At 37.4% G+C, this 230686-nt stretch carries 213 protein-coding genes, 2 tRNA genes, 1 other RNA gene and 2 pseudogenes (2 of these 218 cut by a window edge); 111 read left to right on the forward strand and 107 right to left on the reverse strand.

Annotated elements, in window-relative coordinates; translation table 11 throughout:
* On the forward strand, nt 1-637 hold the 3' end of the coding sequence (locus HU137_RS02750; RefSeq protein WP_182042275.1) for a VPS10 domain-containing protein. It extends 1886 nt beyond the left edge of the window; only the last 637 of its 2523 coding nucleotides appear in the window; its start codon lies off the left edge, out of view; it ends in the stop codon at nt 635-637.
* Nucleotides 638-750: 113 nt separating this feature from the next.
* On the opposite strand, the gene HU137_RS02755 is transcribed toward HU137_RS02750, so the two are convergent.
* Nucleotides 751-1254 carry a DUF6438 domain-containing protein gene (locus HU137_RS02755; RefSeq protein ID WP_182042276.1) on the reverse strand — a complete coding sequence of 168 codons (504 nt, stop codon included), beginning with the start codon at nt 1252-1254 and terminating at the stop codon, nt 751-753.
* A gap of 186 nt (nt 1255-1440) precedes the next feature.
* Here HU137_RS02755 and HU137_RS02760 point away from each other — a divergent pair, with 186 nt between their 5' ends.
* Nucleotides 1441-3825, forward strand: coding sequence for a TonB-dependent receptor (locus HU137_RS02760; RefSeq protein ID WP_317169886.1), 2385 nt, complete (start codon nt 1441-1443; stop codon nt 3823-3825).
* Nucleotides 3826-3913: 88 nt separating this feature from the next.
* On the opposite strand, the gene HU137_RS02765 is transcribed toward HU137_RS02760, so the two are convergent.
* The gene (locus tag HU137_RS02765; protein ID WP_182042277.1) at nt 3914-5326 is read right to left on the reverse strand and encodes a bifunctional metallophosphatase/5'-nucleotidase; all 1413 of its coding nucleotides are present in this window, start codon (nt 5324-5326) and stop codon (nt 3914-3916) included.
* Nucleotides 5327-5441: 115 nt separating this feature from the next.
* Nucleotides 5442-7184, reverse strand: coding sequence for a T9SS type A sorting domain-containing protein (locus HU137_RS02770; RefSeq protein WP_182042278.1), 1743 nt, complete (start codon nt 7182-7184; stop codon nt 5442-5444).
* 179 nt (nt 7185-7363) lie between these two features.
* Here HU137_RS02770 and HU137_RS02775 point away from each other — a divergent pair, with 179 nt between their 5' ends.
* Nucleotides 7364-7927 carry a 30S ribosomal protein S16 gene (locus HU137_RS02775; protein ID WP_182042279.1) on the forward strand — a complete coding sequence of 188 codons (564 nt, stop codon included), beginning with the start codon at nt 7364-7366 and terminating at the stop codon, nt 7925-7927.
* Between the two features lie 15 nt (nt 7928-7942).
* Nucleotides 7943-8461: a ribosome maturation factor RimM gene (gene rimM, locus HU137_RS02780; protein WP_182042280.1), complete on the forward strand. Its 519-nt coding sequence runs from the start codon at nt 7943-7945 to the stop codon at nt 8459-8461.
* Here rimM and HU137_RS02785 read toward each other — a convergent pair.
* Nucleotides 8458-9189, reverse strand: a complete 732-nt coding sequence (locus HU137_RS02785; RefSeq protein ID WP_182042281.1) for a GLPGLI family protein — start codon at nt 9187-9189, stop codon at nt 8458-8460. The genes rimM and HU137_RS02785 overlap by 4 nt on opposite strands.
* A gap of 139 nt (nt 9190-9328) precedes the next feature.
* Here HU137_RS02785 and HU137_RS02790 point away from each other — a divergent pair, with 139 nt between their 5' ends.
* Nucleotides 9329-11014 (forward strand): glutamine--tRNA ligase/YqeY domain fusion protein, encoded by a 1686-nt coding sequence (locus tag HU137_RS02790; protein WP_182042282.1) that lies wholly within the window; start codon nt 9329-9331, stop codon nt 11012-11014.
* A gap of 172 nt (nt 11015-11186) precedes the next feature.
* On the opposite strand, the gene HU137_RS02795 is transcribed toward HU137_RS02790, so the two are convergent.
* The 9 genes from HU137_RS02795 to HU137_RS02835 form a co-directional block, all read right to left on the reverse strand.
* Complete coding sequence (locus tag HU137_RS02795; RefSeq protein WP_182042283.1) at nt 11187-12149, reverse strand: hypothetical protein; 963 nt, start codon at nt 12147-12149, stop codon at nt 11187-11189.
* A gap of 42 nt (nt 12150-12191) precedes the next feature.
* Nucleotides 12192-12773, reverse strand: coding sequence for a DNA-3-methyladenine glycosylase I (locus HU137_RS02800; RefSeq protein WP_182042284.1), 582 nt, complete (start codon nt 12771-12773; stop codon nt 12192-12194).
* A 137-nt stretch (nt 12774-12910) separates the two neighbouring features.
* A complete protein-coding gene (locus HU137_RS02805; protein WP_182042285.1) occupies nt 12911-13336 on the reverse strand; it encodes a nucleoside-diphosphate kinase in 426 nt (141 codons plus the stop codon).
* Between the two features lie 169 nt (nt 13337-13505).
* A complete protein-coding gene (locus tag HU137_RS02810) occupies nt 13506-14390 on the reverse strand; it encodes a hypothetical protein (RefSeq protein ID WP_182042286.1) in 885 nt (294 codons plus the stop codon).
* A gap of 24 nt (nt 14391-14414) precedes the next feature.
* Nucleotides 14415-15293 carry an energy transducer TonB gene (locus tag HU137_RS02815; RefSeq protein ID WP_182042287.1) on the reverse strand — a complete coding sequence of 293 codons (879 nt, stop codon included), beginning with the start codon at nt 15291-15293 and terminating at the stop codon, nt 14415-14417.
* Between the two features lie 6 nt (nt 15294-15299).
* Nucleotides 15300-15809 (reverse strand): hypothetical protein, encoded by a 510-nt coding sequence (locus HU137_RS02820; RefSeq protein WP_182042288.1) that lies wholly within the window; start codon nt 15807-15809, stop codon nt 15300-15302.
* A gap of 32 nt (nt 15810-15841) precedes the next feature.
* Nucleotides 15842-17416 carry an L-aspartate oxidase gene (gene nadB / locus HU137_RS02825; protein WP_182042289.1) on the reverse strand — a complete coding sequence of 525 codons (1575 nt, stop codon included), beginning with the start codon at nt 17414-17416 and terminating at the stop codon, nt 15842-15844.
* Nucleotides 17417-17604: 188 nt separating this feature from the next.
* On the reverse strand, nt 17605-18603 hold the full coding sequence (gene recA, locus HU137_RS02830; RefSeq protein ID WP_182042290.1) for a recombinase RecA: 999 nt from the start codon (nt 18601-18603) through the stop codon (nt 17605-17607).
* Nucleotides 18604-18814: 211 nt separating this feature from the next.
* On the reverse strand, nt 18815-19027 hold the full coding sequence (locus HU137_RS02835) for a hypothetical protein (RefSeq protein ID WP_182042291.1): 213 nt from the start codon (nt 19025-19027) through the stop codon (nt 18815-18817).
* Between the two features lie 260 nt (nt 19028-19287).
* Between HU137_RS02835 and HU137_RS02840 the strand changes: the two genes are divergently transcribed.
* The 7 genes from HU137_RS02840 (at nt 19288) to HU137_RS02870 (ending at nt 24712) form a co-directional block, all read left to right on the forward strand.
* Nucleotides 19288-20034, forward strand: a complete 747-nt coding sequence (locus HU137_RS02840; RefSeq protein ID WP_182042292.1) for a hypothetical protein — start codon at nt 19288-19290, stop codon at nt 20032-20034.
* Nucleotides 20035-20040: 6 nt separating this feature from the next.
* On the forward strand, nt 20041-21021 hold the full coding sequence (locus tag HU137_RS02845; protein ID WP_182042293.1) for a helix-turn-helix transcriptional regulator: 981 nt from the start codon (nt 20041-20043) through the stop codon (nt 21019-21021).
* A 53-nt stretch (nt 21022-21074) separates the two neighbouring features.
* On the forward strand, nt 21075-21857 hold the full coding sequence (locus tag HU137_RS02850) for a hypothetical protein (protein WP_182042294.1): 783 nt from the start codon (nt 21075-21077) through the stop codon (nt 21855-21857).
* Nucleotides 21858-21964: 107 nt separating this feature from the next.
* Entirely contained in the window at nt 21965-23623 is a 1659-nt protein-coding gene (locus HU137_RS02855; RefSeq protein ID WP_182042295.1) for an ATP-binding protein, read from the forward strand.
* A gap of 11 nt (nt 23624-23634) precedes the next feature.
* Nucleotides 23635-24033 carry a hypothetical protein gene (locus tag HU137_RS02860; RefSeq protein ID WP_182042296.1) on the forward strand — a complete coding sequence of 133 codons (399 nt, stop codon included), beginning with the start codon at nt 23635-23637 and terminating at the stop codon, nt 24031-24033.
* Nucleotides 24034-24078: 45 nt separating this feature from the next.
* Nucleotides 24079-24366, forward strand: a complete 288-nt coding sequence (locus HU137_RS02865) for a nucleotidyltransferase family protein (protein WP_182042297.1) — start codon at nt 24079-24081, stop codon at nt 24364-24366.
* Nucleotides 24356-24712 (forward strand): HepT-like ribonuclease domain-containing protein, encoded by a 357-nt coding sequence (locus HU137_RS02870; RefSeq protein ID WP_182042298.1) that lies wholly within the window; start codon nt 24356-24358, stop codon nt 24710-24712. The genes HU137_RS02865 and HU137_RS02870 overlap by 11 nt, the downstream gene beginning before the upstream one ends.
* Nucleotides 24713-24738: 26 nt before the next feature.
* Here HU137_RS02870 and bcp read toward each other — a convergent pair whose 3' ends face one another.
* Nucleotides 24739-25191 (reverse strand): thioredoxin-dependent thiol peroxidase, encoded by a 453-nt coding sequence (gene bcp, locus HU137_RS02875; protein ID WP_182042299.1) that lies wholly within the window; start codon nt 25189-25191, stop codon nt 24739-24741.
* 100 nt (nt 25192-25291) lie between these two features.
* On the opposite strand from bcp, the gene HU137_RS02880 reads away from it, so the two are divergent.
* From HU137_RS02880 to HU137_RS02890, 3 genes are all read left to right on the forward strand, one after another.
* A complete protein-coding gene (locus HU137_RS02880) occupies nt 25292-25813 on the forward strand; it encodes an NUDIX hydrolase (RefSeq protein WP_182042300.1) in 522 nt (173 codons plus the stop codon).
* A gap of 149 nt (nt 25814-25962) precedes the next feature.
* Nucleotides 25963-26484, forward strand: coding sequence for a DUF4136 domain-containing protein (locus HU137_RS02885; RefSeq protein ID WP_182042301.1), 522 nt, complete (start codon nt 25963-25965; stop codon nt 26482-26484).
* Between the two features lie 419 nt (nt 26485-26903).
* On the forward strand, nt 26904-27281 hold the full coding sequence (locus HU137_RS02890) for a TonB family protein (RefSeq protein WP_182042302.1): 378 nt from the start codon (nt 26904-26906) through the stop codon (nt 27279-27281).
* Nucleotides 27282-27341: 60 nt separating this feature from the next.
* Here the strand turns inward: HU137_RS02890 and mfd are convergent, their stop codons facing one another.
* The 5 genes from mfd to ssrA all read right to left on the reverse strand — a co-directional run bounded on the left by mfd (nt 27342) and on the right by ssrA (nt 33177).
* Nucleotides 27342-30728, reverse strand: coding sequence for a transcription-repair coupling factor (mfd, locus tag HU137_RS02895; RefSeq protein ID WP_182042303.1), 3387 nt, complete (start codon nt 30726-30728; stop codon nt 27342-27344).
* 65 nt (nt 30729-30793) lie between these two features.
* Entirely contained in the window at nt 30794-31210 is a 417-nt protein-coding gene (locus HU137_RS02900; protein ID WP_182042304.1) for a hypothetical protein, read from the reverse strand.
* A 33-nt stretch (nt 31211-31243) separates the two neighbouring features.
* Nucleotides 31244-31660, reverse strand: a complete 417-nt coding sequence (locus tag HU137_RS02905; RefSeq protein WP_182042305.1) for a hypothetical protein — start codon at nt 31658-31660, stop codon at nt 31244-31246.
* A 116-nt stretch (nt 31661-31776) separates the two neighbouring features.
* A complete protein-coding gene (gene ygiD, locus HU137_RS02910) occupies nt 31777-32601 on the reverse strand; it encodes a 4,5-DOPA-extradiol-dioxygenase (protein ID WP_182042306.1) in 825 nt (274 codons plus the stop codon).
* A gap of 176 nt (nt 32602-32777) precedes the next feature.
* Nucleotides 32778-33177: a transfer-messenger RNA gene (gene ssrA, locus HU137_RS02915) on the reverse strand.
* 136 nt (nt 33178-33313) lie between these two features.
* Between ssrA and HU137_RS02920 the strand changes: the two genes are divergently transcribed.
* From HU137_RS02920 to HU137_RS02930, 3 genes are all read left to right on the forward strand, one after another.
* Complete coding sequence (locus HU137_RS02920) at nt 33314-34954, forward strand: AMP-binding protein (protein WP_182042307.1); 1641 nt, start codon at nt 33314-33316, stop codon at nt 34952-34954.
* A 94-nt stretch (nt 34955-35048) separates the two neighbouring features.
* Nucleotides 35049-35744, forward strand: coding sequence for an ATP-binding cassette domain-containing protein (locus HU137_RS02925; RefSeq protein ID WP_182042308.1), 696 nt, complete (start codon nt 35049-35051; stop codon nt 35742-35744).
* Between the two features lie 12 nt (nt 35745-35756).
* Nucleotides 35757-36320, forward strand: a complete 564-nt coding sequence (locus HU137_RS02930; protein ID WP_182042309.1) for a GNAT family N-acetyltransferase — start codon at nt 35757-35759, stop codon at nt 36318-36320.
* 13 nt (nt 36321-36333) lie between these two features.
* Here the strand turns inward: HU137_RS02930 and HU137_RS02935 are convergent, their stop codons facing one another.
* Nucleotides 36334-37902, reverse strand: a complete 1569-nt coding sequence (locus HU137_RS02935; protein ID WP_182042310.1) for an NAD(P)/FAD-dependent oxidoreductase — start codon at nt 37900-37902, stop codon at nt 36334-36336.
* Between the two features lie 276 nt (nt 37903-38178).
* Between HU137_RS02935 and ychF the strand changes: the two genes are divergently transcribed.
* A complete protein-coding gene (ychF, locus tag HU137_RS02940; protein WP_182042311.1) occupies nt 38179-39270 on the forward strand; it encodes a redox-regulated ATPase YchF in 1092 nt (363 codons plus the stop codon).
* 97 nt (nt 39271-39367) lie between these two features.
* Here ychF and HU137_RS02945 read toward each other — a convergent pair whose 3' ends face one another.
* Nucleotides 39368-40510, reverse strand: a complete 1143-nt coding sequence (locus HU137_RS02945; protein WP_182042312.1) for a methionine aminotransferase — start codon at nt 40508-40510, stop codon at nt 39368-39370.
* A gap of 85 nt (nt 40511-40595) precedes the next feature.
* On the opposite strand from HU137_RS02945, the gene HU137_RS02950 reads away from it, so the two are divergent.
* The 4 genes from HU137_RS02950 (at nt 40596) to HU137_RS02965 (ending at nt 46323) form a co-directional block, all read left to right on the forward strand.
* Nucleotides 40596-42461, forward strand: coding sequence for a DNA topoisomerase IV subunit B (locus HU137_RS02950; protein ID WP_182042313.1), 1866 nt, complete (start codon nt 40596-40598; stop codon nt 42459-42461).
* Between the two features lie 72 nt (nt 42462-42533).
* Nucleotides 42534-43013 (forward strand): hypothetical protein, encoded by a 480-nt coding sequence (locus HU137_RS02955; RefSeq protein ID WP_182042314.1) that lies wholly within the window; start codon nt 42534-42536, stop codon nt 43011-43013.
* A gap of 1 nt (nt 43014) precedes the next feature.
* Nucleotides 43015-45618: a DNA gyrase/topoisomerase IV subunit A gene (locus tag HU137_RS02960; RefSeq protein ID WP_182042315.1), complete on the forward strand. Its 2604-nt coding sequence runs from the start codon at nt 43015-43017 to the stop codon at nt 45616-45618.
* A 42-nt stretch (nt 45619-45660) separates the two neighbouring features.
* Nucleotides 45661-46323 carry a rhomboid family intramembrane serine protease gene (locus HU137_RS02965; protein WP_182042316.1) on the forward strand — a complete coding sequence of 221 codons (663 nt, stop codon included), beginning with the start codon at nt 45661-45663 and terminating at the stop codon, nt 46321-46323.
* A 210-nt stretch (nt 46324-46533) separates the two neighbouring features.
* Here HU137_RS02965 and HU137_RS02970 read toward each other — a convergent pair whose 3' ends face one another.
* Nucleotides 46534-47232 carry a YjjG family noncanonical pyrimidine nucleotidase gene (locus HU137_RS02970; RefSeq protein WP_182042317.1) on the reverse strand — a complete coding sequence of 233 codons (699 nt, stop codon included), beginning with the start codon at nt 47230-47232 and terminating at the stop codon, nt 46534-46536.
* A gap of 96 nt (nt 47233-47328) precedes the next feature.
* On the opposite strand from HU137_RS02970, the gene HU137_RS02975 reads away from it, so the two are divergent.
* Entirely contained in the window at nt 47329-48618 is a 1290-nt protein-coding gene (locus tag HU137_RS02975) for an oligosaccharide flippase family protein (protein ID WP_182042318.1), read from the forward strand.
* On the forward strand, nt 48596-49228 hold the full coding sequence (locus tag HU137_RS13075) for an acyltransferase (protein WP_182042319.1): 633 nt from the start codon (nt 48596-48598) through the stop codon (nt 49226-49228). The genes HU137_RS02975 and HU137_RS13075 overlap by 23 nt, the downstream gene beginning before the upstream one ends.
* On the opposite strand, the gene HU137_RS02985 is transcribed toward HU137_RS13075, so the two are convergent.
* From HU137_RS02985 to radC, 4 genes are all read right to left on the reverse strand, one after another.
* Nucleotides 49222-50385, reverse strand: coding sequence for a hypothetical protein (locus HU137_RS02985; protein WP_182042320.1), 1164 nt, complete (start codon nt 50383-50385; stop codon nt 49222-49224). The two genes, HU137_RS13075 and HU137_RS02985, sit on opposite strands and share 7 nt — an antisense overlap.
* A gap of 48 nt (nt 50386-50433) precedes the next feature.
* Nucleotides 50434-51330 carry a peptidoglycan bridge formation glycyltransferase FemA/FemB family protein gene (locus HU137_RS02990; RefSeq protein ID WP_182042321.1) on the reverse strand — a complete coding sequence of 299 codons (897 nt, stop codon included), beginning with the start codon at nt 51328-51330 and terminating at the stop codon, nt 50434-50436.
* Between the two features lie 144 nt (nt 51331-51474).
* A complete protein-coding gene (locus tag HU137_RS02995; RefSeq protein ID WP_182042322.1) occupies nt 51475-52716 on the reverse strand; it encodes a polysaccharide deacetylase family protein in 1242 nt (413 codons plus the stop codon).
* Between the two features lie 122 nt (nt 52717-52838).
* The gene (gene radC, locus HU137_RS03000; RefSeq protein WP_182042323.1) at nt 52839-53531 is read right to left on the reverse strand and encodes a RadC family protein; all 693 of its coding nucleotides are present in this window, start codon (nt 53529-53531) and stop codon (nt 52839-52841) included.
* Nucleotides 53532-53607: 76 nt separating this feature from the next.
* Between radC and HU137_RS03005 the strand changes: the two genes are divergently transcribed.
* The gene (locus HU137_RS03005) at nt 53608-53868 is read left to right on the forward strand and encodes a hypothetical protein (protein WP_182042324.1); all 261 of its coding nucleotides are present in this window, start codon (nt 53608-53610) and stop codon (nt 53866-53868) included.
* Complete coding sequence (locus HU137_RS03010; protein WP_182042325.1) at nt 53846-54139, forward strand: type II toxin-antitoxin system RelE/ParE family toxin; 294 nt, start codon at nt 53846-53848, stop codon at nt 54137-54139. The genes HU137_RS03005 and HU137_RS03010 overlap by 23 nt, the downstream gene beginning before the upstream one ends.
* Here HU137_RS03010 and pnuC read toward each other — a convergent pair.
* Nucleotides 54136-54831 carry a nicotinamide riboside transporter PnuC gene (gene pnuC / locus HU137_RS03015; protein WP_182042326.1) on the reverse strand — a complete coding sequence of 232 codons (696 nt, stop codon included), beginning with the start codon at nt 54829-54831 and terminating at the stop codon, nt 54136-54138. The two genes, HU137_RS03010 and pnuC, sit on opposite strands and share 4 nt — an antisense overlap.
* A 9-nt stretch (nt 54832-54840) precedes the next feature.
* Complete coding sequence (locus tag HU137_RS03020) at nt 54841-55470, reverse strand: 4'-phosphopantetheinyl transferase family protein (RefSeq protein ID WP_182042327.1); 630 nt, start codon at nt 55468-55470, stop codon at nt 54841-54843.
* A gap of 79 nt (nt 55471-55549) precedes the next feature.
* Here HU137_RS03020 and ahcY point away from each other — a divergent pair, with 79 nt between their 5' ends.
* On the forward strand, nt 55550-56863 hold the full coding sequence (gene ahcY / locus HU137_RS03025; protein WP_182042328.1) for an adenosylhomocysteinase: 1314 nt from the start codon (nt 55550-55552) through the stop codon (nt 56861-56863).
* Between the two features lie 171 nt (nt 56864-57034).
* On the opposite strand, the gene HU137_RS03030 is transcribed toward ahcY, so the two are convergent.
* Both HU137_RS03030 and atpD read right to left on the reverse strand, forming a co-directional pair.
* Nucleotides 57035-57328, reverse strand: coding sequence for a F0F1 ATP synthase subunit epsilon (locus HU137_RS03030; RefSeq protein ID WP_182042329.1), 294 nt, complete (start codon nt 57326-57328; stop codon nt 57035-57037).
* Between the two features lie 125 nt (nt 57329-57453).
* Nucleotides 57454-58962 (reverse strand): F0F1 ATP synthase subunit beta, encoded by a 1509-nt coding sequence (gene atpD, locus HU137_RS03035; RefSeq protein ID WP_182042330.1) that lies wholly within the window; start codon nt 58960-58962, stop codon nt 57454-57456.
* 214 nt (nt 58963-59176) lie between these two features.
* Between atpD and HU137_RS03040 the strand changes: the two genes are divergently transcribed.
* The 3 genes from HU137_RS03040 to HU137_RS03050 all read left to right on the forward strand — a co-directional run bounded on the left by HU137_RS03040 (nt 59177) and on the right by HU137_RS03050 (nt 61390).
* Complete coding sequence (locus HU137_RS03040; protein ID WP_182042331.1) at nt 59177-60103, forward strand: bifunctional riboflavin kinase/FAD synthetase; 927 nt, start codon at nt 59177-59179, stop codon at nt 60101-60103.
* Between the two features lie 50 nt (nt 60104-60153).
* A complete protein-coding gene (locus tag HU137_RS03045) occupies nt 60154-60585 on the forward strand; it encodes a DUF805 domain-containing protein (protein WP_317169887.1) in 432 nt (143 codons plus the stop codon).
* Between the two features lie 115 nt (nt 60586-60700).
* Nucleotides 60701-61390, forward strand: a complete 690-nt coding sequence (locus HU137_RS03050; protein WP_182042332.1) for a hypothetical protein — start codon at nt 60701-60703, stop codon at nt 61388-61390.
* 126 nt (nt 61391-61516) lie between these two features.
* Here the strand turns inward: HU137_RS03050 and HU137_RS03055 are convergent, their stop codons facing one another.
* From HU137_RS03055 to dprA, 4 genes are all read right to left on the reverse strand, one after another.
* Nucleotides 61517-62641, reverse strand: coding sequence for a TlpA disulfide reductase family protein (locus HU137_RS03055; RefSeq protein WP_182042333.1), 1125 nt, complete (start codon nt 62639-62641; stop codon nt 61517-61519).
* Nucleotides 62642-62684: 43 nt separating this feature from the next.
* Nucleotides 62685-64295: a S8 family serine peptidase gene (locus HU137_RS03060; protein WP_182042334.1), complete on the reverse strand. Its 1611-nt coding sequence runs from the start codon at nt 64293-64295 to the stop codon at nt 62685-62687.
* A 112-nt stretch (nt 64296-64407) separates the two neighbouring features.
* Nucleotides 64408-65748: an NADP-specific glutamate dehydrogenase gene (gene gdhA, locus HU137_RS03065; RefSeq protein ID WP_182042335.1), complete on the reverse strand. Its 1341-nt coding sequence runs from the start codon at nt 65746-65748 to the stop codon at nt 64408-64410.
* Nucleotides 65749-65817: 69 nt separating this feature from the next.
* Nucleotides 65818-66906 carry a DNA-processing protein DprA gene (dprA, locus tag HU137_RS03070; RefSeq protein WP_182042336.1) on the reverse strand — a complete coding sequence of 363 codons (1089 nt, stop codon included), beginning with the start codon at nt 66904-66906 and terminating at the stop codon, nt 65818-65820.
* Nucleotides 66907-66985: 79 nt separating this feature from the next.
* Here dprA and HU137_RS03075 point away from each other — a divergent pair, with 79 nt between their 5' ends.
* Nucleotides 66986-67873, forward strand: a complete 888-nt coding sequence (locus HU137_RS03075) for an HU domain-containing protein (RefSeq protein WP_182042337.1) — start codon at nt 66986-66988, stop codon at nt 67871-67873.
* Between the two features lie 59 nt (nt 67874-67932).
* Complete coding sequence (locus tag HU137_RS03080) at nt 67933-68454, forward strand: acyl-CoA thioesterase (protein ID WP_182042338.1); 522 nt, start codon at nt 67933-67935, stop codon at nt 68452-68454.
* On the opposite strand, the gene HU137_RS03085 is transcribed toward HU137_RS03080, so the two are convergent.
* The 8 genes from HU137_RS03085 to HU137_RS03120 all read right to left on the reverse strand — a co-directional run bounded on the left by HU137_RS03085 (nt 68451) and on the right by HU137_RS03120 (nt 76209).
* Nucleotides 68451-69020: a TlpA family protein disulfide reductase gene (locus tag HU137_RS03085; protein WP_182042339.1), complete on the reverse strand. Its 570-nt coding sequence runs from the start codon at nt 69018-69020 to the stop codon at nt 68451-68453. The two genes, HU137_RS03080 and HU137_RS03085, sit on opposite strands and share 4 nt — an antisense overlap.
* Entirely contained in the window at nt 69007-69648 is a 642-nt protein-coding gene (locus HU137_RS03090; RefSeq protein ID WP_182042340.1) for a hypothetical protein, read from the reverse strand. The genes HU137_RS03085 and HU137_RS03090 overlap by 14 nt, the downstream gene beginning before the upstream one ends.
* 98 nt (nt 69649-69746) lie before the next feature.
* A complete protein-coding gene (locus HU137_RS03095) occupies nt 69747-70187 on the reverse strand; it encodes a nucleoside deaminase (protein WP_182042341.1) in 441 nt (146 codons plus the stop codon).
* A 73-nt stretch (nt 70188-70260) separates the two neighbouring features.
* The gene (locus tag HU137_RS03100) at nt 70261-70899 is read right to left on the reverse strand and encodes a 50S ribosomal protein L25/general stress protein Ctc (RefSeq protein ID WP_182042342.1); all 639 of its coding nucleotides are present in this window, start codon (nt 70897-70899) and stop codon (nt 70261-70263) included.
* 10 nt (nt 70900-70909) lie between these two features.
* On the reverse strand, nt 70910-71845 hold the full coding sequence (locus HU137_RS03105) for a ribose-phosphate pyrophosphokinase (protein ID WP_182042343.1): 936 nt from the start codon (nt 71843-71845) through the stop codon (nt 70910-70912).
* 137 nt (nt 71846-71982) lie between these two features.
* Nucleotides 71983-73278, reverse strand: coding sequence for a phenylacetate--CoA ligase family protein (locus tag HU137_RS03110; protein WP_182042344.1), 1296 nt, complete (start codon nt 73276-73278; stop codon nt 71983-71985).
* A gap of 49 nt (nt 73279-73327) precedes the next feature.
* Complete coding sequence (locus HU137_RS03115) at nt 73328-74989, reverse strand: C45 family peptidase (protein ID WP_182042345.1); 1662 nt, start codon at nt 74987-74989, stop codon at nt 73328-73330.
* Nucleotides 74989-76209 carry an NAD(P)/FAD-dependent oxidoreductase gene (locus HU137_RS03120; protein ID WP_182042346.1) on the reverse strand — a complete coding sequence of 407 codons (1221 nt, stop codon included), beginning with the start codon at nt 76207-76209 and terminating at the stop codon, nt 74989-74991. Before HU137_RS03120 ends, HU137_RS03115 begins: the two co-directional genes overlap by 1 nt.
* Before the next feature lie 84 nt (nt 76210-76293).
* Here HU137_RS03120 and HU137_RS03125 point away from each other — a divergent pair, with 84 nt between their 5' ends.
* The 13 genes from HU137_RS03125 to HU137_RS03185 all read left to right on the forward strand — a co-directional run bounded on the left by HU137_RS03125 (nt 76294) and on the right by HU137_RS03185 (nt 87957).
* Nucleotides 76294-77811: an HAL/PAL/TAL family ammonia-lyase gene (locus HU137_RS03125; protein ID WP_182042347.1), complete on the forward strand. Its 1518-nt coding sequence runs from the start codon at nt 76294-76296 to the stop codon at nt 77809-77811.
* Nucleotides 77812-77838: 27 nt separating this feature from the next.
* Complete coding sequence (locus HU137_RS03130) at nt 77839-78966, forward strand: WG repeat-containing protein (RefSeq protein ID WP_182042348.1); 1128 nt, start codon at nt 77839-77841, stop codon at nt 78964-78966.
* Nucleotides 78967-78969: 3 nt separating this feature from the next.
* Nucleotides 78970-79710 carry a 3-oxoacyl-ACP reductase FabG gene (gene fabG / locus HU137_RS03135; RefSeq protein WP_182042349.1) on the forward strand — a complete coding sequence of 247 codons (741 nt, stop codon included), beginning with the start codon at nt 78970-78972 and terminating at the stop codon, nt 79708-79710.
* Nucleotides 79711-79724: 14 nt separating this feature from the next.
* Nucleotides 79725-80945 carry a beta-ketoacyl-[acyl-carrier-protein] synthase family protein gene (locus HU137_RS03140; RefSeq protein WP_182042350.1) on the forward strand — a complete coding sequence of 407 codons (1221 nt, stop codon included), beginning with the start codon at nt 79725-79727 and terminating at the stop codon, nt 80943-80945.
* 14 nt (nt 80946-80959) lie between these two features.
* On the forward strand, nt 80960-81211 hold the full coding sequence (locus HU137_RS03145) for an acyl carrier protein (RefSeq protein WP_182042351.1): 252 nt from the start codon (nt 80960-80962) through the stop codon (nt 81209-81211).
* A gap of 15 nt (nt 81212-81226) precedes the next feature.
* Nucleotides 81227-82099 carry an LpxL/LpxP family acyltransferase gene (locus HU137_RS03150; protein ID WP_182042352.1) on the forward strand — a complete coding sequence of 291 codons (873 nt, stop codon included), beginning with the start codon at nt 81227-81229 and terminating at the stop codon, nt 82097-82099.
* A gap of 218 nt (nt 82100-82317) precedes the next feature.
* Entirely contained in the window at nt 82318-83457 is a 1140-nt protein-coding gene (locus tag HU137_RS03155) for a beta-ketoacyl-ACP synthase III (RefSeq protein ID WP_182042353.1), read from the forward strand.
* A complete protein-coding gene (locus HU137_RS03160; protein WP_182042354.1) occupies nt 83454-83894 on the forward strand; it encodes a hypothetical protein in 441 nt (146 codons plus the stop codon). Before HU137_RS03155 ends, HU137_RS03160 begins: the two co-directional genes overlap by 4 nt.
* Nucleotides 83895-84025: 131 nt before the next feature.
* A complete protein-coding gene (locus HU137_RS03165; protein ID WP_182042355.1) occupies nt 84026-84931 on the forward strand; it encodes a dialkylrecorsinol condensing enzyme DarA in 906 nt (301 codons plus the stop codon).
* 20 nt (nt 84932-84951) lie between these two features.
* Nucleotides 84952-86091 carry a beta-ketoacyl-ACP synthase III gene (locus HU137_RS03170; RefSeq protein ID WP_182043300.1) on the forward strand — a complete coding sequence of 380 codons (1140 nt, stop codon included), beginning with the start codon at nt 84952-84954 and terminating at the stop codon, nt 86089-86091.
* 12 nt (nt 86092-86103) lie between these two features.
* Complete coding sequence (locus HU137_RS03175; protein ID WP_182042356.1) at nt 86104-86553, forward strand: hypothetical protein; 450 nt, start codon at nt 86104-86106, stop codon at nt 86551-86553.
* A 4-nt stretch (nt 86554-86557) separates the two neighbouring features.
* Entirely contained in the window at nt 86558-86962 is a 405-nt protein-coding gene (locus HU137_RS03180; protein WP_182042357.1) for a helix-turn-helix domain-containing protein, read from the forward strand.
* Nucleotides 86962-87957: a BtrH N-terminal domain-containing protein gene (locus tag HU137_RS03185; RefSeq protein ID WP_182042358.1), complete on the forward strand. Its 996-nt coding sequence runs from the start codon at nt 86962-86964 to the stop codon at nt 87955-87957. Before HU137_RS03180 ends, HU137_RS03185 begins: the two co-directional genes overlap by 1 nt.
* Before the next feature lie 11 nt (nt 87958-87968).
* Here HU137_RS03185 and HU137_RS03190 read toward each other — a convergent pair whose 3' ends face one another.
* Nucleotides 87969-89315 (reverse strand): serine hydrolase domain-containing protein, encoded by a 1347-nt coding sequence (locus tag HU137_RS03190; RefSeq protein ID WP_182042359.1) that lies wholly within the window; start codon nt 89313-89315, stop codon nt 87969-87971.
* A 135-nt stretch (nt 89316-89450) separates the two neighbouring features.
* Here HU137_RS03190 and HU137_RS03195 point away from each other — a divergent pair, with 135 nt between their 5' ends.
* From HU137_RS03195 to HU137_RS03210, 4 genes are all read left to right on the forward strand, one after another.
* Nucleotides 89451-90200, forward strand: a complete 750-nt coding sequence (locus HU137_RS03195) for an ABC transporter ATP-binding protein (RefSeq protein ID WP_182042360.1) — start codon at nt 89451-89453, stop codon at nt 90198-90200.
* Complete coding sequence (locus HU137_RS03200; protein WP_182042361.1) at nt 90193-91488, forward strand: ABC transporter permease; 1296 nt, start codon at nt 90193-90195, stop codon at nt 91486-91488. Before HU137_RS03195 ends, HU137_RS03200 begins: the two co-directional genes overlap by 8 nt.
* Nucleotides 91489-91563: 75 nt before the next feature.
* Nucleotides 91564-91977, forward strand: coding sequence for an acyl-CoA thioesterase (locus HU137_RS03205; RefSeq protein WP_182042362.1), 414 nt, complete (start codon nt 91564-91566; stop codon nt 91975-91977).
* An 86-nt stretch (nt 91978-92063) separates the two neighbouring features.
* Nucleotides 92064-93185, forward strand: coding sequence for a beta-ketoacyl synthase N-terminal-like domain-containing protein (locus HU137_RS03210; protein ID WP_182042363.1), 1122 nt, complete (start codon nt 92064-92066; stop codon nt 93183-93185).
* Here the strand turns inward: HU137_RS03210 and HU137_RS03215 are convergent, their stop codons facing one another.
* Together HU137_RS03215 and HU137_RS03220 are read right to left on the reverse strand one after the other, a co-directional pair.
* On the reverse strand, nt 93186-93500 hold the full coding sequence (locus tag HU137_RS03215) for a hypothetical protein (RefSeq protein ID WP_182042364.1): 315 nt from the start codon (nt 93498-93500) through the stop codon (nt 93186-93188).
* 2 nt (nt 93501-93502) lie between these two features.
* On the reverse strand, nt 93503-94003 hold the full coding sequence (locus HU137_RS03220) for a hypothetical protein (protein ID WP_182042365.1): 501 nt from the start codon (nt 94001-94003) through the stop codon (nt 93503-93505).
* Between the two features lie 115 nt (nt 94004-94118).
* On the opposite strand from HU137_RS03220, the gene HU137_RS03225 reads away from it, so the two are divergent.
* The 11 genes from HU137_RS03225 to HU137_RS03275 are packed head-to-tail and all read left to right on the forward strand — an operon-like array spanning nt 94119 to nt 101902.
* The gene (locus HU137_RS03225) at nt 94119-94721 is read left to right on the forward strand and encodes a 3-oxoacyl-ACP synthase (protein WP_182042366.1); all 603 of its coding nucleotides are present in this window, start codon (nt 94119-94121) and stop codon (nt 94719-94721) included.
* Entirely contained in the window at nt 94718-94975 is a 258-nt protein-coding gene (locus HU137_RS03230) for a phosphopantetheine-binding protein (protein WP_182042367.1), read from the forward strand. The genes HU137_RS03225 and HU137_RS03230 overlap by 4 nt, the downstream gene beginning before the upstream one ends.
* On the forward strand, nt 94975-96165 hold the full coding sequence (locus tag HU137_RS03235; RefSeq protein WP_182042368.1) for a beta-ketoacyl-[acyl-carrier-protein] synthase family protein: 1191 nt from the start codon (nt 94975-94977) through the stop codon (nt 96163-96165). The genes HU137_RS03230 and HU137_RS03235 overlap by 1 nt, the downstream gene beginning before the upstream one ends.
* Before the next feature lies 1 nt (nt 96166).
* Nucleotides 96167-97222, forward strand: a complete 1056-nt coding sequence (locus HU137_RS03240; RefSeq protein WP_182042369.1) for a beta-ketoacyl synthase N-terminal-like domain-containing protein — start codon at nt 96167-96169, stop codon at nt 97220-97222.
* A gap of 39 nt (nt 97223-97261) precedes the next feature.
* Nucleotides 97262-98038: a polysaccharide deacetylase family protein gene (locus HU137_RS03245; protein WP_182042370.1), complete on the forward strand. Its 777-nt coding sequence runs from the start codon at nt 97262-97264 to the stop codon at nt 98036-98038.
* The gene (locus tag HU137_RS03250) at nt 98031-98651 is read left to right on the forward strand and encodes a LolA family protein (protein WP_182042371.1); all 621 of its coding nucleotides are present in this window, start codon (nt 98031-98033) and stop codon (nt 98649-98651) included. The genes HU137_RS03245 and HU137_RS03250 overlap by 8 nt, the downstream gene beginning before the upstream one ends.
* On the forward strand, nt 98614-99237 hold the full coding sequence (locus HU137_RS03255) for a hypothetical protein (protein WP_182042372.1): 624 nt from the start codon (nt 98614-98616) through the stop codon (nt 99235-99237). Before HU137_RS03250 ends, HU137_RS03255 begins: the two co-directional genes overlap by 38 nt.
* A gap of 9 nt (nt 99238-99246) precedes the next feature.
* The gene (locus tag HU137_RS03260; RefSeq protein ID WP_182042373.1) at nt 99247-99858 is read left to right on the forward strand and encodes a porin family protein; all 612 of its coding nucleotides are present in this window, start codon (nt 99247-99249) and stop codon (nt 99856-99858) included.
* A 4-nt stretch (nt 99859-99862) separates the two neighbouring features.
* Nucleotides 99863-100234, forward strand: coding sequence for a hotdog family protein (locus tag HU137_RS03265; RefSeq protein ID WP_246361469.1), 372 nt, complete (start codon nt 99863-99865; stop codon nt 100232-100234).
* Nucleotide 100235: 1 nt separating this feature from the next.
* Nucleotides 100236-100700: a hypothetical protein gene (locus tag HU137_RS03270; protein ID WP_182042374.1), complete on the forward strand. Its 465-nt coding sequence runs from the start codon at nt 100236-100238 to the stop codon at nt 100698-100700.
* An 11-nt stretch (nt 100701-100711) separates the two neighbouring features.
* On the forward strand, nt 100712-101902 hold the full coding sequence (locus tag HU137_RS03275; protein ID WP_182042375.1) for a DUF2062 domain-containing protein: 1191 nt from the start codon (nt 100712-100714) through the stop codon (nt 101900-101902).
* Between the two features lie 48 nt (nt 101903-101950).
* Here the strand turns inward: HU137_RS03275 and HU137_RS03280 are convergent, their stop codons facing one another.
* From HU137_RS03280 to HU137_RS03290, 3 genes are all read right to left on the reverse strand, one after another.
* The gene (locus HU137_RS03280) at nt 101951-102811 is read right to left on the reverse strand and encodes a DUF6515 family protein (protein ID WP_182042376.1); all 861 of its coding nucleotides are present in this window, start codon (nt 102809-102811) and stop codon (nt 101951-101953) included.
* A 172-nt stretch (nt 102812-102983) separates the two neighbouring features.
* Nucleotides 102984-105248 (reverse strand): aconitate hydratase, encoded by a 2265-nt coding sequence (locus HU137_RS03285; RefSeq protein WP_182042377.1) that lies wholly within the window; start codon nt 105246-105248, stop codon nt 102984-102986.
* Between the two features lie 212 nt (nt 105249-105460).
* Nucleotides 105461-108223, reverse strand: coding sequence for a bifunctional aconitate hydratase 2/2-methylisocitrate dehydratase (locus HU137_RS03290; RefSeq protein WP_182042378.1), 2763 nt, complete (start codon nt 108221-108223; stop codon nt 105461-105463).
* Nucleotides 108224-108472: 249 nt separating this feature from the next.
* Between HU137_RS03290 and HU137_RS03295 the strand changes: the two genes are divergently transcribed.
* Nucleotides 108473-109045, forward strand: a complete 573-nt coding sequence (locus tag HU137_RS03295; RefSeq protein WP_220457172.1) for an RNA polymerase sigma factor — start codon at nt 108473-108475, stop codon at nt 109043-109045.
* The gene (locus tag HU137_RS03300) at nt 109042-109968 is read left to right on the forward strand and encodes a hypothetical protein (protein WP_182042379.1); all 927 of its coding nucleotides are present in this window, start codon (nt 109042-109044) and stop codon (nt 109966-109968) included. The genes HU137_RS03295 and HU137_RS03300 overlap by 4 nt, the downstream gene beginning before the upstream one ends.
* Before the next feature lie 71 nt (nt 109969-110039).
* Here the strand turns inward: HU137_RS03300 and argH are convergent, their stop codons facing one another.
* The 13 genes and pseudogenes from argH to HU137_RS03360 all read right to left on the reverse strand — a co-directional run bounded on the left by argH (nt 110040) and on the right by HU137_RS03360 (nt 127148).
* Nucleotides 110040-111323: an argininosuccinate lyase gene (gene argH, locus HU137_RS03305; RefSeq protein WP_182042380.1), complete on the reverse strand. Its 1284-nt coding sequence runs from the start codon at nt 111321-111323 to the stop codon at nt 110040-110042.
* 60 nt (nt 111324-111383) lie between these two features.
* Complete coding sequence (locus tag HU137_RS03310; RefSeq protein ID WP_182042381.1) at nt 111384-111977, reverse strand: hypothetical protein; 594 nt, start codon at nt 111975-111977, stop codon at nt 111384-111386.
* A 70-nt stretch (nt 111978-112047) separates the two neighbouring features.
* Entirely contained in the window at nt 112048-113991 is a 1944-nt protein-coding gene (locus HU137_RS03315) for a heavy metal translocating P-type ATPase (protein ID WP_182042382.1), read from the reverse strand.
* Between the two features lie 94 nt (nt 113992-114085).
* The gene (locus HU137_RS03320; RefSeq protein WP_182042383.1) at nt 114086-114496 is read right to left on the reverse strand and encodes a Fur family transcriptional regulator; all 411 of its coding nucleotides are present in this window, start codon (nt 114494-114496) and stop codon (nt 114086-114088) included.
* Between the two features lie 47 nt (nt 114497-114543).
* Complete coding sequence (locus HU137_RS03325; RefSeq protein ID WP_182042384.1) at nt 114544-115791, reverse strand: efflux RND transporter periplasmic adaptor subunit; 1248 nt, start codon at nt 115789-115791, stop codon at nt 114544-114546.
* Nucleotides 115792-115796: 5 nt separating this feature from the next.
* Nucleotides 115797-120108, reverse strand: a pseudogene (locus HU137_RS03330) (CusA/CzcA family heavy metal efflux RND transporter).
* A gap of 118 nt (nt 120109-120226) precedes the next feature.
* Nucleotides 120227-120544 carry a DUF6660 family protein gene (locus HU137_RS13110; RefSeq protein WP_394367598.1) on the reverse strand — a complete coding sequence of 106 codons (318 nt, stop codon included), beginning with the start codon at nt 120542-120544 and terminating at the stop codon, nt 120227-120229.
* A gap of 46 nt (nt 120545-120590) precedes the next feature.
* Nucleotides 120591-121544 carry an SPFH domain-containing protein gene (locus tag HU137_RS03335; RefSeq protein ID WP_182042385.1) on the reverse strand — a complete coding sequence of 318 codons (954 nt, stop codon included), beginning with the start codon at nt 121542-121544 and terminating at the stop codon, nt 120591-120593.
* Nucleotides 121545-121575: 31 nt separating this feature from the next.
* Nucleotides 121576-121902 carry a DUF59 domain-containing protein gene (locus tag HU137_RS03340; protein WP_182042386.1) on the reverse strand — a complete coding sequence of 109 codons (327 nt, stop codon included), beginning with the start codon at nt 121900-121902 and terminating at the stop codon, nt 121576-121578.
* A 61-nt stretch (nt 121903-121963) separates the two neighbouring features.
* Nucleotides 121964-122959, reverse strand: a complete 996-nt coding sequence (locus tag HU137_RS03345; RefSeq protein WP_246361472.1) for an FAD:protein FMN transferase — start codon at nt 122957-122959, stop codon at nt 121964-121966.
* Between the two features lie 2 nt (nt 122960-122961).
* Entirely contained in the window at nt 122962-125157 is a 2196-nt protein-coding gene (locus tag HU137_RS03350) for a PepSY domain-containing protein (RefSeq protein ID WP_182042387.1), read from the reverse strand.
* Between the two features lie 16 nt (nt 125158-125173).
* Nucleotides 125174-125656: a DUF2271 domain-containing protein gene (locus tag HU137_RS03355; RefSeq protein WP_182042388.1), complete on the reverse strand. Its 483-nt coding sequence runs from the start codon at nt 125654-125656 to the stop codon at nt 125174-125176.
* Nucleotides 125657-125672: 16 nt separating this feature from the next.
* Nucleotides 125673-127148: an ankyrin repeat domain-containing protein gene (locus HU137_RS03360; RefSeq protein ID WP_182042389.1), complete on the reverse strand. Its 1476-nt coding sequence runs from the start codon at nt 127146-127148 to the stop codon at nt 125673-125675.
* Nucleotides 127149-127296: 148 nt separating this feature from the next.
* Between HU137_RS03360 and HU137_RS03365 the strand changes: the two genes are divergently transcribed.
* Together HU137_RS03365 and HU137_RS03370 are read left to right on the forward strand one after the other, a co-directional pair.
* Nucleotides 127297-129702: a TonB-dependent receptor gene (locus HU137_RS03365; protein WP_182042390.1), complete on the forward strand. Its 2406-nt coding sequence runs from the start codon at nt 127297-127299 to the stop codon at nt 129700-129702.
* Between the two features lie 16 nt (nt 129703-129718).
* On the forward strand, nt 129719-131071 hold the full coding sequence (locus HU137_RS03370) for a hypothetical protein (RefSeq protein WP_182042391.1): 1353 nt from the start codon (nt 129719-129721) through the stop codon (nt 131069-131071).
* Nucleotides 131072-131155: 84 nt separating this feature from the next.
* Here the strand turns inward: HU137_RS03370 and HU137_RS03375 are convergent, their stop codons facing one another.
* Complete coding sequence (locus HU137_RS03375; protein ID WP_182042392.1) at nt 131156-132919, reverse strand: 1-deoxy-D-xylulose-5-phosphate synthase; 1764 nt, start codon at nt 132917-132919, stop codon at nt 131156-131158.
* Between the two features lie 70 nt (nt 132920-132989).
* Here HU137_RS03375 and HU137_RS03380 point away from each other — a divergent pair, with 70 nt between their 5' ends.
* Both HU137_RS03380 and HU137_RS03385 read left to right on the forward strand, forming a co-directional pair.
* On the forward strand, nt 132990-133583 hold the full coding sequence (locus HU137_RS03380) for a DUF3109 family protein (protein WP_182042393.1): 594 nt from the start codon (nt 132990-132992) through the stop codon (nt 133581-133583).
* 23 nt (nt 133584-133606) lie between these two features.
* On the forward strand, nt 133607-135280 hold the full coding sequence (locus tag HU137_RS03385) for a DUF6909 family protein (RefSeq protein WP_182042394.1): 1674 nt from the start codon (nt 133607-133609) through the stop codon (nt 135278-135280).
* Here HU137_RS03385 and HU137_RS03390 read toward each other — a convergent pair.
* Nucleotides 135277-135531, reverse strand: coding sequence for a hypothetical protein (locus HU137_RS03390; RefSeq protein ID WP_182042395.1), 255 nt, complete (start codon nt 135529-135531; stop codon nt 135277-135279). The two genes, HU137_RS03385 and HU137_RS03390, sit on opposite strands and share 4 nt — an antisense overlap.
* Nucleotides 135532-135614: 83 nt before the next feature.
* Here HU137_RS03390 and HU137_RS03395 point away from each other — a divergent pair, with 83 nt between their 5' ends.
* The 8 genes from HU137_RS03395 to thiL all read left to right on the forward strand — a co-directional run bounded on the left by HU137_RS03395 (nt 135615) and on the right by thiL (nt 142927).
* Nucleotides 135615-136403, forward strand: coding sequence for a S1/P1 nuclease (locus HU137_RS03395; protein ID WP_182042396.1), 789 nt, complete (start codon nt 135615-135617; stop codon nt 136401-136403).
* Nucleotides 136404-136459: 56 nt separating this feature from the next.
* Entirely contained in the window at nt 136460-137041 is a 582-nt protein-coding gene (locus tag HU137_RS03400) for a thymidine kinase (protein WP_182042397.1), read from the forward strand.
* Nucleotides 137042-137145: 104 nt separating this feature from the next.
* Complete coding sequence (locus tag HU137_RS03405; protein ID WP_182042398.1) at nt 137146-137553, forward strand: GxxExxY protein; 408 nt, start codon at nt 137146-137148, stop codon at nt 137551-137553.
* A 221-nt stretch (nt 137554-137774) separates the two neighbouring features.
* Nucleotides 137775-140237 carry a bifunctional UDP-N-acetylmuramoyl-tripeptide:D-alanyl-D-alanine ligase/alanine racemase gene (locus HU137_RS03410; protein ID WP_182042399.1) on the forward strand — a complete coding sequence of 821 codons (2463 nt, stop codon included), beginning with the start codon at nt 137775-137777 and terminating at the stop codon, nt 140235-140237.
* Nucleotides 140227-140694 (forward strand): regulatory protein RecX, encoded by a 468-nt coding sequence (locus HU137_RS03415; protein WP_182043304.1) that lies wholly within the window; start codon nt 140227-140229, stop codon nt 140692-140694. Before HU137_RS03410 ends, HU137_RS03415 begins: the two co-directional genes overlap by 11 nt.
* 73 nt (nt 140695-140767) lie before the next feature.
* Nucleotides 140768-141295, forward strand: coding sequence for a hypothetical protein (locus HU137_RS03420; protein WP_182042400.1), 528 nt, complete (start codon nt 140768-140770; stop codon nt 141293-141295).
* Nucleotides 141296-141380: 85 nt separating this feature from the next.
* Nucleotides 141381-141881: an acyl-CoA thioesterase gene (locus HU137_RS03425; RefSeq protein WP_182042401.1), complete on the forward strand. Its 501-nt coding sequence runs from the start codon at nt 141381-141383 to the stop codon at nt 141879-141881.
* Nucleotides 141875-142927 carry a thiamine-phosphate kinase gene (thiL, locus tag HU137_RS03430; RefSeq protein WP_182042402.1) on the forward strand — a complete coding sequence of 351 codons (1053 nt, stop codon included), beginning with the start codon at nt 141875-141877 and terminating at the stop codon, nt 142925-142927. Before HU137_RS03425 ends, thiL begins: the two co-directional genes overlap by 7 nt.
* A 31-nt stretch (nt 142928-142958) precedes the next feature.
* Here thiL and lepA read toward each other — a convergent pair whose 3' ends face one another.
* From lepA to HU137_RS03455, 5 genes are all read right to left on the reverse strand, one after another.
* Nucleotides 142959-144755 (reverse strand): translation elongation factor 4, encoded by a 1797-nt coding sequence (lepA, locus tag HU137_RS03435; protein ID WP_182042403.1) that lies wholly within the window; start codon nt 144753-144755, stop codon nt 142959-142961.
* Nucleotides 144756-144828: 73 nt separating this feature from the next.
* Nucleotides 144829-145599 carry a nitrilase-related carbon-nitrogen hydrolase gene (locus tag HU137_RS03440; protein ID WP_182042404.1) on the reverse strand — a complete coding sequence of 257 codons (771 nt, stop codon included), beginning with the start codon at nt 145597-145599 and terminating at the stop codon, nt 144829-144831.
* 49 nt (nt 145600-145648) lie between these two features.
* A complete protein-coding gene (locus HU137_RS03445) occupies nt 145649-146308 on the reverse strand; it encodes a phosphatase PAP2 family protein (protein ID WP_182042405.1) in 660 nt (219 codons plus the stop codon).
* A gap of 74 nt (nt 146309-146382) precedes the next feature.
* Nucleotides 146383-147951, reverse strand: a complete 1569-nt coding sequence (locus HU137_RS03450) for an Rne/Rng family ribonuclease (protein WP_182042406.1) — start codon at nt 147949-147951, stop codon at nt 146383-146385.
* Between the two features lie 195 nt (nt 147952-148146).
* Nucleotides 148147-148437, reverse strand: coding sequence for an HU family DNA-binding protein (locus HU137_RS03455; RefSeq protein ID WP_182042407.1), 291 nt, complete (start codon nt 148435-148437; stop codon nt 148147-148149).
* A gap of 149 nt (nt 148438-148586) precedes the next feature.
* Between HU137_RS03455 and mutY the strand changes: the two genes are divergently transcribed.
* The 8 genes from mutY (at nt 148587) to HU137_RS03495 (ending at nt 159172) form a co-directional block, all read left to right on the forward strand.
* Nucleotides 148587-149648: an A/G-specific adenine glycosylase gene (gene mutY / locus HU137_RS03460; protein WP_317169889.1), complete on the forward strand. Its 1062-nt coding sequence runs from the start codon at nt 148587-148589 to the stop codon at nt 149646-149648.
* Nucleotides 149649-149699: 51 nt separating this feature from the next.
* Nucleotides 149700-150143, forward strand: coding sequence for a single-stranded DNA-binding protein (locus tag HU137_RS03465; RefSeq protein WP_182042408.1), 444 nt, complete (start codon nt 149700-149702; stop codon nt 150141-150143).
* A gap of 18 nt (nt 150144-150161) precedes the next feature.
* A complete protein-coding gene (gene gldD, locus HU137_RS03470) occupies nt 150162-150719 on the forward strand; it encodes a gliding motility lipoprotein GldD (RefSeq protein ID WP_182042409.1) in 558 nt (185 codons plus the stop codon).
* 54 nt (nt 150720-150773) lie between these two features.
* Nucleotides 150774-152114, forward strand: a complete 1341-nt coding sequence (gene rseP / locus HU137_RS03475; protein ID WP_182042410.1) for an RIP metalloprotease RseP — start codon at nt 150774-150776, stop codon at nt 152112-152114.
* Nucleotides 152115-152168: 54 nt separating this feature from the next.
* Nucleotides 152169-152242, forward strand: a tRNA-Asn gene (locus HU137_RS03480).
* A gap of 83 nt (nt 152243-152325) precedes the next feature.
* Nucleotides 152326-153519 (forward strand): phage tail sheath family protein, encoded by a 1194-nt coding sequence (locus HU137_RS03485; RefSeq protein WP_182042411.1) that lies wholly within the window; start codon nt 152326-152328, stop codon nt 153517-153519.
* A 129-nt stretch (nt 153520-153648) separates the two neighbouring features.
* Nucleotides 153649-157095, forward strand: coding sequence for a M36 family metallopeptidase (locus HU137_RS03490; protein ID WP_182042412.1), 3447 nt, complete (start codon nt 153649-153651; stop codon nt 157093-157095).
* A gap of 367 nt (nt 157096-157462) precedes the next feature.
* A complete protein-coding gene (locus HU137_RS03495; RefSeq protein WP_182042413.1) occupies nt 157463-159172 on the forward strand; it encodes an Ig-like domain-containing protein in 1710 nt (569 codons plus the stop codon).
* Between the two features lie 16 nt (nt 159173-159188).
* On the opposite strand, the gene glmS is transcribed toward HU137_RS03495, so the two are convergent.
* Genes glmS through HU137_RS03510 form a run of 3 tightly spaced genes read right to left on the reverse strand, consistent with a single transcriptional unit; the run spans nt 159189 to nt 163517 of the window.
* Complete coding sequence (gene glmS / locus HU137_RS03500; RefSeq protein WP_182042414.1) at nt 159189-161036, reverse strand: glutamine--fructose-6-phosphate transaminase (isomerizing); 1848 nt, start codon at nt 161034-161036, stop codon at nt 159189-159191.
* A gap of 9 nt (nt 161037-161045) precedes the next feature.
* Complete coding sequence (locus tag HU137_RS03505; protein WP_182042415.1) at nt 161046-162692, reverse strand: DUF4270 domain-containing protein; 1647 nt, start codon at nt 162690-162692, stop codon at nt 161046-161048.
* Between the two features lie 9 nt (nt 162693-162701).
* Complete coding sequence (locus tag HU137_RS03510; RefSeq protein WP_182042416.1) at nt 162702-163517, reverse strand: glycogen/starch synthase; 816 nt, start codon at nt 163515-163517, stop codon at nt 162702-162704.
* Between the two features lie 110 nt (nt 163518-163627).
* Between HU137_RS03510 and panC the strand changes: the two genes are divergently transcribed.
* From panC to HU137_RS03535, 5 genes are read left to right on the forward strand one after another with little or no spacing between them, the layout of a single operon-like run.
* Nucleotides 163628-164470: a pantoate--beta-alanine ligase gene (gene panC, locus HU137_RS03515; protein ID WP_182042417.1), complete on the forward strand. Its 843-nt coding sequence runs from the start codon at nt 163628-163630 to the stop codon at nt 164468-164470.
* A gap of 39 nt (nt 164471-164509) precedes the next feature.
* Nucleotides 164510-164860 carry an aspartate 1-decarboxylase gene (gene panD / locus HU137_RS03520; protein ID WP_182042418.1) on the forward strand — a complete coding sequence of 117 codons (351 nt, stop codon included), beginning with the start codon at nt 164510-164512 and terminating at the stop codon, nt 164858-164860.
* Nucleotides 164860-165849, forward strand: coding sequence for a lysylphosphatidylglycerol synthase transmembrane domain-containing protein (locus HU137_RS03525; RefSeq protein WP_182042419.1), 990 nt, complete (start codon nt 164860-164862; stop codon nt 165847-165849). The genes panD and HU137_RS03525 overlap by 1 nt, the downstream gene beginning before the upstream one ends.
* A gap of 20 nt (nt 165850-165869) precedes the next feature.
* Entirely contained in the window at nt 165870-167225 is a 1356-nt protein-coding gene (gene radA, locus HU137_RS03530) for a DNA repair protein RadA (protein WP_182042420.1), read from the forward strand.
* A 45-nt stretch (nt 167226-167270) separates the two neighbouring features.
* Nucleotides 167271-167663 carry an acyl-CoA thioesterase gene (locus HU137_RS03535; protein ID WP_182042421.1) on the forward strand — a complete coding sequence of 131 codons (393 nt, stop codon included), beginning with the start codon at nt 167271-167273 and terminating at the stop codon, nt 167661-167663.
* A 244-nt stretch (nt 167664-167907) separates the two neighbouring features.
* Here HU137_RS03535 and HU137_RS03540 read toward each other — a convergent pair whose 3' ends face one another.
* Nucleotides 167908-168507, reverse strand: coding sequence for a response regulator transcription factor (locus HU137_RS03540; RefSeq protein ID WP_182042422.1), 600 nt, complete (start codon nt 168505-168507; stop codon nt 167908-167910).
* Nucleotides 168488-170347 (reverse strand): tetratricopeptide repeat-containing sensor histidine kinase, encoded by a 1860-nt coding sequence (locus tag HU137_RS03545; RefSeq protein ID WP_182042423.1) that lies wholly within the window; start codon nt 170345-170347, stop codon nt 168488-168490. Before HU137_RS03545 ends, HU137_RS03540 begins: the two co-directional genes overlap by 20 nt.
* 116 nt (nt 170348-170463) lie before the next feature.
* Here HU137_RS03545 and HU137_RS03550 point away from each other — a divergent pair, with 116 nt between their 5' ends.
* A complete protein-coding gene (locus HU137_RS03550) occupies nt 170464-170802 on the forward strand; it encodes a T9SS type A sorting domain-containing protein (RefSeq protein ID WP_182042424.1) in 339 nt (112 codons plus the stop codon).
* 195 nt (nt 170803-170997) lie between these two features.
* Here the strand turns inward: HU137_RS03550 and HU137_RS03555 are convergent, their stop codons facing one another.
* From HU137_RS03555 to HU137_RS03580, 6 genes are all read right to left on the reverse strand, one after another.
* Nucleotides 170998-171606: a DUF4254 domain-containing protein gene (locus HU137_RS03555; RefSeq protein ID WP_182042425.1), complete on the reverse strand. Its 609-nt coding sequence runs from the start codon at nt 171604-171606 to the stop codon at nt 170998-171000.
* Between the two features lie 62 nt (nt 171607-171668).
* Nucleotides 171669-171848, reverse strand: a complete 180-nt coding sequence (tatA, locus tag HU137_RS03560; protein ID WP_182042426.1) for a twin-arginine translocase TatA/TatE family subunit — start codon at nt 171846-171848, stop codon at nt 171669-171671.
* A 34-nt stretch (nt 171849-171882) separates the two neighbouring features.
* Complete coding sequence (locus tag HU137_RS03565) at nt 171883-173490, reverse strand: murein hydrolase activator EnvC family protein (RefSeq protein ID WP_182042427.1); 1608 nt, start codon at nt 173488-173490, stop codon at nt 171883-171885.
* On the reverse strand, nt 173487-174257 hold the full coding sequence (locus tag HU137_RS03570; protein ID WP_182042428.1) for a DUF4292 domain-containing protein: 771 nt from the start codon (nt 174255-174257) through the stop codon (nt 173487-173489). The genes HU137_RS03565 and HU137_RS03570 overlap by 4 nt, the downstream gene beginning before the upstream one ends.
* 32 nt (nt 174258-174289) lie before the next feature.
* Nucleotides 174290-175312: a sugar phosphate nucleotidyltransferase gene (locus tag HU137_RS03575; protein WP_182042429.1), complete on the reverse strand. Its 1023-nt coding sequence runs from the start codon at nt 175310-175312 to the stop codon at nt 174290-174292.
* Nucleotides 175313-175341: 29 nt separating this feature from the next.
* A complete protein-coding gene (locus HU137_RS03580) occupies nt 175342-176760 on the reverse strand; it encodes a lipopolysaccharide biosynthesis protein (protein WP_182042430.1) in 1419 nt (472 codons plus the stop codon).
* A gap of 325 nt (nt 176761-177085) precedes the next feature.
* Between HU137_RS03580 and HU137_RS03585 the strand changes: the two genes are divergently transcribed.
* The 4 genes from HU137_RS03585 to HU137_RS03600 are packed head-to-tail and all read left to right on the forward strand — an operon-like array spanning nt 177086 to nt 179679.
* On the forward strand, nt 177086-178078 hold the full coding sequence (locus HU137_RS03585; protein WP_182042431.1) for an NAD(P)H-dependent glycerol-3-phosphate dehydrogenase: 993 nt from the start codon (nt 177086-177088) through the stop codon (nt 178076-178078).
* A 1-nt stretch (nt 178079) separates the two neighbouring features.
* Entirely contained in the window at nt 178080-178283 is a 204-nt protein-coding gene (locus HU137_RS03590; protein ID WP_182042432.1) for a hypothetical protein, read from the forward strand.
* Complete coding sequence (locus HU137_RS03595) at nt 178284-178691, forward strand: hypothetical protein (RefSeq protein ID WP_182042433.1); 408 nt, start codon at nt 178284-178286, stop codon at nt 178689-178691. It abuts the gene before it with no gap.
* A gap of 4 nt (nt 178692-178695) precedes the next feature.
* Nucleotides 178696-179679 carry a hypothetical protein gene (locus HU137_RS03600; protein WP_182042434.1) on the forward strand — a complete coding sequence of 328 codons (984 nt, stop codon included), beginning with the start codon at nt 178696-178698 and terminating at the stop codon, nt 179677-179679.
* Here the strand turns inward: HU137_RS03600 and HU137_RS03605 are convergent.
* From HU137_RS03605 to HU137_RS03620, 4 genes are read right to left on the reverse strand one after another with little or no spacing between them, the layout of a single operon-like run.
* Entirely contained in the window at nt 179676-180212 is a 537-nt protein-coding gene (locus HU137_RS03605) for an acyl-CoA thioesterase (protein ID WP_246361473.1), read from the reverse strand. The two genes, HU137_RS03600 and HU137_RS03605, sit on opposite strands and share 4 nt — an antisense overlap.
* A 10-nt stretch (nt 180213-180222) precedes the next feature.
* Nucleotides 180223-180816: an aminotransferase class IV gene (locus tag HU137_RS03610; protein ID WP_182042436.1), complete on the reverse strand. Its 594-nt coding sequence runs from the start codon at nt 180814-180816 to the stop codon at nt 180223-180225.
* On the reverse strand, nt 180800-181756 hold the full coding sequence (locus HU137_RS03615; protein ID WP_182042437.1) for an aminodeoxychorismate synthase component I: 957 nt from the start codon (nt 181754-181756) through the stop codon (nt 180800-180802). Before HU137_RS03615 ends, HU137_RS03610 begins: the two co-directional genes overlap by 17 nt.
* Before the next feature lie 4 nt (nt 181757-181760).
* Complete coding sequence (locus tag HU137_RS03620) at nt 181761-182516, reverse strand: hypothetical protein (RefSeq protein WP_182042438.1); 756 nt, start codon at nt 182514-182516, stop codon at nt 181761-181763.
* 50 nt (nt 182517-182566) lie between these two features.
* Here HU137_RS03620 and HU137_RS03625 point away from each other — a divergent pair, with 50 nt between their 5' ends.
* The gene (locus HU137_RS03625) at nt 182567-183136 is read left to right on the forward strand and encodes a nitroreductase family protein (RefSeq protein WP_182042439.1); all 570 of its coding nucleotides are present in this window, start codon (nt 182567-182569) and stop codon (nt 183134-183136) included.
* A 68-nt stretch (nt 183137-183204) separates the two neighbouring features.
* Complete coding sequence (locus HU137_RS03630; RefSeq protein WP_182042440.1) at nt 183205-184383, forward strand: DUF3078 domain-containing protein; 1179 nt, start codon at nt 183205-183207, stop codon at nt 184381-184383.
* A 321-nt stretch (nt 184384-184704) separates the two neighbouring features.
* On the opposite strand, the gene atpG is transcribed toward HU137_RS03630, so the two are convergent.
* From atpG to HU137_RS03665, 7 genes are all read right to left on the reverse strand, one after another.
* Entirely contained in the window at nt 184705-185577 is an 873-nt protein-coding gene (gene atpG, locus HU137_RS03635) for an ATP synthase F1 subunit gamma (protein WP_182042441.1), read from the reverse strand.
* Between the two features lie 72 nt (nt 185578-185649).
* Entirely contained in the window at nt 185650-187227 is a 1578-nt protein-coding gene (gene atpA, locus HU137_RS03640; RefSeq protein ID WP_182042442.1) for a F0F1 ATP synthase subunit alpha, read from the reverse strand.
* 70 nt (nt 187228-187297) lie between these two features.
* The gene (gene atpH, locus HU137_RS03645) at nt 187298-187858 is read right to left on the reverse strand and encodes an ATP synthase F1 subunit delta (RefSeq protein ID WP_182042443.1); all 561 of its coding nucleotides are present in this window, start codon (nt 187856-187858) and stop codon (nt 187298-187300) included.
* A gap of 1 nt (nt 187859) precedes the next feature.
* Nucleotides 187860-188360 (reverse strand): F0F1 ATP synthase subunit B, encoded by a 501-nt coding sequence (locus HU137_RS03650; RefSeq protein WP_182042444.1) that lies wholly within the window; start codon nt 188358-188360, stop codon nt 187860-187862.
* An 89-nt stretch (nt 188361-188449) separates the two neighbouring features.
* Nucleotides 188450-188641, reverse strand: coding sequence for an ATP synthase F0 subunit C (gene atpE / locus HU137_RS03655; protein WP_182042445.1), 192 nt, complete (start codon nt 188639-188641; stop codon nt 188450-188452).
* A gap of 47 nt (nt 188642-188688) precedes the next feature.
* On the reverse strand, nt 188689-189894 hold the full coding sequence (atpB, locus tag HU137_RS03660; RefSeq protein WP_182042446.1) for a F0F1 ATP synthase subunit A: 1206 nt from the start codon (nt 189892-189894) through the stop codon (nt 188689-188691).
* Nucleotides 189895-190343: 449 nt separating this feature from the next.
* On the reverse strand, nt 190344-190562 hold the full coding sequence (locus tag HU137_RS03665; protein WP_182042447.1) for an AtpZ/AtpI family protein: 219 nt from the start codon (nt 190560-190562) through the stop codon (nt 190344-190346).
* Between the two features lie 29 nt (nt 190563-190591).
* Between HU137_RS03665 and dusB the strand changes: the two genes are divergently transcribed.
* From dusB to HU137_RS03680, 3 genes are read left to right on the forward strand one after another with little or no spacing between them, the layout of a single operon-like run.
* Nucleotides 190592-191581, forward strand: a complete 990-nt coding sequence (gene dusB / locus HU137_RS03670; protein WP_182042448.1) for a tRNA dihydrouridine synthase DusB — start codon at nt 190592-190594, stop codon at nt 191579-191581.
* A gap of 21 nt (nt 191582-191602) precedes the next feature.
* On the forward strand, nt 191603-191986 hold the full coding sequence (locus tag HU137_RS03675; protein ID WP_182042449.1) for an acyl-CoA thioesterase: 384 nt from the start codon (nt 191603-191605) through the stop codon (nt 191984-191986).
* A 48-nt stretch (nt 191987-192034) separates the two neighbouring features.
* Nucleotides 192035-192676 (forward strand): DUF1287 domain-containing protein, encoded by a 642-nt coding sequence (locus tag HU137_RS03680; RefSeq protein ID WP_182042450.1) that lies wholly within the window; start codon nt 192035-192037, stop codon nt 192674-192676.
* Here HU137_RS03680 and HU137_RS03685 read toward each other — a convergent pair.
* The 6 genes from HU137_RS03685 to rimP form a co-directional block, all read right to left on the reverse strand.
* The gene (locus HU137_RS03685) at nt 192669-194642 is read right to left on the reverse strand and encodes a putative porin (RefSeq protein ID WP_182042451.1); all 1974 of its coding nucleotides are present in this window, start codon (nt 194640-194642) and stop codon (nt 192669-192671) included. The genes HU137_RS03680 and HU137_RS03685 overlap by 8 nt on opposite strands.
* A gap of 234 nt (nt 194643-194876) precedes the next feature.
* On the reverse strand, nt 194877-196361 hold the full coding sequence (locus HU137_RS03690; RefSeq protein WP_182042452.1) for a RagB/SusD family nutrient uptake outer membrane protein: 1485 nt from the start codon (nt 196359-196361) through the stop codon (nt 194877-194879).
* Nucleotides 196362-196371: 10 nt separating this feature from the next.
* Nucleotides 196372-199425, reverse strand: coding sequence for a SusC/RagA family TonB-linked outer membrane protein (locus HU137_RS03695; RefSeq protein WP_182042453.1), 3054 nt, complete (start codon nt 199423-199425; stop codon nt 196372-196374).
* Nucleotides 199426-199601: 176 nt separating this feature from the next.
* Entirely contained in the window at nt 199602-202397 is a 2796-nt protein-coding gene (infB, locus tag HU137_RS03700) for a translation initiation factor IF-2 (protein ID WP_182042454.1), read from the reverse strand.
* Nucleotides 202398-202469: 72 nt separating this feature from the next.
* A complete protein-coding gene (gene nusA / locus HU137_RS03705) occupies nt 202470-203705 on the reverse strand; it encodes a transcription termination factor NusA (protein WP_182042455.1) in 1236 nt (411 codons plus the stop codon).
* Between the two features lie 11 nt (nt 203706-203716).
* Nucleotides 203717-204184 (reverse strand): ribosome assembly cofactor RimP, encoded by a 468-nt coding sequence (gene rimP / locus HU137_RS03710; protein ID WP_182042456.1) that lies wholly within the window; start codon nt 204182-204184, stop codon nt 203717-203719.
* 86 nt (nt 204185-204270) lie between these two features.
* On the opposite strand from rimP, the gene HU137_RS13080 reads away from it, so the two are divergent.
* On the forward strand, nt 204271-204747 hold the full coding sequence (locus tag HU137_RS13080) for a methylated-DNA--[protein]-cysteine S-methyltransferase (RefSeq protein WP_317169891.1): 477 nt from the start codon (nt 204271-204273) through the stop codon (nt 204745-204747).
* On the opposite strand, the gene HU137_RS03720 is transcribed toward HU137_RS13080, so the two are convergent.
* Both HU137_RS03720 and HU137_RS03725 read right to left on the reverse strand, forming a co-directional pair.
* Nucleotides 204734-205354 carry a 2OG-Fe(II) oxygenase gene (locus tag HU137_RS03720; RefSeq protein WP_182042457.1) on the reverse strand — a complete coding sequence of 207 codons (621 nt, stop codon included), beginning with the start codon at nt 205352-205354 and terminating at the stop codon, nt 204734-204736. The genes HU137_RS13080 and HU137_RS03720 overlap by 14 nt on opposite strands.
* Before the next feature lie 74 nt (nt 205355-205428).
* Entirely contained in the window at nt 205429-205920 is a 492-nt protein-coding gene (locus tag HU137_RS03725) for a DUF456 domain-containing protein (protein ID WP_182042458.1), read from the reverse strand.
* 82 nt (nt 205921-206002) lie between these two features.
* Between HU137_RS03725 and HU137_RS03730 the strand changes: the two genes are divergently transcribed.
* The 4 genes from HU137_RS03730 to HU137_RS03745 all read left to right on the forward strand — a co-directional run bounded on the left by HU137_RS03730 (nt 206003) and on the right by HU137_RS03745 (nt 209291).
* The gene (locus HU137_RS03730; protein ID WP_182042459.1) at nt 206003-207277 is read left to right on the forward strand and encodes a mechanosensitive ion channel family protein; all 1275 of its coding nucleotides are present in this window, start codon (nt 206003-206005) and stop codon (nt 207275-207277) included.
* A complete protein-coding gene (locus tag HU137_RS03735) occupies nt 207270-208007 on the forward strand; it encodes a pyridoxine 5'-phosphate synthase (RefSeq protein WP_182042460.1) in 738 nt (245 codons plus the stop codon). The genes HU137_RS03730 and HU137_RS03735 overlap by 8 nt, the downstream gene beginning before the upstream one ends.
* Nucleotides 208004-208783, forward strand: coding sequence for an alpha/beta fold hydrolase (locus HU137_RS03740; protein ID WP_182042461.1), 780 nt, complete (start codon nt 208004-208006; stop codon nt 208781-208783). Before HU137_RS03735 ends, HU137_RS03740 begins: the two co-directional genes overlap by 4 nt.
* A gap of 73 nt (nt 208784-208856) precedes the next feature.
* The gene (locus HU137_RS03745) at nt 208857-209291 is read left to right on the forward strand and encodes a DoxX family protein (protein ID WP_182042462.1); all 435 of its coding nucleotides are present in this window, start codon (nt 208857-208859) and stop codon (nt 209289-209291) included.
* Nucleotides 209292-209557: 266 nt separating this feature from the next.
* Here HU137_RS03745 and HU137_RS03750 read toward each other — a convergent pair whose 3' ends face one another.
* From HU137_RS03750 to HU137_RS03760, 3 genes are all read right to left on the reverse strand, one after another.
* Nucleotides 209558-210334, reverse strand: a complete 777-nt coding sequence (locus tag HU137_RS03750) for a T9SS type A sorting domain-containing protein (RefSeq protein WP_182042463.1) — start codon at nt 210332-210334, stop codon at nt 209558-209560.
* A 146-nt stretch (nt 210335-210480) separates the two neighbouring features.
* Nucleotides 210481-213354 carry a TonB-dependent receptor domain-containing protein gene (locus HU137_RS03755; RefSeq protein ID WP_182042464.1) on the reverse strand — a complete coding sequence of 958 codons (2874 nt, stop codon included), beginning with the start codon at nt 213352-213354 and terminating at the stop codon, nt 210481-210483.
* Nucleotides 213355-213435: 81 nt separating this feature from the next.
* Complete coding sequence (locus HU137_RS03760; RefSeq protein WP_182042465.1) at nt 213436-214632, reverse strand: hypothetical protein; 1197 nt, start codon at nt 214630-214632, stop codon at nt 213436-213438.
* A gap of 282 nt (nt 214633-214914) precedes the next feature.
* Between HU137_RS03760 and HU137_RS03765 the strand changes: the two genes are divergently transcribed.
* Nucleotides 214915-215595 carry a response regulator transcription factor gene (locus HU137_RS03765; protein WP_182043307.1) on the forward strand — a complete coding sequence of 227 codons (681 nt, stop codon included), beginning with the start codon at nt 214915-214917 and terminating at the stop codon, nt 215593-215595.
* A gap of 1 nt (nt 215596) precedes the next feature.
* Nucleotides 215597-216646, forward strand: coding sequence for a sensor histidine kinase (locus HU137_RS03770; protein ID WP_182042466.1), 1050 nt, complete (start codon nt 215597-215599; stop codon nt 216644-216646).
* Between the two features lie 309 nt (nt 216647-216955).
* On the opposite strand, the gene HU137_RS03775 is transcribed toward HU137_RS03770, so the two are convergent.
* Nucleotides 216956-217031, reverse strand: a tRNA-Gly gene (locus tag HU137_RS03775).
* A 239-nt stretch (nt 217032-217270) separates the two neighbouring features.
* On the opposite strand from HU137_RS03775, the pseudogene HU137_RS12970 reads away from it, so the two are divergent.
* The 4 genes and pseudogenes from HU137_RS12970 to HU137_RS03800 all read left to right on the forward strand — a co-directional run bounded on the left by HU137_RS12970 (nt 217271) and on the right by HU137_RS03800 (nt 220235).
* A pseudogene (locus HU137_RS12970) lies at nt 217271-217735 on the forward strand (DUF1579 domain-containing protein).
* A gap of 131 nt (nt 217736-217866) precedes the next feature.
* On the forward strand, nt 217867-219219 hold the full coding sequence (locus tag HU137_RS03790; RefSeq protein WP_182042469.1) for a hydroxymethylglutaryl-CoA reductase: 1353 nt from the start codon (nt 217867-217869) through the stop codon (nt 219217-219219).
* A gap of 108 nt (nt 219220-219327) precedes the next feature.
* Complete coding sequence (locus HU137_RS03795; RefSeq protein WP_182042470.1) at nt 219328-219759, forward strand: pyrimidine dimer DNA glycosylase/endonuclease V; 432 nt, start codon at nt 219328-219330, stop codon at nt 219757-219759.
* Nucleotides 219741-220235 carry a YkgJ family cysteine cluster protein gene (locus HU137_RS03800; protein WP_182042471.1) on the forward strand — a complete coding sequence of 165 codons (495 nt, stop codon included), beginning with the start codon at nt 219741-219743 and terminating at the stop codon, nt 220233-220235. The genes HU137_RS03795 and HU137_RS03800 overlap by 19 nt, the downstream gene beginning before the upstream one ends.
* 85 nt (nt 220236-220320) lie before the next feature.
* On the opposite strand, the gene HU137_RS03805 is transcribed toward HU137_RS03800, so the two are convergent.
* The 4 genes from HU137_RS03805 to HU137_RS03820 form a co-directional block, all read right to left on the reverse strand.
* Nucleotides 220321-221373 carry a PorT family protein gene (locus tag HU137_RS03805; protein ID WP_182042472.1) on the reverse strand — a complete coding sequence of 351 codons (1053 nt, stop codon included), beginning with the start codon at nt 221371-221373 and terminating at the stop codon, nt 220321-220323.
* A gap of 30 nt (nt 221374-221403) precedes the next feature.
* Entirely contained in the window at nt 221404-222075 is a 672-nt protein-coding gene (locus tag HU137_RS03810) for a hypothetical protein (protein WP_182042473.1), read from the reverse strand.
* Entirely contained in the window at nt 222065-222625 is a 561-nt protein-coding gene (locus tag HU137_RS03815) for an RNA polymerase sigma factor (protein WP_182042474.1), read from the reverse strand. The genes HU137_RS03810 and HU137_RS03815 overlap by 11 nt, the downstream gene beginning before the upstream one ends.
* 202 nt (nt 222626-222827) lie before the next feature.
* Nucleotides 222828-223358, reverse strand: coding sequence for a hypothetical protein (locus HU137_RS03820; RefSeq protein ID WP_182042475.1), 531 nt, complete (start codon nt 223356-223358; stop codon nt 222828-222830).
* A gap of 127 nt (nt 223359-223485) precedes the next feature.
* Between HU137_RS03820 and bshC the strand changes: the two genes are divergently transcribed.
* Nucleotides 223486-225090, forward strand: a complete 1605-nt coding sequence (gene bshC / locus HU137_RS03825; RefSeq protein WP_182042476.1) for a bacillithiol biosynthesis cysteine-adding enzyme BshC — start codon at nt 223486-223488, stop codon at nt 225088-225090.
* 38 nt (nt 225091-225128) lie between these two features.
* Nucleotides 225129-227084, forward strand: a complete 1956-nt coding sequence (locus HU137_RS03830) for a LysM peptidoglycan-binding domain-containing protein (protein WP_182042477.1) — start codon at nt 225129-225131, stop codon at nt 227082-227084.
* A 446-nt stretch (nt 227085-227530) separates the two neighbouring features.
* On the opposite strand, the gene HU137_RS03835 is transcribed toward HU137_RS03830, so the two are convergent.
* Nucleotides 227531-230686: the 3' portion of a hypothetical protein gene (locus HU137_RS03835; RefSeq protein ID WP_182042478.1), read on the reverse strand. The gene runs 294 nt beyond the window's last position; the window shows 3156 of its 3450 coding nt (coding positions 295-3450); the start codon falls outside the window, past its right edge — the gene reads right to left on this strand; the stop codon is at nt 227531-227533.

The raw sequence follows: 230686 nt of genomic DNA on the forward strand, positions 1-230686 counted from the left end.
GGGCGGATTTATAACAAGCATAGAATTCAATCAAAACAATCCAAACATTTTGTATGCATCCTCTAATAATCGGGTTTTCAAATCTATGGACAGTGGCGAAACCTGGGAAAATATTACCTATAATTTACCAGTTGACCAATCTAAATATATCGTTGCTCATCAAAAAAATTCGTTAAACAATACAATTTATATAGCGACACGAAATGCCGTTTGGTACACAGATGACACATTGGAAGAATGGGTTTTATACAACACCAATTTGCCACACTCAAGAATTACAGATCTAGAAATCAACACGGTAGAAGGTCATTTAGTGATTTCAACTTATGGAAGAGGGGTTTGGAGATCTCCTGTTACCGAAACCAGTTTATCTGTAGAAGAAGTTTACGGCAATGACAATAGCGCACTGATTTATCCCAATCCGGTGTCAAACGGAAAAGCTAAATTAAGTATGCTGATTGAAGAGCCTGCTGATGTGACTATCCATTCAATTGATGGGAAATTAGTTAAAAAACGAACTTATCCTAAAATTGACAACCAAACAGATTTGGATTTCTCCGGTTTGTCAAAAGGAACCTATGTGGTTACGATCAAATCAGAAAAACATTTGATCCGTAAAAAAGTATTGATTAAGTAAGAATTATATTCAATATGATAAGAAAGGCTGTTTCAGTAATTTAGAAACAGCCTTTTATTTTATCAACTATCGGTCAAATTATCCTTTTTAAATCGAAATCATCTTCCAAGTCATTATTTAACTTTCTCCCAATTCTGGTTCTCTCTCAACGCCAAAAACAATTGGTACAATTCTTCCAATTCAGGCGTACCCATCATTCCATAGTCCGTGATTGTCTTTTCCTTTCCACCATCATAAATGATTTTTAAATTGGCCGTCTGAACATCAGTATACTTTACCCGATAATTATCTTGAAGCGCAGGAAAATCCATTTCGTTTAACTTTTTTAAAATGAGGTCAAAATCATTTTCATTGATTTTACCAGTAAAAGTTCCTTCCGGGCTTGGAGAACCAAATTCTTTGCTGAAGTTAAACCGGATGGCTTCATAAACCGCCGATCGGTTTTTGTCCATCTCGATTTTAAATTGCGGACAAGTTCCGAAACAAACAGAAGTGAAATACTCTATTCGCTCGATATCGTATTTCATGTTTGAGCTTGATGCGGTTTTTTTTGTGGATTCACACGAAAATAAAAAACCCAAAATCAGCATTCCCAGAAAAAAATATTTTTTTTTCATTTCCTTAAATTTTACACAAATTAATTCCATTTTATTTCGGTCAAGATACTTCATTTTCATAAATCTAACGAAATTCCCTACCATCATCCTAAAATTGACGTTTCCTTATATTTCTTCTTCATTCAATTTGGTTCAAAAGTTCAATTCTACTAAAAAAGAAATAAGTTTGTGAACTAAATAAAAAACGTGAAAACTTTACTGGCATTAATTTGTTTGATAATCGGAATTATTTCATCCGCCCAAACCATCCTTGACAAAGAATCAAAACAACCTATTCCCGACGCGGAAGTAACAGTCGGAAATGCTTCTGCCATCACAGATGAAAACGGAAATTTTTCGTTGGACATAAAAGAAGAAGATGAAATTATCATATCCGCCGAAAACTATCCGGTAGTCAAAACATCCTTAAAAAAATTTGAAAATGGGATCTATTATTTAAGTGCTCATTTTGTAGAATTGGAAAATATAGTCATTACGCCCAATCGTTGGGCAAACCAACTATCCGATTCACCCAATAAAGTAATCTCCATTTCGACTCAGGAAATTGAACTACCAAATCCACAAACCGTGGCTGATTTATTGAATGAAAAAACGGAGGTTTTTGTTCAAAAAAGCCAATTGGGAGGAGGAAGCCCTATGATTCGCGGATTCTCAACCAATCGGGTTTTGATTTCAGTGGACGGAGTGCGCATGAACAATGCGATTTTTAGAAGTGGAAACCTGCAAAATGTAATCGCACTGGATGCAAATGCCCTTCAATCGGTGGAAGTGATGTTGGGACCCGGTTCTCTCCTATACGGAAGTGATGCAATCGGTGGCGTAATGGGCTTTTATACCTTGACGCCTCAATTTTCCACTCAAGATAAATTTATGGCCAATGGTTCTTTGATGACGCGTTATTCTACTGCGAACAATGAAAAAACTGCGCATGCTCATTTTAACCTAGCGGGAAGAAAATTTTCCTCTCTTACTAGTTTTAGTTTTTCCGATTTTGACGATCTTAAAATGGGAACACACGGTCCGGAAGAATATTTGAGAAATCATTATGTAATTCGTGAAAATGGAGAGGACATTCAAGTCGACAACGAAGATCCGAGAAAACAGGTCGGAAGCGGATATGAACAATATAACGTTATGCAAAAATTTCGGTATAAGCCCAATTCTTCTTGGGATTTGAATTATGGATTCCATTATTCCACTACTTCAGACGTTCCGCGATATGACCGTTTGATCCGTTACCGAAATGAAAATTTGCGTTCTGCCGAATGGTATTATGGTCCTCAAACATGGATGATGAACCATTTTTCAGTCGAACACAAAGCCGAAAAAGGATTTTATAATGATGTAAAACTCAATCTGGCGCATCAGTTTTTTGAAGAAAGCCGCCATGACCGGAATTTCGGGAATGAGGAAAGAACCGATCAGACTGAAAAAGTCAATGTTTATTCGGCTAATTTGGATTTCTTAAAATTCATCAATTCAAAAAATACTTTGTATTATGGAATCGAAACCTTATTCAACAAAGTAAATTCAACCGGGAAAATCACGGATATTGTTGACGGAAATCAAGAAGAATTTTCTTCCCGTTATCCGGACGGAGCGACCTGGAATTCGTATGCGGCTTATATTTCTTACGAATTCAAACCCATAGAAAAAATCACCATTCAAGGAGGATTACGGTACAATTATGTTTCTTCATTGTCTAAATTTAATTCGCAGTTTTATGACTTTCCGTTTACCGAAGCCAAAATAGAAACCGGCGCTTTGACGGGAAACATCGGACTGAATTACCATCCTACCAAAAAAACGGAACTTCGCGCAGTATTTTCAACCGGCTTCCGTGCTCCTAACATAGACGACATCGGAAAAATATTTGATTCTGAGCCCGGAGCAGTCGTCATTCCCAATCCGGATTTGGAGCATGAATATGTTTATAACGGTGAGATCGGAATGAGTCAAAAATTGGGGAATTTTGCAAAACTGGATGTTTCTGTTTTTTATACGGATTTAAAAAATGCATTGGTCAGAAGAGATTTTACTTTAAATGGGCAGGATTCCATCGTTTATGCTGGCGAAATGAGCCGTGTCCAAGCGATTCAAAATGCGGCCAAAGCTTATGCTTATGGAGTGGAAGTCAGTTTGGAATTCTATTTCACCCAAAAATTGATGATGAAAAATTCGGTCAACTATCAGAAAGGAAAAGAAGAATTGGACAACGGAGATGAAGCTCCGCTACGCCATATTGCTCCTTTGTTGGTCAAAAGCGGAATCACCTACCAAACCAAAAAGTTCAGAACGGAATTGTACATGATGTACAACGGAGAAATTTCCAATGCGGATTTGGCGCCATCCGAGCAAGAAAAGGACTATATGTATGCGATAGATGAGAATGGAAATCCTTATTCACCTTCTTGGTACACCTTAAATCTCAAAGGAATTTATGATGTCAATTCTTCATTGAGCATATCAGCAGGTTGGGAAAACATGACGAATGAGCGATACAGACCTTATTCGTCCGGAATAGTTGCGGCAGGAAGCAATTTAATTTTGGCGGTGAGGTTTGATTTTTAAGAAGATTTGTTGAGAATGAACTTAGAAGAAGCGCAGTACAGCATCCTGAGCTATAAAACTGAATAATTTAGAATTAAATCAAGCTTCCTTATTCATGCTCTATGATTTGAATTCTAAATGATTTTTCCGGTAAAATGATGGAGTGTTTTTTAACATAAATTTTCAATACTTCATAATCTGGCAATGATTTTTGATGTTGCGCAGGAATTAAAACCGATTCAAATTGCTTTAATTTTTGGAAATTGTATTCATTCAAAGCCAATGTATAAATTTCATTCTCGTCAATGTTTTGAAACACAAGTTTCCTATTCATTTTATCCCAAGTATAAGCAAAACCGGAAACTTGAATCAGTTTTGGTTTTTCTAAAAATATTTGACTTTCTATGAATTGGATCAAATCTCTTCCTTTTATACGCACAACCACTATTTTATTCCCAAAAGGTAGAAGTGTTCTGATTTTACCCAATGTAAATTCTCCTTTTTCTACACTTTTTCTGATTCCGCTCCCATCGATTATGGCAAAATCGGATTGGTAAAATTCCCTCATGGCATCCGTTACCAAATTCCCAGCGAGTGATTCAGATTTTAAACTTTCAAATGCATCTAAATCCACTTCAAGTATCCCGATTTTATCATTCATCAATTCATCTATTTTTAACTTTTCCCTTGCCTCCCATTCCTCAAATATTTCATTTTTAGGATGTTTCTGATCCAGTGAAATGATTTCAATCTTAGGATTTTCATTTTTCGACAATTGAATTTTTGCGGCAGTGCTCATATTTCCTGCGGTCGCAACAATCGGCGTGTTGTTTATATAATTGATCTGCGAATGGTATTCGTCAACTTCTTCTGTCAATATAATGTTGATTTCCGGAAATTTTTGAATGAGTTTTTTGTTCTTTTCCAAATCTATTTGTGATAAGACGATGATTTGATCATATTCATTTTTTGAAACGGAATTTAGAATTTCTCCCACCGCAAGATCGATATTTTGTTGGATCAAACGCAAGTCTTTTTGTGTAGTTGAGATTTGGTCTGTAAGCGCTATCCATAGGAGTTTCAGCCCAGCTTTTTGGGTCAACAAATATTTCGGAAGATGAAGAATTGTGTTTTGATTTTGATCGATTAAATTGGAAGAGAAAAATTTCCCATTTGATCTTCCTACCAATTGACTTAAATGGTCATATCCATAATCAAATTCATGTTGTCCGAAATTGAAAATATCTACAGGAATTTGATTAAAGGCATCCACCATCGTTTCCCCTTTGAAAATTCCGCCATATAAAACACCACCTACAAAATCACCTCCATGGATGGTGTAAGTTTCAGGTTCATCGACTTTAGATTCATCTACCAAATACTTCAATCTGGCAATTCCACCACGACCTCCTTCTACATCATTTAGTTCATACAATTGATGCGCATCTGTAAAATAAATCAATTGAATTTGAGCAGTTGTAATAGCACTCAAAAACAAAAAAAACAAACTTAAAATTTTCATTGCACCAAAGGTAAGCAAGCCGAATTATCAGTTTGCCATTTTTTTGAAGTTAAATCTTTCTTTTTTTTAAAAGAAAAATTCCCTCAAGATTTCGAGGGAATTTCGAATTGATCGTTTATTTTTTTATCCATTTTTGCGACCGGAGATTTCCATCTGCATTTAAATAGAGGATATAAGTTCCGGGCGGTAAATGAATGAGATTTAGATTTTGGATTTTGGACGAATGGGAAAATTCGTTTTGAAATACCGTTTTACCGGAAAGATTAAAGATTTTGAGTTCCAATTTTTTCACTGATTTCTGAAATTCAATATTTAGATTTCCGTTAGAAGGATTGGGATAAACTGCAAAAGAATTGGCGTCAAAATCAATAGTTCCCATGGTTTCTTCATGCAATAATCCATCGCGGGTATTGCTTCCTTTGTATCCGTTTCGGAGAATTTTTGATTCGTCAAATGGCACATTTAAATTATAGGAATTCACATACATAGAATCCACTTCAGCTCCAAAATTCAAGGTATAAGAATTGGCCGTCAGGTCCATCAAACCATCATCATCCACATCACCCAGTACGGCTCCGTTTAGAAACGTAAAACCCTTTGGTCGTAAAGGAAAACCGTCAATTTCACCTGAACCATCAACCGAAAAAGCATGAATATATCCGTTTCCTTCAGCATCGGTAATGTTACTTCCAAATATCAGTTCATAAACACCGTCATCGTTGACATCGGCAATGTTGATCATCCCTTCATTTCCACCAATTTTCTCTATTGGGAAATTCTCCAAATCTGATCCTTCAGGTGAAATTCCATAAATCGTAGGCAAAGGCGTTCCTTCAGAAAAATTAGGATTTCCTCCATAGACTTCGTAAACATCATCATTATCGATATCGGCAACTGTAACCGGAGCATAAGTCCAACCTGAAAGCGAATAAGGCCATCCTGTCAAATAACTTCCATCTGATTTCATCGCATAAAAAGCTGCGGAATCACCATGGTTGGCACCGACAATTTCCAAATTTTCATCTCCATCCAAATCGACCAAAATTGGGGATTGATACGAATAACTTACCGTAGGACTATGAACAGGAAATCCTGAAAAAACAGAACCATCTTGCTTAAAAACAAACATTCCAGTTGAAGAACCTGCAATGACGATGTCTTTCATACCATCATTGTCAACATCGCCAATTGAAGGTGTGAAAGCTGGTGTAGCACCAAGGTCAACCGGCCAATTATCATTAAACGAAGTTCCATCCAATTTTAAAACATGGACAAAACCAACCGAGCCACTCACCCTTTCTCCTGTCACTATTTCCATGATTTCATCTCCATCCAAATCTGCAACTGCAGGCGCATTGATCATCCAATGTCCGTCAAAACTAAGCGGCCAACCCGGTAAATCTTCACCTGTATGATCCAAAACATAAATCCCTCCGACAGTCGTTGGATATCCGCAATTGATCACAACCTCCAAATCTCCATCCGAATCTAAATCCGCCACAGTAGGAGGAAGTAAAATGGCGCCCGACAATTCTTTTTCAAATAAAATCGTCCCATCTCCTTTTAAAGCATAAAAAGTTTGGTTGATGCCGATCAGAATTTCATCTACTCCATCCATATCCAAATCTGCCAATGCAACACCTCGGGTGTTTTTAGTAATAGGAAATGCAGGCATTCCAAAATTCATAAATGGCTCAGGATCTACTTCAGAAGGCGAAATTTGGTAATGAGAATCTACATAAAATTCCTGAACGCTTAGCGTTCCATCTTCATGGAGACTGGCCTGTTTCAATAGATTTTGGGAAAAAACCATACTTGAAACCAAAAAGCCAAATCCGATAAAATAAATTTTCTTCATGTGTAATAATTTAATTTCCTTAAAGTTAGGTTTTTATTTTTTTATGGAATTTTTAGTGAAAAATTTTAGGGAATTCATGACAAATCTGATTGAATCTGAGGATTGTATCAAAAATAAACTTACATTTGCACCCTCAAAATGGATTTAACCGGGACAGAGTTCCCAAAATACATATCAAAATGGCAACAAAAATTAGATTGCAAAGACACGGAAGAAAAGGAAAAGCATTCTTCCACATCGTTATCGCCGATTCAAGATCACCACGTGATGGTCGATTCATCGAGAAAATCGGAACGTACAATCCAGTTACCAATCCTGCAACGATCGATTTAGATTTGGATCGCGCTGTACATTGGTTACAAGTAGGTGCTGAACCTACCAACACTGCAAAAAACATCCTTTCTTACAAAGGTGCTTTGATGAAAAAACACTTACTAGGTGGAGTAGCAAAAGGTGCTTTTAATGAAGAAGAAGCTGAAAAAAGATTTGAAGCTTGGTTGGAAGAAAGAGCAAATGCAGTTCAAGCCAAAAAAGACGGTTTAGCAAAAGCAAAAGAAGATGCAAAAGCGGCTGCTCTTGAAGCGGAAAAGAAAAAATCTGATGCAAGAATCGCAGTGGAAGAAGAAGCGCCAGCTGAAGAAGTTGAAGCAACTGAAGAAACTGCTGAAGTTGTAGCAGAAGAAACATCTGAAGAAGCTCCTGCAACTGAGGAAGCTGCTGAAGAACCAAAAACAGAAGAATAATTCTTTCGCTTTCAGATGCAAAAAGAAGATTGTTATTACCTCGGTAAAATCACAAAACTTCATGGATTCAAAGGAAATCTGATTTTGCATTTGGATACAGATGAACCGGAATTATATGAAAATATGGAATCAGTATTCGTTGAAACAAACGGAATGCTGGTTCCATTCTTTTTTGAATTCATCCAACCGCATTCTCGCGGAAAAATGTTGGTGAAATTTGAAGATGTTTCACCCGAAGAAGCGGAAAAACTCATCAACAAAGAACTTTATTTACCGCTTGAAACCCTTCCTGAATTGGATGGAAATGATTTTTATTACCACGAAATCATCGGATTCACACTTTATGACCAGTCCAATACGGAAATTGGTCTGATCAAAAATGTAAACGACAATTCTGCTCAGGCTTTATTTGAAATCGATCTCAACGGAAAAGAAATCCTGATTCCCATCGTAGAAGATTGGATTTTGGAAGTAGATCGCGAAAACAAAGCTATTCTGGTAGAAATTCCGGAAGGTTTGATCGATTTGAATTAGTCTTTATCCACGCCTTCGCTGTACATTTCCATCATTTTTTCATTTTGTTTGTTGATGATTTCTTCTAATTCCTCTGAAGTAACTTTTTTTCCTTTTGTAGGCTTTTGAATAACAGTAAAATTATTCAAAACCTCAACTTTCGAAGCTTTATAAGTAAATCCTTCACTTCCGCCATCTTCATATTTAAATCCTGATTCCAATTCCAAAATGATTCCCGGAAGTCCCCAATATTTATCGGGTCCGGTTTTTACATTCAACTTCGGCGCGTACCAAGCGGTGATTTGGGTTTTATGTTTGTCATCAAGTACGGCAGTAGCCTTTCTCACTTCAAAACCGAGGATATTTTTGGACGCTTTGCTTATGTTCCATTTAAAATCTTTCAATTGATCTTCAATCAAATAGTCTTTTCCATAAATCGAAGTTTCTTCTAACACTAAATTTTCAGCCGTATTTTTATAAATTTTCCCTCTGCTGCCCATCTGAATAGTCGCACCAAAACCTTCTTTTGGCTGGTCATTTCTGATTTTATCCAAATATTGATAAGAAGATTCACTTCCGTTGATAAATAATTCATAATAGGCATTCAACATCGTGATCGGCATGGTTTCCTTTTTATTTTGAGCAGGGTTATAATAAGGAATCATTTCATATTCCACTTTCAATTGTTCCTGCGCAAAAATTTGAGTTCCCATAAAAATAATCCAAAGAAAAAGTGAAAGTCGTTTCATAAAATTGTTTTTTGTTAAATCTGAATTGGATTGAATTATTGTTAAACCTTGCGTTTATTCAAAGATAAAAGAATAAAGGAATTTTCCTTTGTAGGTTTGTCTCGAAATGAATTAAATTTGCATCTTATTTCAAATTCAGATGGAAGAAGAAAAAAAATCACTCAATTTTTTAGAGCAAATTATAGAAGAGGATTTGGCCAACGGCTATACAAAAGAAAATTTACGTTTTCGTTTTCCGCCAGAACCAAACGGTTATCTGCACATCGGTCATGCCAAAGCGATTTGTATCAACTTTGGTTTGGGTGAAAAATATAATTCGCCTGTCAACTTGCGCTTTGACGATACCAATCCTGCCAAAGAAGAACAGGAGTTTGTGGATTCCATTCGAGAAGATGTAAAATGGTTGGGATTCAATTGGGCGGAAGAGCGATTTGCTTCTGATTATTTTCAACAATTGTATGATTGGGCGGTTCAAATGATCAAGGACGGAAAAGCTTATGTGGAAGACCAAACTTCCGAACAAATCAATGAACAACGAAAAACGCCATTTGAACCTGGAATTGAAAGCCCAAACCGTAATCGTCCAGTTGAAGAGAGTTTGGCGCTTTTTGAAAAAATGAAAAACGGCGAATTTCCGGAAGGAAGTCATGTGCTTCGTGCAATTGGCGACATGAACTCGCCCAATATGAATATGCGCGATCCTGTGATGTACCGAGTTTTACACAAAGAACACCATAGAACGGGTGACAAATGGAAAATCTATCCGATGTACGATTGGGCGCATGGCGAATCGGATTATATCGAAGGAATTTCACATTCGCTTTGTTCATTGGAATTTGAAAACCATCGTCCACTTTACGAATGGTATTTGAACCAAGTCGAAATACCTGAACATCCGTTAAAACCGAAACAAAGAGAATTTGCACGTGGAAATGTGAGTTATATGATTACTTCCAAACGGAAATTGAAATTATTGGTTGATGAAAACATTGTGACCGGCTGGGACGATCCGCGAATGCCGACGATTTCCGGACACAGAAGACGCGGTTATACACCAGAATCCATTCGTGTATTTTGGGACAAAGCCGGCGTAGCGAAACGGGATAATTTGATTGATATATCCTTGTTGGAATTTGCAATTCGTGACCATTTGAATAAAATCGCACCGCGGGTAATGGCGGTTATCGATCCGGTAAAATTGGTGATTGAGAATTTTCCGGAAGGAAAAACAGAAATGCTTCCCATCGAAAACAATCCGGAGGATGAAAATGCGGGTGAAAGAGAAATTCCATTTACCAGAGAATTGTACATCGAACGGGATGATTTTATGGAAGAGGCACCGAAAAAATTCTTCCGACTTTCCATCGGCAATGAAGTTCGGCTGAAAGGAGCTTATATCATCAAAGCGACCCGCGTAGAAAAAGATGCGGAAGGAAATATCACGACGATTTTTGCTGAATATGATCCAGACACCAAATCAGGTTCGGACTCAGAAGCTGCTAAAAGAAAAGTAAAAGGAACACTTCACTGGGTTTCGGCGACGGAAAATCTACCGATTGAAGTTCGTTTGTACGACCGATTATTTACGGTTGAATCTCCGGATGAAGCGGGTGATGGTGATTTCTTACAATTTGTAAATTCCGATTCGATGAAAATCGTACATGGTTTTGCGGAACCTTCCTTAAAAAATGCGAAAGTAGAAGATAAATTCCAGTTTCAGCGCATCGGCTATTTTACGTTGGATAAGGATTCGACGGCGGATAATTATGTTTTCAATCGAACGGTTGGCTTGAGAGATACTTGGGCGAAGGAACAGAAGAAATAGTTTTACCCGCGCCCGGGATATGGAGTGGCAGCGAGGAACGAGCTGGTCCGCCGCGGCGGACCGAAGCAAAGCGGAGCCCGGAGAAGCCCGAAAAGGCGCCCAAAAAAAATAATCAATCATAAAAAAATCCCGAATTCTTACGAGTTCGGGATTTGTATTTTAAGAATTCAATTTAATTCAAACCAGCCAAAAGTGTTTGCAAATCTTGAATGGTCGCCGGTGCCACCACCAAATCAAATGAATCGTCTCCGGCGATGGTCACATCTTGTGAACCGATTTGTAAAGATCCTTCAACCAATGAAATCGCAATGATTTTACCCTGAGCACCTGTCGGAATGCTTCCGGTATACGTGGTCAAAGCATCGCCCATCACTGTGGTCAAAGCGGCAACCGTAGAGAAATCGTTTAACGCAAAGAAAACTTGGGTATTGGCAAAATCGGGTGCATTTGGAACGCGTACTGAAAACTGGGTCACATCGCCGCTCAAAAGGTCATAAAACGCATCACAATTGCTCCATCCGCCCACTATATTCCAAATCGTAAATTCGCCATTGGTTCCAGCCGTTTCATCCCAACTCAAATCTGAATTCCCGGTTCCCCATGAAATTACAGGACCTGAAGGTGCATTTACCGTTGTTCCTGTGAAATATTGCATCGAATTTTCATATCCTGTCGCATCGGTTTGATATGGTAAAATCGCTTGAACGCCGTTCATGGTCAATTCTGCTCCGGTTGCATCTGTCACTTCTAACCAAAACATACCGCCGGAAACGAGTGGATCTTCACCTGCAAACGTATGGATGTTGTGTTTGATCATATCGCCTCTAGTAAAGATTTCAATCAGTTTGATGGTAAAAGGTGCAGTTGGCGCTCCTCCTCCATTTAATGTACAAGAATTGGCAGGAAAAACCAATCGGATGTCTTGTCCTTCAAGGATATTTTCAATCGTTGGGTCTGTAAGCGTTAAGACAATAGTGTCAGCAAGCGTCATCGTATCATGTACTTCCTGGAGATTTGTAAAATCACTTTCCGTAGGGAAACCTTGAAAAATTTCTTCATCATTTGTACACTGATAAAAACTAACCACTGAGAGTATCGTAACTATCATCAGGGTTATCGGGTTCAATTTTTTCATTTATCTAATTTTTATTCTTACTTAATTATGACGAAAATTCACTCAAAAGGTTGCGTCTTCCTTTACTTCAATGTGCCTGAAACAGTCAGTGGTATGGTCATTTATCAAACCTGTTGCTTGAAGATGTGCATAAACCACCGTACTTCCCACAAATTTAAATCCTCTTTTTTTCAAATCTTTGCTCAATCGGTCAGAAATCTCGTTGGTTGCCGGAACTTCTTTTATCGACTTTCTTTTTTCGTTGACCGATTTTCCGTTTACAAATCCCCAAATATAATCCGTAAAACTCCCAAATTCTTTCTGAATTTCCATAAAAGCTTGTGCATTTGTTACAGTTGCACGGACTTTCAATTGATTTCGGATGATGCCTTCGTTTTCTAATAACGATTGAATCTTCTCTTCATTGTATAGCGCGATTTTTTTATAGTCGAAATTGTCAAATGCTTTTCTGAAATTTTCTCTTTTTCTAAGAACCGTAATCCAACTCAATCCGGCTTGAAAGGTTTCTAAAATCAAGAATTCAAATTGTCGCGCATCATCTCTGACAGGCACGCCCCATTCTTCGTCATGGTATTTGACATAGATATCTTCTTTTCCTACCCAAGCGCATCTTGTTTTTTCCATTTTAATAGTTGAATGTTGAAAGGTAAGTTTTTTCCATAAAAAACCGCATTGGAAAAATGCGGTTATAAAAGATTTTATTTCATAGCAATCAATTCACGCTAGGAAACGCTAATATCGTTTCGCTTGAATTCACTGAATTAATAATTGTACAATTCTCTTCTTGAAAAATGGAAATCGCTCTCGATGATTGCGTTTTCATCACTATCAGAACCATGGATAGCGTTTGCAGCAATGGATTCAGCGTATTTCTGACGAATGGTTCCTTCTGCAGCTTCTTGTGGATTGGTCGCACCGATTAGGTTTCTGAATTCCTCGATGGCATTGTCTTTTTCCAAAACCGCAGCCACGATCGGACCTGAAATCATAAAGTCTACCAATTCACCAAAAAACGGACGCTCTTTGTGTACTTCATAAAACAATTCTGCATCACGGCGTGAAAGTTGGGTCAATTTCAAAGCTTTGATTTTGAAACCGGCGTTGGTGATATCCGCCAAAATATTTCCGATGTGCCCGTTTTTCACGGCATCGGGTTTAATCATTGTAAGTGTAATCTTTCCAGACATTTTGTTTATTTTTTTGAGCGGCAAAAATAATGCGTTTCGCAGAAATTAAAAAGTATAATGCTAAAACTATAACGTAAAGTGCTGAAAAATTAACACTTAACTTGATTGATAAATCGAATTTTTGATATGTAATTCAAATGAAAGCCCTCCTTTGTAGAGCTGGGAGTCATCATTCTCTATATATCAATGGAGCAAATTTGGATTGGTTAAACTCCGCTTCTTTTTCAAATTTGGTGATGGAATGTATTTTCTTTTCGTCTACTTTTACCACTTCTACAAAAACCGGTTCTTTCTCGGAATTGGCAAAAAGATTGTAAATGTAGATTTCAAAAAATTCCTTCTCCAAAAATCCATCGGTCACCAAAATTTTATCGGAAGCTTTGCATTTTTCAATTAAAGATTTATAAGGCTCAGAGCTCTCCAATTCATTCAATGTCAAAAATTTACCTAAAAAACTGAATTGATCATCTTTGATTTCATATACTTTGATGTCCTTTCCTTTATAAAGTCGGATTTCATACCTCAACTCAGCTTCATCTAACAAAGTAAACAAAACGATTTCATCTACAGGATAAATAAAATCAGCCAATTTTTCTTCTTTTTTCTCCAATTGGTAATGGATAGGAATTTGAAATACCAAATTTACAACTGTTCCATCCTTCAATTTTGCAGGTCTTATCGGTGGCAATTCCATTGCGATTTTTTCCATGGCCATAACGGCAGCCTCTCCCAAAATCGGATCACTACCTTCCATTTCCTTCATTCCAAATAAAATTCCTTCTTTTGAAATGATGAATTGAACATCGGCTCTCGCATCATAAATTCCACTATGGATTAAAAATTCATCCACACCTTTCATGTTTTGAAGTAATCGATCCGAAAGGTTCGCTGCGATACATTTGGTCATATCCTTTTTGTCCTGTGGATCTACCGTTTCACAACCGGGAAACACTGGCATTTCTTTGACTTTATTTTCCGTGTACAATTGATGCGATTGACTGAAAATGAAGTTTCCAAAGAATAAAATCGACAAGAAAGAAATTAATGGCTTCATACTGAATTATTTACAAAAGTAAACTTAATTTCGCAAAACGACAGCAAGATAATTGCGATATCCCTCGATTTCGGATTGGAGAATGGATTCAATCCATACTTCTTCACCATCCACTACTTTAAAAATATCAATGGAGTTGGGTTTTTCAGTGGAATAATACAATCGGTACAATATCTTTTTTACCGTTTTTTCTGCCAATAAAATATGTTGATTATCCCTTATCAAAATGGATTTATAGGGCTCGGAATTAAAAATTTCTTGTGTAGAAAGAAATTTACCTAGAAAAGTCTCTTTTCCATTTAGAATTTCATAAACTTTTATATTTTTTGACTTGTCTTGTCGAATTTCATAAATTTTATTTTCTTCTTTTAAAGTCGCTATTGTCATTTCTTTCCATTGAAATTCATGCAAAAAAGAAACCTCAAGCTGCAAACGTATAGGAAGCTGAAAAACCAAATTCACCGGAGTTCCATCTTTCAAAGCCGCCGGTTTTATTTTTTTTAATTTTGAAGAAATGCGCTCAAAAGCCATTTCAGAAGCAATCCCCAAATCCTCATTTGCCCCCTTTAATGCTTCAATTTGAACGATTTTCCCATTTTTATCTATGACGAATTGAACTTTTGCAACCGCTCGGCTGTAACCGTCCTTTTCCATTTGACCATAAAAAGGCTTTAACTCTTTGGTCAACAAAGCCGATAATTCTTTTGAAACACATTTCTGCAGATTGATTTTGTCATTTTCATCGATGCTTTCACAGCCCGGAAAAATCGCCATATACCCAACTTGCCGAACCGTAAAACCCTCTTCTGAATTTACATCGACCGGAAGTTTATCGAGACTTTCTTGGGCAATTAAAAAGCTGATTTGAAATAAAGTTAAGGCAAAAAGTAATTGTTTTTTCATTTTTATCTAATTCAAGTTTTTGATAAATTCTTCATACTTGGTTGCTGTCAAATCAAAAGAAATAGGCAGTTTGTACAGAAATCTGGAACAAGTCCCATTTTCATATTTGGCGGGAACAATTCCAGTTGTTTCCGTTGAAATTTCATTTAAAACCAATTCCAATTCATCTTCAAAAGCATTTTCCCTTCTGTTTTCGATGCTCAATGCCAATTTTCCTTGAAAACTAATGTTCATCAAAACCGCAACTTTATAATATTGCCTCGAATCATCATGTTTCGCATCTGGAGAGAATTCACTGTCCATTTTTTCTGCAATTTTACTTGCGATGAAATTTCGATTACAAATATTGAGCGAATCATTTTTTTCTTTAAATGATTCACATCCAAGGAAAATAGGAAGCGTTTTCGGCGTATAGGTTGTAAAACCAACTTGTTTGTATTCCTCACAAAGTTTTTCTTGTTGCGCTGATAAAATACAAAAAGGAAAAATCAATAAAACCAATAAAACGTCTTTCATTTAAAATTCGCAATTTTTAATTCAAAATATATTTACTTCAAATCCTTATTAAAAAAAGCGCCGCGGTTTTCTTTTCGTTCCTGACTTTGAATAATAATCAACCAAGCCACGGAAACCAGATTCCTTAGTTCGGATAATTGGGGCGACAATAAATTCATTTTGTAAATTTCCTTTACCGAACGATAAATTTCTTCTTCACGGACTTTTGCCAATTCCAATCGTTCATTTGACCGAACAATCGAAACCAAATCACTCATCATGATTTGCAATTGTTTTTTCAAATAATTCAACAAAACCATTTCTTTGGTTACGCTCAATCCTTCATCTTTCCATTCGGGGACCAAATCGATCAAATCAAAACGGAAAATATTTTCTTTCAGTAATTCCACGGTTTTGATCGCCGCACGATGCCCGAAAACCATCGCTTCCAACAGTGAATTCGATGCCAAACGGTTTGCGCCGTGAAGACCGGTGTTGGTACATTCGCCAACGGCAAACATATTCTGGATCGTCGATTGCCCATCCAAATCGACCTCAATTCCGCCGCACAAATAATGCGAAGCCGGAACCACCGGAATCAAATCTTTGAACATATCGAGGCCCTCTTCTTTGCATTTTTCATAAATATTGGGAAAATGCTCGAGAAATTTCTCCTGATCCAAATTCCGACAATCCAAACACACATAATCATCGCCTCGCAATTTCATTTCGTTATCGATCGCACGTGCCACTATATCTCTTGAAGCTAATTCTTCGCGTTCATCATATTTGTGCATAAACGGTTTTCCGTCGCGTGTCAACAATTTTGCTCCAAATCCGCGAACTGCTTCCGAAATCAAAAACAATTGACCGGAAATATGACTGTACAAAGCCGTCGGATGAAATTGAATGAATTCCATATTGGAAATTTTGGCTTTCGCTCTGTGCGCCAAACCGATTCCGTCGCCGGTTGCTATTTCAGGATTGGTCGTATTTTTATAGACGTGTCCACAACCGCCTGTTGCCATCAAAGTGATTTTGGACGTAATTCTTTTGATTTCTTCCGATTTTACATCCAAGACATACGCACCAAAACAATTCAATTTATCTCGGTCAAATTCTTCCCCATCGATATGATGTTCTGTAATCAAATCAATCACATAATGATGCGTTAATAATTCGATATTGGGTGTTTTTTCGACAACAGCCAGAAGCGCGCGTTCTATTTCATATCCGGTGATGTCTTTATGATGCACTACCCGATTTTCCGTATGACCGCCTTCACGCCCCAAATCATATGTTCCGACATCACTTTTGTCAAATTGAGCGCCCCATTCCACGATTTCTCGGAAGCGAATTGGTCCTTCTTTTACGACGATTTCTACCGCTTCCCGATTGCAAAGTCCATCTCCGGCTCGCAAAGTATCTTCAATGTGCTTCTGGAAACTATCGTTCTCAAAATCGGTTACGACAGCGACGCCGCCTTGCGCATATTTGGTGTTGGATTCTTCATCGTCTGCTTTTGTGACGATGGTGATTTGGGTTTCGGGTAATTTTTGGGCAACTTTTATCGCATAGGAAAGTCCGGAAATGCCGGAACCGATGACCAAAACGTCTGTAACTAACATGAATTCAAATTATGTTGCAATATAGTCTAATTTGATTTTCGAAAAGCTCAGGATGACAAAAATGTAATAATTAGAAGATTTGAAAATTAACTAAAAACGCCAACAAAATGAATTGTTAGCGTTTAATTTTTAAAAAGGAATAAATTTCAAATTAACTCATTTTCATCCATCGCGGCGGACAAATTAATTTAGCCTTCCTTGATTGCTTCTTTGATTTTTTCTTCCAATTCTTCTGCCAATTCTGGATTGTCTTTCAACAATTCTTTTACAGCATCACGTCCTTGACCCAATTTGCTTTCATCATAACTGTACCAAGAACCGCTTTTTTGAACAATTCCTTTTTCAACTCCGACATCGAGAATTTCACCTACTTTGGAAATTCCTTCGCCGAACATAATATCGAATTCCGCCTGACGAAAAGGTGGCGCCACTTTGTTTTTCACGACTTTCACCCGAACATGGTTTCCGGTCGCTTCGTCGCCGGTTTTGATTTGCGAAGCACGGCGGATGTCCAAACGAACCGAAGCATAAAATTTCAATGCGTTTCCTCCGGTTGTCGTTTCAGGATTTCCAAACATCACTCCGATTTTTTCACGCAATTGGTTGATGAAAATACATGTACATTTTGTTTTAGAAATCGTTGCAGTCAATTTTCGTAAGGCTTGCGACATCAATCGAGCTTGCAATCCCATTTTGCTATCACCCATTTCACCTTCGATTTCGGCCTTTGGTGTCAACGCCGCAACGGAGTCGATCACGATGATGTCAATCGCTCCGGAACGAATCAAATTATCCGCAATTTCTAGTGCTTGTTCGCCATTGTCCGGTTGAGAAATAATTAGATTTTCTACATCCACGCCCAATTTTTGCGCATAATAGCGATCAAATGCATGCTCAGCATCCACAAAAGCTGCAATTCCTCCGGCTTTTTGTGCTTCGGCAATCGCATGCAACGTCAATGTCGTTTTACCGGAAGATTCCGGCCCGTAAATTTCGATGACACGTCCACGCGGATATCCGCCGATTCCCAACGCAATGTCCAGTCCCAATGATCCGGTGGGAATCACACCAATTCCTTCATCCACTGCGCTGTCGCCCATCCGCATTACCGTTCCTTTTCCGTAGGTTTTGTCCATTTTGTCCAAAACCAATTGGAGTGCTTTCTTTTTATTATCTAAATCGCTCATTTTTAATTTGTTTAAAGTTTAATGTTCAATCCGCCACGGCGGACAAGAGTTTCAAGTTGTTTGTCAAAATTAAAGGTTAAAAATGACAAAATATGTCGTTGGGGATATTTTTATTCACAAAATCATTTAATGCAGAATCGTACAAATTACACTTTCAATGATTTGACTAAAAATAAGCGATTTGATAGTTTGGGAAAATATATGGGCTTAATTAATAAATTGTTTCATAATTACTCCAGTCGGTGTATCTTCTTGTGGTACCGTCCTGAAGATAAACAACCAAGGAATTCCCCATCCAAACGGCTCTTTCCACCGGTCTTCCTACGTAGAGATTTTCATACGTATAAGTTGCTCTGTAAAGTTTAACGGTTGAATTATCGATTTTTAAAACACCGTAATTAGCTGATTCATTCCAAATGTCCATCTTTTCTAAGTTTTTCACAAAGTTGAGATGTGCTATTATATTCTATTTACAATGAGGGATTTTTTCTCATTGTAAATAGATTACAACGACATAATTTAATTTCGCAACCCTTCAAGATTCGCTCATTGAAATAATTGAAACGACCAAATCCTACGCAAAATAAACTGTTGAGAAACAAATAAAGGTGGTAGGGAAGGAATTTTCAATGTATCTAAATTTTTAATCTAACTAAATTTATAAATTAATCAAAAAATAACTTTATGAGTAAAATAGATTTTTCAAAATACTTAAAAAGCACTGACGAATATTCGCAAATTAAATTAACTGAATTTGTAACAAATTTAAACGAACAACCTTATTTTTATAATTCCGTAATCGAACATAAAACATTGATTGAAAATTTAATCGATGATTCTGAAGTAGATTTTTGTCTTTTGGAATTTCAGTCGCATTTTGACATTGTCGCTTCTGACTTATTTCAAATCGACTTGAACGAGGTTAAAAATGAATTAAGAAGAAACAATAAAACCGCAAATGCTATTTTGACTGCCTTTGAAATTACTCCGAGATTAGCCGAAAAAGCAACCCGAACACTTGTTTGGTACAAAATGTATTTTAAAGCGATCCTGCAAAAGATTCTTGATGTAGACGTTTTACATCACGATTTTATATTTGGTTGTGATATACACGATGATGATGACGTTTTGGAAAATGGAAAATTCGCTGATATATTCATTCACAAACCTGCTCTTTTACAAATTACTTCCGTAGATTTTATTGATTCTTATGAATCCATTCTATTGGAAGAATTGGGAATAACTCCGGAAGAATACAAACAAATATTTGAATTTCCCTTTGCTTTACTTTTTGATGTGGGAATTAAGATTGAAGGACAAAAAAACCTAATCAGGAAACCTTTTCTGATGAGCATGGGGCGAGATCTGTTTTTTATGTTTGATTCTGTCACAAAACATCGTTTCACTAATGAATTCAGTAGAAAATCCTAATTAATTATGGCAGGAAAAAACGCTTATTTACGCTATCGAATCATTGACGAATGTCTGAACAGCAACAAAAACTATGATGCTAATTCATTATTGGAACGAATTTCAGAACGTCTTGATTTAAAGGTTTCCAAAAGCACTTTAGACAAAGATATCCGGGCGATGAAAGAGGAACTGTCCGCCCCAATAAATTGGAACAAAGACGGATTCTATCAGTACGAATACGAGTTTTCGCTTACCGGAATTACTCTTGCCGATGAAGAAGAAGATGCTCTTAAAACAAGTCTTGCCATTTTGGATATTCTGAAAGAAACAAAATTCCTGAAATCTTATCAATCACTTTTTGAACGACTTTTGGTTCGTTCTCAAAACCAACCCGACGAAAACCATTTTATAGAATGGGAAAAACCGGCGGAGTTTCTCGGAAAAGAATGGTTTGATTTGATTCTTAAAGCCATTCGGGAACGGCAAACATTGCAGATTACACACAAAGTTTATGACAAAGAACCTAAACAACATACTGTTTCACCTTTTATGATAAAAGAACACCGAAACCGTTTTTATTTAATTGCGCTGAAACACAAAAAAGGAAAAGAAAATGCCATTTACAGTTTTGGATTTGACCGAATTTTGGATGTGAAAACATCAAAGGAAAAATTCAAATCAACTCCCGGATTTAATTCAAAAGAATTCTTCAAATACAGTATGGGAATTACCCGAAAACTAAATGAAGAACCTCTGAAAATGAAACTCAAAGTAAATGCTTTTGATGCAAATTACGTTTTGTCAGACCCTTGGCATTCCTCCCAAAAAGTCGTGGAACAAACCGATGAACATTTAATTTTCACGATTGAAGTTTACGACTCAAACGAATTGGATTTAAAAATCAGAAGTTATGGAGCCGAAATCGAAGTACTGGAACCGGAAAGCTATCGCCGAAAAATAAAAGAAACCGCCGAAAAGATGCTGCGCATTTACGGAAAACCGTAAAATTTCTCTGAAAATTTAGTATATTATTGTAAAAACTTTTAAAATTTAAAACTATGAATGAAATTAACCCAGAATGGATCCAAAATCGAATTGAAAACTTTTTTGGATATGGAAATTTAAATTCCCCGATTTGGTTTATTGGTATTGAAGAAGGTTTTAGAGTACGAGATAGATACCAAAACGGAATTGATTTGTTAAAATTAAGATTTGAAAGAACCTATAATCAAAACTCAATTGATGTCGTTGGTGGTATGGAAGGCGTTTCAGACCATCTAAAATGGTATCAAAATGCAACAGAGATTCAAGATACTTATAAACGGCTAATACAGATTCTACTTCAATGGAGAGGACAACCTATTGATGATTCGTCCGTTTTAGGTGTTTTTAATGATAATGTCAATGGGTTGGGAAGAATTAATAGCGATAACGCTATATTAGAGTTGTTACCACTTCCAAATCCTGATTTGGGACAATGGATATATGAAGAATACGCAGAAGGTGACTTAGACTTTTTGAGGGATAGAAAAACTTATCAAAAATCCGTAAGAAAAGAACGGGTTGAAGGATTAAAAAGATTGGTTCAAGAATATGAACCAGAAGTTATTGTTTTTTACTCCCGAAGCTATGTGAATGAAGCAAAAAAATTAATTGAGAACCCTGTATTACATAACGAAGAAGACACAGAATTATACTATCATTTTTCAAGTGGAAAAACCCATTTATTTGTTACGCCTCACCCAACTCATAGATACAAACTAAAAACTGGCAGAGTACCAGATGACAATGATTGGACAACAATCAGAAATGCAATTGTAGATGTTTTAAACAACAACTAAATTACATCCTCATTGTAAATCCTTTACAATCCCGCAACATAATTTTACAGCCCTGATTCGGAAAAACGAATCAGGGTTTTTCTTTCACTAAAAAACAAATCCATTTTATGACAAAAAACCGGACAGGACTTCTGAATTTAGCAGAAATGCTTCATTCGCTGAACCATCAAAACAGATTAAGCGAAGAAATCTACCAACAAAATTTCCAGGAAACAGAAGAATTTGCAGAATATTGCGAACTGAGTGAAACACAGGCGCTTATTTTCGCAAGCTGTCTGATTTTGGGGTATTCAGGCTCTTCGATAGCAGCGGTTTTCCGACATTTCGGGTTGGAGGAACACGAGCTTCTCCACTACAGGAAAGATATAGAAGTTTTATTCAAAAGAAAACTTCTGGAAAAAGTCCGGAACAAAGACAAGAGAAGGTTTCATTTTTCTATCCCTGATGAGGTTTACAGTGCTGTTTGTATAGGCAGCCCACTTCCCGATCATCAGAAAATTGAACAAAAAAACTTAGTGGATTTGCTTCAAATATTTAATGAACTAAGTGATGAATTTGATAATCATTTATTATCAGAATTTGAATTTAAAAATCATCTCGAAACATTTATAGACGAAAACGCAGAACGCCCGGTATTCAATGAGATGAAACTGAAGAATCTGAATTTATTTGAAATATTCTTCTTTTTAGACACAATTTGGGATGCCATAGAATCCGGAAACAATCGTTTCAATACTAATGTGGAATCAACCATCAATGATTTCTTTATATCCAAATCAAAAGCATTTGCTGCTTTAACAAATATCACAGATGGATTTTCTATTTTGACCAAATCCGATTTTATTGAACTCTCCAGCTCCGAGTTCAGAAACCGCTGCCGGGCAAAAATATCCAAACGGATGATTCAGTTTTTGAAGAATGAAGAAAAATTGGAAATAAACGATAACTCCGTCCGAGATTCAAAATTAATTTCGCATCGTTCCATAGCTGAAAAGAAATTATTTTATAATGAACGAACCGCCGAAAATCTTATCCTGTTAGATTCTCTTTTAGCTGAAAAATCATTTTCAGTCATCCAGAAAAGATTAAAAAACAAGTCAATGCCCATAGGCGTTGCTGTTCTTCTATATGGAGAACCCGGTGTCGGAAAAACAGAATCAGTTTATCAATTGGCAAAATCGACCCAAAGAAACATATTTCACGTGGACATTTCTGACACCCGTTCTATGTGGTTTGGAGAAAGCCAGAAATTGGTCAAAAAAATATTTTCGGATTACTACGAAATCCGGAAAAAGGAAAAAAATTGTCCCATTTTATTATTCAATGAAGCTGATGCCGTTATTGGAAAAAGAAAGCCGTCTGGAAACAGCGGTGTTTCGGATACCGAAAATGCGATTCAAAACATTCTGCTTGAAGAAATGGAAAAATTTAACGGGATACTCTTTGCGACTACCAATTTGCAGGAAAATATAGATAATGCTTTTGAACGAAGATTCCTTTTTAAAGTAAAGTTTGAAAAGCCAACCACTGAAAATGCCTTCAAAATCTGGAAAGAAAAACTGCCTTACCTCAACGACAACCAGGCAAAAATTCTTAGTCAGGATTTTCCGTTTTCAGGAGGCGAAATAGAAAATATTTCTCGTAAATGCCTAATGAACGAAATTATTTATGGGAAACCATTTTCTTTTGAAGAAATTCAAATAATTTGTTCCGAAGAAAAATGGGGAAAACATTCTCAGGTGAAAATCGGGTTTCAAAAAGTCTAAATCTTTATTCTATGAAAAAATATCTTTATATTTTCATACTTGTCTTGAGCATAAATCTCTTCTCTCAAACCGCAGACAAAAACATCCTAAAAACCATCATCATCACCGAACTCAACAACCATCAAAAATTTGGCAACAAAATTCATTTACTGAATGAATTTGATGAAAATTATACGCATTTAATTACATTGGATGACATTATGATTAGTTTCAGCAAAGAATTACATTCAGACGGAAAGGAGATTTATTCCGACACCAAATACGATTATGATAAATTCAGAAAAGATTTTGTTGAGAAGATGCAAGACGTCTGTTTCAGGCATCTATTGAATGAGAAAAACATTGCTCAGTTATACATTCAAATTTCCACTAAAGTTGATTTGTTTTACGATATAAAATTGTATTATTAAAACATCATAGTCAGCATTTTGAGTAAAAACACTTAACTTTGTTTTATGTTGTCAGAAAATCAAATTAATATCATCATAGATACCTTGAAACCATATAATCCCACAAAAATCGGGATTTTTGGTTCATTTGCCCGTGGAGAAAATTCGCCTGACAGCGATATTGATATTTTGTATTCATTTAAAAACACAATTAGTTTATTCAAACTCGTTGGCATTCAGCTGAATTTAGAAAGCCAATTGAATAAAAAAGTGGATCTGGTTTCGGAAGAATACATTCATCCCAAGTTGAAGCCCTATATACTAAATGACCTGAAAATCATCTATGGAAATTGATAAGAATTTGTTCCGGCTTGAACACATTGCGGAAAATATTGAAAGAATTGAAAATCTCATTAAAATCTTACATTCTTTTGATAATTTTGAGAGGAAATGGATTGAGAGTGAAGCTATGATCCAGTGTTTTGAAATCATCGGAGAAGCGGCTAACCATATTTCCGAAGACCTGAAAGGTAAATATCCGGAAGTTGCGTGGAATGAAATACGCGGAATGAGAAACTATATCAGCCACGAATATTTCGGGCTTCAACTGGACTCGCTTTGGGATGCAGCAATAAACGATATTCCCATTCTGAAAAAGCAAATCCTGAAAATTAAATCAGATTTAACAACAAAATCCTAACTAGGTTTGAAACCCCGCTAAGGTTGTTAATTCAACTCCAAAATCTGTTTTGCGTGTTCTTTGGTTTTCACTTTGTTTATTACCTCTTCGATGATTCCGTTTTCATCGACGAGAAATGTCGTTCTGAGAATTCCGTCAAACTCTCTTCCCATAAATTTCTTTCTTCCCCAAACACCGAATGCTTCAATAATTTTTTTGTCCTCATCGGCAATTAACGGATAATTCAAATCATATTTTGTCGCGAAATTTTTCTGTCGTTTTACCGAATCGGCACTCACACCAATTATTTTATAGCCTTTGGCTTTCAACGCTTCTTCATTATCCCGCAAATCACAGGCTTCAGCCGTACAGCCCGGCGTACTGGCTTTCGGATAAAAAAACAGAACATATTTTTTTCCTTTGTATTCTTCTGATTTTATAACTTTTCCGTTCTGGTCGATTCCTTCAAATTCGGGGGCTTTGTCTCCTTTTTCTAACATTTATTCATTTTATTGATTCAAAAGCTAAAGTTAGCCTAAATTTGTAAAAAGCAAAGTCAAGCTTAGGCTATTAATTGCGAAAAGCTTTAAAATACACGCTATGAGTTACTTTAAATTTTGTCCAAATTGTGCTTCCCAAAACATAGAATTTGAAAACCATCGAAGATTTGAATGTTTTGATTGCGGAATGGTTTATTATCAAAATGTTGCCGCTGCGGTTGCCGTGATTATGGAAAGAAACGACGAAATTTTATTTACCGTCCGAAACCGAGAACCGAAATTGGGCATGTTGGATTTACCCGGTGGATTTACCGATTCCGACGAAACTTCGGAAGAAACTTGCCAACGTGAATTAATGGAAGAACTCGATCTGGAAATTCCGTTGGAGAATTTTAATTATTTCAAATCCCAACCGAACAATTATTTGTACAAAGGCATTCCTTACAAAACGGAAGATTTGGTTTTCATTGCTCAATTTCCTGAAAATGCTGAATTGAAATTGGAAGAAAGTGAAATCCGGGAAATAAAATGGATCAAAAAGTCCGAAATCAGATTGGAAGAAATTGGATTTGATTCTTTGAGAAAAGCAGTCGAAGAATATATTGAGATGGAAGTTGGATGATGGAAGTTGGATGATTAATTAAAATCAACCAAATCAAAATCGGTTATTATTTATTTGTTTTGAATTTAATAGCTATTCTTTATTTTTCTAAGAAACTTCAAAATGAAAATGAATTACTAAAGGAATAATTTTTGTTAACTCAACTCATTATGAAAAATCTAATTTTATTTTTTAGTTCCATTTTTCTTATTTCCTGCAGTACCCAAACCGTTTCCGTAGATTACGACCGGAATCAGGACTTTTCGAAAATCCAAGATTATCATTTTGAATTTATGGAAAATACGATGAGCGAATTGGACATTCAAAGAATTCAATCTGCTATTCAACAAGAATTGCATTTAAAAGGAATGAATTATGATGAAAATTCTACTGTGAAAATCAAAATCGTACAGGAAGAATATATTTCGGAAAAACAGGATTCGCAGGTTGGAATCGGCGTGGGCGGAGGAAATTATGGATTTGGGACTTCGGTCGGAATGAGCATTCCGATCAATTCGGAGAAATTGAACCAACACTATTTGGTTTCGATTTTTAATGCGGAAAACCAATTGGTTTGGGACGGAAGACTCGACATCCAAATGCCTGCCAATGCCAATCCGGAAACCATCGACGCCAATGTTAAAAAAGGCGTCCGGAAATTATTTAAGAAATATCCACCGGCGAAAAAGTGATGGAGTGGATGAGTGGTTGAATGTAGAAAAATAAAAACGCCGCAAGACATTGCAGCTTTACAAATGATGGATATTTTAATAAAATTATAGACTATTTTTGGAAGCTTTTTCAGCTTCTTGCGCTGCCTTCTCAGCTTCAATTTCTGCTTTTTCAGCGGCTCTCACAGAGTCAGGGGCCGATTTTTCGATTACGATTATTTTCTTTTTAAATTCAGGAGAATTATATTGCTTTTCTAATTCTTCTGCCTTTCTTTCGATTTCTTTAATCTTATTCTTAAATTCTTGAAGCCTCTATTCCCAATGTTAAGAATTGCATTTCCAATGTTAAGTTTTCAATTTAGCCTTGTTTCAATGTAAATTTAATGTTAATTTTACATTAATTAAATGTAACATAATCATTAACTTAAAAACATAACGACATGAAATATAGTATTTTAACAATAGCAGCGGTTTTGATTTCAGGATTTAGTTTTGCACAAAACAAAATGGAAAAGTGTAACAAATTGGTGCAAGAAGAGCAAAAAGTTTGCAAAGACAACGTGATTACTTCTATCGTTTCCGATTATGTGGAATATCCGGAAAATGCGTTGTTCAATGAAAATGAAGGGACGGTGTATGTTCGGTTTGCGACAGATGAAAATCAAAATTTGAAATCTGTAAGGGTATTGGGAGAATCTGATAAAGAATTGGCTGAAGCAGCTCAGAAAGCCATCGAAAGATTTGCATATGCAGAAGGAAAAATGATGTTGGCACAAAGTGAAGTTTACCGAATTCCGGTAAAATTTGAGTTAGAATAAAAATTCAATTTTTATAATTACGAGAAGCCTCAAGAAAAATTTCTTGGGGTTTTTTATTGATCAATTCTCTACTCCAGTCAAGATTTCAGGTTTCAAAACACTCAATTTCTCCAATGCTTTTTGAACCGATTTCACTTCTTCAAATCGCAACATTAAGGAATTCTCATCTTCTTTGTTCTTTGCTGCTTTTTCTTTAAAAGTAGCCAATCTTGGATTTTGATGTAATGTAGAAATGATATTTTGAAACTTGGAAGTTTGGAAATAATCAGACTGAGGTTTGCTAATGAAATAAGCGAGCATCACGCTCTTTTTCAACACAATTCGCTCAAAACCTAAATCTTTGGCCAACCATTTCAATTGCATACTTTCCAGTAAATTGGAAACTTCCTTTGGATATTCCCCAAATCGGTCAACTAAATTCGATTCAAATTCAGCCAATTTTTCTTTGGATTCAATTCCGGCCAACTCGTTGTAAAGCGCCAAACGTTCTTCCACATTGTTCACATAATCATCGGGAATTAAAATCTGCAAATCTGTATCGATCTGAACTTCAGAAACATAATTTTTCTCTTCGATATTTTTTTCTTCAAACAAATCTTTGAAATCGGTTTCTTTTAATTCTTCGATGGCTTCGTTTAAAATTTTCTGATACGTATCAAATCCGATGTCCGAAATAAATCCGGACTGTTCTGCTCCCAATAAATTTCCCGCACCACGGATTTCCAAATCTTTCATGGAAATATTGAATCCCGAACCTAAATCTGAAAATTGCTCGATGGCTTGAAGCCGTTTTCTTGCTTCATTGGTCAAAGTTGAAACCGGCGGCGAAATCAAATAACAAAATGCTTTCCGGTTGCTACGCCCCACTCTTCCCCGCATTTGGTGCAAATCAGCCAATCCAAAATTCTGTGCATCACCGATCAAAATCGTATTGGCATTCGGAACATCCAAACCACTTTCCACAATAGTTGTCGAAACCAAAACATCATATCGACCGTCCATAAAATCAAGCATCACTTTTTCCAATTCATCACCTTTCATCTGACCGTGTCCCGTAACGATTTTTGCATCTGGAACGAGTCTTTGAAGCATCCCGGCGATTTCTTTCAGGGAATCAATTCGGTTGTGGATGAAAAAAACCTGACCTCCACGTTGTAATTCATAAAAAACCGCATCTCGAATTTGTTCTTCGTTAAATCCGATCAATTGGGTTTGAATCGGCTGACGGTTTGGTGGTGGAGTTTTGATAATGGACAAATCGCGAGCCGCCATAAGTGAAAACTGCAATGTCCGCGGAATTGGCGTAGCTGTCAATGTCAAAGTATCGATATTAGCGCGCAGCGTTTTCAATTTATCTTTTACGCCCACCCCAAATTTATGTTCTTCATCGACAATCAACAATCCCAAATCTTTGTATTTCACGTCTTTATTAACCAATTGATGCGTACCGATGATGATATCAATTTTGCCTTCGGCTAATTTTTCGAGGATTTCTTTTTTCTGTTTTGCCGATTTGAATCGGTTCAAATAAGCCACTGTAACCGGCATATCGCCCAAACGTTCCGTAAAGGTTTTAAAATGTTGGAACGCCAAAATAGTCGTCGGAACTAAAACGGCCACTTGTTTTCCGTCGGTTGCAGCCTTAAACGCCGCCCGAATCGCCACTTCGGTTTTACCAAATCCGACATCGCCACACACTAATCGGTCCATGGAACGTTCACTTTCCATGTCCGCTTTCACGTCGTTGGTCGCTTTTAATTGGTCGGGCGTGTCTTCATAAATAAAGGAAGCTTCCAATTCGTTTTGCAAATAACTATCAGGAGTGAATTGAAAACCTTTTTGAGTTCGCCGTTTGGCGTATAATTTAATCAAATCAAAGGCAATTTCTTTGACTTTGGTTTTGGTTTTGTTTTTTAAATTTTTCCAAGCCGGTGAACCCAATTTGTTGATTTTCGGTTCTACTCCGTCTTTTCCGGTAAATTTGGCGATTTTATGTAAGGAATGAATCCTGACGTATAAGATATCGTTGTCCCGATAAAAAAGCTTGATTGCTTCCTGTTTGCTTCCTTGCACATCGATTTTGACCAAACCTGCAAATTTCCCTACGCCATGATCGATATGTGTTACATAATCGCCGATTTGTAAGGAAGTCAATTCTTTTAAGGTAATCGCTTCCTTTTTGGCGAATGAATTTCTTAAGTTGAATTTATGGTAACGTTCAAAAATCTGATGATCTGTAAAACAGGTGATTTTCAAATCTTCGTCTACAAATCCTTGATGAATAGAGCCGATTACCGGTTCAAATTTTACCTCTTTGGCGATGTCTTCAAAAATATCGTGAAAACGTTGCACTTGTTTTTCACCTGAACAAAACAGATAATTGGTAAAACCTTCTTTTGTTTTTTGGTTCAATTCTTCAGCCAACAAATCAAATTGTTTGTTGAAAGAAGGTTGCGGTTTCTGCTGAAGCGAAATTTCTAAAGAATGATCAAAATAAGGTGTCAAGGAAAATTCGACAACCGGAAATTTTTGAAGTCCTGATTTGAATTCAACTTCATCCAAAAACAATTCCTTTGGAGATGCATGTTTGATGTCTTTTGACAATCGCTCAAATGATTCGCCTGCCAATGTGAAATTCCGGTGAATGGTAGACTGAATGACATTTAAATTTTTTGCTAAAATGATGGATTTGTCCGCTATATAATCCAAAAAACTTTCGCGTGAATCAGAAGTAAATTTGTTTTCCAAATTGGGAACGATGGTAAATTCTTTTACTTTTTCGACTGACAATTGGGTTTCGATATCAAAAACGCGGATGGTTTCGATTTCGTCACCAAACAATGAAATCCGGTAAGGTTTTTCTTCTGAAAAAGAAAAAACATCGACGATTCCGCCACGGATGGAAAATTCGCCCGGTTCTGAAACAAAATCAACCCGGTGAAATTCGTAAGAAAATAAAACTTCATTAAGAAAATCGATATCCAAAGAATTCCCGACAGAAACTTTCAAAGTATTTTTGCTCAAAACCTTACGGGTAACCACTTTTTCAAAAAGTCCTTCTGCATAGGTGACGACGATTCTCGGTTTCTTTGCTCCGTTTAGAGAATTCAAAACTTCCGTTCGAAGAACCACATTTGCATTGTTTGTTTCTTCTATTTCATATGGACGCCGATAGGAATCGGGCAGAAATAAAACTTCGTCTTTTGAAAAAAGGCTTTCCAATTCATTCAACACATAAGCCGCTTCTTCTTTGTCATCCAGGATCAATAATACTGGATTTCCTGAGGCTTGCATGATTTGTGCAGCGAGAAAAGAGATCGATGAACCGACTTGACCGGTAACATGGATTTTTGAAGTGGTGTTTTTTTGAAATTGAGCAATTGTATTCTGTACAAAATCGGAAGACTCGTATTTTTTCAGAACATCATGAAGGGTTTTTGTTTCCAAAACTTTTGCAAAGGTAGGGTTTTAATTTGGAGATTTGAAAATGTGGAAATTAGTAGAAATATAAATTAGTCCAAAAGAAAATTACCATATCCACCAATTCTTGTTGCAAATCGCATTTTTCCTTTTTCATCCTTTGATCCGAAATTCCTTAAATTGGAACGATGAAGGGTATCGAATTTTTCACCAATTTGTTTGATTACAAATACTTCCAACTTTGATTTCTCTGTCAATTCCATCATCGTATGACGAGGATACATAAAATATTCAATCCTCTGAGAATCATTCTTTTCCAAATATTTTTCAATGGGAATGGATCGTGTGACTTTGTATTGGCTTTCGTTTTTATAAATTTCTTTGTTGTTCACCAAAATGAAGAAATAACAATCTGTACTGGAGTAACTTACGGTATAAATCGGCTGGACTGGATTTTGCATAAAAGACGTACTAAAAAAGACACAACCCAGAAAGATAAAAAGTTTCATTATTCCCAAACGGAAATATGACCCAATTCGTATTTATTCTTTTTGAAATTCAATTGATCCGCCGATAGAATGCGGTTGTACTTCGTCATCGTCATAAGGAAAAGTCGGCAATTTCACTTCTTTAATTAGTTCAGTAGAATCACCTGAAATTTTTTCCAATTTCAAATTGACATAGGCTTGAGTCGATTTTAAGGGCATTTCACGGGAAATCCGGATCATTTTCACATCAATTTTCTGATCACCACTATCGATCAATTCTTTGTTGATGTTCAAATTTCTGGTCACCATTTGATAAGATTTTCCATCCATCACCATTTTCTCGTTGACCATCACTTGGAAATGACAACCTTTTGCGACCAATGAAAGTTCATATTTCACTTCCAACTCAGGGTTTTTCACAAATGAGACCATGAAAAAACTAAAAATCATCAAAACAACTACCCTATGCATTTTCAATTTTCTAACGATTAATTATTCGATTCTTAAGCAATCTGGCGAAAATAAAAAATTGTTTCTGAAAATTCTTTTTAAGAACTCTAAAAGGTTTGTTAAAACAAAAAGATATTTTATCCGATTTTCACCGAAGTCATGGAAAGCGATCCCGCAACACAATGATTATTAAACACTTCGATTTGGTCATTAAAATCTTGTAATCCCAAACTATACATTAGTGGAAAATAATGGTCGGGAGTCGGTACCGCCAATTTTCCAGCTTCGCCCAAATCGGACAAATCAAAGAGTTTTCTGTGTTCTTTTTTCTCAATTATTTCGACGAATTTCGCATTCATTTCTTCCGCCCAATCAAAACCAAAATTAGCGTCGATGTGCTTCCAATCTACCATTCGCAGATTATGCACCATATTCCCACTCCCTATGATGAGCACTCCTTTTTTACGTAAGTTGGCCAATTGTTGGGCTAAATTATAATGGTATTGCGCCGGTTTATGATAATCGATACTCAATTGTAAAACGGGAACATCGGCTTCCGGAAACATATGCCGGACGACCGTCCAGGCGCCGTGATCCAATCCCCATTCGTGATCCAATCCTACTTCAGCTGTTCGGATTTCGTTTTGAATTTGTTTCGCCAATTCGGGATTTCCCGGCGCCGGATACTCAACCTCAAATAATTCCTGTGGAAATCCCCCAAAATCGTGAATGGTTTTTGGGAAATCCATTGCCGTGACATGCGAACCATGGGTCAACCAATGTGCCGAAACCACCAAAACCGCACTGGGCACATCCATCGTTTTTACGACATCAGCCCAAGCTTTTGAAAATTCGTTTTCACGAATTCCGTTCATAGGCGAACCGTGCCCGATGAAAAGCGCGGGCATCTTCTCATCGCGTTCCTTAAAATCGTTTAGGTAATTTTTATAAGCCAAATCCATAATACAAAGTTCCGGACTAAACCGGGTTTTTTCATTGACATAAGATAGGAATTTGGCATTTGCTTTATTTTTATCTTAAATAAGTTGGCAACTTAAAAAAATGAATAGACAAACGAAAGTTCCATATAAAGTCAAGCGGATTTTTAAGATCGTTATTTAACAGGAAAATACAAAAATAGTGGAGCTGGCGGGATTCGAACCCGCGTCCAAACAAGCAACCTATGCGCTTTCTACATGTTTATTTTGTCATTGTTTTTCGACTGCAGAACGGGGACAAACACCCAAACTACAGCTTAGTTCCTTAAATTTCGGCAAAACTCCGGAACACCGTCCTACCTATCCTCACATTCCTGTGCCTCTGGATCAAGCGCCGTAAGGAAAGGCCCTTGAGAGACATTTAGCTTCCGTACCTTGTACAGATGCGCCAAGATCTACTATGATTCGATCAATTAGGCAGCTAAAGCGTAATTGTTGTTGCCAGTTAAAAAGTTGAAGTGCCTGATTTACGTGGGTTCACAACCTGCCACGACATGCTTACATCATCCATTGACCTTGCTGTCAAAACCAGTCAGCCCCATATTTCAATTAACGTATCGATAAAAATCGGACTGCAAAATTACAAAATAAATACCAAATCTTCATTTCTGACAATTTTTCATCTTTTCTCCCCTATTTTCTTATAATTTTATCTTTCAATTTGAATCATAAAAAAATGACAGTCGGAAAATCATATGCAAGCGGCACCTCCAACCACCCTTTATTGGGCGAAACAATTGGTCAAAATCTTCTCAAAACCGTATCCAAATTCCCCAATCATGACGCCCTCATTTCAGTCCACCAAAACTATAAAGCCAGTTATTCTGAATTCTATACCCAAACCGAAAAAATTGCAAAAGCGCTATTAGCAGTTGGCCTTGAAAAAGGTGACCGAGTTGGCATTTGGTCACCCAACCGATATGAATGGGTCTTACTTCAATATGCAACTGCTCGAATTGGCATCATACTCGTCAACATCAATCCGGCTTATAGGGTCCACGAATTGGAATATGCATTGAATCAATCCGGAATTCGCGTTTTATTTTCCACCAAAACATTCAAAACCAGCAATTATGTCAAGATGATTCAAGAAATCCGACCAAAAGTTCCTTCTTTACGTCTTTCCATCTTTTTTGAACAAGATTGGGATCAATTTTTAGAATTGGCCACAAACATCAGCCAACAACAATTGAACGCAATAGAAGAATCTGTCCAATTTGACGAACCGATCAATATCCAATACACTTCCGGCACTACAGGTTTCCCAAAAGGTGTCACCCTGACGCACCATAACATTTTGAACAATGGCTATTTCATCGGGCTAAGATTAAATTATTCTCACATCGATCGCGTTTGTATCCCTGTACCATTTTACCATTGTTTCGGGATGGTGATTGGCAATTTGGCTTGCACTTCTCACGGTGCAACCATGGTGATTCCAAACGATAGTTTTGATCCAGAACTGACACTAAAAGCGGTAGAATCGGAACAATGCACTTCACTTTACGGTGTTCCAACTATGTTTATAGCAGAACTCAATTTATCCAATTTTGAGAAATTCAATTTAAGTTCACTAAGAACAGGCGTGATGGCAGGTTCTCCATGTCCTGTAGAAATCATGAAACAAGTTCAATCTAGAATGAACATGAAAGACGTAAGCATTTGTTATGGTATGACTGAAACTTCTCCCGTTTCAACCCAAACCATCATCGGAACACCATTTGAGAAACAAATCAGCACCGTTGGAACCGTAATGGATCATCTTGAAATCAAAATTGTAAATCCGGAAACCGACCAAATTGTTCCAAATGGTGTTTCGGGAGAACTTTGTACAAGAGGCTATTCTGTTATGTTGAAATATTGGGAAACCCCAGAGGCCACAAAAAACGTATTAGACGCTGCAGGATGGATGCATACTGGAGATTTAGCGACCATGGACACAGAAGGATATATCAACATTACCGGAAGAATCAAAGACCTCATCATCCGTGGAGGTGAAAACATTTCACCAAAAGAAATTGAAGACTTTCTCTATTCCCACCAATCCATTGCTGATGCTCAAATCATCGGTATTCCCGATGAAAAATTTGGAGAAGAAGTCATGGCTTGGGTGAAATTAAAAGAGGGACATACGCCAAATGTTGAAGAATTGAACCAATTTTGTACGGCCATCGCACATTTCAAACGCCCAAAACATTGGAAATTCGTATCTGAATTCCCCATGACCATTTCTGGAAAAGTCCGCAAAATCGACATGAGGGAAACTTCTATCAAAGAATTGGGTTTGGAACATTTGAAAAACATCAAACATACTTAGCCACTATTTAAATTTTGACAAAAATCATTTCGAATAGAATTCTATTTTATCCTAAAATCAATTTTCCTTTCTATTTTTACCAAAAAGATCGAAAATGGGAATTATCATTGACAAATTGTCAAAAAATTATGGAAATCAAAAAGCACTGGATGCCGTCTCCTTTTCAATCAAAAATGGTGAAGTCGTGGGGCTTCTCGGACCAAATGGCGCCGGAAAATCTACGCTGATGAAAAGCATTACAGGAGCCATTCTGCCTGATTCAGGGGAAATAAAAATCGATGAATTTTCTGTTCTCAACCAACCCATCGAAACCAAAAAACGAATCGGATTTTTACCCGAAAACAATCCACTTTATTTCGAAATGTATGTCCGCGAATATTTAAAATTTGTTGCGGACATTCGAAACGAAAAGAAAGAACGCATCGAAGAAGTCATCCAAAAAGTAGGACTCACTCCGGAAAGTCATAAAAAAATCGGACAACTTTCAAAAGGGTACAAACAACGTGTCGGACTCGCTCAAGCGATTTTATCGAATCCCGAAATTCTGATTCTCGATGAACCGACAAACGGACTCGACCCCAACCAAATTCTCGAAATCCGGGAAGTCATCCGCGAAATCGGGAAAAGCAAAACCGTGATTTTGTCCACACATATTATGCAAGAAGTCGAAGCTTTGTGTTCAAGAGTGATTTTGTTAAACAAAGGAAAAATTGTTTCAGACTCACCGATTGAAGAATTCAAAGGCCAATATAAATCGTTGGAAGATGCATTTCGACAATTGACGAATTAAATTTGAATTTAAATGTCCATTCGTTCCGCTAAAAAATCAGATTTCAAACAAGTTTCCCCATTGATTATACAAGCAATGGAAGATCTGGCGATGAAATTTACCCAAAGTTCAACTATAGAAAAAGCCATTTCACTATTTGAACATTTTTTCCAATTGGAAAATAACCAATACAGTTATGAAAACACCCTGGTTTATGAAGAAAATAACGAAATTATGGGCTCAATTACGGCTTATGATGGAAGTAAATTAAATGAATTGCGAAAGCCTTTTTTGGATTATTTATTGGAGAATTATGGATTTGAACAAATTCCTGAAAATGAAACAGGAAAAGGAGAATTCTACTTCGACACCATCAGCGTTTCACCACAACATCAAGGAAAAGGAATTGGAAAAAAATTAATCCTGGCCATGCTCAATTTGGCTAAAGAAAAAGGATTTGAAAAAGCAGGTTTATTGGTCGATGTAGAAAATCCTTCTGCCAAAAAACTATACAAACGAATTGGTTTTCAGATTGTTGGAAATAAAGATTTAATGGGCGGAAAATATGAGCATTTGGTTTATGAAATTTCAAATTAATTCAACTTCTCGACTACGCTCGAATTGACAAAACCACCGCTTCCGCCACTCTTTCTCCATCCATCGCCGCTGAAATAATTCCGCCTGCATAGCCTGCGCCTTCGCCACAAGGAAACAGACCTTTGATTTCCGTGTGTTGTAAATCATCCAAATTTCTCGGAATTTTTACCGGAGAAGAAGTCCGGCTTTCGGTCGCCAAAACGATAGCTTCTTCCGTATAATATCCTTTCATTTTTTTTCCAAACGACTCAAAACCACGACGCATAGAAGCATAAATTTCAATCGGTAAAACAGAATTCAACTGCGCAGAATTTGTGCCCGGCAGATAAGAACAATCGGGCAAAGTCTCTGAAACTACACCTTTCACAAAATCGGTCATCCGTTGCGCCGGCGCCACCAGTTTTCCACCTCCCGCATTCCAGGCATTTTTTTCCACCATCTGCTGAAATTCCATTCCCGCCAGCGGTCCCGTAAATCCATAACTCGCAAAATCCTTTTCATCTACCGTTACCACCATTCCGGAATTGGCAAAAATCCCATCGCGTTTGGAAGGCGACCAGCCATTTACAACCAATTCTCCTTCCTCCGTACTCGCCGGCGCAATGATGCCGCCCGGACACATACAAAAAGAAAAAACACCTCTTCCCGCTTCCTGACTTACAACCGAATAAGCCGCTGCCGGAAGGAATTCGTTTCGGGAATCATTTGGTGAACAATGGTATTGAATGCTGTCGATCAATTGCTGCGGATGCTCAATCCGAACGCCTAAAGCAAAAGGTTTGGCTTCAATTAAAATCTTTTTGTTGTACAACAAATGAAAAATATCCCGCGCCGAATGTCCGGTTGCGAGAATCAAAGCATCAGCTTTTAGATCGTATTCATCGTTAATTCTTATGCCAACCAATTGATTTCCTTCGATTAAAACATCGGTCATTTTGGAATTGAAAAGCACTTCACCACCACATTCCACGATGGTTTCCTGCATTTTGGAAATGATGCCGGGCAATTTATTCGTCCCGATATGTGGATGCGCTTCTTGCAAAATTTTTTCTGTCGCTCCGAAATGATGGAACCACTGCAAACTTTTCAGCACATTTCCTCGTTTAGTGGATCGTGTGTATAATTTTCCATCCGAATAAGTTCCGGCGCCACCTTCCCCAAAACAATAATTGGATTCAGGATTGACAATTCCTTCTTTGTTCATCGCTGCCAAATCCCGTCTTCGTTCCCGCACATCTTTTCCGCGCTCGATGATGATCGGTTTTAGCCCCAATTCGATCAAACGCAAGGCCGCAAACAATCCCGCCGGACCGGCTCCCGCGATCAATACCGGTTTGGCATTTTCCACATTTTTCAGTTCGGGTTCAAACGCAAATGCATCTTCAAAGGGTTCGTTGACAAAAACATTGACTTGCAATTGATAGAGAATGTTTCGGTTGCGGGCATCCAAAGATTGTCGCAAAATCTGATAGGCATTGATTTGATCGGGTTTTACGCCAACGACTTGCCCCAATTGTTTTTTCAAAGTTTTTTCATTTGAGACATCTTGTGGCGAAATACGGATGGAAATTTGTTTGGGCATAGTTTGAAATCTTTGCAAAAATAAAAATTTCATTTCAGGTTTCAGGTTTAAAGTTCCAAGTTGTATTTTCTTTCATCCATTTTCAAATTACCTAATTTCCAAATCTTCAAATTTCCAATTCAAACAATTAGAATTATCTTTGCACGAAATTTTTAAGATTCAACCAAATGAAACGAATGGAATGAGTTCCATTTGTCCTTTGAAAAACAATAAATATACATCAAATGAAACGGACACGTTCCATTTGACATTTAAAAAACAATAAATTTACATCAAATGAAATGTGGAATTGTCGGCTTACCGAACGTAGGAAAATCAACGCTTTTTAACTGTTTGTCAAACGCCAAAGCGCAGTCGGCAAACTATCCTTTCTGTACCATAGAACCTAACGTAGGAACGGTTTCCGTGCCGGATCCAAGGTTGTACAAATTGGAGGAATTGGTCAATCCAGAGCGTGTAATTCCTGCTGTCGTAGAAATCGTGGACATCGCCGGTTTGGTGAAAGGAGCGAGTAAAGGCGAAGGTTTGGGAAATCAGTTTTTGGCCAACATCCGCGAGTGTAACGCCATCATCCACGTTTTACGTTGTTTTGAAAATGACAATATCACCCACGTTGACGGTTCGATCAATCCCGTTCGGGACAAAGAAACCATCGACATCGAATTGCAATTGAAAGATTTGGAGACGGTGGAAAAACGCATTGAAAAATCCAAAAAAGCAGCAAGAGTCGGCGACAAAAAAGAAATCGAAATATTGGAGGTTTTGACCAAAGCCAAAGCGCACTTGGAACAAGGAAAAAATGTTCGTGAAATGGATTTGGATGAAAATGAGACCGAAATCATGGAAGACCTTCATTTGATTACTTTCAAACCGGTTTTGTATTTATGTAATGTGGACGAATCGGCCGTGAAAAACGGAAATCCACTCGTGGATGCAGTAAAGGAAACCGTGAAAAATGAAAAAGCAGAAGTTTTGGTTTTGGCTGCCCAAATCGAATCCGACATCATGGAACTGGAAACCTATGAAGAGCGACAAATCTTTTTAGAAGAATTAGGATTGGAAGAACCGGGTGTAAATCGCTTAATTCGTGCGGCTTATGATTTATTGGAATTGCAAACTTATTTTACGGCAGGTGTGAAAGAAGTCCGCGCTTGGACGATCCACAAAGGTTCGACTGCACCACAAGCTGCGGGTGTGATCCATACCGATTTTGAAAAAGGATTTATCCGAGCGGAAGTAATTTCCTATGATAATTTTGTGCAATTCGGATCGGAATCCAAAGCAAGAGAAGCAGGTAAATTAGGCGTGGAAGGAAAAAATTACATCGTAAAAGACGGCGATGTGATGCATTTCTTATTTAATGTTTAATAAAACATTAGTTGTGGACTTTGAGTAACCTTAGTGCCCTTTATGGTTTAATGTTATCACTAAGTTCACAACGAATGGCACAAAGAACAAAATTTATCTAAATTTTATTCAAAAGTTCAATCGCCTTTTCCAGTGTTTCCTCCTTTTTGGCAAAACAAATTCTAAGTAATTTTTGTTGAGGCGGAATTTCATAAAAAGCTGACAAAGGAATGGTTGCCACTTTATATTTTTCGGTTAAATATTTGGAAAATTCCAAATCATTCAAATCCGAAATTTGAGAATAATCCGCCAACAAATAATAAGTTCCTTTGGGTGGAATGATTTCAAAAGGAGTTGACTTCAGTCCTTCAATTAAAAAATCCCGTTTTTGCTGAAAGAATTCAGGAAGATGTAAATATTCCGATTTGTTTTTCAAGAATTCCGCAATCGCAAATTGGAAAGGTGTACTGACGGAAAAAGTATTGTATTGGTGCACCTTTCTGACTTCTCGGGTCAATTCTTCCGGCGCCAAAAAATATCCGACTTTCCATCCCGTGATATGAAATAATTTTCCAAATGAAGCCACTACAAAACTCCGGTTTTTCAATTCCGGAAATTGGCTTACGCTGATGAATTTCTCCTCGTCAAAAACCATATGTTCATAAACTTCATCACTTAAAACTAGAATTTCCGTGTCTTGAACAATTTTGATTAAACTCTGAAAGTCAGATGGTTTCAAAAGATAGGTTGCCGGATTATTGGGATTGTTCAACAAAATCATTTTGGTTTTGGGCGAAATCAAATTTTTTACTTCATTCCAATCAATCGTAAATTCAGGTGCTTTTAGTTGAACCGCTTTTACTTTTCCACCAAATAATTCAATCACCGGCCGATACAAATCAAATGCCGGTTCAAATAGGATAACTTCGTCTCCGGAATGAATAAAAGCCGAAATAATCGAAAAAATCGCTTCCGAACCGCCGGTGGTTACGGTAACTTCGGATTCAGGATGATAAATAGAGCCATAGATTTCTTCAGATTTTTTGGCAATTTCCTCCCGCAATTCTTTTACGCCACTCATAGTTGCATATTGATTATGTCCCGATTTCATGGCAATTGTAACCAAATCCATCAATTTCGGAGAAGGATCAAAATCAGGAAAACCTTGAGAAAGATTAACCGCATGATTTTCTTGTGCCAATTTGGACATTATGGTAAAAATCGTAGTGCCGACATTTGGGAGTTTAGAAAGGAAATTCATGAAATAAAGTTGTTGTTCAAAACTATCAATTTTTTAAACAATTCACACTTAAGAAAAAAGCCTAAATTTTCCTATTTTTGTAGCTATGGCAGAAAATTTATTGGGAACATCCACTTCAAAACCCAACTCCAATTATACGGAAGACAATATTAAAACCCTAGATTGGCGTGAACATATCCGCATGCGTCCGGGAATGTATATCGGGAAACTCGGTGATGGTTCTTCGCAAGACGATGGGATTTATATTTTGTTGAAAGAAATCATCGATAATTCGATTGATGAATATGTCATGGGAGCAGGAAAAACCATCGAAATTTCCGTTTCAGAAAGTGAAGTAACTGTTCGGGATTATGGTCGTGGGATTCCGCTTGGAAAAATGGTCGATGTGGTCTCCAAAATGAATACCGGTGGAAAATACGATTCTCGTGCCTTTAAAAAATCAGTCGGTTTAAATGGTGTCGGAACCAAAGCAGTCAATGCGCTTTCGTCCTATTTCCGTGTTCAATCTGTCCGTGACAATAAAACCAGAATTGCCGAATTTGAATATGGGAATTTAATTCAGGAAGAACCTGAAAAAGACAGTTCGCTGCGCAAGGGAACCAAAATGACGTTTATTCCCGATGCTGAAATTTTCAAGAATTACAAATTCAGAAAAGAATATGTCGAGCGAATGCTCAAAAATTATGTCTACCTAAATCCGGGATTGAGAATTCTTTTTAATGGAGAAGAATATTATTCGGAAAATGGATTAAAGGACTTGTTGAACGACAACATCGATGAAGAAATTGTTTATGACATCATCCATTTAAAAGGAGAAGACATCGAAATCGCCTTAACGCATAGCGGAAAATCTTATTCAGAAACTTACCATTCCTTTGTCAACGGCCAAAACACTACACAAGGAGGAACGCATTTAACGGCTTTTAAAGAAGCAATTGTGAAAACCGTTCGGGAATTTTACAATAAAAATTACGATCCGAGTGACATCAGAAAGTCCATCATCGCGGCAATTGCTGTAAAAGTGGAAGAACCGGTTTTTGAATCCCAAACCAAAACCAAATTGGGCTCAACGGATATGGGGCCTAATTTACCGACAGTTCGATCCTTTGTAAATGATTTTGTGAAAACCCAATTGGACAATTATTTACATAAAAATCCCGATGCGGCACAAAATCTGGAACGAAAAATCAAACAAGCGGAACTCGAACGAAAAGAGCTTTCCGGCATACAGAAATTGGCGCGTGAACGTGCGAAAAAAGTAAGTTTGCACAATAAAAAACTGCGGGATTGTCGCCAACATTATAACGACCAAAAGTCTGAATTAAAGCTAGATACGACGATTTTCATCACGGAAGGAGATTCGGCGAGTGGTTCGATTACCAAAAGCCGAAGTGTGGAAACCCAAGCCGTTTTTAGTTTGCGTGGTAAACCTTTGAATTCCTATGGTTTGACCAAAAAAATCGTCTATGAAAATGAAGAATTCAATTTACTTCAAGCTGCGCTGAACATCGAGGACGGATTAGAAGAATTGCGTTACAACAATGTGGTCATCGCAACCGATGCCGATGTGGACGGAATGCACATCAGACTGCTGATCATTACTTTCTTTTTACAATTTTTCCCTGATTTGATCAAAGAAGGACATTTGTACATTTTACAAACGCCATTGTTTAGGGTTCGGAATAAAAAGGAAACGAGATATTGTTATACGGAAGAAGAAAGGGTGAATGCAATCAACGAATTGGGAAAAAACCCGGAAATCACGCGATTCAAGGGTTTGGGAGAAATTTCGCCTGACGAATTCAAGAATTTCATCGGGAAAGACATGCGACTAGAACCGGTAATGATCGGAAAAGACACGACGATCGAAAAATTATTGGAATTTTATATGGGAAAAAACACGCCCGACAGACAAGAATTCATCGTAAAAAACCTAAAAACAGATGTTTAACCTCAGCTTGTACTCAAACTAAAATTTATTAGAAAATCACAAATGCGCATCAACAACAAAAGAATAAATTTTTTGATAGAAATATTTTACACGCTTCTTTTTATAGGGTTGATATTCAGCGTTTTATTGGTATTCGTGCCAATACCTACGATTACGCGTTGGGTCAATCCTTATACCCTAATCGCTATCTTCATTAGCTCCATCTATTTGTTTTATAAATTTGGACATCAACATGTAGAATACAGTAGCGATGGTGAGGTTTTGAACATCAAGACACAAGATGCATTTTGGGTGAAATATTTCCCACAAACCAGAAGAATAGTGGATTTCCCAAAGAGTAAATTGATTTCATATAAAGTAAAAAATAGTTTACTCAATAAAAAACTGGAACTTTATGTAACGAGCAGACGTACGCAATCGGGTTTTAAGAAACTAAGTTTTAACATCACTTATTTAAACAAAAGTGAAATTTCCGATTTGAAACGATCCTTAAATAAAATTGTGAAACGGAACGCTGATATCAAGACGTCCCAATTAGAAGAAGTGAATTAAAATGAGCGAACAGCAGCACGAAGAATCAATAAAAAAAATATCGGGAATGTATGAGGATTGGTTCCTCGATTATGCTTCCTATGTCATACTGGAAAGAGCCATTCCTTCTATTTTTGACGGATTGAAACCCGTTCAACGCCGCATCATGCACTCCATGCGAGAACTGGAAGATGGCCGATACAACAAAGTCGCAAACATCGTCGGGAATACCATGAAATACCATCCGCATGGCGATATGGCGATCACAGACGCCATGGTTCAAATCGGTCAAAAAGAACTGCTCATCGATACCCAAGGAAACTGGGGGAATATTTTAACAGGTGATGGTGCCGCTGCAGCCCGATACATCGAAGCAAGACTAACTCCTTTTGCGCTTGAAGTCGTTTTTAATCCCAAAACAACCGAATGGCTTCCCTCCTATGACGGCCGAAACAAAGAACCGGACAACCTTCCCGTGAAATTCCCTTTGCTTTTGACCCAAGGCGTTGAAGGAATTGCCGTAGGACTTTCCACCAAAATTTTGCCGCATAATTTTAACGAAGTGATCGATGCTTCCATCAATTATTTACGTGGAAAGAAATTTGTGTTATATCCCGATTTTTTGACCGGTGGCTACATCGATGTCAGTGATTACAACGATGGTCAACGCGGCGGAAAAGTCAGAGTCAGAGCCAAAATCCAACAAGAAGACAAACTCACACTTAAAATTACCGAAATTCCCTTTGGGACGACGACCGGAAGTTTGATTGATTCGATTTTGAAAGCCAATGACAAAGGAAAAATCAAAATCAAAAAAATTGAGGACAATACTTCTGAGTTCGTAGAAATATTGGTTCATTTATCACCGGGCATTTCGCCCGACAAAATGATCGATGCACTCTATGCTTTTACTGACTGCGAAATTTCCATTTCGCCCAATGCTTGTGTGATCAATGTGAATCGACCTGAGTTTTTAAATGTTTCTGAAATTTTACGGAGAAATACGGAGAATACGGTCGAATTGCTGAAACGTGAATTGGAAATCGAACTCAACGAATTGCAAGAACAATGGCATTTTTCTTCCTTGGAACGCATTTTCATCGAAAACCGAATTTACCACGACATCGAAGAAGAAGAAACTTGGGAAGGTGTAATCCAAGCCATTGATAAAGGTTTGAAACCTTTTACCGGACATTTGCTTCGCGAAGTAACGGAAGAAGACATCGTCAGACTGACCGAAATCCGCATCAAACGCATCTCCAAATTCGATTTAGATAAAGCGCAACAATTCCTCGAATCCCTCGAAGAAAAAATTGAAAAAGTCAAATTCCATTTGGCCAATTTGATCGATTATGCGGTGGATTATTTTAAAAATCTAAAAACCAAATACGGAAAAGGCCGCGAACGTAAAACTGAAATCCGTGTTTTTGACAACATCGATGCGACCAAAGTTGCCGTTGCCAATGTCCGATTCTATGTAGACAAGTCGGAAGGTTTCATCGGAACTTCTTTGCGTAAAGACGAATTTTTATTTGAATGTTCGGACATCGACGACATCATCGTTTTCCGAAATGATGGCGTAATGATGGTTTCGAAAGTCGATGCCAAAACCTTTGTTGGAAAAGGGATCATCCACATTGCGGTTTGGCAGAAAAACGACAAACGCACCATTTACAATCTGATTTATCGGGATGGGAAAAACGGTCCATCTTACATGAAAAGATTTGCGGTAACTGGCATTACCCGTGACAAAGAATATGATTTGACCAATGGAACCAAAGGTTCTGAATTGCTTTATTTTTCCGCCAATCCAAACGGTGAAGCCGAAGTCGTTCAAATCCTTTTGAAACCCAATCAACGTTTGAAAAAACTGAAATTGGACATCAACTTTTCAGAATTGGCCGTAAAAGGAAGGGCTTCAAAAGGAAATTTGGTGACGAAATATCCGGTGAAAAAAGTGGAACTAAAAGAAGAAGGCGTTTCAACTTTGGCGCCGCGGAAAATTTGGTTTGACGATACGGTAAAACGTTTGAATGCCGATGGACGCGGCGAACTGCTCGGCGCTTTTAAAGGAACGGATAAGATATTGACCATCAACGACAAAGGTGATGCGAAGTTGACCAGTTTTGATTTAAGCAATCGTTATGATGATGAGTTGTTGACCATCGAAAAATGGAGACCTGAGAAGCCGATTTCTTGTATTTATTATGATGCGGAAAAAGAGCGTTATTTCGTGAAAAGATTTTTATTGGAAGATACTTTGAATCCTCAAACCTTTTATTTTTCAGAACATCCCAATTCTTTTGTAGAAATGGTAACGACGCAGAAAATTCCGGTAGTCGATTTGATTTTTTCAAAAGTAAAAGGTGTAGAAAGAGAAATGGAAACGGTGAATTTGGAAGAATTCATTACGGTAAAAGGCATCAAAGCACAAGGCAATCAATTGACGACTTATAAAATCAAACAAATCAATCTGCATCCGGCACCGGAAGAACCGGAAGAAGAAGAATTGCCAAAAATAGAACCAGACGAACTGGACGGTGCAACGGGTGAACAAGCTTCGCTTTTTGATTTCCCAAGAAAACAAGCTGAAAACGGCGAAGAAAACCAAGAAGAAAAAGAATAGAAAAACCTATTTTTCAAAAACAAAACAAACAAAAAACTTTAAATGGCATTAATTACCATCATCATAATCGTAGTCACAGGGCTTTTCAGTTATCGCGCCTTTAGCGATTATAATTTATTTGAACGATTTAAATTTCAACCACAAGCGATTACTGAAGGAAAACAATACGATCGTCTTTTGATGTCCGGATTCCTCCACGTCGATATGGGACACCTGATTTTCAACATGTTGACGCTTTATTTCTTTGCAACGCCGGTTATTCAGTTTTTTGCCATGCAATTTGGTGGAAGCATCGCAACGGGGTCGGTTGTTTTTGCGGTGATTTATTTATTGTCAATTGTAGGCGGAAATCTGTTGGCACTTTTTTTCCAAAAAAATAATCCGAGATATTCGGCGGTTGGTGCTTCGGGAGGCGTGATGGGCATCGTAATGGCAGCAATCGCTATTTTCCCAAATGAATTGCAGATTTACGGATTCATTCCGGGATGGCTTTTTGCGATTTTGTATTTGGGTTATACAGTTTATGGCGTTCAGAAACAATTGGGGAACATCGGTCATGAAGCGCATATGGGCGGCGCGATCGTCGGTTTGGTTGCGCCAATTGTTATATATCCGCCGTTGTTTGAGCTGAATATGGTTTATATTTTGGGCATGTTGGTGCCGATTGCTGCTTTGTTCGTGTTGGCGATGAAATCGAGGAAATAAATACGAAGTTCGAAGTTTGAGTTTTGAAGTTCGCATTTACAGCTATTTCTTTTCGAATCAAGTTTCAATTTTGATTTCGATTCCGGACTTGTGTAAGGGATAGAGGCATTTGTTTGAGCTCTTTTTGTTGTCTGAGGTTCTCGAAGACAACAAAAAAGCGAGTGCCGAGAGCCCGACCCGCAGCTTTTGCGGAGGGTTACACCCAAAGATTTACAAATAATTTTTCAATTCAATCAATTGATCGATCACCGGAATTTCTTCTACCCAAAGATGGTTTTCGTTGAGCGGATTAAAGAAAATTGCTCGCATCCCAAATCTTGTGGCGCCCATCATGTCGGCAATCCAGTCATCGCCGATGTAAATCGATTCTTCTTTTTGTGCATTGGCTTTGTCCAAAGCGGTTTGAAATGCTTTAGCGTCTGGTTTTGGGGCGCCTGCTCCTTCAGCAGTTGTGATGGTTTGGATGAAATCTTTGATCAAACTTCCATTGATTTTTTGATGCGTAACCTCCTCAAAACCATTGGATAAAATATGTAATTCATATTTGTCTTTTAGATAATTCAGGATTTCTTCTGTTCCTTCAACCGTAAAATTGGAAGTCGTGACTTCTTCCACAAATCGTTTTTCATATTCGAGTGCAAAATCGGCATCGGGAATGCCTAAATTTTCAAAAGCTTCGGGAAATCGTCTAGCGCGTAATTCTTCTTTGGTTACTTTTCCATCGCGATAATCCGCCCAAAGCTGTTCGTTGGATTCGTAATAAAAAGGATAAAATTCGTCAAAAGAATAACCGTATTTTTCTTGAATTTGAAATGCTTCAAAGAGTTTGACCAGCGTGATTCTCGCATTTCTGCGGTAATCCCAAAGGGTATTGTCCAAATCAAAAAAGATGTGCTTGATGTTTTCCATAAGCAGGCAAATGTATAAAGTTTCAATGGAATTCTTTGGGTAGAAGTTTAAAGTTTAAGGTTTAAAGTTCAAGGTTCAACGTTAATGTGTAGTTTTGTGGTAAAATTCGAGGCGATTTTGAAAATCAACCGCAAACAATTTCAAACCAAAAATTTCAAAGGCGTACTTTCGTTGCTTGCCGGCAATACGATTTCAAAAATGATCGTAACGATCGGCGGTTTGGTGTTGGCCAATTTTTATGGACCTGACAGTTATGGGATTTACAATGTGTTCATCAGTTACATCATGATTTTACCGGTGCTATCCGGATTTCGGTTGGACAACATCATGATTTTACAAAAAGGAAGCAAGGAAATCCGAAATTTATTCAGTGGAATCGTGAGCATCACGTTGATCATGACGATTTTGATGATTTCGGTGATGGGCGTTTTGAAATTATTGGACGTTGCTTCATTTCAAATTTCCTTTTTTGTTTTATTTCTGACGGGAATCGGTGCGGTTTTAACTGGATGGAACATTTCGCAAAATAATTTGTTCACCAAATTCAAATTGTTCAAACAAATTTCCACGGCATTTGTGCTTTCTTCACTGGTTTCGGTGATTTTCCAAGCGATTTTTTATTTTTTGGGATGGACAGAAAATGGATTGATTTATGGTTGGATCGTCGGTTTGATTGCTTCTTTCACGTACAATGCGCGCGTAGCGAAAGGTCAATTGATCAAAGTGAACATTCCGCTTTTTAAAGAAAGCGTGAAGGAACACATCAACATCGTAAAATTTACGTATCCGTCTGATGCGCTCAACGCGATTGCCAACAACATCATGCCGATTTTGATCCTATTTTATTTCACAAAAGCGGAAGTTGGGATTTATGGAATGGCTTTCAAAATCTTGTCTGTTCCTTTGGTTTTATTGTCCGGCTCTGTTTCCAGAGTGTATTTCCAAAAGGCGGTTTCGCTGAGTCAATCTGATAAAAAATCTTTAGAAAAATTGACCTATAAAGTGATTTTCACCAATGTTGCGCTCATCGCTGGATTTGTTTTGGTGATGAATACGCTTGGGATTTATTTGTTGGATTGGTTTTTAACGGAGAGTTGGGATGGGCTGGGGAGTTATGTTTTGGCGTTGTCGTTCTGGATTTTGGCACGAAGTGCGATGAATCCGATTGCTTCGATAGTGATGGTGATCAATAAAAATCATTATTCGCTGATTTTCAATATTTATTTATTGTTGGTCAATTTCATCGGGATTTATGTAGGTGTACAGCAAAATGATTTTCTATATTGCGTTTGGATTTTCTCGATTTTGTCGGGGATTGGATATTTGGTTTTATTGGCTGCGGTTTTATACAATTTAAAGAAAAATGTCAAAGTATCAAAAGGTTAATTGGAAGAAGAAATTGGACTTTCTATTATTTGGATGGTTGGTGAATTGGGCTTATCCTGAATATTACAGACCTAAATATGGTTACAAATCTTACCGAAAAATTATTTTATATAATTTCATTTCTCAGAAAATTTTAGGTATCAATCGAAAAACGCCGTGGCCGGTTCATTTCACTTCAATTGTGAGAAGTCCGGAAAAAATTCAAAAAGGAATATTATGTGACCCGGGTGATAATATAGGTGTATATATACAAGCAGTAAATGGGATTATTTTGGGAAATAATGTTGGGATAAGTCCGGGATGTAAAATCATTTCTGCTAACCATAACGTTTGCCAACATTCAAAACATGATACTTCTCCTCCTATCATTATAGGAAATAATGTTTTTATTTTTGCTAATTCTGTTGTTTTGCCCGGTGTGAAAATTGGAGACAATGTAACCATAGGTGCTGGATCCGTCGTGGTCAAAGACATTCCTTCAAATTCCATAGCTGTTGGAAATCCATGTCGGGTGATCAAAGCTAAAGAACCTTATGCTGAGCGGTTTGAAGCGATCGAATTTAACCGAAAGATTCCGGAAAATTTAAGAAAGTATTTTAGTTCCTATTGATAGATTATTTGGGCAGTTCTATGTTTTTCAAAATTCTTGAATTCTTTTCCATTAGCATCGACTATTTTTCCTTTTCCAGAAAAAATGATTTTGGCATTTTTATTTAGTTTCACATAACCTTGTGGGGGTAAAATAATGGAATCGGATATGTTCAATGTATGATTTTGTGCCAGCTCGAAATTATGATAAAAACGTCTAGGTTTATCCCAATTCGTATTTTCATTCAACACCCAAACCGCTCCATAAGCAGATTCCGGTGTGACGAATTGCATCAAATTTGTCCGTGTCAGATTCCAGTGGATTTTTTTTATTTCGGTTGGTTGTAACCAATTTCTTTTGTGTTCATTTTTTTGGGACATTATGGTATAGATACATTTGTTTGAACTATGGTATTCATTGGAGTGACCCAGCCCGAAATCATGTCCTAACTCATGCGCTAAGGCATAGCCCAACCACCATTGTTTTACTTCTGACCAAGGTTTGTTGTATTCCTTGGTTGCGTGGTAGCGCATGTATTTGGATTTCATGTACTGATTTGCCATGTGCAGTTGAGAGCTTCTTTTTAGATTGGATGTTGAGGGCAATTGCCCTGCATTATTTCCACTCAAATCATAACCTTCTCCATTTTTTGCAAACAAATCATCGAAGCGTTTTCCATTTTGGGTAAAATATGCGTTGATGCCTTTGGGCGTGTTTTTTAGTGAGGAAATGGAATCGTCCAAAGGTTTTATGTACCAATTTTCGGTTGGAGAAAATCCACCATATTTTCGCTCTTCAGGTATGGCCCCGCTGTTCAAATAATTCCAATAGTAAGTGTTTTTCACTTTCAACACATTAAAATCTATACGAATTCTTGCATCCTTTATAAAATCTGTTCCGGTATAACACCCCGTCAAATCGGGTGGTTCCTGAAAATTAGCATAAACTTCATTGGTGCGTTCCAGATACTCCATAAACAAAGCTTTGTCTTCGGAATTATTCATGTCGAAATTACCCGTTCCATCGTTTCGGTAAAGCAGTATTGCGTTTATTCTTAAAGTCAGTGGTTCGTAAGACTCTTCAAACGGATAGCTGTAATGTTCGGGATCTTTTTTTTCTTGAGCGTTTAATGCTGTGAGGATAAAACTAAAAAATAGGATTTGGCAAATGGGTTTCATCTGTTCATTTTTGTAAAAATACAAAAGAGATTTTAAATTTCTTTGTGATCATCGCCGAGAAAATTTGACGCTAAAGTTGGTGTAGCTTGTATAATGCCTTTTTTCCGGTGAAAAACCTTCCATAAAATGAGCTACTTCTAGAATCATAGATCCTTCAAAATCTAAAAAGAATTCTTGGCCGGAAAGCTCTTCAATCAAATGATTTTTCACAAATGCCGAGGCATTATGATTTTCTGTTTCTTTGTTGCGAGCAAAACCTATACAAATTCTCCTATTGCCCGAATCCAAAAAAAATTGTGAGGCAATCAATTCTCTTTCCTGATTCAAAACATCATAATGAACCAATTTATTTTTGTTCATAAGAACTTCTGTATATTTTATAAGAAAAGATTCCGAAACTTGTCTTTTTATATGAGAATAATATTGTTTAAAAAGTTCGATAAACGAATTTTTATTTTTTGCCAATTCAATTATAACTCCGAGACGTTCCGACTTCCGAATGTCTTTTCTCCTATGTTTGGAGTAATTCTGAAAAGTTTCGTCATATGGCCGGTTTAAATCCAACACATAATTTACCCTTTTTTCCCCTTCCGGCTGATACCTTTCCGTATTTTCCTCGTTAAAATGATAAGCGCGAACACGGTATTTATGCAGTTTGTTCTCAAATTCACGGAACAATTCATCGGAAATTTCTTCTCGATAAAAAACACCCAATTGCTGACAATAAATCGGCTGCAACACGAATTTAATCCCAAATTTAAATTGTAATGGAACCGGCATGATCACTTCATAATCTCCATAGATCCAACATTCCCATTGCTCATCAGTCAACAAATCCAAATACCAATGCTCGGCATAAATCCGGTAATTGATGGAGTAGTTCAATGCTCGGGAATACTTTTCCAGATCAAGGTTTTTGCGTTTTATTTTTTGGAGTTGGGACATCTCGGCAAATATATAAAATCCCACTTTAAAGATTGAAAAATCAGATTTTGTGTTCCTTGTGCCTTCTTAGTGAACTTAGTGGTTCAATTTTACCACAAAGAACACATCCGCCGCGACGGACGCATTGGACACGGTTTTCTCATTTTATTCAAACAAACTTTCTATCACTTTCTCCCAACCTTCCCAATCTTCTTTAAGATTCGAATTATGAAAAAGCACACAGAAATTTCCATTTACTTTTTGGATTTCCGATTTCAGTCGCTGGATTTCTTGAATCGCTTCATCAATGGACAATTTCATATAATTCCGCATCGTGACATCCATCGCGCAAAAAGGAAAAATCTTCAAATCGGTCTTTTCTTCTTTTGATACATCATACCAGTAAAACGGGGTACAAGTTCCCGCTCTAAATCCGGTTTCATCTGCATAACCCATCGAATAATCCTCTTGAATTCCTTTTTGAATCAAGTTTTGATAGGTTTCAGGGAAACTCAATTTGATGTAATGTTGGCGGGATTTTCTGATTTTTTTACCTAGAATTTTTTCTAAACGTTTGATTTCGACTTCCAATTTTTCAGGATTTGAATTCGAAGCATAAGACGGATGAACTCCAGACTCTGACCAAGCAGCAATTTCTTTGATTTTTTCTTGAAAAGCCAAATTTGAGACCGGATTATTTTTATCAAATGCACCATAATCTGCCATCAACCAAAAGAAAATCATTTTCACATTTTTGTCATTCCGAAGAATGAAGGAATCCATCCATTTTTTAATCACCTCAAACGTATCAAAAGGATCTTTTTCTTTTCCCGAAATAATTTTTTTTCGCTTCGCGAATTCTTTGAAATTCAATTTCACAAAATCCCTCAAAAATGCGCCATACGTTCGTTTAAAACCTTTGTGTTTGTATTGCCAAACTTGGTCCACATCACAAGTCATCGTGATGCCAAATTCCCGATTTTTGAATTCAAGTTGCGGATATTTAGATTTCAATTTTTCTTGAAAACCCAAAATCCAGCTGTCCACAAAAGGCGTTTTATACACTTTCCCTTTTCCTGAAATTCGGCCATGTTGGTCTTTTTCCTGTGGCCAATATTCTTCATATCGGCTGAGTGCAAAAAAAATCTTCCCAATTTCGTTTAGTTCTTCAAATTTGATGGTTTCGGAAATCGTGTTTTCAAATAAAAATTTGTCCGGAATCAATTGAATTACATCTAAAATTAAATTCCTTGAAAAATTAATTTTAGGTCGATTTGAATTTTTAAATTCTTCCAAATCAATTGTCAATTCAAATTCCAATCCTGAAAATTCGCTAAAAATGAAATCAAATACATATTCGATTCGTGGTGATAATTGTTCAGTATAAATCAGGATTATATTTTTCATCGGATTTAAATTCGTAGTGCACGTTGTGCATTTTTTGGAGAACTTAGTGGTTAAAAAATTCCATTTTATTCATTAACCACAATGTACACAATGATAGCACAAAGGAACACAAAGGTAAAAAGTTAAAGAATTCCTTCATCGGCAAAGCTAAAATAGGCTTTTTGGGTGACAATGAGGTGGTCGAGCACCGCAATGTCCATGGTTTGTCCGGAGGCTTTTATTTTTTGGGTGATTTGTCGGTCAGACTCGCTGGGTTTCAGGTTTCCGGACGGATGATTATGCGCCAAAATGATGCCGGTCGCCATTTCTTCCAAAGCGGTTTTCAAAATCACTCGAACATCGACAGAAGTCTGGCTGATTCCACCTTTGCTGATTTGTTCTTTTCTGATAACAAAATTCGCTTGGTTCAGAAACAAAACCCAAAATTCTTCGATTTGTGTGTCGCCGATTAAACTTTGGAAAATCACAAAAGCATCCTGACTGCAAGTAATTTTCGGTTTTTCAATCAATCCTTGCGCTGCTCTCCTTCTTCCGATTTCCAATGCCGTGATGATGCTGATGGCTTTTGCTTCGCCAACTCCTTTGAATTTGCATAAATCTTTGACCGAAAGCGTCGATAAATTGTTCCAATTGTTTTCCACCGAATTCAAAATTCGCTTTGCTAATTCCACCGCCGATTCGTCCCGTGAGCCGCTTCCCATGATGATGGCTAGCAGTTCGGAATCGGAAAGCGAATTCCGTCCTTTTAGCAATAATTTCTCTCGCGGTCGGTCGTCTTCCGCCCAGTTTTTGATGGATTTTTGTTGGTAGGACATTCGGGATTCAGGTTTGACGTTTCAGGTTTAAAGTTAATCATTCCGAATTGAATGCAAAAATCCATACCTTTACATTATGAGTACTGACGAATTAAAAATTAACATTGCCCAAAGAATTTTCAATATTTCTGACGAGAAAATTTTGAGCAAAATCAATGATTTACTTCAATCTGAAAACATCATTGGATACCGAACGGATAATTCTCCCATTTTTGAACGTCAATATTTACTAGAAATGGAGTCGCAACAAGAAAGCATCAAAAAGGGTGAAGCTGTTTTTTTTACATCTGATGAAATCCGAAAAAAAATCATGAATGAAAATCATTTGGGAAAATGAAGCTTATTTGGATCTAAATGAGGCAATTGCGTTTATTTCGGCCAAAAGTCCACAAAATGCGATCATGGTTTTAGATGGATTAATTGAATTGGCTGAATCATTAACTATATTCCCCGACAAATATCCCGTCGAACCAATTTTCAATCAACCCAACATTCGGTTTGTAACAAAATTCAATCATAAATTGATTTATCAAGTGGAAAAGGATTCCATCATCATCCTTAGAATTTTTCCAGGCAAAATGAATCCTGATAACCTTATAAATCATTAGCCATTTAATCCGATTTCATTTATTTCATCTTGTTTCTTCGAATTCTTCATCCATAAATAAAATCCGATGGAAGCCAAAATCGTAAACACCAAATATTGGATCGAAGTAATTCCTAAACCTTTGTACAAAAACATCGGGATACAAATCAAATCCCCGATGATCCAGAAAATCCAGTTTTCGATGCGTTGTTTGGCCATGAACCACATCCCGACCAGAAAAATCGAAGTTGTGAAAACATCCAACCAGTTCGCCCAATCCAAATGATACAAGCCCAAATCCACGCCCGACATTGAAAATTGATTGTCAATCCAAGGTTTGAAATAATAAACCAGCGTGACTAAGGAAACACTTAAAATGAACAGTAAAATCCCCCATTTCCATTCTTTTCGGGTTGCCCAAGAAACTTCTACATGAACTTGATCTTCTGAACTTTTGGACCATAAAATCCAGCCATAAACGCTCATGGCGGTATAATACACATTGATCAACATATCGCCCAAAAGCCCAAATACAAACAAAATATAAACATAAATCACCGTGGAAATGATGCCAGTCGGAAACACCCAAATGTTGCGCAACATGGAAAAAACAACGCTGGAAATTCCTAAAATCGTGGCGGAAAGTTCCAACCAGATTTGCCAAGTTTCATAGGTTTTATAGGGTTCAACTAAATAGTTGATCAATTCATTCATCTTTTATATTTATTCAAAATCCAACGTCCAAACCAAATAATAATCTTCCATCAGCGTATATTTGGCTTCATAATTCCGGCTTTTGGTTTCATCTGAAATCCAACAAGAAATCGGCTCATTTTCTTTTAATTCAAAAGGATCTACCCGATAATGATGCAAAAAATTCCAAAGATTTCCACCATCCAATTTGTACAAACCTTCTTTGATTCCCCAAATCACATGAAAATATTCTTCTTCTCTTTCCTTTGGAATCCAGTCTGCTTCATCTTTTCTGATGAATTTCTCTTTGATATTCAAAATTTTATGCGGACGATTTTTCTCGATGTCAATGCCGATTTTGAATTTGCTCAAACCGATGCATACCATATCAAAGGAATGCGTGATGGACAATTGTTTGTTGGAAGGCAAATAAGGTTTCCCTTTTTTATTATAATACACATCAAAATCCAAATTCAATTCCTTTAAACAACAACGAAGCCCCAAATATTCTTTGGCTTGTTTCGGTCCCAATGTCAAGTATTTCATGATCCGATAAGGACTTAAATCCAAGTATGCCAAGAGTTCTTCGTCCGATTCCTGCGTCTTCCAACCCACAATTCGGGTAAATTCATCCTGATGTAAAGAATTGATAAGCGGCATTTTAAATTGGTAAATTAGTTTGTAACTTTGCAGTCCAAAAACTTAAACGAATTCAAAATTAGATAAATATTTTATAAATATGAGTACACAAGTCGAATACATTCCTTACAAAGTGAAAGATATTGCTCTAGCGGACTGGGGAAGAAAAGAAATCAAATTGGCAGAAGCTGAAATGCCGGGATTGATGGCAATCCGTGAAGAATACGGCCCATCACAACCTTTAAAAGGTGCTCGAATCGCCGGATGTTTGCATATGACGATCCAAACTGCGGTTTTGATCGAAACTTTAGTTGCACTGGGTGCGGAAGTAACTTGGTCTTCTTGTAATATTTTTTCAACTCAGGACCACGCTGCGGCTGCAATCGCTGCTGCCGGAATTCCGGTTTATGCTTGGAAAGGATTAAACGAAGAAGAATTTGATTGGTGTATCGAACAAACTTTATTTTTCGGAGAAGATAGAAAACCATTGAACATGATTTTGGATGATGGTGGAGATTTGACCAATATGGTTTTTGATAAATATCCTGAATTAACCGCCGAAATCAAAGGTCTTTCTGAAGAAACAACTACCGGAGTTCACCGATTGTATGAACGTATGCAAAATGGAACTTTGGTGATGCCGGCAATTAATGTAAATGATTCGGTTACCAAATCAAAATTTGACAACAAATACGGATGTCGTGAGTCTGCTGTGGATGCGGTAAAACGTGCTACAGATGTGATGATTGCCGGAAAACGTGTTGTAGTTTGTGGATATGGTGATGTAGGAAAAGGAACGGCGGCTTCTTTTAAAGGTGCTGGTGCGATCGTTACGGTTACGGAAATTGATCCGATTTGTGCTTTGCAAGCGGCAATGGAAGGTTATGAAGTGAAAAAGTTGGATTCTGTTGTTGACAATGCAGACATCATCATCACGACGACCGGAAATTTCAACATCGTTCAAGGAAAGCATTTCGAGAAAATGAAAGACAAAACCATCGTTTGTAACATCGGGCATTTCGACAACGAAATCGACATGGCTTGGTTGAACAATAAATTTGGTGCAACGAAATACGAAGTGAAACCACAAGTAGATGTTTATAACGTAAACGGAAACGAAATCATCATTCTGGCAGAAGGTCGTTTGGTGAATTTAGGTTGTGCAACTGGACATCCATCTTTTGTGATGTCGAATTCATTCTCCAACCAAACTTTGGCACAAATCGAGTTGTGGAACCATTCCGATAAATACGAAAACAAAGTTTATACTTTGCCGAAACATTTAGATGAAAAGGTTGCTGCTTTGCATTTGGCTAAACTGGGTGTGGAATTGGAAACATTGACGCCGGAACAAGCGAAATACATCGGTGTAGAAGTGGAAGGGCCATACAAACCGGAATATTACAGATATTAATTCGAAGTTCGATATACGATTTACGAAGTTAGAATTAAGAAATACAACCTCCAAGAATTAAAAACTTGGAGGTTTTTTTATGACCTAAATATTTCGCGCAAAAAAAATCCCGAAAGTTGCCTTTCGGGATTTTGCTATTTACTTGTTACTTTTTACTAATTTCTCTAAAGATCAATTCGCCAAAATCGTAACTATGTTGTTGCTCATTTCGACTACACCACCGCTTACGTCAAACAAATAAACCAATTCATTTCCGGGTGCTTTTTCCAATTTTCCTGAAAGGTTATCAAAATCGGCTACCGTTTTTGAATGCAATTTGATTTTGATGGTTCCTTTGTCCAATGAAGAAACGATCGCAGCATGATTATCCAACATCTGGAATTCACCGTCCTTACCAGGAACTGATACTGAATCCACTTCTCCTTCAAAAATGACGTGCTGTGGTGTTATGATATGTAATTTCATTTTAAAATTTGTTTAATCCGCCACGTCGGACGGAGGGTTAGGTTCAAAGTTTAAGGTTTTCACCTTTATGAAAATTGTAAAACAATTCTCCAACTTGAAACTTTAAACGTGGAACGTTAAACTTTTTACGCATTAACTTCTGCCAACATTTTCTCTCCGGCTTCGATTACATCTTCAATCGTACCTTTCAAGTTAAATGCTGCTTCCGGATATTGATCCACTTCACCATCCATGATCATGTTAAATCCCTTGATGGTATCTTTGATATCAACCAAAACTCCAGGGTTTCCTGTAAATTGCTCGGCTACGTGGAATGGCTGAGACAAGAAACGCTGAACACGTCTTGCACGGTGTACCACTTGTTTGTCCTCTTCAGAAAGTTCTTCCATACCTAAGATCGCAATGATATCTTGCAGCGCTTTGTAGCGTTGTAAAATTTCTTTTACTCTTTGTGCACAATCGTAATGCTCGTCACCCAAAATTTGTGGAGTCAAGATTCTAGAAGTAGAATCCAGTGGATCTACCGCCGGATAAATACCTAAAGAAGCAATTTTACGAGACAATACCGTCGTTGCATCCAAGTGTGCAAACGTCGTTGCCGGTGCCGGGTCAGTCAAGTCATCCGCAGGAACGTAAACCGCTTGTACGGAAGTAATGGAACCTCTTTTTGTCGAAGTAATTCTTTCCTGCATCGCACCCATCTCTGTTGCCAAAGTCGGCTGATAACCTACTGCAGATGGCATACGACCCAAAAGTGCTGATACCTCAGAACCTGCTTGTGTAAATCGGAAGATGTTGTCGATAAAGAAAAGTACGTCACGTCCCTGACCTGAACCATCACCATCACGGTAATATTCTGCCAATGTCAATCCGGACAAAGCCACACGTGCACGTGCTCCCGGAGGTTCATTCATCTGACCAAATACGAATGCCGCTTTTGATTCTTTCATCAATTCTTTGTCAACTTTTGACAAATCCCATCCGCCTTCTTCCATAGAGTGCATGAATTCATCACCATATTTAATGATACCTGCTTCTAACATCTCACGTAATAAGTCATTTCCTTCACGGGTTCTTTCACCCACTCCGGCAAATACAGACAAACCACCGTGTCCTTTAGCAATATTGTTGATCAACTCCTGGATCAATACGGTTTTACCTACACCCGCACCACCAAATAATCCGATCTTTCCTCCTTTTGCATAAGGCTCGATCAAATCGATTACTTTGATACCCGTAAATAAAACTTCTGATGAAGTCGATAAATCTTCAAACTTCGGTGCCGGACGGTGAATCGGAAGACCATTTGATTTGTCCAAATTCCCCAATCCGTCGATGGCATCCCCTACCACATTAAACGTACGACCGTTTACAGCTTCTCCAATCGGCATCGTGATAGGACCTCCTAAATCACGTACTTCTTGACCTCTCTGTAAACCATCTGTTGAATCCATCGCGATACAACGAACGGTATCCTCTCCGATGTGTTGTTCAACTTCAAGCATCAAAGACTCTTTACCAGCTCTTGGGATCTCCAATGCATCGTAAATTTGTGGAAGACTTTCAGCGTTTTCAAAAACAACGTCAATTACCGGCCCGATAATCTGTGCGATTTTTCCTGTATGGTTTGCCATCTTATAAAGATTAAATGTTTTTTAAAATTTTGTGCAAATATAAGCCAATCAACTGATTCTTAACCTACGAATAATAAGATTTTTATCATTCTTTTAAACTTTATCAATTTCTTACAAATGGTTCAGTATTTCAACTGCTTACAAAGTAAAATTTAAGAATTTTATTCCAAATTTCTTTTACTAAATTCAATTCGAACCAATACATTTGCCGTCGATGAAGATTTTTCACCATATCGACGAATGTAAATACCTAAAAAATCCGGTGCTGACGCTTGGGATGTTTGACGGCATCCACATCGGCCATCAAGCCATCATCTCTCAACTCAACGAAATTGCAGAAAGAATAAATGGCGAAAGTGTCTTGTTAACATTTGAACCGCATCCCAGAGTGGTTTTGGGGAAAGGAGCTGATGATTTGATGCTGTTGACGACCTTAGATGAAAAAATCGAATTGCTCGAAAAATCAGGATTGAAAAATCTGATTTTTCATCCGTTTACACAGGAATTTGCAGATTTGAGTTCAGAGGAGTTTGTCAAAGAATTATTGGTGAACCAAATTGGCATCCACACCATTGTGATCGGTTACGATCATCATTTCGGAAAAAATCGTCAAGGAAACTTTGAACAACTCAACGAACTTTCCAAAAAACACGGATTTCAAGTTGTAAAAATCTCAGAAGTAAAATCGGCCGAAAACCACATCAGTTCGACCCAAATCCGAAATGCTTTGCTGGAAGGAAATATAGAATTTGCAAATTCCGGTTTGAAACGAAATTATTCGTTCAGCGGAAAAGTGATTCATGGCGATAAAATAGGACGAACACTTGGTTTTCCTACGGCCAATTTGGAAATTGAACCCTACAAATTGATTCCCGGAAACGGCGTTTATGTCGTAAAAGTTATAATTAAAGACGAAATTTTCAAAGGACTTCTAAACATCGGAACACGACCAACCGTTACGAATTCCAATGAAAAACGAGTGGAGGTCTATATTTTGGAATTTGATCAAAATATTTATGACGAAATGATTACGGTGGAATTGCTTCATAAAATCAGGGACGATCAAAAATTTGATTCCATGGAAGAATTGGTCGATCAAATGAATGAGGATAAGAAATTCGCTGAAAATTTTATGGTTTAAACCCATTATATATATTTTTCTTTTATAAATAATTTAAACTCTTTACAAACATGAACATGATAGATTGGTACAAAAAAGTTTTATTTGAAAATTATGCAAACTTCAGTGGTAGAGCGAGGCGAAGTGAATATTGGTATTTTACTTTAACCAATTTCATCATAACCCTAGTTCTTTATATCCCGATGGTTGCATCAATTGGATTATCTCAAAATCAAGAGCCGGGCGCCATGTTTTGGCTTTTATATGGAATATTAATGATTTATGGTTTGGCTACGTTCATACCATCTTTGGCTGTGGCAGTTCGCCGACTTCACGACATAGGAAAAAGTGGCTGGTATTTACTTTTTTACTTAATCCCACTTGTGGGTCCAATTCTTTTATTGGTTTGGTTTTTCACTGAAGGAGAAGGCAATACCAATCAATGGGGACCAGATCCAAAAGATATTTTTGGAAATATCCATGAAATTGGAAAGCCAAATTGATAAGCAACTTAAATATTACTAAAACCTTTATTGTAGAAAAATGATAAAGGTTTTTTTATATAATTTTTTGGTTCAAGATTTGCAGCAATGCGTTTGAATTTCAATTGTTTGAACTATGAAAAGCAAATCCATCATTCTTTCTCTTTTATTTTCTGCTGTACTATTTTCCTGTTCCGATAAAAAAGATGAATCCGTTTCCGAGGAAATTCTTACGGAGACCGATTCCCTCGATTATGCAGAAGAACCGGAAACGGAAAATTCGGCGCTTGCCGATTTACAATCCAACGCTACTTTTAAAAATTGGCGCAAACATTATCAATCCACTGATCCATCTTTCTCCATGAACAATTTCAATTTGGAACAAACGCAAAAATTGGAAATGCAACCCGGAAGTGTAAAAGGAAATTTTGAAGCGGAATTTGACAAAACCTATGAACCTTTTCTAATCTACAATCCGTCTCGAACTTTTTATCTCGACATCGACAGTTACAATTGGTCAAAGGATGAAGAGGGCAATGCTCTATTTGAGGCAGATCAAGCGGTGAATATGGTAGATGTGAAAAAGAAAACAGTTCAACAAGTTGCCTTTTTCGGACCATCTTATTGGGTGGAAGATGCTTTTTGGGTAAGTGATTCCATCTTTATTTTGTTGCAAAACAATGATGAAAATGTACCGGAAATTTCAACCTATAATTTAAAGGACAATTCGGTTTTCTTATTTCAAAATGATGCGCCGATTCAAAAGTCGGATAGTTCGTATACAAAAATGCGATTGGCGAAAAAAGGCGTGAAAATGATGCCTTAGGATTATTGAATTAGAATTTTGTCATGATTTTTGATTGTTTCACATCAAAAATACACGCAAAAATAATCTTGAGCTCCAACCAAGGCTACCAACATATAACTCCTCCGGAGTATGTTTTTGATGAAATTATTTAAATAATTCTCGTAATACTTGTTCTAATTTCAATTGATTGGGTTCTCCTCCACCACGCCATCTTTGGATAATTTTTCCATTTGGATCAATCAATATTTTTATCGGAATAACATTTACAAAATAATCCGATTTTACCGAACTTTGATTTTGCTCAATGGAAAATTGTCTCCAAGCCGAAAGTTCAAATTTTTCGATGGCATCTTTCCATTTCTGAACATTTTTATCTTCAGAAATTCCAATTATTTCTAATCCTTCTGATTTGTATTTTTGATTCAATTCTTTGATATGGGGCATATCTTCCAAACAAGGTTTGCACCAGCTCGCCCAAAAATCCAATAACACATATTTCCCTCTGAAATCTTCCAATTTCACTATTTCTTCATTTAAATCTTTCATTTCAAATTCGGGTGCCGGAACACCAACTTGACTTTTAGTGAAATTTTCTATTCCCAATTTTAATTCTTCCGATTTAGGAGAATTTTTGATTTCATCGTCCAAATTTTCAAAGGCCGATTTAATATCGTCGAAATAAATAGAACTTCCATTTCGAGTTAACGCATAATAAAGTTGTTCGGGCGCTAAATAGGATTTGGGATGAGATTTTGCAAACGCCAAACTTAATTTTCCCAATTCGAGCTTCAAGGAATCTGAAATCCTTTCATATTGATTGATTTCAGTTTGGAGAGTCTTTTTCTGTTCTGCCTCTTTTTCTGTTTCCTTGTTTTTGTAAAGTTCGCTGAGAATAGTATTGTTTTCAACAATAAGATTTGATAACGGTATTTTTGATGCTCGTAATGATTGTCTCTCAGTTTCAGTTTTCACACCTTGAATTTTGACTGTACTTAAATCATCAAAGTCAAAATCAAACTCAATTTTCCCCGGCTCTATATAAAATGTGACAATATCTTTTTCAGAGTAGTAGAAATTACTATCCTTACTCAGATAAAAATTTATAGGTTCTTTAATTGAAATTGAATATTCAAATTTATTGTCTTGAATTTGAACCGAATCTTTTAATCCCGGGCCATCATAACCAACATATATATACTTACCATTAGCATCAGCAGAAGTATTTCCAATTATTGTTGATGCTTGTTGAGCCACTAAAAAATAACTCAAAAGCAAATTAATAAAAAGAAATAAAAACCTCAATTCAATAATATTATTTCTTCACCAATTTCTGAACTTCCATTTTTCCATTCTCCAATTGGATTTTCAAGACATAAACGCCTTTTGGTAATTCTTGGATATTGATTTGGGAAGCGGAAGGATATTTTCGTACAATTTTCCCTTCCATGGAAATCAATTGAACTTGTTGAATCGCTCTGTCAGAATCAATATTTACGATTCCCGAAGTTGGATTCGGATAAATTACAACCGTTGCTTCAGCAACATCTGTTACGGACATCATACTTTCATAAGCTTCTCCGAAATCCGGGATTCCATATCCGAGTTGATCAGTTGGATTTTCAAACAAATGTCCGGATTCTCTCACCTTTTGACGCATTTCAGTAGTAATGGTTTCCGGAAATGCTTGAATAAAACATGCCATGGCACCCGCCATTATCGGCGATGAAAATGAAGTTCCACTAGCATCTTCAACCTCGCCATCGGGACGAATCACAGCTGCTCCCGAACCCAAAGCATCTACGTCGGGTTTGATACGTCCGTCATAGGTAGGTCCAAAAGATGAAAAACTGGCAGCTTGACCATTTTCACGAACCGCACCGATGGTAAACACATCCACACCATCTGCCGGAGCCGTAATATAATGCCAAGAATCATTTCCTGAATTTCCTGCTGAATTCACCACCATGATTCCTTTTTCGGCTGCAATTTGTGCTCCTCGGGTGATAAAGGTCGTTTGACCATCCATATCTTCATAGGTATAATCATAGCGTGGATCATCAAATTGACTATACCCCAATGAAGTATTGATTACATCTACGCCTATGCTATCCGCTCTTTCTGCTGCTTCTATCCAATTGACTTCTTCGTCCGGCAATTCATGCGTATTGTTTTCTGTGATGAACAAATAAAAATCGGCATCGATGGCAGTTCCTACAAATTCGTTTTCCAAATAACCTCCGATTGTAGACAAAACAACCGTTCCATGCGTTCCTCGTCCATAAACTTGTTCGTTATCATCGATAAAATTATAAACACCTTTAATCTGTCCATTGTCTCGGATATAAGCAAATCCTGATCTGGACTCCACACCCGGAAAACCGTTATCCATCACAGCGATGGTAATTCCATCACCTGTAAATCCGAGGTTATGCAAGTATTCCAAATTCAATTGGGTTACTTGTGTTTCAGTTGCTCCATACACAAAATCCAAAATCCCGTTAGATTCTTGAGGAATTTCAGTCGGAAGATTGAATTTATCGGCAAGCGGAATCCCATCGGACATTTTAGAATCATCTTGAACAAAGGTTTCTACTTCCGAAACAAAAGACAATCCTTCTGCTTGTGAAATTTGATTGGCGGTACACCAAGCAAAAACGCCATTGAACCATTTGGAAACGGCAATCGGATCGATCCCTAAAGCTTCCACTTGCGTGACATAAGAAGCCTCTACCGGTACATCTTGTAAATTAAGGTCGATGTTATATTTATCTCTTCTATCGAGCGCTTTTTGGGAAAGCATCAAAAGAGGGTTGTCAAAATAGGTTTGGGAAGATGGTTTGTCGGAAAATTTAATCAGAACCAAATCTTGGGAAAAACTTAGACCGGCCAAAATTAAAAAGAATAAAGTAATAAATGATTTCATGTGTTAATGATTTGAAGACTGCAATTTAGGTAATTTTTAAAAGATTGACCTATAAAAAAAACACTTCAAATTCTATTCATCTGAAGTGTTTTTCATATAATCTAATTTATATTCAAACCACGCCTTGCGCCAGCATGGCATCCGCCACTTTTACAAATCCGGCGATATTAGCTCCTTTGACATAATCGATGTAACCGTCTTCTTGTTTACCATATTTGGCACATTGTTCATGGATGTCGCCCATGATTTTGGTAAGTATTCTATCCACTTCATCTGCAGACCATTCGATGCGCAAAGAGTTCTGCGACATCTCCAAGCCTGAAGTAGCAACTCCACCGGCGTTGGAAGCTTTTCCAGGAGAGAAAAGGACTTTATTTTGCTGAAACCATTCCATTGCATCTGGAGTCGTTGGCATATTGGCTCCTTCTACTACACATTGTACACCATTTTCCACCAACATTTTTGCATCTTCTAGACGCAATTCGTTTTGAGTGGCACAAGGCATGGCGATATCCACTTTTTGCATCCATGGACTTTTTCCTTCAAAATAAGGAACACCATATTTTTCTGCATAAGGCTTTACCACATCATTGTTGGTAGCACGCAATTCCAACATATACTCGATTTTCTCACCTGAAATACCGTCTTCGTCATAAATATGTCCATCAGGCCCTGAAAGTGTTACAACCTTAGCGCCCAATTCCGCAGCTTTTGTCACAGCTCCCCAAGCTACATTCCCAAATCCGGAAACCGCAATTCTTTTCCCTTTTATTTCCTGACCTTGAGTAGCAAGCATAGCTTTTAAAAAGTAGACTGCTCCAAATCCGGTTGCTTGCGGGCGCAATAAAGATCCGCCCCATGACATTCCTTTTCCGGTAATCACACCGGTAAATTCATTTTTCAATTTCTTGTACATCCCAAACATGTATCCGATCTCACGAGCTCCAACTCCTATATCACCTGCCGGCACGTCAGTATTGGGCCCGACGTGTCTGTATAATTCTTGCATAAAAGCATGACAAAAACGCATGATTTCGCCTTCAGATTTACCTCTTGGATCAAAATCTGAACCTCCTTTTGCACCACCCATCGGAAGAGTAGTCAATGCATTTTTGAAAGTTTGTTCAAAAGCCAAAAATTTTAAGATGCTTAAATTTACGCTGGGATGGAATCGCAAACCTCCTTTATAGGGACCGATTGCTGAATTCATCTGGATTCTATATCCTCGGTTGACCTGAATCTGTCCTTTATCATCAACCCATGGCACACGAAAGGTTATCGTTCTTTCCGGCTCGGTCATGCGCAACAATAAATTTTGACCAAAATAAATATCTTTATCTACGATATACGGCAAAATCGTTTCTGCTACTTCTTTTACCGCTTGTAAAAATTCAGGCTCGTGCGGATTCCTCTTTTCCACATCTGCTATAAAATCATGAATGATTTGCTCCATATTGACTCTTGTTTGTTTTCAACAAATTTATATTTTTCTGAATTTTTACAAATGAATTTTTATTTTTTTTTAATTTAAACCATAAATTTTTCCTGAAAAAGCTTGAACCACGCCTTTTAATTCTAAATTCAACAAAGTAGAATTGAGCTTAAAAACCGGGATTTGAAGGTAATTCGCCATGAAATCGATCTGTTGATTTCCATTGGCTTTTAGGAATTCATAAATCAATTTTTCTTCGGGTTCCAATTCGACAAACAACTGAGTTTGAATCGGTTTGGGTTTCGCTTTCACATTAAAATACCGCAAAACATCTTCAGCTCCTCTGACCATCACAGCTTGATTGCTCTGAATCAACTCATTACAACCCAAACTGAATTTATCCTGCACCCTTCCCGGAACAGCAAAAACTTCACGGTTATAGGAATTAGCAAATTGCGCAGTCGCCAAAGCACCGCCTCTTACATCTGATTCTACAACGATTACAGCATCACATAGACCGGCGATGATCCGGTTTCTCAAAATAAAATTAATGGGTTCGGCATTGTGAAATGAAGAATATTCAGAAAGCAAAGCGCCGTTTTTAACGATTTCTTTTGCTTCTTTTTTATGCGCCGATGGCGAAATCCGATTTAAACCATGTGCCAATACCCCTAAATTGGGGATTTGATGTTTGATACAATTCCGATGTGCTTCTATGTCGCAACCAAATGCCAAACCGCTGACAATTGCGATGTTTTGACCTGCTATATTTTCAATGAATTCTTCGATGAATTTTTTACCATAAACCGTCATTTTACGCGTTCCAACAATACCGATCATCAATTTTTCTTTCCAACCATAATTTCCTTTTTTAAATAAAATCAAAGGCGATTCTGTGCAGTTTTTTAATTTTTCGGGATAATTTTCAGTATCAAAACCCAATATTTCGATTTCATGTTTGGAACAAAAATCCATTTCTTTCTGTACCAAATCCAATAATTCTTGAGATTGGAAATAAGAGATGAACTCTTTACGTCCTCTGAAAATTTCTTTTAATTCTTTTTCAGAAAGATCCCACAGCGTTTTTGGATCAATCGTCTTCATGATTTTACGCTGATTGACAGGGCCTAAACCAGGAATATAAGTCAAGGCCATTTGGTATAGTAGGTCAGAGTTCATGACTTAAATGTAGGGAAAGTTTATTAACAATTTATTTACCACAGGTGATTTTCTATATTTGTTTTTGTAATTTTGGATTATGAATTTGGAAAAACACATCTCATTTTTATTGTACCGCCATGATTGTGTGGTCGTTCCGGAATTTGGGGCATTTATCACCCAAAAATCCAATTCGGCATATACACCGGAAACCGCTGTTTTCTCGCCTCCCTCTAAAAAAATCGCTTTCAATCCATCTTTGATTTTAAATGATGGGTTATTGGTTCAAGAATTGGCGCAATCTACAGGAATTTCTTTTGAAAAAGCAAAAGAAGAAATCGAAACAACGGTTCGGTTTTGGAAGAATCATTTGAACACCAATTCCAGCTTGGTTTTGGCTGAATTGGGAAATTTCACAAAAGATGAGACCGGACGATTAGAATTCGAGCCCAATGCTGAAAATTATCTATTGGAAGCATTTGGACTAGAAAGTATCAGAGCCAAATACATATTACCGACAGAAAACAATCAAAGTTCATCGACCATTTGGTGGAAAGCCGCAGCTATGGTTCCTATTTTAATCGGTGGATTCCTTTATTTCGGGAAACCTCAGCCTGTCACTGATTACGTCAACCAACAATGGAGCGGTTTTGTTTCTCCTGTTTTCAACCCAAATACTGAAGCTGCAAAAGCCGTTGCTTCACCTATCAAAATAGTTGAATCGGAAGCGACAACTTATAAAGAAGAAGTTTTGACCGTTTACGATCACCAAGTCATTTCGGGTTCATTCCGAAAACTTGAAGAAGCAAATGCTCAAGTAGAAAAATTGCATGAACAGGGATTTACAGCCGCAAAAATGACACAGAAAAAAGGAAGTTATTATTATGTGGCTTTTAAAACATTTCCAACCAAAGATGAAGCGCAACAATACCGAAGAGAAATTGGGGAAGAATTCCCTGAAACTTGGGTTTTATCTCTGAAAGATTAAGAAAGAATTTGAAAATCTATAATTATTAAAGACCTTTGCACCGCAATAGGTCTTTTTTTATGAACACAAAAATCAAAACTCCAGCTGATTCTGCTGCCGTACTAACCAATCTGGTACTTCCGGGTGAAACCAATATGTTGAACAACTTATTTGGTGGAGAACTGTTGGCAAGGATGGACAGGATTTCCTCTATCGCGGCTCGCCGTCATGCTGAAAGCTTTCAAGTTGTAACAGCAAGTGTGAACCACGTATCGTTTAACACGCCGATTCCGCTGGGAAGCATCGTGAAACTTGAAGCCAAAGTAACGCGTGCTTTCTCAAGTTCTATGGAAATTTATGTGGACGTTTGGATCGATGATCCCATGACCCAAGAATTGATCAAGACCAATAATGGAATTTATACGTTTGTAGCGGTAGATGAAAACAATAAACCAACTCAAGTTCCACAAATACAACCGGAAACGGAAGAAGAAAAAGAACGTTTTGATGCGGCACTGCGTAGAAAGCAATTGAGTCTAATTCTCGCCGGAAAAATGAATCCGAAAGATGCCCATGAGCTGAAAGCGTTGTTTATAGGTTAATTTTCCGAAATCAATTTATCAAGCATGGCATGAACTTCGGGCGCATTCCAGTCTGCCATTCCTTTTTCTACAAAAACAATTTCCCCATTTTTATTGATGACATAAGTGGTAGGCAAAGTATTTGGAATGAAATCTTTTGAAGGTTTATTGGCGATTTCATAGACCGGAAAATTGTAATTTGTCTTTTCCAAAAAAGATTTTATTTTTTCCGGTTTATCTCCTCTGGAAATAAAGAGAAAATTCACTTCTTTTTTTTTGGCATCGTATAAATTTTGCATGCTTGGCATTTCGGCCACACAAGGCCCACACCAAGTTCCCCAAAAATTAATCAGTATAACTTTTCCTTTCATTGCTTCTAAATTGGTGTCGGAAAAACCATTGTATCCCAACAAATTGATTTGCCAATCTTTGGGTTCCAAATTTTTATGGGTCATTTCTAATTTTGGATCTGAAGCCGTAAAAGCCAAAATTTTTGCATGAATCGTCTTCCCCAAAGGTGTTAAAAACAATACCAAAAGCCCCACAACCAACAAAACACTCGTGATTTGATCTCTATTCAACTTCATGATTTTCTTCCAATTTTATAATTTTTCTTTTTGTTCCAATGAATTTTCCCAGAAAATTGGAAACCATAATGGATCCCAAAATAGCCATAAACATGATCGCAACTTCTAAATCCCAATCTTTTTGATACATGAACAAACTAAAAATCAGCAGAATGAATAAAGGAATTGAAAAGCTGATGAAGTTTTGATAAAAATTCTTTCGAGTTGAAAAATAACCATTTAAAAATCCGAAAATGAGAAATAATGCAATCATCAAATATTTGGGGTCAATTTTCTCAAAAACAAAACGGGGAATTAAAATAAATACCAACAAACATCCCAATCCCAATTGGATTCCCAGATTTAATTTGAGTTTTAAACCGTCGGTCAAAACAAAACCAACAATCGCGGGAACTGCCCAAAAACTAAAATAATAAACTGAAATTCTCATCAAAATCCGACTATCCAATAATTCCAACCTCCCATTTATTAAAAAAATCAGAACATTTGCAAAAAGACAAACCAACAATCCGAATATAAAATACCATTTTCTAACTTGGGTTTCTTTCAGATAAAAAACACTAAAAACGGTCGTAAAAACCAAGATAAAAGTTCCGGAATCTCCTAACCTGACTAATAAAGGAAACAATGCGGAAAATATGATTAAAAGAAAGGATATGCTGAGGCGAAGTTTTGGAGAGAACGTCATGGAATCAAAGTTAAACTTTCTAAATATACAAAATTTGATTAGCGTTTTGCATTAAAAAATCCTTTCACCACTTCCGAACATTCATTTTCCAAAACCCCAAAAACCATTTCCGTTTTGGGATGGAGTTGAACGCCGGCGGTTTGAAACCCACGTTTTTCATCTCGTGCACCGATTACTATTTTGCTGATTTGGCTCCAATAAACCGCTCCGGCACACATCACACAAGGCTCAAGTGTGACGTAAAGTGTACAATCTTTTAAGTATTTCCCTCCCAAATAATTGGCCGCTGAAGTAATGGCCTGCATTTCTGCATGCGCCGTCACATCGGTCAATGTTTCGGTCAGGTTATGTCCCTTTGCGATGATTTTATTTTTAGAAACAATGATGGCGCCAACGGGAACTTCATCTTTTTCCAAAGCGGCAAAAGCTTCGTCCAAAGCTTTTCTCATGAAATATTCGTCTGAAAAGAGTTCTTCCATTCTGTAAATTTAGTTCAAAAAAAATGCGAAACACGCTGAGCGCATTTCGCATTTTGTAAAAAATTTTTCAATTTTATTCAGCTGCGTTTCCTTCTTCAGCTGCTCCTTCAGCAGATGCTTCTGCACCTTCTGTAGCCTCATCATCATCGTCAGTATCAGCAACAGCTGTTCTAGACGTTCTGATCGCTACGATAACTGCATTGTCTGGGTGAAGGATAGTAAAATCGTTGCTACGGATAGATTCCACATATTTTTTGTGTCCGATACGCATAGGCGTTACATCGATTACGATTTCATCCGGTAAGTTAGCTGGAACCGCTCTTACTTTCAATTTACGCATGTTGAAACGCATCACACCTCCATTTACCACACCACGAGCACGACCTGTCAAACGTACAGGTACTTCGATCGCAACTGGTTTGTCATCATGCAATTGATAAAAATCAGCATGGATGATTTTGTCCGTTACCGGGTGGAATTGGATGTCCTGCAAAATTGCAGCTACTTTCGTTCCGTCAACCAACTCTAAGTTCACTGTGTGTGCGTCCGGTGTATAAACCAAATGCTTGAATTCTTTCTCGTCTGCCGAGAAATGCAAAGGTTCATTTCCACCATAAACAACACAAGGTACTTGGTCAGCATTACGTAAGGTACGCGTCGAAGCTTTACCCACGCTTTCTCTTTTTACACCTTGAATTGTAATAGATTTCATATAAAAATAATTAAATAATAAATTTCGAACTAATTGATTTTCTGCTGTGTACCATATGCATAACATCAGCGAAAAGTGGGGCGCAAGATAACACTTTTATTTTAGATACCGAATTATTTTTCAACGGAATACTATCAGTTACAGCTACTTCCACCAAAGGAGAATTTTCTATCCGTTCATAAGCACTTCCAGAAAGAACCGGATGTGTCGCTACTGCTCTTACGCTTTTGGCTCCTTTTTCCATAATCAACTCTGCCGCTTTGGTCAGCGTTCCAGCCGTATCGATCATATCATCCAGCAAAATCACATTTTTTCCTTTCACATCACCGATCAACATCATATTTTCCACCTGATTGGCGCGTTTACGCTCTTTGTGACAAATTACGATGTCTGCATTTAGATGTTTCGAATAATTATTGGCACGTTTGGCTCCTCCCATGTCTGGCGAAGCAATCGTTACATTCTCCAAATTCAAACTCTGAATATAATCCACAAACACCGTTGAAGCATAAAGATGATCTACCGGAATTTCAAAAAATCCTTGAATCTGATCCGCATGTAAATCCATCGTCATCACACGTGTTGCTCCAGCTTCTGTCAGCATTTTGGCTACCAATTTTGCGCCGATCGGAACACGAGGCGCATCCTTTCTATCCTGTCTTGCAAAACCATAATAAGGAATGACCGCCGTAATTTTGTCGGCCGAAGCTCTTTTTGCAGCATCACACATCAACAAAAGCTCCATCAAATTATCACTTGGCTGAAAGGTAGATCCGATTAAAAAAACACGACTTCCACGCACAGATTGTTCAAATGCAGGCTGAAATTCACCATCACTGAAACTAACGATTTTCAGTTTTCCTAATTTTTCACCATAGTGATCAGCAATTTTCTCTGCTAATTCTTGGCTTCCACGGGTTGAAAATAAAAGTGCTTGTTGTTCCATTTTAATGTCATTGTGAATTCTGCGTTAACGGTGTGCAAAATTATAAAATTCTGGGCTTTTTCTAAATTTATTATCCAATTATATTTGAAAAAATAATTGGACCTTCATTAATCCTCATCACACGGTAAATCAACCAATTAATTTCTTCTATCCAAAAATGTAATGGCTTTTCTAGAACTATCAGGAAATTTCAACTTCATAATTTCCGCTTCACTTACGAAATGAATCCGAGGACTGACGCGCACTTTCGCACGAAATCGGTCTTTGATTTTATCTAACATCTCATCAGAATCGTCCGTTGAAAAAACGACAACTTGAATTTCATCTTCGTTAATTTCGCTTGAAAAAACTTCGATGACGTGATGCTTCACCTCATCAAAATCATTCAACAAATCCAATAATGATGGCGGATACAAAGAAGTGCCTTTGTATTTGATCATCTGTTGTTTTCGCCCCACCAACGGCCCCAAACGCATAGAAGTTCTACCACAACTGCATGGCTCAAAATGAGGCTGAACGATATCTCCGGTTTTGTATCGAAGCAAAGGCATTCCTTCCACACCCAAAGTCGTGATCACCAATTCTCCAGGCATTCCTTGTTGAACAGGTTGATTTTCATCATCTAGAAATTCGCAAATGATCAATTCCGGATGCAGATGTCCGCCCTTTCCAGCTTCACATTCCGTAAAAGCCGTTCCCATTTCTGTTGAAGCATAGGTCGAATACAATTCTATCGGCCATTTGGATTTGATTTTGGTTGCCAAAATATTGTCCGAAAAATCTTGGTTCCGCAAAGGCTCGCCTATACAAATCGCTTTTTGGATACTCGAATTTTGATAATCAATTGCGTTAGATTCGGCAAATTCGATCATTTTCAATAAAAACGACGGCACACAAATCAAAGTATCAGGCTGCACTCTCTTGATCGTATCCCATTGCAATTCCGGAACGCCTGAACCTACGCGTATCATTCCGACTCCGGCTTTTCGCGCACCGAGAAAATACGCCAAACCGGCCATAAATCTACGGTCGATGGTCGTCGTCAATTGGATAATGCTATCCGAATTTAGTCCGGCACACTGAAAAGAAAGTTCTTCGTTATACGCCAAACGATCCAAATCTCCATCGGTCAATGCCACCAAAACCGGATCTCCGGAAGTCCCGGAAGACGTCACATAATCGGCGATTTTCGACTTTTCTACGCATAAAAATTGATCATTGTATTTTTGCAAATCGTCTTTGGTTGTCACCGGAATTTGAACCAAATCTTCCAGCGATTTTATCTCCGCAATATCAATTCCTTCCCTTTGAAATAATTCGGAATAATAAGTCGAATTCATCTTTAGATACATCAAATGTTCTTTCAATTTCACTTCTTGAAAGGCTTTGATTTCAGTTGAATTTTTGGTTTCTATATCGGGAATTGGGATCATTTTATTCAATTTTAAATTTTGAATGATGAATTTTAAATGAAATTCATTTTCAATTTATTTTTCTTTTTGCCATTTTTATTCGTTTCAAAATCAATTCTTTATCGGGCAAAGTCGTAATTTCTTTTTGGAGCGAAATTTGGTAATTTTTCAACGCATTTTGGTAATCATTTTGGTAGAAATAATATTCGCCAACGGTAAAATAACTCAACCAATATTCAGGATTCAATTCGATAAAAGCATCCAATTCTTCATCGGGAATCGATTCATTTTCTTCGGTTTTCAATTGGATTGCTTCCAATTTTGATTTGAATTCGAAGTAATTTTTTAATTCTTTTGAATGCAGAAATTCATCTTCCGAAATCGTCAATTCTTCTTCAAAAAAGATTTCATTTTGAGTCGAATTTTCCATCGCTGAAAAAACCTCATCCAAATCATAAGCGACAAAAGCGCCGAGTTGGAAAGGATTGGTCGAAACCAACATCAGTAGGTCTTCCGGCTGGAAAATCACGGCATGATGCGCCAAAAGTTGGTTGATGGCTTTTTCATTTCCAAAACCAATTTCCAGATCATTTAAACCATTTTTATTTCGTAAGAAATCAGCAGCAATTTGAGGTGTGATTTTCAGATTTTCAGCGATCAATTCATTCATTCGTTCAAATCGATAGAGGGAATGCGATTCTTCAATCGTTTTCAAATTCTTTTTGTCAGTTTGATAGGTTTCGCTTTGAAAATGGTTGGAACAAACCAATAATTCCGCTGAGCTTTCTACTTGATAAACACCTAACTTTTTTGGTGAAACTTCGATTAAAACCGCCGTTTTATCCACTGCACTTCCCACCATAATCGCCTCCGAAACAAAAACTTCTCTTTTTTTTGCGATTGCGATGGCTTCATCGATGTTGGTCGCATATTGAAGAATTTCTCTGGTGACCAATGAAATCGGCGTTTTGGCGGTAAATGGTATGGAAGATTTTCCTGCATTTATCGTGACGGTCAAACCTTTTTCATTCATCCCGGAAACCGCTCCTATAAATCCCGGCCAAGTGACTAAAGCATGTTTGTATCCTTTTTCAGGATTGACGAAAGCAATAATTTTATTTTCAGCAAATTCATCATTGATATAAAAGTCAAAATTCCGACCGAGAATCATTTTCCCATCAGCGGTATGATTTCCCCAAGCTGCAAACGAAGTACAACCGACCATCGCCAAATCTTGCAAAGCATGGCCTATGTCATGAGCGGCATGGAAATAAAGTGTGCGCCAATAAGTGGGTGCGACAAAATCAAATTCTTCTGAAGTGAATTGGGAGATGCCGTAAATTTCAGCTTGGTATTCTTCCGTTACATGTTCATCCAGATTTCGATTGAAGTATTTTAAAAAACCGCGAACGAGTTTTTGTTGAGATTTTTTTGGAACCAATTCTTCTATTTTGGAAACAAAAGTCTTTTCCTGTTTATAGATCAATTCTTCTGTCAATTCTCCTATGGAAAACCCGCGTTCTAACGGATTTCCTTCCACATACATTTCCCAAATTCCCAATTCATTTTTTTCCAATTTGGAAGCACCAACTTCATAAGTATTATTAGAAATTTCTGTACGAGTTGGAATTGAAATGTTGGAAGTATCAAAATTTGGAACTTCTTTGTATCCCGCACAAGAAATGAGAAAAGCGCAACCTAAAAAAATGATATTTCGAAGCGAAAAAATCATCAAGGTAAAATATGGGCTACGGCCTGAACCGCCCGATCGTGTTTGGCCACAAAAGGATTTTCTTTGTCCCAAACATATCCGGCAAGAACAGCACAGATTTTTCTTCTTATATCTTCATTGACCTCCGGATGGAAAAATAATTTTTGCAACTCACCTGTGTACCAAGTCTTTACATAAGACCTGAACACATTCACTCCATACATGATATAATCCTCATATTCCGTTTTCCAATCGATAATTTCACCTTGAATTTGTCTTGCAGCCAGTTTTGCAGATAAAACGCCGGACTCAGTGGCAAAACATACACCCGACGAAAAAACGGGATCTAAAAATTCGGCGCTATTTCCGGTCAAAGCATATCCCGGGCCATATAATTTATTTACAGCAGCCGAATAAGAAACAATTTTTCGGGGCTCAAATAAAAATTCCAATCCGTCAAATCTTTCTTTGTAATAATCAGATTGTCGGATGATATTTTGAAAAGTTTTGGTGTTATCTCCTGTGTCGATAGATTCCAAATATTCTTTTGGAGCGACCAATCCTAAGGAGGAAATATCGTTTGAAAAAGGAATCACCCAAAACCAATTTTTCTGTGTCAACACATCAAAAGTAATCAATGTTCCTTCCACTCCTTCCGGTCTTCTTTGGTCTTTCAGATGTACAAAAATGGCGGCCATCGGTTCCAGAGAACTCGGCGCATCCAGGTTCAATAATTTGGGAAGAACACGTCCGTAACCGCTGGAATCGATGATAAATTTTGCATGGATTTCTTTGGTTCCTTCTGCGTTGGAAACCGTGGTAATGGAATCGGTTCCGTTAAAAACGACGTTTTCGACTCCGGTTTCAAATTCGATGTCGACACCGCGACTTTCCAGTATATCGGTCAGGGTTTTGTCAAATTCCGCTCGGGGCAATTGCCAGGTCCAATCCCAACCTTTGGAAAATTTTTGGCTAAAATCGAAATTACAAACCTCATCACCTCGTAAAAATCTCGCTCCAAATTTTTTTTCAAAATTTTTCTCGAGAATACCTTCGATAAATCCTGCCTCCTCGAAATTATCCATCACACGAGGAATCAAACTTTCACCGATGACAAATCTTGGGAATTTCTGTTTTTCCACCACTTTGACATTTATTCCTTTTTGGTGGAGAATGGAGGCAGACACAGCGCCAGAAGGCCCTGCGCCTATTACAAGAACGTCAACAAATTCAGTTTTCATTTAGTTTTAGTCTTAATTTCAGTCAAATTTAACAGATATTCTTAAATTTGCCTCCTCTCTTTTAAAAATATAGAGTTAATTGTTATGATTCAAATTAAAGGTTCGGTTACATTAGATGATTTTAAGAAGGTAGTAATTGATAATGAAGAAATTGAGTTATCTGAAAATTTAATAAAAAAGGTCCATGAAAGCTTCGATTTTTTGACTCATTTTGCAGAAAACAAAATCATTTATGGGGTCAATACCGGCTTTGGACCTATGGCGCAATACCGCATCGAGGACCAAGACCGCATCCAACTTCAATACAATTTGATCAGAAGTCATGCTAGCGGTCTGGGTGAAATCTTGCCCGAAGCCTATGTAAAGTCCTCTATGTTAGCGAGGTTAAATACGCTTTCTTTGGGACATTCCGGCATCCACATTTCCGCCATTGAATTGATGAAAGAACTCATCAACCGCAACATCATTCCTGTGATTTATCAGCATGGTGGAGTTGGTGCGAGTGGTGATTTGGTTCAGTTGGCGCATTTGGCTTTGATTTTAATCGGTGAGGGCGAAGTATTTTATAAAGGAGAAAGAAAATCGACTAGTGAAGTTTTTGAGTTGGAGAATTTGAAACCGCTTCAAATTCATTTGAGAGAAGGATTGGCGTTGATGAATGGCACTTCTGTGATGTCTGGAATTGGAATTATCAATATCATTAAGGCTGAAAAATTATTGGATTGGGCGATTTCTTGTTCGTCGTTGATCAATGAAATAATGGGTGCTTACGATGATCATTTGTCAGAGAAATTGAATTCGACTAAAAAACATTCGGGCCAACAAAAAATCGCAGCCAAAATGCGCGATTTTATGTTTGGAAGTCAAATGATCAGAAAAAGGTCAGAACATTTGTACAATGGAAAAGTTCAAGAAGAAATTTTTAAGGACAAATTGCAAGAGTACTATTCCATCCGTTGTGTTCCACAAATTTTAGGGCCAATTTATGAATGTTTGGAAAATGCCAAAAAGATTTTGGTTGAAGAGGTCAATTCCGCAAACGATAACCCAATCGTGGATGTGGAAACCCAAAATGTTTACCATGGAGGAAATTTCCATGGAGATTATGTTTCATTTGAAATGGATAAATTACGCATTGCCGTCACCAAACTGAGCATGTTGCAGGAACGTCAATTGAATTATTTATTGAATCCTGATTTAAACGAAATGCTTCCGGCATTTGTGAATTTAGGGAAATTAGGTTTGAATTTTGGGATGCAAGGCGCACAATTTACAGCGACCTCTACAACTGCAGAGAACCAAACTTTGGCAACTTCCATGTACATCCACAGCATTCCAAATAACAAAGACAATCAGGATGTAGTAAGTATGGGCACCAATGCTGCTTTGTTGACAAAAAAAGTAACCGAAAATGCCTTTGAAGTCATTTCGATTCAATTGTTGACTTTGGTTCAAGCAATTGATTATTTGGATTGTTTTGAAAAATTATCTCCTAAAGGAAAGGAAATTTATACCGATATCCGAAAAATAGTTCCTACTTTTAAGGAAGATATCGTTTTATCTCCTGAAATTCAAAAGATTAAACTATTTATAATGCAATAAAATCAATCATCTACTAAAACGCTAATTATGAAAACAACCTTAATTTTTATCCTTTCACTATTGATGGGAATTGCATCTGCTCAAGAATTGGCAGTGGTCGGAAAAGACAAAAAATTTGGATTTATAGATAAATCGGGAAAAATCATCATCCCGATTGAATACAAACAAGCCGGAAATTTCTCTGATGGGATGGCAGCTGTAAATGTAGACGGGAAATGGGGATATATCAATTCTTCAGGAAAGATGGTCATTGATCCGAAATTTGACCGTGTGAAAGCATTTAACAGCGGCATTGCTTTGGTGGAATCCAACAAAAACTGGATGTACATCGACAAAACCGGAAATGAAATAACCCATTTCCCTGCGTCTGACAAAAAATATGATTTTGAAGATGGAATTGCTTTTATCCGCCAAACGGAAAAAGTTGGATTTATGGATACAAAAGGCAATGTTATCCTCGAACCAACTTACAAAGACATCAAATCTTTTTATCAAGGTTGGGCGAAATTCAGCGAAAATGAAAAATGGGGATTGCTTTCAAAAGACGGAAAAGTATTTATTCCGGCGGAATATGATGAAATCAATGTGTCTGATAACAAAATCATCATCGCCAGAAAAGGAACGGAATGGGGATTGATCGGTACTGACAAAACATTTAAAAAAGTAGAAGGCGCTACCAAAATTTGGCAATTCTATGGAAACAATTCCACCATAACTTATGCTAAAAAAGATGAAAAATTAGGATTCATCGACACAAAAGGAAATTGGGTTATAGAGCCGAAATTTGACAAAGCACGTGCCTTTAACCAAGGTCTTGCTCCGGTTTATGTAGACAAAAAATGGGGGTTTGTTGATGGCGCAGGAAATATGGTCATCCAACCTCAATTTAAAGATGCCGAAACCTTTAGTGATGATGGTTTGGCCCCGGTTAAAAAAGACAAACTATGGGGCTTTATCGATAAAACCGGTAATATGGTCATTTCGGATCAATATGATATTTCTGTTGCGATGTTTGGTATGTTTCAAGGTGGTGACGAAAAAGGATTTATCAATGGTTTGGCTCGTGTGAAATACAAAAAACAATGGGGTTTTATAGATAAATCAGGACAAGTTGTAGGCGAATGGTTTGATAATGCTGAGAATTTTTCAAAATAAATAATGAGCAAAGAAAAGTACGCATTAATTACAGGTGGTTCGCGCGGAATTGGGCGTGAAACGGCGGTTAAGATATCAAAAGAATTGGGATATGCAGTTTTGATCAACTACCAATCCAATCAAACAGCAGCGGAAGAAACTTTAAAAATCATTCTAGAAAATGGTGGCAAAGCTGAATTGATCCAATTCGATGTAAACAATAAAGAGGATGTTAATACTCAATTGAACCATTGGAAAGAAACTCATCCGGATGCCATCATAGAAATCATTGTCAACAATGCCGGAATAACAAGAGATGGACTTTTGATGTTCATGGAAGATGAAGATTGGGACAAAGTACTCAATACCACATTGAGCGGATTTTATAACGTTACCCGAAATCTGATTCAGGATTTGCTGAAAAACCGATACGGCAGAATTATAAACGTAGCCTCTGTTTCCGGGATGAAAGGAACACCGGGGCAAGTGAATTATTCGGCTGCCAAAGCAGGATTAATTGGTGCTACAAAAGCTTTGGCACAAGAAATAGCCAAACGCAATATTACGGTAAATGCAGTCGCTCCGGGATTCATCGAAACCGACATGACCAGTGATTTAGACCAATCCCAATTAAAAAATTTAGTACCTTTAAATCGTTTCGGCAAAGCAGAAGAAGTGGCAGATTTGATTTGTTTTCTGGCTTCTTCAAAAGCTTCCTATATCACAGGAGAAACCATTAACATCAATGGCGGCATTTACGCTTAAATGAAAGATTGAAAATGAGGCGCGTAGTTATCACAGGCATGGGAATCTATTCTTCTTTGGGTAAAAACCTGGAAGAAGTCAACCAATCTTTGTACCAAGGAAAATCAGGAATCGTCTTTTCACAAGAACGTAAGGATTTCGGGTTTCGATCTGCTTTAACCGGATTTGTAGAACCCGTAGATTTAAAAGGATCGCTTTCTCGACGTCAAAGAATTTCCATGGCGGAAGAAAGTGAATATGCTTTCGTTGCAACAGAAGAAGCTTTAAAAAACGCCAATATTTCACCCGAATTCTTTGACGAAAACATCGTCGGACTTTTATATGGAAACGATAGTGTTTCAAAGTCCGTTTGGGAATCGATAGAATTGATTCGTGAAAAAAAGGACACGACTTTAGTAGGTTCAGGTGCGATTTTCAAATCGATGAACTCAACCGTAACGATGAATTTATCCACGATTTATAAAATCAAAGGCATCAATATGACCATCAGCGCAGCTTGCGCAAGTGGTTCACATTCTATAGGCATGGGATTTCTCTTGATCCAACAAGGCTTGCAGGACATCGTGATTTGTGGTGGTGCACAGGAAACCAATAAATATTCTATGGGAAGCTTTGACGGTTTGGGTGTTTTTTCGGTACGAGAAGATGAACCGACAAAAGCCTCACGTCCTTTTGATACCCAACGCGATGGCCTGATTCCTGGAGGAGGGGCTGCCACCATTATTTTGGAAGATTATGAATCGGCAGTTAAAAGAGGTGCAAACATTTTAGCAGAAGTGGTGGGATATGGATTTTCTTCTAACGGTGAACATATTTCCACGCCCAATATCGACGGTCCAAAACGCGCGATGGAAATGGCTTTACAACAATCGGGAATGAAACCGGATGAAATTCAGTATATCAATGCCCATGCGACTTCCACACCCATCGGAGATGCCAATGAAGCCAGAGCCATCGATCAAGTTTTTGGTGGAAACCCTTTTGTGAGTTCGACCAAATCCATGACCGGACATGAATGTTGGATGGCGGGGACGAGCGAAGTGATTTATTCGATGTTGATGATGCAAAACGGATTTATCGCTCCCAACATCAATTTGGAAGAAGTAGATGAAGCCGCAAAAAATTTGAATTTAGTTAAAAATACGTTAAACCAAAATTTTGATGTATTTTTGTCGAATTCTTTTGGATTTGGCGGAACCAATTCTGCCTTAATTCTAAAGAAACTGAAAAACTAAGAATGAACAAAACTATGAATAGAGCAACGATTATTCAAACGATTAATGACTTTCTGGTAGAGGAATTTGAAGTGGACGCCAGTACCATTTCGCCAACAGCCAATATGAAAGAAACATTGGATTTGGACAGTTTGGATTATGTAGATTTGGTCGTAATTATTGAGTCTAATTTCGGAGTGAAATTAGAAGGAAAGGACTTCCAAAACATTCACACTTTTGATGATTTGTACGAAATTGTAGATCAAAAATTTCACACTATCGCCTAAATCTCCACTTTTAAAATGGCTGAATGGGAAGGTAAATCGAAGGGAACCACTTCTGGTTATAAGATTTTCATCTTTCTTATAAAAAATATAGGAATCAATGCCGGCTATTTTTTGTTGGTCTTTGTTTCCTTTTATTATTTTTTATTTAACCAGAAACAAACCCGAATCATGTATAGGTATTTTCGAAACCGACAAAAAAATTCGGTTTTCAATTCTATCCTAAATACTTATCGGAACAATTATATTTTTGGGCAAACCATCATAGACAAAGTCGCCATTGCAGCGGGTTTGGAACATAAATTTACCTACGAATTTGATGGCATAGAGAACATCCATCAATTGGCCAAAGACCAGTCCGCCGGAATTATGATCAGCGCTCATGTCGGAAATTTTGAAGTAGCCCAGCATTTTATGGGCGAATTCGATAAAAAAATCCATTTGGTCACAACAGATGAAGAAAGAGAAACGATAAAATCCTTACTCGAATCTATCATGGCAAAACCCAAAGTGGAATTCGTCATCGTAAAAGACGATATGTCGCATATTTTTGACATCCACAAAGTACTGGAAAACCAGCAGATGCTTTGTTTCACCGGTGACCGATTTTTCCCCAACACCAAAACACTGGAAGGAACTTTATTGGGTGCAAAAGCAGCATTTCCTTCGGGCCCATTTTTATTGAGTTCCCGTTTAAATACACCGGTTTTATTTGTCTATGTGATGCGGGAAAAAAATCGCCATTATCATTTGTACGCAAGAATAGCTGATTTCAAAAACCGAGATGCCCATTCTCTTCTGGATTCCTACACCAAAAGCATCGAAAACATCCTAGAAAAATACCCATTGCAATGGTTCAATTACTACGAATTCTGGGGTAAAAACGAATGAACATTCTCATGCTCATTTAACTTAAAAACCTGAGCGTTCGATTATTATTTATCAATTCAAATGTTCAAAAAAGGTGATAGACAAGACGTGCAATTGAAGCTTTATCGGGATAAAGCAAAACAAGAATCAACAGAAACAAATTCTTGCTGATTAATTTTATCTTATCTTTGCCCCTCCTTTTTAATAGGAAACCACCTATCAACTCGAAAAAACTAAAGATGCAAAATGTTTACATCAAAGCGGTATCCAAATTCTTGCCCAACGAAGCGGTAACTAATGACCGTATGGAAAGTATTTTGGGAATGGTAAATGGAAAACCTTCCAGAGCCCGATCGATCGTTTTAAGAAACAACCGCATTATCCAGCGTTACTATGCCTTGGACGAAATGGGAAATGTCACGCATAACAATGCTCAGCTGACCCACCAAGCAATTAAAAATTTACTTGAAATTGCCCAAGTTCCGGAGGGAGAAATTGACATCCTCTCCTGTGGAACTTCTACACCAGATCAAATGCTGCCATCTCATGCTAGTATGGTACATGGCGTTTGGGGAAAAAAATCTTTGGAAATCAATTCTGCTACCGGAATTTGTACTTCCGGAATCAATGCTTTGAAATATGGATTCATGGCGATTTCATCCGGATCAGCCCAAACAGCAGTTTGTACAGGGTCAGAGCGTGTTTCTTCCTGGTTAAGAGCCGATAAGTTCAATAAAGAAGCTGAAAAATTGATCGAATTGGAACAAAATCCGGTCATCGCTTTTGATAAGGATTTTCTACGTTGGATGCTTTCTGATGGAGCAGGTGCGATGCTTCTGAGCGACCAACCCAATGAAGAGGGAATTTCACTTAAAATCAATTGGATCAAAGGAATCTCATACGCCAATGAACTGGAAACCTGCATGTACGCGGGTGCGACAAAGGACAAAGATGGAAATTTAATTTCTTGGAGTGATACAGATCCCGAAAATTGGCTGAGTGAATCCGTTTTTGCCATCAAACAAGATATCAAATTACTCGACGAACACATCATCCAAAAAGGAACGGAAAGCACCCGAGAAATTCTCAATGAAAATCGGGTTTCACCGGAAGAAATTGATCATTTTTTGCCTCATATTTCATCTTATTATTTCCATGACCGTTTAAATGAGGCTTTTATAAAAGCCGGAATAAACATTCCATTGGAAAAATGGTTCGTCAATTTAGAAACATTTGGAAACATCGGATCAGCCTCCATATACCTTCAATTGGAAGCACTTTTATATTCCGGAAAATTAATAAAAGGAGAAAAAATCTTAATTTCCGTACCTGAAAGCGGCAGATTTTCTTATGTTTACGGCTTATTAGAAGTCGTATGATCAAAGCCATTTTATCTTCTGCAGAAAAAATCCTAAAACTCATTCCGCAACGACCACCATTTGTATTGGTCGACAAAATTTATTTGCATTCGGAAAAAGAAATTTTGTCCGGATTTACCGTTCCGGAAAAACATGTTTTGGTAAATGAAAATGGTGAACTTTCCGAATCAGGAATCATTGAGCATTTCGCGCAGACCATAGCCCTACATCAAGGCTATAATTTCTTTAAAAAAAACGAAGCAGCTCCTGTTGGATATATAGGTTCCATCAGAAACATCGACATTTTTGCGTTGCCAAAAATAGGTCAGGAAATCCGAACCAAAATCACCATTTTAAATCAAATCCTAGGTGTAACCATGGTTTCGGGTGAAGTTTTATTAAATGATAAGACCATTGCTACTGGTGAAATGCGAACGATCGTTGCCAAAGAAAACTAATCCCTCAACTTTCCTAAATCTCTACATTCTAAATCATTAAACTAGGCATCAACATTCAAATTCATCCTATTTTTAATGAAGAATGATTCTTGAAAATTATTTGATTATTTTTGTGAAAAACAGGTCTACAAATGGCTAAAAACATTCTGATCACCTATTATTCCCAAACTGGACAGTTAGAAGAAATTCTAAAAAATTTGACAAAACCTTTCCAAAATCTGGAGGAAGAATTCAAAATTACTTATTACGAAATCAAGCCCAAAAAGGCATTTCCATTTCCATGGCCAAAAGATGTTTTTTTTGATACTTTTCCCGAATCCTATTTACAAATTCCGGTAGAGATTGAAAAACCTTCAGACGAAATTTTAAATACAGATTTTGATTTGGTGATTTTTGGGTATCAGGTTTGGTTTTTGACACCTTCGATTCCCATTATTTCATTTTTAAAAAGTGAATTTGCTCCGAAATTATTGGCTGATAAACCGATCATCACGGTTTCTGGAACGCGAAATATGTGGATGCTTTCACAAGAAAAGTTGAAAGTTCATTTTAAAAATTTACAGGCAAAATTGGTTGGAAATATTGCATTGGTCGACCGCCATGACAATTATACCAGTGTGATCACCATTTTAAATTGGTTGCAAACGGGCAATAAAACCTCGCCCAAACCTTGGCCAAAAGCCGGCGTTTCTGATGAAGAAATACAAGGCGCCGGAAAATTTGGAGAAATCATCCTACCCTATTTAAAAAGTGGAAATTTCGAAGGAATGCAAGAAAAATTGGTAGAAAATGGCGCAGTTGAAATTCGGCCATTTTTAGTCAAAGTAGAAAAAGTCGGGAATCGATTGTTTACCATTTTTTCAGGCATTATTCAGAGAAATCCGCATAAAAGAAAGTTTTGGCTTAAAGTTTACAAATTTTATTTGATGGCGGCAATTTGGGTAATTTCTCCAATTGTTTTATTATTGTTCAATCTAACTACACCCATTTTTTGGTGGAAAAGAAAAAAACAAATCAAATATTATCAAGGAGTATAGAAATTAATAGAAAATAAATGATGAAGGAAGTATATATCACCAAATCATCCACTTACCTACCAAACAACCCTATTCCAAATGAAGAAATGGAAGAATATTTGGGTTTGGTAAATGGAAAACCATCCAAAGCAAAGGCCTTAATCCTTCGCAACAACGGCATCAAAACCCGCTATTATGCTTTGGACAAAAATGGAAAACCCACCCATACCAACGCTGAAATTTCAGCCAAAGCTGTTGAAGGTCTTTTTGATGAAAACTTCACCAAAGACGATGTCCAATTGCTTTCCTGTGGAACGACTTCAGCAGATCAAATCCAACCTTCTCATGCTTCCATGGTGCATGGCGAATTGAAAACCAAATCCTCCATCGGACTCAATACGTCGATGGGCTTATGCAATGCCGGAATGAATGCGTTTAACTACGCCTATTTATCAGTAAAAGCAGGAGCTACAGAAAATGCGGTTGCGGTGGGATCTGAAAGATTTTCCATCTGGATGACCGCAGATAAGTTTAATCATGAAGTCGAAAATCTAAAATTGCTGGAAGAAAAACCCATAGTAGCTTTTAAAAGAGAATTTTTACGCTGGATGCTTTCAGATGGTGCCGGAGCTTTTTTATTGGAAAACAAACCGAGAGAAAATCAATTGAATTTGAGAGTAGAGTTCATCGATTTTTATAGCTATGCCCATGAAATAGAAGCTTGTATGTATTCAGGAAGTGAAAAACAAGAAGACGGAAGTTTAAAATCCTGGGCGGAATATCCATCGGACGAATGGTTGAATCAATCCATTTTTGCGCTTAAACAAGACACGCGACTTTTGGACGAATTCATTTTGAAAAAAGGAGCGCAGTCTTTAAGAGCGTCTTTTGATAAACATAATTTAGATCCAAACGATATGGATCATGTCCTCGCGCATATTTCCTCCAATTATTTCAAAGACGGACTCAGAGAAGAATTCGCCGCTGTTGGGCTCGATTTCCCGGTTGAAAAATGGTATTATAATTTATCTGAAGTCGGCAACATCGGCGCAGCTTCGATTTTTATCGCAACCGAAGAATTGATGAATTCAGGCAAATTGAAGAAAGGAGAAAAAGTATTGCTTTGTATTCCGGAAAGTGGAAGATTTGCGTATTCCTGTGCGGTTTTGACGGTTTGTTAGAATAAAATTTCAATGAAAAATTATCCTGAAATTGAAGAACTTATCCCGCATAGAAATCCTATTTTGTGTATTGATGAAGTCGTTTCAGTAGATGATTTAATAGTTAAAACCCTCTATAAAATTGAAGAAAACAGTCTGTTTTATTCAGACGGTGCTTTCTCCGAATTGGGATTGATTGAAAATGCAGCACAGAGCAGTTTTGTGTTTCTCAATTTCTTTTTTGACCAATCAAAATCTGGAAAACTGGATTTGAAACAAAACGCCGTAGGTTTCATCAGCCAAATCACCAAAATGGAAATCATTTTATTACCTAAATTGGCAGATGAATTATACACTTCTACGACAACAGAACTTGTATTTGATGCAGAAAATTTGAAAATTTGCAATGTGAAAGCAGAAACTTTTATAAAGGACCAAAGCATTTTTTCTGCAGAAATGAAACTGATTTTACAAAACCAGTAATCCAATGAAAAAAGATCAAGTACCACAAGATGATGGAAGTCTTTCTAAAAAAGACATTCACGAGCTTTGTTATGCGGTGGATGAGAATGGGAATTATACGACGGTTCAAAGTTCAGGATGGAATGTAAAATCGGCTGCGCTAGACGAATCCATGGAATTGATTCAAGAAAGAATCGATCAAACCAAAAAAGAAATTGCCGAAGGAAAAATCAGTTCACTCGCCTATTTTATGGAAGTTCACCGCATGGACATTTCCGTACTAGCAAGTTATGCGGGCATTCATCGTTGGTTTGTGAAACGACATTTTAATCCCAAACGATTCAAAAAATTGTCCAATAAAACCCTAAAAAAATACGCTGACGTATTTGAAATTTCTCTAGAAGAATTAAAAAATTATAAACCCGATTGATGCAAATTGATTTTCAACACCAACAATCTGCCCATTGTGAAAATGGCGTGATTTCAAATTTAATGAACCACAAAGGCATAAAAGTTTCTGAACCTTTGGTTTTCGGAATTGGCGCAGGCTTATTTTTTGTGTATTTGCCTTTTCTAAAGGTAAATTTCGCACCGGGATTTAGTTATCGGCCAATGCCCGGATTCATTTTCAGAAGATTTGCCAAGCAATTGGGTATCAAAGTGATCCATAAAAAATTCAATTCAGAAAAGGAAGCCCAAAAAGTACTCGATGAAAAACTCAACCAAGGCATTCCGGTCGGTTTGCAAGTTGGGGTTTACCATTTGACTTATTTCCCGGACGAATACCGTTTTCATTTTAATGCGCATAATTTGGTCGTATATGGAAAAGAAGAAAACCGTTACCTGATCAGCGATCCGGTGATGGACACTACAACTTCACTTTCTGACAAAGAATTGGGAAAAGTACGATTCGCAAAAGGTGCTTTGCCACCAAAAGGACATTTGTATTATCTGGAAAGCGTACCTACACAATACGATTGGGAAAAGGCCATCAAAAAAGGTATCAACAAAACTTGTCGTGATATGCTCGCTCCAGTACCGATTGTGGGTGTAAATGCGATGAAATGGGTAGCCAAAAACATCAAAAAATGGCCGAAGAAAATTGGTGCGAAAAAAACGAATCATTATTTGGGTCAATTGGTGAGAATGCAAGAGGAAATCGGCACAGGAGGTGGCGGATTTCGCTTTATTTATGCTGCTTTCCTTGAAGAAGCTTCGCAAATTCTCAACAACCCGAAACTCAAAGAGCTCTCCAAAGAAATGACCGAAATCGGTGACGAATGGCGAGATTTCGCACTGAATATTTCCCGTGTTTACAAAAACCGAAGCAAAGAAACCGATATTTACGATAAACTTTCTGACCAACTTTTGGGATTGGCTGAACGGGAGAGAATGTTTTTTCAGGAGTTGAGGAAGGCGGTTTAAATCTTCAAAATTTAATCAATTTTAACTCCGCTTATCTTAAATTTTCCCTGCTCCAATGTGATCTTATCTGTTTCGTTTTTCTTATCAAACGAAAATTCAAGTTTTGCATTTGCCCTTCTGGAATAGAAAGTGTTTTCGTCCATTCGTTCCAATAAAACCCATTCGCTTTCTTTTCCATCGTGTACCTCGGTCATAAAAAGGAAATTATTTTTGGCTTTTTTAATTCGCATAATACCGACTGAAATAATGCCTGCCAACTTTATTTTATAGTCTCCTTCAAATACAGAAAAATCAGGTTCGGTTATTTCCGAATGATAGAATTCCGGGTAATTGTATTTCTTTCCATAGAACTTTGATAAAACCGGTAATGCAATATCGTTAATTCCAACTCTTCCGGCATCCATCGTAATGACCAAAGTCAAATCTTCTTCAGGGAAATAAAAAGCTGCAGTTTTAAATTCGTCAATTCTTCCGGTATGTCCCCAAGCAGTTTTTTCATAGAAAGGAGCATTAAATAGCCCGTGTCCTATCGTTTTACTTTTCAAAGTTTTCATTTGATCCAAAGAAGTTTGCGAAATCAATTGTCCCTCAAACAAAGCTTTTAAAAATTGGATGAGATCTTCATTATTGGAAACAATTGATCCAGCGGCAAAGGGTAAACTCGGATCTGAACTCACATCTTTTACCCAATCCTCTCCATCAAAAATATATGAATCCAAAGTGGGTTGATTGCCTCCACTAACCGCTACATAGGTGTTTTTCAATCCAATTTGATCCGATATCTTTTCTTTTACCAACTCTGCATAGGGTTTCTCTGTAACATCTTCCAAAATAAATCCCAACAACAAATAATTGGAATTGCTGTATGAACAGTCTTTATTTGGTTTAAATTCCGGTTTGCCATTTAAAATCAACTTCAAAAGTTGTTCTTTTGAGAACGATTGGTTTCGGGTCAGATAATATTCATCCCATCCCAAAATCTCATATAGCCCACTCGTATGTGACAGTAAATTCCCAATCGTAATTTCATCCGCATTTTTGATTTCCGGATAGAAATCGCTTAAAGGAGTTTCTAATTTTAGTTTCTCTTCTTCTATCAATTGAAAGACTAAAACTGCCGTAAACATTTTGGTAACTGAACCAACTTTATAGTTTCCCTTTCCTTTCCCAAATAGATTATAATCGCCATCATACAACACTTCGTTATTCTTTTCTATGGTCACTCTTCCGGAAAATGCATGATTTTCCTGAAAATAATGTAAGACACTATCAATGGTTTCTTTGTAATGGTTTTGTTGGGCAAAAACAAGATTTGCTGCAAGAAATAAAAAAGCTGAAATAGAAGATTTTAAGTTCATAATCCTAATTGTACATTATTATTTGGTTCAAAATAATAAAAAATTGTGTTAAATAATTATTTTCTGAAAATATTCAAATTTTTACCTCTTACTATTTCATTGTACTTTCTCCAAACTTTTTTACTTTCGCAACAGATGGAAGCATTAAAATGTCAAAACCTGAACAAATCCTATGACGGCAAGAAAACCTACGTCATAAAAGATTTAAATTTGACCATAGAAAAAGGTGAAATATTTGGACTTCTCGGCCCAAATGGCGCTGGAAAAACTACTTTAATTTCTATGATGTGCGGACTGATGAAACCAACTTCCGGTAAAATATCCTTGAACAATTTGAACTTCCAATCCAATCCAACTGAAATCCAAAAAAAAATGGGTGTGGTTCCACAGGAATATGCACTGTATCCGACATTGACGGCTTTTGAGAACTTGGAATTTTTTGGAAGTTTATACAATTTGAAAGGAAAGGATTTAAAAAATAGAATCGAATCCGGATTGAAAAAAGTCAATTTGATGGACTACCGAAACCGTCCGATCAAAGATTTTTCTGGCGGAATGAAGCGCAGGATTAACCTTTTGACCGGAATCCTCCACAACCCGGAAATTTTATTTCTCGACGAACCAACTGTAGGTGTGGATATCCAATCCAGAGAAGTAATCCTATCGATTTTAGAAGAATTGAACACCGGAGGGACAACCATTATTTACACTTCCCATCATCTCAGCGAAGCCCAAAATTTCTGTACCCAAATTTCCATTATCGACAAAGGACGAATTTTAGCGCAAGGAACTGCTGAAGAATTGATCAACTCAGTTCAGCCTGCTACAAATCTGGAAGAAGTCTTTTTAGAATTAACCGGTAACCAAATCCGTAACGATGCATAAATTACTGGCTTCCATAAAAAAAGAAATGTTGCTGCTGATCAGAGATTGGGGTGGACTTGGTATTTTATTCATCATGCCGTCCATTTTATTGATTACCATCACTTTGATCCAACAAAGCACTTTCAAAGAAGCTGAAAATTTGGTGATGCCGATCATTTTGGTCAATCAAGACGAAGGCGAATTGGGAAAAACCATCGAAGAAAACATCCAAAACGAAGCTTCCCTAGAACTCGTTCAAAATTGGAAAAACCAGAAAATCGATGAACCAACAGCAAGACAATTGGTCAGCGACGGAAAGTACCAAATCGCACTGGTCATTCCGGAACGACTTTCTGCCAATTTAGAAGAAAAAATCAATGAAAATGTGGAGAAGATTTTGGCGGAATTTTCCATGGAAGAAACCGATTCTACCAATTCGAATTCAACTGAAAATATCGAGCCTGAAAATTTAGCCAAAATTAAACTCTATTTTGATCCGGCGGTAGGTGAAACCTTTCGGAATTCGGTTAAAAATGACATCGAAAAAATGATTTCAAAATTGGAATCCAAAAAAATCTATACCGTTTTTGAAGACCAAATGGGCATCGAAACCGAAGGAAGCATGATGAGCGAAAGTGCCATTCAATTTGACGAAATCATCGCCCAAAAAGGAAATGACGGTATCGTCCCAAACACGGTTCAGCACAACGTTCCCGCTTGGATTCTCTTTGGGATTTTCTTTATCATCGTTCCGTTGGGTATCAACATCGTCAAAGAAAAAAACCTGGGCACCATCATCCGCATCAGGACCAGTCCCGTTTCCTATGCGACCATCGTTTCAGGCAAAATCATCACTTATTTGATCATTTGTTTGATCCAATTTTTCGTAATGTTGTTGATCGCAAGATTTTTATTTCCAAAACTCGGATTATTGGCCTTTTCACCTGGAACACAATTGCTTCCGATGATTGCAATCGTTATATTTTCCTCGTTAGCAGCGATTGGATTGGGGATTTTAATCGGTACTGTGATGAAAACCCAAGAACAAAGTGCACCGTTTGGTGCGATTTTCACGATCATTTTATCGGCAATCGGCGGGATTTGGGTGCCGGTTTACCTGATGCCCGAAATCATGCAAAAAGTAGCGGTTTATTCGCCTATGAACTGGGGAATTACAGCATTTTATGACATCATTTTACGGAATGGAAGTTTGGTTGACATTGCAAAAGAATTGGGCTTATTGTTTTTGTTTTTTGTAGGAACTTTTGCAGTTTCAGTTTGGATCAACAAACGAAACAATGTGATTTGACGTTCGAAGTATGATTTACGAAATTCTCAAAATTGAAACAATCAAGATATACTAATTTTACGAATCAATTAAAAAATGCTCACACACACTTCAAAATTCAGAGTCCGATTTAACGAAACCGACCCGCTTGGCATCGTATGGCACGGGCATTATGTAACCTATCTGGAAGATGGTCGGGAAGCATTTGGGGAGGAATTTGGGATTTCTTACAAAGACATTCAAAACGCCGGACTTTTTGCGCCGATTGTAAAATGCACGGTCGATTATAAATTGCCGTTGCGGCATGGAGATTGGGCGAGCATTGAAACCACTCATCACAACCAACTCGCTGCAAAACTTCATTTCACCTACAAAATCTTCAATGAAAAAGAAGAATTGGTCGCTACCGGCGAAACAATTCAGGTGTTTACCGATCAAGAAAAAAGCGAATTGTTTTTATCCAATCCTCCGTTTTTTGAGGACTGGAAACGGAAAAATAATTTAATTTAATTCTGCTTTTTCTACAATTGTTTTTGTAAACTTCGTGAAAAAACTTCGTGATCCTTGTGGTAAAACAATTAGTTTTGTAATCCTATATGAAAGACATTTTCATCTCAGCAAATTCATTGATTACACCTTTCGGGATCGGAAGCAAATTAGCCTTTGAAAAAATCAAATCAGGCGAAACCGCCGTCAAAAACCATAAAAATTCGGAATTATCGGACATCGAATTTTTTGCTTCGCTAATTGAGGAGCAAGACGAATGGTTTTCTAATCTAAATTTGGATGAATCCTATACCCGACTGGAAAAACTGATTGTTCTCTGTCTGCAAAATCTGATGGAACAGAATTCGGTTCGGGTTTCAGATAAAACGCTTTTTGTCCTTTCTTCGACCAAAGGAAATATTTCGGTTTTGGAAAATCCGAATTCCAATTTCTCAAAGGATCGCGCATTATTAACTTCATTGACCCAAAAAATTGAATCCTATTTCGGATTAAAAAACAAGATTCAAATCGTTTCCAATGCTTGTATTTCAGGCTCATTGGCAATAGAATTCGCCAGAAGAAATTTACAAAATGATCAATTTGAAAACGCAGTTGTCATCGGTGCCGATGAAGTTTCGAAATTCATTTTGTCAGGATTTGAGTCTTTTCAAGCTGTAAGTAACGCCATTTGCAGACCATTTGACCGCGACCGTGTTGGCATCAATTTGGGAGAAGCCATCGCCGCGGTTTATTTGACAAAAAAAACAACCGAAAATTCGATTCAAATTTTGGGTTGCGGTACTTTTAACGATGCCAATCATATTTCGGGCCCGTCAAGAACGGGCGAAGGATTATTTCGAAGCATACAAAAAGCAATGGAATATGCAAACATCGAAATCAACTATATTTCTGCGCATGGAACCGCCACACCTTACAACGACGAAATGGAATCCATCGCCTTTCACAGAGCCGGTTTACTGAATATTCCAACGAATAGTTTAAAAGGTTATTTCGGACATACATTGGGAGCAAGCGGACTTCTCGAAACGATTATTGGCATCCAATCCTTGAAAAACAACAGATTGATTAAATCCCATGGATTTGAAAATCAAGGAACGACCTATCCCGTCAACATCATTCAAAAAACGGAAGAAAAAGAATTGAAAGCCTTTCTGAAAACGGCTTCAGGTTTTGGCGGAAGTAATATTGCTACGGTTTTCAAAAAAGTTTAATCAAATCAGAAAACCAATCGTTTTCCATAAAATTTCTACAACCGCATTCCAAACTTTTTCGAGAATCACAGCCGTAATTCCTTTGAGTGTATTGACAAAATTGGTCACCATATTTTTCAAACTTTCCTCAAAAAATGTTTGTAATTCACCGGAAATCTCACCAGAATCCACACCTTCTTTGATCAACAAAGTTTGGACGCCGATGGCTTTCAATTGTCGCTTGCTGAATCCCCGAACTTTTGAAAGATCTTTGTCCAAAATGTCGGAAGTTGCGGTTTTAATTTCCGCCAAAAGATTACTTAATTCTAAGGTCATAATTATCGGTTCAAAAAGTTTTCATACGTCAGCGCTTGGTCCAAATAAATCAAAACTTGGTTTTTAAACACCTGAATGGTTTTGATTTTCAACCCTTCTTGCGCATCGGTTTTTTTCATCATTTTTAGGGTTTTGGCGATTTCACCCATTGCAAAAGCGCTTGGATAATCGCCGGTAATTTCGGTTCCATTTCTTAATTCCAATGAATGGTTTACCTTTTCCAACACTGATTTGGCAGGAATGGGTCTCGCTCGGGTTTTCAATTCCAAAGCTTCAAATTTCCCGATCAATTGATTGTAATTTGCTTCCCGATTTTCAAAAGAATTGACTTTTGTCCCATTTTCAATCATAGAAAAAAACGACAAAACTTCTTCTGAAGAAGTACTGAGTTCCTGAAAAATCATTTCATCAAAACGAGGCGCAAATGAAGTCGTACATTGAAAAAAACTGAATAAAACCAATGCAAAAAAAGGAAATCGAATCTTTTTGAAAAGCAGAATCATGAAACAAAATTTTCATTGAAATTTAGGACTATTTTTTAATTCATTCAAATTTTGACCCATTGAAAAATCGTCAAAATTTAGAATTCAATTATATTTGACCACGAATTATTTTCCGATGAATTATATCAAATCTTGGTGCCGCATCACTAACGAAAAACTGATTTCTGATGATCAGACCATCCTTCTTCGAAATTCCGACGAATCGGTTGGTGATTTTTTGAAACGAATGTATCGGGAATCGGAAGCCAATTATCCCAAATTTTTCAAAATGGATTTGCTTTGCAAAGCGGCTTTTCTGGCAACCGAATTTATTTCGAAAAAAGAAAAATTATCCGAATCCGATACCGCTTTGATTTTTTCCAATCAAACTTCCAGTTGGGCCTCTGACGAAAAACATGCCCAATCCATATACGATAAAGAATCAACGGCCAGTCCGGCGGTTTTCGTCTATACCTTGCCCAATATCGCTTTGGGTGAAATCAGCATCCACCATCAACTTTTTAGTGAGAATCTTTTCCTTATATTTGACAAATTTTCAGCGGAAAAATTGGCCAGTTATACCGATTCAACATTGGATGAAAAACATGCCGAAAAAGTATTGGCTGGTTGGATAGAAGCCGATGAAAATAATTTGGACATCCTTATCTATTTAATTGAAAAAGAAGGAGATACTAAACACACCATAGAAAATATTACGAATTTATACCAAACAAAATGAGTGACTTAAAACAAGAATTAAAAGAAAAAATCATAACCCAGTTGAACCTTGAAGACATCACAATCGATGATTTACAAGACGATACACCACTTTTCGGTGACGGATTGGGATTGGATTCCATCGATGCATTGGAATTGATCGTTTTATTGGACAAATCTTATGGCATCAAACTCGCTGACCCAAAAGAAGGCCGAAAAGTGTTTGAAACCGTTCAAACCATGGCCGATTACATCGAAGCAAACCGAACGAAATAATGAAACAAAAACCGATTGCCATTACCGGAATGGGTATAATTTCGGCCATCGGAAACAATGTGGCTGAGAACGAAAATTCTCTGCTACGAAATCAGCACGGAATTAAGAAATACTCGGTTCCCGATCCTTTGATTCATCAAGAAAAATTGGTTGGCGAAATCTTAAAATCCAATGAAGAATTCTATTCCGAATTGAATTTAAATTCTGATGAAGCCTTTACCAGAAGCACTTTACTCGGGTTAACTGCTGCAAAAGAAGCCATCATTTCTGCCAAATTGAATTTGAATAACGGATTAAAAACCGGTTTCATTTCTGCAACAACAGTGGGCGGAATGGACGCAACGGAAAAATTCTATTTCGATTTTCTTAAATCGGACGAAAACAAAAAATTCATCCCGGCCCAAAACTGTGGTATTCACGCCGAACAAATTGCTAAAACCCTCGGAATCAAAGATTATATCACAACGATCAGCACCGCTTGTTCGTCGGCTGCCAATGCAATTATGCTCGGCGCCCGAATGATCAAAGCCGGAATACTTGACCGCGCAGTGGTTGGAGGAACAGACTCATTATCAGCATTTACCATCAATGGATTTTCATCTTTGATGATTTATTCGGACGAACATTGCCTACCCTTTGACGACAATCGAAAAGGATTGAATCTCGGTGAGGCAGCAGCTTATATCGTGTTGGAATCAGAGGAATCTGCCAAAGGGAAAGAAATTCTAGGATTTCTTTCAGGATATGGAAATGCCAACGATGCTTTTCACCAAACTGCTTCGTCCGATGATGGTGAAGGTGCGTTTTTGGCCATGAAAACCGCATTGGAAATCGCCGGTTTGAAAGCGGAAGAAATCGATTATGTAAATGCACACGGAACCGCAACGCCCAACAATGATTTGTCAGAAGGAAAATCCTTGGAACGAATTTTTAAAAATGTTCCTGATTTCAGTTCGACCAAAGCTTTTACCGGACATACTTTAGCCGCAGCTGGAGCGGTAGAAGCCGTTTTTTCCCTTTTAGCTATAAAAAACCAATGTGTTTTTGCAAATTTGAATTGGAAAAATCCGATGAAAGAATTTGGCTTAAAACCAGAAACCGAAATCAAGAAAAAAGAAATCAAAACTGTTTTATCGAATTCTTTGGGATTTGGCGGAAATTGTAGCAGTTTAATTTTTGAAAAGAATTAAAATGAAACCCATTTATATTTACAGTTCTTGTTCCATCTCCATTCAACCGACATTTCAGGACGATTATTTCTTTGAAGAAATTTCCAACTATTCCGAAAATGGAATCAAAGCCATTGACCCTGATTACAAAGAATTCGTTCCGGCTTTGCAATTGCGGCGAATGGGAAAAAGCATGCGCATGGCGGTTTATTCTGCTCAAAAAGCGATTCAAAATGCCGGAAATCCGAAAATAGAAGCCGTCATAACCGGAACCGGAGAAGGTTGTTTGAAAGATTCAGAAAAGTTTGTGGAAGCGCTTTGGGAAAATGAGGGTGGAATGCTGAATCCGACTCCTTTTATTCAATCTACGCATAATATGGCTGCAGCAACTGTTGCGCTGGCTTTAGGTTGTAAAGGCTATAATATGACCTACACCAACAATTCCAATTCCTTTGAGTCAGCCTTATTGGATGCGCAATTGTATGTAAATGAACATCCGGACGAAATAATTTTAATCGGTGGACTGGACGAAATCAGCGAACAAACAACTGAATTCTGGGCAAGTTTAGGTTGGTTAAATAGTAAAAGTCCTCAAATTCCGATCGATTTAAATCAAAAATCAGATGGTGAAATCGTCAGCGAAGGAGCTGCTTTTTTTGTGGCTTCCGGAGTGAAAAATGAAAATGCTTTGGGGAAAATCCTCGGTCTGAAAACTGTTTTTGAAGTTGAAAATCCAAGTGATTTCATTCTCAATTTTTTGAAAGAAAATGATCTGGAAGTTTCAGATTTGGATGCGGTGATTTTGGGAAGAAATGGAGATGATCAATATGATGGAATCTATGAAGAATTGTCCGATTCTATCTTCAAACACACGCCGGAATTGGTTTATAAGAATATTTATGGCGAATTTGACACAGTCAGTTCTTTGGCTGTTGAAACGGCTTTTAAGCTAATGGAGCAACAAGAAGTTCCAGAAATTCTTCATCAGAATGAATTAAAAAAAGATGCTTACAAAAGAATTTTAATCTACAACCAGCGAAAAGGGAAAAACCATGGTTTGATTTTGGTTGAAGCTTAATTGAAGAATTCAACTTAATTTGAATAAAACTAATTTCGCATGAAAATTCAAAAGGAAATGCAGAAAAAATTGATTTTTTATATGCTGATTTTTGATGCGTTTTTCATCGCCGGGATCTTTCTATTTCTTGATTTTCCATGGTATTTTATTTTGATTGGAATTTTACCGCCCTTGGTTTTTTTAGCCATTGCTTGTTCCAAAATCCAATGGAATTTTTTCATTCAAGCTGTTCACTCAATCAACACAAATGAACTGAAAATAGCCTTGACTTTTGATGATGGGCCTCATCCGATTTATACACCACAAGTTTTAGACTTATTGAAAAATCATAAAGCAAAAGCCAGTTTTTTTCTCATTGGCATAAACGTAAAAGACAATCCTTTTATAGTCGAAAGAATTAAGGATGAAGGACATACAATAGGAAATCATAGTTTTTCCCATTCCAAAACCATCGATTTCAAATCCAAAAAAGGATGGATCAAAGAAATTGAAGCAACAGATTTTGAAATTCAGAAAATTACTGGAGAAAAACCAAAATTTTTCCGTCCGCCTTATGGGGTAACCACGCCACATTTGGCAGCAGCAATTAGAGAAACTGGGCATTTGGTCATCGGCTGGAATGTCCGTTCATTTGACACATCCACAAAAAATCCGCAAAAAGTTGTGCAGAAAATTTTACGAGAAACCAAAGCAGGATCGATCCTATTATTGCATGACCGACATGAAAACATCCTTCCGATTTTGGAGCAATTATTGCCTGAGTTAGAGCGTAAAAACTATACTTTTGTAACGGTAAATGAAAGAAACGATGAATAAACTATTTTTCTTTTTCATGCTAATTGGTGTTTTCGCCCAAGCGCAATTGAGTTCGTCTGAAATCAAAACGCTTAAATCCAATATCAATGCGGCAACTGCTGATTTGAAATCTTTGCAGAGCGATTTCGTCCAAACCAAACATTTGGATTTTATGGAAAACGACGTGAAGTCCAACGGAAAATTGTTTTACAAAGCCAATTCTAAAATCCGCTGGGAATACACCACTCCATTTCATTATTATGTGATTTTCAACAACGAAAAAATGTTTGTCAATGACAACGGCAAGAAAAAAGAAACCGAATTGTCCAAAAGCAAATTGCTCAAAGATTTAAATAAAATCATGCTCGGAACAGTTCAAGGCGCAAATGTTCTAGATGAAACGAAATTTAAAATTTCATACGCAAAGTCAGGCTCCAACTTCTTAGCGAAAATGCTTCCGATCGACAAAACCATCAAAAAATACATCCAACAAATCGATTTGACATTTGACGGAAAAACCTATTTGTTGAAAAAGATCAAAACGATCGAACCGAGTTTGGATTATACTTTAATCGAATTCTCCAATCAAAAGAAAAATGCGACAGTTCCTGAGGATAAATTTGCTTTTAAGTAGTATTCTTTTGTTTTTTTCTTGTGCTTCCTATTCGGATGGATTTGTAGAAAAAGAAAATGCGATTCAAAGTTTCACACCTGGTTATTTAACTGATTTTCAAGAGCATTCCTTTAAAATTTCAATTGAAGCTTATGGAAAGCATTTTGGAGGAATTTTGGTAGCGAAGAAGTTGGATGTGAATCATTTCCGTTTTGCATTTCTGAATGAATTTGGGGGAAAAATGATGGATTTTGAATTGATCAATCGGAAAATGAAATTGAATGATGCGATCGATGAATTGAAACGAAAAATCATTTTGAAGATGCTGGAAACTGATTTTTCTTTGTTGTTTTCAGAAGAAAATGAAATTGAAAAAAGTTTTTCATATTCTGATTGGACGATTCTAAAAGCAAAACAAGAAATCCAGAACAAATCGGTTTATTTTCATTTGAATGCTGATGAGAATTTGGAAAAAATAATACTGGCTTATTCGAAAGAAAAAGCCCAAATCAATTTGAAAGAAACGGAGAATTTAATTCCTGAAATTGAAATTTCTCACGGGAAACTCCCAATAAAAATTTACTTACATTTGCTTTCAAATAATTGAATCCAATTCATGAAAAACCTATTTTTTCTCGGCCTTTTTTTATCGGTCTTTACTTTTTCTCATGCACAAACTGAACTTTGGTTGGGACCAAAAGCAGGAATTAACATGGCCAATGTGAGCAATCTCGATGGTAATTCCTATATGGGTGCTTATGGTGGCGTTGCGTTTGGGATTCATTTTTCGGAGCGGTATGCTTTGCAACCAGAAATGGGATTTTCCATGCAAGGTTCCACAGAAATTTATAATTCAAACGAGGATTTGCAATTGACGTATTTTACGTTGGGCGTCATCAATAAATTGTATTTGGTTGATGGATTACATCTTCTGGCCGGTCCGGAATTTAATTTTAAAGTGAACGATACTTTTTCAGATTGGGCAGACAGCGAAATTTATGATGAAGATGGAAATTACATCGGTGATACAGATGCGCAACCATTTGACATGGCAATAGTCGGCGGTTTGGGGTATGATTTACCTTTTGGGTTGACATTGGAAGCCCGATACAAACAAGGAATTCAAGATGTGATGAATTTCATCAATTGGGATTCTGATCAAGACTCAAGATTGAATCAAGTATTCCAATTTGGGATTGCTTATAAATTTCATATGAACAAAAAATAAAAACATGATGCTTTTAAACGATTTTTATACAATTCAGCATTCAGAAACCCTAGAAAATGGTATTTCAGTCATGGTAAAAATCAACAAAGCGCATGAAATATTCAAAGGGCATTTTCCCAATCATCCGGTTACACCTGGTGTTTGCACTATGCAAATCATCAAAGAACTGAGTGAAAAACATTTGGGTAAAAATTTGATGCTGAAAACGGCACGAAATGTGAAGTTTATGGCCATCATCAATCCCGAAGAAAACGAAGATGTTCGGTTTGATTTGTCTTTTGAAACCAATGAATCGGATGAAATTTCCATAAAAGCGACGGTTTCAATTGAAGGAAATTCGGCACTGAAATTTGGAGGGAATTTTAAAAAAATTTAACATGAAAGCCATTCTATTTATTTTCACAACTTTATTTTTTTCATTCCAAATCTTTGGTCAAACTGCCGAATTACGCAAATCTTACAAAGAAGCCACCAAGTCAGAAGCCTCTGCCAAGGCTTTTTATGAAAAGGTAAAAAATGTTTCTGACTCAGATTCAAACGCAGCTTTGCTCGCCTATAAAGGTGCAGGAAAAACGCTTTTGGCGCGCTATGAGCCTTTGCTGGACAGAAAAGACAAAGTGAAAGCCGGAATCAATTTGGTGGAAAAAGCAATTCAAAATGAACCGGATAACGTGGAAGCCAGATTGGTGCGATTGTCCATTCAGGAAAACTTACCCAAAATGTTCAAATACAACGGAGAAATTGAGTCGGACAAAAAATTTATTCAATCCAAATTAAATTCGATTAAAGATGAAGATTTGGTAAAAATGATCAATGGTTATTTTGCCGAATTCTCGAAATAAGTCCATGACCAATGCAACCAAATACCCTCTCAACTATCCATTATTGTGTCATCATTCCCACTTACAACAATGAAAAAACGCTCAAAAGAGTGTTGGATAAAACCCTTGAATTCACTTCAAAAATTATCGTAGTAAACGATGGTTCAACGGATTCTACAACAGAAATTTTAAGGAATTATCCAAATATTTCGGTAATTCATCAACCCCAAAATCGTGGAAAAGGAATGGCTTTGCGTATCGGATTTAAAGAAGCGCTGAAACAGGGTTTTGATTATGCCATTACCATCGACTCGGACGGACAACATTTTCCGGAAGATATTCCGCTTTTTTTAGACGAAATTGAAAAAAATGGGGAAGCACTGTTAATCGGTGATCGAAATATGAGTCAGGAAGGAATTCCGGAAAAAAGCAGTTTTGGGAATCGTATTTCGACTTTTTGGTATTGGTTTGAAACAGGAATTCGCCTAAAAGATACGCAATCGGGATTTCGATTGTATCCAATCAAACGGATGCAAAACTTCAAATATTTCACCCGAAAATTTGAATTTGAAATCGAAGTCATCGTCAAAGCGGCTTGGGCCGGGATTCCGGTAAAAAATGTACCCATTCAGGTTTTGTACGACGAATCGGAAAGGGTTTCGCATTTCCGTCCATTTAAGGATTTTACGAGAATTAGTTTGTTGAATACCTGGTTGGTTTTTATTGCGCTTCTTTATATCAAACCCCGCGATTATTTCCGAACCTTTAAAGAAAAAGGATTTAAACGATTTTTCCTGGAAGATCTTTTGCATAGTGAAGATTCAAAGGAAAAAAAAGCACTTTCTGTGGCTTTGGGCGTTTTCATCGGATTGTCGCCATTTTGGGGATTTCAAACTTTGATTGTTCTATTTTTAGCTTTTGCATTACGACTCAATAAGTTGATTGCTTTTGCATTTTCAAATGTGAGCATTCCGCCATTGATTCCATTTATCATTTATGCTTCGCTTAAAATCGGGAGTTTTTTATTGGGAAAACCTGCACTTCCACCATTTCAGTGGGATGCGTTTGATTCTTATAAAGAATTCGTCAGCCAACATTTGAGTGAATATGTCGTTGGCAGTTTCTCTTTGGCCATCATTTCTGCTGTTCTTTTTGGGCTAATGAGTTATTTGCTTTTGGGCATCAGAACGAGAAAATCAATGAAGATGAATTCGCAATCATAAAAAACCCGACCATTTGGCCGGGCTCAATTTATGAATGAAAATTATGGTCTAATTGATGTAACCTACGACTTGATAAGCACGTTGTCCATAATAATTGATCTTTTGATAAAGTACTCCGAAATATTCGTAGTAACGATTTCCGTTGATGTAAACTTTCTCATAATCAGCCGGTAAAGCGTAAACAATCGCCCCAACCGGAGGTTCTACCACATAATAGTTGTTGTTGTAATAATTGTAATAGGTACCGTTGTAATAATAATATGGATTTCCGCTCAAATAAATGGTGGTATAACCCATCGGCAAAGTGTTCATATAGTAGCCAATCGGCGCCATCACTCTGAAATAACGGTTGTTGTCGTATTGGTAGAAATAACCGTTATCGATATAATAATTAGAGTGGTTATAGGTCACGTGGTTAAAATTCGAATGGTTGTTATTGTGGTAAATCACGCGACGCGTAGATCCATTTTCATATCGAACATTTCCTCTGTCGAAACGCTGAGTACGCGGTGTATTTTCAACTTTAATAGTGTTGGTCGTATTGCGTACGGATTGACTTCCGTTGTTTCTTGTGTTTCTTACTGATTCAGAGGAAGAATTGTTTCGAACTGAAGTTGAATTCGAAGTACGGACTTTTTCATTTCGGGTAGATATGGAAGAATTGGATCTTACATTTTGATTTTGATCTGAATTGGAACGTATAGATGAATTCGAACTGCTATTTTGACGAACTCCAGTATTTTGACGGACTGTTGCGTCTTCGTTTGAACGAGCAGAAGTTGTGGTTCTGGTTCCATTTTCAGACCCACTTCTCACGGAATTACCGGAGGTTGATCGAACTTGTGCATCTAGGATCACGGAACTTGCCATGATCATTATTGCGCCTAAAAAGAATTTAACTGTGTTCATAATTTAAAGATTTGATTACATATAGTACAAATCCGTGCCAAATTCTCCCGTTTACAAATCATTAACAAAGCCAAATCAATATTTTTTTGCTACAACCCAACATTCAAAAGCTTTTCGCAAAAAAATCCCATCAATAGCTCGATGGGATTTTAAATTCTATAGAATCAGATTTTTAAGCTTGTTGTTTTTTAATCAAATTCAATGCAGAACCCGCTTTGAACCATTCGATCTGAGCTTCGTTGTAGGTATGATTGACTGTAATTTGCTCGGCTGATCCATCTTTGTGCACCAATTCGATAGTCAAAGGTTTGTTTGGAGCAAAATCCACCAAATCGATAAAGTTAAACGTATCGTCTTCCTGGATTTTATCATAATCCGCTTTATTGGTAAAAGTCAAGGCGAGCATACCTTGTTTTTTCAAATTGGTTTCGTGAATTCGTGCAAATGAACGCACCAAAACCGCTACCGCACCCAAATGTCTGGGTTGCATTGCTGCATGTTCACGAGAGGAACCTTCGCCATAATTCTCATCACCCACGACAACTGAAGGAACTCCGGCCGCTTTGTAAGCACGTGCTACGTCCGGCACAGCACCGTATTCGCCGGTCAATTGATTTTTAACTTTATTGGTTTCTTGGTTAAATGCATTTACGGCTCCGGTCAGAGTATTATTAGAAATATTATCCAAATGCCCACGGAAACGCAACCAAGGACCTGCCATCGAAATATGATCGGTCGTACATTTTCCATAAGCTTTGATGAGCAATTTCGCTCCGGCTATGTTTTCTCCGCTCCATGGTTGGAAACCTTCTAACAATTGCAATCGTTCAGAATCGGGTTTTATGATGACTTCTACTTTTGATCCATCTTCAACCGGTTTTTCATAACCTCGGTCTTCCACGTCAAAACCTAAATCAGGCAATTCCTCACCCACCGGCGGTTCCAATTTAAAGGTTTCACCTTTGTCATTTGTGAGATAATCGGTCATCGGATTAAAGTCCAAACGACCTGCAATTGCAATCGCTGCCACCATTTCTGGTGAAGTTACAAATGCATATGTATTTGGATTTCCATCTGCCCGTTTTTTAAAGTTTCGGTTAAACGAATGAACGATTGTATTTTTTTCTTCTTTGTCGGCTCCTTCTCTGTCCCATTGACCGATGCATGGACCGCAAGCATTGGTAAAAATCACGGCATCCAAATCCTGGAAAGGTTTTAAAATTCCATCGCGATCGGCTGTAAACCGAACTTGTTCTGAACCCGGATTGATCCCAAAACTCGCTTTGGTTGTCAATCCTTTGTCTACTGCTTGTTGGGCAATAGAAGCAGCTCGTGACAAATCTTCATAGGAAGAATTGGTACAAGAACCGATTAAGCCCCATTCGACCGTGGTTGGCCATTCGTTTTTCGTTGCGATTTCTTTCATTTTGGAAACCGGCGTCATCAAATCGGGCGTAAAAGGTCCGTTTAATCTCGGTTCTAATTGATCCAAATCGATGGTGATCAATTCGTCATAATATTTTTCCGGATTTTCATAAACTTCGTTATCAGAACGCAAATAATCACGCAACTCATTTGCCATATCTGCAATTTCACTACGATCGGTTGCTCTCAAATAACGCTCCGAAGCATCGTCATAAGCAAAAATGGAAGTTGTGGCACCGATTTCTGCTCCCATATTACAAATCGTTCCTTTTCCGGTTGCAGAAAGGTTTTCCGCTCCTTCACCGAAATATTCGACAATCGCTCCGGTTCCACCTTTCACGGTCAGAATTCCGGCGACTTCAAGAATCACATCTTTTGGAGAAGCCCAACCGCTTAATTTTCCAGTCAATTTGACTCCGATCAATTTTGGCATTTTCAATTCCCAAGGCATTCCCGCCATCACATCTACCGCATCAGCACCACCTACTCCGATAGCGACCATTCCGAGTCCTCCTGCATTTGGTGTATGAGAGTCGGTTCCGATCATCATTCCACCTGGAAATGCATAATTTTCCAAAACCACTTGGTGAATGATTCCGGCTCCCGGTTTCCAGAAACCGATTCCATATTTGTTGGAAACAGATTCGAGAAAATTAAAGACTTCAGAAGATTTATTGATCGCGTCTTGTAAATCGATTTTTGCACCGACTTTGGCTTGAATCAAATGATCACAATGGACGGTTGAAGGAACGGCCGTTTTGGGTTTTCCGGCTTGCATGAATTGTAACAAAGCCATCTGAGCCGTTGCATCTTGCATCGCAACGCGATCCGGTGCAAAATCCACATAAGATTCTCCTCGTTTGTAAGCTTCAGATGCTGTTCCATCAAAAAGGTGAGCATATAAAATCTTTTCCGAATAAGTCAGCGGACGACCTACAACAGATTTTGCTGCATCTACTCTTTCTTTCATTTGGGCGTAAACGCCTTTTATCATTTCTATATCAAAAGCCATAAATTAATTTATTAAAATTTGTGTTTAAAAATTTGCGATCTACAATTTAGCCATTTTTCATGGAAAAAAATGCTTAAGAATTGTTAAGGATTCTTATTTAAAACTGTTCTATTTAATTCGAAATAAAACCTATTCATTTAGGAAAATAAAAAAAGACCTTCCTTTTGGGAAAGCCTTTTTATGATTTATAATTTGAATAAATTATTTCAATTTTAATTCAAAGAAATCGGTTTGAATTTCGTTAATTTAATTCCTTCAACTGCTGTTTTGTATTCTTCAATGTTTGGAATTCTACCTAAAATGGAGGAAAGTACTACCACCGGTGTTGATGCCAATAAAGATTCTCCTTTTTTACCATCACGGTCTTCCACTACTCGTCCTTGGAAAAGTCGGGTAGAAGTCGCCATCACCGTATCTCCTTTTTCAGCTTTTTCTTGATTCCCCATACAAAGGTTACAGCCTGGGCGTTCCAAATACATGATGTTTTCATACTCTGTTCGGGCATTGCTTTTTGGCAATAAATCGCTGAATTCAAATCCGGAATACTTTTGTAACAATTCCCAATCGCCTTCTGCTTTCAATTCTTCAATGATGTTATAAGTAGGAGCAGCAACAACAAGTGGCGCTTTGAATTTCACTTCTCCTTGTTGTTTCTCTAGATTTTTAAGCATTTGTGAAACGATTTTCAAATCGTCTTTGTGCACCATACAAGATCCAACAAATCCCAAATCTACTTTTTTCTCACCTCCATAATAAGTCAAATCTCGGATCGTATCATGGGTATATCTTTTCGAAACATCTTCATTGTTCACATCTGGATCGGCGATCATCGGTTCATCGATGATGTCCAAATCGATGACTACTTCTGCATAATAATTTGCATTGGCATCCGGCATCAGAATTGGTTTCTCTCCTGATTTGATTTCTTCAATTCTTTTATTGGCCTTATCGATCAATCCTTGAAGCACTTGGTTGTGGTTGTCCATGCCTTTTTCAATCATGATTTGAATTCGGCTTTTGGCAATTTCAAGGGATTGAATTAAAGTATCTTCTTGTGAAATACAAATCGATGCTTTTGCTTTCATTTCAGCGGTCCAGTCGGTAAAAGTAAAGGCTTGGTCAGCCAATAAAGTTCCGATGTGCACTTCGATGATTCTTCCTTGGAACACATTTTCTCCACCAAATTGTTTCAACATTTGGGCTTGCGTAGCATGAACGACATCACGGAAATCCATGTGTTCTTTCATTTCGCCTTTAAATGTCACTTTTACAGATTCCGGAATCGGCATGGAAGCCTCTCCTGTAGCCAAAGCCAATGCAACTGTTCCCGAATCCGCACCAAATGCAACTCCTTTTGACATACGTGTATGGGAATCACCACCAATGATGATTGCCCATTCGTCAATGGTAATGTCATTTAGAACTTTATGGATCACGTCGGTCATGGAATGGTATTCGCCTTTCGGATCACGTGCTGTAATCAGCCCGAAATCATTCATGAATTTCATCAATTTCGGGATATTGGCTTGTGCTTTTTTATCCCAAACTGAGGCGGTGTGACAACCCGATTGATAAGCTCCATCTACGATTGGTGAGATAACAGTCGCTGCCATCGCTTCCAATTCCTGTGCAGTCATCAAACCAGTTGTATCTTGAGAACCTACGATATTTACTTCAACGCGAACATCTGAACCAGCATGTAAAACTTTCCCTGGTGTTACACCAACTGCATTTTTATTGAAAATCTTTTCAACTGCGGTTAATCCTTGACCTTCGACTGAAACTTCTTTTGCAGGTGCAAAAACTACCGGTGCTTCAATTCCTAAAGTTTTGGCGGCAAAAGTTTGGATTTTTTTTCCAAAAACGATGGCATAAGAACCTCCAGCTCTGATGAATTCCATTTTCTGTGGTGTCAAAGCTTTGGAAATATCGATCAATTCTTGATCGCCTTTGTATAATTTCTTTTCTTTTGTATTGATCGTCAAAACGGTCCCGGTAGCTACAGAATAAACCTCTTCTAGAACCGGTTCATCTTTTTCATTTCGGACTACATTTCCGTTTTCATCTAATTTTTTTGTCCAGTTTTTCAGGTCAATCCCGATTCCTCCGGTCACGTCAACTGTCGTTAAGAAAATCGGAGAAATCCCATTGGTTCCACCTACAATCGGTGCAATGTTCACAAAAGGCACGTAAGGACTAGCTTGTTTACCGGTCCAAAGCGCGACGTTATTTACACCTGACATACGAGAAGAACCTACTCCCATCGTTCCCTTTTCTGCGATTAGCATCACACTTTTATCGGGATGCTGCGCTTGAAGCGCTCTGATTTCTTCTTGTGCCTCAGGAGTGATCATACATTTACCATGCAATTCGCGGTCTGAACGAGAATGCGCTTGATTTCCCGGGGACAATAAATCCGTGGAAATATCTCCTTCTCCAGCGATATAAGTGACGATTTTGATTTCTTCCGGAACTTCCGGTAATTCAGTGAAAAATTCTGCTTTTGCATAACTTTCCAAAATATCTTTGGCAATTGGGTTTCCATTTTCAAAAGCATCTTTCAATCGCTCTGTATCGGCTTCATAAAGAAAAACTTGGGTTTTCAATACTTCGGCAGCTTTTTTTGCATTTTCTTCATCATCTCCCAAAGCCAAGTCCAATAAGACTTTCATGGAAGGACCTCCCTTCATGTGCGACAACAATTCAAATGCAAAATCTACTGAGATTTCTGCTACTTCTGATTCTCCTGAAATGATTTCTTTTAAGAATTCTGCTTTCACACCAGCCGCAGACGTTGTCCCGGGTAATGTGTTGTAAATAAATAATTTAAGCGAATCTTCTCTATGTTTATGATCTACATCTTTTATTTGTGCTATGATTTCTGTAAGCAATTCTGCTCCATCGATGGGTTTAGGATGAAGACCTTGTTCTTTTCTTTCTTCAATTTCGTTTAGATAATCCGTATAAAGATTCATATTATTTTCTTTTTAAATTCTAAAAAAAGCTAAGCCGTAAACAGCAAAATTACAGAAGTATGACGCTTTTTTTAAGGTGCACAAATTTAATTTTTATATGGAAATTTCTCAGTTTATTAGCGATTCAATTTAATTATTGTTTAATAATTTAGAATGATTATAAAATTTTAATTCAAATATTTAGAATTCCCTAATAAAAATGCGATTCCATTTTTATTTTCGCACTTCACACAACCTTTTTAAAATTATTTGCATCTTTATAAACAGAAGAAAAAAGCCGTGAAAGAAGTGGAATTCATAGAAGGCTGTAAACGCCGTGACCGAAAGGTTCAGAAACTGCTGTACGAAAAGTATAGCGCAGATTTCTTTGGTGTTTGTAAACGGTATTTGAAAAATGTAGAATTGGCGGAAGATGTGTTGGTGAAAGGGTTCTTGAAAGTATTTGAGCATATCGATTCCTTTGAAGGAAAAGGAAATTTTGAAGGTTGGATGCGGCGGATTTTTATCAACGAATGTTTGATGGAGCTCCGTAAAAAACAGGATTTCACGATTTATTTGGAATCGAGTAACATTCAACCCAGTAGAGAAGCTTCGGCGCTCGAAAATTTATACGAACAGGATGTGTTGAAATTATTGGAATTTTTACCCACCGGTTGTCGGACGGTGTTTAACCTTTATGTTATCGAAGGCTTTAAACACAGTGAAATTGCCGAACAATTGAATATTTCGGAAGGAACTTCGAAATCGCAGTTGAATTTGGCAAAGGAAAAATTGAAAGTATTGTTAAACGAATATGGAATCGAAAAATACAAATCATCATGAGTGAGAAAGATCCCATAGAAGAATTGTTTCGGGAAAACCAACATGGGCTGGACGAAAAACCACGCGATTTGATTTGGGATAGAATCGAAGAGCGACTGGATGAAAAATCCGTGGTCAAAAAGAAACCTAATTTTTGGAAATACGGTGCTGCGGCTTCGGTTGTAGTTGGATTGACCATCGGTATTTGGGCGATTTTAAATAATCAAAACCAAGTAAAATCGGAAATGGCTGTTCCCCAAATGGTTTTGGAAGAATCGGTAGAAATCAATGAAGAAAATGCTTCGGAAATCCTCGATAGATTAGAAGAAAACCAAGATGCAATCGTTTTGCACGAGACAAAAGAGGCTTTACCTGAAGCTGAAATGGAAGCGCCAAAAATTCGACAAACCAAGCCAGAACCTACAGTCGAGAAGGAATCAAATTTGGAAGATCGATTGGAAACGTATGCAGAAAAAACTGCGCCGGCAATTGTTTCCGCTGCTCCTGCGATGGAAAGTCCAAAAAAAGCCAAAGAAAGCGAAGCGATTGTTTTTCGTGGAGAAACGCCTGAACAAAAAGAAGGAAATTATGTGTTGCGGAATAAATCAGAAATCTCTGATTATGAGTTAGATGAAAGTAGAAGGCTGGGGAATTCCGCTTTTGGTACTACAGACTCACCTCATCAAATGCTCACACATCAAATTTCTATTCCGGTTAAAAATGTTTGGATTAAGTATGATGTAATTTCCCTAAACGACAGCCTGATTGTATTTGAAAATCAAAATGTTGCGTACCCAACGCAAATTAAGTTTCAATCCAAAAAAGATTCGGTTCAAGTGATTTATTCGGGAAAGAATTCAAAAAAGAATTCAACTGAAAGTAAAATCATTCAAAAATTTGTCAACCAAAATAAACTGAATTTGAGAAGCCAGATTATAGAATAAGAAAAAACCTCCAAAATTATCAACTTATGAAAACTATTTTGGAGGTTGTTAAATTTATAATTTTAATATAATTAGGCTTTGTATCGTTTAATCTTCTCCCGAATTTCTTCCAATCCCAGATTATGAATACTTCCCAAATGCGAAGTTTTGAATTCTTTGTGCGGTACGTAAGTTCCATCATCCACTGAAATCCCAACAATCTTGTATGCATCACGAAAAGAAGTTCCGGTTTGCAACAAATGGTTGATGTTTTCCACCGTATAAATCGAATCGTATTTTTCCTGATCCATAAATCCGGATTTGATTTCCAATTGCGGCAAAGCAAAAATCAGGATGTCCAAAATATCGTTGAATTGAACCATCGGCTCAAATAATATTTCTTTTAAAATCTGAAAATCACGATGGTAACCACTCGGTAAATTATTGATCGTCAAAATAATATCATTTGGTAAACCTTGCAATCGGTTGCAGTGCGCTCTTGTCAATTCAAAAACGTCAGGATTCTTTTTATGCGGCATGATGGATGAACCGGTTGTCATTTCCTTTGGTAATTTTACAAATCCCATATCCTGGCTGTTGTACATCACCAAATCATAAGACAATTTGGACAAAGTTCCGCTCACCATCGAAATCGCGACGGCTGTCGATTTTTCCGATTTCCCACGCAACATTTGCGCACCAACTGAACTCACCGCCATTTCTGAAAATCCTAATTCTTCAGTCGTCATTTTTCGGTCAATTCCGAAACTTGTCCCAAATCCAGCGCCGGAACCCAATGGATTTTGGTCCGCAACTTTAAACGCAGCATCGAAGAAATACAAATCGGACAATAAATTTTCTGCATAAGCCGAAAACCACATCCCGAAACTGTTTGGCATCGCGGCTTGGAAATGCGTATAACCGGGCAACAAATCGTTTTGATGTGTTTCTGCTTTCTCAACTAAAATGTCAATTAAGCTCAAAACTTTGGATTTCGTTTCGGACAAATATTCTTTTAAAAACAATTGGATGGCGACGAGAACTTGATCGTTTCTGGAACGTGCCGTATGGATCATTTTTCCTGCATCGCCTGTTTTGATGATGAGTTCGGCTTCGATTTTTGAGTGGATGTCTTCATAATTCTCATCGATTTCAAATTCTCCTGCTTCGATTTGAACCAAAATTTCATCTAGTGCGGTTTGTAATTTCTGGTTATCGTCAGAAGAAATGATCCCGACTTTGGAGAGCATATTGGCTTGTGCTTTGGATGCAATTGCATCATATTTCGCCAAATAACCATCGAGAATTCGGTCTTTTCCTACGGTAAATTTTTCGATTTTGTCGTTGACAGAGAATCCTTTGTCCCAAATTTTCATCTTGAATTTCGTTTTTAAAGTTGGACAAAAATACAAGAATTAATATGAATTCATCAAAGATCATTCGCCCAATTCCACTCCTTCAATTACCTTAAAATTGATATAAGTTTTCTTTTCAGGATCATAGAGCAATAAGTTGGAATAAAAAATATTGATCCATTTGTTTTTAAATTGTTCTTTCATCAAAATCTCCGAGCCTTCAAAATCCCATAACCACAAAAACTTTAAGATAGATCCATCACCGATCTCGAGATTGACTATGTTGAATTGTTTTTTCTCTATGGTTTTGATTTTTCCTAATTCAACAGCCAATGAAGGTGTTTCCGTCTGATACTCACTCAAATCTGCAACACCCAAAAGAACCATTGGGCATAAAGATGCCATCTTTATCCCTATGTCTTCCCCAAATTTCAACTGGTCTATTTCCGTAATGCTTTTCCCATTGAAATGAACATCAAAATCTTCACGGTTTTTGTCCACTCCCTCAAGAATACAAAGTCCCATCTGCATTTCTATTTCTTGTTGGCTAAGACCTTCAGTATTCTTTTTACCCATACAGTCACAAGTGAAATTTGCCACCTTTTCCATAAAATCCTGTGCGCCGACTAATCCGGTGAATAAAAACACACAAAAGATAAAACCCTTAATTTTCATCTGATGATTTTAAAATTTTTCTAAAAATAGAAATTCTGAACTAAAAAACTTTGAAAATTTTTGCTTCCGGCTAAAACTTCATTTTTTGAATGCGAATTGCGTTTAATATCGCAAGAAAAGCAACGCCTACATCTGCAAAAACCGCTTCCCACATCGTCGCCAATCCACCGGCTCCTAAAATCAAAACGATCAACTTCACACCAAAAGCCAATGCAATGTTCTGGATCACAATCTGTTTGGTTTTTCGTCCGATTTTGATGGCAGTAGAAATTTTGGAGGGTTGGTCGGTTTGGATAACGACATCGGCCGTTTCGATGGCTACGTCGCTTCCCATTCCGCCCATCGCGATTCCGATATCTGCCAATGCCAATACGGGTGCATCATTGATTCCGTCGCCTACAAATGCGATGGTATTTTCAGGATTATTTTTTAATTCTTTTAATTTATCCAATTTTCCTTCCGGTAACAATCCGCCAAATGCCGTCGAAATCCCGATTTCTTTTGCCACTTTTTGCACGATGCTGTCTTTGTCTCCACTCAACATCAAGGTTTTGGTCACGCCATGTTTCTTCATTTCAGAAATAGCGCGCAGAGAATCTTCTTTGATTTCATCGGCTATGATGATGTGTCCGGCATAATTGTTTTCGATGGCGACGATGACGATACTCTCTACGATTGAATCAATTTCAGGCGGATATTCAATCCCAAATTTCTTTAATAATTTACCGTTACCAACCCAAATCGTTTTTCCGTTGATTTCACCTTTCAATCCATGACCGGAAATTTCTTCTATATTTTCCGCTTTTAAATTCGAAGCATGATGTGCAACAATAGCTTGAGCTATGGGATGCGTGGAATTGGCTTCCAGAGCCGAAACATAATTGAGAAATTCTAATTTGTCTAAATTATTGATTTCAATTTTTTGAACTTTAAACACACCTTCGGTCAGCGTTCCGGTTTTGTCCATCACTACCGTATTGACCTTTGCCATCAAATCGAGAAAATTGGAACCTTTGAACAAAATTCCGTTTCGAGAAGCCGCTCCGATGCCACCGAAATAGCCCAATGGAATCGAAATCACCAAAGCACAAGGGCAGGAAATCACCAAAAAGATTAAGGCTCGATAAATCCATTCTTTTAAATCATAATTTTCTACAAAGAAATAAGGAAGAAAGGCGACAGCAACAGCTAGAAAAAATACAATCGGCGTATAGACTTTAGCAAATTTTCGGATAAACAACTCAGTTTTGGCTTTTCGGGAACTTGCTTCTTGCACCATTTGTAGAATTTTCGCCAACGAACTGTCCTCAAACTTTTTTGTGGTTTGAAGTTCGATTACTTTTTCCAAATTGAGCATTCCCGCCAAAACGGTTTCTCCTTTGCGGATCGTATCTGGTTTGCTTTCTCCGGTCAGTGCGGCGGTGTTGAAACTAGAAGATTCGGACAACATGATTCCGTCCAACGGTACTTTTTCTCCGACTTTGATTTGGATGGTTTCGCCGATTTCAACGGTTTCAGGTTTTACAGTTTGAAATTGGTTGTTCCGAAAAACATTGGCTTCTTCAGGTCGAACGTCCAGCAAGGCTTTGATATTATTTTTGGCGCGGTTTACGGCTGCGTTTTGGAACAATTCGCCAACGGCATAAAAGAGCATTACGGCAACACCTTCGGGATATTCTCCCAAAATGAACGCACCGATTGTTGCAACTGTCATCAGCGTAAATTCGGTAAAGAATTCTCCCTTTAAAATTGTAGTAAATGCTTCTTTAAAAACCGGAAAGCCTACGGGAATATAGGCTACTAAATACCAAATGATCCGAACGATTTCGTTTTGGAAAAAAGCCGGACGGTCAAAATAATCCATCGCAATTCCCGCCAGTAACATCACCAAACTGAAAATCGCCGGAACATAGGTTTTAAAAGACGAAGCATCTCCGTGATCGTGGTCGTGATCGTGACCATCAGAATGTTTATGTTGTATATTCACTTCTGTTGAACAACAAACTTGTGACATAGTCTAAATGATTTGATACAAATCTACCATACATTCGCTGCAACCAGATTGCAAAATAAAATCTTCTTTCTTTTTTCAAAAAGAAATCTTCTTCTTATGCATTACATTTATCACATAAGCCTTTTACAACCAAACTGCTTTCTTCGGCTTTGAATTTTTTAGGAAGTTGAATTTTGGGTAGACTGACTTCTTTCATGCAAAATGTATGACCGCAATTTGTACAATGAAAATGAATATGGGTTTCCTCTGGCAAACATTCACAGGTTTCATCACACAATGCGTATTTCACTGAACCCGTTCCGTCTTCTATGCTGTGCACCAATTTATTTTTCTCAAATGTTTTCAGGGTTCGATACAAAGTCGTTTTATCGGCTTGTTCAAATAAATTTTCCAACTCATTTAAACTAACGGCGTGTTCAGAATTTTGCAATTCTTTCAAAACCAAAAGACGCATGGCGGTCGGATGTATTTTTCTGGCTTTTAATTTTTTTTCTAAATCTTGCATGACGTACCAAATTTAAAGATTATCTCGTTTGAATCCATTGATTTAGATCAATGCGAATGACTGTGTTCTCCCGAATTGTTCATTTTTGCCAAAATGAAAAATGCGCCTTTGCTCACAATTTTTGCATTATCCTCAATCTTCACTAAGGGTGTGATCTGCGTAAAGCCAACATCAGTAGTTCCTTTTACCACCGGAATTCGTTCAAACGTAAATTCGTGTTCGTGTTCCTCTTCTGTATGCACATGCGGAGTTGGTTTTTGGATAAAAATAAAATCCTCTGCCCCTACATTTACAATGGCTTCGGTTGGAACGGCCGGAACCAAATTTTTCCCAACACTTATTACCGCTACCACGTTCATTCCGTCTATCAATCCTGATTTTTCTCCTTTCACTCGTGCATGAACCGGAACGGCTTTGCTTTGGTCTTCAAAAGTGGAACCGATGGAAAAAATTTCGGCATCGTATTCCTTTTCAGGATTATTGGTCATGGTAAAATGAATCAATTGTCTTTTTTTGATTTTTGGCAAATCTTTCTCAAAAACACCCAAATCCAAATGAAGATTGGAATTGTCCACGATTTCCGCAATCGGAAACGAAACATCTACATAAGCTCCTATGTCCACCAAAACCGCTCCAATTACGCCTGAAATGGGCGCTTTTACCGCCATGGACGAATTTAGATTTTTGGCGGAAACCGAACCCGGTTTTATACCCATCATCTGCAATTGTTTGGCCAGCGATGCCCGTTGGGTTTGCAATGTTTTCAATTGGCTTTCCGCATATTGCAAATTCTTCAAAGCACCGGCATTTCCTTCGTACAATTCTTTTTGGCGTTTAACCTCCGTTTGGGTCATTTGGATTTGTCCGACTACCGTTAAATAGTTTTCCTGAACCAAAACTTGACCCGGATTTTCGATAACGGCAATCGTTTGTCCTTTTCCGATATAGTCGCCCGGTTGGACGCGAATTGATTTGATTTGCCCCGAATACAAAGATGTCACTTGGGCTTTGTTTTGATTGGGAACCTTTAGAAAACCATTGGCTTTTATGGCATCATTTAATTCTTTCATTTCGATATTCCCAAATTCGATTTTTATGGCTTTTACTTGAGCTTCGGTCAATGTAACTTCCGTCTCGCTTTCCTCCTCTCCATGCTCGTGACCTTCTTCCGATCCATGATCGTGGCCATCACCTTCGGCGTGTTCTTCAGTTTCTGAAACCTTTTTATCATCCTTGCATGAAATGGACGTTGAGACAAAAAGGATGGGCAGTAGTATATAAACTAATTTTTTCATGTATTTTAATTTTGATTGGCTAAATATTGATAGTCGATCATCGACTGATTGTATAAATTCAAAGCATCTAAATAATTTTCTTTAATCGAAATGGCCTGCGCGATGAATTGACTCAATTCTGCAAAACTGATTTCTCCACTTCGGTAACTCAACGTCGAAGCCGAAATGATGAATTCCGCTTGTTTCAAACCGGATTCTTCATAAAAGTCCAACATCAATTGTTCTTTTTCAACTTGTGTCAAAGTTTGTTCTTTGCGGTTATCCAACTTCAGTTCTTGCCATTTGAGTTCTGTTTGTTGCAGTTCTACATCGGCTTCCAACGCTTTGACTTTCGTTTTCATCGAGCGCAAACCAAACAAAGGAAATGCAACCGTAAACGAAAAACCGGTAAACGGATCTTCCATCCCCAAATAAGTTTGGGAAAAAACTCTTGCAGAAAAATCAGGTCGATTTGTGTTTTTTTGGACATCAATCATCGATTGGGAAACTTCTATATTTTGTTGCTGTACCAACAAAGAAGGATGGATATTTTCAGATAGAGTTTCCGTTTCTTCCAATTTTGACAACGGAATATCCTCCGGCAAATAAGACAATTGAGAGTTGGTCAATAACATCAATTGTTGTTGCTGAGTTTGAATATCTTTTTCCGTTTGTTTCAGAAAAGCTTGAATTTCTCGGTATTTTACATCAGCCGAAATTTTATCCAACCCGGCGACATCACCTACATTATACCGAATCGTAGCCGCATCAAACATCGTTTTGTAAATACTATCCAACTGTTCGTACAACTCTTTTTTGTCCTGTAAATACCAAAGTTCGTAATAGGCTTTTTTCACATCGCGTTTTATGGAAAATTGGATGGCTTCACGATTCAGTTTATGCGTTACAAGCAATTGTTCCATATAATTCTTTCGGGCTTTGTTGAGTCCCGGCCATGGAATTTCTTGCGACAAACCTACTTTCCAAATTCCTTCCGGATTACTCGGTTGAAAATCTTCATTTTCTATAAAAACGCCTGTTTTCGGAATCTCCATCGCTCCATCACGTTCCAGTTCTGCTTTTCTGATTTGTACATCGTTCAACGAATTCTGAAAATTACTTTCAGTCGCTATTTGAATGATTTCGTCTAAGGAAACCCTTTGCTGAGCTTGCGTAAGACCGAAAATTAGTATAATTAGTATCGAATTAATTTTTTTCATCTTTTGTCGAATTTTTTGAAGAATACATCCACTCATACAAAGACGGAATGACAAACAGCGTAAGAAAAGTTGCCGTAATCAAACCCCCAATCACTACCGTTGCCAAAGGTTTTTGGACTTCTGCTCCCGCTCCAGTACTGATCGCCATCGGTAAAAACCCAAGTGAAGCTACCGAAGCGGTCATCAAAACCGGACGTAAACGCACATAAGTCGCTTCCAACACACGTTTGCGCACATCTTTCATCCCTTCTTTTTCCAATTGGTTGAATGTTCCCATCAACACAATTCCATTTAAAACTGCCACACCAAACAAGGCGATGAACCCCACTCCGGCCGAAATACTAAAAGGCATATCGCGCAGATACAGTGAAAACACCCCACCGATCGCCGCCATCGGAATAGCGGTAAAAATCAAAAGTGCTTGTTTTACCGAACGAAATGTAAAAAATAACAACACAAAAATGATAGCCAACGACAAAGGAACTACGATCATCAAACGGTTTGTAGCTTTTTCTAAATTTTCAAATTGGCCGCCGTAGGTAACATAATAACCGGTCGGTAGCAAGTTAGGAGATGCGTCAATTTTTTGTTGCACTTCTTCCACCACCGATTTTACATCGCGATCCGTAACGTTGAAACCGATGACTACTTTTCGCTTTCCATCCTCACGACTGATTTGAGCCGGTCCCTCTTTGAATTGAACATTGGCCAATTGCGAAAGAGGAACTTGAATACCGGATTGAGTGGGTACAAATAGATTTCGTACGTCATCGATAGAGGTTCTGTAAGCGGAATCCAAACGCACCACCATGTCAAACCGCCGTTCGTCTTCGTAAACTTGTGAGGTCACTTTTCCGGCAAATGCCGTGTTTACTACATCGTTTATTTGACCGGCAGAAACATTATAATTTGCCATTCGGTCACGGTCGTAATCGATGACGATTTGCGGAAGTCCTGTGGTTCGTTCCACTTGCGGTTCCGAAATTCCATCTACCGTTTTTAAAATCGCATCCAATTTCGGAGCGATTAAACTAAGCGAATCCAAATTTTCACCATAAATCTTTACGGCTACATCTTGCCTGACTCCCGTCATCAATTCGTTAAAACGCATCTGAATAGGTTGGGAAGCTTCAAAGAAAACGCCGGGAATTATTTCCAATTCTTCCATCATTTTATCGGCCAATTCATCATAGGACAAACCGGATTCCCATTCTTTAATTGGTTTTAATTTTATAATCAAATCCGTTACTTCAACCGGCATGGGGTCGGTTGGAATTTCGGCAGAACCGGTTTTTCCGACGACGGATTCTACTTCAGGAAAAGATTTGATAATGCGCGAAGCCAACATGGAAGTTTCAATGCTTTGGGACAAAGACGAACCTTGTGGCAAAATACAATGAAAAGCAAAATCGCCTTCTTTCAATTGTGGGATGAATTCGCCACCCATGCGTGAGAACATAAAAATGGACAATGCAAAAATGGCTACAGTTGCCCCAATTACGGCTTTTTTGAATTTTAATGCGAATTTTAATGCGGGCTCATAAAGTGCATGAAGTTTCTCGATCATTCTTTCGGAGAAATTCCTTTTGTGGGAATATTTCTTCGAGAGAAATAACGCACTCATCATCGGAATATAGGTCATGGAAAGTATCAATGCGCCCAAAATCGCAAAAGAAACCGTTTGCGCCATCGGCCGAAACATTTTTCCTTCTATTCCGGTCAGGGTTAAAATGGGAAGATAGACGATGAGAATGATGATTTCTCCAAATGCGGCACTGTTTCGGATTTTGGAAGATGCAATGAAAACCTCTTCGTCCATTTGGGATTGAGTGAGCGTTTTGCCTTTGTTGACCATAGCCAGTCGGAAAAGGGTCGCTTCCACTATGATAACCGAACCGTCTACAATTAAGCCAAAATCAATGGCTCCGAGACTCATTAAATTGGCACTTACTCCAAATAAATCCATCATCCCAAGGGCAAAAAGCAAGGACAAAGGAATGGCGGAGGCGACAATTAAGCCCGCTCGGAAATTTCCCAAAAACAACACCAATACCAAAACCACAATTAAAGCACCTTCTGCCAGGTTTTTTTCTACCGTAGAAATCGCTCTTCCTACTAAATCGGTTCGATCAGCATAGGCTTCAATTGTAATATCTTCCGGTAAGGATTTTTGGATGATTTTCATCCTTTCTTTGATGTTTTTCACCACTTCTGCGCTGTTTTCTCCTTTGAGCATCATCACGATTCCGCCCACAACTTCACCTTCGCCATTATAGGTAAGGGCTCCGTAACGCACTGCATTTCCGATTTTTACGTTGGCAACGTCTCGCACGAGAATTGGAATTCCGTTGGGATTATTTTTGACCGGAATCTTTCCGATTTCTTCTATCGAATTCACCATTCCTACACCCCGAATGAAATAGGAATTGGAATTGTTTTCGATATAGGCACCTCCTGTATTTTCATTGTTGTTTTGGAGTGCGACAAATAGTTCAGGCAAGGTTATGTCCATCGCTCTCAAACGGTTTGGGTCGACGGCAACTTCATATTGTTTCAGATTTCCTCCGAAATTATTTACCTCTGCAACTCCTTTTGTTCCATAGAGTTGCCTTGCGACAATCCAGTCTTGGATGGTTCTTAGTTCCGTAACCGAATATTTGTTTTCGGCTCCTTTTTTCGGACGTAAAACGTATTGGTAGACTTCTCCCAATCCGGTGCTTACAGGTGCCAATTCCGGTTCTCCTTTTCCTTCGGGGATGATTTCTTCCGCTTCTTTTAGTCGTTCCAAAACCAATTGGCGTGCAAAATAGATATCTATATCTTCCTCAAAAACTACGGTAACGACCGAAAGCCCAAACCGGGAAATGGAACGCATTTCTTCTACACCCGGAATGTTTGCAAGGGATTGCTCGATAGGCATCGTGATAAATTGTTCTACTTCCTGCGTGGCGAAGGAAGGAGAGTTCGTGATGACCTGAACTTGATTGTTGGTAATATCGGGAACGGCATCTATGGGAAGCCGCATCGCACTCCAGATTCCCCAAATTATCAGGGCGATGGTGAATATTCCTATGATAAACTTATTCTTAATACTGAATAAGATGATTTTATTTAGCATTGAAAATTAATTTGATGAATAATTATTGAATACAAATTGCAGAAATTGAAAAGCTGTAATTGCTCTTTTTCAACAACTTGAAATTTCATTCAGAAAAAAATCTGAATTGATTACTTCATCAAACCAACTGAGGGGGTTGCCAAATAGGAAAATAAATAGGTGTTAGGATAGGAAGTTTAAACTCCGGTTCTTTTATAGTCAGAAACTCCAACCAAACCGAATCTTCGATATGCAAAGGTTCATATTGCACTGTAACCGTATTGCAGCAACAACAAACACACAAAGGAGAACAATGATTTGATTCTTGATTTTGTTCCTCGTGGTCGTGGTTTTCAACATGAGCCAAATTTACGGTCGCACAATCGCCTTTGTCCGCACAGGGAACAAAGTTTAGTCCTAAAAGGAGAATTGCAAATATGAACGACCAGTATTTCACGAGGGCAAATATAATTGGTTATTTCTTGCAATTGACTTGCAAAAGATTAAGATTTGTTTCCAGCATTATTGTTTTTCTTCATTTCGTCGCCTATCTGACTTGCTGCAGCAAAGGACGCAATCATATTGTTCAACATATCACCTGCGGCATGTGGAGAGTTAGGCAATAAAATCAAATTGGAATTGTTCATCGTTCCAACTGCTTGTAACGTATCATAATGCTGGGTCACCACAATCAGCGCAGAGGCTTCTTGAGAATTGATCCCGACTTTATTCAAAACATTGACAGATTCCTCCAATCCTCTAGCGATTTCGCGGCGCTGGTCGGCGATACCTTGACCTTGAAGTCGTTTGCTTTCTGCTTCGGCTTTTGCTTTTTCTACAATTAGAATGCGTTGCGCATCACCTTCGTACTGAGCCGCTACTTTTTCACGTTCAGAAGCATTGATGCGGTTCATCGCATGTTTCACTTGTTCATCCGGATCAATGTCCGTTACCAAAGTTTTGATGATATCATATCCATAATCGTTCATCGCTTCCTGCAGTTCACCTTTTACAGCAATTGCGATATCATCTTTCTTTTCAAAAACATCATCCAAACGGAGTTTTGGAACTTCTGCTCGAACGACATCAAATACATAAGAAGTGATTTGGGTATAAGGGTTGTCCAATTTATAAAATGCGTCATAGACCTTGTTTGCAATTACGACATATTGAACGGAGACTTTAATTTTCACAAAAACGTCGTCTTTGGTTTTGGTTTCTACGACGACATCCAATTGTTGAACTTTTAATGAAAGTCGTCCTGCAACTCTATCTACAATTGGAATTTTCAATTGGAATCCGGCGCCACGGACGCTTTGGAATTTACCAAATCGCTCAATTACGACTGAGGTTTGTTGTTTCACAATGAAAAATAAGCCCAATGCACTTAATAGAAAAAGCCCGACTACGATATAAATTAAAGTCGAGAAAGTATTGAATAAATCTGCGGGATCCATAGTTTAAATTTTTTAGAAAAATAAGGAATTTTTACAACATCCCCAATTCGAATTTCGCTTCTTCGCTCATCATCTCTCGGTCCCAAGGCGGATCAAAAGTGATTTCGACCTCTGCTTCTGTTACGCCTTCTATTTCTTCCACTTTATTTTTCACTTCGTTAGGCAAACTCTCCGCTACCGGACAATTGGGAGAAGTCAAAGTCATCAAAACTTTTACGTTTCCGCTTTCATTTGCAAATGCATCATAAATCAATCCCAATTCGTAAATGTCCACCGGAATTTCAGGGTCGTAAATGGATTTGAATTTCTCGACCAATCGCTCGCCGATTTCATTCAATTGTTGTTCTGTAAGTGCCATTTTTTTGATTTTATGCAAAGTTACAAGAATTCTGTTTCAAGTTCAAAGTTTGAGTTTGAACTTATCGAGCAAGTGATTTCTTTAGTTTTCTGTAATTTTTGGAACGAATGACTTTACCCGCGTCCGTGATCATCAAACTTGCATAATCAGGGAAATTTTGAATGAACCTCAAACCATTCTTTTTACCCAAGACCATCATGGTAGTACTTAATCCATTGGCAAATTCGGCATCCGGGCCTAGAACCGTAACGCTTGTTAAACCCTCTGCAGGAATGCCGGTTTTAGGATTGATAATGTGTGAATACCGCTTTCCACCTATCATCAGAAATTTCTCATAATTTCCTGAAGTAGTCACAGCTGCGTTTTTTAATTTTAGAATATCGATAGGATTTTTAGGACGAAATGGGTTGTGGATTCCTATTTTCCAATTTGAATTTGAACTCCAAGTGGAAATATCGCCTGAAGCGTCTATGATTCCGGACTGAACCCCAATTGCCTGAGCAAAAGATCGGGCTTTTTGTGCGGCATAGCCTTTTCCGGTAGATCCAAAGCCAATTTTCATTCCTTTAAATTTCAAGAAAACAGTTTGATTCTTTTCATCTAAAATAATGTTTTGATAACCTACTTTTGAAATAGATTTTTGAATTATTTTCTCATCCGGAAACTCATCCATCCATCCTTCTTTGTAATCGTAAACTTTTTCCAAAGCGGCAACACTGATGTCAAAAGCACCATTTGAAATTTCAGAAAAGTAAACCGCTCTTTTGGTCAAATCAAAAACTTCTTTGTCCACTTTCACAGGCTTAATTCCGGCATTTTCATTGATTCGAGACACCTGAGAATTAGGAATCCAATCCGAAATCAAATTTTCGATCCGAACAATTTCACTGATAATCCGGTCGATTTTCAGATTGGCTGATGCTGTATTTTCCTCCTCAATTGTAATTTTAAAACGGCTGCCCATCAGGATCGTATCTCTGACTTCAACAACTTGTGATAAAGCAAAATTGGAAAAAAGAAAAATTAGGAAAAATAATTTTTTGAATGGTTTGGACATGACTAATAACAATCTGTTTTTAACTGACCTTTGCGCTTGAAAATCTCAAAGGATCTGTTGAGTTTTTCCTGACAAATTTCTTCTAGAACGCTTTCCACATCTCTTTGCATCGCCAAAGAACCGCAAATCATAATCACACCTTTCTTTTCAAGTAATTCAGCAAAAAAATCTGCATCTCTACGCACCAAATCCATTACATAAGCAGGATTTTCTTCACGAGAAAAAGCCAAATTTAGCGAAGTCAATTTATGGTTTTCAATTTGCTTTTGCATCGATTTCTCATAAGACCTTACCAAATCATTATGAAACCTGAACCCAGCATACAGATGTGTTTCTTTCTTTTTTGAATTTTCATCGATCATTCCCAAAAATGGTGCAATCCCGGTTCCATTGGCTATTAGGGCGATTTTTTTTGCTTTTTTGGGAAAATGGAAATGGGTATTTTTGATGATTCTGGCTTGGATGGATTCATTGTTTTTCAAATCATGTAAATAATTGGAACCCAATCCTAACTCATGCAATTTCACAATCAATTTCAAATCTTTTCCAAATTTCCCGATCGAATAAAACCTTTCTCTATGGTCATTATCCGGATAAACCGCTAGCAAATCACCGGACTTGAACTTTTCTTTGGTTTTGAATAAAAGGCTAAATGAATCACCGGATTTCACATTTTCTTGCTCAGAAATGACTTTGAGTTTTTTGAGTTTCGGCAATTTGGACGCGTATAATGAAGGCGCATTTGCGAGTGCAATTTGGTTTTTTGCACTCCAGATTTTGATCCATTCCACAAACTCATTTGGTGATTTGTCATTTACCGTCATCAGATCCAAATGACGAATGGACCAACTATGGCCTTCAAACCAATTGTCCACTTTTTCAGCATAACCACAAAAATGTTTGTAAGATTTAGACCCAAATCCGATAACTGAAAACTTAATTTGTTGTTTCTGTGGGTATTTGTTTAATAATTTTCTGAATTTACTCGCATTGGACGGTGCATCTCCTTGACCATAAGTTGAAGTAAAAACCATGATTTGTTTGGCTTTTGGGTATGATTTATACTGGTTCAACTCTGTCAGAAAAGACGAATGTCCATTTTCCAATAATTGTTTGTGCACTTGATTGGCAAAATTGAGGGTTGTTCCGCCTTCAGAGCCAAATAGTAAAATAAATTCCGCATTTTTAGCATTGAATTTATTTTTGATTTTAATTGATTTTCTTTTCAATGCTATGACAAATCCTGAGTAAATAAAAAATAAAATATTGAGCGAGGCTATCCCCAAAACTACTGCCCAAATGCTGTTTGTCCGCCCCGTATGAAGATCCAAACTGAGCGTTTCCCAAACTTTAGTTTTAGGATAATGGGTTTCATGGAGAATTTCTCCGGTAAATTGATCCAGAATTAATTCTCTGTCTTTTAATTTGATTTTGAAAAATTCCTCCGGATCTTCCATGAATGGAAATTCGATTTTCTCGACCTCTGAAAGTTTTGTGAGTTGAAAAATTTCAAATTCATTTTTAGGGATTTTTTGGTCAGTACGATCCATGATTTCACCCATTTCGGCAGCCGGTATTTCCGGATTGGGAATCCATTCAAACCGGATCATAAACAAATAAGTTCCCGTAATGGCAACGATAAAAATAGGCAGCAACAAAAGTCTACCTGCGATCACATGGAAATATTGGGCGAAATATTCTTTATTGATTTTGTCAAAAAATTTGAGGATTCCATGTTGTCTTTTGATGATCAAAATCGTTCCTGAGATGACAATGAGCATCAAAAGAAATGAAACGATGCCGACGAGAAACCGTCCGGTTTCTTTGAGGAAAAGTGACCTGTGTAGAGCGGTCGTCCATTGGATGATTTCACTTTTGACAATTGGTTTTCCTAAAATTTCGCCTGAAATAGGATGAATATAATGTTCAAAATCATTTCCATCTTCATCAAAACCTTTTAAAGTAACGAATTGATTCTTGTCAACGCTCAATTCTATGATTTCGGAATACTGTTTTTGAAGTTCAGGAATAGATGCTGCAATTGTGATTTCATCAAAACCATCGACTTTATAAGGTTGTGACTTTTCTTGGATCGGATCCCATGCAAGAATGACTCCCGTAGCGGAAGCCATCATTAAAAACAAACATGAAACCAGTGCCAACGCCAGATGGGAAAGCCTCCAAATGGATAAAGTCATAAAAAAATATTGAAAGCTATGATTTGTTTAATTTCACATAGCGGATATAGCCAGTTCCTTCTTTTTTCTGGGTTATTCCTGCAGTGGTCAAAGGAATTTCAACATCCGTTACATAATACTTCTGATCTTCTACTGCCGATTCAAAACGAAGCTTATATCCTTTGTTCATTTTGGACTCATCGATCGTAAAAGTGGTGATGCTACGGTCTCCTGCTGCTACAGAAGCTCCGGTAATTCCGTCCAATTTTTCTTTCTTTTTTCCAATTTTTTTGTCCCACTCCTTGAATCCATTGTACCATTGTTTATCAGGCCCCATCATATACAACGTCTTTTCATAATTTCCTTTTGAATCAACCAAAGAAACGACAATGTAAGCTTCCAAACCTTTGTAATTGGTCATTTGCAACATGCATTTGTATTTGGCATTTTGCGCTAAAGCCATTGATGCCAAACCCAATAAAAGGAAAGAAGTGATGATAATTTTGAAAGAAGATTTCATAATCAATAAGTATAATTTATTTCAAAAATTCGATGTTGGTAATATTTTCTTGTAAGAATTCATTTTCCAATGCCAAATCATAAGCGGTTTCTTCAAATTCAGTTTGGATGTCTTTTTTAGCACCTAAAGAAACCAAATATTTCAAAATCGAATCGTCTTTTGCCATCAAAGCCGCTTTGTGCAAAGCCGTCATTCCATCTTTGTCCTGAACATTTAAATCGATATTTAATTTCTCTAAACTTCTGAATAAGTTCAAATCGTTTTTAGACGCGGCAACATGGTACAAACTACTCCCATTTTCTTGGAGCTCACGAAAATCCACTCCATTATCAACCAAAATGTTCAATTTATCTGCAAATTCATCAGCATTTTCATTGGGCCTAGCCGGACGATAAGATTGAAACAGATAAAAAGCTAAGTTTCCATCTTTTGCTCTGAAATTGGTTTTGGCGCCGTTTTCAATTAAATAGGAAACCATTTCCGGTGAGCTACTTTGAACTGCAAAAAACAAAGCCGATTCTCCTTTTGCATTTACGGCATTGAGGTCTTTCACTTTCGGCAAAATGGACTTTACTAAATCTATATTTTTTGTTGCAGTCGCTTCCATAAAAGCATTGTTTCCTTCTTTATCGGTCGAATTAAAATCCACGCCTTTTTCTAGGAAATATTGGATGATTTCTTCCTGATCTTTATTTCGAACCAAATTGAACAACACATTGGCTCCATTTTCATCTTTGGTTTTTGGGTCTAATTTGACTTCTTCCACCAAATATTTGTAAACGTCTAAACCATTGGAATTCCATCGAGAACCTTGTGAAGCGATGATCAACGCACTTCCCGTTGCTTTCACTCCTTTTTTCTGAAGATTTTTCAGCAAATCAATGTTTCCATTTCTAGCAGCATAATCAAATACCGTCCGACCTAAATCATCTGCATCTTTTAGTGACAAACCTTTGGTTGTCAAATAGTCAGAAAGTTTCAAATCCGCATCATGACTGATGGAAAGCAATAGTAAATTAGCTCCGTTTTTATATTTTTGTTTGGGATCAATTCCGGCTTTAAAAAACAACTCATAGATTGCGGGATTGGTTTGTCCGTTTCCAGCAGCAAAAGAGATGGGCGTTGCGCCTTTATCATCTGTCCGGTTGATTTCCGACCCTTGATCTATCAAATATTTCACCAGTTCTACATTCCCTCTATTGGCTGCCCAATGCAAATAAAGCCTTCCGTCATGCGTGGTTTTATCAATGCTATTTCCGGGTTGATCAATCAGGTACAAAATGGTCGCAAGAGGCGCCTCATTGTTAATCGCAAAACTCACCACATCATGATTTCCTCTGTTGGCTTGGGCTGGGTTGTTACCTTTGGTAATTTCAGCTTTTACAGTCTCTACATCAGGTTTTTGTTTCCAAAAGTCACCTGCCAACATCGAGTTATCCTGGGCTTTTGCGATTGTTGTGGTCAGTAAAATAGCGATCAATATTTTTTTCATGGATTCTAATTTAATAAATCAACTTTAGAATAATTTGGCAAAATTAAGACTGTCTATCAAATATTTATTAAAAATATACATGACAAATATCGGTTATTTTTATTTGGACTCAATATAAGTAAGGTATATTTTCGCAAAAAATTAATAAATGCTTAAGCTTTACTTTTTAAGTTGTTTCATGCTTCTCGCTTTAAGTTTAAATGCGCAGCATAAAATCACCGGGACTGTGTATGATGAATTTGGAAATACGGTTTCTGAAGTTGAAGTTAAGTTAAAAAATTCTACTACGCATAAAGTTACTCAATCTGACCAATCGGGCAAGTACAGCATAGAAAATGTCAAGTCAGGCGCTTACAAATTAATCATCAAAAAAGACCAAATCGAATCCTTTTTTGATGTTAAAATCCATCAAAATGATATTGAGTTAGATCCAGCATTTAAATCACTTCACGGCATAGAATTGGCTACAACCGAAATCGTTAAAGTCAAATCCATAAAAAGTGAAATAGAGAAACAAGGTTTTGCGGTGAGTGTCATCGAGACCAAAGAAGCTGCTTTGCGAAATATCCAAACCAATGAATTATTGGACAGAACAGCCGGAGTAAGGCTAAGACAAAATGGAGGTTTGGGCGCATCTGTAGATTATAACCTCAACGGTATGTCTGGAAATTCCGTGAAAATTTTCATCGATGGAATTCCGATTTCGACTTATGGTTCATCGTTTAATTTGAACAGCATCCCACCAGCAATCATTGAAAGAATAGAAGTTTACAAAGGTGTGGTCCCTGGATATTTGGCAGATGATGCACTCGGCGGTGCTATCAACGTTATTTTGAAAAAAGGTGCTAAAAACAGATTGAATGCTTCTATTTCTTATGGTTCTTTTAACACCACTCAGAGCAATGTCAATGGATTGTACCGAGATGAAAAATCGGGTCTGACATTTAAAGCTTCAGCTTTTATGAATTATTCCGACAATGATTATGAAGTTTGGGGTGATAAAATTTACAATATTTTACCAAATGGTCAATACGAATACATCACAGCCAAAAGATTTAACGATGCTTTTCGTTCCAACGGAAGTGTAGTTGAATTAGGTTTTACAGAGATGAGTTGGGCCGATAATTTTTTTATCGGTTATACAAGGTCAGAATTATACAATGAAATCCAACACGGACAATTCATGACCATCCCTTACAAAGGACGATTTAACAGAGCCAACAACGATGCTTTCAGTTTGACTTATAATAAAAAAGACTTATTTACCAAAGGTTTAAACTTCAATGTTCATACGGTATATGGTGAAAGAAACACTGAAACAGTAGACACGGTAAAATGGAATTATAATTGGAATGGTGAAATCACATTGGATTTGAACGGGAATCCTATATTAAGGCCAAACGGTGCGCAGCAAGGAGCCCCTACGATGGCCAACATCAACCGGAAAAACACTTCTATCCGAGCAGGAATTAATTATGAAATCAATAAAAATCATCGGGTTTTTCTAGACCATTCCTTTAACAATGTCGATCGCGTGGACGATGATTTGATCAGAACGGTTCTGGAAAGAAATTACATGGCAACCAGAGAAATGCAAAAAAACATTTCCTCATTGACTTATGAATTCAGGGCATTTCAAGACAAATTAAAACTCACTGCATTTGGTAAATATTATGACCAAACTTTGTCCAGGATGAATCCCACAAATCAACTCATAGACGGTGTACCGACCAGAGTAGAAGACGTAAAAAGTCGGAATATCAATACAACGGGTTATGGTGGTGCAATTTCCTATTTGGTAGCACCAGCGGTAAGTATTTTGACTTCAGCAGAAAGAGCAGTTCGATTGCCTTCTGAGAACGAAGTCTTTGGAGATCCATCTGAAAACATAGAAGAGAACGTAAACCTAAAACCGGAAATCAGCAACAATTTCAATTTAGGATTTAAAATAGGTCCTTATAAATTATCCAATCATAAAATCGCCTTATCAGCCAATGGTTTCATACGAGATACAAGAGACAGAATTGCACCACAAGTTCAGTCCAGTTTAAATTCTAACTTACAAACACTTCCTTTTGAAAACCAAGGAAAGACAAAGTCCATAGGATTTGATGCTGAACTAAATTACACGTTTAAAAGAAACCTGAATATCATCCTAAATGCAACCAAATTCGACCTGACTTATAACAGTTCTGTTGACAAAAGAAAGGTCCCAAATGAACCGACTTTTGTGCTCAATGGTAACGCCCAATATTCATTCAAAAACCTGATCGGAAAAGGATCTCAGTTAAATCTATATTATCATGTGATGTGGGTTGACAGTTTTCTTTATTTACAAAAACCTTATGAAAATGTAAGCGGATATGACCGGTTTTATATTCCGGAACAATTCATCAATGACGCAGGTTTGAGCTATGTATTTCCAAACAAGAAATTCATACTAAGTTTTGATGCTAAAAACATCTTCAACCAACAAGCTTTTGACAACATGGCTGTTCAAAAACCCAATAGAGCATTTTATCTGAAACTAAACTATCAATTAAATAATTTATAAAATCAAAAGGCACATCATGAAAAAAAATCTTTTTAGAATTCTAAATTGCACTTTTGTTGCAGGGTTTATAGCATTGGCCGTAAGTTGTAGTGATGACGACAATGGAAATGCAACCATAGAACCACCTATCACGGAAGGAAGATGGATCACCATAGCCGGAGCAGTTCACGATGAAACACCGGGCGACGGAAACGGAGGAACTATCCTTTATGCCATCAGCAAAGAAAACGCAAAAGACCCTTCAAAATCTTACAATGTTTTTGAAAATGGTCATGCAGTAAACTCATTTAGAACCGCTCGTTTACAATCTTCATTAGATGGAACTACGATCTTCAACGTAGCCTATGGTGGTGATAATGGTGGCGAATTTTACAAATACCAAGTAAATGGAGGACAAAACTTCGTTCAAACAGGCGGTGTTGTGAATATTTCTCAGTACGTAGGAACTGCGCCAAGATGGGTAAAATTAATAGACGATGACCAAACCGGAGTTGCAGGAACGATTGCCAACGCAGAAGTGGTTACCAATATAGATGGTTCTTATGCTTACACAAGAGGAACAGCTACAGTTGTGAGCATCGATATGGAAAACGTATTGATTTCAAATACAGGATCTTTTGAAGTTCCATTGACACCAGAAGAAGAAGCTTTGGGTCACTACATTTGGAGAATCGATGGTAGTACTTTGAACCAAGCAGGAAACAAAATCATCATCGGTACTTGGATGCGTAAAACCGATCCGGCAACCGGACAAAATGATACAAGCGAATTCCAAAAATTGGGTGCAAAATCAATCGTTTTGGATTATCCTTCATTGAGCAATCCACAAGTGATTACCTCTACCCAAGGATTTGGTGATACTTCCGGATACCGTTATTGTAACAACATTTTAGCAAATGACGGATACGTTTACCAATCTACACAAAGAGAAAGAACTGGTGGTTCAAAAATCATCAGAATCAATTCAAATAACCAATATGACAATTCTTATGTATTCAGTTTGGATCAGGCATTGGGCATTACCAATTCTTATATTGAAAATTGGAAATACGTCGGAAACGGAATCGCTTTGGTGATGTATTCTCATGAAGGTTCTGTTGTTTCAGCAGCTTCTGGACAACCACAGAGCTTTTTGGCACGCGTAGACCTAAATGCAAAAACGGCTACTCAATTGCCATTGGATTATGACGTGGACATGTATTTCTTCCAGTACCAAGGATTTGTAGTGGATGGATTTGACGTGTATGTAGCTGGAGCTCCGGTTGGAAAAGACGGATTTATCTACATCATCAACAGCCAAACAGGTGCAGTAACCAAAGGTGCAAAATTGATCAACACGCCAGGAAACCACTTCATGGGCGCTTTCTAAATAGTTGAAATAGAAATAATTAAAAAGGAACTGATCTGATCGGTTCCTTTTTTTATTTAGTAATATTTAAATAAAGATTTGTAATTAAATCAAGCCCAATAATAACTCCAAAATCCCCTCTTCATCCAAACCAATTTCCTGTTCCAATTCTTCTATGGAAGCATGTTCGATAAACTCATCAGGATAACCTTTTCTGATGATTTTTCCTTTAAAATCCTTTTCCTGTGCATATTCCAAAACTGCATCGCCAAATCCGCCGTTCAGGATTCCGTCTTCAAAAGTGATGATAGTTTGATATTGACTAAATATTTGGTCGAGCATTGATTTGTCGAACGGTTTACAAAAAAGGAATTTGTAATGACCATATTTTTCTTTAAAGCTTATTTCACCCAAAACATTTTGAATTCTTTGGCCTATAGTTCCGAAAGTCAGAATGGCGACTTCATTTCCTTTTTTTAACTCAATTGCTCTTCCGATTTCAATTTTCTCAAAGTTAAATCGGCTGCTGAGCTCTGTCGAAACATCGGCATCAGAATTCCCTTTCGGGAAACGAATGGAAAAAGGCGATTCGGTAAATTGAGCTGTATAAAGTAAATTCTGAAAATCTTTGTCATCCATAGGTGCGGAAACGATCATATTGGGAATGCTTCGCAAAAATGCAATATCAAAATAACCGTGATGCGTCGCACCGTCTGTTCCGACCAATCCGGCGCGGTCGATGCAAAAAACAACGGGCAAATTTTGCAAAGCCACATCATGAATCACCTGATCGTAAGCACGTTGCAAAAAAGTCGAATAAATCGCCATATAAGGAACCATTCCCTGAGTCGCCAAACCGGCAGCAAAAGTCACAGCGTGTTGTTCTGCAATTCCAACGTCGATGACACGCTTTGGAAATTCAATTTTTGCTTTTACCAAATTGCTCCCCGTGAGCATCGCAGGCGTGATTGCCAGGATATTCGGGTTTTCTCGCATCAAATCAGCAATCGTTTCACCAAATATTTGTTGGAATGAAATTTTGTTTTGTACGGATTTAGAAATTTCTCCGGTTGCTTTGTTAAATTTCCCCGGCGCATGCCATTTGACCTGATCAGCTTCTGCTTGCGTATATCCTTTTCCTTTTGTGGTTTTGATATGAAGAATTTTTGGGCGTCGGATTTGTTCCAATTCTTCAAAAGCTTTGAACAATTGATCAAAATCATGACCATCCACTACGCCTTTATAATGCAGTCCGAAATCTTCAAAAACCGAATGATTTCCCCCATTTTCCAATTGAAAAAAATGTTCTTTCAACGCACCAACCGATGGATCGATCCCGATCGAATTGTCATTCAAAATGATCAAAACATCCAAATCTGTACTTCCCAAATGATTCAAACCTTCTAACGCCATTCCCGACACGATGGATGCATCTCCGATGACCGCAATGTGTTGGTTTAGATTTCCTTGTAATTGATCGGCAATCGCCATTCCTATAATGGCTGAAATAGAAGTCGAAGAATGACCAACTCCAAAAACATCAAATTTACTTTCAGTTCGAGTGGGGAATCCGGCGATTCCATCCAATTGGCGAAGCGAATCAAAATGATCTTTTCTTCCGGTCAGAATTTTATGCGGATAACATTGATGACCTACATCCCAAATCAATAAATCTTCGGGTGTTTGGAAAAAATAATGCAATGCGATGGTCAATTCTACAACGCCCAAACCCGCACCCAGATGTCCGGGTTTGGCAGAAAGAGTTTCGAGAATGAATTCGCGCAGCTCCACCGCCAACTGCGGCAAAACTTCTTTGGGTAAGCTACGTAAATCTTCAGGAGATTGAATCTTTGGTAAAACTGGTTTCATTATGAAATTGTAAAATTACACAAAACCCAAATAAACGACTTATATTTGTGCGTCAATAAAAACGAAATTTATGTTTCAAATTGGCAATACCCTTATTTCTGAAGAAATTCTTTCTGAAGAATTTGTCTGCAACCTGAGTAAATGCAAGGGAATTTGTTGTGTGGAAGGTGACGCCGGAGCGCCACTAAATGATGACGAATTGCCCATTTTAGATGATATTTATGAAGATATCAAACCTTATCTGCGTCCGGAAGGCATAGCTGCTATTGAAAATTCAGGAAAATATGAACGCGATGTGGATGGCGAATGGGTAACTCCGCTGGTAAATGGAAAAGAATGTGCTTATGTCATTTTTGATGAAAAAGGCATTACCAAATGTGGGATAGAAAAGGCCTATGAAGATGGTGTTGTAGATTATAAAAAACCGATTTCATGCCATCTCTATCCGGTCAGGATCAAAGAGTACAAAAAATTTACTGCCGTCAATTACCATGTTTGGAGTATTTGTTCAGATGCATGTGTATTTGGAAAAGAACTGAAAGTAAATGTGGCTCATTTCCTGAAAGATGCTTTGGTGAGAAAATTTGGACAAGAATGGTATGATGACCTTTTAAAAATAGACCAAGAATACCAAGAGCGAAAGAAAAAGAAAAAATGGTTTTAACCTTACTTAAATTATACTAAAATATGATTCAAAATATAACCCGAGCTAGACAATCAACTACAGCCATCGACCGACTATACATCACCATGCGGCATATGTTTCACCGCGGAAACTATCGCCCAACCGGTCATTCCGGCAAAATGATTCAAGATTTATTGTTACAATTAAATCCTGAGATTTACGGCACCATGGCCGACCAGGAAAAAGTAGAACTCAATGGATTGCTTTATGTGCTAGACAGGCTTCCAGATGGGATTACAGAAACGCCCTATATCAATTTCACATCCAATGAAGGTGTAGATTTCACCAAATTCAAACCCATCATTCCTCCTAAAAGAAGAAGGGTCTGTTATCGGGTGGACGAAGACCAAATGAACATCGAAGTCACGCGTGGACGATCTGAAATTTATGATACCATGACGCATTTGACCTTTTTGTACAATGAGTCTGATAAAATACGTGCCAAATCTTTCCACAAACAAACCCAGAAACCCAATCGGGTTTGGGGAAAAATTGAACAAATTGCGCTGAGCGAAAGCAAATTATCTGTTAAAGACAGAGATATAGCTTTGATGCATCTTTCCACTATTTTGGGCAGGTCTTATAACGAAACCCAAATCGCCTATAAATATTTCAGCACTGAAACGGACAAAGACAAATTCTTCAAAATCATCTATTGGATGGGCAAAACCTCACAAGAAGATTTGCTCGGTATCAAAAGAAGAGAAATCATGTTCTCACCCATTTTACGCGAAAGAATCGGACACCATATCGTAGGAGAAAAATGGGCCAATACGATCAAAAAGGCATTGGTCGAACAGAATTTGATCCATCGACCACTGCACATCATCAGCGCCAATATGCACAGTGTTTCCAATATGCTCTATGCTTTTGATGCGCTAGAAAAGAATTTTTCCACTTCAGAAGAATTTGATTTGTATAAAGCCCTTTCATCCAGTAAAAGCAAATCGCTCAGAGAAACGGTTCAGAATTATTCTCATAAAAATGGACTGACTTTTATTCCGGACTCATCAGGAACCAACATCGACGTCCAAATCATCGATCTAGAAAACGTAAAATTGAAGAACACCGCTTTTTCAGATGTCAAAGCAAGTTCAGGAGATGTCATTTTGGTGATGGATTATGCTTTTGGCGAACAAGCTTTTGAGAGCATGGACGAATTATTAAAACCTTATAAAACCAAAAGCTCCAGCATCATGATGAATGTCGCTTCTGTTTCCATCATGGGGAAAGCCGGGATACTTTGTGGTAAAAAAGGAGATATCATGATCCCAACTTCACACATCGTGGAAGGACCCACAGATAATTATGTCATTAAAAATGAATTCAAAACAGAAGATTTCAAAGGAAATCGTTTGGGAGTTTTTGAAGGACCAATGGTGACCGTTTTGGGAACTTCACTCCAAAACAAAGATGTTCTGGAATATTTTAAAAACTCATCATGGAAAGCCATAGGACTGGAAATGGAAGGTGGTCACTACCAAAAAGCCATTCAAATCGCGTCACAAATTCGTCATCATATTTCTCCTGATGTAAAAGTGATGTATGCTTATTATGCTTCTGACAACCCATTGGAAACCGGTAGCACCTTGGCTTCAGGCGGTTTAGGTTTGACAGGCGTAAAACCCACCTACTTGATCACAAAAATGATTTTAAAGAAAATCTTAAACGCTTAATGGAGGTGTTTTTTCTTTTGTCCGGGCGCATGGCGTTTGGCTGATTTTTCGCCATGATGTTTTTTCACATGACCGGGCGGATGATGTCCAAGACGTTTGTCGTGATGTCCATCTGACCTATGGTGCGGATCATGTTTGGAATGAGGTGGTTTGGGATGTTTCGGATGATGTGGAGGACGTCTGTGCGGTGCGCATGCGGTCAACAAAACGGCCACTAAAAACAATCCCAAAATTGATTGTAATTTTTTCATACTGAATAAATTTACATAATCTTTCGAAAAATTGTGCCAAAATTTTAACGAAGCCTTTTACCTTTGTTGGAATTTTTTACCAAATGAAATCAATACCATTTTATTTCGCTATTTTGTTTATTCTAATTTCAACTCCGGCATTTGGATGGGGAACGACCGGACACCGCATCGTTGCAGAAATTGCGGAAAATCATTTGAACTGCAAAGCCAAACGGCAAATTCATAAAATCATCGGCGAACAAAAATTGGCTTATTGGGCCAATTGGCCTGATTTTATAAAATCAGATCCCAACTGGAAAATGGCAGATTCATGGCATTATATCAACTTTCCGGGCGGTATGAATAGAAATCAATTTGATTTGGAATTAAAAAATTCTTCCGATGAAAATTTATACAAACGGACGCTAATTCTTTTAGACGAATTAAAAAACCACCAAAATCTTTCTTTGGAGAAAAAACAGGAAAACCTGTATTTCTTGCTTCACCTCATCGGCGATGCGCATCAACCACTTCACATAGGGAGAGAAGAGGATTTGGGTGGAAATAAAATCGAAATCGAATGGTTCAGAAATCAGACCAATCTTCATTCGCTTTGGGACACAAAACTCATCGACCATCAGCAATACAGTTATACGGAATATGCTGAGGTTCTGGATGTTTATGATAAGAAATTCAATGAAAATCTGATAGAAGGAGATTTAGGAGATTGGTTGTTTGATTCCTATCAAAAGTCGCAAATAATTTATTCGGATGTAAAATCAGGTGATAAACTTTGGTACAATTACAACTACGAAAATCTGTCGATTTTAGAAAATCAATTGTTAAAAGGCGGACTTCGGTTGGCAAAAGTTTTGAATGAGGTTTTTGGATAAATTTATGGAGTTGAAATAAAAAAATCTCCATTCTAATTGTCTAACTTTGCTTTTCTATGTTTTTAGAAAACACCATCAATCATACCAAACAAAGCGGATGGATCGAAGTCATCTGCGGTTCCATGTTTTCCGGAAAAACGGAAGAACTCATCCGTAGGATCAACCGTGCAAAATTCGCCAAACAAAAAGTAGAAATCTTCAAACCTGCGATTGACACTAGATACGACGAAGAAGAAGTCGTTTCCCATAACCAAAACACCATCGGTGCGACGCCGGTAGAATCTGCTTATAATATTTTAATTTTAGCGACGGCTTGTGATGTAGTTGGCATAGACGAAGCCCAGTTTTTTGATGATGGCATCGTCGATGTCGCCAATCAATTGGCCAATGCCGGAAAACGCGTCATCATCGCCGGACTGGACATGGATTTTAAAGGTCGTCCATTTGGACCGATGCCCTATTTAATGGCAACTGCCGAATACGTCACAAAAGTTCATGCAATCTGTAGTAAAACCGGAAATCTTGCCCATTATTCTCATCGGAAAATCAAAAGTGACAAATTGGTAGAATTGGGAGAAAAAGAAGAATATGAACCACTGAGCAGAGCCGCTTATTGGGAAGAAATGAAAAAAATTTAACCACATAGTAACAGTAGTTTTTAAATTGAAATCAGCAAACATAAAGAAACAATAGTTGAAGTTTCACTTCTATTTTATTCAATCAAAACAATGTTAAACCTCTTATGATTACTAAAAAACAACTTGATGAATTGACTTATGAAATTATAGGTTCAGCTATTGAAGTTCAAAAAACAATGGGTCGAGGACTATTAGAGATCATTTATTTAAATTGCCTAAAAATAGAACTGAGCAATCGAAACATAAATTTTTGCTCAGAAATGACTATTCCAGTTTTTTACAAAGAAAAAAAATTAGAAATTGACTTAAGATGTGATTTGTTTGTAGAAGGTTGTTTGGTAATCGAACTAAAAGCTGTAAATGATTTTACGAATATTTTTGAGGCTCAATTATTAACTTATATGAAAATCTTAAAAGCCCCAAAGGGAATTCTCATTAATTTTAATAGCTCAAATATTTTTTATGAAGGTCAAAAAACTTTTGTAAATGAATATTTTAATAAACTAAACTGAAAAACTATACTGCTAAAAGCAGACTATATCAACTTAAACAACCTGAATAACTATGAAACTATGTGGTTTAAAATTAGTAGAAATAATTTCTGAAGAGAAGAATATAAGCCGCTTATCGGGAAGAAATGAAAAATCAGAATTCTTTACCACCAAAATGGACTAGTTTAACTGCTGCATAGACAAAGCGATGAAACTATGTGGTTTAAAAAATTAAATTTAATTTGAAACCTTATCATATAAAAAATTTAGCGGAAATCCTTTCTGCAGAAATCAAAGGAAAAAAAGACGGAATCGTCGAAGAAATTTACATCGACACCCGTACCATTTTCCAGCCCAACAATGGCATTTTCTTTGCCTTTAACGAATTTCAAAAAAATGGTGCGCCCTTTTTAAAAGATGCCCATCAAAAAGGAATTCGGGTATTTGTATGCGCAGAAGTCGGGGAGAAATTGGACAATTCCGTTTACTTAATTGTCAAATCACCGCTTGAAGCCTTACAAAAATGGGCGAAATTTCATCGAAATTCTTTTCAAATTCCCGTAATCGGCATAACCGGAAGCAATGGAAAAACGATCGTAAAAGAATGGTTGAACCAATTACTTTGGAACGATTTCTCAATCGTCAGAAGCCCAAAAAGTTATAATTCACAAATCGGCGTCCCACTTTCCATCCTCCAAATCCAAGACGAAAATAACCTCGGAATTTTTGAAGCCGGAATTTCTCTTCCAGGTGAAATGGATAAATTGGAAGATATCATCCAACCGAACATTGGCGTTTTGACGCATTTGGGTTCTGCTCATCTGGAGAATTTCAAACACAAACACGAACTCATTTTAGAAAAAATAAAATTATTCAGAAAAGTAAAAAAAATCGTTTTTAACGCTGAAAATGAAGACGTTAATTTACTTTTACACGAAATCTATTCATCTGAAAACTTCCAGTTTTTCACCTTTGGTACACATGAAACCAATACGCTCCAAATTCTTTCCGCAACAGAAACCGAGTCTGGAAAAGAAATTAATTTCAAATACAAATCAGCAATTTATCAAATCCAAATTCCTTTTAAAGACACAGCTTCAGCGGAAAATATTTTAACGGCTTTGACCACTTTGGCTGCTTTAGATTTGGATTTGGAAAAATACCTATCCCAAACCAAAAACCTACTTCCCATAGAAATGCGCTTGGAAATCAAAGAAGCCATCCGGGACAGCATTTTGATTAACGATACATTCAATTCCGATTTACATTCGGTAAAAGTCGCTTTGGATGTTTTGGCTCAACAAGCATTTCCGCGGAAAAGTTTGGTGCTAACAGATGTTTTGCAAAGCAATTTAAACAAGGACGAACTTTACAAAAAAGTAGCGGAATTGGTCAATGCTTATCAGATCGATGATTTGGTTCTGATCGGAGAATTCATTCCGAAATACAAAAATTTATTTAAAACAGAAGCAAGGACTTTTGACAATACTGATGATTTCCTGAAAACGCTGAGCTTAAAAAATGTGCACAATGAAGCCATACTTTTAAAAGGTGCACGACCATTTCAACTGGAGAAAATTTCGTCTATTTTAGAAAAAAAATCCCATGATACCGTTCTGGAAATCAATTTAAATGCTTTGGTTCAAAATCTTAAATTTTATAAAAGCCAATTAAAACCGGGTGTAAAATTGATGGCCATGATCAAAGCCAATAGTTATGGAACCGGAAGTTTCGAAATATCCCAAACCCTTGAACATCAACACATCAACTATTTAGGCGCAGCTTATGCTGATGAAGGTGTGGAACTCAGAAAAGCTGGTATCACGCTACCGATCATCGTGATGAATCCGGAACAAAGCAGTTATTCGTCCATCATCGATTACAAATTGGAACCTGAAATTTATAGTTTGCGGGTTTTGGCGTTATTTCTTCAAAAGTTAAAAGAAAAATCCATCACAGATCCTTTTCCCATTCACATCAAAATAGATTCGGGCATGAACCGATTGGGATTTAGACCGGATGAATTGGATGAATTGATTCAAAGTCTAAAACAGGAAAAATCCGTTGTGATCAAATCTATATTTACGCATTTGGCAACGGCCGATATACCGGAAGAAAAGGAATTTGCTCTGCAACAATTGAAAATATTTGATGAGGCTTACCAACGCATCGCCGAGGAATTGGAAATTCAACCTTTGAAACATGCGTTAAATTCACCTGGAATTATTCACTTCCCGGAAAACCAATATGATATGGTGAGATTAGGAATCGGGATGTATGGAATTGCGGATGAAGAATCGGTTCAAAAACAATTGAAAAATGTGGCGACTTTTAAAACCGTGATTTCGCGCATTTCAGAAATCCAGCCTGGAGAAACGGTCAGTTACGGAAGAAGATTCAGAGCAGAAAAACAAACGAGGATCGCAACCATTCCGGTCGGCTATGCAGATGGCATCAGAAGATCGTATGGAAATGGAGTGGGAAAAGTCTCTATCCATGGCCATTTGGCACCGATAGTCGGGACGATTTGTATGGACATGATGATGCTGGATGTGACCGAAATCCAATGCAATGAAGGAGATGAAGTGATTTTATTTGGTGATAATTTGAGTATTTCTGAAGTAGCCGAAAAAATGGGAACCATTCCTTATGAGGTTTTGACTTCGATTTCCAGTCGGGTGAAAAGGGTGTATTATCGTGAGTGAGAAAAAATCCTATACCGTCAACGAAATCCGTGATAAAATGGCCAAATACTGCGCTTATCAGGACCGATGTCAATGGGAAGTAGAGCAAAAGTTTTATGATTTCAACCTCATCCCGGAAGCCCGAGATGAAATCATGATTTATTTGATTCAACAAAATTTCTTGAACGAAGAACGTTTTGCCAAAAGTTTTGCCCGTGGGAAATTTTACCAAAAAAATTGGGGGCGAATTAAAATTAGAATCGAATTAAAGAAAAGAAAAATTCCGGAAAAATTGATTCAAGTTGGGCTGAATGAAATTGATGAAAAAGATTATTTAACAACGCTGAATCAATTGTTTGAAAAGAAAAAAGCCTCCCTCAAATCCGAACGGGAAAGTTTCAAGAAAAAAGCCAAAATCAGAAATTATTTGTTACAAAAAGGATTTGAATCTGAATTCATTACAGACTTAATCCGCTAAATTATGTTAATCTCAGATGATAAATTTTGATATTTTTTAAAATAGCTTAATTTTATCGGAAATAATGAAACACATGAAAAAAATTGCGTTTGCACTAAGCTTAATTTCAACTATTTGCTTGATTTCCTGTGATCCTTGGGAAGATGATAGTTACCATGAAACTGTACAGACAGGAGAAAATGTGGAGATTCCAGGCAATTGGAAATTGACTTCCATCCTACTTGAGGAAGCTTTTGATTTTAATGGAGATGGAAATGCAACCAATAATCTGATGACAGAAACCAATTGTTATGCAAATGAACTGATGGCTTTCAATGCAGATTTTTCCGGAGTTGCGACATCGAATTCTTATGCAAATGTAATCGTAAACGGCGATACCTATATCACAGAATGTGTCCCGGAGGTTGAAGAAACACCATTTGCATGGGCACAAACCCAGACCACTGTTTCTCTGACCATTGACACTCAAATCGTCAATGCCACCTTATCAGGTGATACTTTGACCTTTACGATTCCGGAAGGATTTTCAGCAAATGATGGACAGCCCGGCGGATATACCATCACGCAAGACATCATCATGACTTACCAAAAATTACCGTAAAAATAAGTTCATATAGAAAAAGCCGTTTCTCATACAAACGGCTTTTTTAATGGACAGTTCGTATCTTTGCCCAAAATTTTTTAGAATGTTTTACGCTGAAACCATTGTTCGATGGTCCGATTTGGATGCTAATATGCACCTTGCCAATGCTTCTTATATGAATTTTACGAGTTTTGCACGAATTCAGTTTTTAAGACATTGCGGCATCAAACTTTCAGATTTAGCAAAACACAACATCGGTCCGGCAGTTTTACGAGAAGAGTTTTCATTTTTCCGCGAGGCACATGAAGGACAAGAAATCATGATTTCGGTTGTGGTTTCCGGAAATTCTGAAAACGGAGAAATCTTTGAATTTGAACATAATTTATATGACAAATCAACCGGAACACATTTGGCTTATTCGCGTGTTTTTGGCGTTTGGTTTTCTACTGCCGAAAGAAAAAAAACACCTCCTCCTGCAGAATTATTGGAGAAATTAAATGCGAACATCGATCCAAATTCAGTTCGAATTTTATCTTTAAATGACATAAAAAACTTACCGGTTCAACCCAAAAATATCGACCCAAAATCTTTTTCATCATGCTAGACGACAAACAACCTCAATTGACTTCGCTGGACAAATTAGGTGAATTTGGACTAATTGACCATTTGACCAATTCCATTGAAATTCAAAACGATACGACAGAAAAAGGCATTGGTGATGATGCTGCCGTTTTGAATTTAGGAGAATTGGAAACGGTCGTTACGACCGATATGCTCGTTGAAGGCGTTCATTTCAATTTGGCTTATGTTCCGTTAAAACATTTGGGTTATAAATCGGTCATGGTCAACTTGAGTGATGTTTACGCCATGAATGCCGTTCCTTCCCAAATTTTGGTTTCCATAGCGGTTTCAAGCCGATTTCCGGTAGAAGCTTTGGAAGAATTATACGAAGGAATTAAAATCGCTTGTAAAAATTATAAAGTCGATTTGGTGGGAGGTGATACGACTTCATCTACCAGTGGATTGATCATCAGCATCACAGCCATTGGAACTGCCAAAAAACAAGAAATCGTTTACCGTGATGGTGCAAATGAAAATGATTTATTGGTCGTGAGTGGTGATTTGGGTGGAGCTTATTTGGGATTACAAGTTTTAGAACGAGAAAACGAAGTCTTCAAAGTCAATCCAAATGTTCAGCCCGATTTGGCACAATACGATTATTTAGTTGGAAGACAATTAAAACCCGAAGCACGAAAAGACATCGTTCAATTACTAAAAGATTTGGAGGTAAAACCGACTTCGATGATCGACATTTCGGATGGACTTTCGTCTGAAATTCTCCATCTATCGAAACAGAGCGGATATGGATTTAAAATCTATGAGGAAAAAATCCCATTGGATCCATCGGTGATCAAAACTGCAGAAGAATTCAGCATCAATCCGGTGACTTGTGCTTTAAATGGTGGTGAGGATTATGAATTATTGTTTACCATTTCGCAGGAAGATTATCCGAAAATCAAAGGAAATCCAAACTTGACGGTCATCGGACATACGACCGAACAAAATGCTGAAAATTATCTGATGTTGCAAGGAAGCGAATCAGCAGTTCCACTTTCAGCTCAGGGATGGAATTCATTTGAAGGCGAATAATTTCCCTCCTTTGGAGGGATTAAGGGAAGCTTTAATCATTCAACTTCAAAACCGCTAGGAAAGCCGACTGCGGCACTTCTACCCGACCGATTTGGCGCATCTTTTTCTTACCTGCTTTTTGTTTTTCCAGCAATTTACGTTTACGCGAAATATCCCCACCGTAACATTTGGCCGTTACGTCTTTACGCAATGCTTTGATGGTTTCACGGGCGATGATTTTTGCACCGATTGCCGCTTGAATCGGAATGTCAAACTGTTGTCTCGGAATCAATTCCTTTAATTTTTCACACATTTTTTTCCCGATTCCATAGGCATTATCCACATGTATCAAAGCAGAAAGCGCATCGACCGGTTCAGCATTGATTAAAATGTCCACCTTCACCAATTTCGAAGCACGCATGTCCAACGGCTGATAATCAAAGGAAGCATATCCTTTTGAAATTGATTTCAATCGGTCATAAAAGTCAAAAACGACTTCGGCCAAAGGCAATTCGAATATCAATTCGACTCTATGTTGGGTCAAATAATTTTGATTGATCAAAATTCCACGCTTCTCGATACAGAGCGTCATAACTTGTCCTACGAAATCTGATTTCGTGATGATAGAAGCACGGATGTAAGGTTCTTCCACTCGGTTCAATCCGGATGGATCGGGCAATTCTGAAGGATTGTTGACCAAAATCATTTTGTCCGGATATTTTTCCGTAAACGCATGATAGGAAACGTTTGGAACGGTTGTAATCACGTTCATGTCAAATTCACGCTCCAATCGTTCTTGAATAATTTCCAAATGCAGCATCCCAAGAAATCCACATCGGAATCCAAATCCCAAAGCAGCGGAAGATTCCGGCTCAAAAGTAAGCGAAGCATCATTTAACCTTAATTTCTCGATGGAATATCTTAATTCTTCATAATCTTCTGTATCTACCGGATAAATTCCCGCAAAGACCATCGGCTTTACTTCCTCAAACCCAGCAATCGCCTCTTTTGCCGGATTCTCAACTGAAGTAATCGTATCCCCGACTTTTACTTCACTTGCGTCTTTAATTCCAGAAATGATATACCCAACATCTCCGGTAGAAATGAGTTTTTTCTCGACTTGTTTTAACTTCAAAGTTCCGACTTCATCGGCACCGTATTTCTTTCCGGTCGCCATGAATTTCACTTCTTGCCCCTTTTTGATTTGACCGTTTACCACTTTGTAAAAAGCTTCGATTCCACGAAACGGATTGTAAACGGAATCAAAAATCAAGGCTTGAAGTGGCGCTTCAGGATCACCTTGCGGCGCAGGAACTTTTTCGATGATAGTATGCAACAAATGCTCAACTCCTTCACCTGTTTTTCCACTCACGCGCAAAACTTCTTCCGGTTTGCATCCCAAAAGATCGACGATATCATCGGTTACTTCTTCCGGATTGGCACTTGGCAAATCGATTTTATTCAATACCGGAATGATTTCCAAATCATTTTCCAATGCCAAATATAAATTAGAAATCGTCTGTGCCTGAATGCTTTGCGCCGCATCTACAATTAAAAGTGCACCTTCACAAGCAGCAATGGAACGGGAAACTTCATATGAAAAATCCACGTGACCCGGAGTGTCGATAAGATTGAGAATATAATTCTGACCATCCAACTCATATTCCATCTGGATGGCGTGTGATTTTATGGTAATTCCTTTTTCACGTTCTAGATCCATGTCATCTAAAACCTGATTTTGCAGTTCACGTTCTGTAACCGTATTGGTGATCTGCAAAAGCCTGTCAGCCAAAGTACTCTTTCCGTGGTCTATATGCGCAATGATGCAAAAGTTCCGAATGTTCTTCATCGATTCAATTAAGTCTGCAAAAATACGTTTTTTCTTCTCAGAAATAAAGGAATAATTTCGTTGTTCTAAAGAATTATGAAATCAAAGTAAACTCATCTTTATCCTTCAAAAACCCAAAATTCTTTCGGTAATCTTTTACAGTTTGAAGCGAAATTTCTGTTTGCAATAAATGTTTGTTTTTGATTTTGGGTTTTAATTCCGTTCCAATTGGATCAAAAACTTTGGAATTTCCATTGTACACCAAATCGTAATCATCTGTCCCGATTCGGTTTACACCGATCGTATACGCCATATTTTCAATCGCTCGAGCTTTTAAAAGTGCTTTCCAAGGCTCTACCCGAACGGCAGGCCAATTGGCCACGCAAATAAGCGCATCATAATCATCCGTATTTCTACACCAAACCGGAAAACGTACATCATAACAAGTAATCAGCCGGAATTTCCAACCTCGAAATTCAACAGAAACGATTTCATTTCCGGAGGAATATGCTTCCGTTTCTTTTCCATATCCAAACAAATGTTTTTTATCGTAAACCGTTGTATTTTCTGGCGTCACAAAATAGAATCGGTTGTAAAACTTTCCATTTTCTATGGTCGAAATACTTCCAGATACTGCGCAATTTCCTTTTTCAGCAACGGATTTCATCCATTGATAAGATTTCCCAAATGGCTTTTCTGCGATTTGTTTGACGTTCATGGAAAAACCGGTGGTAAACATTTCGGGAAGAATGATGAGATCGGATTGATGGTTTTCCAGCAAATCATCCAGGAATTCAAGATTGGCTTGTGGATTTTCCCATTCGATATCATATTGAGCTAAACTGATTTTGAGGAATTCTTTCATTTAGTCGTAAATGTAAGAAGACTTGGATGGAATTAAAAATGAAAGGAATTTATTTAACCGGAATGATTTTTCGGTCCAATTTATCATTGGAACATTCCCAAATCAAATAATAGCCTAAAATGGCAAAAAACAAACCGAGCATGCTTCCACCGATGGTATCAATCACGAAATGTTTAGAGAGATAAACTCTACCTATCGCAACCAATCCCATTAAAAAACAAATCACGACTTGTAACCATTTGTTTTTTGCTTGTAAACATAGATAGAAACACAGAATCACAGCCAAAACGGTATGACCTGATGGAAAAGTATATGGAATCTGAGATTCAACTCCTTCCACTAATCTCAATTGAACTTGCTTCAATTCAAAATAGTGCGTGGGTCTATGACCATGAACAAATAAACTTCTCTTGATCAATGAACTGGCGATACTTGACACCAAAGCGGTTCCACCTAAAAACAAAAAATGTCGCCAATTTTTTTTCCAAATAATAAACAATAAGGTAACGATCAGAACATAAGTTGTCGCTACATCAGTATAATACTTGAAAAATAAGTCTAAAAAACGCGCGTGGAAATGCTGATTAAAATAAATATGGAGCTCATCTTTCCCGAAATAGGAGATAGCCAAAAGCCCCGTGAAATTGATCACAAAAAAAATCAAAAAGAATGGCCACTGCCCTCTCAATAAATCTTTCTTCGGCTCCATTTTAAATTTGTGGCAAATTAACTGAAAAAATAATTCACATTGAAATTAAATACTGGTTTTTATAGAATTTAGTTTCAGTTGGACTCGTTAAACAGGGTATTATTCTTATTTAAGAAATTGAATTGCAAATATTTATAAGAGTCTCTCGGGACAATTTTTATCCATTTTTTAAACTTAATGTACCATTTTTGACGTATGCTTGGGATTCCTTTCGTGAGATAAGCAGCCACAAACGGATGTACATGCAGAGAAATGTCATTGGCTTTTTTCCCTTTTGTCTCGATGATGTTCCGTAAAATCTGTTCCATTTTCTCAATTAAAAGAATCGGAGCTTCTACTTCTTCATTTAGCGCGTTTGGATTTTCTTCAGTTGTGATGATATTCAATTCGGGACGAACTCTTTGTCTGGTAATTTGAATCAACCCAAATTTACTCGGCGGTAATATTTTATGTTTGGCTCTGTCTTTCTGCATTTCCGTACGCAGATGTTCATACAGAGCTTTTTTGTTTTCGTTATTGGTCATATCGATGAAATCCACTACGATGATTCCACCCATATCGCGCAATCTTAATTGTCTGGCTACTTCTGAAGCCGCTATTTTATTGACTGCAAGTGCAGATTCCTCTTGGTTATTTGAGCTACGTGAAATATTTCCGGAATTTACGTCGATCACATGAAGGGCTTCCGTATGTTCAATGACCAAATAAGCACCTTTTGACTGCGGAATGGTAACGTTTTTCCCAAATGAAAATTTGATTTGGCGTTCGATTCCCATTCTTTCAAAAAGGGGCACTTCCCCATCTGTAGAAACTTTTATAATTCCTGATTTCCCGGGCGCGATGATGTTGAGATATTCGGTCATATCCTCCGCCAAATCATCATCATCAACGGTAATTTTGACAAAATCCTCATTGAAATTATCTCTTAAAATGGCAGAAGCTCTGTCCATTTCGTTTAATAATTTCATGGGGACTACTTTTTTCTGGATGTTTTTAAAGACCACTTGCCATTTGTTCATCAAATAATTCAAATCGGCATGCAGTTCCGCTACTTTTTTCCCTTCGGCAACGGTTCTGATGATGATCCCAAAACCTTCCGGTTTGATGCTTTCTACCAATGCGACCAATCGATCTTTCTCCGCTTTGGATTTAATTTTTTGAGAAACCGAAACCTTATCGGAAAACGGCGTTAAAATTAAAAACCTTCCGGCGATGGAAATTTCAGATGTGATTCTCGGCCCTTTTGTATGGATGGGCTCTTTGGTAATTTGGATGACAATACTGTCTCCGGCAGAAAGAACTTGATCGATAGTACCATCCTTTTTGATCATTTCTTCTTTGCGAAATGATTTCAAATTGGGAGATTTGAACTTTCCACTGCTAACGAGCTGTGTATAGGTTTTTAAGGATTTCACATGAGGCCCCAGGTCATGGTAATGCAAAAATGCGTCCTTGGAATATCCAATATCCACAAATGCAGCATTTAAACTGGGTGCCAATTTTTTGACTTTACCCAAATACATATCTCCTACAGCAAAATTCAGATCCACATTTTCTTGATGGAGTTCCATAAGCCTTCCATCTTCCAACATGGCAATTTGGACAAAATCCTCACCGGTAGATACTACTAATTCTTTATTCAATTGGTTCAATTAAATGAATACTAACAAACAACAAAAGCACTTTCCAAAATCCAATGATTTTGGAAAATGCCGGTACTTTACTTATTAAACAGATTACTTTTTCTTTTTGTGTCTGTTCAATCTACGTCTTTTCTTACGTTTGTGCGTTGCTACCTTATGTCTTTTTCTTTTTTTTCCGCTTGGCATAATCTTATCTTATTTTACTTTAACTTTCGTTTTTACACTCTCTACAAATGTTTTGGCTGGTTTAAATGCCGGTACATGGTGGGCTGGGATTACAATAGAAGTTCCTTTTGAGATATTGCGCCCTGTTTTGGCCGCTCTTTTTTTGATCGTAAAAGATCCAAACCCTCTTAAATAAACATTCTCTCCTGTTTCTAAAGAGTTTTTCACCTCCTCCATGAAATGTTCTACCACCTTTTGAGTTTCATTCTTCTCTAAACCTAATTTAGTAGAAATGTTGCTCACAATTTCTGCTTTCGTCATGATTAAATATATTTTGTTGCTAAATTTGCTACCCAAAAAACCAAATAAATCCTTTAAAATTCAGACTATTAATGGCGCAAATCGAACCAAAAATAAGTTCTAAATAAAATTTATTCAGTTAATTAGAAACGGGTGCAAATATAACATTTGTGGTAAAACAAAAAAAGAATTCTGATCATATTTATCATTTTAACTCCTTGATATTGATTTGGTTTGATAAAAACAAACGAAATCTGCCCTGGAGAGCTCAGTCAGATCCTTATAAAATTTGGCTTTCTGAAATCATTTTACAACAAACCCGTGTCGCGCAAGGAACAGATTATTATTTGAAATTCACTCAGCAATTCCCTAGCATTCAAGATTTAGCAACTGCATCTGAACAAGAAGTGCTGCGATTATGGCAAGGACTTGGTTATTATTCTCGAGCCCGAAATCTTCATTTTACCGCCAAATGGATCACTCAAGAATTTCATGGTGTTTTTCCGTCAACTTTTAAAGATTTAATCAAACTAAAAGGAGTAGGTGATTATACGGCTGCTGCCATTGCGTCCATTGCATTTCACGAGGCCGTCCCGGCAATCGATGGAAATGCTTTCCGGGTTTTTGCAAGATACTTTAATATCGATCTGGACATTTCAATTCCGAAAACCAAAAAATATTTCTTTGAGCTAGGAAAAGAAATCATCGACCCTGATCGTCCCGGAGATTTCAACCAAGCCGTTATGGAATTGGGTGCGACGATTTGTTTGCCCAAAAATCCAAAATGTGAAATCTGTCCTGTAAATGAATCTTGTGAAGGTTTGGCTAGAAAAACAGTCGATCAACTTCCCGTAAAATCAAAAAAAGTAAAGGTAACACATCGGTTTTTTCATTTTTTGGAAATTACTGATGGAAAAAATTATTTGATGGTGAAACGCGTGAAAAAAGATGTCTGGCTAAATCTTTTTACTTTCCCTATGATCGAAACCTCTGACACGGAACTTTTAATTTCAGACGCGGAATTATCAGAAATTCCTTTTCAAAAAACCCATGAGATGCGTCATCTCCTTACGCACCAAAGATTGCACATCTTTTTTTGGCGTGCCAAAATAAATCAGAAGCAATTCATTTCACTTTCCAATTCTTTAAAAACAGAAATTTATAGGGCAGAAGATTTAAATGAGTTGCCGCTTCCTAAACCCATGGAAAAATATTTGGATTTGAAAATATAAATCTACCCTCTTCGTTATTTTGTATATTTGAATGAAGAAAAAACAAGAACCATGAATGGAACGCTCAATAAGGTAATATTAATAGGGAATGTAGGCGATGATGTGAAAATCCATCAATTTGATGACCAAAATAAAATCGGCAGATTTCCACTAGCAACCAGTGAAACCTATACTTCAAGAGATTCCGGTGAAAAGATAACCCAAACGGAATGGCATTATATCGTCGTGAGAAATAAGTTGGCCGAAATCTTCGAGAAATATGTAAAAAAAGGAGATAAATTGTATTTAGAAGGAAAATTAAAAACCAGAAAATGGCAAGACCAAAACAACCAAGATCGCTATACCACCGAGATCCATGTCAATGAATTTACTTTTTTAACGCCAAAAGGATCTGAATCAAACGCTTCTTCTGACTATTCCAACCAAAGTTATACTCCACAAAAAGAAGAACCATCAACCGAGGCGAATGAAGAGCCGGATGATTTGCCTTTCTAATCCTGATTTTTGAATTTTATGAAATATTTTATCGCTCTTTTAGGCCTATTGACGTTTCTGGCTTGTAAAGATGATTATACCATCAAACCCATTGGTCATGTCCGTTTGGAATATCCAGAACCAAACTATAAATCATTTATATCTGATTGTGATTTTACATTTGAATATTCTGATTTAGCAGAAAAAAGAGACAAGGAAAATCCTTGTTGGTTTGTTTTGCATTATCCCGATATGAAGGCCAATATTTATTTGACTTATTTTCCGATCCAAAGTCAAGAAGATTTAGCGATTAAGATCAAAGACAGTGAAAAATTGGTACAGGAACAAACGGTAAAAGCGAGTTATATCGCGCCGAGAGAATTTATTTTTGAAAAAAAGAAAGTCTATGGAACCCTGTTCGAACTGGGCGGCGAGTCGGCCATCAATCTACAATTTCATGCGACTGATAGTCTGAAAAACCTCATCAGTGGCTCGGTTTACTTCTCTACGCCACCACAATATGATTCACTCCAGCCTGCCATACAATACATGAAAAAAGATGTGATGCACCTGATCGAAACACTGGAATGGAAATAGTTTCCAAACCGATGATTTATTGTACTTTTGCCAATCAAAAATTATTACTGATTAATGGAAATTTTAGTAAAACTGGGACAGATGATCTTGATGCTGTCCATTTTAGTTACACTTCACGAATTAGGTCACTTTATACCCGCCAAATACTTTAAAACCAAAGTCGAGAAATTTTATTTGTTTTTCGATCCTTGGTTTTCAATATTTAAAAAGAAAATTGGTGAAACAACTTATGGAATCGGATGGTTGCCGATGGGTGGTTATGTGAAAATCGCCGGAATGATCGACGAAAGCATGGATACAGATCAAATGAAATCCGAACCTAAACCTTGGGAATTCAGAAGTAAACCAGCTTGGCAAAGATTAATCATCATGTTGGGTGGAATCACGGTGAACGTATTATTAGCATGGTTGATTTATGCCATCATGTTTACGACCAATGGCATTTCTTATTTGTCGCTCGACAAAGCTCAAGCGCAAAATGGATTGGAATTCAGTCAATTAGGAAAAGAAATTGGATTTCAAGATGGTGACAAAATCATCAGTGTAGACGGAAAGAAACAAGATAATTTCAGAAGATTGACACTGGATGTCATGCTAAGTGAAGAAATCGTAGTAGACCGAAATGGTGAAAACGTAAAACTACGCATAAAAGACGAACAAATCAAAGAAATCCTTTCCAAAGAAGGACGGGACAATTTTGTTTACCCAAAAACTGAGGGAATCATAGTAGGACAAATCGTTCCAGGACAAGATGCTGAAAAGGCCGGACTTAAATCTGGCGATAAAATTTTGGCATTTTCAGGACAACCTGTCAATGTATTTACGGTTCAGGAAACTTTGGAAAAGTTTAAAAATTCAGATGTGAATTTGACCGTAGAAAGAAACAACAGAAAAGAATTGGTCAAATTATCTGTTCCAGATTCTGCTAAAATCGGAATCGGTTTTGGTGCAAATATTCCGGAATCCATGGTTGTTCATAAAGAATTTAACTTCTTCAGCGCAATACCTGAAGCGATCAAAGAATCTTTCACTATCTTAAATTACAACATCAAAAACCTAAAACTCATCATCAAACCCAAAACCGAAGCTTACAAACAAGTTGCGGGACCTATCGGAATTGCACGTCAGTTGCCTTCTACTTGGGACTGGAATTTCTTTTGGAGTTTTACGGCGATGTTTTCCATGTGGTTGGCCTTTGTGAACTTACTTCCGATTCCCGGTTTAGATGGTGGTCATGCGCTTTTCACCATTGCAGAAATGGTTACGGGAAGAACTTTAGGAGATAAAGCGATGGGAATTGTTCAAACAATCGGGATGGTTATCCTATTGAGTTTGATGGCGTTAATCTTCGGGAAAGATATTTATGATTGGATAATGGATAAATTTGTGTTTTAAAATTTGGTTGATTCAAATAAAACACATTATATTTGCCGTCCAATTAGGAAACACTCCTCCTTAGCTCAGTTGGTTAGAGCATCTGACTGTTAATCAGAGGGTCCTTGGTTCGAGCCCAAGAGGGGGAGCAAAACAACAACCACTTATAGAAATGTAGGTGGTTTTTTTGTGGAGAAAATTCTACTTAAATTGGGTCAAACTTCTCATTATCATGGCCAAATTCAAATATCCTAGTGTTTATGTAGAAGAATCCTCCAACTTCTCTTTCCAAATTACAGAAAAAGCTTCAACCGTTCCTGCTTTTATCGGTTATACCGCAATAACCAATGATAATGGTAAAAACCTTTTATTTCAAGCCTTTAAAATTCAATCCATAATTGAATTTGATAGCCTATTTGAATCAGATGAAAATCCTCCACAGGGTCACAGCGGATTTTATTTGCGGGATTCTGTCCAATTATTTTTCCAAAATGGCGGAACCATTTGTTACATCGTCCCGATCGGCAACTATGATCAAAATCCATCCCAAATTGATTTTAATAAAGGTCTGGACTGTCTGGATGACTCAAAAAAAATCACAGTCTATCTTTTTCCAGATGCCGTTTTATTAAATGAATTCGAATTAGGAGAAGTTCAAAGATATGCTTTGGCGAAATGCCGAGAATTTCCCAATCGGTTTTGTATTTTGGACATGAAAAATATAGCCGATAACCAAGACATTTACCAACCGATCAAAATCTTTCGAAACCATATGGGAACTGAAAATCTAAAATTTGGCGCAGCTTATACGCCTTGGCTAAAAATCCCTTCAACTGATGGTCTCCTCGAAATCCCAGCTTCTGGCGCCATCGCCGGAATCTATGTAAAAACATTATCCCAAAAAGGAATTTGGAAGGCGCCTGCAAACGTTTCTTTAAACGGCGTAGTTGACCTTACATATGATTATTCGACTATTGACCAAGAATTTTTAACCCTAGATCTTGTTCAAGGGAAGTCCATAAACGCCATACGGAAATTCCCGGGAAGAGGAATTCTGGTTTGGGGTGCAAGAACGCTGGCTGGAAATGATGGTGAATGGAGATATGTCAACATGGTTCGATTTCAAAATCATCTGATAGCTTCAATAAAAAATTCGCTCGAAAAAGTGGTATTTGAACCCAATGATGCCAATTTGTGGATGACGCTAAAAGTTGTAATTGAGACTTATTTATACGGATATTGGAGAAATGGTGCATTTCCGGGAAGGAAAACAGAAGAAGCTTATTTTATAAAATGTGGATTGGGATCAACCATGACATCCCAAGATTTGGCAGAAGGGAAATTAATCATTTGGATCGGAATGGCTACAATGCAGCCGGCAGAATTCAGTTTATTTAAACTTGAATTTCAAATGGTTTCAGATTAATTGAAATAAAAACTGCAGGCAAAATATTTCAATTCTTCCTAAGAAAATTTATTATCTATTTAAAGATTAACGAATTCATATTGAATTTTTGGGTAATTTAGTGCATCTTAAAAATTATTTAACATCATGATGAAACATTTATTCAATCTAAAACTTTTAGGATTGATGGTATTGGGAAGTGGATTACTGGCGCAGGTCTCCAACAGACCGAGCGACCAAGTGGTCACCCAAGCTTTACAAAAATCTGAAAAAGGGAAAAATCTTCTTGCAGAAGACCTATCTTTTGAACTTACTGATTTCCATTCTAGCAAACAGAGTGGAGCTCAGCACATTTATTTGCGCCAAACGTTTAATGGCATCGAAATAATTGGAACTGAATCCTCGATTCATATTTTGGGAACCGGAGAAGTATCTTCAGTTAAATCCAGCTTTTTAAATAGTTTAGAAAAGCGCGGACACAAGGCTTCTGCTTCTCCGCAAATTAATGCAGTACAAGCTGCCAATGCCGCCTTTGTGCATTTAGGGTATACAGCTTCAACACCTATTTCGGTGGTATCACAGGAGTTTACACCCAACCATAAAACCACACTTAGCAATGGAGGTTTTGCGAAAAGAAATATTCCTGCCGAATTGGCCTATGTGATCAATGAGGAAGGAAATTTAGTTTTAGCATGGACTTTAAGCATAGATGCCATGCAGAAATCTGAATATTATGAAGTACGTGTAAATGCCGCCACAGGTCAAATTATCAACAAAGGAAGTTATGTAAACACTTGTGAATTTGGACATGTGCATGAAGAAAATTCTGATGACCACTGGCAGTACCACACCGTTTCTAAAGAAGACAAAAACGAAAACCTGTTGCTAACCGGTGCCTATCGGGTTTTTGCAATGCCTTTAGAAAGCCCATATTATGGGACAAGAACATTGGTTTCAGCTGATGACGCAGTAAATTTAACTGCATCACCATTTGGTTGGCATGATACAAATGGCTCTTCTGGACCGGAATACACTACAACTCGTGGAAATAATGTCAATGCGTATGAAGATGGTAACAATCCTGGATTTCAGCCAAATGCAGGCGCTCCACTTGTTTTTGATTATCCATTTGATCAAAATTATTCGACTGCAACTCCTTACGAAGAAGCTGCGATTACGAATTTATTTTATTGGAACAACATCATTCACGATGTGATGTACCAATATGGATTTGATGAAGCCAGTGGTAATTTTCAAGAAAACAATTATGGAAATGGGGGTGCCGGCGGCGACTCCGTAAATGCTGAAGCCCAAGACGGAAGTGGTACTTGTAACGCCAACTTCGGGACACCAAGTGATGGTGGAAATCCTACCATGCAGATGTATGTTTGTGGAAACAAAGATGGAGATTTTGACAATTTGGTAATTGTACATGAATATGGTCATGGAATTTCCAATCGTTTAACAGGAGGACCTAGCCAATCCGGATGTTTATGGAATGGCGAGCAAATGGGCGAAGGATGGAGTGATTGGTATGGTTTGATGTTTACAATGGACGCAGATGACGAGGGGACAGACGGAAGAGGAATCGGGACTTATCTATTTGGCGAAGGACCAAATGGAGATGGAATTCGAACTTACAAATACTCTACAGATATGTCTATTAATCCTCATACTTACGATGACATTAAAACCGTTTTTGGACCGCACCCGATTGGAAGTGTTTGGTGTGCGATGCTATGGGATTTAACCTGGGCACTCATTGATGAATACGGGTATGACGAAGACATTTATAACGGAACTGGTGGAAATAATATCGCCATGCAATTGGTTACAGAAGGTTTAAAACTTCAACCTTGTAGTCCCGGATTTGTAGATGGCCGTGATGCGATTTTGGAAGCAGATCAAATTTTATATGGAGGCGCCAATCAATGTTTAATTTGGGATGTTTTTGCAAGAAGAGGATTAGGAGTAAGTGCATCACAAGGTTCTTCAAGCAGCAATACAGACGGAACCGAAGCTTTTGACACACCTTCTTCAGTTGCAGAATTTTCTGCTCCCGGAGATGTTTGTATAGACGTTGATGTGATGACCGGATTATCAGGTGGATCTCCATTTGGAGGTGTCTACAGCGGCCCTGGTGTTACAGATGACGGGAATGGAACAACTTATACTTTCAATCCGCAAACAGCTGGTGTTGGTGTTCACACCATTACTTATGCAGTTCCTGCAACGGATTGTGCACCTGCTTCTTCTGACACAGATCAAATCGAAGTTACAGAAGGTTTGATGGTGGATTGCCCGGATGACATCGTGGTGAACACAAGTGGCTCGTCCTGTTCTGCAATCGTAAACTATACGACACCTGTGGGTATGACTACTTGTGCTTTTACAAATGGGGAAAACTTTGATATGGCAGGTGTTCCCAATTTACCGGACGGATGGACTACGACCAATGAAACTGGCGGAAGCAACCCTTGGGTAACTTCAAGTGCCCAATCTTCTTCTACTCCAAATTCAGCTTTTGGTGTCGATGTTTCTTCTGTAAGTTTGAACTCTTTGGTTTCTCCTGTATTCGAAATCGACAGTCAAAATGCAAAATTGTTCTTCGATATTTATTACAATACAGAGACCGGATATGATGGTGCAGTTCTGGAATATTCTACCAATAATGGATCTTCATGGAGTGACATTCTATCTGGAGGCGGAACTTTTGTGACAGGAGCTTATAACGACGACTTAAGCACCGGATGGCAAAATCCACTTCCAGGACGAAATGCATGGTCAGGAAATTCCAATGGATTCATTCCTGTAGAAATCAATTTAAGTTCATCTTTCGATGGGCAAGATTTAATGTTCCGCTGGAGAATGGGATGTGATAGTGTTGGAAGCGCTACAGGTGTTTGGATAGACAACATAGAGGTTGAAGGCGTATTTATCCCAACTCCGGTAGTTACCCAAACCGCAGGTCTTCCTTCAGGGAGCGAATTCCCAGTTGGTACTACAACCAATACTTTTGAAGTGAACGATGGTACCAGTACTGCTGTTTGTTCATTTGACGTTACCGTAAACGATGGAGTAGATCCTGAAATCAACTGTCCTGCAGATGCTACAGTTGAAGTTGAAATAGGAGAAACCTATACTTTACCTGATTATTGGGCAGATGGCGATGTAACGGCAACTGACAACTGTTCTGCAGTTTCAAACCAAACACAATCTCCTGCTGCCGGAACGGAACTTGGAATAGGGGTTCATACCATTGAATTTACCGTTCAAGACAGTTCTGGAAATACTGCAACTTGTAGTTTTGAATTGACGGTAGACGAATTAATGGGTACAGGCGATTTAGGAATGAACAATTTGATCAGTTTATATCCAAATCCTGCTGATAATCAAGTGATCATTTCCAACCAAACCAAACAATCCATCGTAAAAGTGGTGATTTTGGATATGAGTGGAAAAATGATCAAAGAAATCGGTTTAAACAATGCACTTGTTGAAAACCCAATTTCGATCAACCATTTACCAAGCGGAACGTATATGATCCAAATCATCGGTGAAAAACAAACCGTTATCAAAAAATTGGTAAAAAAATAATTTAAATTCAAATAGTTGAAGGAAGCCGTCCAAATGGGCGGCTTTTTTATATCAAGAAATCCAGCATACGACAGAGAACATAACAAACTGTAATACTAGCAGATAGTTTTTCTCTTATTCATCAGTGTAAATTAGTTAAAATAGTTCCCACTTTTCGTGGAACATAGAATGGCGAAATTAATTTACCTACCCCTATACCGCCAAAGGCGGATACTATGAAAACTTAAACATCACCAAAACTCTATTCCTATGTAGTTAAAGTTATTTTTATCAAACATGTACAATTTTTGTCGTGTACTACAGCCAAGAAATTCAAATAGCTTTCCTTCAAATTCTAATTTTGATTAAATTGCAGCATATTTTCAATATGCGATTTTTACTCCCTTTTTTATGTTTATGGTTGGTCTGCTCATGCGCAAGACAAGGAACGCCTTCCGGAGGACCTAAGGACACAGAAGCACCTCAATATTTAGGATCAAACCCTGATACTTTATCCCTAAATGTTTCTACCGATCTAAAGGAAATCAAAATCGAATTTGATGAATTTGTCATCCTAAAAGACCACACCCAAAACATCGTGGTTTCACCACCTTTTGGGAGTTCAGCTACTTTCCTGCCAGTAGGATCGGCCAGTAAAACAGTAAGAATCAAATTGGAAGAACCACTTCAAGCCAATACGACCTACAACATCAATTTTGGGAATGCGATTCAGGACAACAATGAAGGAAATAAACTATCCTATTTCCAATTTGTTTTTTCAACTGGATCCTATATAGATTCACTTGAAATTACAGGAAAAGCCAGTATTCCGACGCTCAGAAAGCAATCTGAAAATCTATTGGTCGCACTTTATAAAATCGATTCTACTTATAACGACAGTTTGGTGTTGAAACAAAAACCTTTTTATATTTCAAGACTGGATACAGTTGGGAATTACAAATTGAATTATTTACGTCCCGGAAAATACCAAATGGTGGCTTTTGATGACGAAGTTCAGAACATGCAATTTGACATAGGAAAAGAAAAATTTGGCTTTATAGAAAAACCTATAGAATTATCTGAAAATCAGAATTTTAACTTAGAATTATTTGATCAAATCCCACCATATAAAGCGGAAAAAGCAGAACAAAAAGGCTATGGACATATCGTTTTCAGATTCAAAGGACAACCTGAGGAAGTTGAAATTGATCCGATTGATTTTGAGTTTTCAACATCAAAAATTTCTTATACACCCAGAAGTGATTCTTTGAATTTTTGGTTCCAACCTTCAGTTGACTCTATTGCAGAAAACGCCAAACGCATCCATTTTTCAGTTAAACATAAAGATCAGACTGATACTCTTTCAGCCGTTTATTCAAACCTGACGAAGCATTCGCTTTCATTGGATAGGAAAAGCAAATTGGATCATGCGCCGGGTAGACCCATCAATTTTACAGCCAATTATCCCATTCAAAATTTAGATTCAACTTATGTTTTGGTTCAAAAAGACAGCATTCAACTTCCTGTTAAATTGATCCCAGATGCAAAAGATGAAAATAGTTTTACGCTAGATTTCCCTATAGAACTTTCTACCAATTATCGAGTTGAACTTTTACCAAACGCAGTGACAGATTATTTTGGAAAAACCAATGATACGATTCAATTTGATGTGCGCATCAAAACCAGAAATGATTTTGGAAATCTTCTTCTAAAATTGGAAAATAAACCGGTTCATCCTTTTTGGATCCAATTGTTAAATGAAAAGGATGAAATTTTGGATGAACAATTGTCTACAGATTCTACTTTTGAATACAAATATTTACCTGCCGGAAAATATTATTTCAAAATATTAGTCGATGAGAATGAAAACGGTTTTTGGGACACAGGAGATTTCTTTTTGAAAAAACAAACGGAACCATCTTATGTATACCCATCTACCATTAATGTCCGGGTTTTATGGGACATGGACGAAACTTGGGTTTTACCTTCCTCAGTTGAAGATGTTGATAATACAATTGATCCGGATCAAAATGAATCAATCGAGGAAACAGAAGAAAATGAAAAATCCCCTTCCGAAACAGAAGAGGATTCTCTATAGATATTTTCAAATTCGATTATTCTACGGTAACTGATTTCGCCAAATTTCTTGGTTGATCTACGTTTCTGTCTAATTTAACCGCAATATAATAAGACAATAATTGCAATGGAATGGCCGCCAAAATCGGGCTAAATTCTTCTGAAGAATTTGGAATTTCGATGATATGGTCTGCTATTTTTCTAATTTCATTATCTCCTTTGTTCACCACTGCGATGATTTGACCTTTACGGGCTTTGATTTCTTGCGCATTACTGACCACTTTTTCATAATGACCTGTTTTGGTTGCAATGATCACAACCGGCATATTCTCGTCGATTAACGCAATCGGTCCATGTTTCATCTCAGCAGCAGGATAACCTTCTGCATGGATATAGGAAATTTCTTTTAGTTTTAATGCACCTTCCAGTGCGGACGGATAATTATATCCTCGTCCTAAATACAGTGCATTGGTCGCATCTTTGTATTTATCAGAAATTGCAATTACATTTTCTGCTGTAGATTCTAGTGTTTCTTCAACCAATTCCGGGATTCCATCCAATTCACTGATGAGTGCATTGAATCTTTCATTGCTTAAAGTTCCATTGTGTTTACCCAATTTGATCGCAATCAGAGACAAAACTGTCAACTGCGCTGTAAAAGCTTTGGTTGAAGCAACTCCGATTTCCGGTCCGGCATGTGTATAGGAACCTGCGTCCGTTATTCTTGCAATGGATGAGCCTACTACGTTATTGACTCCATATATAAATGCACCATTTTCTTTCGCTAATTTCAAAGCAGCAAGTGTATCGGCTGTTTCTCCGGATTGGGAAATGGCGATGACGATGTCATTTTTCTTGATGATAGGATTTCGGTAGCGGAATTCAGAGGCATATTCGACCTCTACCGGAATTCTCGCCAAATCTTCAATCAAATATTCTGCAACTAATCCGGCATGATAAGAAGTTCCACAAGCTACAATGATGATGCGTTTGGCTTTTAAAAATCTTTCTTGATGGTCCCAAACTCCGGCCATTTTGATGATTCCTTCGTCCACCAACAATCTTCCACGCATGGTATCACGGATAGATTTTGGTTGCTCATAGATTTCTTTTAGCATGAAATGATCATAACCTCCTTTTTCAATTTCTTCTAAATTCAATTGAAGTTCTTGAACAGCAAGTGTTACCGGCAAATTATCTTTGATTTTACGGATGTCTACATTTTCGCCCAATTTGATCGTGGCCATTTCACCATCATCTAGATAAACGGCTTCTTTGGTGAATTGTAAAAATGGAGAAGCATCTGAAGCGATGAAAAACTCGTTTTCTCCAATTCCGATCGCCAATGGACTTCCCAATCTTCCTACGACGATTTCATCTGGAATACTTTTGTCCAAAACGGCAATGGCATAAGCGCCAATCACTTCATTTAGTGCGTAACGAACTGCATCGGTCAAATTTAAATTTTCAGAATCTTTGAAAAACTGAATCAAATTGATCAAAACCTCTGTGTCAGTATCACTGTGAAATTCAAATCCTTTTTGAGACAATTCGGTTTTAATGGTATCATAATTTTCAATAATCCCGTTGTGTACAATTACCAAATTTCCATCATTGGATAAATGTGGATGAGAATTCACGTCATTTGGAACACCATGCGTTGCCCAACGTGTATGACCAACTCCGATGACCGCTCCATTGTTCAACGATTTTGACTTTTCTTCTAAATCAGAGACTTTTCCTTTTGTTTTGACCAGTCCGAAATCATCGTTTTCAATGATGACCAAACCGGCACTGTCATACCCTCTGTACTCCAGTCTTTTTAAACCATTGATGATAATGGGATAAGCTTCTCTATGACCTAAATATCCAACGATTCCACACATAGATTTGAATTATTTTTGGGTATAATATACTTTTAATTTCAATTTTTTATCCTGATTCTCAGAATTACTTCCGTGTAAAACCACTCTATATGGGTTAAAACTACGGTTATTAAAAAACGGATCTGTATTGCTTAAAACAGTGGTATAAGTACTGGATGGACTCAATAAGAAATTCCCAAGACTCAAAATGACAGAGCCATCTTCAAAAACCTCATTTTGTTCGACTATACTTTTGATATAATCTGTAATTCTGATGGTATACATTTTATTGTCCTCTTCATAATCATACATCGGATTAAATTGAACCGAAATCGGATAACTATTATAAAAAGTATAAACATCCGGGAAATTGATGTTTTTCCATTCATCTTCATCTCTGTAATTGTTCCAAGCAAACAAATAAGGAGGTTTTTTCAAGTTTTGACTTTCGTCTAAATAAATATTCAACTCCGCTCCAACTATGGCCCAGTCGTTATTCAAAACATTTTCACGGATTTCGTTCAATTGTTCTTGATTGATTTTAATTACAGCTTTTGTTCCATCCAATCCTGCCAAATACAATCGCGGATCTCCTTCTGTCATATTGGGATTGGTATAAGCATTCACAAATTGTGTACTGCGGTTACTGTGTTCGAACTGACTGACTTGAACATTAAACGCCGAATTTTCAGACCAAAAACTCAAGAAATTCAAACCATAACTCCCTGCTAATCTTGCTTCATAATCCGTGTCTCCATCTTCTTGTTCTTCAGGATTATCATAATGATAATGCATGACCAAAGCGAATTCAGATGAAGCCGGTCTGAAGTTGAATAGAAACCCTTGGTCCTCTGCGACACTTAATTCTATCCCTCTAAAGAAATTTCGGATAAAAGCTGCATTGTCATTTAGATCGGATGAATTCTGGTTATCTATAAATTTTTGTTTGAAATAATCTTTGTCCAATTTGATTTGAAATGCAATGGGTGGAACCGAAGCGGTTGTTTCGTTTTGTTGTTTGACTTGATAAGTAGTCAATTTATTTTTGATTTCACCCGTACCTAAAATCGTTGGGAAAACATCTATTTGATTGGTATTGGGACATTCTGCACAAGGAGCTAAATTAGCATTTGAAAAATGTTTAACATCTCTTGCACCCATGTACTCCGCCACTTCTCTCACTTGGAGATTCATGGTCATGTCCGTATTTCCATAAATTGAATCGAGTTTATAGGTTCTCGCAATTCGAATAGTTGCAGTATCAGATGGTTCTTCTCCCTCTGCTAAATACAAATAAGTTGTATCAATCTCTATATCATCTTCATCTGAGTGATGAATAATCGGAACATACAAAATAACCGAATCCATCTCTGCATTTTCACCAAAATCAGGATTGGCTCCACTCATTCTCGCTTGCGAATAAAACTTGGCTTTGGTTCGCCCAAAAACCGGTTCTTCAAACACACCTAGAACAGCATTTTGTAAAACCTGTTCATCAGAACGAATAGAGTCATTATTGGTATTGTAAGAAATTAAATCTACATATTTCACATTGGCAGTTGAACCACCGTCTACCAATCCACTTCCTACAGCTGAAACTTCATCTTCACAAGAAAAAACTGTAAATGCAGTTGTACACAAAACAATTGCGCCAACCCAATTGAAAAATCTCTTCATCAAATCTCTTTAATTTTCATTCATTAATTCTTCAGCGTAGAAGATTTTATACGCCTCACTGATTCCCTCTACCGGACAATATTCCATAACGGGAATGTTTTCGGATTGCAAATATTTGTTGATAGCCTCCGGAATAAATTCCTCGCCCTTTACCGCTGCATCCGCATAACGAAGCGCCGAAAGGTTCATGGCCTCAAAATCAGGTTTTTGTAAATAATCTGAAATAGCTCCATCGATTCCATCAAAAGACAGTTTTTTAGAAATTTCAGCATTTAATTCTCCTTCAAATGAATTATCAAACAAAGAAACCACCACCTTAGCTTCGTTAAAAAATGAATCCTCGGCATAATATTCTTTCACATAAGCCGGAACCATACTGGACATCCATCCTAAAACGTGCACCACATCTGGTTTCCAGTTTAGTTTTTTCACCGTTTCCAAAACTCCTTTTGCAAAGAAAATGGCTCGTTCGTCATTGTCATCAAACATCTTCCCCTCTTTGTCAGTGTAAACAGATTTTCTTTTAAAATACTCTTCGTTATCTATAAAGTAAACCTGCAAACGCTCACTGGGAACAGACGCTACTTTTATGATCAATGGCTGATCCATATCATTGATGATCAAATTCATTCCTGATAACCGAATAACTTCATGCAACTGATGCCTTCTCTCGTTGATCACCCCAAACCTCGGCATGAAAATGCGTACATCAGCTCCTTTATCGCTCATGGCTTTAGGAATCCTTAACGACTGCAAAGACATCGGGGTTTCAGGAAAGTAAGGAATCATTTCTGTAGTTACATACAATATGCGCTTTCCATCCATTTTCTAACTCATTAATTACTTGAAATAGTGCACAAAGATACGAATTTTCTACGAGATGTGAACCACATATCTTACTTTTGCCTTGTTTTTGATTAATTTAACACGGATTAATGATAATTTTAAGAGAATCAATAGAAATAAAAAATTGGGTCGAATCCCAAAGAAATTCAGGTCAAACGATTGGGTTTGCACCTACTATGGGCGCACTACACCAAGGCCATATTTCTCTCGTAAACCAATCCAAACAAGAAAACGACCTTACGATTGTCAGTATATTTGTCAACCCAACCCAATTCAATAATCTTCAGGATCTCAAAAAATATCCTAGAACTGAAAAAAAAGACGCAGAAATGCTTGAAGAAGCAGGCGTTGACGTCTTATTTCTTCCTACCGTTGAAGAAATGTATCCGCAGGAAACTGAATCCCAGCCCTTTGATTTTGAAGGATTGGAAAATCAAATGGAAGGGAAGTTTCGTCCGGGGCATTTTGATGGAGTGGCAACTATCGTCCGTAAATTCTTCGAAATCATCCAACCCAATCGAGCCTATTTCGGAGAAAAAGACTTTCAACAACTCCGCATTATAGAAGAATTAGCCTTAAAAATCCCTTTCAACATCGAAATTATCCCTGTTGAAATCATGCGCGAATTGGATGGATTGGCGATGAGTTCCAGAAACGTTAGACTGTCAGAAGAAATGAGACTAGAAGCACCAAAAATCTATCGGATACTGAAAAATGCCAAACGTTATTTCGAAGACAATTCCATAGAGGCTACTGAAAAATTTGTCATGGAAGCTTTTGCTCAAACCAAATTAAAGTTGGAATACTTTGAAATTGCGGATGAAAAAACCCTTATTTCAATGACAGAAAAATCAAAAGATAAAAAACCCAGGGCTTTCGTAGCTGCATTTGCAGACGAAATCAGGCTGATCGATAACTTAGGATTATATTAATACTCCTTTATCATAAAACTCCTTACCTTTGCCGACGTTATGATGATACAAATAGTCCGATCCAAAATTCACCGTGTAAAAGTTACCGGAGCCGAGTTAAATTACATAGGCAGCATCACCATCGATGAAGATCTTCTGGAAGCCGCCAACATGATCATAGGAGAACGCGTGCAGATTGTAAACATTCAAAATGGACAACGTTTTGAAACCTATACCATTCCCGGAAAAAGAGGTTCAGGAGAGATTACTTTAAATGGTCCGGCAGCTCGGTTGGTTCAAGTTGGTGACACCATCATCATCATTGGATATGGCCTGGCCTCAATTGAAGAAGCCAAAACCTTTCAACCTACCATCATCTTTCCAAACGAAGAAACCAATCGCCTGGATTGATGAAATCCAAAATCACCAATTTAATTCTAACCATTTTAGCTATAGGCTTGGCTGCTTTTTTTATTGTCCTAACTTTAAAACAAACAGACTTTGAGGTACTCAAATCAGCAGCAAAAAGAGCGAATTATTTTTGGTTCATCCTATCCATGGCCATCAGTATTTTTTCCTATTGGCTAAGGGCCGCCCGATGGAAATTATTGTTAAAACCTTTGGGACACGACATCGAAGTAAAAAGTGCATTTTGGTCCGTTTCGCTTGGCTATTTTATGAATTTGGTGATTCCAAGAAGCGGAGAAATCTCTCGTGCAACTTCACTTTACAAAATGGAAAAAGTTCCTGCCGATAAATCATTGGGTACCATCGTTTTTGAAAGGGTGATTGATGTGTTTTTCTTATTGTTATTTTTATGTCTAACTTTTCTTTTCAATGCCCAAACACTTGCTTCATTTCTCTCCTTTAGTGAAAAACCATCATTAGGAAAATATGCCTTTATAATGGGAATAGCTATCCTTTTATTCATCGTCATTTTGGCATTCAGAAAAAAACTAAAAGGATTTTCCATTTACCGAAGAATTGAATTATTTCTACTCGGAATATGGGAAGGTTTTAAATCCATTTTACATTTAAAAGAACGCGGAAAGTTCATTGCTTATTCCTTCGGAATTTGGTTTTGTTATTTTTTGATGACCTATTTGGTTTTATTTGCATTTCCTGAAACCTCTCATTATGGATTGGGAGAAGGATTTTTCTTAATTGTTGCCGGAGCTTTAGGGATGATTATGCCGGCGGTCGGCGGTTTGGGATATCCTTATGCCATGAGTTTGGCTTTTTCTGCGATTTATTTGTCACAAGGAAATTCGGCTGATGAAGGAAAAATGGTCGGAAATTATTTCGGATTGATGTTGTATTTTGCCCAAATTATTTCGATTATCATTTTTGGAATGCTTTCCTTTTATTTCATCGCAAAAATTGATAGGAAAAAAGATTAATTTTGAGCAAACGAAATGAAATGCCCAAAACAAAAACTTCCTTTTTCTGTCAAAACTGCGGCACCCAATTCAGCCAATGGATGGGACAATGCAAAGCCTGCGGCGAATGGAACACAATTGTAGAAGAAATCATCGACAAAGGCGAAGAAAAAAAAGCTTGGAAATCAGATGATTCCAAAAAGGTTTCAATCCAAAATATTAAAGATGTTTCTGAGGTTGGAGAAATCAGAATCGATACAAAAAACGATGAATTGAATCGAGTTTTAGGTGGTGGGATCGTCAATGGTTCGGTAACTTTAATCGGTGGCGAGCCGGGAATCGGGAAATCGACATTGATGTTGCAAATCGCCCTACATCTACCATCTGTAAAGGTTTTGTATGTTTCAGGAGAAGAATCGGCTTCGCAAATTAAATTACGAGCGGAAAGAATCGGAATTCAGTCTGAACAATGTTTCATCCTGACGGAAACCAATACCCAAAAAATATTCAAACACGCACAAGAAATCCTTCCTGAATTGATCGTCATCGATTCGATTCAGACTTTGCATACCCAATTTGTGGAATCATCGCCGGGCAGTATTTCCCAAATCAGAGAAACGACTTCTGAACTGATCAAATATGCAAAAGAAACCGGTGTTCCTATCGTTTTAATCGGACACATCACCAAAGAAGGCGTCATCGCCGGACCGAAAATCCTGGAACACATGGTCGATGTGGTTCTACAATTTGAAGGCGATCGGAATCACATTTATCGATTGTTGCGCGCCAACAAAAACCGATTTGGTTCTACGTCCGAATTGGGGATTTACGAAATGCAGGGAAGTGGACTCAGAGAAGTTAAAAATCCGTCTGAAGTTTTGATTTCAAAAAAAGATGAACCGTTGAGTGGAAATGCAATTGCGGCGACTTTGGAAGGAATTCGCCCGATGTTGATTGAAATTCAGGCATTGGTGAGCTCGGCGGTTTATGGAACGCCGCAGCGCTCTGCGACCGGATTTGACACAAAACGATTGAATATGCTTTTGGCAGTTTTGGAAAAACGCGCCGGATTTCAATTGGGTGCAAAAGATGTTTTTCTGAACATTACAGGCGGAATCCGAGTGGATGATCCGGCGATTGATTTGGCGGTGATTTCTGCAATTTTATCATCGAGTATGGATGTGGCTTTACCGGACAATTGTTGTTTTGCGGGCGAAGTCGGACTAAGTGGAGAAATCAGAGCGGTAAATCGTGTAGAACAAAGGATTCTGGAAGCAGAAAAGTTGGGATACGATGTGATTTTCATTTCGAAGTACAATAAAATCAAAACTTCTGATTATCAAATCCGAGTGGAATTGGTTTCAAAAGTTGGAGATTTGGTAAGGATTTTGTTTTAGAGCATGATTTCAAAATCGGATTTCGAACAACCAAAAAAATTAAATATGCGCTTTCACACCAGAAAATGGGTAAAACCTGAAGATTTAAATCCAAATAAAACTTTGTTTGGAGGGACTTTGTTAGCATGGATTGATGAAGAAGCGGCTTTGTATTCCATCATCCAGTTAGAAAGTCCACATGTGGTCACCAAATACATTTCGGAAATCAATTTCATGAGTTCTGCTAGACAAGGCGACATCGTGGAAATCGGAATCGAGGTAGTGAAATTTGGAAAGAGTTCATTGGTTTTAAAATGTGAAGTCCGCAATAAGATGACGCATGAAACCATCATCACTGTTGACAATATCACGATGGTAAATTTGGATGAAAATGGAAAACCAAAACCACATGGGAAAACGGAAATTGAATTTGTAAAAGACCGTTTAGCAAAAGGTTAATTCTAAAGCAGTTGGATTTAAGGAATTGACTTAATTGATTCACTATAAGACAAATACCAATAAACATGAAGTTAATTAAGAAATGAATTGAATCAAAAAGTTTAGAAAGGTATCATAAATGATTAAAGTTTTCTATTCTTACATCAACTTGTTGATTTCTTAAAAGACCTTAATAATTTGAAATAATCCGAATCGACTTAACGCTTAATGTTTTAATATATTGAGTTCAGCTTAATTTTAAGAATTAATTCATGATAATTCCCAGGTGCATGGCTTTTTTGATCAATTCGGAAATGGTTTTGACATCGAGTTTGAGGTAGATATTTTTTTTGTGGGTTTCTACTGTGTAATAACTTAAAAAAAACTTCTCGGCGATTTGTTCGGAAGAAAGTCCATTCCCAATTTCAATTACAATTTCTCTTTCCCTTTTTGATAAATTATGGTAATTTCCGGTGGAAGAAGCATATTGACTTTTTGGTTTTTGTTGGAGAATTTTCTTGACGGATTCCAGTATCGTTTTACTGGAAGATTCTTTTAAAATGTAGCCATCTATATCGTCTTCACTGATCAAATCCGTTTTGTACATACTGAGCACCATGATTTTAATTTTCGGGTGAAGTGCTCTTATTTTTTGGACGAATTCGGCGCCGTTCATTTCGGGCATGGCAACATCTGTAATGACCAAATCCACCGGCTTTTTCTCCATTAACTCCAATGCTTTTTTTGCGGAGTTTTGTACAAATTCGATTTTAAAATTTTCTTCTGAACTCAATAGTTTTTCTAAACCATCCAAAATCATTTGGTGGTCATCGACAATTCCTATCCTAACTGTTTCCTTTTCCATCCTGGGGGATTTCGATTATAAAAGTTGAACCTCTTCCTATTGCTGAATCTATAAAAAGACTGCCATTTAATGATTGAACCCGTTTGTATAGATTTGAAATTCCCATTCCTTTTTTTACTTTTTCTACATCAAACCCTTTCCCATCATCATCTACGATAATTCTGTACATCGTATCAAAAGTGCAGTCTATGTTTATATTTTCGGCTTCGGCATATTTTAAGCAGTTGGATAGTATTTCCTGAATAGTTCTGTATAAATAATGTTTTGCAACACCATCGATTTCCTGAAATTTTGATTCCGGAAAAATATTCAGATGAATTTCGCCAGTAAAATAAAACCTATAGTCTTTTACCAATTGAAGCAATAAATGTACAAAATTTATTTTATCTCTATTATTTTCATTGAGTTCATGGGAAATGACACGAATTTCTTTGGCAGTTTCTTGTAATTGGTTGATGCACTCTTCCAATTCAGGATCTTTTATCGAAGTTGTGTTCAATTGATCCATTTTGATTTTAATCGCCGAAAGCCGGCCTCCCACACCATCATGAAGCTCTGTTGCGATTCTTTTCCGTTCCAAATTTTGACCTTCCAATAAATTTTTGGTACGGGTCGTTTCAATTTCCTTTTCAAATATCAATTTTTCTTGTACTGAAATGGTTTCTTGGTATTTCATGCGTTTCCGATAAAATATCGCTAAAATTAATAAAGAAATGATTGCCAAAAAGGAACCGGTAAAAATGAGTTGGTTCTGACCTTTTTGGATTTGTTTTTCTTTGTTCAATAACTGAATTTGGTTGTTTTTGCGCTCAACATCAAATTTGGTTTGGGCTTCATGAAATTGTTTGTTTTTTTCGACACTGAAAATACTGTCTTGAAGTTTGTGCTGAGTTTTTTCAAAACCATAAGCCTCTTTATAATTCCCTAATTTAGAATGAACACGGGAAAGACTTTTATAAAGCTCAATCGCATAATCGTTTTTGAATCCTTTCCTTAAAACCTCATTGGCTTGATTGTAATAAAAAAGTGCTTGTTGAAGATTTGACTCAGCCTGTTCATAGTATTTTCCAAAGTAAAAATAACTGAAAAACTCTGCCTCCAGATTCCCAATCGCTTTGCTTAATTTTAAAGATTCTTCTAAATATTCAAAAGATTTTTGATAGTCGTCTTTTGATTTGAAATTTAAATAGGTAGAAACCAAATTGAGTTGGCTCATGATTTGCCCATAAATACTATGGTTTTCTTTTTGGATCTGAAGGGATTTGTTGAGATAAAATTCGGTGCTGTCTTTATTGGTTTTCATATAAGAAACAGCCAAATTATTATAAACGATATCAAGATGTTTCCTTTCATCATCTCTTTCTCCTATTTTTTGGGCTTGATGATAATAGTTCCTTGCGCTCAGCGTATCACTTTGTAAAATATAGAGATCCGCTAGATTGGACAAAACAGCAATGGTATTGTCATTGAGTTCTTCTTTTCCTTCCGAAATTTTTAAGGATTTATGGTAATTGACCAATGCGTTTTTTACGTCATTTTCAACCGCATAAATTTGACCGATTTGGTTATATGCTTTACTCAGCACATTGAAATCCTGAGCAACATTAGCATAACGAATGGCTTGTTTGAAATAATCATGGGCCGTTCTGAAATCATTTTTGATGTAATGGGTATATCCCATCCCATAAGCGATGCGGGCATTCCAATTTTCATCCTCCAATTGCTGATTGAGTTTTTTGGCTTTTGCCAAATACAACAATGCCGAGTCCGGTTTTACCTCAACATTTTCCCTGTATTTCTGATAATGATATTCAATATCGCCCTCTTTGATTTGACTCAAAATCAAAAAAGGGGCTAAAATTAACGATAAAATCAATAAATTTCTCATCAATGGGGTAAAAATACCAAAATCTTGGTAGGTAATAATTATAAAAGACTAAATAACTTTGTCTCATTATGAAACACACACTTTTTATATTTTTATTTGCATTTGCATTTGGCTTTGCAGCAGCTCAATTGAACAACGGAATCCGCATAGGTGCCGGAAGCAGTGGGAAAACTTTCTCGCCAGAATTCTCTTCAATTTCTACCAATGAAATCGAAATAAAGTCTGATGGAGAGAGAATCTCAGGATTGGAAATTTTTGATGTAGAAGGTGGATTAGTAGGCGCAGCCACTATTGCTCAAGAAGAAAAGACATCAATCAATATAAACGGACTTCAACAGGGAATTTATCATGTTGTCGTTATTTCAGAAAGCGGTCAAGAACAGTTTAACACATTTTCGAAGGATTAATTAATTTTTAATTATTCTATAATTTACAAGTTTTATTATAACATTTCGGGGATCGAAATTTTAGGTGAGAATAAACATTTAGATCCTCATTGGAAGAAATCTTCAGTTGTAGAAGAGATTAGTTTAGGTAGCACTACATTGTAGTAAAAAAGCAAGTGTAACAACTTGCTTTTTTTTATTTCAATCAGAATTCTTTTATTTCTTTCCTCGCAAAACAGGATTTAATTCTTCATCATTATACATTTTCATCTGTTTGTAGACTTTCATGTACTTTTTCCCTGAAGCGATATCTTGAATCAATTCTTCTATGGCCGTGGAAAGGTCTTGATGTTGTTCCAACAACGTATTTAATTTGGTTTGACATTGAGAAATATGTTCAGATGAAGCATCTGTACGATTGGCTTCTTCTCGCATATGATAAATCTTTAACGCCAAAATTGAAAAACGATCAACTGCCCAAGCAGGACTTTCCGTATTGATTTTCGCACCTGAAGCAACTTGCACATCAGCATATTTCTGCAAGAACCAACTGTCTATGTATTCCACCATATCCGTCCGCTCCTGATTGGATTGATCTATCCATCTTTTGATACGAAGCGCTTCAACCGGATCAATTTCTGGATCGCGGATGATGTCTTCCAAATGCCACTGAACCGTATCGATCCAATTCTTTTTGTACAACAAATGTGCGATCAAATCACTTTCATCATAAGGATTCTGAATTTCTGCATTCACATCATTGGAAACATGATAATCTGCAATGCTCCTGTTAAAAATCTCCCAAGCTTTTTCTGTAAAGTTCATATATGGAAATAAAAAGAAAGGTAGAAATCTCTACCTTTTTGTTTGAATAATTATGCTAAATCTTACTGTGGGCTATCGGTTTTATTTTCCGCCTTTTTCCCTTCTTCATCTTTCGTCGCATCCTTGAATTCTTTGATGCCGGAACCCAATCCTCTCATCAATTCAGGAATTTTTCTGCCTCCAAATAAAAGTAGAATTACTAAAACGATAATCAGTATTTCCCATCCACCTAATTTTCCCATGACTAATATTTTAATGGTACAAATTTACTTATTTTTAATTAGCTCCAAGCCAAGATTCCGGATTTTGTTTATCTGAACCATTTCTCACCTGAAAATTCAAAATCGTATTTCCGGTTTCATCTGTATAAATCCTCCCTAAATCCTGTCCACGCTTTACTTTATCTCCTTTTTTTACGGACACAAAAGATAAATTATTATAAACTGTATAATAATTCCCATGTCGCAACAAAACGGTTCTATTTCCTCCCGGTATCGCGATAACTTGTGAAACCTCTCCTTCAAAAACCGCACGAGCATTCACGCCTTTATTGGTCGCGATGTCGACGCCATCATTTGTAACCGGCAATCCTAAAATAGGGTGTGTCCCGGGACCAAATTTACCTACAATTTGCCCTCTGCTTACCGGCCAAGGCAATCTTCCTCTGTTGCTGGCAAACTCGCCCGATAATTCGGCCGAATTACTCTTCGTCTCATATACTTTTGTGACCACATCCGGCTTCGGATTTTCCACCGGCTTTGGTTTCTCCACTTCTTTTACCACTACTTCTTCCACAGGTTTATTTGCAGCCAATGCTTCTCTTTCCGCTTTTTCTTTGGCCAATCGCGCCTCTTCTTCAGCAGCTTCAAATTTAGAAATTTCGGTTCTAGCGGTAGAAGCAAACTGACCTTGTGGGAAGTTTTTTAAATAAGTTTGATAAGCTGACTTTGTGTGATTCCCACGAGCCGTCTGCCAACCTTTATTGTCCGCCTCAAGAAGTTGTATGTTTTTTCGTGCAGAATTGGAATAATCTCCGTTGGGCCATTCATTCAAATAAGTTTGGAATGATGCAATCGTATTGGTTTTTGCTGCTGCGTCCCAAGCTTTTTTATCTTTTTCGGCTCTGATTTTAGCCAACCGTATTTCTTCCTCGATGATGTTCTTGATTTCAGCATCGATTTGTCTTTGTTCTTTTTGTTTGGCGGCAATTTGATTGGAAATCACACCCGCGTTTTTCTTGAATTCCTCTATAACTTTTTGCTTCGCAATTTTTTCATTTTCCAATTCATCTACCACAACTGATTGTTGTGCCAATACGGCTTCTTTTTCTTGTTTCGACTTTTCACGCGCCGCTTTTTCACGTTCGATATCTTTGGTTTTGGCCAAAATTTCATCCGCTTTACCTAATTGGTATTCGGAATATTTCTCCAAATATTTGATGCGTCGGAAAGCTTGCGTCAAACTCTCTGATGAAAGCACAAATAACAATTTGTTTTCGACCGATTTGTTTTTATAGGCTTTGACCAAAATCTCTTTGTACTCTTTTCTCAACTCGACCAACTCCCGACTTAATTTATTGATTTCCAATTGCGTCAAGTAGATTTCGTCTTCGATATATCTTTTCTCTTTGGCAAGTCCATTGACCAATTTGGTCTGAGCAGTAATTTTACTGGAGAGATTTTGAACATAGAGCAACGAGGTTTTGGACTCGCTTTGGTTGCGTTGTAAATCTTTGTTCAACTGCGAAATGTCCTTTTTTAATGCGCTGTTTTGTTTCTGTAATCTCTCTTTTTGCTCTTTTAATTCTTGCTCGGTTATCTGCCCAGCTGCAATTCCGGCAAAAATAAAAGTGAACAAAAAAGTGAAAAACAGTTGTTTTCTCATTTTAGCAATTTGTTGGGTTCGTAACCGGAAGGGATTTCAAAAGGTGTTTGGCTTTCTTCAAAAGTAAAATTATTGTATTCCAAGTCTACTTTTTGCGTTTTTTTATCTTTTACCAAAACTTTAACAGTTTTAGGAAAAAACTGCGTTCCTACCTTTTGCCAGTCAGCATATGCGATGTTCAATTCCATTTTTGATTTTGGATCTTTTAAATAGGCATTTTTCAACCGAAACTCCGAATCAAAATTATAAATCTGGAAATACTTTCCTTCCTTTGGATTCTGAAGTATTTCTTCGTTCTTTTCATAGCGCAGAACATATTCATTACCCACAACTTCTGATTCAAAATCCGCAGCTTTCATGTCTACAAAAATTTGTCCCAACAAAAGATTTTGCAGTTTTTCATAATCGATGAAATTGACTTTCAACAAATTATTGAAATAAGAAAAATCCCCATCTATATAGGTCCTGTCCAATTTTTCATAAGCCTGAAATCCGTCTGGGGTAATGAGTGCTCTTGCAGCATTGATCCCAAATTTGGAAACATTGACCCATATCTTTTTTCCATCCTGGATGTAGATTTTTCCGTTTAGTCCAACTGAAGTATCGTCAATGTCTGCATTGATTTTTGATGAAATCGTCAAATGCACAAACTTTGGTTTTTGCGCCATTGCAGTTTTGATGATTCCAGCTGTTTTTAAATCTTCTACACTTCCGGCTGAAACACTCTTTTGTGTGCTACAAGAAGCCACCACAAAAAGAATAACCATCAAAAACCCAATTTTTCTTTTACCTAAATTCACTAATCCTTATTTTTAAAATCCAGCACAGAATAATCTCCCAAACTGATGTTACGCGAAACGCCGTAATATTCGGCATGATTCCCGATCATGGAACCTGTCAAATTCCCATGTTCTATGAGACATTTTTCCTGAATTAAACTATTGTCTATGTTGCTATTTACAACTTTTGTGCCGTTGCCTAACGAAACATAAGGGCCGATTTTTGAGTTTTCAATCACGACATTTTCACCTATAAAACAAGGTGGAATGATCAAAGAATTGGTGATTTTAGCAGAATTTGGAATATCAGCGAATTCTTCTTTTTCAAAAGCCAAAATTTTTCCGTTGGTTTGAACGGTAACCGATTTATTTCCACAATCCATCCATTCGTCCACCGGACCCAATGTGAATTTATTTCCTTTTGCACGCATGTTTTCCAGCGCATCGGTCAGTTGGTATTCGCCACCATTTCCACGGATATTATTTTCCATGATATGTTGGATTTCGCTACGCAAATTCTCCCCATCTTTGAAAAAATAAATTCCAATGATTGCCAAATCAGAAACAAATTGCTTAGGTTTTTCTACGAAATCTTCAATCACGCCATAAGCATCCAATTTCACCACACCAAAGGCACTTGGGTCATCTACTTTCTTTACCCAAACCACTCCGTCCGAATTCGTATCCAAATGGAAATTGGCCCTGAACAAAGTGTCTGCAAATGCCACCACAACAGGACCTGAAAGAGAATCTTTGGCCATCCAAATCGCATGTGCAGTTCCTAGCGGTTCATCTTGATGATAAATCGTCCCTTTTGCGCCCAATTTCTCCGCGATTTCCAAAAGTTGCGCTTCGACTTCCACTCCAAAATCTCCAATGATAAAGGCGATTTCATCAATTTTCTGATCAGAAAGTTTGGTGATATCTTCCGCCAAACGCTGAACAATCGGTTTTCCACCGATTGGAATAAGTGGTTTTGGAACGGTCAATGTATGTGGTCGTAATCGGGAACCTCTTCCCGCCATAGGTATGATTATCTTCATCTTTTATTTGATTTGCTAAATAGTTGATTTTATTTTTTCTCTAATTTTAAACTCGATTTTTCAATAAAAATTGCGAGCGCAATATAAATCATTACGCATAAATTCCCTACCCAAAAATTGTTATCCAAAACATTATAAGCCAATATCCCCAATCCTATACTCAAAATCATGTAGAATAGAATTTTTCTCGATTTATAGGGAATCTTATAACTTTTTTGCCCCCAAAAATAAGAAATCACCATCATGCTTCCATATGCAATAAGCGTAGCCCAAGCCGACGCCATGAATCCTATTATCGGAATTAAAATTAAATTCAAAACGATGGTCAAACCTGCTCCAATCCATGAAACCACAGTCCCAACATAGGTTTTATCGGTGACTTTGTACCAAGTCGATAAATTATAATAAATACCAAAGAAAAAGTTGGCAATCACGATAATCGGGACAATTTTTATCGCTACCCAATACTCTTCATTTCGTATCAAAAGTGATTTGATCCATGATAAATTTCCGATCAAAGCCACCACTGCAAATCCGCAAAAAATCACAAAATAAAGCATAATGTCCGCATAGGTTTTCTTGGCATTTTCTTCCTGTGCTTTTTTGAAAAAGAACGGCTCGATTCCAAGTCGGTAAGCCGTCACCATCAGAATCATCAAAGTAGCAATTTTATAACATCCGGCATAAGCTCCCGCTTCTTCATCACTGATCATACCTCTTAGCACCAATTTATCCAAATTCTCATTGGTCGTAAACGCCAATCCCGCCAACATGATCGGAAATGCATAGCGGAACATGGTTTTAAACAAATCCCAATTGAAATAAAAACGAACTTGTTTGAGGATGGGCGATAACAATAATATTCCGGAAAAAGCCGCAATCACATTGGCTACAAACGGATAGGAAACTTTTTCTGTCAATCCAATTTTTTGAAGGATATTTTCAGGAACCAAATAGAAAAATGCCAAAATGATCAGCGTCTGAAAAACACCTTGGAATACTTTAATCGCCGAATATTTAATCGGTTTATTGGTAAAGCGCAAAAATGCAAAAGGCACCATGCAAATCGCATCAAAAAATGCAACCCAAGCAAAATAATTCAGGTATTCCGGATGGTTTTGATAATCAAATAATTTGGCGATCGGAACATTGAAAATATGCATCCCGATTAAAAAAACCAAAGCATTTACAAATACAAACCAAAAGGAGGTGTGAAATACTTTTCCAGACAAATTTTTATCGGCCGAATACCGAAAATACGCAGTCTCAAATCCGCAAGTCAAAACAATATTGACAAAAGCGACCAATGCATACAACTGTGCAAACATGGCGAATTCTTCTGTATCAATTTTGTCGGTATAAAGTGGAATCAACGCAAAATTGATCAATCTTGGTAAAATTGAGCCAATTCCATAAATGACCGTTTCGCTTAAAAGTTTTTTATACAATCCTTTGGATTTAGTTCTGACAAAATTCCGTTTTCTTTTTCAATTGAAAAAATGTTTTGGAATTCAGAGCCTGACTAAAATTAATATTTTAGAATTATTATAGCGTATTTTTAGCCGAAATGAGGCAATTTTTGTAGTCGAAATTGGGAATATTCGGCGAAAAAATTAACGATATTGCAGGTAAAAAAGACGCATAATAAAATAAATAGGTGAAATTTAATCAGGCTCTCAACTTAAAACGATAAAAAGCAAAGAATATTGAAATTTAAATCGCTTCCATCGTATTTTTATTAATTTTGAGCCGTTAAGCAAAACAAATCAAATCATGTCAAAGCCAAAAGTAGGATTGGTAGGTGGCGGAAGCTGGGCGACGGCCATCGCTAAAATGCTTTGTAAAAACCATGAAACCATCCATTGGTGGGTTCGAAATGAATACACCAAAGAATACATTTTAAAACACAAACACAATCCCAATTATCTGACAGCTGTAGCGTTTAGTCCTACTCAACTCCTTTTGACCACAGACATCAACGAGTTGGTTGAAAATTCAGATTGGATCATCATGGCGACTCCATCTATACATTTGGAGGCTTGTTTGGAAAATCTAACGACTTCGATTGAAAATAAATTGATCGTCTCTGCCATCAAAGGAATTGTTCCGGGTCATTTGAAAATTGTGGGCGAATATTTACATGATGAATTCCAAATGAATTATGAAAATTTCGGTGTCATCAGCGGACCTTGTCATGCAGAGGAAGTTGCCTTGGAAAGACTTTCTTATCTGACCATCGCTGCGCAGGATAAGAAAAAAGCCAAATTGGTTGCTGATGGACTCGCTTGTAGTTTTATCAAAACCACGGTTTCTGAAGATATTTTTGGGACGGAATACGCGGCGGTTTTGAAAAATATTTATGCAATCGCAGCCGGAATTGCGCATGGACTGGGCTATGGTGATAATTTCCAAGCGGTTTTGATGAGCAATGCGACGCGTGAAATGAACCGCATCACACAGCATATTTCTCCGATCAAACGAGATGTGAAAGAGTCTGCCTATTTGGGCGATTTACTGGTTACGGGATATTCTAATTTCTCCCGAAACCGTATGTTTGGAAACATGATTGGGAAAGGTTATACCGTGAAATCGGCTATTTTAGAGATGAATATGGTCGCTGAAGGATATTATGCAACCCAAAGTGTTTACCAATTGAAAAAAATACTCGAAGTAAAAGCACCGATTTTGGCGGCGGTTTATAAAACTTTGTATGCCGGAAAAGAGCCCAAAAAGGTATTTGCGCGTTTGGCCAATAAATTAAATTAAAATGAAAATTTCTCCTTCTATATTGGTAGGGCTTATCATCATCATCCTAGGTTTGGTGTTGGTGATTGCAGGGGCTGTATTGAAAATCAATCAATATTCTGATGGTTGGATTACCGGAAATAATTTGATCATCATAGGAATGGCAGTGGAACTCATCGGTATTTTCATTGCGGTTTCACTTTTCACAAAAAGTTTAAAGAAATAAATGCTTCGCCGGGATTTCATCTCCAAAATCATCGAACAAATGGTCAATGCCGTAGCGAGATTGATCAAAATCGACATCGAAAACGACCAAGAGAAATTTTTGGAAAATTTTGAAGAATTTCTTTCTACTTATTTTCAAATTTCTGATAAGAATTTAACCAAATTATTGGAAGAAAATGAAGAACGCGATGCATTTTTACTCGATGAAAAACTGAAAAACCAATTGATGCTTTTGTTTGTCCAAGCCGGTATAGTTTTTCAAAAATCCAATCAAACAGAAAAGGCAAAATCTTGTGTAAAAATCATCGAACGCATTCAAAATCAACATTCCGATATTTATGAATTTCCGAGCGAGGAAAGTGAAAAGTTGGGAGAGAAAATGGAGAAATTGAAATCTTTATTATCTTAATCCTATGAAATTCCAATTCCGAACCCTAAAAGAAGATTATACAAAATCCTTAAATGGAATTTTTATTTATTATCTATATCCTTCTTTGTTTTTTTCCGTTCTTTTTGGATTAATTTTAAGTTTAAGTATTGCAAATCCCAACCATGAAAATTCCAATTTCAATTGGGTACGATTCTTAGTATCCTTTCCTATCATCACTGCATTATTTCTTTTTTTATCATGGGGAAGAAAGTACCTGAAATCAATAAAAGATTTTAAAAAGAAAAAAGAGAAAATTTCAGATTCCGTTCTATCCATTGAAGTAGTTGAAAATGGAATTCAATATAAAACATTAATTTCCGATAAAGACGTTTTCAAACCTTGGAGTGGGTTTAAACAAGTTTATGAATCAAAAAATTTCAATTATTTCATTTTTAATGACGGCCAATATCTTTTCCTAAACAATTTTAACAACTCAAAAGAGAGTATCCATGAGTTTACAACACTAGTCAAAGAAAAAATTAAACCTTTTCAACATAAAATTTCCAAAGGAATAATTTGGTCGAGTTTTATACCCGTATTAGGATTGATTTTTGGCTTTGTCATTTTTATAAGAGGAATTTCTGAGAGAAATTTAAACTACTTTTCAATCGGAATCCTAAGCTTTGTAGCTACAGTTGTTGGTTGGATCGTATTTGGAATTTTTATGGATGCTACTGAAAAAAATTCAGGTTCCAATAAATTTAGCACCAAAAATAATTTGAATCAAATCGTAAAAGAATTGGCTTATTACAAACTTAAAAACGGTGAATTCCCGGAGAATTTAGATTCTTTGCGTTTGCAAAATCAGTTTCTGAGTATTTACGAAACTGATTTTAAGATGAGTCCATTTTCTGAAAGTAAGTTTCGGGAATTTTACTATGAAAATCAGGACACTACTTATATTTTAAGAGCAATTGGTCCGGATGAAAAACCTTTTACGGAAGATGATATTTTGCCGGATTATTAGATTTCCACCTTCAAATCATAATTTTCCACCAAAAACTGAATGGATTTTTCAGACGTAAAATCCGTTTTTACTTCGATGTTTTCACGGGTTTTGCGGAATTGGATACGGTTGATACTGTTGTAAAAACGTCTTATTTCTTCTTCGTTTTTTAAAATCAATCGCGGCACTTTTACCGGAAAGCCTTCCTTTTTTGCGACCATCGTGAAATAAGAAGAATTGCAATGTTTGACCACATCAGTTTGGATGTTTTGCGCTTCCACGCGGATGCCGATGACCATCGACGAATTTCCTACATAATTGATGGAGGATTTTAAAGTCACCAATTCTCCGACTTCGATCGGATTTAAAAAATCAACTCGATCCACAGATGCAGTCACACAATAGGATCCACTGAATTTTGAAGCGCTCGCAAAAGCGATTTGATCCATGAGGTTTAATAGGAATCCACCGTGAATTTTTCCATCAAAATTGGAATGAGAGGGCAACATCAATTGCGATAAAACGACTTCTGAATCTTTAACAGTTTTGTACATCATTTCAAATTTAAGAAATTATCGAAATAGGCAACTCCGGACTTTCTTCCAAATCCATCATCGCATTGATCAATTTAAACGAAAAAAAACGGTTGAAATCTTTTGGATTCACTTCTTCTTCCACTATTTTACCTAATTCTAAAAGCGATTGCCGCATGGTTCCATTTAGTAAATAAGAAGTCGGTGTAATCCAATTCTCGCCATCAAAAAACACCAAATTCGAATAGGAAGTATCGGTAATCTGGCCATTTTTCAGGATGATGATTTCGTCCTCGGTAATGGAATCTTTCATCAATTCAAATGCTGTTCTGTCTTCTGATTTGAAGCGATATTCGATGGTGTTGTTTTCCACCAATTTGATCGAATTGATTTTTCTAATTTCGTAAGGAAGCATTTCAATTTGCTCAATCTTTTCGGTGTATAAAATTCTGCATTTGAATTTACCCGTCAATTGATTTTCTGAAATAATAATATGATTGCTTAAATCCAATTCATCGGTCAAACCGAAATTTTTATATCGGGTTTTAGTAAATCTTTCTTGATGAAATTCCAAATTGCGGATTTCGCCGTTTTGGATACAGATGGTTTCAATGAATCGGGACATAGACTTTTTGAATCATTTCGTTGAATTCGTTTTCAGCATTACTTTGATGCGTGATTCCGCCACCGCTTTTAAAAACTTTTCCTTTTGGAGTTTGTTCGATAAATCGGATCATCACAGCCGAATCTACATCATTTCCATCAAAAACCCCAAAAACACCCGTATAAAATCCTCTTTTATAAGATTCTGCCTTGCAAATGATCTCAATGGTTTTTTCTTTGGGCGCACCACAAATCGAGCCTGCCGGTAGCAATTTTTCAAAAATCGACCCGAGATTTTCAGCATAATTTTCAGGCAATTCACCTGAAATTTCTGAGCTGACTTGAAGCAGATTCTTATCGTTGGTTTGGATTTCATCGATAAATCGGAATCTGGGAACGGAGACTTTTTTTGCCACACGACTCAAATCATTTCGGATCAAATCCACAATGGTATAATGTTCAGCCATTTCCTTTTGATCTGAAAGGATTTTCTCCTTGGCATTTTCAATGGAAGCGTCGATGGTTCCTTTCATCGGATAGGAAAAAATTTTTCCATCCTTAATTTTCACAAAAGTTTCAGGTGAAAAACAAACGAATTGATCTTTCCAGTAGAATTTGTATTTGGCTTCTGAGAATTGATAAATTTCTTCCAGACTCAAATTGATTTCGATGGGCGTTTCACAGGTTAAATTGGTCAAAAAAGAATTGCCATAATGTAGATTTTGATGCACAATTTCAAATTCTTTTTGATATGTTTCAAATGAAATCGGGTATTTTTTTAGTTCAACTTTATCTTTGAATTCTTCCGAAATCGAGTCAATTTGAAATTGAATTTCATCGGTCAATTCTTCTAAAGGAATAACTTTTCCCTTTTCTTTTAAAAAGTCGATGACAAATAGAAAAGGAACTTGACGAGTGCCAAGTTCGTTCATCCTTTCAAAAATTTGATCCTGAAACAACATGAAATTAAATCCCTGGATTTCCGATTTGGTCGATTTCCGAATAGGTAGATTGCATCAAAACATCTTTTACCATGGCATATTGCATCAAATAACCGGCAGCCATCGAAGCAAAAACACCGATGAAACAAGCGATGTATCCTACACTTGATAACAGTCCTATGACCAAGACAAATAACAAAATCATGATCCATTGCTTCTTAAAAACTTTATAGGAAGTCTTTATCGCATCCATCCCCGAATAACCACCATAATGAATCAAATAAGGTGCGAATATCATGGAGCCCTGAATAAAAAAAATTGCGACATAGAAAATTAAATAATAGAAAACCATGAAAATTCCCATGACCGCTCCCACAGCATTGGCATCACCATAACCGGAACTTAAATCCATCAAAACAATGAATAGAATCATAGGAATATACAAAATGATAAAAAAGGCCATCAAACACAATGTGAGAATCGCATGCTTATCATAGTTTTTAAAAGCACCAAAAAAGTCCTTAAATTCGAGCGGCTCTCCTCTTTCTACTTTTTCAGCTGCAACCGAATAGCCCAACATCAGCGGAAATAAAAAAAAGAAAGCACCTATGATAGTCATTAATGATAAGGTAATCAAAAAAAGAGAAACCAATCCATAAAGGCTAAACATCAGCCATTCTTTTTTAAATATTTCAAATCCATCGGTGATGTATTTCCCGAAATCAAATTGATATCCGGATGTTATTTTTTGGTTCACGGTTGCTACTTCTATTCGGCTCATTTCGCTAATCGGTTTTTGTGGGTTACATTTGTCAAAAATAAACTTTTAAGATGAATCCAGAAGAATTATTCAACATAATCAAAACACGCCGTTCAGTGATGCCAACGGTTTATAGTGAAGTAGAAATTGGTCAAGAAGAATTGGAAAAGATATTGGAATCTGCCAATTGGGCACCCAATCATAAACGAACAGAGCCATGGCGATTTAAAATCATCGAAGGAAAAGGGAAACAAAGATTTGCAGATTTCATGCTGGAAAAGCATTTGGAGATCACACCACCTGAGGCTCAAAGTGAGAGAAAGAAAGCCGCAATTGTCGATAAATGTTTACTATCAGATAAAATCATATTGATTTGTATGAAAACTTCGCATCAATTACCGGAATGGGAAGAATTGGCGGCAACAGCAATGGCGGTCCAAAACATGTGGTTGATGTGTACGGCGATGGAGATTGGTGCTTATTGGTCTTCTCCTAGTGCGATTACCAAAATGGGTGAATTTGTGGAATTAGAAGAGGATGAAAATTGTTTTGGTATTTTTTATATGGGAAAAAGAAAAGAACCTTTGCATGAAAGTACGAGGAAACCAATTGTAGAAAAAATTGAATTTATCCGCTCATAATTTAGCCCGAAAATATTATAATATTTAATTTTACGCGGAATTTAACTTTAAGTAAAATTGAAATCGAAATGAAAAAACTTATCTGTTTCATCTTCCTTTCGGGATTTTTTATCTCAAATGCACAAACCGTCGACAGCAATGGTAATCTTCAATACAATAGTCATCGGTATTTAAAAGCCAGACCCAATGCGGACCGACTTCAAGGTTGGTACATTTCCGGCACCAATAGTTTGCAATTTAACCAAGCCGCATTTTCAAATTGGATAGCTGGTGGTGTGAATTCTTATGCTTTGACTGCCAATGTAGATTATGAATTTAATTTGACAAGAGGTCGTCATATTTGGGACAACCGTATTTTATTGAATTATGGCGTTTTAAGGAATGAAGGAGAAGATTATAGAAAGTCCAATGATGTGATAGACCTGAGTTCTTCTTATGGTTATGAATTTATCCGTCATTTTTATTTGAAGGCTGCTACCAATTTCAAAACTCAATTTTCTGAAGGTTTGGATTATGCAATTCAAGACAGCATCACGGGTGATTACAAAAAGATTTCCAACTTTATGGCACCGGCCTATTGGTCCATGGGTCTTGGTATTGACTATAAACCCAATGAAAATTTTCAGGTGAACTTTCATCCTTTAACTTCCCGATTTACTTTTGTAATGGATGAGGATTTACAAACGAAAGGTAATTTCGGATTAAAAGCAGATGGAGACAAATATTTTCATGAATTTGGTGCTTATTTGGGCGCTCGATATAAAATTAATTTCCTGAAAACGATGTCTTATGACAGTAGATTGGGCATCTACTCTAATTATAAGGATGAACCATTTAATATGGACATTGCTTACCAAGGCGTTCTGGACATGAAAATCAACAGTTTTTTAGGTGCACAGGCTACCATTAATTTATATTATGATGAGGATCAAATTAAGAAAACACAGTTGAAACAAACACTGGGAGTAGGATTGGCTTATAAATTCAATAATTCTGAAAAATTGAAATTAAGAGTGGAAAATTTACCACCTCCTCCGACTTTGGAAGAACTAAACAAAGCAGTGATCGATGCGCAAAACGATGTGATCAAAGCCAATGAAAAATTAAAAGATGCCCAACAAAAAGTGGATGAGGCTACTCAAGAAGTGAAAGAAGCAACAGAAAATCTGGAAGTAATCACGGAAGAAATTGAAGGCACGCTTCCTCCTCCTCCTCCTGCACCACCGGTGCCTTCAGAAAACGATTGATCAATTCATGATAAATGATTTAAGGACAGCTTTCAGGCTGTCCTTTTTTATTGTTCGTTAACCTCTAAGATTGATTCATTTTAGTTTGATTTAAGTCTTCTATTCCTAAATCAAATTCTTGATTTTTTAAAAAAAACTTATCAAATTGAATGAATTCAGATCGATCTTAAATCTTAATGTTTTTATATCGAACGTTAAAGTGGAATCTGACTTGGAACGCTAAAAGATAATTTTTCATTCAGATTAGACTTGGATGTCAAAAAATAGATAGCAAAAAGCCACCTCGATTGAGATGGCTTTCCCTTCATTTTAAATTTTATTTTAAGCATCCAAAGCTTCTGCTCCACCCACGATTTCGAGGATCTCGTTAGTGATGGCTGCTTGACGCTCTTTGTTGTATTGTAATACCAGTTCTTTACGAAGTGCATCTGCGTTGTCCGTTGCTTTGTGCATTGCCGTCATACGCGCTCCATGTTCAGCTGCATTGGAATCCAAAAGCGCTTTGTACAATTGGGTTTTCAATGTTTGAGGAATCAAATCGGTTACGATTTTTTCTTTCGATGGTTCGAAGATGTAATCGACTGATGAACTTGTAGATTCGACATTTTCCGTTTGGATTTGAACCGGAAGATACTGCTCGTCCATCACGATTTGAGTCGCCGCATTTTTGAATTGGTTGTAGACAATTCGTACTTGGTCAAATTCGCCCGAAGCAAATTTCTCCGTGATTTCTTCCGAAATCAAAGCGATTTCATCAAAACTCAAATTGTCCCAAATCGATGAACTGTTTTTGTAAACCGTAGCTTGTTTGCGCAACAAATCATGTCCTTTTTTTCCGATGCTCAACACCGAAATATCAATTCCTCTATCTTTAGATTCGGAAATAATGGCATTGGCTTTTTTGATGATATTTGAATTAAAAGCACCCGCCAAACCACGGTTGGAAGTAACTACGACCAACAATAGTTTTTTCACCTCGCGCTGAACCGTCAATTCTCCTCCGGCACTTGCGTCCAAAGTGGAACTGATGTTAGAAAGGATATCGCGTAATTTGTTTGCATACGGACGAAGCTGTGTTACCGCATCTTGAGCACGTTTCAATTTAGCAGCCGAAACCATTTTCATGGCACTCGTAATCTGCATCGTTGATCCGACCGAGGTAATCCTGCTTCGTATTTCTTTTAAGTTTGCCATTCTTTAATGTATAATGTACAATGACTTATAGTTTATGAACCCTCTCAAGGAAAGGGTTCATATTTATTCTGATTAATTATAAGGTGCAGTCGTATCGTTGATAATTGTTTTCAATTTATCTACGATTTCGTCTGAATATTTTCCTTGTCTCAATTCGGCCAACAAATCACCGTATTGACTTCTCAATAACGATAAGAAGTTATCCTGCCATTCTTTTACTTTCCCAACCGGAACGTTTTTCAACATACCGTTTGTTCCTGCCATAATGATGGCTACTTGTTCTTCTACCGGAATTGGTGAATTTACGTTTTGCTTCAAAATCTCCACGTTGCGCTCTCCTTTCCCGATTACCGACATCGTAGCCGCATCCAAATCAGAACCGAATTTTGCAAAGGCTTCCAGTTCACGGTATTGCGCTTGGTCTAATTTCAAGGTTCCCGAAACTTTTTTCATCGGTTTGGTTTGTGCATTACCACCCACACGCGATACGGAAATACCTACGTTAATCGCCGGACGGATACCCGAGTTAAACAAATCGGACTCCAAGAAAATCTGACCGTCTGTAATCGAAATCACGTTGGTTGGGATATAAGCCGATACGTCACCTGCTTGGGTTTCGATGATTGGAAGGGCAGTTAAAGAACCTCCCCCTTTTACGATTCCTTTCAAAGACTCCGGTAAGTCGTTCATTTCAGCAGCTACTTTATCGTCACCGATTACTTTTGCCGCACGCTCCAACAAACGAGAGTGCAAGTAGAAAACGTCACCCGGATATGCCTCACGTCCCGGTGGACGACGTAACAACAAGGAAACCTCACGGTAAGCTACCGCTTGTTTGGATAAATCATCGTATACTACCAAAGCCGGACGACCTGTATCACGGAAGAATTCTCCGATCGCAGCACCTGCCATTGGCGCATAAACCTGCATAGGAGCCGGGTCAGAAGCGTTAGCCGCTACAACAACTGTATATTTATCGGCTCCGTGTGCTTGTAATGTATTTAAAATTTGTGCAACGGTAGAGCCTTTTTGTCCAACTGCAACATAGATACAGTAAACAGGCTCCCCTCTGTCGTAAAATTCTTTTTGATTCAAAATGGCATCCAATGCAACCGAAGTCTTACCTGTTTGACGGTCACCGATGATCAACTCACGCTGTCCACGTCCGATCGGAATCATCGAGTCAATCGCCACGATACCTGTTTGCAAAGGTTCGTTTACCGGTTGACGATAGATAACTCCCGGTGCTTTACGCTCGATTGGCATTTCATAAAGTTGTCCTTCGATCGGTCCTTTTCCATCGATTGGGTTACCCAACATATCGACCACACGACCTAGCATTCCTTCTCCTACGCGGATGGATGTAATTCGGTTGGTGCGTTTTACGGTATCACCTTCTTTGATTTCTTTGGATTGACCTAGCAAAACGACCCCAACGTTGTCCTCTTCCAAGTTCAAAACCATTCCTTCTAGACCATTGGAAAATTCGACTAACTCACCCATTTGAGCATTGTCAAGTCCGTAAACACGGGCAATACCGTCTCCAACACTAAGTACAGTTCCTACTTCAGACATTTCTACATTTACGTCAAAGTTGGAAAGTTGTTGCTTTAAGATCGCTGAAACTTCAGCCGGTTTTATTTCTGCCATTTTAATTTGTTTAAAAATTAATTTTCAAGTTTATAAAGTACTTGCAACTTATTATTTGATTGCTAAATCTTTAGATTTTAGCAACGTAATCGTTTATTTCAAATTCTTTTTTCAGTTTGTTCAATCTCGATCTTACGCTGGTGTCGATTTGTTTGTCTCCCACACGTAAAATGAAACCGCCTATCAAATCCGGATTGATTTTGTTTTCAATTTTATAGGTGAAATTTTCACCCATCGTGGATTTGGCTTTGCTCAAAATATCCTGAACCAATCCATCATTTAATTCAGTTGCCGTAATCACTTCAGCAGTACGAACATTATTGGATTTGTCATAGATTTCGTTGAATTGTGTAGCGATTTGTTTTAACATTCCTTCTCTTCTTTGGTCGATGACCAATTTGATGAAGTTTTGGGAAGCAGGCGAAAAGTCTTTGAACAATTCTTTTGCAATCGCATTTTTCTTTCTCGAATCCAAAACGGGAGAACTTAAAAACTGCGCCAATTCACGACTGGATTGAATCGAATTTTTCAAATCTTCCATTTCCTGGTTGATTTCAGCCCCTTTTCCGGTTTCGGTTGCGAACTGCATCAAACCTTTTGCGTATCGTTTAGCTGCGCGAAATCCTGCCATTTTAGTTCAATTTTGCGTCGTTAATGATTTCTTTCGCCAAAGCTTCTTGAGCTGATTTGTCGCTCAATTCTTTTCTCAATACTTTTTCCGCTACATCGATTGACAATTGCGCCACTTGATTTTTCAAATCGGTCATTGCAGCTGCTTTTTCGTTATTGATTGCAATTTTTGCGTTTTCCACCAATCGGTCAGCAGAAGCTTGGGCCGTTTCTTTAGCTTGAGCGATGATGCTGTCTTTTGCTTCTCTCGCTTCTTTTAAAATAGAATCACGTTCGATTTTGGCTTCTTTTAAAATTTTATCGTTTTCCGCTTTTAAAAGTGCCATTTCTTCGCGTGCTTTTTTTGCTTCATTTAAAGCATCCTCGATGGATTTCTCTCTTTCATTAACTGCATTTAAAATCGGCTTCCAAGCAAATTTCTTCATGAGAATGATCAATGCCAAGAATAGCAAAGTCTGCCAGAAGAATAGTCCGAACGAAAAATCATTGATTAATTTTTCCATTTTATAATATCTTAATTTATTTTACAAATAGTTTAATTTGAAAAACCTGCTGTAACCAACCGTTACAGCAGAATTTCATTTTTGTCTGATTAAACCGCAAATAATGCAGCGAAACCAATACCTTCAATCAACGCTGCTGCAATCAACATCGCTGTTTGAATTTTACCTGCAGCTTCAGGTTGTCTTGCGATACCTTCCATCGCTCCTTTACCGATCATTCCGATACCTAAACCGACACCGATAACTACTAAACCTGCTCCTACCATTACTGGAATTTCCATACTGATAAATTTATATAATTAAACTAAAAATTAATTTCTCTTTTTAATTAATGCGCCTCTTCGTGCTCGTGTGCATGCTCTGCAGATGCAAATCCGAAATATAACGCAGACAACATCGTAAAGATATAAGCCTGCAATAAGGCTACTAATACTTTAATCAACACGATCACAAATGTCAATGCAAATGAAAGTGTTCCTCCTATCCAACTTTGGAATATAAAAATCAATCCAATCAAACTCATCAAAACGATGTGTCCCGCAGCCATATTGGCATAAAGACGAATCAATAATGAAAATGGCTTGATGAAAATCCCTAAAATTTCAATCGGAATCAAAATGATATACAAAGGCACTTTTGCGTACCAAGGCATCGAATCTCCTAGTGGATCAAAAATATGCAACCAATAGTCTTTCTTTCCTGTGAAATTGGTGATCAAAAATGTCATGATCGCCAAAGCAAATGTAAAAGCGATGTTTCCCGTCACGTTTACTCCTAGCGGCGTCAATCCAAACATGTTCAAAATCCAAATGAAGAAAAACACGGTCAATAAAAATGGCATGTATTTTTTATAATGCTTCTCACCGATGTTTGGAACGGCGATTTCATCTTTAATGTACATGACAATTGGCTCGAAAAATCTTCCAACTCCTTTCGGAACTCCGCCTGTTTTAGCATAAGATTTCGCTAAGCTCCCAAATAACCAAAGCATTAAAAGTCCAGTTAGGATAATCATTACAACGTTTTTAGTAATTGACATATCCAATGGTTTTTCATTGGTAATTACTTTTTCAGGATTTCCTTTTGCATCTTTTTTGATTACAACTTCACCAGTAGTTTTATCTTTCAAAGGCTCTCCAAACATCCCGAACATTCCTTCTTTTACAACTTTATCTACCTTATCAATCGTTCCGGCAGCATCAGTTTTATAAATTTTCCCATGATACAATTTGTAGTAAGAACCATCTTTTTCAACTACATTTTTACCATGGTCAAATTCTGAAGAGCTAAAAATCTTCAATCCATTGTCGAACAAAATCACAGGTAAAGGAAATCCATAGTAATGACCTTCCTTATCTCCTAAAAATGTAAAATCGTGAGAATCCATCAAGTGATGCCCTATCACTTCTTTGACTTCCTTCCTCATCGACTCTTTCTCACTCAACTGCCCGTCAGCAACTTCATGTCCATTTGGCGAAGCAAATGCAAACATTTGAAAAACCAAAACAAAGCAAAGCGTAAATAATTGGCGCATAGGATTTATCATTAACCTCTTTTTTGTGGCGCAAACTTAAGATAAGTTTCCCAATTAACGAAACCTATTTTTCTGCTTTTCGTCATCTTTTTCTTTTAATAATTTTTTTGCGACAAACCACGTAATTAAAATTAAACTAATAAGATACAAAACTAAGAAAGAAAATTTAAACTCGTTTTCCCTCCAATTCACAAAGCTATTCATGAATAATTTAGCCGAAAACAACTTTAAAACCACAATTATCAAAAATATATATCCTAAAAATTCTCTGTATTTTTTTTCCAATAACTCAATGACCGTCATGGTAATCATCAATACCAGAAAGGTGAATACATAAATAGAAATGAAATAGGGCTTATGAATTTTAAATACCCATTCCATCAATAGGTAATGGGACAAAATACAAACCAGTAAAATGATCATGGCAGTAAAAGCATTCTTTGTCAACCTCATTTTACTTGCTTTAATTGTTTTAACACCAAATAAAGAGAAGCGCCCAATCCAATTAAGCTTCCGAGTGCAGTGAAATAGCTTTTCTCGGTTTCGAAATGCCCATCTGCCCATTTACCGATCCAGACAAACACAAAAATCACTGCCATCATCTGAAAACCTAAACTCGTCAGGTGCACGTATTTATTAACAGATTTGTTTTTAGGTTCTTCTGCCATAGGATTTGTAACTTTGCAAAAAATTAGATTTGGTAAAGATAGGAAACATAAGCTTACCGGAATTCCCTTTGTTGCTTGCGCCGATGGAAGATGTGAGCGATCCGCCGTTTCGCCGATTGTGCAAAATGCATGGTGCAGATTTGATGTATTCGGAATTCATTTCGTCCGAAGGACTGATCAGAGATGCAATCAAAAGCCGGATGAAATTGGATATTTTTGATTATGAACGTCCTGTTGGGATTCAAATTTTCGGTGGCGATGAGGAAGCTATGGCGATGTCTGCCAAAATCGTGGAAACCGTTCAACCTGATTTGGTAGATATTAATTTTGGATGTCCTGTAAAAAAAGTCGTTTGTAAAGGTGCGGGAGCTGGCGTTTTAAAAGACATCGATTTGATGGTCAGATTGACCAAAGCCGTTATCGAAAGCACACATCTCCCGGTTACCGTAAAAACCCGATTGGGCTGGGATACAGATTCCATCAATATCCAAGAAGTGGCGGAAAGACTGCAAGAAGTCGGGATCAAAGCTTTATCGATTCATGGTCGCACGCGTTCTCAAATGTACAAAGGCGAAGCCGACTGGACAGAAATCGCCAAAGTAAAAGCCAATCCGAACATCGAAATTCCGATTTTCGGGAATGGCGACATCGATTCTCCTGAAAAAGCAGTTGCTTACAAAGCTGAATATGGCGTGGATGGCGTGATGATCGGTCGTGCTGCAATCGGGAATCCATGGATCTTTAACCAAATCAAACATTATGTAAAAACTGGAGAGCATCTACCAGAACCGACTTTGGCCGAACGTGCTGAAGCCGCAAAAAGTCATTTGACTTGGGCTTGCGAATGGAAAGGTGAGCGCACCGGAATCCTGGAGACGCGCATGCATTATTCCAATTATTTTAGAGGAATTCCGCATTTTAAACCGTATCGTCAACGATTGGTGACTTCAGATGATTTACAGGAGTTGTTTGGAATTTTGGAGGAAGTTTCTTCACAAGTTTTGAGTTTAGAGTCTTAAGTTTTGCGTTAAATTAATCAAATGCTTATCCACGAAAAAGAAATCCTCATCACAGAAGAATTCATCGATCAAAATAACCATGTGAACAATGTTCAATTTGTCCATTGGGTAGAAATGATGGCGGCTGAGCATTGGGATTTATGGAAACACAAAAGCCAATATGCCGAAAATGTTTGGTTTCTGGTCGATCATCATATCCAATACAAACAACAGGTTTATTTGGGTGAAAACCTTTTAGTCAGAACTTATCCTGAGAATCCGGAAGGAATTCGTCAACCACGGAAAGTTGAATTTTACAAAGACGGAAAATTGGTGGTCGATTCCAGAACGCAATGGATCATGATCCATCCTGAAAATGAAAAAATTGTGCGGATTGAGTCTGATTGGTTGGAAAGTTTGAAATAATGAATGCCTTGGAGAAAAATTCTTATTTTTAGATAAATATCTCTACTTATGAAAATCCAATTATTGGTTGTCTTCGTTTCATTTCTCCTATTTCAGGCTTGTAAAAGTAAAAACTCACAAAGTCAAAATATAGAAACAGAGCGAAATGAAAATTTGTCTGAAGAACAGCAAAAAATATCTGATGCGGCAATTTCAATCGTTGACCCTACCATTGTATATGATCCTTCTTATTTTGTGATTCCTTATCCAAACGGTGAAATCCCTGAAGGAAAGGGCGTTTGTACGGATGTTGTCGTTAGAACTTATCGCGCACTAGGAATAGATTTGCAAAAAGAAGTGCATGAAGATATGGCGGCAAATTTTTCAACTTATCCGAAAATTTGGGGACTCACAAAACCCGATACAAATATTGACCATCGTCGGGTTCCGAATCTAATGGTATTTTTCTCCAGGTTTGGGACGGAAAAACCGATGACCAAAGATGCTGAGGATTACCTTCCGGGTGATATAGTCTGTTGGCGACTCCAAAATGGAATGACACACATAGGTGTGGTCGTGGATAAATTGTCAAAAGACAAAAATCATTATCAGATTGTTCACAATATTGGTTCGGGACAAGTATTGGAAGATGTTTTATTTGATTATGAAATCATCGGCCATTATTTTTATGCGCCCAATTCTCTTAAGTAAACAAATACCATTTCACCCCAAACTGGATTTTAAAATCGCGAAACGGTGTATAAGGCGCACTGTAATATTTGTTTTCGCCCCAAAATGTATTGAAATGGTCGGCTCTGAGATAGATCCGCATCCGGTCTACTTTGATGTTTAGAAAGAAATCTAGCATGGGAAATCCACCAATTTTCTGGATTCCGAAGGTGTCATTTGTACGTTGGAGCATGAATTCGTTGATGACTGGAAAGAATTCTCTAGACTCAAATTCCGTAAAATAATTTCCATTGAATCCGATTTGAACTTCTGCCCTGTCGTTGAACATCATGCCTTGCCAATAAATCGAGGCGCGTGCAATCAAGTCCGGTAATGGGAGGAAATCGGCATTTTGGGTTACTTTTTGGTATTGAAACGTTGTTCTCAAGTTGAATTTCCGCCAAGTCAAAAGGTTGTTGGCTTTGATTTGAAAGAGTGAAATGCTTCCATTCAATTGTCGTGGACGAAAATCAGTACCGACGTAAACATAGTTCTCTATGTTGTAAACCGTTCCTTCTACATCGGTTTTGAGTTTTTCTAAGTTCAATTTCCCAAATAATTTCTGCGTATTGACATTATCAAAACTATAATTGAAATAATTGAAATCTTTGTAGAAACTTTGGTTGTAAAATAAATTCAAGGAAGGGAAAGCTGACTCAGCTAGAACTCCTCCGACGATATGGTATCCGTCGATAGGTTGAATGTCCAATTCTGCATTGATATGGTATTGACTTTTGAAGATTTCGCCCGATTTGAATTCGGCATCCGAAGTCAATTTGATTTTTTCATTCCAATCGAAATACAATTTGGCGATACCACCAATTAATTGGTCATCAACAACCTCAGGAATAAGGATCAAACCTTCTGATAATGGGTCAGACGAATAAAATTTCAGGTTTTCATAGCGAACTCCGGCTTCGAGTAAAAGTCGGTCTCCCCATTTGAATTCGACGGATGAAGTATTTTGAAGGGTTTCGAAATTTTTTCTATTTCTACGTTCAAATCCTGAAAGCACAGGGCTTTCATAATAGTCTTCTACAGCAGTTTCTTCGTAAAAGTATTTTTGTTTTTCGTAGGTAAAAACATTTTTCAAAAGAATAGGCGCTCGAAGTTCAGTAGAATCTGACTTTGCTTTTCCAAATAGTCCATAGCTCGCACCGAGATGAAATCTTCTGGAATCAAATTGGGTATTGGCTGACTCAAGATTTACCGCAATATTTTGACGGTTGGTTGTTCTTAAACTATCGTCATAAACGAATTGATTCAAATCTTCAATCCCGGCATTTTCTTCATTGTCCAAATTTTGCGAAGCAAAATGCGTCCAAAGTTTAAATCTTTCATTTTTTGATTTATAACTGATCGTGGTTATGAATGCATTATTGGCCGCCAAATTATTGTCATAACGTCCTACTGAGCGAAGTCCGCGGTAACGAACCGAATAATTCAGTTGTGGAGTCAAATTATGGGTAAAAGTAGTGGAAAGGTATTGGCCTTCTTTTACTCCATTTTCGAAGACGAATTCGGTCATCGGTGTTTTTACATCATAATAGCGAATGTCTTCCGGAAACAAATAATTATAGGATTTTCCGGTAGGAAGGAGATGAATTCGGTTTCGGTTTTCTTCGTATTCGAGTGAATTAAAGGTTTGACCGAAGTTCGGAAAGTACATTTTCCCGAAATTATCTTTTTGTCTAAAGTTTTGGTTATAAAAACTTTCAATCGTTAAAACAGTATCTAAAATTGTAGGTTTCAGATCACCTTGTCTCCAATAGGTATAATCCGAAATAGTGGGAGTATGAACTTTCAAACTATCATTTGCCACTTCTCGTTTCCCAAAATCCTGCAAGGAATCTCGGATGGCGTTTGGATCGTCATAATTTTGATTGATTTGGGCTTTTGTATTCTGAAAAAAGAACGCAATTAGCAAAACGCAAAACAAGTACTTCACACGTTAAAATTTTAAGCAATTAATAGTACAAAATTTATTTATAATAAATTAGAACGTCTGTAACTACTGCGTTCTCGTCTATAAAATTTTAATAAATTCAAATTAAAAAGAATTTTCAAAATTTATAAACACTAGTTTCATACCAATCAATTGAACCGGACAAAGGTAAATGAATTTTTGAAGAATTAAAAAACCCACTCGATGAGTGGGTTTTAAATATATTACAACTATTAGTTATTGCTCATAACCAGGAGTTTGCGTCATATTTGGATTGTAAATCAAAATACTTTGCGTCAAAGGCCATTGCCATTCTCTAGCATCTGAAGTCAAAACTTGAGAAGGAGAAGGGTTTCCTGTTCCATCTGCAAAATGTCCATTTCCTGAACGCACGATACCTTGAGCATATTGAGAAGGAATACCAGGTACACCCATCAATCTTTTCAATGTAAAGAAACGATCACCTTCAAAAGCCAATTCTTTTCTTCTTTCATTGATGATAGCATTGAACAAAGCATCTCCAGATTCTCCACCCGCATAAGATGTATAACGCTCATCTCTTAAAATATTCAAAGTAGTAAGTGCTCCACCTTGGTTACCAGACAAATACTGAGCTTCAGCAAGGTTTAAGATTACCTCTTCTACTCTCAAATATCTACCATAGTGCAAGTTAACTGTACCTAAATTACTTTGCATGTACTTTCTAACCGCATAAATATTTTTAGAAGCTATGAATTGAATAGAGGCATTTAAACGATCACCTTCTGTTGGTAAGAAAGTATCATAAAAAGCTTTATCAGCATTGTATTCTGAAAGAGTATTTGGTCCAGTACCTTGACTATAATTGATACCGATTGCTGGATCAGAAGCATCTACAAGGGTTTGAAACAATACCCCATCGCTATGCACACTTCTCCAAAAGCTTAAAAGGTCATCACCAGCACATGGATCATTAACAGCTACAACTGGAGTAGCATACTCAATTACTTTGTCATATCTACCCATGTACAAATAGAATCTAGACATGATACCAGCCAAAGATGTTTTATTCAGTCTGAACAAGTTTGCTGAAGTAGCAGGAATATCTACATAAGCAGCTTCAAAATCCTCAGCGATTCTGTTGTAAACATCAGCAACTGTGGCCAAACGACCTGGAGTTGCATAAGGATCAAATGTATCTACATAAGCGATACCGGCAAAAGAGTTGGCATCTGCAGATTGGGTAGGAATTTTTGTATAGACTTTTGCTATTTCAAAATGCCCAATAGCTCGTAAAGCTCTTGCTTCTGCCATTAATTGTTGCTTTTTAAGAAGGTCTGCAGGAGTCAATAAAGAGTCGATTAAATTCGCTTCATTATCTAAAATAGCATTCGCTCTGGAAGCCATTTGGTAACCAGTTCCATAAATTCCAGAAGCACCTCCTGTACCTGAATTATACGTCCAGTTATGGCCAATGGTCATCGTTCCTCTTCCTAGTGGATCTTGGATGACATTGTCAGAAAGTACGTCTCCAACTTTGATGATCCCATTTTCGTCCGAATATAAACCACTACCAAAAAAACTATTGTAAGCACCATTTACGGCAGCTTCAAATTCTGGTAATGAAGTATAATAACCTTCATAAACAGCAGATCCCGGAGATTGATTTTGAATATCTTCATCTTCACAGCTTAAAAAGAAAGCCATTGAGGATAAAAATGCATATTTAATATATTTTTTCATCTTCGTTTAATTAAAATGTTAAGTTAATACCCAATGAATAGGCTCTAGTCAAAGGATAAGAATACAAACTGAATGCACCAGATACGTAGCCTTCATTTTGTACGTTACTTGATTCACTTGCACCTGTACCTTGAATAGGGTTTCCATGGTAATCCGTCCACAATGCTAAGTTTTGGATTTGTCCATAAACTCTCATACCTCTAACTGGTAAGTTTTTAAATAAATCTTCTTTAAAAGTATACCCCAATTCCAAAGTTCTGAATAAGATGTAATCACCTTTTTCTAAGAATTGATCAGAATATTCAAATCCATTTACACTTGGTTTTTGGAAAACACCTGTATCACCCGGATTTTGCCAGTAGTTTGCAGCATCCACAAAATAGTTGTATCCATCATTGTCCGGATTCAATTCAGTTCCTAATTCATAGGTGTTGTTGTACAAATAGTTTCCTCCTTGGTAGTTAAAGTCTGCTCTTAAGTTAAATCCTTTGTATTCAGCAGTTAAACCAAATCCACCATAATATTTAGGGAATGGAGATTTACCATCTAAAGTAACGGCATCTGTTGCATCATACTTTTCCGTAATGTTTCCATCGATATCGTAGTACTGCGCATTACCGTTGTCAGGATTTACACCTGCATAACGTACCATAAAGAACGTAAATGGCTCTTGTCCTACTTCATGGACCATAGATTCAAATGCTCCTGAAGGGAAAATTTGGTTCAAACCATCAGTCAATTCTTTTACTTCATATCCGATGTTGGTAAAGTTTCCATAAACGCTTAAGTTCAAACCATCTTTAATTCTTAAGATATCATAGTTCAATTCAATTTCAAAACCATTGGTTTGCAATTCACCAGCATTTACACTTACAGAATATCCTCCAGCTTCAGCAGCTAAAGCTTGATCAAATAAGAAATCTCTTCTGTTGTCTTGGAACCAAGCAAATGTACCAGTCAATCTTCTGTTGAACATACCGAAGTCAAAACCTAAGTTCAATTTAGCATTGGTTTCCCATGTTACGTCATCGTTTGCGATTCCGTCAGGATATGAAATTGGCGTTGCTGACCCAGTGTGAGTAGCTTGCGCAATTGCTGATAAATTAGAATAAACTTCTAATCCACTATCGTCACCAACTTCACCATAAGATGCTCTTAAGATCAAGTTGTTCAACCATCTTTGAGAATCAAAGAAAGACTCTTTTGCTACGTCCCATCCTAAGGAAGCTCCCCAGAAAGTACCGTATTGGTTATCAAATCCTGCCAATGAAGTTCCGTCTCTACGTACATATCCATTCACAAAATATTTTCCACCGAAATCATAAGCTACTGACCCTAAATAACCAAATCTAGTAATCAACCATCTGTTTGTATATGTATCTCCAGGAACAACTGTAGCCAAAACTTGTACGTTTTGGAAGTTATTTGGGAATCCTCTTGAGTTGATCAAAGAGTAATAATTGTTCTCGTTGATGTACTCAGTTGCAGCCGTAACACTCAAGTTATGTCTTCCCCAGCTATTTCCATAAGTTACCTCATTTCTCCAGTTGTAATCCAAACGGTCACTACTGCTGTCAGACTTGTAACCATTGTATCCTAACAAATTTGATAAGTGAGATCTTGGTTGACCGAAACTTTCAACTTGTGTTCTATCATAAGTAGCACCAAAAGTTGTTCTAGCTGTAACATTTTTAAATACTTCCAAAGCCAAATATCCAGATCCAAATAATCTGAAGTTTCTTTGACTTCTATACGTATATTTCATTTCATCCAAAGCATTGTAAGAGTTTGCACTAACTGCTTGATTGAAAACAGGGTCTCCATATTGATCCAATACTGGATTCCCATCTTCATCCATTTGGTAAACAGTTGAATAAGGTGTGTTTCTCAAGATGTTAAAGAATGGATTTTGACCATTGTAACGGTCTCTTGGATTGTCTCTTTCAGTGTAACTTCCTGAAACATTAACACCATAGCTGAAACGATCATTTACTTGTACAACATTATTAAAGGAAGAAGTAATTCTTTCAAATCCTTTATAATAAATGATGTTACCTGTGTTTTGGTCATAACCGACTGAGAAGTTTGAGCTAGAACGATCACCAGCATTAGCAATGGACAAATAATGAGAAGTCAAGAAACCTCCTTTCGTATATTCATCATTCCAATCTGTATTAATTTGGCTCAAAGCTTCAATTTCCTCTGGTGTACGAGCAATACCAACACCTGTCGGCATACCTTCGTCATCCACACTTGAACTCAATTGATTTTGGAATTCAAGCAATTGTCTTGATCCCATTACTTCTACATTATTCAAATCCATCAATTCAGAATAACCGAAGCTAGTTCTATAGTTAATGATAGATTGACCTTTTTTAGCGGATTTTGTTTTGATGATCACCACACCATTTGCACCACGTGAACCATAAACGGCCAATTGAGACGCTTCTTTCAATACGTCAATTGACTCGATGTCATTTGGGTTAATAGAGTTCACATCATCTTCGTTCAAATATGCACCATTCACGATGTACAATGGACTTTTCACCCCACCGTTCAATCCTACAGCACCACGAATCACAACGTTACCCACACTACCTGGTGAACCACCTTGTTGTCCAACTGAGTTCAAACCAGAAATTTTACCTGCCAACATTTGGTCAACTGACAATGAAGGCGTTTGAGTTTCAATTACTTGCGCATCAACCCTGGTAACCCCGGCATTTGATACCGCTCCCGGGTCAAAAATTGATTTCGTAATGGTCACTACATCTAGCTCTACATCAGCTCCAAACGTCAAAGTTCCCATGTTTAATTTGTTAACAGTGAAATCCTTTGACGTACCCATAGCATCTGTAACTACCAATACATTTCCTACTTGTGCATCAATCGAAAACGAACCATTTTCATCCGTAATCGCTGAAGCATCTCCTCCTCTCACAGTCACTTCTGCGTCTACCACAGGACCATAATCATCCTGTACAGTACCAGTAACCTGAGCAAAAACTACCTGCCCTATAAAAAGCAGGAAAAGTGCACTAATAAATGCAAATTTTGTCCTCATACTTATTTTTTTATAACATTATCGTCGCAAAATTGTAACATTTTATTAAGAAATCCAAATTTATTTGAACTTTAACAATGGGCTTTTTCCGCTGAAAACACTTATGGCAAAGATTTTTAACAAAAAAACCGCTTGAATATCTCAAGCGGTCTTATCTTATAAAATTGTTAATAAATTTATTTCAATTTCTTTTTTACTTCTACGGTTTCATAAGCTTCGATGATGTCGCCCACTTGAATATCGTTGTAGTTTTTAACATTTAGACCACATTCATAACCTTTGGTTACTTCTTTTACGTCGTCTTTGAATCGTTTCAAACTCGCCAATTCTCCATCGTGGATGACCACACCATCTCGAATCAATCGGATTTTCGAATTTCTGGTTACTTTTCCGTCCAAAACCATACATCCTGCAATCGTTCCGACTTTAGAAACTTTAAAGGTTTCACGGATTTCGATGTTACCCATCACCTGCTCTTTCAATTCCGGTGACAACATTCCTTCCATCGCTTCTTTCACATCATTGATGGCGTCATATATAATGGAATAATTTCGGATTTCAATTTCTTCACGCTCCGCAATTTCTTTTGCTGAAGCTCCTGGACGCACGTTAAATCCAATTACAATTGCATCTGACGCACTGGCCAACAACACATCAGATTCTGTGATCTGTCCTACGCCTTTGTGAAGGATGTTGATGTGGATTTCGTCTGTGGATAATTTTTGCAAGGAATCTGTCAATGCTTCTACTGAACCATCTACGTCTCCTTTTAAGATGATGTTCAATTCCTTGAAATCTCCTAAAGCAATTCGACGACCGATTTCGTCTAAGGTAATGTGTTTCTGCGTACGGATGGTTTGTTCTCTTTGAAGCTGTTCACGTTTGGTGGCAACTTGTTTCGCATCGCGTTCATCTTCAAACACTCGGAATTTATCACCAGCTGTCGGCGCTCCGTCTAGTCCAAGGATTGTAACCGGAGTTGACGGCCCGGCTTCTTTTACCGGTTTTCCGCGTTCATCTAGCATCGCTCGTACTTTACCATGGTTGCTACCCGCTACCAAATAATCTCCTACTCTTAAAGTTCCGGTTTGAACCAAAATTGTAGAAACATAACCTCTTCCTTTATCTAATGAAGCTTCAACCACTGTTCCTGTTGCCAAACGATTTGGATTGGCTTTCAATTCCAGTATCTCCGCTTCTAATAATACCTTTTCAAGCAACTCTTCTACATTCAAACCCTGTTTGGCTGAAATATCTTGAGACTGGATAGAACCACCCCACTCTTCTACCAATAAATTCATATTGGCCAATTGCTCTTTTACCTTTTCAGGGTTGGCAGTTGGTTTGTCAATTTTATTGATGGCAAATATAATTGGTACTTCAGCAGCTTGTGCGTGGCTAATTGCTTCGCGGGTTTGTGGCATGATTTGATCATCAGCCGCAATTACAATAATGGCAATATCCGTCACTTGAGCTCCCCTTGCACGCATCGCGGTAAAAGCTTCGTGACCCGGAGTATCTAAGAATGTAATTTGCTGACCACTCTCCAATTTTACGTTATATGCACCAATATGCTGGGTAATCCCTCCCGATTCTCCTGCAATTACATTGGCTTTCCTGATGTAGTCCAACAATGAGGTTTTACCATGGTCTACGTGACCCATCACGGTAACGATAGGCGCACGCCCAACTAAATCTTCAGGTGAATCTACTGTTTCATCTTCAATTTCCAGATCTTCCTCTACATTACTAAACTGAACATCATATCCAAAATCATCAGCTACCAACTGAATCGTATCTGCTTCAAGTCTTTGGTTCATGGTCACCATGATACCTAGTGACATACATGCTGAAATAACTTCTGTAACTGCAACATCCATCAAACTCGCCAATTCATTTACGGTTACAAACTCGGTAACATGAAGTGTTTTGTCTTTTTCCATGGCTTCCATTTCCATGGCTTCCATTTCACGGCGTTCCTTTCGTTTGTCTCTTCTGTGTTTGGACGCTTTGGATTTCACACCTTTATTGGTCAATTTCTCTAGCGTTTCTTTGATTTGTTTTGAAACCTCCTCGTCAGTCAATTCAGCTTGAGGTCTTCTTGGTGGACGATTGTGATGATTTCCACCGCCGCCTTTATGAGGTCGGTTGTTATTTTGATTGTTATTCCCTCCGGAATTTCCAGATGGTTTTACATCATCTAATTTTACGTCTTTGCGAATTCTCTTTCTCTTCTTCTTGTTTTCTTTTTCCTGCTTCTGCTTTTCTTTTCGCTCTTCCGCTAATTTTTTGTCTTTGTCAAATTCAGAAAGATCCAGTTTTTTACCGGTAAAATTAGGTCCATCCAATTTTTGGTATTTGGTTTCGATTTTAACAGGTTCGTCTGAGTCTACCACCGGTTTTTCTTCCGGCTTGACTTCTTCTTTCTTTTCCGGTTTCACTTCAGCATTTCTCGGCTCTTCTTTGGCCTTTTCCTCTTCTTTTGGTTTTTCAGCCTCAACCGGTTTGGGTGCCTCGACGATTTCTTCTTTCACCTCTACCTTTTCCTCCACTTTCTCCTCAACCTTTTCTTCTATGATTTCAGGTTTTTCTTCTTCTTTTGATTTTTCAACCTCAGGAGATTTTGGTTTAGATGGATTGAGATTATCCAAATCAATTTTACCGATGGTTTTTGGCCCTTCCAACTCAACTTTGGTCGTTGTAATCACCTCAGGATCTTTAATAGGCTCAGGCTGTTTGACAGGCTCAGGCTTTCTTTCCGGTATTTTATTGATCACAACTTCTTCAGATGCTGCTTTTTGTTTGGCATCAGATTGAAATTCTTTTACCAAAACCGAATACGTATCTTGGTCGATTTTCGTATTGGGCGTACGCTCTACCTGAATTCCTTTCTCGCTCAAAAAGTCAACCGCTCGGTCGATTGAGATGTTCAATTCTTTTAATACTTTATTTAATCTTATCGTTTCCGACATATATTGATTTGGATTTTCAGTTTGCAAATGTACTAATTCTAAATTTAGTACGTTTTATTTAATTGTTCTGAATTAGTCTTCTAATTCTTCACGCAAGATTCTTATGACATCATGGATGGTTTCTTCTTCCAAATCTGTTCGGGACACCAAGTCGTTTACATCTTGTTCCAAAATGCTTCTCGCAGTATCCAATCCTATTTTTTGGAAAGCTTCAATTACCCAAGCGTCAATTTCATCAGCAAATTCAGCTAATTCAACATCTTCATCTTGTGGTATATCTCTAAACACATCGATCTCCATCCCCAAAAGCTTCCCGGCCAATCTAACATTGTGACCGCTTTTACCGATGGCTTTGGAAACTTCTTCCGGCTTGACATAAACCCTTACTTTGCTATCGGCTTCATCGATTTCCATACGGGAAATACGAGCCGGACTTAGTGCACGGGAAACATAAAGCTGTAAATTATTGGTAAAATTGATTACGTCTATATTTTCATTTTTCAATTCGCGGACGATGGTATGGATCCTTGACCCTTTCATCCCCACACAGGCTCCAACCGGATCAATTCGATCGTCATAAGACTCAACTGCCACTTTTGCTTTTTCACCCGGAATTCTTACTACTCCTTTGATCGTGATGATTCCATCAAAAATTTCAGGAATTTCAGTTTCAAATAATTTCTCTAAAAATTTAGGGGAAGTTCTAGACAAAATGATTTGAGGCTTGATTCCTTTTAATTTCACTTCATCTACCACCGCTCTTACAGATTCTCCTTTTCTGAAGAAATCAGATGGTATTTGGTTTTCTCTCGGTAAAATCATTTCATTTTGCTCGTCATCCATCACAATAATGTGTTTCTGACGGATGTGGTGAACTTCACCTGAAACAATTTCTCCTTCTATATCTTTAAAACGCTCATAAAGATTGGCGTTGTCATGCTCCATTACTTTGGCAACCAAATTCTGACGCAAAGCCAAAATCGCTCTTCTTCCCAAATCTTTTAAAGCAATTTCCTCAGAAACCTCTTCTCCTACTTCAAAATCCGGCTCTATTTTTCTAGCTTCTGACAATTCGATTTCCGCACTATCATCTTCAGACATTCCATCCTCCACTACAATTCTATTGTGCCAAATCTCCAAGTCTCCTTTGTCAGGGTTCACGATGATATCAAAATTATCGTCTGACCCAAATTTCTTGCGCAAAACGCTTTGAAGCGATTCTTCTAAAATCGCCATCAGCGTTATACGATCTATATTTTTTTCATCTTTGAAATCACCAAATGATTCGATCAATGCAATATTGTCCATTTTGTAAAATTTTAAAAACTGATTTTTACTATTGCTTTTTTTATATCTGTGTACTTTATCTTCTCTGTTTTCTCCACGGTATGTTTCCCTTTCCCTACAGGTTTAGGCTCTCGTGTTGTCCATTTTAGTTCAATACCTTCTTCATCTGCAGCAACCAATTCGCCTTCCATGTCCTTTCCACCATCTGATCTGGTGATTTTCAATGTTCTGCCGATGTTTTTCTTAAACTGCCTTGGCAAAACCAATGGATTTCCTACGCCTGCCGATGAAACATTCAAAGAAAAATCATCTTCTTCTCTATCTAAATTATGCTCTACATGACGGCTGATCCTTACGATTTCCTCTATGGAAAGCCCTTCATCTCCATCTACCAATACTTCAATTGCATTATCAACCGAAATACTCCAATCTACCAAAAACAACGAAGGATTTTCTTCCACCGCTTCGTCGATTAACTTTTTTACTAATTCTTGATTCATAGCGAACAAAAAAGAGAGCTAATTGGCCCTCTTTCATAGATTTTCTCCTTAAATTCGATGCAAATATATAACAATTATTTGAAATAGTGAATTTTATATCTAAATATCTCTCAGAAATCGGTTGGATAGAAATCAAAGGAAATGACGCAGAAATACACGCTATCCTCTTCACTAGCGAGGAACCGACCATTTCCGCGCATCAGCCAAAAATTGTCGAAAATTTAACACAACAACTCAACGATTATTTTCTAAACGGCAATTGGAATTTCGATGTGCAACTTTCACCTCAAGGAACTGATTTCCAATTAAAAGTTTGGAAAGAACTACAGGAAATCCCCTTTGGAAAAACAATTTCCTATCTCGATTTGGCCAAAAAATTGGGTGATGAAAAAACGATTCGCGCTGCTGCTTCTGCCAACGGTAAAAACCCGATCTCCATCTTGATTCCATGTCACCGTGTCGTTGGAAAAGACGGTAGTCTGACCGGATATGCCGGAGGATTGCATCGTAAAAAATATTTGCTGGAATTGGAAAAAGGAATCCGATCGCCTAGACTTTTTTGAGCCAGCCTGCGATGCTCATCCTTTTGCGATGAGCCAGCTGAACTTCGTGCTTGACTTGATCCGAAGCAAAAAAACAAACCGTTCCACCTTCCGGTAGGATTTGAATTTCTGACCCTTCAAGATGCGCCACAAATTGTCCACCATCTTTCACGTCCCAATTTTCGTTTAAATACATCACAAAAGAATATTTCCTACCCGAATCCGATTTGAATTGATCGATATGCGGTTTATAAAAACTCCCAACGTCATAAAGTGCATAATGAAATTCGAAATCATTAATTCCTGTATAACAAGTTCGATTCAAATAGTCAATAAACTCTTTTACGATAGCTATAAACCTTTGTTCTACTGCTAATTGAGAATCATTTTCAATCCATTTGATCACATCTCCACGCACCTCGGCATTTTTTTGATGTACAAATTTATTTCCGATTCCGGCAGGATGCATTTTACCGTTTTCGAAATTTTTTTGAAGTTGATCACGCAATTCTTTTACCAATTCTTCTGAAACAAATTGGGTTTGGTATCCTACCTGATTGGAAAGCAGGCCTTCAATCAGTCCTTCAAACAGAAGATCCTGAGAAGTGGTCAAATTTTTATTTTTCAAGTAATTTCAATTCCCAAATGTCTAACTATTTCATCTAGCAGACAATAGGGTAAATCATAAAATTTAAAAAATTTTCAAACTATATCTGTAGCAATGAACACAACCAACATGGACAAACAAAGGATAATTCCATAACCGCTGGTCAAAAAGTAGCCGATGATAGATCCCGTAGCGGCTTTTAGGGCTCTTTTATGATTTTGACGGTCATAGATCAATTCGCCGATCAATGCACCTAAAAAGGGAGCGATGATGATGCTTACAAATCCAAAAGGCGAAAAAATAATTCCAACAACCAACCCAATGATCAAACCTACAACTCCATAGCGGGTTCCACCCATTTTTTTTGTGGTTGCGATAGGAATCGTATAATCCAAAACAATACCGATAAGCGTGAAAAAACCGAAAACCCCCACTAACCACCAGCTGATTTCTGAAAAATTCAGAATTTTCGCCAATAATAACGACCCAAATGCCAGTGGCGCTCCCGGTAAAACAGGTAGAATCGTTCCGGCTGTACCGAGTAAAATACCAACTCCAAAAATTAGTTTGATAATATGGTCTTCCATCCCAACAAAATTACAATCTTTTTACCATTATGTTAACGGTTAGATTTTGAATAGGTGTTACCTTTGCAAGAAATTTGAAAAATTGTTTGAAGCTACTACTCAACTGTATTCCAATAAATACATTGCCGACTTCGCCAAATTCATCCGAAAACAGATAAAGGATATTTTTGGAGATGTTTTGGGAAATGCTTTTCTTCCATTTATTGAAGTTGGATTTTGGGTATTGATCCTATTTCTCATCGATTTAATTCTCCAAAAAACATTTGGAAGTTTAATCGGTCTTTTGGCTAAATATTCCAAAATCAATTGGATCAAAAAGTTTTATTCGCATAAAGTATTTCGCACTTTATTTCACTTCGTTACGGTTTGGATATTGACTGAAATCAATCCTTATGTTTTTCAGAAGTACCATATCATCGATAAAGTTGCAGATAAACTCATCGGTTTATTGGTCATCATCATTATCATCAGTTTTATCTTCCGCGTTGTTGATGCCATCATTGACATCAAAGATGAAGAAGAAAGCCATACAACGGTAGGGATCAGGACTTTTGGGCAGATGTTCAAGATGTTTGTCGCCTTTTTTGGTGCCTTGACGTTTGTAGCTACTTTGATCGACACCGAAATATCGCAAATATTAACGGTACTTGGAGCCTTGACCGCTGTGGTTTTATTGATTTTCAGAGATTCTATTTTGGGTTTTGTCTCCGGATTGCAGATTGCGACTTCCAAAAGTATCAAAGTGGGCGACTGGATTTCGGTTTCCAAATATGATGTAGAAGGAATCGTAAAAGAAATCAATTTGGCAGTGACCAAAATTGAAAAGTTTGACAAAACGGTTTCGACTGTTCCGACTTATGATTTGATTTCGTCTGAAGTAACCAACCACTCTTGGATGGCTGCTACAAACACCAGAAGGATCAAACGACCGATTTATTTTAATGTGAATTCTTTTCAATTTTGCGATCAGGAGATGTTGAAGAAATTTGGTAAAATCGATTTGATCAAAGACTATATCGAAACAAAACTGGAAGAAATTCGCGTGAGCAATAAAATGGTGATGAACAAACAATACATCATCAATGGCCGACAATTGACCAACATAGGTGTTTTCAGAAAATATGTAGAAAATTATTTGGCCAGTCGAAATGACATTTCCAAATCGGACACCATCATGGTCAAACAACTAGAACTAAGCCCCCAAGGGATGCCGCTAGAGATTTATTGTTTTGCCAATACTTCTGAATTCATTGACTTTGAACGTGTTCAGTCTGATGTCTTTGATCATTTGATCAGTGCCAGCAAAGAATTTGAATTGGAAATTTCACAACCTTTTATTTATCCGAATCATGACTAAATTAAGTGTAAACATCAATAAAATAGCCACACTCCGAAATGCCCGAGGCGGTGACACACCCAACGTGGTAGAAGCAGCTGTAAAAGCAGAAGAATTTGGCGCACAAGGCATTACGGTTCATCCGCGACCGGACGAACGACACATCCGCTATCAGGATGTTTATGATTTAAAAAAAGTGGTCAAAACGGAATTCAACATCGAGGGAAAACCCATCGATAGCTTTATGAAAATGGTTTTGGAGGTAAAACCGGCGCAAGTTACTTTGGTGCCGGATGCAGAAGATGCAATCACTTCAAACGCTGGTTGGGACACGGTAAAACACCAATCTTATTTAACCGAAATCATTTCGGAATTCAAAAAAAACGGAATACGGACTTCTATTTTTCTCGATCCCAATCCGAAGCTAGTGGAAGCAGCTGCCAAAACAGGTGCAGATAGAATCGAACTCTATACAGAAAGTTTTGCGGTAGAATTTTCAAAAGGGAATTTAGAAGGAATTCAACCTTATCGTGAAACGGCTGAAGAAGCCATTAAAAATGGCCTAACACTCAATGCCGGACATGATTTGAGTTTAGATAATTTACAGTATTTCATCGAGCAAATTCCTGAAATCGCAGAAGTTTCGATCGGGCATGCTTTGATTTCTGAAGCGTTATATTTGGGAATGGAAAATACGATTCAGGCTTATTTAAAACGAATTGAATTGGCCTATAGAAAACATAATTTATGAATCAAATTCTCCACAGTAAAATAGTTGGTGATAAACCCAAACATTTATTGATTTTTCATGGATTGTTTGGGCAGTCTGACAATTTTGCGACCCTTGCCAAACAGTTCGCTGAATTTTATACGGTTCATGCAATTGACCTTAGAAATCACGGACGAAGTTTTCATTCTGACGATATGAGTTTTGAAGCCATGTCTGAGGATATTTTAAATTATTTGAATCACCATCAAATCGAAACTTGTTATTTGCTTGGACATTCCTTAGGTGGACGTTCTGTAATTGAGTTCGCATACAAATATCCTGAAAAAACAGAAAAACTCATCGTCGCGGATATGGCGCCAAAGGCTTATCCGCCGCATCATCAAGGCATCATCAAAGCTTTGAATTCGGTAGATTTTGAAAAGGTGGAAAAACGATCGGATGTAGAAGAAACGTTGAAACAATACATTCCGGACATGGGCACGCGGCAATTTTTATTGAAAAATGTTTACCATGCGGAAAGCGGTAAATATGCTTTTCGGTTTAATTTGAAAGCATTGACTGAAAGCTATGAGAAAATGGTAGGAAATGATTTAACCGATGGTGTTTTTGATGGACCTACTTTGTTTTTACGCGGCGCAAAATCCGATTATATTTTAGATACTGATTTTGAATTGATTCGAAATCATTTTCCAAAAGCTGAAATCAAAACGATTCCCAATTCAGGTCATTGGGTGCATGCTGAAAACCCGAAAGCCTTTTTTGAGGATGTCGTTGGGTTTTTGAACGATTCGCTCTAAATTACTAGAAATGAAACTGTTTGAGAATTAGATATATTTTATATCTTTACTATTCACACAGATAGAATTTCGCATGAAAAACGCTCATTTGTTTTCATCAGGCACATCAACTTCTTATGTAGACATCACCAGTTTGATATTAAGGATCTTTGGCGGTGGATTTATGCTGTACGGTCATGGACTGGGGAAATTCCAAAATTTCTTTTCCGACCAAGCCATAGCGTTTATAGATCCGTTTGGGATCAGTGCTACAGCGACTTTAGGTTTGGTGGTTTTCGCTGAATTTATTTGTGCGGCTTTGGTAATGCTTGGTTTGATGACCAGATATGCTTTGGTTCCTTTGGTATTGACGATGCTTTACGCAGCGTTTATCGCGCATGGAGGAGATCCATTTGGAAAGAAAGAAATGGCGTTATTGTATCTTGTTATTTTCATGGCTTTATTATTACTCGGGCCGGGGAAATATTCTTTGGATCGCATGATCAGAAAAAGAAGGGCAACAGTTTAAGAAGTTATCATTTAAACCGTAATGTATTTTAAATTAGGATTTTGTCATGATTTTTAATTGTTTCACATCAAAAATACATGCCAAAATGTTTAATTTTCATAATTGTCAAATTCTACCAATATTTAACTCCTATGGAGTTTATCTTCATTTAAAAGGTTAATATTGAATAAGTTTGCCTGTTATTCCATAGTGCATTACCGGATAATTTAGAATAAAAAATCCCGACTACATTGCAGTCGGGATTAGTATTTTAATCTGATCAGAAATTATTTCTTCACGATTTTTTGTGTAGTTGTAGCGTAACCATTTGTTACTTTAACGACATAAATACCTTTTGTCATAGCAGAAGTATCTACACTTCCACCATTGTCAACACGGTTTGAAGAAACCAATCTTCCTTCCATCGTGTAGATGTTTACGGTAGCACGTTGTGGCAATTGAAGTGTCAATTTGTTGGTCACAACTGTGTTCATTTTTACTTGGTCAGCAAAATTGTTCAAATCAGCAACAGACATGGTAGATTTATCATAAACCATGATGTTGTCCATCAATACAACTCCACCACCTACGTTATCGTTATGATAAGTTCTTAAACCCGCTCTGATAACATCTGCTCCTGCATTAGGCATTCCTTCCGCAGTAAAGAAAACCCATTCTGGAGAGTCTTCTGAGTATCCTTCCATTTGAAGTGGATTAGGCCCTGTATCTCCGTCTGCATTACGGAATTGTGCCCAATATCTAAATCTAGCGTCAGGTGCATTATCTAAATACCATCCTGAAAACACATAAGTAACACCTTGTTCTACCGCAATATCATTAAGCGGGCTGATTTGTGTATTTCCTGAATCTGGTGCAGTAATGCTTGTGGAAGAACTTCCATCTTGCGCTTCAGAAGACTGAGCAATGATAGCTGAGTTCGGCACATACCAATCTACAGGTTTTCCGTCTGCCCAATTTTCAAAACTATGATTTGGGACTAAATTTGTTTGTGCAGATAAAGTGATTGCTGCCAAAACTGTTAAAAATGTAAAGATTTTCTTCATTTCTTATAATTTTATTTGGTTTTTAAGGACTGCAAATTTAAGTATTCTATTTGATTTACAGACTAATAAATCGTTAATTAATTGTAAATTGAGAAAACCCTTTCAAATTAAAGATCGAAAGGGTTTTGGTTGTATGATAATGTCATTTAAAAATCATAACTGAAACCTAAAGAAAATGTTCTTCCGATTCTTTTACTTTCAAAAATCTCAGAAGGCGCATTATAGGATTCAAATAAATCTTCCACTTTGTCATCTAAAATATTTGAAACCTGTAGGGAAATTTTGGTTCTTTTTTCTTTCCCAAATTTTTGGTTCAATGTAAAGTTCAGGCTGTTAAACGGCTGAGCATACACATCTGGAAACAAACCTGTACCTACAACTGAAAGCGATTTTCCTCTAACGTTATAAAAAAGACCGGTTTGTAATCCCATTTCCGGATTTAAATATTCTATCCCTGCGTTGATAACATAAGGTGCTTGGCCTGCCATATCACGAGTGTTTTCAATATTTTCTCCCTCTCTTTCAAAATCTTTACGGCTGTTAAATTCTTCTTCCGTCATTTCAATTTCAGATTTCACGATCGTTACATTTGAGCTGATGGATAAATCACGGAGACTCTCTGAAATAAAGCCTAAATGTTTTTTGAATTCAAATTCAGCTCCATAAACTGTACCATCACCGACGTTTCTAGGTTGGTATTCGTTACCGGTATTGGCTGTGATAATTCTGACCAATTCGATGGGGTTTTTAAACGTTTTATAAAATCCACTGATGGAAAAAATCTGGTCTCCAGAAGGGAAGAATTCTAACCTGATATCAAAATTATCAATGTTGGTTTCCTGAAGGTTTCCATCCCAAGAGCCAAATGCCCAAAGCCCTCCGTTAAAGGTACGATTGGAAATTGGGTCGATGATTTGTGCATACGACATTTCTTTAAATGAAGGTCTTGCGATCGTTCTGGCATAACCCCCGCGTAGATTGATGTCGTTTGAGATTTCATAAATCAAATTGGCTGTAGGAAAGAAATTGGTTGAGTTCATTTCTTCACTGTTGTCAAAATAATCTCCACTTTGGGTATAACCCGAATAATACAAACGGAAGTTTTCAACGCGTACACCTACTATCGTTTTTAATCTATCAAAGAATTTATATTCGTTTGACACATAACCTGCGATGACAGAAGAGTTCGAGTTAAAGTCATTTGGATTTGTTTCAGGATTTGCACTATTGAACCAAATATTATTGATAAGGATGTTTTCCTCACTTAGGACGTCATTTGGGTCATAAGAATCCCAGTTTTGACCTCCCAAAAATCGCATATTATATTGGCGAATTAAGAAATCTCTTTCTTTATAAGTATAAGCCGCACCGGCTTTAATTAATCCATTATTATAAACTTGGCTGATATCAATTTTCCCAACTCCGGAAAACTCTTCCAAGTTTCTCCAAATCCTGGTTGGCGCTCCTCCGGCACCGTTATAAAATGCAGTATCTACAGACTCATATGTAAACGCCGTTTTACGGATATCCGGATCTTCATTTTTAGTAAAAGTTGGGGACAATTTCCATTCCAACTCAAAATCACCTGATTTTGATTTATGCGTTCCTTGCAGAATCAAATTGGTCAGTGATCTTTGGTTGAACATAAGATCATCCTCTCCAGCTCGGTACCCGGAGTGACCTGTTGCTGCTCCATTATCATTTACATATAATTTTGCTGCTGTACTTTCTCCATTCTGTATATGCATAGCATTTAAGCTATATCTGGATTTTTTGGTTTTATAAGACAAGCCTCCCATTGCACCCAATAGAACGGAATTTACTCCTTTTTCACCTTCTTTGGTTTGGGCAAACACCATTTCATATTGTGAAGGGTCTGAGGCGAGTCTTTGGTAATCGCCGTATTTATAATCGTCAAAATACTTGGTTTCATTTTTATAATTCAACCCAAATATAACGGCGAGTTTATTGTCATTTTTTAAATTGAATTGGTCTCCATAAGAAATAGAGAAATCTTGATTCATATAAGCCGGTTTTCTGGAACCGCCTAGCGTTTTGTCAAATTGGTTGACAAAATCACGTACTTCTTGAGGGCTTGAATTGATAGGAGTAGGATAATCACTATTTTCAGCCATAGAAGGAAGGTCTCTTGTTCCATTATCAAATCCTAAAAAGTCTGTATCTCCTCCTTTGTAATAAAGATAATCACTATTAAAGGTCATGCCCGGCGTGATTCCTAAACCGTACGAAATATTTAAAATTCTCTTTGTAGGAAAGGCTTTGGTTTCGATGTTCACCAAACCTCCTGTGAATTCGGCTGACAAATCGGCCGTAAAGTTTTTACTCACTACGATATTATCCATTAAATTGGATGGGAAAATATCCATTTGCAAAGTATTTCTATCAGGGTCTAATCCAGGTACATCAACTCCGTTAAGAGTTGTTTTTGAATAACGATCTCCCAACCCTCTTACATAAACATATTTCCCTCCTTCAATAGAAACCCCCGTTACACGTTTTGCTGCTTCAACCGCTGTTCCGTCTCCGGCCAATTCCATTTTTGCAGATGAAACACCATCCAAAATTACGGAAGAATTCTTCTTCATTCGGACCAAAGCTTTTTCGCTGTTTCTATTTACACTGGCGGTAACAACTACGGTGGCTAAGTTGACTGAAGAATTCTGAAGAGAATCCCCCTCTTCACCTATTAACAAACTCGTCAAAAAAGCATCATCCAGCACAGTTACTTCTCTTGCTTTTACTTGAACATTTTCAAAAGTAAAAGTCTCGTAATCAAAATCTTCAAAAGTAATAGCATAAACACCTGGCTCCAACTCCAATGAATATGCCCCATCTAGATCTGTCATGGCGATTTGCTCATCATTGACATAGATGCTTACACCCATTATGTTTTGACCGGTAGACTCATTAAATACAGTTCCTCTCACAGTTCCAAGTTCGGTTTGTGCAAGTGAGAAAATTCCAATTAAAGCAAGAGTTAAACTCAGTAACTTTTTCATCATTATTAATTTAAATTATTGCAAAAAAACAGACTTGTACTTTTATACAAGCCTGCTTTTTATGATTTGTAATTTTTATCATTAAAATTGGTTAGCCTGAGCTGCCCATGTCCAATTTAAACTTGAACCGTTAAATGTATAGGTTGTTCCTGCATGTAACCAAGACGGAACAGATGAACCTTCTGGGATTCTGTTAATCAAATCATCTGCTGTAGTGTTCAAATAAATATTGTTAAAAGACACATTTGCAGCATCGATTCTGTTGATAATTTGTCCTTCAACTAAATCTGTGAAATATAAATTTGACAAGTTTACATTTGAATTTTCGTCAGTATTGATGATATCTTGAGTCGTGAAATCAGAAGTAGACATTTTGATGAATCCGTTTTGGATCGTATGTGGTCCGTAATCTGAAGAACCTTCTGGCCCATCCAATTCAAAAGCATGACCTTGAGCTCCTATAACTGCGAAGTTATTCAAAGTTCCTGACCAAGATTGATCTGTATCGATCCCATCATCACCACAGTTCCAAACCACTACGTTTGTAACATTTACTTTTCCACCAAACCACTCGATTCCGTCATCAGCACTTCCAACAATCTCGATGTTCTCCACCACAGTTCCTGAACCTACTCCACCCAAAGTTAAACCTTGGATTTCATTTCCCTCTCCGATATCAGTACCTGAATAACGGATAGAGATGTATCTTAATGTACCTGAACTTTCAGTGTCATTTGTACCTCCGTACAATCCGTTTGGATCAGAGGCCGGGATACCTTCTATACCAACTGTTTCAGCTGACGCAGAAATCCTAGCATTACCCAACACGATTAAACCACCCCACAAACCACTTGTTGTAGAGGATAAATTTGGACTTGAAAAATCTCCTGAAGCCACTTGCTCTGGTGTAATTTCATCACCCACTGAAGTGAAAATAATCGGCAAATTAGGTTCTCCTTCTGCATCAATTGTTGCTCCACGAGCGATAATCAAAGCCGAAGCATCTGCTCCTTCTCCCATTTCTCCTTTAACAACTACTCCCGGTTGGATTTCCAAATGTGCCCCACTTACAACTGCAATTCTCCCCGCTAAAACGTACGTTTTTCCCGTTTCCCAAATTGCATCTTGTGTGATATTTTCAGATACGACAATTGTGTTCTCATCTCCACCATCATCATCTGAACTTCCTCCTCCATTATCGTCATCCCCTGAACAAGAAACAAACATTGTGGACATTGCCATTAAAGACAAAACAGCTAATGAGCTTAATTTTTTCATGATTTTTTCTCTTTAAAAATTTTATTGCAAAGAACCGCTGCTTTGGAAAAAAAGAATTTTCGTCAATTTTAAATTTTGTTTAACTAAATGTTACGCGGTTAACTTAACTTTAAATCTTCGTTAAACAAAAGGTCAAAGGAAATCGATGGAAAATTTACCTTAACTTTGCACACCGGATTTACACGCCTAATTATATTTGAATTACCTATTAATCAAACAATTACAACACCATTAAAAAAGGTATAAATCCCGAACATGGGAATTTAAAATTTCAACAAACGAATACGAATGAAAAAAATTAAGATTTTACTAGTTGATGATGAACCGGATATCTTGGAATTCCTTTCTTATAACTTAATCAAAGAAGGTTATGAAGTTTCCACTGCCTCAAATGGCGCTGAAGGAATCAAGAAAGCAAAAACAGAAAAACCCGATTTGATTTTATTGGACATCATGATGCCCGAAATGGATGGCATCGAGGCCTGTGCAGAAATCAAAAAAATAGATTCCTTAAAGAAAACACTCATCGTATTTCTAACCGCCAGAACGGAAGAATTCTCTCAATTGGCGGGTTATGAAGCAGGTGCTGATGATTACATCACCAAACCGGTAAAACCAAAAGTTTTGATGAGTAAAATCAAAGCGCTTTTACGATTAAAATCAACGGATGAACAACAACAATTCATAGAATTAGAAGAATTCATCATCGATCGTGAAACCTATAAAGTCACTTTTAACGGCGAAGAATTCATGCTTCCCCGCAAAGAGTTTGAATTGATCGCACTACTTGCTTCCAATCCCAAACGCGTATTCAAACGCGACGAAATCCTTGAAAAAGTTTGGGGAAATGAAGTCGTGGTTGGTGGTAGAACCATCGACGTTCATGTCAGAAAACTAAGAGAGAAATTTGGAAATGACCGACTTTCCACCATCAAAGGAGTTGGCTACAAACTAAACGCGTAAAATGGCTGCGCCTACCCGTTGGTTCAATTCTTTTTTCTATGCGCTGATCGGCGCACTGCTCATATGGCTACTCAGTTGGCTCACTACCACTATTTTACTGGAAAGGTCATTTGAGTTCTGGATCAAACCTGATTTTATTTGGAAAGGTATTTTGATCACATTTTTCATTCCTTTTTTGGTCATTTTCTCACTTTTAGGCATTGCTTTTAATTCCTTTTCCAAACTTAATATTTCACAACTCTATGATTTGGTCCCTGACCTAAACCCTCAAAATGCAGCCAAAGATTTTGAAAGTCTTTCGGAGCAAATTTCTTCTTTAACTGATGTGAAATCAAAAGAAATCGATTTGCTGACCGAAAGAGAAAATTACCGTCGCGAATTTCTAGGAAACGTTTCCCACGAACTCAAAACGCCACTTTTTTCTATCCAAGGTTATTTACTCACTTTAATAGAAGGAGGCGTGGAGGACGAATCTATCCGCGATAAATATTTGAACCGAATCAACAAATCAGTAGAACGATTGACCTATATCGTAAAAGATTTGGATATGATTACCGAACTGGAATCGGGCAATTTAAAATTGGAACAAAGGCCTTTTAATATTTTAGCACTGACCAGAGAAGTTTTTGATCTTCTTGAAATCAAAGCCCAAAATAACCTAGTAACCCTGAAAATAGAAAATCCGATAGATGTCCCTATCCGAGTAGCGGGTGATATAGAAAGAATAGAACAAGTCCTCACCAACTTAATCGTAAATGCTGTTAACCATTCGGCAAAAGATAATGCCATTGTCTCTGTTTCCTTTCAAACCGTTAACGGAAAAATCAAAACGACAATCAAAGACAATGGGGTCGGCATAAAACCGGAGCATTTAGAAAGAATATTTGAACGATTTTATAGAATCGATAAAAGCCGTAGCCGTACGCATGGTGGATCCGGGCTAGGACTATCCATCGTCAAACATATCCTTGAAGCACATGGTGAAAAAATTCAGGTTTCCAGTACCTTTGGAGAAGGTACCGAATTTTCATTCCTACTCAACAAAGCCTAATATCTAAAAATCCATTTAATTTTATTGAGCGGACTCTGAGGAACCCGCAACATTCAGTCTACCAATTGAGCCACAAATAAAAAAATCCTATCATTTCTGAAAGGATTTTTGGAGCGGGAGACGGCCCCGATGCGTCGGGGGAACCCGCAACATTCAGCCTACCAATTGAGCCACAAATAAAAAAATCCTATCATTTCTGAAAGGATTTTTGGAGCGGGAGACGGCCCCGATGCGTCGGGGGAACCCGCAACATTCAGCCTACCAATTAAGCCACAAATAAAAAAATCCTATCATTTCTGAAAGGATTTTTGGAGCGGGAGACGGGACTCGAACCCGCAACATTCAGCTTGGAAGGCTGAAGCTCTACCAATTGAGCTACTCCCGCATTTCTGAGTACAAATTAAATTCGAATAATTGAAACAGCCAATAAAAATTGAAAAAAAATTAATTTGATCTTAAAAATATGGTCAAAATAATTTCTCTTCAATACTCGAATTTTCGTTATACCTTTAATAATCAAACCATTAAATTATTAAAAATTTTATTTTACGTGTTATTTGCAGTTTGGGTTTTTGCTTCCTTAATGCCCAAACTCCTGAAGAAATGAAAGCTTGGGAGAATTCGATGACACCAGGAGCCGAACACAAATGGATGGAACCTTATGCCGGCGAATGGTCTGCTGTGACCACCATTTGGATGGATCCTACCCAACCTCCCATCAGTTCAAATGGAAGTTGTGTCAATTCGATGTCCATAGGTCGCTATTTGGAATATAGTTTTAACGGAAATTTCATGGGAATGCGATTTGAAGGAAAAGGTGTGATGGCTTTTGATAACTTGGAGAAAAAATATAAATCGACATGACGAGACAGTATGAGCACTGGAATCATGTAAACAGTCGGAACCTATGATGCAAAAACGCAAACCATGACTTCGACCGGAACGTCTGTAGACCCAATGTCCAAACAAGAAATGACCACCAAAGAAATTACAAAATTTGTTTCCAAAGACAAATACATCATGGAAATGTACGCTGTGATAGATGGTAAAGAAACCAAAATGATAGAAGTAGTTTATACAAGAAAATAATTTACTCAAATTGAACCTTATCGAAAGCCTATTCCATCCAATAGGCTTTTGTTTTAACATAAAATTAGCGCAAGGATTTCCCTATTTTCACCGGCTTAATCCCTACTTTTGTATTTCTTAATATTTCAAGCATGAATCATACTCCGGTTGAAGGTTTTTCAAAAATGTCAAAAGAAGGGAAAATCGAATGGCTAGTCAACGAATATCTAGATGGGTCTGAAAATGCTCTTCAAACCCTGAAACAATATTGGAATGACGATGTAGAACTTCAAAGGCTTCACGATGAATTCTCCGAAAACACCCTTTCCAATTTCTATATGCCTTTTGGTTTTGCTCCGAATTTTTTAATCGATGACGAATTGCATTGTTTACCGATGGCCATCGAGGAAAGTTCAGTAGTAGCTGCAGCTTCAAAAGCAGCAAAATTCTGGATTTCGCGTGGCGGATTTAAAACCCAAGTGATTTCCAAAACCAAATTGGGACAAGTCCATTTCATGTTCAAAGGTGACAAAGAAAAATTGGAACATTTTTTCATCGAAACCGTTTTGGCTAAATTGTTCATCGATACTGAAGCCATTACCAAAAACATGCAAGCGCGTGGTGGTGGGATTTTGAATCTGAAATTGGTTGATAAAACAGCCGAAATGGACCATTATTTTCAAATTCATGCCGAATTTGACACCGTAGATTCCATGGGCGCCAATTTTATCAATTCCTGTTTGGAACAATTTGCCCAAACCCTGAAAAGAGAATTATTTGCCTCTGATTCATTTACCTCTGAAGAAAAAGAATCTTTACAAATCGTGATGTGTATTTTGTCGAACTATACGCCGGAATGCATCGTCAGAGCAGAAGTGAGCTGTCCGGTTGAAGATTTGGAAGAAGGAAATGTTACTTCAGCAGAATTTGTGGAGAAATTTACCAGAGCCGTACGCATCGCCGAAATCGAACCTTATCGCGCCGCAACGCATAACAAAGGCATCATGAACGGTGTCGATGCAGTAGTGATTGCAACAGGAAATGATTTCCGTGCCGTAGAAGCTTGTGCGCATGCCTATGCTTCGCGAAACGGAAAGTACAGCAGTTTGACACACGTCGAAGTAAAAGATGGCGTTTTCAGATTTTGGTTGGATTTACCGATTGCGCTCGGAACCGTTGGCGGACTGACTTCTTTGCATCCGCTTGTCAAATTGGCTTTGCAAGTGCTCGGATGTCCCAATGCTGAAAAACTGATGGGGATCGTTGCGGTAGGTGGATTGGCGCAAAATTTTGCAGCGCTTCGTTCTTTGGTTACGACCGGAATCCAACAAGGGCACATGAAAATGCATTTGATGAATATTTTAAATCAACTGGAAGCGACAGAAGCAGAAAGAAACTATTTTGTGAATTTCTTTAAAGACAAAACCGTTTCGCATCATGCTGTGATTGCAGAGTTCTGCAAAATCCGTGGCGTGAAAAGCGTGGAGGAATTGAAGAAGGGTTGATTTGATGATTTGACCCCGATGTTTCGGGATGAAAATTTAATCTTTTGGTTTTGAAATAATTTTAAACTCAACACTCATCCACTCTTAACTCACCATTCGTAACTTAAAATGCGTCTCTGGTCACTTCATCCAAAATACTTAGACACCAAAGGTTTGGTTGCGCTTTGGCGCGAAACTTTATTGGCCAAAAACGTACTGGAAGGCAATACAAAAGGCTATAAAAACCATCCGCAATTGAACCGATTCAAAGAAGTCGAACGTCCGGTAGAGGCGATTAATCAATATTTAGCAGAAATCTGGGACGAGGCAAATTTCCGTGGCTATAAATTTGATAAAACGAAAATCAATTGGAAATTTAACATTCAAAAAATGACGGTCACGGATGGTCAAATCCAATTTGAATTTGAGCATTTGCTCCGCAAATTGGAAATCCGTGATGAAGTGAAATTTCAACAATTGGAAAATCTTGTTGAGTTGGACACCTTCCATTTATTTAAAACCATCCAAGGCGAAATCGAAAAATGGGAAATAATTTCATAGAAGAATACCATCAAAAAGCTTCGCAAAAACAAACTGAACACAAAAAGTTTTTGGGAAAACTGAAGCAAAAACCTCCAAAAGATTTGGATCGGAAAATGCTCGAAATTCATGAAGAGGTTTTTGAACGGATTGATTGCCTGAGCTGTGCGAATTGTTGCAAAACCACCGGTCCGCTTTTTACCCAAAAAGACATCGAACGGCTTTCGGGTTTATTTCGCTTGAAACCTTCTCAATTCATCGAAAAATATTTAAGAATCGACGAAGAAAACGATTATGTTTTACAGTCCGTTCCTTGTCCATTTCTGGGAGCCGATAATTATTGTTCGGTCTATGAACACCGACCGAAAGCTTGTCGGGAATATCCGCACACCGACCGAAAAAAATTCTACCAAATCAATCATTTGACCCTAAAAAATATTCTGATTTGTCCGGCGACATATGAAGTGGTGGAAGAAATGATGCGGAAATTGAAATAAAAAACCATTCGGTCGCTGATTCTGAAATCTAGGAATCGAAGCGACAAAATGGTTTTCATTTGATAATGAATATGAGGAAAATTATCTAAAAACCCATATTCAAACCGAACTGTAACATCTGACGGTTGTCGAAATTTCCTTTGTTAAAAAATGGACTGAAATCCTGTCTTACAAAGAAATTCCAGTTGAAAATACTCAAGGTCAATTGTCCACCATAAGCGAAATTATTCAACTCATAATTGGTTTTTTTATCCCGATAATCCACATCTACACCCTCAACGATATGGTTGGTCGAAATCCTAAAACCACCATAAACATTGGCTGCAATACCGATTCCTTTGTCAGGATTTCGATAGGTTTCTTCATTTTTGGTTTTCAATCCGGTGATACTGTATTTCACACCAAGCGGAATCATGATGTAAGTGGATCTCAATTTACTTTTGTCCAAATTATGCGCATATTGTGTCAAATCTAAATTTCCTTCCGGACTTCTGGTCACGAAATAATTATCATCAAACCTGACCGTTCTCCAAGACAAATAAGATCCTGTCATGAACACAAATGGACTGGTTTTGGTCAATTGCCGATGGTACAAAAACCCGAAATCAATTCCACTGGAATACCCCAAATGATCATTCAATTTGGTATAATCATCATCAGGCAAAACGATCATTCCATACGCCAAATAGCCTGTCATTTCATTTTTAGGTTTATAATGCCACTCTTTCGTCTTTTCTTCTTGTTCCTTTTTCAATTGTTCGACGTCTGTATTCATGATCGAATATTGAACTTGTTGTTTGACCACTTCATCCAGATCAAATTTCAAATTTTCAATGCCCGAATTGATTCTTTCAGAGAAACGCAAAGCGATGTCTGCTTTTAAATTGCTTGCAAGCGAATCTGAAATAACGCCCGTTTCCAAATCTGCATCCACCTTTGAAACTTCAGTTTCCATCGCCAATTTTTCCTGAATTACAATTTCACGGATTTCGATGGCATATTTTTCTACTTTCTCTCTAACCACTGGACTTACACGCTCATCAATTGGGGTATTTTCGTTGAAATCCCATTTAATAGTTTGGGCTTGTGAACTCATGCCGATCAGGCATAGCATTCCTGAGACGATCAATTTTTTCATCTTATTTTAATTTTAAAAGCTGTTAATAAATTACTTATTGAAATCGATGATGACCAATTTCGACCCTTTGTTTTTTTCCTGAACGGCTTGGTTATTCTCGATCGAATACAAAAGCATTTCAGGATCCACATAATTGGGTTTGGATTTGGGTTTTGAAATCGAATCGGTGTTTAGCGCCAACACCATTTCGGGTTTCAGTTCCAATTTTGGTTCATCTTTAATAATTTTTTCTTCGAATTCAAGTTCGGATTCAACGTGAAGATCATTTGATTTTACCTTTTCTGTTTTGACCAAAACCGCTTCAGATTTGGGTTGGTTATCAGAATTTGAAATTGCTTTATCGCTTTCTGAATTTTTATTTTCTGCTAATTCTATTTGAACTTTTGTTTCAATTGGATTGGATTCAATATTCGCCTGTTTCATTTCTATTTCCGGTAATTTCCTTTCCGTTCCAACCCAATTTTGGTCATTTGGTATTTCAGTATTCAACGCATTCCAACCCATCACAATTCCGATCAAAATCGCTACCGAAGCTGCAAGCCCCACCCAAACCCTTTGCTTTCTGGTTGATTTTGGTGATTTCTTTCCACCATTTTCTTCCAGCATCGCCTCCAATCGCTCCCAAGCATTTTCCGAAACCGGAACTTCTCGAGACTCCAATTGGGATTTGATTTGATTTTCTATGTTATGTTTAGTTTTCATTTGCGATGTTTTTTTGATTCAGAATCAAATCTTTCAACTTATTTTTCGCTCTCGCCAATTGCGTTCTGGAAACCGCCTCACTTATGGAAAGCATTTCGGAAATTTCTCTGTGCGAATACTCCTCCAAAACAAAAAGATTAAAAACCGCTCTGTAATTTTCCGGAATTTGATCCAATAATTCTTGGACGTTTAGTCCTGAAATATCTTCATCCAAATCTTCTAATTCCTCTCTGACTTCAACCTCATCTAGATAGACCATACTTTTGTTCAACTTGATGAAATCTAAACATTCATTCACCATAATTCTTCTGATCCAACCTTCAAAACTTCCTTCAGATTTATAAGCGTCGATATTTTTAAAAACCTTCACAAATCCTCTGAGCATACAATCTTCCGCATAATGCAAATCTGAAATGTAACTTCTGCAAACACTGAGCATCTTACGGGAATTCCGGTCAAACAATTCTTTTTGCGCCAGACGATCCTGCTTTTTTAAAGTGGGAACAAGTACTTCCAATTTTTGGTTTCTATGTATCGATATAATTTTCATCCGGTACCCAATTTATTATTTTGACCAAATGGAATGACGAATTTAAGTTTTCTGCTTTTTTTATGAACTATTTTTATCGTCATTTCAAAATGATTGGCTTCTGTTTGTATAGACGATAAAAATTTAAAAAAAGTGACAAATGAATTGAAAAATAAATAAAAAACCCGCCATAAGCGGGTGAATTCACATGATTATCAATGAATTAATCATTCAAATCCTCTTCTATATTTTTAAAATTCTCTTTGGCTTTTTGCGTGACTTCGTCGACTTCTTCATCCAGTTTTGCGATGTTTTCAGAAACATTTTCTTTTACTTCTGCTGCTTTTTCCTCAGCTGTTTCCACCAGTTCTTCCGATTTTTTATTCAAATCTTTTGCCACTTCTTCTGCTTTGGTTTCAGTCTTTTCAGCCGTACCAGAAACCGTTTCTTTTGCTTCATCAAAAGTTTCTTTGGCTTTTTCTTTCAAACTTTCAGCAGCCTCTTTGGTTTCTTCCCAAACTTCATCGGCCTTTTCTTTTACATTTTCCCAAGTTTCTTCTGCTCTTTCTTTTGCAGACTCTCTTGCTTCTTTTGTTTCTTCCCAAACTTCAGTTGCTTTTTCCTTTAAATTTGAAGCGGCTACTTTTGCTTCTTCAGCCAATTTTTGACTTGCTTCTTTTACATCTTGTTGCATTTCAGAAGCCTTTTCTTGACCACTTCCAAATAAATTTTTAAAAAATGAACCTAATCCCATAGTTTTGTTTTTAAAATTAATAAGAACTAAAATAATCAGAATGAGTCAATTATACAAACCTAAATTTTAACCCAACAAAAATGGATTCATCTTTGTAGATTTGTGTTTTCAATTTTAAATCCAAATTTTGGAATTAGCAGATACAGTTTCTTGGGATGCCAAACAATATGGAAAATTCTCTATATTGATTCGAGACTATTTGAATCAAAATGAGAAAACCTCAGCTTTTTATTCCAAATTCCCTTCAAAAACTAATTTGGTAGCGCAAGCGCATGAAAAATTAGGTCAATACAAAAACCGAGACATCGTATATGCTGCATTAAAAAACCAATTATCGGGTCTCGATTTGTCTTCCAAACAAATGGAAAATCTGGAAAAACTCCAATTGTCCAATTCGGTTACGATCACCACCGGACATCAATTGAATTTGCTCACCGGACCGCTTTATTTTTTCTATAAAATCATCGAAGTCCTGAAAGCTTGTGAGGAAATGAACCAAATCCATCGGGAAATCAACTTCATTCCGGTTTTTTGGATGGCGACAGAGGACCATGATTTTGAAGAAATCAACCATTTCTATTTTAAAGACCAAAAGTTTGTTTGGAACAAAAATGCAAATGGCGCAGTTGGAAGGTTGGATTTAACTGGAATTGAAAGTTTATTTGAATCCTTTTTCCAGCAACTTCCTGATGCTCAAAATGCAAAATCCTTAAAATCCCTGATTGAAAATTCCTATTTGAACTCAAAAAGTCTTACCGAAGCTACCCGAAAACTAGTGCAACAATTGTTTGGGGAACGCGGATTGCTGATGATAGACGGTGACGATAAAGATTTGAAACAATTGATGATTCCGGCTTTTCAAGAGGATTTACTGAAGAATTCGGCATTTAAAATGGTAGAAAAAACCAATGAAAAATTGGCAGCGGAAAATTATTCCGTTCAAGTTAATCCACGGGAAATCAATTTGTTTTATTTGGGCGAGGGAAATATCCGCGAAAGAATCGTTTATGAAAATGACAGCTTTCAAGTTCTCAATTCTAAATTTCAATTTTCAAAAGAAGAAATTCTCGAAGAACTAAAAAGTCATCCTGAAAAATTCAGTCCCAATGTGATTTTACGACCGCTTTATCAAGAAACCATTTTGCCCAATGTTTGCTATGTAGGCGGAAGTGGCGAGATCGCCTATTGGTTGCAATTGAAAGACTTTTTTGCTTCGCAAAATATTTTATTTCCGATTCTTTCTGTCCGAAATTCATTGTTGATTTTGACCGAAAAACAAAAATCAAAATTGGAAAAATTGGGGATTTCATTTGAAGATTTGTTTCTACCGTTATTTGAATTGGTACAAAAAAATGTAAAGGAAAATTCTGGAACCGAAATCGATTTTGAATCTTATGAAAGTCAATTGAACCAAATGTTTGAAACATTGGAGTCAAAAGCTTCACAGACAGACATCAGTTTTTCCAAAATGGTACGAGCGCAAAAAACCAAACAAATCAAAGGTTTGGAAAACATGAAAAAAAGACTGAGAAAAGCTGAAAAAATCAAACATTCTGATCGAGTTGAACGCATCGAAATCCTCTATTCTGAGTTGTTTCCATTTGGGAATTTACAAGAGCGAATTGAGAACTTTTCTGAATTTTGGTTGAATTATGGTACTGGATTTGTAAAGGAAATACACCATGAAATTCGACCTATTGATTTTCATTTCACGATAAAAACTTTACCTTAACCTAAAGAATTGTATTTTTGTTTTTAAATTTTGAATAGATGAGCAAAGCGTTTTGGGCATTTCTGTTTTTTTCATTGGCAATCTTAACGTTTGCACAAGAAAAAACACATCAAGTTGAAGCCAAAGAAACCATTTACGGCATTTCAAAAAAGTACAATGTTTCGCAAGAGGCATTGAAAAAAGCCAATCCGTTTCTGGCAGAAAGATCCTTACAGATTGGCGACACCCTCGTAATTCCCGGAAAATCAGATGGGTCCATCAAACCCGTGGTAACTGAAGTCAACAACCAAACCTCTACTGACCCGGGAGATACAACAGAAGTCATCATTCCGAAAGAGGATGAGAATTTTATTTATTATAAAGTAGCACCCAAACAAACGCTTTATTCGCTGACAAGAGAATTCAAGATTTCTGAAGATGCTTTAAAAAGTTTGAATCCGCAGTTGGAACAAGGATTAAAAGCCGGAGACATCATCCGAATCCCAAAGAAAAAATCGACCAATGGTCAAGAAGAAATCGTTCCGGAAGGCATGCATAAAGTGTCTCGAGGCGAAACCGTTTTCTCGCTTACCAAACAATTTGGCGTGAGTGAAGATGAATTTTACATCGCCAATCCTTCCGTCCAAACCGAAGGTTTGATCGTGGATTCTTACATCAAAATCCCGAAAAAAGGAAGTACAAATGCCGTGATCCAAGACGGATTTATTGAGCACAAAGTCAAAGCCGGAGAAACGATTTATTCGATTACAAAATTATACAAAGTCAGTTTTGCCGATTTGATGAAACATAATCCTGAATTAAGTGAAGGACTAAAAACCGGAATGACCTTAAAAATTCCTTTACAAGAAGGCGCAAACATCATCAAAGCCCCTGGGAAAATCAAAAGAATTGACGACAATGAAATCAATATCGCGCTGATTCTACCTTTCCATTTGGAAAATGCAACGGGAAAAGAACAAGAAAAAACCATTTCGACCGATATTTTAATTGGTGGAAAAATGGCATTGGATTCATTGGCCAGAAAAGGAAAACAAATCCATTTAAAAGTTTTGGATTCTGAAAATCAAGCCGGATCGCTTGAAAGCATGCTTGCTTCAACAGATTTCTCCAAATTTGATGTGATCGTAGGTCCACTATTTGGTTCCAATTTTAAATCGATGGCCACGATGTTGAGCGGTTCCGGAATTGCATTGGTTTCTCCTTTGAGCAATTCGGACGATTTAAAGGAATTGGAAAATGTAATCATAGCGACACCTTCTGACGAAGCGATCGCAGACGCTATCATCGATGAAATCAAATCCAATTACAAAGGCCAACAAATCCAAATTTTGACCGACGACCGTCATGAAAATTTGGCCAATTATGTCTCTTCGAATTTGAATAAGAAAATTTCAGGTGCCGATATTTTTATCACCAAAGACGCCAATAAATTATTCCAAAAATCAGAAACAGTAGATGAGAAACTGACCGATGGAACGATTGTGAAAAAAGAATATTTCACCCCAATCATTACGGTTTTGGTTTCGGATAACAATAGTTTGGGAGCGACTTATGTCAACAAAATCAAAACCATGGACGCTGAAAATCTTCAGGCGTATGGAGTGAAATTTGTGTCGGCTTATGACATCTACAACGACAAAAACAAAGAAAACATCGCTGCGCTGAAAAACATAGGATTTGCGTTTAGCACCGTTCGATTAGTTAATGTTTACGGTGCGAGTGAGCGCAATACTTTAGAGAAATTCCTCGATATTTATTGTTTAACGCCAAACGAATACCAACAAGTTGGTTTTGATGTGTTTTATGATTTGGTTGACAGAATGAATTCCCGTGGAGATGTTTTGAATTCCCTGAATAGCGAACAAACCCGTCTGGCTACCAAATTCAAATACGAAAAAGAGGGAAAAGCCTATGTGAACAAATCCGTACGGGTTGTCCGCCTTTTTGTAAAAGCCGATGAATCTCCGGATGATGTGGATGGCATTAAAGATTAATAAATGAAAGAAACTTTAAACCTTGTAGTTTTTATTCTTTTATTTTTTTTCTTCAAAGAAGTTACTTATTTAATAATCGAATTAAATTTAAATAACAACGCATCCTTTCTGAAAGTTTTATCAGCATTTCATCTGCAATTATTAATTTTCATTTACACCATTATTTTATGTATAATTTTTTATATGCTGGTGCATCTTTTAAATGATTTAAAGCTTTACTTAAGTTATCTATTTAGTTTTGTAATTGTCAGTTTAGGTCATGTTATAAGTATGTCAGCTGTCGGCTTTTTTTTTCTAAAAAATCTTATTTATCTGGGACTTATTGACTTCTATAAAATCTTTGGAATCTCATTTATATCACTGCTTTTAATATGCCTTCTATTTTATAAGCTTCTAAATAGAGTGCATTTAGATAAGATTAGGAGTCTATAAATCAAAATTATTATTTAAAACCTCGCCTGAATCTGCACACTTCCCGTATGGATGGTTTTATTTTCTTCCGTTTTCCGTCCGTCGTAGCTGATGTTCACGCTCAAATACGAATTCAACTGTCGCTGCACCATCAATTGCCACACAAAGTTATTTCCGGGTTTTAATCCTTCCATCATTTGGTTTCCGACTACCGATTGCCCATTTCCGGTAAAATCGTTTTTGATATAATTAAAGGTCGCCAGAAGCGAAGATTTTGCGCCGTCATTCCATTGGATTTCCGTTCCTAGATTGGATTGGTTCAGTTTTTCCAATCCCGTTCTATTCGTTTTATTTTGATAGGTATAATTGAGCGCAGCGCTAAATTTACTTTCGATCTGATACGAAATCTGAGGTTTCAAACGCCAGGATTCGATGATAAATCGTCGGCTTTCAAACACATCTGATTTGCTTTGGGTGCGGACATTTTCGCCTTCTGCCAGAAAAAAGAAATTCTCCCAAGGTTCATATTTCGCATTGAGCAAATGGCTTTTGGAATCACGGGATTCCGCTCCGGTAAAGATATAGCTTTGGGATTCCTGCTCCGAATACGTATAGCCCGACGACCATTTGTATTGGCCACCTTGATTAAAATTCACGCTGCTTCGCAAACTTTGGGATTTGCTCAATAAATTATCCGAACTCACAAAAGGATTCCATTCCAGCGTTTTTCCTTCTTTCAACAAGGAATTACTCGACAACAAGGAAGCCTGAACCATCCATCGTCCCAGAAATTTATTTTCCGAATTCAACAATTCTTTGGGTTTGAGTCGGAGGGAAAAATTGAAATTATTTTTATTGGTTTTCACATATTCGACCGTATTGGTATAAACGCGAATATAATTTGCTTGATCCTGATATTCAGCTACTTCAAATTCGTCCAATTGCTCAATTCCATCTCCATTATAATCCGTCCATTTGTAAATTCCGGTTCCATCGGTCACTTTCACATACTCAAATTCGCGTTGCGGTTCTACGCCACTACCCAATTCGTAAAATGCATTGACCACCATTCCGCCACGGAAAAAACTACGGTACCAGCGTATATTTCCCGTCACATAATCCTCTTGTGCGATGTCTTCAAACACATAATCAACTGACCGATAATGTCCCGTAAATTCTAGTCGTTGGTCTTGTTTGCTGATCAATTTCGATTGTAAAATTAAACCGTTGGATTTGGTCAAACGCTCCATCACACCCAATCGTACCGAATCATCCCGACGGTTATAATACGTCAATTGTGCATAGATTTTGGCTGTATCACCGATTCCAGCCATTCCTTGGATTTCATCCCAACGGAAAGAAAGATTGGACAAATTATTTCCTTCGGTCGCCGTCAGGTGATCCTCAATTTCGTTGTTTTCGCCGGCATATTGCGCCCCCACCCAAACCGTTTTCCAAATCTTGCGTTTCGCCAAAGCTTGGTATCGTAAAAATTGAGATTTATCGGCTTCCAAATCGGGATTTAAAATATTTTGATTTTCCGCATTTAACAATGAAAAATTGGCTTCTGCAAAATTCTTTTCGGACTGATAATTTAGGTTCAAATCATTTTTGATTCCGTTGTATTGACCTTCATTTTGCAGATAATGCAAATTGTATTTCAATTGAAGCGAATCTTGATAACTCGTCGTGAAACCCAGTCGGAGATAGGTTTGATTGGCTTCGGAAAGTTCATTTTGTAAATTAAAATCGCGTGTAAATTCGACAGTTCTTAAACGTTGAATTGAATTGAAACTTTTCTGAATGTAGGAAAATTCACCCTGAGGCTGCAACTTCCAATTCCCAAATTCAAAATTCTGATTGCCATAAATTCGTCCCGCAAATCCAACATTTTCGCCGTCATCTTTGTCCGAAAACAAATTCAAATCCTCATTGCTCATCGCCAAATCCACTCCTATCAAGCCTTTTTTTAATTTATACGATGAATTCAACGTATACAATTGCAAACGTTTGGGAGGAACCAATTGCCGAATCGGTTCATAATTTCCTTGCGGAATTCCGTTCAGAGGCGGAACATATTGAAAAATCTTTCCGTTCACTTCCAAATCCGATTGCACATAATTTCCGTTGTTATTCCCTGTGTACGTGAAAGTTACCTGATACAATTCTTCTTCAGGATCTTCCGAATATTCAAAAATTTCTACGCCATCCACCATTATTTTCCGATACAAATTCTTATCCGGATCGTATTCCGCCGGAACGGCTGTCGAATTGAACATTTCGTCCGGATTATTTCCGGCATCGGCGAGAATTTGTTTGTCGGCATCGCTCAAATTTTCATTGAGTGGATTGTTTTTGGAATCGCCATTCGAATAAAAATGTCCGGCGATACTGAATTTTTCCGATTCATGTTCAACTCCGGCATACATCAGAAACTGCGAATAACTGCGGTTGGCATAAAGATATTCCACTGTAATCCGTGAATTATCCGTAATCAAACGATTGCTCGTAAAGGTCAATTCGCCGGTGTTATAATTGATGACATAATCTTGATTTTCGCCTCTTGTCAACAAAACCCCATCTAAATAAATTCGTTCACTTCCCGAAACGATGATGATGTAGAGTTCGTTGTTGTTTCCGGAAAGTCGGTATGGACCTTGGTTTCCGTTCTGTCCGGTAAATTTTTTCGTAGCAAATTCACCACGCGTTACACTTCCGGCGACACTGACTCTGGTTTTGGAATCATTTCCATGCGTAAGTTCGGTTCCGACTTGTAATCCGGTTACCTTTTGGGTGAAATTTCCAAAAAAGTCTTTTTCCTGAATCAAATCGATATGACCCGCCCGAACTTTTGAATTTTTATTGAACAATTCGACATAGACTTTATCAAATTCCTGTAATTGTTGGGTATAACCATCGGCTTGAATCGGAACATTATTATCCGAAATCACCGCATTTATCCCGATTTCTTCGGTTAAATTTCCGGTCAACTGTAAATCCAATGAGGACTGAACTGATGCACTTTGGTTGTTCCCGAAACGGATTCCACGCACGAGTGAACCACGACTATTGAGCCCATCAAACGGCTTTTTTTGTTCTTTGTATTCTTCGCTCAGTGCATAGTATTTATTTTCTTGTGTCGGTTCGATGATAAGCGCCGTATCTTTTGAAAAAACAGAAGCAGACTGCAA

Source organism: Moheibacter lacus (assembly GCF_014042165.1).
In the GTDB taxonomy this organism is placed as follows: Bacteria; Bacteroidota; Bacteroidia; order Flavobacteriales; family Weeksellaceae; genus Moheibacter; species Moheibacter lacus.

Coding starts and splice junctions, on each gene's coding strand:
- HU137_RS03375 (WP_182042392.1), bottom strand. CDS start 132,919: ATGAAACCAGTTTTACCAAAGATTCAATCTCCTGAAGATTTACGTAGC.
- HU137_RS03495 (WP_182042413.1), top strand. CDS start 157,463: ATGCGATTTTTACTCCCTTTTTTATGTTTATGGTTGGTCTGCTCATGC.
- HU137_RS03235 (WP_182042368.1), top strand. CDS start 94,975: ATGAAACAAAAACCGATTGCCATTACCGGAATGGGTATAATTTCGGCC.
- gldD (WP_182042409.1), top strand. CDS start 150,162: ATGAAATATTTTATCGCTCTTTTAGGCCTATTGACGTTTCTGGCTTGT.
- HU137_RS03380 (WP_182042393.1), top strand. CDS start 132,990: ATGTTTCAAATTGGCAATACCCTTATTTCTGAAGAAATTCTTTCTGAA.
- HU137_RS02860 (WP_182042296.1), top strand. CDS start 23,635: ATGAAAAAATATCTTTATATTTTCATACTTGTCTTGAGCATAAATCTC.
- HU137_RS03735 (WP_182042460.1), top strand. CDS start 207,270: ATGACTAAATTAAGTGTAAACATCAATAAAATAGCCACACTCCGAAAT.
- HU137_RS02970 (WP_182042317.1), bottom strand. CDS start 47,232: ATGGAAAACATCAAGCACATCTTTTTTGATTTGGACAATACCCTTTGG.
- HU137_RS03345 (WP_246361472.1), bottom strand. CDS start 122,959: ATGTCCAAACCATTCAAAAAATTATTTTTCCTAATTTTTCTTTTTTCC.
- HU137_RS03760 (WP_182042465.1), bottom strand. CDS start 214,632: ATGAAAAAATTAAGCTCATTAGCTGTTTTGTCTTTAATGGCAATGTCC.
- atpD (WP_182042330.1), bottom strand. CDS start 58,962: ATGGCAAACCATACAGGAAAAATCGCACAGATTATCGGGCCGGTAATT.
- HU137_RS03815 (WP_182042474.1), bottom strand. CDS start 222,625: ATGAAAATTATATCGATACATAGAAACCAAAAATTGGAAGTACTTGTT.
- HU137_RS03790 (WP_182042469.1), top strand. CDS start 217,867: ATGAATCATACTCCGGTTGAAGGTTTTTCAAAAATGTCAAAAGAAGGG.
- HU137_RS02870 (WP_182042298.1), top strand. CDS start 24,356: ATGGAAATTGATAAGAATTTGTTCCGGCTTGAACACATTGCGGAAAAT.
- HU137_RS03060 (WP_182042334.1), bottom strand. CDS start 64,295: ATGAAATCATTTATTACTTTATTCTTTTTAATTTTGGCCGGTCTAAGT.
- HU137_RS03125 (WP_182042347.1), top strand. CDS start 76,294: ATGATTCAAATTAAAGGTTCGGTTACATTAGATGATTTTAAGAAGGTA.
- HU137_RS02985 (WP_182042320.1), bottom strand. CDS start 50,385: ATGAAACCCATTTGCCAAATCCTATTTTTTAGTTTTATCCTCACAGCA.
- HU137_RS03455 (WP_182042407.1), bottom strand. CDS start 148,437: ATGACGAAAGCAGAAATTGTGAGCAACATTTCTACTAAATTAGGTTTA.
- HU137_RS03110 (WP_182042344.1), bottom strand. CDS start 73,278: ATGATCCCAATTCCCGATATAGAAACCAAAAATTCAACTGAAATCAAA.
- HU137_RS03115 (WP_182042345.1), bottom strand. CDS start 74,989: ATGATTTTTTCGCTTCGAAATATCATTTTTTTAGGTTGCGCTTTTCTC.
- ygiD (WP_182042306.1), bottom strand. CDS start 32,601: ATGGATTTGGCTTATAAAAATTACCTAAACGATTTTAAGGAACGCGAT.
- HU137_RS03620 (WP_182042438.1), bottom strand. CDS start 182,516: ATGAGCCGAATAGAAGTAGCAACCGTGAACCAAAAAATAACATCCGGA.
- rseP (WP_182042410.1), top strand. CDS start 150,774: ATGGAAATTTTAGTAAAACTGGGACAGATGATCTTGATGCTGTCCATT.
- HU137_RS03180 (WP_182042357.1), top strand. CDS start 86,558: ATGAAAAAAGATCAAGTACCACAAGATGATGGAAGTCTTTCTAAAAAA.
- HU137_RS03420 (WP_182042400.1), top strand. CDS start 140,768: ATGAAAAAAATTGCGTTTGCACTAAGCTTAATTTCAACTATTTGCTTG.
- HU137_RS02920 (WP_182042307.1), top strand. CDS start 33,314: ATGACAGTCGGAAAATCATATGCAAGCGGCACCTCCAACCACCCTTTA.
- HU137_RS03795 (WP_182042470.1), top strand. CDS start 219,328: ATGCGTCTCTGGTCACTTCATCCAAAATACTTAGACACCAAAGGTTTG.
- HU137_RS03100 (WP_182042342.1), bottom strand. CDS start 70,899: ATGAAATCTATTACAATTCAAGGTGTAAAAAGAGAAAGCGTGGGTAAA.
- HU137_RS02885 (WP_182042301.1), top strand. CDS start 25,963: ATGAAAAATCTAATTTTATTTTTTAGTTCCATTTTTCTTATTTCCTGC.
- HU137_RS03275 (WP_182042375.1), top strand. CDS start 100,712: ATGCAACCAAATACCCTCTCAACTATCCATTATTGTGTCATCATTCCC.
- dprA (WP_182042336.1), bottom strand. CDS start 66,906: ATGAACTCTGACCTACTATACCAAATGGCCTTGACTTATATTCCTGGT.
- HU137_RS03155 (WP_182042353.1), top strand. CDS start 82,318: ATGCAAAATGTTTACATCAAAGCGGTATCCAAATTCTTGCCCAACGAA.
- HU137_RS03120 (WP_182042346.1), bottom strand. CDS start 76,209: ATGAAAACTGAATTTGTTGACGTTCTTGTAATAGGCGCAGGGCCTTCT.
- HU137_RS03315 (WP_182042382.1), bottom strand. CDS start 113,991: ATGTCACAAGTTTGTTGTTCAACAGAAGTGAATATACAACATAAACAT.
- HU137_RS02790 (WP_182042282.1), top strand. CDS start 9,329: ATGGAAGAAGAAAAAAAATCACTCAATTTTTTAGAGCAAATTATAGAA.
- HU137_RS03740 (WP_182042461.1), top strand. CDS start 208,004: ATGAATCAAATTCTCCACAGTAAAATAGTTGGTGATAAACCCAAACAT.
- HU137_RS02925 (WP_182042308.1), top strand. CDS start 35,049: ATGGGAATTATCATTGACAAATTGTCAAAAAATTATGGAAATCAAAAA.
- HU137_RS03665 (WP_182042447.1), bottom strand. CDS start 190,562: ATGGCAGAAGAACCTAAAAACAAATCTGTTAATAAATACGTGCACCTG.
- HU137_RS03095 (WP_182042341.1), bottom strand. CDS start 70,187: ATGGAAGAACTCTTTTCAGACGAATATTTCATGAGAAAAGCTTTGGAC.
- HU137_RS03310 (WP_182042381.1), bottom strand. CDS start 111,977: ATGAAAATTAAGGGTTTTATCTTTTGTGTGTTTTTATTCACCGGATTA.
- HU137_RS03820 (WP_182042475.1), bottom strand. CDS start 223,358: ATGGGATTAGGTTCATTTTTTAAAAATTTATTTGGAAGTGGTCAAGAA.
- HU137_RS03605 (WP_246361473.1), bottom strand. CDS start 180,212: ATGTACAAAACTGTTAAAGATTCAGAAGTCGTTTTATCGCAATTGATG.
- HU137_RS13075 (WP_182042319.1), top strand. CDS start 48,596: ATGTCAAAGTATCAAAAGGTTAATTGGAAGAAGAAATTGGACTTTCTA.
- HU137_RS02890 (WP_182042302.1), top strand. CDS start 26,904: ATGAAATATAGTATTTTAACAATAGCAGCGGTTTTGATTTCAGGATTT.
- HU137_RS03185 (WP_182042358.1), top strand. CDS start 86,962: ATGCAAATTGATTTTCAACACCAACAATCTGCCCATTGTGAAAATGGC.
- HU137_RS03805 (WP_182042472.1), bottom strand. CDS start 221,373: ATGAAAAAATTGATCGTCTCAGGAATGCTATGCCTGATCGGCATGAGT.
- HU137_RS03220 (WP_182042365.1), bottom strand. CDS start 94,003: ATGATTCTGCTTTTCAAAAAGATTCGATTTCCTTTTTTTGCATTGGTT.
- rimP (WP_182042456.1), bottom strand. CDS start 204,184: ATGAATCAAGAATTAGTAAAAAAGTTAATCGACGAAGCGGTGGAAGAA.
- glmS (WP_182042414.1), bottom strand. CDS start 161,036: ATGTGTGGAATCGTTGGATATTTAGGTCATAGAGAAGCTTATCCCATT.
- HU137_RS02805 (WP_182042285.1), bottom strand. CDS start 13,336: ATGTCTGGAAAGATTACACTTACAATGATTAAACCCGATGCCGTGAAA.
- HU137_RS03490 (WP_182042412.1), top strand. CDS start 153,649: ATGAAACATTTATTCAATCTAAAACTTTTAGGATTGATGGTATTGGGA.
- HU137_RS03010 (WP_182042325.1), top strand. CDS start 53,846: ATGAAAATCATTTGGGAAAATGAAGCTTATTTGGATCTAAATGAGGCA.
- HU137_RS03360 (WP_182042389.1), bottom strand. CDS start 127,148: ATGAAAAAAATATTGATCGCTATTTTACTGACCACAACAATCGCAAAA.
- HU137_RS02815 (WP_182042287.1), bottom strand. CDS start 15,293: ATGAAAAAACAATTACTTTTTGCCTTAACTTTATTTCAAATCAGCTTT.
- HU137_RS03285 (WP_182042377.1), bottom strand. CDS start 105,248: ATGGCTTTTGATATAGAAATGATAAAAGGCGTTTACGCCCAAATGAAA.
- HU137_RS03575 (WP_182042429.1), bottom strand. CDS start 175,312: ATGAAGATAATCATACCTATGGCGGGAAGAGGTTCCCGATTACGACCA.
- HU137_RS02820 (WP_182042288.1), bottom strand. CDS start 15,809: ATGAAAGACGTTTTATTGGTTTTATTGATTTTTCCTTTTTGTATTTTA.
- atpB (WP_182042446.1), bottom strand. CDS start 189,894: ATGCGCCAATTATTTACGCTTTGCTTTGTTTTGGTTTTTCAAATGTTT.
- atpG (WP_182042441.1), bottom strand. CDS start 185,577: ATGGCAAACTTAAAAGAAATACGAAGCAGGATTACCTCGGTCGGATCA.
- HU137_RS02755 (WP_182042276.1), bottom strand. CDS start 1,254: ATGAAAAAAAAATATTTTTTTCTGGGAATGCTGATTTTGGGTTTTTTA.
- HU137_RS02775 (WP_182042279.1), top strand. CDS start 7,364: ATGGCAACAAAAATTAGATTGCAAAGACACGGAAGAAAAGGAAAAGCA.
- HU137_RS03615 (WP_182042437.1), bottom strand. CDS start 181,756: ATGTTGTTTCAGGATCAAATTTTTGAAAGGATGAACGAACTTGGCACT.
- infB (WP_182042454.1), bottom strand. CDS start 202,397: ATGTCGGAAACGATAAGATTAAATAAAGTATTAAAAGAATTGAACATC.
- HU137_RS03190 (WP_182042359.1), bottom strand. CDS start 89,315: ATGAACTTAAAATCTTCTATTTCAGCTTTTTTATTTCTTGCAGCAAAT.
- HU137_RS02965 (WP_182042316.1), top strand. CDS start 45,661: ATGGCATTAATTACCATCATCATAATCGTAGTCACAGGGCTTTTCAGT.
- HU137_RS03400 (WP_182042397.1), top strand. CDS start 136,460: ATGTTTTTAGAAAACACCATCAATCATACCAAACAAAGCGGATGGATC.
- HU137_RS03540 (WP_182042422.1), bottom strand. CDS start 168,507: ATGGAAAAGGAAACAGTTAGGATAGGAATTGTCGATGACCACCAAATG.
- HU137_RS03105 (WP_182042343.1), bottom strand. CDS start 71,845: ATGGAACAACAAGCACTTTTATTTTCAACCCGTGGAAGCCAAGAATTA.
- HU137_RS03725 (WP_182042458.1), bottom strand. CDS start 205,920: ATGGAAGACCATATTATCAAACTAATTTTTGGAGTTGGTATTTTACTC.
- HU137_RS03525 (WP_182042419.1), top strand. CDS start 164,860: ATGAAATCCAAAATCACCAATTTAATTCTAACCATTTTAGCTATAGGC.
- HU137_RS02960 (WP_182042315.1), top strand. CDS start 43,015: ATGAGCGAACAGCAGCACGAAGAATCAATAAAAAAAATATCGGGAATG.
- tatA (WP_182042426.1), bottom strand. CDS start 171,848: ATGGGAAAATTAGGTGGATGGGAAATACTGATTATCGTTTTAGTAATT.
- HU137_RS02990 (WP_182042321.1), bottom strand. CDS start 51,330: ATGTCCCAACTCCAAAAAATAAAACGCAAAAACCTTGATCTGGAAAAG.
- nadB (WP_182042289.1), bottom strand. CDS start 17,416: ATGTTAGTTACAGACGTTTTGGTCATCGGTTCCGGCATTTCCGGACTT.
- HU137_RS03130 (WP_182042348.1), top strand. CDS start 77,839: ATGAAAACAACCTTAATTTTTATCCTTTCACTATTGATGGGAATTGCA.
- HU137_RS02840 (WP_182042292.1), top strand. CDS start 19,288: ATGAGTAAAATAGATTTTTCAAAATACTTAAAAAGCACTGACGAATAT.
- HU137_RS03030 (WP_182042329.1), bottom strand. CDS start 57,328: ATGAAATTACATATCATAACACCACAGCACGTCATTTTTGAAGGAGAA.
- HU137_RS03675 (WP_182042449.1), top strand. CDS start 191,603: ATGCTTATCCACGAAAAAGAAATCCTCATCACAGAAGAATTCATCGAT.
- HU137_RS03250 (WP_182042371.1), top strand. CDS start 98,031: ATGAATAAACTATTTTTCTTTTTCATGCTAATTGGTGTTTTCGCCCAA.
- gdhA (WP_182042335.1), bottom strand. CDS start 65,748: ATGGAGCAAATCATTCATGATTTTATAGCAGATGTGGAAAAGAGGAAT.
- HU137_RS03270 (WP_182042374.1), top strand. CDS start 100,236: ATGAAAGCCATTCTATTTATTTTCACAACTTTATTTTTTTCATTCCAA.
- HU137_RS03080 (WP_182042338.1), top strand. CDS start 67,933: ATGAACACAAAAATCAAAACTCCAGCTGATTCTGCTGCCGTACTAACC.
- HU137_RS02845 (WP_182042293.1), top strand. CDS start 20,041: ATGGCAGGAAAAAACGCTTATTTACGCTATCGAATCATTGACGAATGT.
- HU137_RS03205 (WP_182042362.1), top strand. CDS start 91,564: ATGCTCACACACACTTCAAAATTCAGAGTCCGATTTAACGAAACCGAC.
- HU137_RS03245 (WP_182042370.1), top strand. CDS start 97,262: ATGAAAATTCAAAAGGAAATGCAGAAAAAATTGATTTTTTATATGCTG.
- HU137_RS03320 (WP_182042383.1), bottom strand. CDS start 114,496: ATGCAAGATTTAGAAAAAAAATTAAAAGCCAGAAAAATACATCCGACC.
- HU137_RS02785 (WP_182042281.1), bottom strand. CDS start 9,189: ATGAAACGACTTTCACTTTTTCTTTGGATTATTTTTATGGGAACTCAA.
- HU137_RS03555 (WP_182042425.1), bottom strand. CDS start 171,606: ATGAACTTTACAGAAAAAGCTTGGGAGATTTTTAACAGGAGCATTGCA.
- HU137_RS03750 (WP_182042463.1), bottom strand. CDS start 210,334: ATGAAGAAAATCTTTACATTTTTAACAGTTTTGGCAGCAATCACTTTA.
- HU137_RS02935 (WP_182042310.1), bottom strand. CDS start 37,902: ATGCCCAAACAAATTTCCATCCGTATTTCGCCACAAGATGTCTCAAAT.
- HU137_RS03625 (WP_182042439.1), top strand. CDS start 182,567: ATGAATCCAGAAGAATTATTCAACATAATCAAAACACGCCGTTCAGTG.
- HU137_RS03445 (WP_182042405.1), bottom strand. CDS start 146,308: ATGGAGCCGAAGAAAGATTTATTGAGAGGGCAGTGGCCATTCTTTTTG.
- HU137_RS03240 (WP_182042369.1), top strand. CDS start 96,167: ATGAAACCCATTTATATTTACAGTTCTTGTTCCATCTCCATTCAACCG.
- HU137_RS03510 (WP_182042416.1), bottom strand. CDS start 163,517: ATGGATGGAAAGCGCATATTGTATGTAACTACAGAAATGATTCCTTAC.
- HU137_RS03160 (WP_182042354.1), top strand. CDS start 83,454: ATGATCAAAGCCATTTTATCTTCTGCAGAAAAAATCCTAAAACTCATT.
- atpA (WP_182042442.1), bottom strand. CDS start 187,227: ATGGCAGAAATAAAACCGGCTGAAGTTTCAGCGATCTTAAAGCAACAA.
- HU137_RS03485 (WP_182042411.1), top strand. CDS start 152,326: ATGGCCAAATTCAAATATCCTAGTGTTTATGTAGAAGAATCCTCCAAC.
- recA (WP_182042290.1), bottom strand. CDS start 18,603: ATGAGCGATTTAGATAATAAAAAGAAAGCACTCCAATTGGTTTTGGAC.
- HU137_RS03680 (WP_182042450.1), top strand. CDS start 192,035: ATGAAAATCCAATTATTGGTTGTCTTCGTTTCATTTCTCCTATTTCAG.
- HU137_RS03340 (WP_182042386.1), bottom strand. CDS start 121,902: ATGGCACTTACAGAACAACAATTGAATGAAATCGGCGAGCGATTGGTC.
- HU137_RS03145 (WP_182042351.1), top strand. CDS start 80,960: ATGAATAGAGCAACGATTATTCAAACGATTAATGACTTTCTGGTAGAG.
- HU137_RS03370 (WP_182042391.1), top strand. CDS start 129,719: ATGAAAAAAAATCTTTTTAGAATTCTAAATTGCACTTTTGTTGCAGGG.
- HU137_RS02810 (WP_182042286.1), bottom strand. CDS start 14,390: ATGAAGCCATTAATTTCTTTCTTGTCGATTTTATTCTTTGGAAACTTC.
- HU137_RS03535 (WP_182042421.1), top strand. CDS start 167,271: ATGCGCTTTCACACCAGAAAATGGGTAAAACCTGAAGATTTAAATCCA.
- HU137_RS03215 (WP_182042364.1), bottom strand. CDS start 93,500: ATGACCTTAGAATTAAGTAATCTTTTGGCGGAAATTAAAACCGCAACT.
- HU137_RS02765 (WP_182042277.1), bottom strand. CDS start 5,326: ATGAAAATTTTAAGTTTGTTTTTTTTGTTTTTGAGTGCTATTACAACT.
- HU137_RS03465 (WP_182042408.1), top strand. CDS start 149,700: ATGAATGGAACGCTCAATAAGGTAATATTAATAGGGAATGTAGGCGAT.
- HU137_RS03610 (WP_182042436.1), bottom strand. CDS start 180,816: ATGTCCCGATTCATTGAAACCATCTGTATCCAAAACGGCGAAATCCGC.
- HU137_RS02905 (WP_182042305.1), bottom strand. CDS start 31,660: ATGCATAGGGTAGTTGTTTTGATGATTTTTAGTTTTTTCATGGTCTCA.
- HU137_RS03755 (WP_182042464.1), bottom strand. CDS start 213,354: ATGAAAAAGTTACTGAGTTTAACTCTTGCTTTAATTGGAATTTTCTCA.
- HU137_RS03175 (WP_182042356.1), top strand. CDS start 86,104: ATGAAAAATTATCCTGAAATTGAAGAACTTATCCCGCATAGAAATCCT.
- HU137_RS03425 (WP_182042401.1), top strand. CDS start 141,381: ATGTTTTACGCTGAAACCATTGTTCGATGGTCCGATTTGGATGCTAAT.
- HU137_RS03165 (WP_182042355.1), top strand. CDS start 84,026: ATGGCTAAAAACATTCTGATCACCTATTATTCCCAAACTGGACAGTTA.
- HU137_RS03050 (WP_182042332.1), top strand. CDS start 60,701: ATGAAAAGCAAATCCATCATTCTTTCTCTTTTATTTTCTGCTGTACTA.
- HU137_RS03225 (WP_182042366.1), top strand. CDS start 94,119: ATGAATTATATCAAATCTTGGTGCCGCATCACTAACGAAAAACTGATT.
- rimM (WP_182042280.1), top strand. CDS start 7,943: ATGCAAAAAGAAGATTGTTATTACCTCGGTAAAATCACAAAACTTCAT.
- HU137_RS03830 (WP_182042477.1), top strand. CDS start 225,129: ATGAGCAAAGCGTTTTGGGCATTTCTGTTTTTTTCATTGGCAATCTTA.
- HU137_RS03365 (WP_182042390.1), top strand. CDS start 127,297: ATGCTTAAGCTTTACTTTTTAAGTTGTTTCATGCTTCTCGCTTTAAGT.
- HU137_RS02850 (WP_182042294.1), top strand. CDS start 21,075: ATGAATGAAATTAACCCAGAATGGATCCAAAATCGAATTGAAAACTTT.
- HU137_RS03810 (WP_182042473.1), bottom strand. CDS start 222,075: ATGAAAACTAAACATAACATAGAAAATCAAATCAAATCCCAATTGGAG.
- HU137_RS02930 (WP_182042309.1), top strand. CDS start 35,757: ATGTCCATTCGTTCCGCTAAAAAATCAGATTTCAAACAAGTTTCCCCA.
- HU137_RS03385 (WP_182042394.1), top strand. CDS start 133,607: ATGATTCAAAATATAACCCGAGCTAGACAATCAACTACAGCCATCGAC.
- HU137_RS02835 (WP_182042291.1), bottom strand. CDS start 19,027: ATGGACATTTGGAATGAATCAGCTAATTACGGTGTTTTAAAAATCGAT.
- HU137_RS03255 (WP_182042372.1), top strand. CDS start 98,614: ATGCGACAGTTCCTGAGGATAAATTTGCTTTTAAGTAGTATTCTTTTG.
- atpH (WP_182042443.1), bottom strand. CDS start 187,858: ATGGCAGGATTTCGCGCAGCTAAACGATACGCAAAAGGTTTGATGCAG.
- HU137_RS02900 (WP_182042304.1), bottom strand. CDS start 31,210: ATGAAACTTTTTATCTTTCTGGGTTGTGTCTTTTTTAGTACGTCTTTT.
- HU137_RS03650 (WP_182042444.1), bottom strand. CDS start 188,360: ATGGAAAAATTAATCAATGATTTTTCGTTCGGACTATTCTTCTGGCAG.
- ychF (WP_182042311.1), top strand. CDS start 38,179: ATGAAATGTGGAATTGTCGGCTTACCGAACGTAGGAAAATCAACGCTT.
- pnuC (WP_182042326.1), bottom strand. CDS start 54,831: ATGAATGAATTGATCAACTATTTAGTTGAACCCTATAAAACCTATGAA.
- HU137_RS03150 (WP_182042352.1), top strand. CDS start 81,227: ATGGCTGAATGGGAAGGTAAATCGAAGGGAACCACTTCTGGTTATAAG.
- HU137_RS03170 (WP_182043300.1), top strand. CDS start 84,952: ATGAAGGAAGTATATATCACCAAATCATCCACTTACCTACCAAACAAC.
- atpE (WP_182042445.1), bottom strand. CDS start 188,641: ATGGAAATTCCAGTAATGGTAGGAGCAGGTTTAGTAGTTATCGGTGTC.
- HU137_RS03210 (WP_182042363.1), top strand. CDS start 92,064: ATGAAAGACATTTTCATCTCAGCAAATTCATTGATTACACCTTTCGGG.
- nusA (WP_182042455.1), bottom strand. CDS start 203,705: ATGGACAATATTGCATTGATCGAATCATTTGGTGATTTCAAAGATGAA.
- fabG (WP_182042349.1), top strand. CDS start 78,970: ATGAGCAAAGAAAAGTACGCATTAATTACAGGTGGTTCGCGCGGAATT.
- HU137_RS02995 (WP_182042322.1), bottom strand. CDS start 52,716: ATGAAAAATATAATCCTGATTTATACTGAACAATTATCACCACGAATC.
- HU137_RS03075 (WP_182042337.1), top strand. CDS start 66,986: ATGAATTTGGAAAAACACATCTCATTTTTATTGTACCGCCATGATTGT.
- HU137_RS03440 (WP_182042404.1), bottom strand. CDS start 145,599: ATGAAAGAATTCCTCAAAATCAGTTTAGCTCAATATGATATCGAATGG.
- HU137_RS03335 (WP_182042385.1), bottom strand. CDS start 121,544: ATGGATCCCGCAGATTTATTCAATACTTTCTCGACTTTAATTTATATC.
- HU137_RS03005 (WP_182042324.1), top strand. CDS start 53,608: ATGAGTACTGACGAATTAAAAATTAACATTGCCCAAAGAATTTTCAAT.
- HU137_RS03595 (WP_182042433.1), top strand. CDS start 178,284: ATGCTTCGCCGGGATTTCATCTCCAAAATCATCGAACAAATGGTCAAT.
- HU137_RS03695 (WP_182042453.1), bottom strand. CDS start 199,425: ATGAGGACAAAATTTGCATTTATTAGTGCACTTTTCCTGCTTTTTATA.
- HU137_RS03630 (WP_182042440.1), top strand. CDS start 183,205: ATGAAAAAACTTATCTGTTTCATCTTCCTTTCGGGATTTTTTATCTCA.
- radA (WP_182042420.1), top strand. CDS start 165,870: ATGCCCAAAACAAAAACTTCCTTTTTCTGTCAAAACTGCGGCACCCAA.
- HU137_RS03230 (WP_182042367.1), top strand. CDS start 94,718: ATGAGTGACTTAAAACAAGAATTAAAAGAAAAAATCATAACCCAGTTG.
- HU137_RS03350 (WP_182042387.1), bottom strand. CDS start 125,157: ATGACTTTATCCATTTGGAGGCTTTCCCATCTGGCGTTGGCACTGGTT.
- HU137_RS02880 (WP_182042300.1), top strand. CDS start 25,292: ATGAGTTACTTTAAATTTTGTCCAAATTGTGCTTCCCAAAACATAGAA.
- HU137_RS03550 (WP_182042424.1), top strand. CDS start 170,464: ATGAAACACACACTTTTTATATTTTTATTTGCATTTGCATTTGGCTTT.
- HU137_RS03020 (WP_182042327.1), bottom strand. CDS start 55,470: ATGCCGCTTATCAATTCTTTACATCAGGATGAATTTACCCGAATTGTG.
- HU137_RS03140 (WP_182042350.1), top strand. CDS start 79,725: ATGAGGCGCGTAGTTATCACAGGCATGGGAATCTATTCTTCTTTGGGT.
- HU137_RS03355 (WP_182042388.1), bottom strand. CDS start 125,656: ATGAAATCTTCTTTCAAAATTATCATCACTTCTTTCCTTTTATTGGGT.
- HU137_RS03045 (WP_317169887.1), top strand. CDS start 60,154: ATGAACATGATAGATTGGTACAAAAAAGTTTTATTTGAAAATTATGCA.
- HU137_RS03265 (WP_246361469.1), top strand. CDS start 99,863: ATGATGCTTTTAAACGATTTTTATACAATTCAGCATTCAGAAACCCTA.
- HU137_RS03590 (WP_182042432.1), top strand. CDS start 178,080: ATGAAAATTTCTCCTTCTATATTGGTAGGGCTTATCATCATCATCCTA.
- HU137_RS03745 (WP_182042462.1), top strand. CDS start 208,857: ATGAAAAACGCTCATTTGTTTTCATCAGGCACATCAACTTCTTATGTA.
- HU137_RS02950 (WP_182042313.1), top strand. CDS start 40,596: ATGGCAGAAAATTTATTGGGAACATCCACTTCAAAACCCAACTCCAAT.
- HU137_RS03600 (WP_182042434.1), top strand. CDS start 178,696: ATGAAATTCCAATTCCGAACCCTAAAAGAAGATTATACAAAATCCTTA.
- HU137_RS03570 (WP_182042428.1), bottom strand. CDS start 174,257: ATGGTTATTCTTTTTGTGGTGGCTTCTTGTAGCACACAAAAGAGTGTT.
- HU137_RS03300 (WP_182042379.1), top strand. CDS start 109,042: ATGAGTGAGAAAGATCCCATAGAAGAATTGTTTCGGGAAAACCAACAT.
- HU137_RS03395 (WP_182042396.1), top strand. CDS start 135,615: ATGAAATCAATACCATTTTATTTCGCTATTTTGTTTATTCTAATTTCA.
- HU137_RS03200 (WP_182042361.1), top strand. CDS start 90,193: ATGCATAAATTACTGGCTTCCATAAAAAAAGAAATGTTGCTGCTGATC.
- thiL (WP_182042402.1), top strand. CDS start 141,875: ATGCTAGACGACAAACAACCTCAATTGACTTCGCTGGACAAATTAGGT.
- panC (WP_182042417.1), top strand. CDS start 163,628: ATGATAATTTTAAGAGAATCAATAGAAATAAAAAATTGGGTCGAATCC.
- argH (WP_182042380.1), bottom strand. CDS start 111,323: ATGAAAATTTGGGACAAAGGATTCTCTGTCAACGACAAAATCGAAAAA.
- ahcY (WP_182042328.1), top strand. CDS start 55,550: ATGAGTACACAAGTCGAATACATTCCTTACAAAGTGAAAGATATTGCT.
- HU137_RS02800 (WP_182042284.1), bottom strand. CDS start 12,773: ATGGAAAAAACAAGATGCGCTTGGGTAGGAAAAGAAGATATCTATGTC.
- HU137_RS03195 (WP_182042360.1), top strand. CDS start 89,451: ATGGAAGCATTAAAATGTCAAAACCTGAACAAATCCTATGACGGCAAG.
- HU137_RS03505 (WP_182042415.1), bottom strand. CDS start 162,692: ATGAAGAGATTTTTCAATTGGGTTGGCGCAATTGTTTTGTGTACAACT.
- HU137_RS03690 (WP_182042452.1), bottom strand. CDS start 196,361: ATGAAAAAATATATTAAATATGCATTTTTATCCTCAATGGCTTTCTTT.
- bcp (WP_182042299.1), bottom strand. CDS start 25,191: ATGTTAGAAAAAGGAGACAAAGCCCCCGAATTTGAAGGAATCGACCAG.
- HU137_RS03040 (WP_182042331.1), top strand. CDS start 59,177: ATGAAGATTTTTCACCATATCGACGAATGTAAATACCTAAAAAATCCG.
- radC (WP_182042323.1), bottom strand. CDS start 53,531: ATGTCCTACCAACAAAAATCCATCAAAAACTGGGCGGAAGACGACCGA.
- HU137_RS03565 (WP_182042427.1), bottom strand. CDS start 173,490: ATGAGAAAACAACTGTTTTTCACTTTTTTGTTCACTTTTATTTTTGCC.
- HU137_RS03770 (WP_182042466.1), top strand. CDS start 215,597: ATGGCTGCGCCTACCCGTTGGTTCAATTCTTTTTTCTATGCGCTGATC.
- HU137_RS03085 (WP_182042339.1), bottom strand. CDS start 69,020: ATGAAGTTGAATAGAGATCAAATCACGAGTGTTTTGTTGGTTGTGGGG.
- HU137_RS03800 (WP_182042471.1), top strand. CDS start 219,741: ATGGGAAATAATTTCATAGAAGAATACCATCAAAAAGCTTCGCAAAAA.
- HU137_RS03325 (WP_182042384.1), bottom strand. CDS start 115,791: ATGAAAAAATTAGTTTATATACTACTGCCCATCCTTTTTGTCTCAACG.
- lepA (WP_182042403.1), bottom strand. CDS start 144,755: ATGAAGAACATTCGGAACTTTTGCATCATTGCGCATATAGACCACGGA.
- panD (WP_182042418.1), top strand. CDS start 164,510: ATGATGATACAAATAGTCCGATCCAAAATTCACCGTGTAAAAGTTACC.
- HU137_RS02855 (WP_182042295.1), top strand. CDS start 21,965: ATGACAAAAAACCGGACAGGACTTCTGAATTTAGCAGAAATGCTTCAT.
- HU137_RS03280 (WP_182042376.1), bottom strand. CDS start 102,811: ATGAACACAGTTAAATTCTTTTTAGGCGCAATAATGATCATGGCAAGT.
- HU137_RS02865 (WP_182042297.1), top strand. CDS start 24,079: ATGTTGTCAGAAAATCAAATTAATATCATCATAGATACCTTGAAACCA.
- HU137_RS03585 (WP_182042431.1), top strand. CDS start 177,086: ATGTCAAAGCCAAAAGTAGGATTGGTAGGTGGCGGAAGCTGGGCGACG.
- HU137_RS03260 (WP_182042373.1), top strand. CDS start 99,247: ATGAAAAACCTATTTTTTCTCGGCCTTTTTTTATCGGTCTTTACTTTT.
- HU137_RS02770 (WP_182042278.1), bottom strand. CDS start 7,184: ATGAAGAAAATTTATTTTATCGGATTTGGCTTTTTGGTTTCAAGTATG.
- HU137_RS03290 (WP_182042378.1), bottom strand. CDS start 108,223: ATGAATCTTTATACGGATTATCTAAACGAAATTGAAGAAAGAAAAGAA.
- HU137_RS03405 (WP_182042398.1), top strand. CDS start 137,146: ATGATTACTAAAAAACAACTTGATGAATTGACTTATGAAATTATAGGT.
- HU137_RS02945 (WP_182042312.1), bottom strand. CDS start 40,510: ATGAATTTCCTTTCTAAACTCCCAAATGTCGGCACTACGATTTTTACC.
- HU137_RS03390 (WP_182042395.1), bottom strand. CDS start 135,531: ATGAAAAAATTACAATCAATTTTGGGATTGTTTTTAGTGGCCGTTTTG.
- HU137_RS02795 (WP_182042283.1), bottom strand. CDS start 12,149: ATGAAAAAATTGAACCCGATAACCCTGATGATAGTTACGATACTCTCA.